Here is a 230686-nt window from a genome sequence, read left to right on the forward strand (position 1 = left end):
TCCGTAAAGAGCTGGCAGAGACTAAAATATCCGAAGATGAAGCCCGCGAATACGCCGAAAGCATCATCAACACCATCCGTGAACCATTAATCGTTCTTAATCAGGATTTAAGGGTTGTTTCCGTCAGCCGCTCCTTCTATGAAGTCTTTAAGGTAAATCCCGAAGAGACCGTGGGGCAGCTTATCTATGACCTGGGGAATAAACAGTGGAATATCCCCGGGCTGCGGGAACTGCTTGAAACCATCCTGCCCAAAAAAGCAACGTTTGATAATTATGAGGTTGAACACGATTTTGCTACAATTGGCCGGCGCATAATGCTTTTAGATGCCCGGCAGATTCAACGAGTGTCGGGAAAGGAACGGATAATCCTTCTGGCCATCGAGGATATCACGGATCGCAGGAAGATAGAAATTGGTCTGGAGAGAGCCCATGAAGAATTAAAGGATCTTGCCGTTGAGCTAAAACGCACGGCCCGGGCAAAATCTGAATTCCTGGCCAACATGTCGCATGAGCTCAGGACACCGCTTAACTCCATTAACGGTTTCTCCGAAGTGCTGTACGACGAGACTTTCGGACCGCTTAATGAGAAACAGAAGAAGTATGTTAATAATGTTTTAACCAGCGGAAAACACCTTCTCTTGCTGATAAATCAGATACTTGATATGGCGAAAGTTGAAGCCGGAAAGATGAAACTGGCTTTATCCAGTGTGCCCATGAAAAACTTACTAAATGATATATCGATGCTGGTAGAGAACATGGTGAGTAAAAAAAAGATAGAGATGCTGCTTGAAATAGATGAAGATCTGCCGGATATCGAGGCCGATGAACTCAAGGTCAAGGAGATAATCTACAACCTTATCTCAAACGCAGTCAAGTTTACTCCCGAAGGCGGTAAAATTGGAATGCGTGCCAGGAAAGCCGATTCCATGATAGAAGTAGAGGTCTGGGATACGGGAGTCGGTATTGCGCATGAAAACATGGAGAAAATCTTTGAAGGGTTTTTTCGTGTCGATACGCCCTATTCACGGGTAACCGAGGGAACCGGGCTCGGGTTACCGCTCTCAAAAAATCTGGTTGAGCTGCACGGCGGGAAGCTTTCTGTAAAATCTGCGGGGCTGGATAAAGGCACATTGGTCCGGTTTACGTTGCCAGTTGTATCAAAGATGGCGGTGTGAGATGAAAAAGAAAGCATTAATTATCGATGACAACAAAAACAATCTTTTGCTGGAAAAAGACCTTCTCGAGGTCGCCGGCTTTGAAGTATATGAAGCTGAAGACGCTGCCGGCGGAATTGCCATTGCCAGAAAAGAAAAACCCGATATTATAATTATGGATGTGAGGCTTCCCGATATGCGCGGTTCCGAAGCCGCCAGGATATTACGTCAGGAGAGAGAGATAGACCATATTCCCATTGTTTTTGTGACTGCTTCGGTCATGGAAGAAGGCAGAGAAGAGATAAATGATATTGCTAATAGCGGATTCATAGGCAAGCCTATAGATACGCGTACTTTTGCGAAAGAAATAAGTCAATTTATCAGGTGAGTTGCCTGTTATGATAAAAAGTTAAATGTGATAGAAACAGGAAATGAAAAAAAAACCGGTAATATTAGTCGCTGACGACCAGCCCCAGAACATTGAACTTTTTGAAGCATATCTTGTTCCGCAGGGTTATAAAATTATAAGGGCGTCAAACGGTAAAGAAGCGCTGGAGAAACTTTCCGGCAACCAGATCGATCTGATTCTGCTCGATGTAATGATGCCCGGCATGAATGGTTTTGAAATTACCCGAAGAGTAAGGAAGGATAAAACACACCGACTACTTCCCATAATCCTGGTTACTACATTGCGGGAGACTGAAGATCGTATTCGGGGATTTGAAGCCGGTTGTGATGATTTTATTTCCAAGCCTGTTGATAAGACTGAGCTTCTGGTCCGGGTCAGGTCTCTGCTAAAAGTCAAGAACTACAATGACTTGATGAGCAAATACCTCAAAGAACTGGAAACAGCCAAAATTTACGCACAAGAGGCGCGTGAATACGCCGAGAGCATCATCAACACCGTGCGTGAACCCTTAATCGTTCTGGATCAGGATCTGAGAGTAGTCAAGGCCAGCCGCTCCTTTTATGATGTCTTTAAAGTAAAACCTGAAGAGACTATGGGCCAGCTTATCTATGATCTGGGGAATAAACAGTGGGATATTCCCCGGCTGAGGGAATTGCTGGAAACCATCCTTCCGCAAGAGACAACCTTTGATGACTTTGAGGTTGACTACGAATTTGCCGTCATTGGCAGGCGTATAATGCTTTTAAATGCCCGTCAGATTCAAAGCGGGCCGGAGAAGGATCGGCTGATTCTCCTGTCCATCGAGGACTTCACCGAACACAGGGAGTCGGAGAAAAGGATCCAGTATATGGCCTTCTATGATTCCCTGACGTGTCTGCCCAACCGGGACCTTTTCTCCGATCGCCTGGGCGTTGCACTGGTAAATGCCGGGAGAAATAAAACTAAAGTAGGCATCATGATGCTGGATCTCGATAATTTCAAGGATGTGAATGACTCCCTTGGTCATAATGTAGGCGACGTCCTTCTCAAAAGAGCGGCAGAGCAGTTAAGTGCAGTGCTGAGGAAGGGTGATACGGTTGCGCGTTTCGGTGGTGATGAGTTTGTTATGATCTTCCCTGACCTGGAGGGAATAGAAGATGCGATTCAGGTTGCACAGAAGATCATTGATAGGTTTAATAAGCCCTTCCTTGCTGATACCCATCAACTCTTTGTGACAACAAGCATCGGTATCGCCGTATATCCCGACGATGGAATAGATGAAGGTACCCTTTTGAAAAATGCCGATATCGCCATGTATCAGGCCAAGCATGCAGGACGGGCCCAATACAAGCGTTATAAAAAAACCTGAAAATGCCATGTTGATAAATTCAGAATAGCGGTGTGAGATGAGAAAGAAAGCATTAATTGTCGATGATAACGAAAACAATCTTTTGCTGGAAAAAGACCTTCTGGAGGTCGCCGGCTTTGAAGTATATGAAGCTGAAGACGCTGCAGGCGGAATTGCCATTGCAAGAAAAGAAAAACCGGATATTATAATTATGGATGTGAGGCTTCCCGATATGCGCGGTTCTGAAGCAGCCAGGATATTACGTCAGGATAAAGAGACAGGCGATATTCCCATTGTTTTTGTGACCGCTTCGGTTATGGAAGAAGGCAGAGAAGAGTTGAAAGACATCTCTAATTCCGGATTTATAGGCAAGCCTATAAATACACGCACTTTTGCAAAAGAAATAAGTCAATTTATTAAGTGAGAGAATTGTTATTTTGAAAAGTAAAGTGCAAAGGGGATAGGGAATGAAAGACAAACCGGTACTATTAATCGTTGATGACCAGATTCAGAACATTGAACTTCTCGAAGCATATCTTCTCCCGCAGGGTTATGAAATTGTAGAAGCATCAAACGGCGCGGAAGCATTGGAAAAACTTTCCGGCAATCGGATTGATCTGGTTCTGCTCGATGTAATGATGCCCGGCATGGATGGTTTTGAAGTTACCCGGAGAGTCAGGGAGGATACTACTCTGGGACTGCTTCCGATAATTCTGGTTACCGCATTGCGGGAGACTGAAGATCGTGTAAAGGGAATTGAAGCCGGTTGTGATGATTTTATTTCCAAGCCTGTTGAAAAGACTGAGCTTCTGGCCAGGGTCCGGTCTCTGTTAAAGGTCAAAGCCTACAACGACTTGATGAATAATTACCGGAAAGAGCTGGAATCTGAAGTGGCCAGAAGGACTGAGGAGCTGAAGCATGCCCTGGAAACAATTAAAATTGCTTCTCTGGACACGATTTACCGGCTCTCCATGGCCTCGGAATATAAGGACGAGAACACCGGCGAGCATATCAGACGCATGAGCCATTATTGCGCTGCCATTGCCCGCCGCATGGGGATGGACGAAAGTAATGTTGAAACTATTCTTTATGCAACACCCATGCATGACCTGGGTAAGCTGGGCATACCGGACCAGATACTGTTGAAACCGGGCAAACTTGAACCGGCTGAGTGGAATATTATGAAACAGCATACGATAATCGGCGCCCAGATCCTCAAGGGCTCTGATGCTGCATTTATTCGTTTAGGAGAGACTATAGCCCAGAACCATCATGAGAAGTGGGATGGAAGCGGATATCCAAATGGTCTGAAGGGCACAGAAATACCCATCGCCGGCCGCATTACGGCAGTTGCAGATGTATTCGATGCCATGATCTCCAGACGGCCCTATAAGAAACCATTCCCCGTGGAAACGTCACTGGAATTTATCCGGGAAGGTCGGGGGAGCCACTTTGATCCGGAGGTAGTGGATGCTTTCTTTGCCGTTAAGGATGAGATTCTCGCAATATAAGAAGCAATATTCCTGCCTGTATTCTGCTGCTCTCATGGTGCTGTTGTTTTCAATGCCCGATGCTTCCCGGTGAATCCGGCCCCTATTATTTTTTTATGAGCTTAATTATAAATAATAGGATAACAGCTCCAATGAGAGCGGTTATAGTAGAACCTATAAAGCCGCTGGTTGATATCCGGAGGAAATTAAATATATAACCGCCGATAATCGCTCCAATGACTCCTATGATAATGTTTCCCACAAGGCCGAATCCGCCGCTTTTCATGATTATTCCGGCAAGCCATCCGGCTATTGCTCCAATCACCAAAAAAATTATCAAAGATGTAATGTCCATTCATTCCTCCTGTTTTAATGTTTAAAAATATATTCGCCAAATTAAAAATGTAAGGTAACTCTAGATATCATTGTTGTCCGGTAGATTCTCCGTTGAGAGAATCCAGCGCATGGCCTTTTCATAGTCAGTGAAGGCATTTACCAAAAAACCCCTGTTGTGCGAACATGTCTCAAAAAAACTGGCTTTGTCAAAGCTGATCCCCGGGAGGACAAGAAGAGCAACTTTTCTGCGGAAGGTGTCGCCATATTGGAAAAGCTCTGCCGCAAGTTGATACACATCAGTTATGGACAACTTGCTTCCTGAGTCACGGAAATCGACGAGCAGATCGTAGTCAGCCGGGGGAGGCTCGGCCATTGCTATATTTATGAGGAGTTGTCTGCTTGTAGTGATATTGATGATCCCATCAGTGGTTACCTCGATAAAATCTTTTGCAGTGATGATTTTGATTTTTGTCGCCATGGGATATCTCCTTAAACTAATTGCTTGTTGCTACTTGCTGACCTTCACGCCTGTTATAGAATAGACCTCTACCGGTTGTTCTTTTCCCTTCACTTTGATGGGATCAAGCTTCTTGCCCAGGAATTTTTTAGAAGTCATTTTTGATACAATAGCTTTTGAAGCAAGTATTGCTCCCGATTCAGCACGTGAGCACAGACGTGCAGCCAGGTTCACCGCATCGCCGATACAGGTGTTGTCCATCCTGTCACTCGATCCCATGCGTCCCTGAATAACATTGCCGAGATTGAGCCCAATACCTACATTCATGTGCTGCATCCCAGTCTCGCCTTTGCTTATATTCAAACTTTCGATTTGCTTGATAATCTCGATGGAGCATGCAATGGCATTGTCGGCCTTTTCATCGCCGCTGAATACGGCCATTACCTCATCACCCACGTACTTGTCGATATCTCCATTATGTTTTTTAATTATATTCGCCTGTAAATTGAGGTATTCATTGAGTATTGTTACCACATCTTCAGGCTCCATTTTTTCTGACATGGCGGTAAATCCCCGTATGTCGGAGAAGAGGAATGCAAGGTTTTGTCTTATGCCGCCAACAACAATTTCTCCCAGAGATGTTTGTTCATGAATCATAGAAACAGTTCTTTCAGAAACAAATTTCTGCATCTGAAGTTTTTCCCGGAGGTGAATTATCATATTGTTGAATTCATGGCTTAAATTTCCCAGTTCGTCATGTCTTCTGATATCCATTCTAATTTCCAGGTCGCCTTCTCTTACCCTGACCATCCCCTCAAAAAGATTCATAATCGGCTGGACCATGCCTTTCGCAACGACCACTGTGATGCCGATCCCCATTATAAGCAGTCCGCAGCTGAACAAAAATATTATTCTCCTGGATTTTTGTACAGGTTCAAGTATTGATGCCTCGCTGAACAACAGCTCTACTATGCCCACCTTTGTACTAAAAAAATTCAGAGGAAGCCTGTATTGGAAACTGCTTACGTGTTTATTGTCTTTATCCAGATAATTCTTCTTTGTTTTCTGAAAATTTTCTATGTCTTTTATTTCATCGAATAAAGCAGCCGGTATTTTTTTCCCTCTTTTACTGCCATCTATATTTGCCGCGTAACAACCTTTTTTCCCAACGAGCATGCCCGTCAAATCATACACGGCGATACTTTGGAGACCGTTGATTTTGCTTTTTTCAAGACCATTCACAATATCCTGCAAAATAAGCGAGCGCATCGTGGGCCTTGTTTCAGCGGTCAATATGGATTCGGTTGCGGATATGTTTCCCGCTATTGCCTTGCAGAGTGTATCGTTCGCTGATACAAGGGCTCGGGATGACATCACGGTAAAGAGTGAAATAAACATGATGACCATGAGCAGCAGAATCATCGAAATTACAAGAGCCCATTTAAATCGTATTCCGCCCCTTCGGAGCAGGTAATTTAACCGTTTGTTCCTGTCAATAAAAGTGTAACTGAATGACATAACCGTTGTTGTGAATTTAGTAAAAAAATTATTCTTTTTTTTTGTTGTGCTTTTCTTTAACCGTCTAATCCAGTCAATAAAAGTGTAACTGAATGACATCACAGCTTTTATGAAATTGGTTAATAAATTATTCAATTTTTCCATTATGTTTTCCTTCCCCCGGGTAGTAATGTAAACAAGAGTATTCAGGATGTCGTCTCTGATTGTTATATTGTGACTCACAACACTGTATGCCGTGCCGTGCAAAATAGTAGATAATTAAAGAGAAATCAATGCCCAGGAATGGGAATGAAGGCAGTATTGTTGCTGCCGATTCTGCCCGTGAAACGATTGTAACCGCTCAGAACAAATACGCCTGTTTCAGTAAAAAACCCTATATAAGGGAACATCTATAAACCATGATTAAAAATTATCGCTTCAAGCAGCGATCTGAATCGGTTAAATGATATTGGAGCCATATTAAAATTATAACAGAAATAATCGGGAATGCAAGGTTTTTTTATTATAAGCTTTACTGATACAACCCTATACATGCCACAACCCCGCCGACAGCTTAACCAAAAAATAATTATAATTTTCCGCAGGAAATGGATTGAATTATTCTCCCTGTTATGTAGTAATAATAACAGCACAGCGTACGGTGAATGAAGTTGGATATGACGATGCCAGGGGACAAAAAAATAAAGATACTCATTGTTGAAGATTCCGTCGTGGAGGCGCGTCTTCTGCAGAAAATACTGGCAAATCTGGGCTATTCAGTAGTTGGCATCGCCCGTTCAGGCGAGGAGAGCATCCTGTTGGCCTTTAAGACCAGGCCCGATCTCATACTCATGGATATTCTCCTCGAAGGGGAGCAGAACGGCATTGAGGCTTCCCGCAAGATCAAGAAGAAGCTCGATGTGCCCATCATTTTCACTTCGTCCCTTTCTGACCGCGAAACCCTGGCCCGGCTTGAGATTACCGAATCCTATGGGTATATCCTGAAGCCCTTTGACAAAAAGGACATCTTTGTGGCCATCGAAATCGGGTTTCGCCGACATGAATTTGAGCAGCAGCTGGAAGAGAGCGAGGTTAAGTACAGCAATCTCTTTGAAAGATCCATGGATGCGATTTTCATCAGTGACAGGGATGGAGTCTTCATTGATGTGAACGAAGCCATGCTGAAACTCTTCGGATACGGGCGGGAGGAGATGATAAGCCTGTCCCTGGAAAAACTGGCATCGAACCCAGAAGAGCTGAAGGAATATGACCGGGTCCTCATAATGGACGGCTTCGCCCGGGATTTTGAGATGTGCCTGCGAAAAAAAAATGGCGCGGAAGTCCATACTCTCATATCAGCCAATGTTATCAAGAGCAGAACGGGGAAGATAAAAAATTACCAGGGATTCGTCAGGGATATAACGGCAAAGAAACAGGCGGAACTGGAAATTGAGCTGAGGATCCAGGAACTGGAAATCGCCATGGAGGAAATCGAATTTCTCAACCGCGACCTGCAGCAGAAAATTAATGATCTCAATAAGGCCAACAGGATGATAAGCCTTTCGGAAGAGAAGTATCGGCGCCTCGTGGAAGGATCGACGGATATCATTTTTTCCCTTGATAACGATTGGCGTTTTATCACTGCCAACAAGGCCACGGCGTATCATCTCAATATAAATCCCGAGTCAATAAAAAGTAAATCGCTCCTTGATCTCATCTATGACAGCGATGAAGAAAAGGCGGTCTCGCGGAAAATTATCCAGGAAAAACTGGAAACATTTTCCAGGAGCAAGGAACCGGTCAGCTTTAAGGCTGAATTCAAGTCGCCCCTGATAATTGAGCCCAGGGAGCTGCAGGTAAAGCTGGAGTATCTGAATATTGACGGCGATAATGAAATACTTGGAAAGGCCTTCCGTGTCATGGACGACACCCTTCTCAAGTATTTCATCGCGGAAAAACAGCAGTTTATTATAGACAATTCACTTTCCACGGCTGATGAAATAACGCAGCGGATAACAAGGAACGTGGCAAAATACATTGGTGGCAACGATTTCAATATGCTGAGAATTGCTCTGCGCGAGATAATTATAAACGCCATTGAACACGGGAATCTCAATATTTCCTTTGAGGATAAAACCGCGGCCATAATGGAGGACCGCTATTTCCAGTTTCTTGCCGAACGACGGGAGGACCCCCGGTATAACGGCAAGCGCGTACATATAGAATACAATGTGGAGCCCGGCATGGTTTCCTACCTGGTGAGGGATGAAGGGGAGGGGTTCAATCCGGAGTTTGTACTGTCCAATGACCCGGTGCAGCTGAACCGGGACATGATGGCCCATGGCAGGGGAATCAGACTCACCATGGAATTTTTTGATGCCATAGAATACAATGAAAAAGGAAATGAGGTTGTCCTGAAGAAATATTTCACGGACAATGATGAGAAAATTGTAAATTAGGAAAAGATTACTTGCAAAAATGAGGCTTATGGCAATTTCTGATTTTTATTGTTTGTGCAGTATAGTGTTAGGAGATATATCATGGGCTTGACATACAGGGATTCCGGTGTTGATGTGGAAGGCGGGAACGCCTTCGTAAAAAAAATAGCACCACTGGTTAAAGAGACGTTTTCATCGCGGGTGATCACGGATATCGGGGGATTTGGCGCTCTTTTCAGAGGTTCCTTCCCGGAAATGAAGGACCCGGTCCTGGTGTCGGGAACCGACGGTGTGGGGACGAAACTCCAGATTGCCCAGAAAATGAATGTGCATGACACTATCGGCATTGATGCCGTGGCCATGTGCGTCAATGATATCGTAGTTTCCGGTGCCATGCCTCTATTTTTTCTCGATTATATCTCCTGCGGCCGATTGAACGAATCGGTCCTTGTCGATGTGATCAGGGGGATCGCCGAGGGATGCAAACTGGCAGGATGCAGTCTTGTGGGGGGAGAAACGGCGGAGCATCCCAACATTATGAACTCCGACGAATATGACATAGCCGGCTTCGCCGTGGGCGTCGTAGATCGTGAAAAGATCATCAACGGTTCACGGATCAAAGCGGGCGATAAAATTATTGGCCTTCCTTCCTCGGGCATCCATTCCAACGGCTATTCCATGGTGCGCAAACTTTTCCTGGAGATGATGGGATATGACCTTAACACGAAATTTCCTGAACTGTCCGATACCCTGGGCAGGGTACTGCTCAGGCCGACGAAGATATATGTGAAAAGCATACTCAATGCCCTGGGAAAAGGCTGTGACATTAAAGGCCTGGTGCATATCACTGGCGGCGGATTTTATGAAAACATACCGAGAATACTGCCCGAATCAGCGGCCGTATCCATAGAAAAATCGGCTTTTGTCATTCCTGATATTTTCTCCCTGCTTCAGAGGGACGGAAAAGTTGAGGACCGGGAAATGTTTACGACTTTCAATATGGGTATCGGCATGATGGCCTTTGTTCCGCGGGAAGAGGAATCATCTGTTGTGGAAGCGCTGAAAGAATCGGGAGAGGAACCCGTTGTTATAGGAGAAGTGATCCCCTTCGCTAAAGAAAAGGTAATCATCAAATAGCAATGGGCGCAGCGAAGATTACACTCCTGGGAACTAACGGCTGGTATGATACGGACACGGGTAACACCATTTCAATACTGGTTCAGGGTGGCGGAAATACCGTGGTCTTCGATGCGGGAAACGGCATCCACAAGCTGGACCGGCATCTCGATGGCGTAAAAGAGGTTTACTGCTTCCTCAGTCATTTCCATCTCGATCATATTATGGGACTCCACGTTCTGCCGAAATTTTTCAGTCTTGAGCGTTTTACCGTTATTGGCCAGGCCGGTACGCGCGATATCCTGAAATCATTCCAAAGCTCTCCATTCACTGTGCCGCCATCTAAACTTCCTTTTGAATTTTCCATTCTGGAGGCTCCCCGCGAACTCCCAAGGCTTCCTTTTTCCATGGAAACATTGTCCCTGCTTCATTCCGATGCGACAATCGGCGCACGGATTGAAATCTGTGGAAAAATAATAGCCTACTGCCCTGATACGGGTTACTGTGAAAATGCCGTTACCCTGGCGCGTGACGCCGATATGCTCCTGGCGGAATGTGCCTACCCGCCCGGTTTTACCCGCAAGGAATGGCCCCACCTGAATCCCGAAACAGCGGCCCGGATAGCTCTCGAGGCCGGCGCAAAAAAACTTGTGCTGGTCCATTTCGATGCCCACAATTATCGGGACCGGCAAAGCCGCCTTGAGGCCCAGGCTGTAGCGCGGACGATATTTCCCGAAACAGTTGCCGGCATGGATGACATGGAGTTTACGGTTTAAAAAGTCCTGCCCGCCTTCAATCAATCCGCATATTTACTGCTCTGTGATTCATCGGAAAAATAAAATCATACATTCTGATAGAAAGCCCTCTCGTTAAACCACCAGCTTCGTAAAATTAACGGTCTCTTATCAGTAAATTATTGGATGTTTCCACATGACAAGTAAAGGGAACCTGCTTGCCAAAGGAAGGGTACACGCAGTCGTTTCTGGCTGAAGCGGGTATCGGAAAAGAACGAATAAAAATGGTAAATGTATCGGCCGTGGGGCCGGTGTTCAGGCAATCGCCGAACGATATGAAAAGCCGGTATATGCCGGTCTCGATACTGAATTTATCGGTATACTTGAAGAAAGGGCAACCTGGACTGAAAAATGCACTTCATGCGGGAAGTGTGTGCTTCATAATTACGGCGGCATATGCCCGGTGACCAGGTGCGCCAAACACATGCTCAACGGACCATGCAGCGGCTCAAACTTATCGGCGAGCTTGACAGGTTGAAAAACATTAAGGAACCCAAGGATTGGAGTTACAGTCTCCATGGTGGATCGAGAATCATAATCCGCGAAGACCATAGGTTAGAAAAACGCCGGAGTCCGGTCTGAACAATGCGTCATGCATTGATGTTCAGGCCGGTACGCGCGATATCCTGCAAATATTCCAGTGCTCTCCATTCACTGCACCGCTGTTTAAACTTCCTTTTGAATTTTATATTCTGGAAGCTCCCCGCTTTTTCCGGTTTTTTTTGATAGAGTAATTTATAAGGAAAAAAAAATATATACATAATGTATAATATGTGTATAGTTAAAATTTGACCATGATTAAAAGCCATAGTGCTATTTGTCATACGGCAATTAATTTACAATAATTGTCTTAGAGATCATCACTGTGACCACCGGTTGCAGATAATGATAAATGGTTAATACTATGGGGAAAAACCTTGAAGAATTTTTATATCAGCACCTTTTTGAGCGGCGGTTTCTGGGACGCCGGCGTCAGGTACGGAAAACCCAGAAGCTTGGAGCCGGTGGCTATATCAAGAAACCATACACTATTTATAAAATAGGGAGAGCTGTGAAAGATGAATTATTAAGATTAAGGAACCTCTATAAATTTTATTTTAAATGTGGCCTAAAACCTTCTCTGGATGCAGACGGACATTGTCAACATTTTGTATTGACATTGTGAAATGGTGACGATCTTATGCGGTAATGTTTTTGAGGCTCTGACCCCTTAATGAGAGATGTACAATCCTTTCAACACCGGAGAACCAGCTCAATGGATACAGCAATTTTTACTTATGGAACGATCGCCGTAACAGCAATAATTTCTATCATGGCTTTCAGGATTCCGTCAATGGCAGAGGATAATATATTTTCAACTTATTATATATTAGAAAAACACGAGTATTTCAGGATGATAAGCTCGATGTTTCTGCATGCGGACTGGGGTCACCTGCTGCTCAACATGTTCAGCTTCTACTCTTTTAGTCTCAGCATTGAAATGGTGTATGGATTCAAAACAGCGGCGCTCATTTATTTGGTGAGCGGACTTGGCGGAGGATTGCTCTCATTGATACTTAACAGAAAAAATATGCAGTATCGTGCCCTTGGAGCGTCAGGTGCCGTAAGCGGAATCATATTTTCATCAGTATTTCTAATCCCCGGCGGATCAGTGCTTGTTTTTCCACTGCCCATCCCTATTCCATCGTGGGCCTTTGCCATGCTCTTCGTTCTTACGTCAATCTATGGATTGGGAAGAATGTCGGATAATATCGGTCATGATGCTCACCTGGGAGGAGCTCTGACCGGCATACTCCTATGTGTACTGCTCTATCCGGATATTATAAGCAGGCAGTATATTTTATTAGCGGGGATAGTCACACCCACAATTCTCTTTTTTCTGCTTAAAGATAAAATTGAAAAAATCATACGCAGGTAAATAAGGATCTGACATTTTTAAAAGAGAAGGATTTCTGAAATTTTCAAATGATTAAATATATTCTATGGGACAACGATGGTGTTCTGGTCGATACGGAAAAGTATTATTACCGGGCGATACGGGAGGTGATGCGTGATTGTGGTGTCACCATCACCGAAGAGCAATACCGGCAAAACCTGCTCGTCCATTCCCGGGGTCTCTGGCACCTCCTGGAAGACCGGGGCTATTCCGGTGAGGAGATCAGCGGCTTCAGGAAAAGAAGGGACTTCCTGTACCTGAAGTATATCGAGACAGAGGATATCGCCGTGCCAGGGGCTGCCGAGGCGCTGGAGGTATTGCAGGGCCGATACAAAATGTCTATCGTGACCAGTTCCCAGAGAGGTCACTTCGAGGCCATTCATCGTCGTACGGGATTCCTGCGGTATATGGAATTCGCCCTGACCAAGGGTGATTATGCAAAAAGCAAGCCGGACCCGGCGCCGTACCTGACGGCCCTAAGAAAGATGAATGCTCCTGCCAATGAGACGGTTGTGATAGAGGATTCCCTGCGCGGTCTCGAATCGGCCGTGGGTGCCGGTCTGCGGTGCATCGTTATTCCCACGGCCCTTACAGCGACCCAGGACTTTTCACGGGCTACGATGGTCCTGGATTCCGTCAATAAGGTCGGGGAAGCCATTAAAGAAATCCAGGCTGTACTTGAGTCAGGAGGATCTGTCTGATAATGGCGTTCATGAGAAAAACCGTGGTATCGGTTGGCACACTATGAATCGAATTAAGGTCCATAAAACACTGTTCGTTATAGTTGGATTATTGTGCCTTGCCCTGGGACTCATCGGTGTTGTGCTTCCTGTTCTTCCCACCACACCTTTTGTGCTCCTGGCAGCGGCTCTTTTCATCCGGAGCTCCGACAGTCTCCATCGCCGCCTTCTGGCCAGCCCGCTCTTCGGGAAATACATCTCGGACTTCAGTGAAAAAAAAGGAATGACCATGAGGGGGAAGATATACGCCATATCTCTCATGTGGACCATGATAGGTCTTTCTATTGTGTACATTGATTCTTTCCCCTGGCGGGTGCTGCTGGTGCTCCTGGGATGCGTGGGCACGGCTGCCATGGGACTTATAGTGCGTACAGTTTCCCGGGAAGGAGGAGCGACCCGGGATGAAAATAAAGACCCGGAGTGATATTCCCCTTGGGGTCACCTGAATATTTTATTGTAATCAATAATATGCTGGATATATTTGTGGGCAATTATTAAAGAAGAAAATCCCAGTATACAGATGATGTCTACCACCTTCTCCCTGGTCATATCAAAGATGGCGTCTTTTAGCAGGAAAAGGGAAGGCGTGATTGATAACAATGAAAACATCAGTGATTCATAATCGGATCTATCGATTAAAAAGTGGAAGATGTTCACGATAGCCAGGTAATTGAGCAAAAAAATGATAAAGACCCAATATTTCAGCTTCAGTAAGCCGTAGGCGATGAACATTATAATTGTGATATCTATCAGCTTCCAAAATTTAAAATCAGTTATTATATCATTGATATAATAATAAGCAACATATCCGAAAACAATAACCGCAATTAACGATCGTATCGATATAGATGCGTTTTTAAAAACCTTCTTCAATAGTCCTCTTGGAGAATCATTATAATATCCCGCCAGTTTTGTTATGATATATAATTATTATCCTGTTCGTAGCGCATTTATGATCCGGTTTCATAAGCCCGCAATAATGGCATCGGCCACGCGGATCCCGTCCACGGCGGAACTTACAATGCCTCCGGCATAACCAGCTCCCTCTCCTGCCGGGTATAGTCCCTTTACACTCACGGATTGAAAATTATCATCTCTCACAATACGCAGCGGCGACGAGGTGCGCGTTTCGGCACCCATAAGGACCGCCTCTTCACTGATAAATCCCTTCATTTTCCTGTTGAATACGGGAAGGGCCGCACGCAGTTCTTCCATGATCCATTTCGGGAGATAGGATGATATGGAAGAGGCTCTGACCCCGGGTTTGTACGATACTCCGGGAAGCCCCGTGTCGGATCTGTCGGCCAGGAAGGATGTGACGCGCTGGGCCGGCGCTATAAAATTTCCGCCGCCGGAGATATATGCCGCCTTTTCAATCTGTCTCTGAAAATCTATTCCGCTCATGATGTCTTCAGCCAGGTCATGGGGATGCACCGTTACCACCAGTGCCGCGTTGGAAAAGGGCGCGTTACGCCGCGAATTGCTCATGCCGTTTAGGCAGAGCATCTCCTGTTCCGATGACGCATTGACCACCTGTCCGCCGGGGCACATGCAGAAAGAATAGGTCCCCCGGCCGGTCTGTTTATTGTTAAAGGTGAGAAGGTATTCTGCCGCGGGAAGAATGTTTTTGAAGCGGGAATTTCCGTATTGAATATCGTTGATAAGCTGTGCGGGATGTTCTATCCGAACACCAATGGCGAATCCCTTTTTTCCCAGGGTTATATTCTGCTCATGAAGAAGCCCGTACATGTCCCGGGCCGAATGGCCCGTGGCCAGTACCACTGCCGCTCCGGAGAATTCTTTCCCGTTTGATGACCGCACACCTGCAACGGAAGAACGGGAAACCATGAGGTCGGAAACCCGTTCTTTAAAAAGAATATCCGATCCACTTGAAATTATAGTATTCCTGATGTCTTTAATGATGGCACGCAGCCGGTCCGTTCCGATATGGGGCCTGGCCTCATACAGAATGGATTCCGGTGCACCATGGTGGATCATTTGTCGGAAAAACCAGTGCGATTCTGGAAGCCGGGTCCTCGCCGTGAGTTTACCGTCGGAGTAGGTCCCGGCGCCGCCTTCACCAAAGAGTACATTGCTTTCCCCGTTGAGGGCGCCGCTTTTTTCCAGCAGGGAAATATCCTTCATCCGCTCATCAATGGGTTTTCCCCGTTCCAGTATTGTGACTTTTATACCCGCTTCCACGAGACGCAGGGCGCAGAAAAGCCCGGCAGGTCCGGAACCAACGATGATTACGGGGCCTCCCGGTTTGTGTATTGCCGGTACGGATGAGGGATGCTCCTCGTACGGAGTTACCTCTTTATATTGTAAAAGGGTCAGAGCCTGGTTATCGCTGATATCTACAACGATACGGTAGCGGTAATGGATATTGCCCTTGTCGCGGGCATCGAGGGATTTCTTGATAATACGAAATTCCTGCAGGTCCGTGATATGATACCGCTCGGAGAGAATGCGGTGTATTTCATCTTCTTTCCAGTCCGGGGAGAGGGTTATATTGTCGATTTGAATTTTCATATAAAAATGGTTATGTCAAACAGGATATGGCTGTGCATGCTTCACTGTCGGGCCTGCTTGTGAAAACATCAATGAAAAATTTTGGAAATTTACATTATTATTTTTAATAAACGCGCAGCATCATCGTATTTATATATGAGATCTGTTTTACATCAGCCATAATGTTACAGCTCCTCCTGTCAATTGCCCTCTCACTTGTCGCGGGATAAGTGAGAGGGCTATACTTTTTCCTTGACTGGGAAATCCTCCATGAGGATAGATTCTTTTATTGCGTGAAAGGGCGCTATCCTCCAATATTGCAGACGTGTAAAAATATACGGTTGCTCCTCATATCGTGCTTGCATTTATGGTAAAAACATTGACAAAATACGGGCAGGAAAAGCAATTTTATCCTTAATCTTAAAAATGACAGGAGTATGGCATGAGCGATGTAGGTATCATTCTGGGAAGCGATTCCGACCTTCCTAAAGTCAGGGAATGCTTCGACATACTGGATGAATTCGGCATACCCTTTGAAATACTTGTTTCTTCGGCACACAGAACACCGGAAAAGACCCGCCAGTGGGTCAGTACTGCCCGGGACCGGGGTTTAAAGGTGATCATCGCCGTGGCAGGCGGGGCCGCCCACCTTCCCGGGGTCGTGGCGAGCCATACGACGCTGCCCGTCATCGGAGTTCCCATCGAGACAAATATTGCCGGGGGGCTCGATTCCATTCTCTCCATTCTCCAGATGCCCGGGGGAATCCCCGTGGCAACCATGCCTGCCGGTAAAGCGGGAGGAATCAATGCAGCACTCTTTGCCGTGAATATACTGTCACTCCTGGATAAAAAATATGCCGCTAAACTTGACGAATACCGGAAGAATGTGGCGGAAAAAATAAACGCGCGCAATGAGAAGCTGAATACGATGGGTTATAAAGAATATATATCTTCGCTTGAGGCAAAAAAATGATCGAACACGCCATAAATTTACCCCTGGAAAGGATTATCATCCTTGATTTCGGATCACAATATACGCAGCTCATAGCCCGCCGCATCCGGGAGATGAACGTCTATGCTGAGATCGTTCCTTTTTATCACGCCTTTGAAGACATCAAAAAGGAAAAACCGGCGGGAATAATCCTTTCGGGAGGGCCTTCTTCAATATATGCCAAGGGCGCTCCCCGGATCAGCGGCGATATCTTCAATCTGGGTGTCCCTGTCCTGGGCATCTGCTATGGCCTGAACGTTGTTGTTGATGCATTCAACGGGAAAATCGAGGGGGCCCATTCACGGGAATACGGTCCTGCCACGATTGTCATGTCGGAAAAGTCTCCCTTTTTTAAGGGACTGAAAAAGAAGGAGAAGGTGTGGATGAGCCATGGCGACAAGGTTACTGCACCGCCGAAAGGGTTTAAAGTTCTGGCCTCGTCGGAGAATGCCGAGATTGCAGCCATCGCAAATGAGGATAGAAGGATCTACGGTGTCCAGTTTCATCCCGAGGTTCATCATACGGAAAACGGCAATAAAGTTCTGCATAACTTTATTTTCGCTGTTTGCAAGGTGAAACCGACCTGGACCATGGACAATTTCATTGAGTCGTCGGTAGAAGCCATCCGGAAGGAAGTGGGGGACGGCACGGTCCTCCTGGGCCTCTCGGGAGGAGTGGATTCCTCCGTGACAGCCGTTTTGCTCCAGAAGGCTATCGGCGATCGTTTGTATTGCGTTTTCGTGGACAACGGTGTTTTGCGTAAAAACGAGGCGAAACAGGTCGTAGACCGCTTTAAAAAACACATGAAGCTGAACCTTATTCATGTCGACGCATCAAAGCGCTTTATTGATAAACTGAAAAAGGTGGAAGATCCTGAGAAAAAGCGGCGTATCATCGGAAGAGAATTCATAAAGGTCTTTATGGAAGAGGCGAAAAAAATAGGCCGATTCGATTTCCTGGCCCAGGGGACCCTCTATCCCGATGTCATAGAATCGGTTTCCACCAAGGGGCCGTCGGATACCATCAAGAGTCATCATAACCGGGTGCCCGAGGTTCTCAAACTCATTAAATCGGGAAAAGTTATTGAGCCGCTGAAAGAGCTCTTCAAGGACGAGGTGCGTGAACTGGGCATACATCTGGGAATGCAGGAGGAGCTCATCCACCGCCACCCCTTCCCCGGACCGGGCCTGGCCATTCGCATTATCGGTGAGGTGACGCCGGAGCGGATCAGGATTCTCCAGGAGGCCGATGATATCGTTATAGCCGAGGTTAAAAACGCCGGGATTTACCGGGAACTGTGGCAGATATTCGCTGTGTTCCTTCCCGTTCGTTCCGTGGGGGTAATGGGAGACCAGCGCACCTATGAGAATGTCATAGCCATAAGGGGAGTTACCTCCGTGGATGCCATGACCGCTGACTGGGCTTATCTGCCCGAAGACATGCTGAGAAAAATATCCAACCGCATTATAAACGAGGTGAAGGGGATAAATCGTGTTGTTTTCGATATTTCATCGAAACCGCCCTCAACGATCGAATGGGAATAGCCTTCAGTCCTTTTTCTCGCGCACGATATCAACAACCTTCCGCACATCCTGGGCCGCATCCTTGTTCATGACAAGGATGTCGCTGCCCGACTGAACAACCACAATGTTCGAAAGCCCCACAATGGCCACACGGCTTTCATCGGTGAAAACGGAACAGTCCTGTGAGTCGACGAAGATGGCGTTTTCAGCAACGGGAGTGCGGTTGCCCCTGGCGTCGCCGTCAAGGATGTCATCAATGGCTTTCCAGCTTCCCAGGTCGGCCCAGCCGAAATCGCCGGGAATGACCACACGGTTTTTCGCCCGCTCCATGATTCCCTTGTCGACCGAAACGGATTGGACGGCATCAAAAACCTTTTTTTTGTGCTCCCAGATCTCCGCCGATGAGGATTTGATTTTATCTGCCGAGAGGCTGTGTAAAGGTTCAAAGGCCTGCATGATATCGGGGAGGAAGTCCCGGAAGGCTTGGATGATCGCCGATGTTTTCCAGGCGAAAATGCCACTATTCCAGTAGTAGTGGCCCGATTCAACATATTTCTTTGCCGTTTTAAAGTCGGGTTTTTCCACGAAACGGTCAACGTCCATGATCTCGCCCGATGCGTCTTTCACAGCCTTGATGTAGCCGTAACCCGTTTCAGGGTACGTGGGCTTGATGCCGATGGTAACCATCTTTCCCTTCGAAGCCTCGGTCACGGCCATGGAAAGGATCTCGCCGAAACGGACCCGGTTTTTTATATAATGATCAGCGGGGAGAACGATCATTATGGAGTCATCGGGATAAAGCCTGTCAAGATAAATGGCGGCATAGAGAACGGCCGCTGCCGTATTGCGGGGCCGCGGTTCGGCCAGGATGGTCCCCGGAAGTCCGGCCTTGTGTATTTCCTCCAGGGATATATCCTCGTATTTTTTTGCCGTTACAACAACACACTGTTCAGGCGAGAGGGGTTTCAGCCGTTTGACCGTTTCTTCGAGAAGGGAGCCCTTGCCGGAAAGATTGTGGTACTGCTTCGGTTTTTCTTCATTGCTGAGGGGCCAGAGCCTGGTTCCGGCGCCGCCGGCCATGATAACGGGTATTACTTTCATCAGAGGTTGAACCTGCCTGTTTCATCAAATTTAAGTTTCAGGGGAGTTTTTTTTACCGACGGCGGAAGCTCCATCTGGGCTTCTCCCTGGAGCCCGTAATCGCCGTTTTTATTCTGGAATGCCTTTAGTATGGACTTGCTCATGGTCTTGGTGCTGAATTCGGTGATAATTTTCAATATGGATTTGTTGCCATCATTTTTAATATCCGTTGTACTTCCGTCAACAAGTTTGCTGCCGTTGACCAAAAAGTTATAATCGAGCCGCTTGAAATTAAGCTTTGCCCTTGTCTCGTTTTTCATTTCAATATCGAAGCTGACTTTCAGCTTCAGGTCCAGCGACGCCGGGTCAATGACCTGCTGCGGTTTTTTTCCTGAAAGAATATCCTCAAACATGCCGTATATTTTGTCGCTGTTCGCCAGGCTCTTGCCACTTTTTTTCAGCGCATCGGCGATGTCCTTTTCTGTGGGCATCTGCACATGAAAATTGGCGATTTTTATCGATGGTTTGATGGCGGGAATCTGTTTTTTCAGTTTATAGGTGAGGGTGATATTTTTCTCCAGGCCCGGGATGTCGGGCAGGGGAATGCTTATCACCGTGTCCACAACGCAATCGAGATAATCCTTGTTAGTGTAATCCTGCACGATTTTTATGATATCGGTATATTTCAAATTCACGGTGAAGCTCGAAATTTTTTTATCCATAGCCGCGATTTTCAGTCCCTTTGCCGTACTGGTTTTCAGGAACTGTTTGTTTTCAATGTAAAAGGTAAAACCGATATCATCGAGTTTCAAACCTACGGGATAGGGGTTGCCGATCTCGATATCGAAGATAAGGGTGATATCGTGGAGCGAGATCGATTCGATGTCAAAATTGGCGATTGTTGCCGTGGGTTTTTTCTTTATCTGGATTCCCTGGCAGGTTGATAATAAAAGTGCCAGCAGCAGTATGGGTAGTAATTTTTTCATATTTGTCTCCCCCGAGCCATGACCGGTGCGGTTCATGTGATGCATATTTTATTAATAAATGGTATAGTAAATATTGTATTGTATAATGGGCAGGTGTCAATTCTATTAAATTTAAAAAAGCATTGCATGCCCAACAAATTCTGTCAAAAGTAATCATTTGGGTTGCCTAAAACAGGTTCGGACAAAATTCATTCACTTTTATAGACCGGTTTCTGACGGCGGAAATATCAGGATATCGAAACCCTATTCCGGGTACGGTAGGTAATAATGGCACGAATAATGAAATTCTTTTCCCGCAGGAAGTTCTCAGAATACCGCTCCGTTTTTGAGATGGAATTTGACAGGGAGATCATGCGGAGCGAACGGAAACGGGCCTTTCTCGTTGCCGTGCTTTCTCTTTTTCTGATCGGGTGGTTCTTCGCTGTACAAATCTTCTTCGGGGGTTATTTCTTCCTGTTTCTGATTGTCTCGAGCAATGAATGGACCCGCGACCGGTTTTTCTCGGATCCAATGTAGTCCCTGAAGAGCAAATCGTGGGTTTTCATCGACCCGTCGAGACTGTTGTGCAGAACGTCAATGCTCATTCTTTTAGTATCGACCAGCGTCGAGCGGTCATAGGCTGCCATTCTAAGGGCGATTTCCGTCACTTCCTTTACTACTGTTCCCTCGGGAAAAATCCGGGTCACGAATCCAGTGCGATATGCCTCCTGCACGTCGATGTCCCTGCCTGAAAGGGCCCACTCCAGCGCCGGGCCGAAACCAATGATGCGCCAGAGGGGATCGAGAACCGGAATTATCGAGAGAACTACCTCGCGTTGGCCGAACTTTGCCCGCTCCGAAGCATAACGAATATCACACATCTGTGTGAGGTCGAAGCCGCCGGCCATGGCAGGACCGCCTATCGCCGCTATGACGGGCTGAGCGCAGAACCGGATCGATCGGTATACCCGCCAGAAAAGATCGACAAAAGGCCCATTGTTTTCCATTTTCAGTTCTTTAACGAAATCGAGGTCGAAGCCGGCTGAGAATATTTTTTCACCACCGGTCAGAATGATTACCGTTATATCCTTTCGTGTGCTCAGGTTTGTGAAGAGATCGCCTATCTCCCCGAGCATGTCGGGAGACAGGGAATTGCCCTTTTCAGGTCTGTTCAATATAACTGTCGCAACACCATTTTCTTCCGTAAGCTTTACATATTGCAGATCCATGTTTCCTCCTCCGTGGTATCCCGGTCGTCACCGGTCAGCCGGATAATAAGTGGTTTAAAATAAAAAAAGCCTTGCCTGTCCCGGGCTCCCTGTCAATAGTAAAATATTATGAGAATAAAGGATACCGTATAAAATGCTTCGACAAGCTCATCACAAGTACTTTTTCTGTTAACAATAGTATGCAGCATTCACGGTATAAAATTATCGGCATTGCAGCTATGATGAGTACGGCCTTTCTGTGGAGTATCGCCGGCCTGTTCATCAAAGTCATTGACGGGAATCCCTTTGCCATAGCCGGGGCCCGCAGTTTCATTGCCTCCCTGGTGATCCTTCTGTACCTGAAAAAACCCGACATCCATCTCTCTTTCCCGCAGGTTGCCGCCGCCGTAACCGGTGCATCTATAATAAGTACGCAAAGAAGATCATCGGGGGGATAATGGTAATAGGGCCAGATAGAAGGGGTCTGTTGCATGTACCGTGTTTTGAGTAAGCAAATTACATAATTTTAATAAAATACAAAAGGATAACGAATAATGAACATGAAAAAAGCATGCATTATCGCAGTACTCTGTTTTGTTTCAGCTTGTCTTATAACCGGATGTACAATAGCGCAGTTAGCATTTCCTAAAGGGAGCGATAAAACTGTATTCGATCAGTATGATGTGAAGGGGCGCAGGGCATTTGCAATCTTCTCGGGAAAATATTCCTTTGGTCCGTACACTGTTGACTGGACTCGCGGTGCCGTTCTTTCAAAGCCATCAGGACATAAAACAATGTTTGGTGATGAAAAGTCAACAATCTCAACTGAGACATATACCGTGGCCGTTTCGGAAAACGGCGCCGCTTCATGGAAGGCTGAGTGCAGGTCCGAAGCCGAATTCATAAAAGAGACAAAATCGTCCAGAAAGGTTACAACTACATCAACAGTGATTATCAGTAATACACTCACCTGTACCATGAAGTCCGCGGATAAACAGACCTGTGAATTTAAAATGAAGCAGGATACGGGGAGCATGATGATCAGCGGCAAAAAGACTGCTGCAATTACCTGGAGGAACAGCAGTTTTGAAATACAAGGTTCACGCAGGCTTGAGGGTGCGGCATGGGATGTACAGAACGATGCGGGATATTACATCACAGAAGCGGGAAAACTTGTCGCTGTGGTTGACGTTGTCAATGATGGCAAAGTATATATCGCAAAAGAACTGGGCAGGGAAAAGACCTCGCTGCTTGTTATGATTTCGGCAGCGCTGCTGAGTTATAAGGATATTATGCAATAACCGGTGTATATTTTTTTATTGATAATGACTCATTTCAGTGTATCTGAATAGGGTGATTTTTATGAAAAACCGTCTAAAAAATTAATAATTAATGTATTGACAGAAAACAGGTGATTTGTAGTGCTATTCACTTAGCCCAATCATTGATCCCAATCATTTTTCGGTTATTTAATATTTTGTGTCATTATGTGAGTTGATAATTCGTAAGAGGAGTCTGAACGATGAGTATTCAGAAAACGTATAGTATAAAAGAGTCCCAGGTTGAAAAAAACTGGGTCCTGATTGATGCGGAAGGCAAGATTCTTGGACGGCTTGCTACCAAAGTTGCCGATATTTTAAGAGGAAAAAACAAACCCACCTTTACTTCCCACATGGATATGGGTGATAATGTAATTATTATAAACGCCGAGAAGGTAGTCCTGACCGGTAAAAAATCCGAAGATAAGGATTATTTTACGCATTCCAAGTTCCCGGGAGGGGACAAGTTCATCAATATCAAGAAAATTATGGCTGAACAACCCGAGTATGTCATCATGCACGCCGTAAAAGGCATGCTTCCCAAGAGTAAACTGGGCAAGCAGCAGATCACCAACCTCAGGGTATATGCAGGCCCGGAACATCCTCACGATGCTCAACAGCCTGTCAAGGTCGAGATATAGGATAAAGGAGTAAGATAAATGGCTGACACTAGAGTATACGCAACAGGCAGAAGAAAAACCTCCGTGGCTCGGGTCTGGATAAAACCCGGTTCCGGTAATATTGTGGTTAACAAACAACCGATCAATGAATATTTCAGAAGGATGACCCTGGGACTTGTGGTCCGGCAGCCTCTTGAATATGTTGGTCAGCTGGAAAAATTTGACGTATTCGCCACGGTTCTGGGCGGCGGCTGGTCCGGCCAGGCTGGAGCTATCAAGATGGCCATTGCCCGATGCCTTGTTAAGGTCGATGAGGCCCATAAAAAAACACTTCGCCAGGGTGGATTCCTTACCCGTGATGCACGGGAAGTTGAAAGGAAAAAGCCGGGACAAAAGAAAGCAAGGAAAAGATTCCAGTTTTCGAAACGTTAAATCGATTATTATATATTGCAAAAAAGGATGCCGGCAGGCATCCTTTTTTATTTTATTGTTCAAAAGTTGATCATATTTTTGGTTCCAGTGTCTTTCAGAAGTTAATGTGTGTGGATAAATAATCCACTGCTTGCAATACCTGCAAACGGTTCGATGAAAATGACCTGTATTATCAAAATACATTACAAGAATGACCGCATTAAAGTAGAATTCGATACGGGAGAAGAGATTGTTCTTCCTCCCGAAGCCCTGGGCAAATACGGGCTAGAAACCGGGAAAGAATTCTCCGGTGAGCTCCTGACTGAAATTGTGCTGGAGTCACAGCGTTACCAATGCTGGCAGAAATCCCTTCATTATCTTTCTTTCCGCAATAGATCTACCCGTGAAATGAGACAGTATCTGACAAGGAAGGGTTTTTCCCCGGAAATAATTGACGGTACTGCAAAAAGACTGCTTGAATACAGGTACCTTGATGATCTACATTTTTCCATAAAGTATATTGAAGGCAGGCTTCAGCAGGGGAAAAGGGGCATCAACCTGGTAAAAAGGGAGCTGATAGTAAAAGGGATACCGGGAGAAATAATACAACAGGCAATTGACGAAGCTGAAATAGATACGAATGCGGAAGAACTCTTCCGGCTTGCCGAGAGGAAACTGAAATCACTCCAGGGGAAAACAAATATACAGTATCGTCTTTCGGCATATCTGTACCAGAGGGGATTTACGAGAGAGGATATTCGGGATGTGCTGAAAAAATTGGAAATGGTGAACGATGAGGTTGAGTGATTGTTCGTTTTATTGAGGCACAATTTTCCTTGAAAAAATAATTACCTTTTCCACAATGCCTTTAAAAGAAAGAAATCAGCAATGCCGGTAATACAGGACCCTGTTTTTCTGAGAGGATCTAGTATAGACAATCTATCGGCAGATATTTTTATATTTTCCTAACGAAAGAGGCCTGACATGCAGAAAGTAATGGACTTGAGACATTCATTTATAGAATTTTTCCGGGAAAAAAACCATCGCATCGTGCCTTCAAGTTCCCTGGTGCCGAAGGATGATCCCACGCTGCTCTTTACGACGGCCGGCATGGTCCAGTTCAAACCCATGTTTGCCGGCACCGTTGACCTGGAATATACCAGGGCTGCCTCGGTCCAGAAGTGTTTCCGAACCAGTGACCTGGAAAATGTGGGTAAAACAAAACGGCACCTGACCTTGTTCGAGATGCTGGGGAATTTCTCCTTCGGTGATTATTTCAAAAAGGAGGCCATAGAATTCGCCTGGGAATATTCAACATCAGTGATAGGGTTTTCCCCGGAGAAAATATGGGTCTCCATTTATCAGGATGATGACGAGGCATTTGATATATGGCACCGGCATATCGGTGTGCCGGCTGAAAAAATAGTACGGCTGGGGAAGGAGGACAATTTCTGGGGGCCCGCCGGAGACAGCGGAGCATGTGGTCCCTGCTCAGAACTCTATCTCGACCGCGGAGCGGAATTTGGCTGTGGGGCAAGTGACTGTAAACCGGGATGTGAGTGTGAACGCTTCCTCGAATACTGGAACCTGGTATTCAACCAGTTTAACCAGGACATTAATGGAAAACTCCACCCCCTCCCCCGTACCGGTATTGATACCGGCATGGGCCTGGAACGGCTTGCCACCCTCGTGCAGAATGTCGATTCCATATATGAGACCGATGAATTCAGGGGGCTCATTGAATTTATCACTGAAAAAACCGGTGTTTCTTATACAGGAGAAAATATCGTTCCCATGCGGGTCATGGCTGAACATGCCAGGGCACTGACCTTTGCCATGTCCGACGGCATTTATCCCTCCAATGACGGAAGGGGATATGTTCTTCGTCGTATACTGCGACGGGCCCTCAGGTACAGCAGGCAGATAGGCATTAAAGATCCCTTCATTTACAGCATGGCTGATCCTGTTGTCCGCATAATGGGAGACTTTTATCCGGAAATTAAGGGCTCGGTGAAAAACGTCAAGGCCGTCATCGAATCGGAGGAAAAGCGCTTCCTGGAAACCATTGAAAACGGCATGGACCGACTTGAGGAGATTATAAAATCGGCCAGGAAAAAGGGCGACGCCGTCATTTCCGGCAAGGATGTTTTTGTTCTTTACGACACATTCGGATTTCCACTGGAGATGACCGAGGAGATCGTCCTTGAACAGGGATTAAAAGCGGACAGGGATGGATTTGAACAAGAGATGGAGGCCCAGCGGAAACGCGGCAAGGAAAGCTGGAAGGGAGCCGAAGCGGGCCTGGAAAAACTCTTTGAGGACGGGGCCCGGAAGGCCGGTGATACCGTATTCAGGGGATACGACGAAAATGAAACGGAAAGTGTTATCCAATTACTCTATGACCACAACGAGGAAAAGGAAATTCTGAGTCAGGGGGAGAAGGGGCTTGTCATACTTAAAGAAACGTCCTTTTACGGTGAGTCCGGCGGCCAGGTAGGTGATGTAGGCGAAATAATCACTGATTCCGGTGCTGTTTTCCGGGTAGACGATACGAAAAAATATAATAAGACCATTATTCATGTGGGCGAAATAACACGGGGCGAGCTCAGGAAGGGCGGGGCTGCCATAGCGCGGATAGACACGGTGAACCGGAATCTTATCAGGGCGAACCATACGGCCACGCATCTCCTTCAGGCGGCGCTCCGATTCGTTCTGGGAGAGCACGTCAAGCAGGCCGGCTCCATTGTTGATCCGGAAAGGCTCAGGTTTGATTTTTCCCACTTCAACGCCATGTCCGATGAAGAGATACAGCGGGTGGAATCCTTAGTCAATGAGAAGATATGGGAAAATGTCGAGGTCGCTACGGAAAAAATGAAGCTTGATGACGCGGTAAAAAGCGGGGCCATGGCCGTTTTTGATGAAAAGTATGAGGATGCGGTCCGTGTCATCACCGTCGATAAATTCAGTAAAGAACTCTGCGGCGGCACGCATGTGGACAACACGGGTAAAATCGGCGTTTTCAAGATCGTACGGGAATCTTCACCGGGGGCCGGCGTGCGGAGAGTCGAGGCCACGACGCTGAAGGGAGTCCTTGACCGGTATGCGGTGCAGGAAAAACTGCTTGCCGGTGTCGTGGAAAAACTTAATGTTACGGAAGGAGATGTTCTGAAAAGACTTGAGGATGTAGTGGAAAAGTCCCGGTCTCTTGAAAAGGAACTGGAGAAAATAAAGAAACAGAATCTCAACTCGGGCATCGATGAGATAATGGCTTCAGGATCAGTTGTAAAAGGCGTCAAAATTATTACGCATCACTTTACCGGCGTGGAAACGGCACAGCTCCGGGAACTGTCCGACGCAATCCGGGAGAGGGAGCAGAATGCCCTGGTTTGCCTGGGCTCCGAAGTGGAAGGCAAGGCTGTTCTGCTCTATGCCGCCACGAAGAAGGCCGTGGATGCAGGCATCGACTGCGGGGCGCTTATAAAGGAAACGGTGAAACTTGTGGGCGGCGGCGGCGGCGGCCGCAAGGACATGGCACAGGCCGGCGGAAAGACGCCTGCGGGACTGAAGAACGCCCTTGATGAGGCCCTGAAGCTGGCGTCATCAATGATTAAATAGGCAGAATTTAATTTACCTGTCGGCGGGGAAGGGCGGTTACATCCGTGCCTTGTCTTCCCGTGATGATGTTGATGCGGCGACCTTGTTGATGTATTCAGAAAAATAGTTGCTTCGAATGATAAGATCGCCGATATCAAAAGCGGTTTTCCTGTGCATAAGCTCCTTCGGACTTACCTTGGCATCGTCGCTTAAATATTCATCGGGATATGTAAGCGCGTAACTATCCCTTGTGGTAATCATGTTTTTTCCCATTATGTGGCCGGCATATTTTCCCGGATCAATACCCATGATGTATGCAATGGCGGGATAGGCATCGACCTGTGCAGTGATCCTTGATATGACGGCAGGTGCAACGCCGGGGATATGCATGATAAAGGGGACTTCCCGTCCCGGCTTCTGTATCCAGGCCAGGGAAGTATCACGCCTGACAATTTCTCCGTATTTCAGGTAGGGTATGTGGTCCCCGTAAAGTATGATGATACTGTCATCATATAATCCACTCTGTTTCAGGTTGGCAATGAATTTTCCCAGCGAAGCATCGAGTTTATGGATTGCCTCAAAATAGCCGTTGATATTAAGGAGATCCGCTCCCAGGTGTGTTTCAATGGTGATGATTATGCTGAAAAAAGGCTTCTCAAGACTCTTCATGATTGATATGCTCTTGTCAAAAACCTTCTCGTCATCATTGATCCATTCTTTTTTACCAAACATTTTTTCCGCATCATAGAACTCATCTATGCCCAGGGACGGATAACTCTCCCCCCTGTTCCAGAAACTTTTCTGGTTGCCGTGAAATGCCGCTGTAGTGTATCCCTCATCTTTCAGCAGACTGGGCAGGGCCGTGTAATAATTACCGGGATATCGGAAAAAAGTGCTGCCCTTCATGAGCGGGAAAATCGATGTTAAAAGAATTAATTCGGCATCGGAGGTTCCGCCATGGAAATTCTGACAATGGTGATGGCTGAAGTACATACTTTCTTTTATTAAGCGGTTAACATTGGGAGTCAGTTCCCGGTTGTTATGTTTTCTGTTGATGACAAAATTACCCAGGGCTTCACACTGGATGACTATGATATTTTTCTTTTTACCGACACCGAAAAGCTCATCACGATATTGAAATGAATTGTATTGTTTATTATCCTCAAGCCAATGCTTGATTTGGTCCTGGTCATGAGTGTTCAGGCTCAGCCTGGTTCTGCTGGTGACGGTGATAAAGAAATCGATGAACTGGTATTCCACAATATTATAATGAATCAGATTTTCCCACTCCCTCCAGGGATAGAGAAGAGGCTTGTTTTGAACGAATTTCATGTGAACCGGCACAATAAGCATTAAAATCATGCCGATTGAGAAGGCCATGGAAGACAGAGCTTTTTTCCTTTCTATGATCTGCTTTTTTATCCCGGGCAGTAAAAACAGCAGAATGAAGGGCACATCAAACAGCATTACCAGGTCCGAAAAGGACATAAGCGACCAGATGGAATTGCCCAGGCCCTGCAGGTTCGCAAGCTGGAGCAGGGCATACAGGCTCACGGGACGGGTAAAATACCGGATGTACACGATCTGTGTCACGATGAGCAGGGACGACAGCGCATATACGGTAAAGGCATAGATGAACCGGTTGCGGTTCTGTCTGAAGAGGAACCAGACTGAATAAAGAACAAGGATAGTGCCGATGATGTTCAGACCGTAGGCAGCTGAGGGTCTGTACTGAATTTCCATGAAAGAGGGGCTGATAATGAGTTTTATCGACAAAAGAAGTCCCAGCACGGGCATGTAATAGTTCTGTCGTATGTTCTGGATTGATTGTCTGATCATAATGATACCGTTGATATGCGGAATGAATTAATAGGTGATACCGTCATAAATTGGGCGGTTTTTCTGTCAATACTTCTTATAAAAAATATATAAATATTAGCCTTTTTTTTCAGCCTTTTCCATCTCTTTTTGCAGCTTTTTATCACTGGTACTGAGCATGATAGTGTTGGAACGCCAGTTTGAATAGTTTTTAAAGTACTCCGTGGACATGCCGATGGCTTCATAATAGGGAATGAAGATAACGGTCCCATCTTTGCGGGTGATCGGTTTATCCCCGCGGGGAATGCAGTAAAAAATTGCGTTATTCATAAGACGGGTGAAAAGATCCTGGGTAAAGATACGTTCTGACAGGGTCAGCGTTTTAAAGGCTACGGTGCTTGGCTTATTATACATCTCGAGATTGGTTTGTGCATCGGGAAAAGAAAATTGCAATCGAAGTTTGTTCCCCGTGATATTGGATTGCGGTATAAGCAGACGATATTTGCCGGCTCGGGGAATGGACAGTTTTTGAATTTGTGCATCATTTGTTGAAACGGTAATACGTCTGAAAGGATATGTTTCCTTGCCATAGTAGGGGTTCAGGGTCATGTCCAGGAGCAGATCACTGTCTGCCTGGGGCAATGATACTTCGATGGAAGCTTCACCGCCGTTATTCCATTGCTGTTCTTTTTCTTTGATGCCAAGGCCCGATATGGTATATTGGCCGGCATTTCCCGCTGTCCCGAAAGAAATTTTTGTAAGTACATGATGCAAGGGTGTGCTGCCGTCATAAATGCGGAATAATTTTTTGGAATAAAATTTGACCATGTATTTCTCATTTTTTGTGAAAAACACCTGTCTGTTCCCGTAATCAATGGTATGCCGGTCAAAATCATTCAGAATGATAAGTGTGCCGTTTTTTATATAGGAGCCGGCTATAAACATGATAATCGAGAGTTCGATGCGGTTCATGTGATATTTTTCAAGAAAGGCCAGTTCTTTAACTGCGGCATCTTTCTGCTTCAGGTCGGAGATTACGGGCATATTTCTGTTTTTCGAACGCAAAATGGCGTTTAAGTTCTCTCCTTTCAGGGGACCTATTTTCCTGTAACCCCATTCCGGAACGGTCATAATCGGTGGCGTGTTCCCTTTTACCATCTGTATTCTGTACCAGTATTTAATTCCGGGTTCGGCTGTTTTATCAATATATGAATTGCTAGTGCTTTCACCTATAAAATCCCATGGTCCGCGGGTAAGGGTTGAGCGGAAAATTCGGGATCTTGTACCGGAATTGATATTCTCCCAGTTGAGTTTGACAGCCTGATTTGTATCGCCCCTGGAAATTTTGATTTCATTCTTGCCGGGACTTTTCCCTGTTTGAGTCACTACCGGAGTGTCATCGGCCGAAAGGGGAATTATGAGGGCGATTATGGAAAAAAAGGATATTATGAATATATTGCTGCTCGTTTTCATAGGTACAATATAGTTAAAAAAGATTTTCCGGCAAGCACTTTTATATTACCTGTTTTCTTGAATCATGCTTCTGTTATAAGGGAACCTCTATAAATTAGATTTTGGAAGTTCCCTTGTGGGCACAAGCATAGGAAAAATCAGGTTTTTTCATTTTTTGGTTAATGAAAAACCTGATTTTTAGAGGTGCCCATAAATAATTTTATATTCATGAGGGAGTGATGTGCTGGATAATATATATTGTCTTACAGTACTTGCGGGTTCAATTTATATTTATCGTGAAACATGCCAGTCAAAGACTTTCTCGGTCCTGTTTTTCCCTTTTTTCCTGGCGTTAAAGAGGAGAGAATCTGCTTTTTTTATAAGCTCATTGGCGGTCTCCCCCTCGAATTGTACGGCGCCTGCGCTGAGGGTAATGGTGTTGTCTTTAATTTTGATTCTGTTTGCTGCTTTGCGGATACTCTCGGCAATACTAAAAGCATTATCAAAAGAAACATCGGGGAGAATAACAAGGAAAGAGGCGCCGCTGTAACGTCCCAGTATAGCATTTTTACTGATTCCGCTTCTAATTATATCGGCGATGGTAATGATAACCTTATCGCCGGTCTGATGACCGAATGCATCGTTGATGAACATGAAATGATCTATCCCGAAGAGAAGAAGCGAAAGGCTGCCTTTTACGGACTTTGTTTTTCTTATCTCTTCCTCGAGTTGCTCGAACAGGTACTGATGATTATAGACGCCCGTGAGTTGATCCGTGCTGACTACGGTCTCAAGCCTGGAGTTCTTTCTTTCAATTTCCTGCAGGAGCACATATGTCCTGGCATTGGCTATTAAACGGGCCATGAATATGCTCTGGTTGAAGGGCTTCAGCATGTAATCATCGGCACCGGATAGAAGGATGCTGGATATGACCTTGTAGTTATCAATTCCCGAGATGGCAATGATGACTGAATCGGGGAATCTCTTCCGGATTTCAATGATGACCTGCTCCCCTGAAATTCCCGGCAGAATGAGGTCGATAAAATAGATGTGATACTGCTTTTCGCTATCCAGCAGTTTTTCCGCCTTTGAAAAAAAATCAACCTTTGTAATGCCATTGAGCCGCAACAGGTTTTCAACGATGCTCAGTTCCATCCTGCTGTCATCGAGGACGGCCACTTCCATATTTTTAAGCTGTTCCCGGATCCCGCTCTTTTCTGTCAATGTGTCCACGAATGAAAGCAATTGGTCTCTGAATGTAGGGTCCTTGGGGATGTAATCAATAACGCCAAGAGAAAACATTTTTTTCCGTACTTCCATGGAATCATTGCCGGTGATCATGACAATGGGGATGTTTTTATAGGGACTATTGTTAATGTCGCGTATCAGCTTTTCACCACCGCCTCCCCTGATTTCAAGAGCCGTGATTATAAGATCGATCTTTCTGTCCCGGATAATTTCCATGGCCGTGGAAACATCGTCGGCGGAATAACAGGTGAACCCGTTTCTGGAAAAAATATCCTTCACTATATGCTTGAAAAACGAGCTGTTGTCGACATGAAGTATGGCGAACATATTGATACCCTGTTTGTCATGAATTAACCTTTATATCTCATCGCGGGAGATGAGATATGGCGATCAGGAATGCCTGTCTGCAATGAGACAGGACAGAGACGGTCTTGTAAAGGACTTTTATTATATGCATGAGATATGGTGTGGGAATATTACGAATGTGACATAAAAATGTTGTTGCATTTTTTAAAACCCGTGTTTATACCTGTTGTAAATATTCTTATGGGCAGCTCTAAAAATAAGGTATTTAATTATTTAAACCTTGAAAAAACTTGATTTTTCCAATGTTCGTGTCTACAAGGGAACATTCATAATAAGAAACAGATTAATATTTTCCGGAGTTTCATATGAGCAGCAGTGACAGATATTCAAAATTAATTGTCCGGTCCGTAAATCATATTTTCAAAAAGTTTCTGGGCGATCAGAATATCTCCGAGGTATACGAGATGCAGTCCGACGGGAATGATCACCAGGTAGCCGTGGAGATAAACGGCACTCTGAAGGGTGAAATAATAATCAACCTTCCCGAAACCACGCTTAACCTTCTGACAAAGAAATTTGTCGGTTCAGGCAACTCACGATCCATCAAAAAGCATTATGGTGATGTGGCCGGTGAAATCGCCAATCTGATCACCGGGACTTTCGCAAATCAGATGCAATTCGACAATCATGATATCATTCTTTCTCCGCCGGAATTCAATGATGACCCCATCTCCATGAAGGCTCTCTACGATAATATCAACATCTCTTTTACGTCTAGTTATGGCGGATTTGATGTGGATCTTTATTACAAGGAAGACCTGTAAGACGCTTCCCGCGTGAGAATCCGATGCAGCTGATCGATATCCTCATAATATCCGCATATTTTGCCGTGAGTATCGGCATTGCTTTTTTATTTTCACGGCGTGCCGGCCAAAGCAGGGAAGAGTACTTCCTGTCGGGCCGGAAACTTCCCTGGTGGATTGCCGGGACCGCCATGGTGGCCACGACTTTTGCCGCTGATACGCCTTTGGCCGTAACCGAACTGGTGGCCACTAAGGGAATCGCCGGCAACTGGCTCTGGTGGAACATGGTGGCGGGCAATGTCCTGACGGTTTTTTTCTTCGCAAAATTATGGAGGCGTGCAGGTATACTGACCGATGTGGAATTCATCGAGCTCAGGTACAGCGGTAAACCTGCCGCTTTTCTTCGCGGCTTCAGGGCATTGTACCTGGGGATTTTCATGAATATCATCATCATGGGATGGGTAAACGTGGCCCTGGCGGAAATACTGAAAAACATCTTCGGTATTTCCCGCGAGGAGGTTTATATCTGGATATTCGCTGCCATGATTTTTGTGGGCATCTATTCGGCCGTGTCAGGACTCTGGGGTATTGCTTTCACAGACATTTTTCAATTTATACTGGCCATGGCGGGATGCATCATACTCGCCGTTGTCATACTTAACCTGCCCCAGATTGGCGGGATTGATGGATTGAAAAAGTCCCTGCCCGGCGAAGTCTTTTCTTTTTTCCCAAAGGTCCAGTGGAATGCGGGCACCGTTGCGACGGGAGTGCTCAGCCTCTCATTTTCTGCATTTATGGCACACATAGCAATCCAATGGTGGTCTTCATGGTATCCTGGTGCAGAACCGGGCGGCGGGGGATATGTTGCCCAGCGGATGATGTCGGCCCGTGATGAGCGCCATTCACAACTTGCAACACTCTGGTTTACCATCGCCCATTACGCGATACGGCCATGGCCTTGGATTATTGTCGCCCTGGCATCAATGGTGCTCTATCCCGATCTTGCAGCCGATGAAAAAAAAGCGGGTTACATTATGGCAATGAGGGACCACCTTCCTCCGGGATTACTGGGGCTTCTCGTGGCGGCCTTTCTTGCCGCCTATATGTCAACCATAGCAACTCACCTGAACTGGGGGAGTTCCTATATTATGAATGATTTTTACCGACGCTTTGTGAAGAAGGAAGCGTCTGAAAAGCACTATGTACTGGTATCGAGAATCGTTACCATGATCCTCGTTGTTTTATCAACTATCATGGTTTTGTTTATAAATTCAATCTCCGGGGCCTGGGCCTTTATTATCGAATGCGGAGCCGGGCTCGGCCTGGTCCTTATCCTGCGGTGGTTCTGGTGGAGGATAAATGCCTGGTCGGAAATTGCGGCTATGATTGTTCCTTTTATCGGATTTTCATTGAGCAAATGGGTGTTACTGATAGAGTTTCCTGAAAGCATGTTTTTTATTGTAGGAATAACAACTGTTGTATGGCTTATCGTTACATGGTTTACCAGGCCGGAAGATCACGAAACGTTGATTCGGTTTTATCGGCGTGTACGGCCGGGAGGGCCCGGGTGGAAAAAAATCAGAGCCGAATTGCCTGACGTGGCCCACGGGGAACCGCTTACCGGGCTTTTTGTTAACTGGATACTGGGAGTAGCCCTGGTTTATTTATCTTTATTTTCTATCGGCTACCTGGTGATGAAAGAATATGTGAAAGGTGGTGTTTTGCTCACCCTGGCGGTTATAGTTTTCCTGGTCATGAGCCGCTTTCTCGGAAAAGAAAATCCCGCCGAATTGCAATAGATCGTCCTGTCATTGATTCCTGGGAAAAAGTGCCGCAGTGATATGCCCGGTGAATGTTTATCACCGCTCTTCCGCATTGGGTAAACCAGGTTTTTTTCAATTTGCGGCAAACCTTGTCGGGCAACAGGCTGAAATTAATTACTTGTATTAAATGATAAAAAGGTATATTGTACTTAATTAGATATACCATATTCATGAATTTTACCGATGTCGGAAAGGACTGGAAATGTCACCCCGTGAGGATCTGAAAAAAATTTACACGGCTGCCATAGATGCCGTCAATCCTGAGAACGCCGTAAGGGCAAACCTGAAACGGAAAAAAGACAGTATATTTGTTCGCGATCAGGCGGGAAAAATTGAGGAGTATGATCTAACAAGATATAAAAACATTTATGTTGTCGGTGCAGGTAAAGCAACCTCTCTCATGACAAAAGCCGTAGAGGAAATCCTGGGTGACAGAATAACCGCGGGTATCATCTGCGTAAAATATGGATATACGACGGAATTAACAAAAATAAGGATGATCGAAGGCGCACACCCCGTGCCTGACGAGATGGGCGCACAGGGCGCAAAAGAAATTCACGATCTTCTAAGCAAGGCCGGAGAGGACGACCTGGTAATTTCTCTCATCTCGGGAGGTGGATCATCATTGCTCCCTCTGCCGCCGGAATCGATAACTCTTGGTGAAAAAAAAACAGTTACGGATCTACTCTTGAAGAGCGGTGCTGCAATACATGAAGTCAATGCGATCCGCAAGCATATCTCGCGGACCAAGGGAGGAAACCTGGCCAGGGCTGCCTGGCCTGCCACGGTTGTAAATATGATGATATCGGACGTGGTAGGTGACAATATGGATGTAATAGCCTCAGGTCCCTTTGTGCCTGACAGTTCCACCTTTCATGAAGCACGGGAAATACTGGAAAAATATCATCTGATCGGGAAGGTTCCGGCCTCCATATCGGGATATATAGCCAAAGGGGAGGCCGGGGAAATACCTGAAAATCCCGGTATTGAAAGTAAAATTTTCAGAAATACAAAGAATAGCATCATTGCATCGAATATTACTGCGCTAAAAGCGGCCATGGAACGGGCCCGTAAACTGGGGTACAATGCCTGTATTCTTTCCTCGCTCATTGAGGGGGATACGGGGGATGCGGCACTATGGCATGCCAGGATAGCACGCGAAATAGTGGCTACATCAAATCCCCTGCCTGCTCCGGCCTGTATTTTGAGTGGAGGAGAAACAACGGTTGTAGTCAGCGGTCAGGGGAAGGGAGGGAGAAACATGGAATTTGCATTGCAGGCAGCCCCCCATATTCACGGCTTAAATACGGTCATCATGGCCAGTATAGGTACTGACGGAACCGATGGTCCTACTGATGCAGCAGGGGCTCTTGCCGATGGGACAACCGTTGAACGTGCAGTACGGAAAAATTTGAATATAGATAATTTTATCGGGAATAATGATTCCTATTCATTTTTCAGCAATCTCGGGGATCTTATTATTACCGGACCGACAAACACAAATGTTATGGATGTGAGAATCATTCTCGTTTCTTGATGAGGGGAAATGTCTTTCATTCTCAACTTATATGTTCAATTTGTTTATATGAAATAAATCATAAATTAATTTTATTAAATTAAAAAAATAAGTTGCTTATATGTAAGAAGTTATTTATAATAACCTATATAATATATTTTTATGGGCATGGAAGCCTTAATGTGCAAGAATCAATAATACTTGATTACTATGAGGAGTTGAATTATGAAGATGAGGAAAATGTTAAAAGTGTTTTCTCTTATTCTGATCACCGTGTTTGCCGTATCAACGCTGGTATCAGGCCAGGAAGAGAAAAAAGAAGATGTATCTATGAATGCAGACGGGACTTACAGCAGCACAAAATATAATGAGGCTGAAAGACCGGAAGACTCATATCTTGCCAAATTTCATGCACAGGATGTGGTAGCTAAACTGATGAAGAAAAATCTGGATCAGATTTATCTTCTGAAGGTGATTGTATCGAATTTTAAGGACAAAGGCTGGGAAGAGGAATATAAGAAATGTTATGCCGGATATAAAAAGGCCATGGACCTTTATTATAAACGGAATATTATTTATTCCAGAGTAGAGTTCGAAAATAATAAGAAAGATATTTCCGATCTGTTGAAAAAAATCACCGATGAATATAAGAAAGATACGCAGACCATGTTGAATGACTGTGCCGATAAAATACTCCTTCTTCATCTGGATGAAAAAACAAGATCTGATCCAAATAAAAATAGAGAGCTCCATCTCAACCAGATGAGGCTAAGAATATCCTACGGTCAGTTCGATGATGCACTTTCTTCAAGCATTGACAAGAACTACGAAACGGCAGTTTATCATTACCGCGTTTCCAAAACGTATGCCATAAAAATTATTGAAGAACTGGCAACTCCCAACGAAACCCAGGGTGTTAAGGATAAATACAAGATTCATAAGGCTGATAATCTGAACAGAATTTTTGAAACATCGTCTTCGGCCGGTGGAACGAAAACACCACAGTAAATATATTCTTATCGCGATAGAATAATTAAAAAAAGGGGAAAGATTATTCCCCTTTTTTAATTAATTGCCGGTATTTTATCATTATGCTAAAAAACATCCTGGAATATCTACTCAGATTTTTTTTCAGATCAATACAGCCCGCATTAATATTTTTTATCCTTTTTCATCCAACACACCTGGCGGAATATGAATTCCCCACTTTCAGGCTTGTTCTTGACCCCGGACATGGGGGAGTCTGCATGTTTCCCCGATCCGTGCATGGAGACAGATATGATCCCATATCAAAAACATATCTTGATGAATTCCGTGACGGGGCCAGCAGAAGGAATATTTACGAACATGAAATTGTCTACAGTATTGCCCGGAAAGTTCAAAAGCTGCTGGGATACTGCGCTCCGGGAGGTGATTTTGAATCCTTTAAACAGATATTGGAGAAATATACTGATGGGGATGTAAAACAGATAAATATTATAGTGAAAATGAGCAGGGAAAAATCCATGTCCGAAGAAAAAGCTGAAAAAATGGAGGATCCAAATGCAGGATACCGGCTCTTTGATTTCCCCGATGAAAATGATAATAAACAATACGGCCGAATTTCAAAAATAAACAGTTTCAGACCTCATCTTGTTGTTTCTCTTCATCTGGCAGGGGCTGCACCGGATGAATACAAGGGAATGAATCCAGTACTGGCGGCACCTTACAGGTTGCTGGAGAATGGGTTAAAATATCTGAGACATGAAATCACCGATCAGGAATATTTTCATGAGGACCCCCTGAGCGACTGGTTCTGTGAATCGAACAGGCGAACACCATTTCAGTGGCACCTCTCGGACGTTTCACAGTATTTTACGGGCTTCCCCCTGGACCGGCATCTAAATATTGAAAAGAAGGAATTCAAGGGATATCGGCAGAACATGGTGACCTGGAGGTATAATGATTCTCCCGGATGGGAACAGATCGCAATTTATCACTTCCCTTATTCGCGGTATTCCATGGATTATAATGATGTGGTCCCGGAAGGTAGATTCTGGGAACGGGAACAATCCGTTTATGAAAGCTATCGCCGTGACGGCGGTTATGAGGGGTTTGGAGGAGATAATTCATTTGCTTCATATGAGTTGATACGGTATATACTTTACTCGCTGAATATCAGCGGAAACAGTCATCCCAAGCAGGTACCCGGTAAATCCTATGTTTCAATATGGATTTTACCCATGCATATTAATGCCATAAATGCCTTTATTGAACTGGGCTACCTGAACCGGCAAAGGGACCGGTATATCCTGCTTAACAAACAGGAAGAGATAGCTGAAGGGATAGCTGTGGGTATTTATTCCCTGTTCGCAGGTCTTACTCCGCGGGAGAAATCCGTTAAAAATTCTCCTCTGGGAAAAAAGATTGACCTCGATAAATACAAAATAAGTAATGATACAAGCTATTTTGACCTGGTATGGGATGAATGATGTTGCAAAAAATAAAAACAGTACTAATCATTATACCGTTTATCATTTTGAATTCAGCGCACCTGTATTCTTCACCCGATGAATTTAATCGTTTTTTTATTGAAGCAGCAGGGAAGGCCAAACCCTCCGTAGTTAATATTATCATCTATAAGAAAAGCGGCAGGGGAGGGTCCTATAATCTTAAAAAGGTGGCTGATGGCACAGGGACAATCATTACCCAGGACGGCATGGTAGTAACCAATTATCATGTTGTGTCCCGGGGCGATCTGTACCAATTTATCACCAGCAATGGCTCACGCCATGATGCAGTCGCCTTTAAAGACGGTTCTTACTATATTGCCGATATAAAAACAGATATCGCTATATTGAGGATGGAAAACCGTCATGGACAGACCTTTGTACCCATAACCATCGCTTCATCGAATGATCTGAGCGAGGGGGAATGGGTTCTTGCCATCGGAAATCCCTATGGCCTTAAACAATCTATCACTAGCGGTATAGTCTCTTCAAAAGGGCGGAACAACATTGGATTTGCCGATATAGAAGATTTTATCCAGTCCGATGTCTCGATCAACCCGGGTAATTCCGGGGGACCCCTGGTCAATCTTCACGGAGAAATGGTTGGGCTGAATACGGCCATCAGGACCGTTTCAGGCGGTTCCCAGGGTATTAGTTTTGCCATTCCTTCCCAGATAGTCAAGCATGTCTGCTATGAATTGAACAGGCATGGCAGAGTAAGAAGGGGATGGCTGGGATTCCTTGCAAGGGAAAAGAGACTCAATAAAACTGGAAACAACAGTTATGTTGAGATATTTTCTATAATAAGGAACTCTCCGGCTGAACACTCGGGACTCCGTGAAGGGGACCTTGTCAGGAAAATGGATGGCAAGGCAATCACCTCTCTTGGCATGGTCATTGCCCTGATAGGCAAAAAACCTGTGGGAGAAACGATATCCATTACTGTTTCCCGTGACGGGAAGCTGTATGATTTTTCCATGCCTCTCAGGGAAAAGAACGAATATCAAAAAATAAGGAAGGTTCTTCAATCACTGTTTATCCGGTATGGCATTGAGATTGATGAGAATGTAAATTCCGGGAATGTCGTTATATCCTCCATCTCTCCAAGAAGTGCCGGCAGTGATATTGCCGCCGGGGATATAATCCTTGCACTTAACGGTATAAGAATCAGCAATGTGGATGATTTTATACGTGTTTTTTCTAAAAATGCCTTGAGCATATCAAGGATGGAAATATATCGTGAAAATATGCTTCATGAAGTATTTTTCCCGGATGATAATTCACGATAGAATTTTAAACACATGAAAAGATTGTTATACATCATCTTCCTTATGCTCATATCCTGGGATTTCAGTTCCAGTGCTGCGCCACGTGATGAAAGGGGAGAAGCGATACTCATACTGGATAAGGCCTTTTATTACGAGCTCTATGCAACACCCCTGGTTCACCGGGAGCAATACCTGGAAAAAAAAATAAACATGATAGTTCAGGGACATGCCGTTGTTACTGTTATTGACCGTCTCAGCAGATACAGAAAACAATATCGGGTGCAGCTCGAAGATAATGCGGCACAGCGATATAAGCTGACAATCATATATAATATTTTTTTTGACAATGAGGACTCATTGAAGATGTTGAACCAGAATGAAATATTTGAATTCAAGGGACAGTTCATGTCCTGCACATCGCTCAATACAAATCAGAATGCCTTTATTATTGACATCGTTCTTGAGGAAGGAGCGATTCTGATTGAATGATATATATTATTGATAATGATTAAAGCTGTGAAACCGGGTACAAATCGATACTGGTGTTTATAATGAATGAATATTCCATCAAAGAGGTAAAATATGAAAGATTTAAAAAATGCCTATAAGACAGTCATGGACGACCATTTCCCCGATGATATGACGATAACTTTCGGCGATCAGAAACTTGTATATAAGAAGCGCGCATGGAAAATCGATGAGGACGGAACCCTCATAGAGAAGGGACTGAGGTATGGCGAGAATCCCGGTCAGGAGTCGGCCATGTATGAACTGGTGAACGGAAATCTTGTTCTTGGCAAGTGTCATTTTATACAACCGGGCAATTCTCTGGTAAGTGGCATTTCGGAAGAAATGATGATACAGTCGGGAAAACATCCCGGGAAAATAAACCTGACCGACATTGATAATTCCCTGAATGTGATGAAGTATCTAATGGCGAAGCCGGCCGCAGTCATTGTGAAGCATAATAATCCCTGTGGTGTTGCCTATGGATCGACTATAGCTGAGGCATTCAACCGGTCCTTCCGTGCCGACAGGATTGCGGCCTTTGGCGGTTGTGTTGCCCTCAACAAAACAGTCGACAAGGAAACGGCCCAACTCATAGCAGACCAGTACCTGGAGGTCGTGGTGGCGCCCGATTATTCCGGCGAGGCGGTGGACATCCTGAAGACCAGGAAAAACCTGAGGATAATAAAAATTGGACGGATAGATGAGCTGGAAAAATACAGTAACTTTCAGTTTGTAGATATCAAATCCATGGTGGATGGAGGAATTATTGTTCAGCAGTCACCGCTCAATATTGTAAAGACAAGGGATGATCTGAAACCAGCCGAATCGGAATACAAGGGACAGATATATAAAATTGACCGTCTGCCATCGGACAGGGAATATGATGACCTCCTCTTCGGCTGGTTCGTGGAACAGGGCGTTACATCCAACTCCGTTATCTATGTGAAAGACGGTGTCACCGTTGGTATAGGAACAGGTGAGCAGGACCGTGTTGGTGTGGCTGAAATCGCCGTTTACAAGGCATACACAAAATATGCAGACCTTATGTGTTTCGATAAACACGGGATTTCGCTGAAGGAACTGGAGCTCGCAGTAGATAAGGGAGAACGGAAACAAGCTGAACTGGCTGATATTAATGAGGCCACCACGGAAGCCAAAGGCGGGCTCATCGGCTCAGCTGCTGTTTCTGACGCATTCTTCCCCTTCCGTGACGGCGTTGATGTATGCATTAAAGAAGGAATTACCTCCATTGTGCAACCGGGTGGATCAATGAGGGATTTTGAAACTATCATGGCGTGTAATGAAGCAAATCCCCGTGTTGCCATGGTATTTACGGGACAGAGGGCCTTCAAGCACTGATCCTCAGTTTGATGGAACGGTAAGCGTTATGGCGACATACACCGATTATATATCAGTCTCCTCCAGAGGTAATCGTGATGTAATCGATCTCACGCCGTTTATAGCGGACATCATTGAAAAGAATCAAATTACCGATGGAATTGTCGCCGTCTTTTGCCCAGGTTCAACGGCGGCTATCACCACAATAGAATATGAACCTGGCCTCAGGAAAGACATTGATGTTTTTCTTGAGCGCCTTTTCCCCTATGGGGAACACTATCATCATCATGAAACATGGAATGATGATAATGGTTCCTCGCATATCCAGGCTGCCATACTGGGCCCCGGGATAACGGTTCCCCTGGTGAACGGGAAGCTGACTCTGGGCACCTGGCAGCAAATAGTACTCGTGGATTGCGACACCCGACCCAGAAAGCGGAAAGTTGTCATTCAGATTGTGTATTGATAGCATGGTCTTTCCCGTAAAAACAGGGATGACATGAAAGCAATTGTTCCGGCTACTTCTGTTTTCGCTGCTCGTATTCCTTGATGTATTCATCAATCAGGCTTCTTTTCTGCGGCTCTGCCGGATGTTCTTGTTCCCGGACCGGTTTCACACGGTCTGCAAAGAAATTAACCAGGGCTTTGGCAGGTTTGAGGAAAAAGTTTTTAAGGGAATAGAAGAAATCAGAAAAGAAATTCACCAGGATTTTGAGAATTGACCGCTTTCCACCTGCTCCGGAGAGCGGTTTCCGGGGAGGACTGACGAAGCTCTTGACGGTTTCAGTAGTTGCTTTAGCCGCTGAGCTAATGGCAGCCGATGGAGACGATTCGGCAACACGGCCATACATGGCCGGTATTGGATTCGGAACATTGGGTATGTGAACTCTTGGTACTGAGGAGGACCGGGTAGGTATCTTTCGGAATAGGCGTGTTGACTGGGTCTCTTCCGCGCCGCGGTCTATGACAAAAAGCAAAAGATAATATACATACATAAACATATTATAGAATATCAGGAAAAAGGCCTGCCATATCTCGAAAAAGGACCAGAATGCCTCGAGTAGTACTTTACCGAAATCAACCCATTTAAAAACAAAATTATATATATTATCCAGCGCTCCGTTGGAAAATTGTTTGACCATGCTGTATCTCATGCAAAACCTCCCGGGATTTAAACGACTATATTCTCTGACCATTCCTGTATCAATTAATGGAAAGAGTCAATTAAAATCTGAAATGAAACTATGGCCTCAATCGGGAATATCTTCCAGTTCATGCATTTCATCAAGGATGGACATGGATTCCCCGTTTTGTGATGAGGATTTAGTATCTTCTGTGAATATTTTCGGTTTTGCCCGTGTATTACTTTCATTTTTTTGTGCCGATGATATGTCTTCTTCCGTAGAAATATGGTCGCGGGAGCGATAGTACTGAGTTTTTGCCGAGAGTGTTTTTATCCCTGCAATGGTTATTTTACCGAAATTGAAATGAAGATTGGAATCATTCATCAAAACTTCCATGGAGCTTTTATTTTTTTCCGATGATAGTTCCACCATCTTCAAAAGTTCATCAATACCGAAATTGAGGGTATAGGCCATTTCTGTCTTGAGTGAAATATTTTCTTCCAAAAGTTTGTTCTCAAGAAAAACGTAAATTCGTGTCAGCGGCTGTTTATATGTTTTAGCGTCAAGGCGGATATGGGTGAACCATGCTCTCTGGCTGATAGATGAAAATATCCTTTTAAGAATTTGCGGGGATCGCTTGATAAGCTTTGTCAGGGAATCGCGATTTATGGGGAGCAGTATGATATTACCGTAAGCCACTGCCGTGGCATTTCGCGGTTTGTCAGAAACGAGGGCCATTTCACCGAAAATATCACCCTCTTTCAATACTGAAAGCAATATCTCTGTGCCATGATTGTATTTGACAATTTTTACCTTGCCCTCTTTTATAACAAAAAGTTCATCACCGGGTTCGTCTTCACAGAAGATGACCTGCCGGTCTGAATATTTGTTGTAAATACCTTCCCTGAGCGGTTCGGTTATCGATCTGAATCCCGAGCTTTCAATATTTGAAATACAGGTACGCGTCTCTTCCGCCCTGCTGTTTTGGGGATAGAGCTGCATCAATTTTACAAGAATGTAGTAGGCCATCTCATAAGAATCGGCTTCGTAGTAATAATGACCCATATTGAATAATCGCGTTTCAACAGGGAGAGAATCTTCTTTATAATCGCCGGGGAATATCATGTCGTCATAGGACCTCAGATACTCGGAGAAATAGTTTATCACTTTGAATGCCAGGGCTGAATTATCCTGCAATTGATTCAGGAACTGGTCCCGACCCATCATTAGTATGCTTGTATCCCGGAGCGTGACAGCGCTTTCAGTGCGGGGATGGTTGCTCAGAGCGGAAATGAAGCCGAAAATATCGCCTTCACTGAGGATATTTTTATAGTTAGGAATGTTTTGGTTGATCTGTGTAAGCTGGATTTCGCCTTTTTCCAGGATAAATACGCTCTCTACATCTTCATCGCCTTCAACATAAATGTATGATCCCTTTTTAAAGGTGTATTTTTTGTCCTTCATGAATCACATCCAGTATACCTGCATCCCTTCTTTCAGATCATCCGATGTTTTTTTATCTTTGATTAGTTCAACAAGTTTTAATGCAAAGGGAAGGGCGCAGCCGGCTCCCCTCCCGGTTACAATATTGCCATCCGCCACGACGGGTTCATTCCTGCATTGCGCGCCCTTCATTGTTGCTTCAAATCCGGGGTAGCAGGTAGCGTTTTTATTTTGCAGCAGTCCCGCATGCCCCAGTACCAGGGGCGCAGCACATATGGCTGCTACAATTCCTCCCGATGCGTTGATTTTCTGAATGAGCGATATAATCTCGGTATTATTTTTAAGATTTTCACTGCCGGGCATTCCACCGGGAAGGACTATGCATTGGAAATCAGCGGCACTAACGGTTTTTATATCAATGTCGGCACTAATGGTTATGTTATGCGATCCAGTTACGGGACTGCCCGAAAGGTGTGCCGTGGTTACGGTGATGGATGCCCGGCGCAGTACATCAATAATGGTAACGGCCTCTATTTCTTCAAACCCGGGTGCCAGGGGTACCAGTACTTTCATGGGTAGATCTCCTTATAATGTTGATGATGAGCTTGCCTTTACCGCCGAGAGCTTTGCCTTCAGATCATCTTCGAGTCGTATTAGTTCCACTTCTGCCTCTTTCCTTTTAGTCTTTCCTTCCTCCTGGATCTTGAGTGTTTCCTCGATGGTGGAAATGAGATCTCCATGGACCTTTTTCAGGGTCTCGATTTCAACGATACCCTTCTCCGATTCGCGCGCCGTTTCCAGGGTCCCTTCCTTCAGCATTTCGGCGTTTTTCTTCAGGAGTTCATTGGTGGTCTCGGAAACCTCTTTCTGGAGCTTCAACGCTTTCTGTTGACGGAAGAGACTGATGGCGATGATAATCTGGTTTTTCCACAGTGGAATGGTATTAAGGATTGAACTTTGTATTTTTTCCACCAGCAGCTGGTCATTGTTCTGGATCAGGCGGATCTGGGGAAGCGTCTGGAGGGAAACCATACGGCTCAGTTTCAGGTCATGGAGCTTTTTCTCGAAACGGTTAATCATCTGGACCATGTCCTGCACCTTCTGTGCATCCAGGGCGTCTTTCGATTCTTCAGCCTTTTTACGCACTTCGGGAAGTATTTTTTCATTGATCTCCTGAAGTTTCATTTCACCGGCAAGGATGAAGAGGTCCAGCTGTTTCAGGTAATCATGATTTTTTTCATATAAGTTATCGAGCAGGGTGATATCTTTAAGCAGCTGCATGCGGGCCTTGGTCAGCTCATCGGTGATCCGTTCAATCTCAACGCTGATCTTATTATACTGAGCAACGAATTTTTTAACTTCGTCAATCAGATTGCCAAGGATAGGAACCTTTGAGAGAAAGCTTCCCGAGGGTCCGAGCTTGTCAACTTTGAGCTCCCTGACGGTCACCATAAGGTCCGTGAGAACTTCACCGGCGTGGCCTGCGTCCTTGGCCCGTATCTGCTGCAGTATGGTATCGGCAAAACCGGATATATTGCTCTGGGCTCCTACACCATACTGGATGATTCCCTGTGAATCATTAATGTCAATCTGGTTTGCAATAGATACAACCTGTTTCTGTTCTTCAGGTGTCAGCCGCGATAGGGTCAATTCCTGGGCATTATTTGCTTGTTCAAGTGCCATAGTTGTCTCCTTGCAATACGATAGTATTAATAATTGTGAATGTTTTTCCTGCAGGGCACCTTTCCGGTGCACTACTGTCTGTAGTGTACTATATTATTTTGAAGAAATGCAAGAATTATTTTCACCGTGAACCGGCGAATGGTTCAGCCCATGCTTTGATTGAGAAGAAATTGCTTAAAACGTACGGCCTGTTTAAAATCAGGTTTGAGTGCTATGGCCTTGTCACAATCTTCCAGAGCGGCCTGTATATTCCCCATATCATAGAATGTGAGGGCCCTGCCATAAAATGTATCGGGCCACAGGGGATTAAGATCCAGGGACTTGTTGAAGTCCACCAGCGCTTTTTCATAGTCTTTCAACATCCGATGGGTGAGTCCCCGGTTGGTGTAAATCCGTGTATCGCCCCGTTCGATTTCGATGGCCTTGTTGAAATCATCCAGGGCCATTTCATACTGTGAGAGCGAAAAGTATACCAGTCCCCGGTGATTGAAAAGATAATGGTTCGGCGAAATAAGCAGAAGGTGCGTATATAATTCCAGCGCCTTATCCAGGTTATTGCTGATATGGGCGTTCAGCGCTTCCACAACGAGGTCATTGAGTTCCGTATCAAAATTGATTATGGGAGGAATAATTTCTCCGGCAGAATTTCGGATATCTTTGCCCGGGTTCCTGTACGCATTTCCCATTTTTTCCGGTACCGTTGATACCTTATCGAGCAGGCGGGTATGCCTTTCTTCCAGTTCCAGTATTCGCTTTCGCTGGTAATCGCGTATTTCCTGAAATGTAATATCGGCCAGGGAGAGGGTTGCATTGAGGGCTACGAGCTTGCGTCGGATGGTAGTTTCCACTTTGTCAATATTGGTCTTATAAACCAGTTCATGTTCAACTTCGGCCCAGGCATCCTGCAGGATTGTTCTCAGTTGTATTTCGCAGACCAGGGTTTCTTTCATGCGCATTTTTGAAAGAATTTCTATGGGAAATTCGATAATCAGGTGTGTTGAGTCGTAGCCGAATTCCTTTATGGAAAGCTCCTGATGTTTGTATTTTGTCTCGAGAACTTCGCAGCAGCGCTTCATGATGCCCTCAATTACCTGGATATCCTCCAGGAAAGGAACGATAATGCGGATGCCGATCAGATCGTTTATGGCCTCAAAGGGGTTTTCGATATGCTGTTTCTGACTTTTTACGAGAAGTTTGCGGTAAAATGCTTCAAAATCTTTAACACGGCCTTTTATCATAGCTGTTTTTGAGGATTCCGCTAGCTGGGAATCTATGTGGTCTATAAGGATATCCAGCGCCTTTATCAGCTTGCCATGGCGCCGTCCATATTCCTTTTGCAGGATACTTTTACTGTCTATCCAGTAGTTTACCGATTTCTGATTCATGAGGGGTTCTTTTATGAGGAATCCTCTTTATGTGCTAAATATGCCGGTTAAAAGTATAAAAAGTCAAGATAAAAAGTTTGAACGAATGAAGGAATACTGGTTACACTACAGGACATAATTAAATCATGGAAACAGGTGAATATGATGTGGACACAGGATGCATACATAAAGGCCATGAATTACGCGGCAGAGGCCCATGGCGAACAGAAGGTACAGGGGAAGCCTTACTCGTATTTGTATCATATTTCTCTTGTCAGTATGGAGATCATGGCCTGTCTTCAGCATGAGAAGCATGAAAAAGGGGATTTTATCCTGCAATGCGCCATCCTTCATGATGTTCTTGAGGATACGGAAACGAGTTCAGAGCACCTGCTTTTTTATTTTTCACGGGAAGTTCTTGATGGAGTGCTGGCTCTTACCAAGAATACCTCAATTAAGGCCGATATACGCATGAAGGAGTGTCTGGAAAGGATAAAAATGCAGCCCCGGGAGATATGGATGGTGAAAATGGCCGACAGGATAAGCAATCTCCAGGAACCGCCTGCTCACTGGGACAGGGAAAAAATACATCATTATTTCGGGGAATCACAGGTCATTTATGATGAGCTCCATGAAGCCAGCCCCTATCTTGCCCAAAGACTGGCTAAAAAAATTGAAGCATATCGGAACTATCTTACTTAATAATCACCGTCAATCTGTCGGAATCCCTTGCGGTACTGGCTGGTGAGGTCAACATATATCTTTTTTGCCAGGCCCCATTCCGTCGTATGTCGTTCCAGCACATCCCCTTTTTCCACGGCCGGTGCTCCGGCAAAAACCTTGTAGCCCGGTACTTTCTGGTTTCTTTTGATAAGAGACTGCTCGGCAATAATGGCCCATTCACCGATTTCAGAAAAATCGCTTATCATGCACTGCATGCCGATGACAGCATAGTCGTTGATCGTTGCGTTATGTATCATGGCCATATGTCCAATAGTAACAGCCCTGCCTATTTCAGCTTTCCCCAGGGGGCGGGCATGAATGATGACTCCCTCTTCCACGGCGGATTCATCGCCGATTATAATGGTGCCATAGTCTCCCCGCAGTATAGCCCCGAACCCGATATAACAGTTTTTGCCAATACGGACATCACCGATGATCTCTGCTGTTGGCGCCACCCATGAACCTTCGCCCAGGGTTGGTCTTCGTTCATTTATTTCATAAATAGGCATATTTGACTCCTGAAAATGACGTTAATAATTTTCCCTAATTATGGGCACCTCTAAAATTTAATTTTTAAAGGCTCCCTTATTAAAAATAAAATAATGGTTACGTCAAGTAGATAACAAAAAAGAAAAAATTTTACTCTCCCTATTGACGTTTTTTGAGTATTTTAGTAAATTAAGAATCACTAAAAGAGTTTTGTTTTTACCTCCTATATCCCAAATGATTAAGCTTTATTAGAAGAGAGGAAGGTTATCTCTCCCCAAACACCTTCCTCTTTTCCATTTCTTTTTAAAATCCGATTAAGAATTAGTATTGAATAATCTTGACCTGCATAGCAAGCCCTGCTAAAGAGGAGTATAAATGACTTTAAATGAGGTAACTATCATGGACATGTACCTGCCAACGTTTTATTCTCTGAGCGATTTTTTCAGACGGTTTCTCGGCCTTTTCAGCGGGCCCTTATTTCTTTCAGCTTTCAGGGGAATCGATCCGGTATTCAGGGAAAAACTCCTTTTGACCGTTTCTATGACCAATAATTGTGCCGGTTGAGTATCGGCACATTCTGCCGTGGGCAGAAAAGCGGGCATAACAAAGGATGAATATCTCTCGCTTATAAAACTGGATAAGAAGGATTTTCCCTTCCGGGAATGGGTGGCCCTTGTCTATGCGCGAGAATGGACCTTTGAAAGAGGAAATGATCCCCATGGAGAATACGGTGAGGAATTCGCGAGGCACTTTTCGAAGAAGGAACGGGCACGCATTAAAAAACTGTTACGCATGATGCTCTTTGCCAATTATTGCGGAAACGGATTTTTTAAAGTGCCCTGGAGGGGACAGAACGAACCGCAGGTCTGTGATATATCGCGGGAACAACCGGGAAAGGAAAGTAGTGATGAAGAATGATTTTGATTCTGTAATATCCCGCCGGGGTACCGCTTCAGTCAAATGGGACATGGCTGACAGCATTTACGGTACCGGGGATATCCTCCCTCTCTGGGTTGCCGATATGGATTTTCCCGTTCCCGCAGCGGTGCAGGAAGCGGTGATGAAAAGAGCCGCTCATGGCATATACGGATATTCGGCCGTTATGCCGTCCTGTTATGAGTCGATCATTACATGGTTGCGCGAGCGGCATGACTGGAATGTGGAAAGGGAATGGCTGGTAATCACGCCCGGTGTTGTTCCCGCCATCAATATGATGATACAGGAGTTTTCCCGGCAGGGGGACGGTGTCATCATACAGGAGCCGGTCTATTATCCCTTCCGGAACGCCGTGCTGAACAATAACCGGACCCTGGTGAACAATCCTCTTCGTCTGGATAAAGGAAGATATGTCATGGATCTCCGGGATCTCGAAGAAAAGATAGGCCGGGAAGGGGCGGCCATGATGATACTCTGCAGCCCCCATAACCCCGTGGGTCGTGTATGGACCCGGCAGGAGCTTGATGATCTTTCCGCTCTCTGCAACGCCAATAATATCCTTGTCGTCTCCGATGAGATACATTCCGATCTGGTATTCAGCGGTAAGAAACACTTCCCCTATACCGCCCTGTCCGGTGAAAGCAACATTCGGTCCATTGTCTGCCATGCCCCCAGTAAGACGTTCAATATGCCGGGGCTCCAGGTTTCCTATGCGGTTATTCCCGACAGCGATCTGCGGAAGCAGTTCAGGCGGCGCCTTGCCATGAACGGAATTTTTCTTTCCAATACATTCGGTCCCCTGGCCATGGAAGCGGCCTACCAGTGCGGAATGGAATGGCTTGATGAGGTTATGACTTACATTGAAGAAAATTTTCGTTATCTCAGCCGTTTTATGAAGGAGAAGCTTCCCTCTGTAACTATTATCGAGCCCGATGCCACATACCTGGTCTGGATGGATTTTAGGGCCCTTGGTCTGGATCGTGATTCTTTAAGAATTTTACTAAGGCAGAAGGCAGGCGTAGCTCTTGACGAGGGTGATATTTTTGGCGAAGGTGGAGAGGGCTTTGTGCGTATTAATATTGCCTGTCCACGTTCAATTCTCGCCGAGGCGCTGCAGCGTATCGAATCGGCCCTGAACAGAGAGCAATAATAAAGGTAACATGAGGATGTGTTATGAAAAAATCAGTTTTTGATGAAAGAGCCCTGCAATGGGATACTCCGCAGCGTGTAAAACTGGCGGAAATTGCCGTGACAGCCATGCGTGGGCATGTCAGCTTCAATAAAATGATGACAGTGCTTGATTTTGCCGCGGGAACGGGTCTTATAACCATGGCCCTGCAAAACGATGTTGAGCGTATTGTCTCCCTGGATAGTTCACAGGGGATGCTGGATATACTGAAAAAAAAACTGGACCTGTATAACGCGTTAAATATCGACATCATACATGGTGATGAAGGGGTTCTGGGAAATATACATACGAAATTCGATTGTATTGTCAGTTCCATGGCCCTGCATCACGTAGAGGATTATAAGGCCCTGTTAAAATTATTTCATTCGGTGCTGAAAGATAATGGAACAGTGCTTATAACAGATCTGGCGAAAGAAGATGGGGATTTTCATGCCGATAATACAGGTGTATACCATTTTGGATTTGAAGAACAGGAAATAGTTTCCGGTTTCAAGGCAGCCGGGTTTGGCAGTGTGACATACGATATAATCCATGTTCTCAACAGGGAAGTAAAGGGCGGCATTCACAAGGATTTTCCCATCTTTATAACCGCAGCGAAAAAATAAAAGGGCAGTACGTTTGTGAAATTTCAACAGGCGGCGATATACCATGGGATTTATTGAAGTTCCCGGTTTAACCGGTAAGTTGTATGTTCCCGATGAGGACCAGAAGCCGAAAAGAAAGCATAATTGCCGAGATTGTTTTTACTGCCAGCATTGCAGCGATGACCGGTGCGCCCTGTGTTTGAAACGGTCCGCTATGATTAATAAAAACGTAATTAAAAAGAAAGATACCTCCTCTTCATGATCGCTGCATCGGAAAATCTCTTTACAAATATATAATGACGGGGATAATAACCTCCTGCAGAAATCAACATAGCGGGGGCTCGATGGATCATTTAACTGAAATACGGCCGAAGGATATCAGTGACAATATCTTTAAAATGGTAGGATCGGACTGGATGCTGGTTTCTGCCGGAGACAGAACCGGCTTCAATACCATGACGGCATCGTGGGGCGGCTTTGGAATCCTCTGGCATAAAAACGTATGCTTTATATTTATCAGGCCGCAGAGATATACCTTTGAATTTATCGAAAAGCACGATATTTTTACTCTCTCCTTTTTTAGCGAGGACTACCGCGATGTACTGAAAATCTGCGGCTCCTGTTCCGGGAGAGATGTGGACAAAATAGAAAAAACAGGCATTACACCCGTCTTTACCGACAACGGGGGAATATATTTTTCTGAAGCCCGTACGGTTATGGAATGCCGCAAAATATATTATCAGGACATCAACCCGCAGAATTTCCTCGACGCTCAAATTGAAGAAAACTATCCGGGAAGGGACTATCACCGTATGTATATCGGGGAAATACTATCCTGTCATGTATCACGGTGAAAAGGACAATATCCCCGCCGGCCATGAACACAGATAAACGGCAATTAGATACCATCTTTGATGACGGATCTGAATATAAAAGGGATCTTGGTCTCACCGAGGCTATTTCAATCGTCATCGGCAGGATAATCGGTTCGGGAATATTCAGAACACCGGGACCCATAATGGCCCTGGTGGGTTCCACGGGGCTTTTCGGCCTGGTCTGGGTTATCGGCGGGATAGTAACCATATTCGGCGCCGTGTGCTATGCCGAGCTTGTGTCTATGATGCCCAAGTCCGGCGGTCCTTATGTGTATCTGCGTGCGGCATATAACCCCGTGTGGGCCTTTCTCCGGGGATGGGCCATGTTTTTTGTATCGGAAACCGGATCGATTGTAGCTGTTGCCCTTGTTTTCGCGGAATATTTTAACGCCCTGTGGTCCATTCTATTTGGTGCCCCCTTTTCGCATCTAACGCTCATCATGATTTCTCTTGCCACCATATGGCTTTTAACGGCTGTCAATCTTTTTGGTGTATTCCTGAGCGGCATGGTTCAGAATTTTTTCAGCTCGGTCAAGATACTGGCCCTGGGAGCCATCATCGGCATCGCCTTAACAGGGAAAGGCAGTCTTTCCCATTTTACCTCGCCCCTCTGGCCGGAGACATTTACCTGGGAAACGGTACTTGCCGTGGGAGCCGCGCTCAGACTGAGTTTTTTCGCATTTAGTGGCTGGGAAGGGGCAACCTATATTGCTGAAGAGGTAAAGGAACCACGGAAGAATCTCCCCCTTTCTCTGCTTCTGGGAATTGTGGGGGTCATGTTTCTCTATGCCGGTGCCAATGCGGCCTATCTCTATATTTTACCCGTCGAGGTTATTAAAGACTCTAAATGGATCGCCGCCGATGCCATGAATGTTGTGCTGGGGAGCACGGGCGGTATCCTCATCTCGGCAGCGGTTATGATGAATACCTTCGGTAATGTGAGCACTCAAATATTGTGCAAAGCCAGGTCGTGGCAGGCCATGGCCCGGGACGGACTCTTTTTTAAAAGGCTTGCCGTTATACATCCGAGGTACAAGACACCAAATAACGCACTTATCATGCAGGGACTATGGGCCACGGTTCTTCTTTTTGTGGCGGCAAATGCACAAAGCTCCTACGAGGCTATCATCGATTTTTTTTCTGCAACGGGAACCATATTTAACATCATGACTTTCGCATCGGTCTTTGTTCTCAGGAAAAAATATCCTGATATCGCGAGACCTTATAAGGCCTGGTTTTACCCGTACAGCGTCATTCTTGTCCTGATGATATATGTGGCCTTTCTGATCTTTACCCTGTTAACGGCCTTTATTCCTTCTATGATGGGCCTCCTGTTGACTGCAACGGGACTCATATACTATTACCGGCTGCAAAGACAGGAAAAAAGAGAAAAGGAATAGTAACGATTTATCTGACCTTCTTGCCCGATATGCTTCATATACTTCTCTTTGCGCAGCTGCACCATGCTGCTGTATTAATGTATATTACAGAATGAATGGTATGAGAGCCTTCCGGTTCTGAGGATAGTCGGGAAACTGATCCCTGTACCAGCGATGATTGCTTATGGCTCGCGGCGCCAGGTTGGCAATGGTCCATATGGCAAAAACGGCGCCGGCAAGCGACCAGGTGGCCAGGGCCCATCCGATCCAGGTTAGTATTTCACCGAAATAATTGGGACATGAAATAAATTGATAGAGTCCGCCCCGGGGTATTTTATATCCTGTTTCACCAGGTTTGCGCAGATTCGTTAAAACATGATCAGCATGTTTATTTATTGCATACCCGCAATAAAAAAGCAGGACTCCCATGATGAATCGGATATCGGTAAACCATGCAGTTTGATAGTTTTCCAGGGGTGAGAAATGAAAAAGCCATTGACCCTGAATATAGGTATTGATGATATTAAACATGATGCCGAAAAGTATTATGGAGAAAGGCATGGAAGCGGCCTTTTTCAGGCTGAAGGGATACACGAAAGCCCTGTGCAGGTAATGACTCTGCCAGATTATCAGGAAAATAATCATAATCGGCTCTGTTATTCGGTCTCCGGCTATGAAATAGAAAAAAAACAATAAAGATGCCGGTGCCTCCATGAGTATCCACCCTATCCGTCCCGGGACAAGAGGACCCCAGCCTTTTTTAGCGTGTCTCCCATATGGTGCTGGAATAAAAAACAGTGTAATGAAGACGATTACGGCAACTATGGTTATAATTATTAGAAAGATAGAAAAGTGTTGGGCGGTCATAGCGTATGTACTCCTGATTCTATGCATAAAATGCAAAATGTTTAAGCAGAGTCCTTCATATCAATAATCAGCGGGCATGTCAAGATTATTGTCTGAGGAAACCGGCTGTTTCTATTTTTAATGGCAGTGATCGGACTCTCTTTAAATATACGCTGTTATACGACGGGATGATTTTTTATCATAAAATGAAGTTATTGCAAAATTATTATTGAAAAGAAAGTATTCCATTTTAAAATTGTACTCTCAGTTTTTAGCTAAATTTAAGCAATAGGTTGGACAAGCATATGGAACCGAAAAAAGTATCATTGAAAACACTGGAGCAGGTCCTGGAAGATCTCGGAAATTCTTCAGACGAGGCCATCGGTAATTATTTATACAAGGGTTACAGGATTCAGGTAAGCAGATATAAATCTTCCGGCACCGAGAGATATATGCGTCTTTATAAAAAGAGAAGAGAGCAGGGGTTGTGTGTTAGGTGCGGAGAAAAGGTCACGAAGAAAAATCCAAATACCGGTAAATTCTATCGCCTCTGTGATTTTCATCGTGAGGTTACTGACAGGAAAAAAGACAAATAAAAAATTCCGGTATTTTTACTTAATATTGAAATTATACTGCAAAAATCAGCAGATCGGGGAAGTTGGAATGGAATGGCGGCATGAAAAGGCCGCCATTTTTATTTTTTATCTATTCTTTTAATACTGATAATGGTTATGTGTTCAACGGGAACATTCTGATGAAATCCTACGGTCTGGACCGGTGTCATACGGATGGCGTCTACAACATCCATTCCGCCGATAACTCTGCCGAAAACGCAATAACCGAAATCACGCTTGCCATGATCAAGGAAAGGGTTATCAGCCACATTAATAAAAAATTGGGATGTGGCACTGTTAATCTCATGGGTTCTTGCCATGGCAAGTGTACCTCTTTTATTTGACAGGCCATTGTCTGCTTCATTTTTGATAGGGGCACCTGTTTCCTTTTCCATCATTTCTGAAGTCAACCCTCCGCCCTGGACCATGAAATTTTCAATGACACGGTGAAAAATGGTTCCGTCATAAAACCCCCGGTCTACATAGGAAAGAAAATTTTTCACGGTACCGGGCGCATCGTTTGTAAAAAGCTCTACGGTAATATCACCCATGGAGGTTTCTATGAGGATTCTGGTATTTTCCTTTTTGCACGAAGAAGCTCCGAGGATCAACATCAGGATGATTAAACAATACTTTTTCATGTAATTACCTCGTCTTGAATAGTGGCAATGATATATTCTCTATCGGATAAAACAATAAAAATACTTATACGGTTCTGAATTTCATGGAAAGATCGAAGGCCCTGACGGAATGGGTCAGGGCGCCGCTGGAGATATAGGTTACCTTAAGATCCTTAAGGGAATCTATAGTATCCAGTTCAACGTTTCCCGAAATTTCAATTTCAGCCTTTTCATTGATAAGTTGTATTGCCTGCCCCATTGTTTCTCTGTCCATGTTGTCGAGCATGATGACATCAGCCTTCGATTCCAGGGCTTCCCGTACTTCGCTGAGATTAGCTGCTTCAACTTCTACGCGGTATTGAGAGCCGTGACAGACCCTGATTTTTCTCACTGCAGCGGTTATGCTGCCGGCGGCCTTTATGTGATTGTCCTTGATCATAACCATGTCATAAAGCCCCATGCGATGGTTTTTGCCGCCGCCGGTCATCACTGCGTATTTGTCCAGGGCCCTGAAGCCCGGAAGGGTTTTTCTTGTATCAAGAATTTGTATTGATGTTCCCAGGAGTGCCCGGGCATACCGGTTTGTTTCTGTTGCAATTCCTGAAAGGCGCTGCAGAAAATTAAGCACGATGCGTTCTCCCCTGAGCAGTGAAATGGTCGGTCCTGTAAATTTCAATATTTCCGTACCGGGGGAGACTACAGTTCCGTCGTTGATGAGAATTTCGGTGTTGATACCGGGATCAATTATCTGATAAATGAGACGTGCGATCTCTCCGCCGCAGAAAATTCCGCTGTCCTTTGAAATTATGAGGCACTCTGATTCGTGCCCGGGGTTGAAGATGGCATCGGAGGTTATATCTCCCGGACCAATATCCTCCAGTATTGCCAGCTCTATCAGGTTTATAATCATGCGACGGTGTTTTTCTAAATATTTATCCATTCTTTTTCACCTTCTCAAGCAGGCTGATTTTATTTTCAATATCCTGCATCTGGTCCCGAAGTGCCGCTGCCTTTTCAAACTCTAGATTGTCGGCGGACTGGAGCATATCATCCTTGAGCCTGTCACGAAAAGCCTTCATGTCGGAAAGATTGTTTGACTTGTATTCCGATGAATATTCGGCCACATAGCTGATAAAGCGGTTGTCCTCGATATAATCTCTTTCAATTATATCGACAATGTCTTTCCTGATGCTTTCCGGAGTGATGCCGTGCCTGTTGTTATACTCCTCTTGAATTTTGCGGCGTCGCGTAGTTTCATTGATGGCAGTCTGCATCGAATCGGTAATTTTATCTCCGTACATGATAACCATGCCGTTGATATTTCTGGCCGCCCTTCCCGCAGTCTGTATGAGGGATCGGGCTGATCGGAGAAAGCCTTCCTTGTCAGCGTCCAGGATAGCCACCAGGGACACCTCGGGGATGTCCAGTCCCTCACGGAGAAGATTGATGCCGATAAGACAATCGAATTCGCCTTTCCTCAGGTCGCGGATGATTTCCACTCGTTCGATGGTGTTGATTTCCGAATGAAGGTAGCGGGACCGTATCCCGATTTCAATGAAGTATTCGGACAGATCCTCGGACATTTTTTTCGTGAGGGTGGTGATCAGGACTCTTTCGTTGGCCTCGGCTCGTTTTTTTATTTCACCGATGAGGTCGTCTACCTGGTTTTCCGCAGGACGGACCGATATGGCCGGATCGAGAAGTCCCGTGGGCCTGATAACCTGTTCCACGATGGCCTGGCTTTTATCCAGCTCATATTCGGCAGGTGTGGCCGAAACGTACACAACGTTTTTTATCATGCCGTCAAATTCCTCGAAGAAGAGGGGACGGTTGTCCAGGGCCGACGGGAGCCTGAACCCGTAATTAACCAGGTTTTCCTTGCGGGAGCGGTCTCCGCCGAACATGCCCCTGACCTGGGGGAGTGTGACATGCGATTCATCGATAAACATGAGAAAGTTGCCCTTGAAGTAGTCGAGGAGACATGAGGGACGTTCACCGGGCTTTCGCCGCGCGATTATGCGGGAATAATTTTCAATGCCGCTGCAGTAGCCCATTTCCATGAGCATCTCCATATCATAACGGGTTTTACTTTCCAGGCGCTGTGCCTCGAGGAGCTTCCCATGGCTTCGGAAATACTCCAGGCGTTCATTCAATTCCGCCTCGATGAGTTCAACGGTTTCCTTCATTTCGTCCATGGATGAGACAAAGTGTTTTGCCGGGTAAATAAAGCAGCTTTCGGGGCGGGCGATGATAGTTCCGGAGATGGGATTAACCGAGGAGATGGAATCAACCTCATCGCCGAAAAATTCTATCCGGAAGGCCTCCTGGTGCAGGTAGGCCGGATAAACCTCAACTATGTCGCCTCGTACACGAAAAGTTCCGCGTATGAAGGAGATATCGTTGCGTTCATAATAAATGGATACCAGCTTTTTAAGGAGCTCGTCCCGGTCTAATGGGTCTCCTTTTTTTATGCGGACATGACGGCGCTCGAACTCATCGGGAGTACCAAGGCCGTAGATGCATGACACGGATGAAACCACGATAACGTCATTTCGCTCCAGGATGGATGAAGTGGCCTTGAGCCGCAGCCGGTCAATCTCATCATTTATAGATGCATCTTTTTCGATATACAGATCCGATGATACGACGTAGGCCTCGGGCTGATAATAATCGTAGTAGGAAACAAAATATTCTACGGCGTTCTCGGGGAAAAATTCCGAAAACTCCCGATAAAGCTGGGCTGCCAGTGTTTTATTGTGGGTGAGTACCAGCGTCGGTCTCTGGATCTTCTCAATGACTTTTGCCATGGTGAAGGTCTTCCCGGAACCGGTCACGCCGAGTAGAGTCTGATGTTTCATTCCTTCCCCGATTCCCCGGGCAAGCTTAAAAACGGCCTCTTCCTGGTCGCCCGAAGGTTTGAATCGCGAGATAATTTTAAATTGCGGCATGGTATGTTTACCGGTTATGCGATACTGTTTTGTCTATGGCCTGGAACTGACTTTATTTTTGAGATTAGATTCCCTTATCTCAAAAATGATATCGCAGTTGTTTGTATCAGGATTGAAATTCTTTTCAACCACTTCACCATTCCTGATGAATCCGGAAAATGCGGTTTCATCCACTCCCTTCTCTCTGTTTTTGATTTTGATGGATGCCGTATCGGATTCTCCCAGTTCAAGCATGGCTTTTGCCATGGCGCTCAATTTGGCCGCAGTACAGGCCAATTCCTGCCGCTGAACCTGGGGTTTATCAAGGTTTTTTTCCCCGGCAAAACCTGTGGCTGAAATCCTCCATGCATCATTATCAACCCAATAGCCTTCACTCTGAACAGGCTGAAAACCGACGGATACGACAGGATCGGCCTCTTCCTTGGAACAGCCGGAAAAAGCGAGAAACAGGATTACGATCGATGCTGTTACTGGTTTCATAGTGTCAACCTTCCTTATAATTATTTATTCATCGATAAATACCAATTCTATGCAATGACTCCGGGGTTGGAAAGTAAAAATTTTGTAGTAAGCCTGATAATATGTGATTTACGTGAGAAATATCCAAACAAAGGTTTATAAAAAAAGGGCCTTTAAGGCCCTTTCCGTATTCACGAACAGGGATATGTTACGTTTCTATCTATTTTCTTCAACTTTTTTCTTAACCCCTTCCATGTATTCGTTGAGGCTGCTTTTTGACAGCTGTCTTTCAATCCAGGCCGGAACGGGTGCTGAAACCTCCACAATGGGAGCGTAATAGTAGATGGTTTTTGATCCGTCATCATAGGGCTCAATATATTCGAACCCACGGATGTTTTTAAGTGATGAACTTGCTTCCGTAAGGATAATGTTTTGCTGTTTCAGGTTTTTAATTTCATCGGCATTCACGAGCTTCCATTCCTGACTCATGGAAGCCTTGTCAAAAGAGACATGCAGTGTATACAGAATAGAAAGAAAGGCGACTTTCAGTTTTCCTTCAATGTACGATTCTCCCACGGTATTGTCTGATATGGGTTTGATAATATGCCTTGTCTTGTAGTACTCCAGGCTGGGAACATATTTTCCCATGGCATCCCAGTTTTCCAGGACCTTCCAGACTTTTTCCGGTGCTGCGTTGATGAGCATGATGCCTACAACCCGTTTCCCTTCACCGCCCTTTTCCAGGGGGTATGTATAGGTGAAAACCTGCAATTCCCCCGATTCCAGTTTCTTCTTGTCATAGGTTATGTTCAGTTTTTTGGCAGCACGGAGATAGTCCTTCTGCATGTATGATCCAGCAGTAGCAATACATAGTACAACAAAAATTAAAATAATTATACGGTGCGTTTTTAATGTCATTTTTTTTCTCCTTGATGACCCTGATTTTTCCATGGCATACCTCAAATATACAATATAGGCATATAGGGTACATAATATATACTTTGAGTATATATTATGTTTAAAAGAAAACCAAAAATCGTCAAGTTGTTTTCAAAAAATACGGAGGAAGATGTAAAGGCAATAAGGTTCTTGGACAGTTCGGGATGTATGCTTATTTCTCAGCAAGAATGCCATAAAGGTAAATATCGAGCATGTTTTTTATTGCCTGCACGGTATCGATATTTTCTCCAAGAACGGCCCAACGGTAGACTATTTCCTTCACGCTGCCGATGATGCAGATAGATGCTGTCACCGGATCTATGCTTTTAATTATACGCCCATCCTTCTGGGCCTGTAAAATATAGTCGGCTGACATGCCCACAATGCGGTCGTAAAAATCATTTATTTTCAACTGGATAGTGTTGTCGAGACCAATAACATCGCTGAGCATAATTTTCGAGAATTGTCTGAATTCCGGTACCTTGGCCAGAAGGAGAGCAACACTGACGTATATATCCTTAATCTCATCTATGGGTCTGGGTGATGAAATATCAAGAACACTGAAGTAATTATACAGGGTTTCTAGGTTTGAATCAACGATTTTATCGAGGATATCAAGCTTTCCCTCAAAGTGAAGATAGAAGGTGCCTTTTGCTATTCCTGCCGTGCTGATGATCTCATCAACAGACGCGGAATGGTATCCCTTTTCTGCAAATAATTTAAGGGCCAGACTCATTATCTGCGCCTGACGTTTCAGGCCGTCTTTCCGTTTTTGTTTATTTTTTGGTTTTGCCTGGGTGTTCATTTCTGTATCCTGATTGATTGTATTCGTCATATGATAAGGGAACCGTGAAAAATTAAATTTAAAATGTTCCCTTGTGGTCGAAGCCTTTTTGTACATCCTGTGCGGTTTCGAACTTCGTGTTCAGCAGGCACAAACAGCAAAAAAATCAGGTTTTTTAGTTTGTTGATAATGAAAAAACTGATTTTTAGAAGTGCCCGTAATACATATAACAAACGTTTTATATTTGCCGGAAAAACAATAGTTTATCTGCCTGCAGGTAAATTACTGTCTATATAAGCATATTTCATAATAGTGCATATAAGTGCAAGTAAAATATTAAACGGTCTGCAGTCGTGATATTCCCAGATTTATTGTATAAAAAGCAGCCTTTTAATAAAAAAAGGAATAATTCTGTATAGCAGGTTTGCTGTTATAATGGAAAGATAAAAACAACAAACGGGTGTTATCTGTATAATGTCATGCAGGAGTATCTCCGCTATAAAAAGTTATCCTGTTTCTGCCATTTTCCTTTGATTGGTATAATGCCCTGTCGGCCATCGTGATGAACTCCTCGGCGTCACCAGGGTCCAGTTCCGGAATGGAGGAATATCCTGCCGAGACAGTAACATGAAGTGATGTGCCGCTATACTCAATATGCATTAGATCAATCTTTTGCCGGATTCGCTCCATAAAAATTATGGCATCATTTTGTGATGTTTCAGGAAGTATGACGGCAAACTCCTCTCCTCCATAGCGGCAGGGGATGTCCATGGATCTGCAGTTGTCCTCGATAACGGCCGCGACCTCCTTGAGTACACGGTCTCCTGCCTGGTGGCCATAGGTGTCATTGAATACTTTGAAATGGTCAATGTCAAACATTGCCAGGGTGAGTGGATGTTTATATCGTCGTGATCGCTTCAGCTCTTCAACCAGGCGTTCCTTGAAATATTTATGGATAAAGAGCCTGGTCATGCCGTCCTTAATTGCCATGGTGTAGAGATCAGCATTTTTAATGGCAATTGCCGATTGCGTGGAAATATATTGGAGAATTATCAAATCAAAATGAGTAAATTTTCCATTGATTTTATTGATAGCTTCAATAACGCCGATGATTTCACCGTCAACGGTAAGAGGAACGGCGAGAATGGAAGATGTCCGCATATGAGATTTTTTATCTGCTATATTGGAAAATCGGGGATCATTGAGAGGATCATTGATAATCATGGGAGTACCGTTGCTCCAGACTGTTCCGGCAATTCCTTCCCCTTTTTTCAGGCGGGTGTCCTTCAGCATTTCACCCTCGTCATCCTTGCTGAGAATAGCAAATTTTAGCTGATTTACCTCAACATCGACCAAAAGCATGCTGCTTCTCTCGCATTGGAGGAGGTCCTTTATTTGCTGGAGGATCCTTTTGAGGATTTCCTCCTTTTCGAGGGAATTAGTGATGTAGGTGTTTATTTCGATGAGTTGGCGGAATTTTCGGATATGCTCCTTCCTGATCAGCTGATCCTTTTTTAGCCTGTTATAGGTTATTTTTAAGGACTGAAGGCCGGCTTCTTTTTTAGTATGCTTATTGTTACTGCTCATAAATCTTTGATAATTGTATATATTGCCGGTTTTGATGAAATCAAACTTTTTCTGGGACATGGTGTATTTACCTCACGGATTACCGGTCAGGCTCATCGGGCATATAAATCAGTTTAATGTAATAAAATTCAAAAAAAAATCCAGCAAATAAAAATATTTTTTTATTTTTATAATTTTATATTGACAGAAAATAACCACCAGTCTATATGGTTACTTACATTGATGAAAATGATTTTCCTGGTTGTTATAGAGAGAGGGCCACACCTGTTCCCATTCCGAACACAGAAGTTAAGTCTCTCATCGCCGATGGTACTGCACGGGTCACTGTGTGGGAGAGTAGGACGCTGCCGGGATTGGCATCATACATAATTATAAAAAAAGGACATCGAAAGATGTCCTTTTTTATTTTGCAAAATGTATGAATAAAAAAAAAGGCGACTAAAAGTCGCCTTTTCCGGTTTTAAGGGAAATTAAATCAGTTATTCCCAATCAGCAGCAGATACTTTCTTTTTAAGGCCCTTTGCTTTTACTTCATAGATTATTTCACAGTTATCTTCCGCATCATAAGTCACTTTATATACAGACCCACCTTTAATAGTGCCCTGTATTTCCTGAGCAATGGCAATTCCGGTCATTTCGAAATTAGACATACCAGCAGCGCCCTCAATTTTAGATCCTTTGAATTTCTCAAGAACCTGATACTGAGCATTAAGAATAGCAGCGCGTTTGGCAGCTTCTCTTCTCTGAACCTGATTTGTCAGCGTGCGGGTGGGGACACCAGCTGCGGCAATGCGATAGGTATTCTCGTCTATCCAGCCCTCAGTTTTAAAAGTTTCGCCTTTTACGGTTCCACCCATTTTGCTACCGCCGCATGCGGTCAATGAGAAAAGAATGCCAAAAGAAAGTACCATGGCAACTGCAACAAATTTTTTCATCTAAAATTCCTCCTATTTGAAATGATGTAACTTTCATCTATTTGTCTGAACCTTTATTACGAAACAGACAAATTATAAAAGGGGATTGTGATCCCCCTTCTATTTCACATCTATGAATAATCGCAAATCAGTATAATAATAAAATTGAGAAACGTCAACATAAAATTGGTTTTTTTTATTTCAATATGGACATAATGCTACATATGGAAATTAATATTAATATATTCATATTATGCGATATGAGAAACATAAAATGGATTTAGTCTGTGCATATAGAAATTCAGAATCATTTAAATATCAATTATATTTTTTGTTTTATTGTTGAAATATTTTTCAAAGCCGGTAGTTTAATAAAAAAGGAAGAAGGAGAATGTAAATGAAATTTGCACCTATCATTTTAATTTTTGTGTTTTGCATATCATGTGCAACGGACAAGACGACTGTAGTACCTAAACCAGGGCAGCCTGGCCAGACTACCGAGGTCAGTGTTACGACCGGATGGGTCGATGAAGACACCTATACCGTGAGAGTCACGGCGGAAGATGTTGAAAAGGCCAGGGAGATGGCAAGACACCAGATATTGAAGGATATTGTCAACGTGCGAGTGAGAAATGGCAGCAGGTACACGGATATAACAAAAATAAACGGTGAATTTGAGAAGCCATTAAAAGAGGGAAGAATTATAAAACAGGAACAGATCGATGGTGGTGTTGAAGTTTTTTTTCAGATAAACGACAAGGGATTGAAGAAAAAATTTGAGCGGCAATAAAGTTATAAAATAGTTACTTTTCTCCCTTCCACATGTAATTTATCCTGGCAGAAAAGCTTTACTGATTCGGGAAGAATGCGGTGCTCCTCTTTCAGTATTCTTGCTGCAAGAGATGTTATGGTATCTTCGGGCGTAACGGGAATGGCCGATTGCAGTATAATGGGACCTGTATCGGTCCCCTCATCGATGAAATGAGTTGTACACCCCGTTATCTTTACTCCGTAATCGAAGGCCTGCTTCTGGGCATCCACTCCCGGGAAGGCCGGTAGGAGGGCGGGATGAATATTTATTATTTTGTTTTTAAAGGCATGGACGAAGAAAGAGGTAAGGACGCGCATATATCCGGCAGCCACCACCAGATCGGTGTTATATTTATTCAAAAGCCTGATAATTTTTTCTTCATGGTCCTGGCGGGAAATTTGACGGGGATCCACAAAAAAAGCCTCCATGCCGTATTCGCGGGCTTTTTCAAGTGCTTTCGCATCGGCTTTGTTTGAAATAAGGATACCCAATTTTGCCCTGATCTCGCCGGATAATATCTTCTCGGCTACTACGGAGAAATTGGATCCTCTTCCGGAAACTAAAAATGATACAACTTTTTTCTGCATAAACAGCTCCCTTATCATTGCTGAAAATCCTGTTTTTCCGTTAATTGAAAGGTCTGCAGGCATGTCGCAGAGGAATTTTACTTAACACCATACATATCCATGTACTCATCTATACGGCCCTTAATGGCGTCGTCCAAAATGATTTTTCCGTCGATTTGCCGGTTCAGAAGATACGATACGATCTCCCGGATTGTGACAATTGACATTGTTTTGATGCCGAATTCGTCTTCCACCTCTCTGAGAGCGGTCTTATTTCCCTGGCCTCTCTCCATTCTGTCCACGGATATTACCAGACCTGCGATGCTAACCTTTCCCTGAGCCATGAGTATAGGAACGCTTTCCCGGACCGAAGTCCCGGCGGTAATGACGTCCTCGACAATTATAATCCTGTCACCGTCCTGGGGTTTGTAACCGATTAAAGACCCGCCTTCACCATGATCTTTTGCCTCTTTTCTGTTGAAACAGAAGTTCTTATTGATGTTATGATTTGTGTGAAGCGCTATGCTCGTGGTAACACACAGGGGAATTCCCTTGTAGGCAGGACCATAGAGAACGTCAAAATTATCCCCGAGATTGGCCTTGATGCATTCGGCGTAAAAGGAGCCCAGTTTCGTTATCTGCTCACCGGTTTTATAATTACCCGTATTTATAAAAAAGGGTGTTTTCCTGCCGCTTTTTGTTGTGAAATCACCGAAAGTCAACACTTTTGAACGGACCATGAATTCGATAAATTGTTCTTTGTAGTTCATTTGATTACTCTCATCATAATTTTAAAGGCCATGCATGAGGTGGAAGAGACAGTCAGACGCGTCAAATGCGCATCCTGTTCAGGATTTCATCAGAAACCCTTTCTCCGGCAAGTATTTTTTTTAGAAATACTCCTTTTTGATAAATGTTGATTTCCCTTGCATCGTCCCGGGGCTTCCCGTATCGTGCAATTACTGAAGTGATGAAGGGGAACTCTTTTTCATTAGGCAGACCCTTCACAAAGATGTCAGGGCCGCTGAAAAGAGGTTGGAAAAAATAATCGGCCTCGTCCCGGTGTGTCTCCAGAATGACGTTTTCCTTTTCGCTACGGGAAACAAGAATTTTGACCCGTTCATCAATTCGCACATGTCTTCCCACGGTCGTAAGAAATAAATCGAGGGGTGCGTAATCTTCATGGTGCTCCACAAGGTCACGTATCCGCGGAGCCACATTGGGATCGGTGAAGAGGCAGCCGCCTGCCGGTGATTCATATTCGGTAATGCCGAATTGCTCTGCCAGTTCCATCTGTCGTCGGCGTCCCCTGCCACTGATATCGAATAGCCTGTTTCGGTCCACCAGTCCCTGTTCTTCCACCAGTGTTGGTTTCAGTATTTTAGCGGAAAGGGGACGCAGAAGTTTGCCCTGCAATCCCGTTTCCTTTATGATATGGTTGAGCATGTGTTTCTGCTGTGACATGGGGCGCTGCCCAACCACTTCACCCGTGGCAAGAAAAGACGCACCGGTTTCGTGCATGTATTCTGCAGCCTTCCTGAAAAAAAATATATGGCAGTCGATGCAGGGGTTAAAATTTTTTCCGTATCCATGGGCTGGATTTTTTATCATGTCAAGGTATTCCCTTCCGCAGCGGTAGAAGACGAGAGGGAGATCAATCTGGCTTGCCCTTCTGGCTGCCGGGAGATCTTGGGGGTCGCTGTCTGGGGGAACAAAGGGAAGTATGCAATGGAACCCGATGATGTCCAGTCCCTGCTCCATGAGAATCCTGGCGGCCAGGAGGCTGTCCAGGCCACCGGAATAGAGAACAATCCCCCGGGTTTTAGCCATCAGATCTCCTCATGGTTGATGAGTTGAATCAGGACTTTTTCACCTTTGTGAAGCTTTTCAATGGTTTCCGGGAGTATTATCAGGCAGTTTGCCTGACTCATGGAGCGGAGTATGCCCGAGCCCTGGGGGCCTGTTGTTGAGACTCGCAGATCTCCGGTGACGTCGGTATAAAAAAAGGCCCTGATGTAATGGCGCCGGCCTGGTTTTTTGGAAATATCCTCGTCGCAGACGGCATTAATAAGCGGTTTATCCACCTGCCTCATCCCCATCATGCGCAGAATAACGGGCCGCACAAATTCAATGAAGGCGATCATGGTGGAAACGGGATTTCCCGGGAGGCCGAAAAAGAGTGTGTTTCCCAGTGTCCCAAAAACAACGGGTTTCCCCGGTTTCATGGCAATGGTTTCAATTTTTACATCGATCTGCATATCATGCATCACATTCTTCACAAAATCATATTTGCCCATGGAAACGCCGCCCGTGGTGATGATGATATCGTGCTCCAGGGAGTCCTGGAACATTCTTTTTGTTTCCTCGAAGGTGTCCCTGGCGATTCCCCGGTAATGGGGGATGGCACCGTATTTTTTAATTTCCGAATAGAGGGTGTAGGCATTGCTGTTTCTGATCTGTCCTTTCCGTATGGGACTGCCCACATCGACAACTTCATTTCCCGTTGAGATGACCGCCACGGAAGGCCGGCGGTATACGCGAACCTGTTCATAGTTCAGGGAGGCCAACAGCCCAACATGGGCGGATCTGAGTATGTCCCCCTGCTTTAGTACTATTTGTCCACTCTGTATATCCTCACCGGCAAAACGAATGTTTTCGTTTTTTTTCAGGGTCTTGAATAAAAGGACCTGATCTCCCTCTTCAGTTGTATCCTCCACGGGAATGACGGAATCGGCTCCCCGGGGTATGGGAGCGCCAGTCATGATGCGAATGGCATGTCCCCGGGTCAATGCGAGGCTATCGCTGAAATCACCGGCCTTTATCTCATCCATGATGCGTAGTTTAACCGGATTATTTTTCTCCGCTCCCCTGGTGTCTTCAAAGCATACGGCATATCCATCCATGGCTGAATTGTCCAGGGGCGGTACATCTATTTCCGATTTAATATTATCGTAGAGAACTCTTCCTGATGCGTCAAGGAAGGGAATGGTTTCGGAAGGCAGAGGCGTTGCACACTGGAGCATTATATTCAGGGCTTCATCAACAGGAATCATCATCTGCATCCTTTTTTTATTGAAAGATTTAGTGATATGGACCAATTATATCGTATTTCACCGGGAATGGAGTGGTAGTGTCAAGAGATTTTAAATAGCAGGGTGAATCAAATAGCTGTATCTCCTTGTAGGGAAATATATTACATATTCAAATTGCCATAAGAGATTCTCTTACGATAATGTAATTTTTTCTCTTAAAATATTAATTTTTCTTGCAAAAAAAGAGTTTTATTGTAAATTTGTTTATATATATAGCACACTATATTCAGAGTGAAGTTATATATAAATTCTAATCAAACAGGACAAAAGGAATATGAATACAACCATGGGTAACGAGAGCAAATACAGGGAAAGATACAGAGATCATGATGTTCTCTCTCAGGATGTTTTGGACGAGCAGCAGGAAGCTGAATTTTTCAAACATATCCGGGGAAGGATAAAGGAAGTGCGGAAAGAGCTTAAAATGACTCAGAGGGAATTCGGTGAGACATCGGGAATTGATCGTCGCTATGTTGCGAAGGTGGAGTGCGGTTCCCAGAATCCGTCATTTAAATTTCTCAGAAGCATCTCGATTAAACACAAAATTTCACTGGACTGGCTGCTGTATGGCGTGGGACAGCGATTTGTGAATTCAGGCGACAATAATTACGGCGAAGAGCTTTCTATCTTTAAAAAGCTTCTTGATAATGCAACTCAGGAAGATATAGATGTCATCATGAAAATGGTGACAAAAATCCTGTAATTAAACGGTAAGCAGGATTTTCATATCAGAACCTGCTGTTATACTGAATTTATTTCTTTGAGATATATAAAAAGGCGACTGTATGTCGCCTTTTTTATTAATGACAGTGTGATAGAAATTTTTCAGAAATACTGTTATTTCCGGGTCAATGCTGGACCACGAATTCTATTTCTATCTTCCGATGAATGTCTTTGAAGTTTTCCAGGGATATGACCTGCCAGGAAATATACCGGGAACCGGTGATTTTAATAAACCTGTCTTTCTCCTTCATTTTAATAATAAACATACCCAGAGCTGCGATGCCCGAACTGTTGAGAGTCTCCAGTTTTGTCAGGTCCAGGATGATGGAGCTCTCTTCTGCCATGGTGTGAAAAAGAATAAATTCAATTATCTCATCATACTTTTCCACAGAGGCAAGTCTGAGGTTCCCCCGTACAGCTATTTTTTTTTCTTCTTCTATATACCGCAGTGTGTAATCCTGCGTCACTATTTCCGAATTCATCAATTCTCCTTATAATTCATCAATTATCATGGAAACCATGGATTTCACATCCTGTATATCCTCGTGAAGTCTATGCTTATTAACACGGGTTTTTTTGTCCATTTTTTTATGATATTGTCCCTTCAACTCCTCCAGGGATTTAAATAAAATATCGATATCGTGATCGATTTCCGTATATTCCTCGCTGATTCCGTATTTGGCCATTTCCGATTCCATAGTATCCAGGTTTACAATTTCACCCCACCGGGGTGCGAGGGTTGACAGGCCCAGCTGTTCGGAAATGGATTGGGACATGCTCAGAGTCGATTCCTCTTCACCATGGACGACAAATATTTTCAGGTCAGGATTTTTTATATTACCTATCCATTCAAGAATGCCTTTTTTATCGGCATGGGCTGAAAAACCGCCCAGGGTGTGGATTTGCGCCCGTATAGCCACATCTTCGCCGTAAAGTCTTACCTGCTTGGCACCGTCAATGATGCGCCGCCCCAGTGTACCCTCGGCCTGATATCCTACGAAGATGATGTTGGAATCGGGCTTATACAGATTGTTCATGAGGTGATATTTGATACGGCCGGCCGTGCACATGCCGCTGGCCGAAATGATCAGGCTGCCACTGGCATTTTCGTTCAGGCTTTTTGATTCTTCGGCTGAACGGGTGAAATGAAGTGTTTCGAAGTCCAGGGGACTTTCCCCTGTTGACAGTATTTTTCGTGTTTCTTCATCAAAGCATTCCATGTTGTTCCTGAATATTTCCGTGGCGGAAACGGCCAGCGGAGAATCGATATACACCGGCAGAGCCGGCACTTCACCGGCATGTATCATCTTTGCCAGGGTATAAATAATCTCCTGTGTGCGTCCGATGGCAAAGGAGGGGATGACGATATTTCCTTTTGTATCAATGGAATTTTTTATTATTTCCCTGAACTCGGCATAGGTGTCCTGCTTGTTTTTATGGAGACGGTCGCCATAGGTTGATTCGATGAGAAGGAAATCGGCATCTTCTACAATTTCCGGGTCCCTGATTATGGCCTGATCTTTCTGGCCCAGATCGCCGGAAAAAACTACTTTAGTCTGTTTGCCCTTTTCATCTATCCACATTTCAATAAAGCTGGAACCCAGGATGTGGCCGGCGTCCCTGAAACGGACCTTGATCCTGGGGTGTATCTGGATAACTTCACCGTAATTGACGGGTACAAAGTTTTCCAGGCATTTTCCAGCATCTTCTACGGTGTAAAGGGGATCAACTACGGGGCGCCCCAGCTTACGGTTTTTTCTATTAATGAAGCGGACATCCATCTCCTGGATATGGGCACTGTCGGGAAGCATGATATTGCACAGGTCTACGGTTGCTTTCGTCGCGTAGATATTTCCGTAGAAACCCTCCTTTACCAGCTTTGGAATCAGCCCGCTGTGATCGATATGGGCATGGGTCAGAAGAAGGGCGTCTATTTTGGATGGTGCATAGATAAGCTGCAGTGCATTCCTGTCGCGCAGTTCCTGCCTGCCCTGGAACATGCCGCAGTCAACCATGATGGTAAAGTCGTCATCTTTAATAATATAGGATGATCCCGTTACTGTCCGGGCGCCGCCGACGAACTCAATTTTCATGTAGTATCTCCATGGGGAAAAGAATTATGTTTTTATACTACCATTATACATGTATCTCTAAGGAGGTATAATAATTTTTGCAATTAAATTAAATTTAAAAAAAATAGTATCATGGTAAAAATCGGATTTTCCGATTATATGAATGGGGGGAAAAAGGCAAAAAATATGGTTGTGGGATGAATTGATGTTATATAATGTAATAAACGGCTATAAACGCCAATAAATGCCTTTAATCGCCGTATACCGGGATCAATATATGGGGTGGCAGGACCGAGTTTATAACTGTAAAGGCAGGATGCCTTAAGCCGGCAAGGAGGCTGGCTTCACATGAGATTCATGGAGGAATCAAAATGATTATCAACCACAATTTATCTGCTATTAATAGCCACAAAGTACTCAAATTCAAGCACTGGGACGTTGACAAAAGCATGGAAGCCCTTTCCTCGGGCATGAGAATCAACAAGGCCGGGGATGATGCTTCTGGACTCGCCGTATCGGAAAAGATGAGAACACAGATTCAGGGCCTCAGGCAGGCCGAGAGGAACACGGAAGACGGCATGTCTTTTGTGCAGACCGCTGAAGGTTTTATTCAGGAACTCAGTTCAATCATTCAGCGTATCAGGGTTCTTGCCGTTCAGTCATCCAATGGAATCTACACACCGGACGATCGACAGCTCATCCAGGTTGAAGTATCGGCACTTGTGGATGAAGTGGATCGGATTGCCTCACAAGCGGAATTCAATAAGATGAACCTGCTTCAGGGAGATTTTGCCAGGGCAAGTCTTTCCGCTTCCATGTGGTTTCATATGGGACCCAACATGCATCAGCGCGAGCGTGTTTTTATCGGCACCATGACAGCAAAGGCTCTGGGCATCAAGGATATCATCGGCAGGCCCATTACCCTCTCAACGCCGGAATCGGCTAACCGTACAATTGGAATCATGGATGATGCACTGCACCGCATAGCGAAACAGCGTGCAGACCTGGGCGCTTATTACAATCGCCTTGAGCATGCAGCCATGGGTCTTATGAATGCCTATGAAAATATCCAGGCGTCTGAGAGCCGAATTCGCGATGCCGATATGGCCGAAGTGACAGTCTCTTTGACCAAGGACCAGATACTTGTTCAGAGTGGAACAGCCATGCTGGCCCAGGCCAACGCGAAAACACAGGGTATATTGCAGTTATTGAGATAACTGAGTATATAAATATATTGCCGGCCCCGGAAGGGCCGGCGATGAAAACGATCTTTGAAAACGTTCTGATATAGTCGCTGCAAGCATTGATTCCTGAATGTAATCCAGGCACATGTGGTTGCAGCGATGTGACCAATGGTATTCCCTGTCTCTAAAAAAAAATTTTTTAAACCTGGTATCAAAGGCCTGATATGGAGATCAGGCTTATTAAGAACAAAGGAGTGTTACTATGATTATTAATCACAACATGAGTGCCATCAATGCAAACAAGGTACTCAAATTCAAACATTGGGACACAAACAAGTCCATGGAAAAGCTCTCTTCAGGTCTGAGGATCAATAAATCTGGAGATGATGCTTCCGGTTTGGCAGTATCGGAAAAAATGAGAACGCAGATTCAGGGCCTCAGGCAGGCTGAAAGGAATACTGAAGACGGTATGTCCTTTGTGCAGACTGCTGAAGGGTATCTTGATCAGACTGCAGGTATTTTGCAGAGGATCAGGGTTCTGTCAGTTCAGTCTTCCAACGGTATTTATACCCAGGAAGATCGTCAGCTCATCCAGGTGGAAGTATCCGCCCTTATCGATGAAGTTGACCGAATTGCTTCTCAGGCTGAGTTCAACAAATTCAAACTTCTCCTCGGTGATTTCTCGAGAACGAATCCCAAGGGAAGTATGTGGTTTCATATGGGAGCCAATATGCACCAGAGGGAGCGTGTGTACATTGGAACTATGACATCGCAGGGACTCAATCTGAGAGAGAAAACAGGACGTTTCCTGGCGAACCTCAGTACTGCTGACGGTGCAAACAGAGCGATCGGAGTCATAGACGATGCTCTTCACAAAATTGCCAAGCAAAGAGCTGACCTCGGTGCCTATTACAACAGGCTCGAGTATGCTGCTAAGGGTCTCATGACTGCCTATGAAAACATCCAGGCGTCTGAGAGCCGGATCAGAGATGCTGATATGGCTGAAACCCTGGTCGATCTGACGAAAGATCAGATTCTTGTACAGAGTGGTACTGCAATGCTGGCTCAGGCAAACATGAAAACAAGAACAGTTCTGCAGCTTCTTGGCGGTTGATACATACAACAACAATATAACAGAGGGAATACTGAAAATAAAAGCCCGCTCGGAAACGAGCGGGCTTTTTTATTTTTTTATCAAACTCAACTGAAGATATCTTCCTGGAAGTTAAAGAGTTCCTCGACAATATCCATGTTAAGCAGGGTTATACCCCTGCCATCCTTTCGCATGCCGATAAGAAACTGGTCACCTTTTTCGATCCCCATCGCTCGCCGAAGCTCAACAGGTATGGCAATCTGCCCTTTATCGCTTACTTTTACAGTACCGTAGAATAGCTGTTTAATTTCATCTTTTTGTTTCTTCTCCGCCATTGGTTTCTCCTCTTCTCATAAAATCTTACAACCAACAGGAATGAACTGGCAAGTACTTAAAAAGTTAGATTTAAGAAAAAATAAATATTGACAAAATGTAAGAAATATCTTACTAGTAAGAAAATTAATAATAAAAGATATCGGGGAACAAATAGGGAGGTATGGTTATGAAGTATATTTTTTTGGTGGTTGGTTTATGGAATACCCTGGGTGGGATTAATTTTCTTTTTTTACCGGAGTTCCAGGCTGCAACGTACGGCCTTCCGATGGGCAACCGGTGGGAACTTCATTTCATTGGTCTTGTTGCCTTTACATTTGCCGCGATATACTTTTCGTTTTTCCGCAAAGAGCCATTGCAGGAATATCTTTACCTGGTTGTCATTTTCGGGACGTGCAAGATACTTCTGTTTTTCAGTGGTCTGGTCTGTTATTTCAGGTATGATATGCCCTTGCGATTTATGATTATTTTCAGCGGCGGTAATCTGGTGATGGGTTCTCTTTTTATAGCCTATGTTTTAAACAGAGTGGGAAAACAACGGGAATAATTTATTACCTGATAACCGGTTTGCTCCATCAAAAGTGAAAAAAGCCTTGCCTGCCGGATACTTTATGTTATTATCAATTTAATGGTCACCGGGAATGGGTTCACTTCCGGAATAAATTTTAATTACTCATCCTTCCATTGAAAAGGGGAATGGATAAAGAACCTATTTGTCTGAACATTTGTTATGTTTTTGAATGGTATCCATTAATGATATAATATACCGGACAACGAGTAGTACATCTGTAACGGGGACTAAAACATTCAGCCCCAATGGCAATAAGCAGGAGATACGGGTGAACCTTTCTTTCCGTATATTATTCCTTTCCCTTGCTGCAGCTCTTCTCGTGTCTGCCTGTACTCCAGCATATTCCGGGAAAAAACAACCCGTGGCCCGGAACGGTGTGCTCGACTTGCGCGGATGGGACTTTGATCTGGACGGGCCGCTGAACCTCTCGGGCGAGTGGTTTTTTTACTGGAACAAGATCCTCAGACCGGATACATGCAAGGATGACTACTGCCTCCCGGCCTCGGAAATCGCTGTGCTGCCGGGCCGCTGGAGCAGGCACCCCAGGACTGGAGAAGTTCTTCCGGCCAGGGGAGCAGCGAGCTACTGCCTCACCGTGCTTCTGAACGAACGATATTCCCGGCGAATTCTTTCACTGAAAATCCCTGAAATACGGTCGGCCAGCATTATCTATGTTAACGATTCATTGGTCAATCGTGATGGCATTGTTGCCTGTAATGAAAAGGATGAACAATTTGGTGTTTCTCCCGCTGCACAGAGTTTCTATCCCGGTGTATCGCGTCTCACTGTGATCCTGGCTATTTCCAATTTCAATTACCCGTCGGGCGGATTAACCACGCCCCTTCTCCTGGGGACCGAAACCCAGATCACCGGCATGATGAAACGGGCCCTTGCCACGGATCTATTCATGTTCGGGAGCTTGATGATCATTTTTCTTTACCACCTTACTCTTTACCTGTTACGCCGAAAGGAAAAATCCTTTCTCTATTTCGGTCTTTACTGCCTCCTCGTGGGGATATTCGCCATCGTGAGCGGTAATGTCAGCATTCTCGTCCTTATACCAGCCATTCCTCCCGGTCTTGTATTTTTTTTGTTTCATGCTTCCCTTTACTTAACTATCCCTGTATTTGGGCGTTTCCTGTACTGGAATTTTCCCGGTGTCATTCCCCTCTCTTTCGTGAGAATCATTGATCCCTTTCCCTTTGTTTTTCTCATCATAGAAGCCCTGCTGCCGCACTGGATATGCTCCTATACGCTCAATATCTACCAGATCTTCATCGTTTTGGTGATAGTGGTGGCTAGCTTCTTCCTCGTGAAGGCCCTCATTCGTGGCTACGAAGGAATGAGGGTTTTCCTGGTGGGCTTCGTGATACTCATTGCGGCTTTTGCGAATGATGCATTATTTTATAACAGGATTATCCTCACGGGTTATTTCATTTCCCAGGGGCTCCTTCTGTTCATCCTGTTCCAGTCATTTCTCCTTGCATACCGGTTCTCGAAGGCCTTCCGTTCGGTGGAAACCCTCACTGATAAACTGGCCCTTATGAATGAGGACCTGGCGGATAAGGTAGAGGAGCGCACCGAGGAACTCAATGTGGCACTTACCGAGATGGAAAGCATTAACGAAAGTCTTATCACTACAAACAAATCATTGGAAGAGGCCAGCCGAATAGCGGAGAGGGATATGCAGATGGCTGTGAATGTCCAGAACACCATTATTTTTAAAGACCCTCCGGTGAGCGATGAGTGGGATGTGGCCTGCAGCTCCCGGCCCATGGCGGGCGTATCAGGGGATTTTTATGATTTCTACGAGATCGGAAAAAAGCTTATCGGAGTAGGTCTTTTTGATGTGTCGGGACATGGCATATCGTCGGGACTTGTCACCATGATCGCCAAGACACAGTTATTCAGACTGTTCCGTGATTTCCACGAGACGGCCTTTCCCTCCATTTTAAACAGATTAAACCGTGATCTCTACCGTGATATCGGCGAGGCGTATTATTTCCTCACGGGATTGCTGGTTAAGTTCGAGGGAAATACCGTATATTGTCTCAATGCGGCCCACAATGATATGCTGGTGCGCGATTCCGGGGGAGTAAAGCCCGCCGGGGAAAAGGATCTGGCTGGACATTCCGGTTTCCTCCTGGGGATAAAACCTGAAGACTTCCCTTATGTACCCATGAGCTTCACCGTTCAACGGGGAGACATTCTGGCCCTCTTCACCGACGGCATGGTTGAGAGTCGCAACAAATCCGAGGAACAGTTCGATGTGGCGCGCATCAGGCAGGCCCTGACTGATGCACCCCGTGATTCGTCGAGGGCGATTCTGGATCATATACTCCAATGCTTTTATGAGTTCATCGGCGATGCCGAGATAAAAGACGACTGCACGCTCATCATCATGCGGCGACAGTGAAGGATGGAAATTTGCAATACTAAATACCATATTGGTCATCAGGAACAGGCTCTGCTACTCCCTGCTTGTTTATGCAGAAAACAGCATAACAGAGGAAATACTGAAAATAACAGCATGTTGTAATCCAAACGTGCTTTTTTTATGGAAAAAGCATTGATAAAAACATACCATGAAATATTTTTGACATTATAAAACATTCTGTTTACTTTATATTTAAATCGCAGGTGTCATCATGTTTGTAAGAAAAAGTAAAATTGCGCAGCTTATCAAAAAGGAAAGACAGAAGGAACGGCGATTGTGCCTGAAAGAATATGATGAAAAGATCCGTCGAATGAAGAGGGATCTCAATGAAGAGCATTCCCGCGAAGTGAAGGAGATACGCAGGGAGTTCAGGGAACAGCTCAAGTCCGTTGAACAGGATAACTCGAAACTCCGGCAGGAAATGGACAGGCACTATTCAACTTACCAGAAGGTCCGTCAAAGGGAGGAGTACCTGGATCAGCTAAGCGCCGAGATCGAGAGTGTCGTGGGGACCATGATCATCAGGGTCCAGGAATCCATCCAGCCCTTTTACCGCACCAGGGCAAAGATTGAGTCGACAAAGAGAAAATCAGACAAGCGGAATGAGAAGGTGGAAAACATATTCAGGGCTATAAAATAGAAATAGTTATTCATTTTAACAGGGAAAGGAAAAATAAAAAAGCCGTCCCGGAATATCCTGGAACGGCTTTTTAATGTTAGTATGATTTTATTTTCTAATAATCACTACCGCCGGAAAGAGGAAAGGCAACGCCGATGTGGGCGATAACCCCTGACATTTCAAGTTCGTAATCATGACCGCTAAATTCCTTTTTAATATCGGTACCTCGATAACCTACTTCCAGGAAAACTTTCATGCCGTTGGCGTTTTCGCCCAGATTGTACGAGGCTCCACCCATGACCTGCCAGGTCAATCCTGAAAATGTCCAATCAATTGACGAAGGAGGATCATATATAGTCCATGAATACCCTACGCCACCTGAAAGGAAGGGAACAACAGGTACTTCCTCTCCCAGGGGAATATTGATAGTTATCACTGCCAGTAATGGAATAGTGTAATAGTTTATAGAATCGCCACTTTGCAAGGCCAGACCGCCAAAAGATGTTTCTGGTCCATCAATGTCCTTTTTAACCCAGCCAAAACCGGTTTCAAGACCAATGGAAAAATATTGATTAACGTTGTAATCGGCGAAAAATGAGCTGTCAAAGGCAACCTGATCAGGTTCATCGGGATAACTTATACCGAGGCCCATACCCACATCCACGCCCTGGGCGCTGGCAAAAGAAACGGTAAACAGAATTGCAAGAGATGAAAAAAAGATTATTATTTTTTTCATTGGAATAACTCCTTAATTTTAAGTGTTAAAAATTATTACTTCAAAGTATGGAAAAATATTGAAAAGTCAAGCGATTATAAGGATTTTAATCATATTCTAATCATATTGATAAACATTGTTTATATAATGTGCAGATTTGATAAACATTTTAGAACAATTTTAATTGGATGGTTTTAATTTATTACACCAAGGCATCAAAAAGGGTGCCCGGTTTTGTGTAAAAATCGCTGGCGGTAAATTTACCATCAGGTTTATAGGCCTGTTGCTGGCTGGTTCTGTATTGATTGATGATGGCTTCCCGTTCCTCATCGGAGGCTTTCGTGTAGTAAATATCCCCTTCGGTTCTGCGTACCACATTTTTTATAGGATCAACACGACCTTCTTGGTATGCGGGCCACAGGTAGACCTTGCCGCGCTGGATCGGGCCGCTCTGTCTGTTGCTAAAGGAAATTTCTGATAAACCGCTGGAGATATTCATGTATTTCTTATCGGCAAAAGGCGGGCAGAACTTTAAAAAAATACTTGCCACGTTTCTGCGCCTGTCATTAACTGCGGGCCTTATGAAGGGAATACAATTGCAGTCGGGGAGGAATATATGGGGACCAGCGTAACATACAAGATTCTCAAGGATCACCTGGTTGAAGGGGAACTGAAACCGGGAAATGAAATAGGCATCCGCATCGATCAGACACTGACACAGGATGCCACGGGTACCATGGCCTACCTGCAGTTCGAAGCCATGGGGATTTCCCGGGTGCGGACGGAAATTTCCGTATCATACGTGGACCATAACACGCTGCAAATGGGCTTTGAAAATGCCGATGACCACAAATATCTGCAGACCATGAACGCCGGCTACGGTATATATTATTCACGGGCCGGGAACGGTATCTGCCACCAGGTTCACCTGGAACGTTTCGGTCGGCCAGGCGCAACGCTCCTGGGTTCCGACAGCCATACGCCCACGGGCGGCGGTATCGGCATGATTGCCATGGGTGCCGGCGGACTGGACGTTGCCGTGGCCATGGGCGGTGGACCTTTTTTCATAACTGCGCCGAAGGTGATTAATGTCCGCCTGACCGGGAAGCTGCGACCCTGGGTGGCTGCCAAGGATGTTATCCTGAAGGTCCTGGAGATTCTGACCACGAAGGGTAACGTGGGATGCGTCGTGGAATATACCGGCCCCGGGATAGAAACCCTGTCAGTACCGGAGCGGGCCACCATCACCAACATGGGAGCTGAGCTGGGTGTAACGACATCAGTCTTTCCCAGTGATGAAATAACCCGTACTTTTCTCAGGGCCCAGGGACGGGAGCAAGTCTGGAAGGAACTTCTGCCTGATAAGGATGCTCCGTATGAAAGAATAATCGATATTGATCTTTCCGGTCTTGAGCCCATGGTTGCCTGTCCTCATTCACCCGACAACATTAAAAAAGTTTCTGACCTGAAAGGGATGTCGGTTGATCAGGTGGCTATCGGCAGTTGCACCAATTCATCTTACAAGGACCTTATGATTGTGGCGGGAATATTGAAGGGTAAAAAAATTCATCCCGGAGTGAGCCTGGTGGTTGCCCCCGGGTCGAAGCAGGTTTTCGAGATGATTTCCCGCAGCGGAGCCCTGACGGACATGATAGCTGCCGGTGCCCGCATCATGGAATCGGCCTGTGGGTTCTGTATCGGTTCAGGACAGGCTCCTGTAACCGGAGGGATATCGCTACGGACAAATAACCGTAATTTTGAGGGACGTTCGGGCACGGCATCGGGGCAGATATACCTGATCAGTCCCGAGACGGCGGCCCTTTCTGCGCTTACGGGAAAACTGGAAAATCCTTTGGATTATACGGCTGCCGATTATCCTGATGTAGCGATTCCCGATGCGTTCATCATCGACGATTCAATGATACTTCCTCCTTCAGAGGGGAAAGTTGAAATATTCAGGGGACCGAATATCGGCGATCCTCCTTACACCGATCCCCTCATGGACGATATCCACGGTGTCGTGGGGCTTAAAGTCGGAGATAAAATCACTACTGACCATATTATGCCGGCGGGCCAGCGATTGAAGTACCGATCGAATATACCAAAATACTCCCAGTTTGTTTTTGAAGGGGTCGATGCTGATTTTTCCCGGAGAGCGCTCGATAATAAAGAGAAGGGAATATATACTGCCATTGCGGGCGGACAGAGCTATGGCCAGGGCTCGAGTCGTGAACATGCAGCGATCTGTCCCATGTATCTCGGTGTGCGTCTCGTTATGGTGAAGTCCTTTGAGCGCATCCATTCCGGCAATCTGATCAATTTCGGCATTGTGCCCCTGGTTTTTGCAGATGAAGCCGACTATGACTCAATCGGAGCCGGTGATCCTTTCAGCGTGAGGGATTTCAGGAGGCAGGTAGCGGAAAATGATGTTATTCAAATTGAGATCGGGGGGAAAGCATTCGGGTTGAAGCTTTTTGCATCTTCGCGGCAGAGAAAGATCCTTCTCGATGGCGGACTGCTCAATTATACGAAGAAACAGGCATGACAGAATATATAATTCTCTGTCAGCCCGATGACCGGAAGGGATGCTCGATCTGCTGCGGTCTTTTTAATATAAGGGATCTGAGCCGGGAAAATCTCGTCGCCTATCTCCAGGGAGGCCGTGACAGGGTCGTTGCGCTTCCCGAGGATGATTTTTTAGAAGCGGAAATACCGATACATACCGTCGCGGATTCTCTGGTCCGGGACAGGACCTCTCATGTATGTCCCTATCAGGGATTCCTCATGAGTGGAAAGCCGGGATGTCTCCTCCATCCGGCACTCACCGGGGAAGACCGGCGGAATGTGTCCCTCTTCGGCATTAAAATATGTGATGAATTTCTCTGTCCGGCCCACAGTCTTTTAACGGAAGATGATAAGCGTTTGCTGATAGATATGGTGGATGACTGGTATCTTTATTCTATAGCGGTGCTGGACCCCGAGTCGTTTTTATGGATACGGGATATGGTTTCGGGTATGGTGGACCCCGTGAGAGAAAAGGTTCTTTTCAGCGAGATGATTGTTTTTTCCTTAAATCTCCATGCCCGATTTATGAATGATTATATTGGATCGGTTTTCTTTTATTCACTGCCTGAATATGATTTATATAAAAAAGAATTCTCTATTTCATATAACAAAGAGCATGCGAAAGAGGTGGCCAGAACCGTCTATGAGAAGTTTAGACGGAAATGAATAAGGGTTTTTCCGGCTGCAATCAGTCATTTTTTATGGCAATCCAGTTGTTTCTTTTACTGTCCGATTTGATCTTAATATAACCTTTTTTTATGATATCATCAAGAACCGTCATGATTTCGATATTCTCCATACGGTGTTTTTCGTTATACTTCTGCAGGAAACCGTCAAGCTGTAAGAGTGTCCAGCTTCCGCTCTGGTCTTTTTTGCCAGAGTTTATCATGTCCTTCATCATTTCGCTGAAGACATGCTGAGCCCTGTCGTTTTCTGTAAGGGCTGTTAGTTGTTCAGTCGTGTCGCGGAGGCGGCTTGAAAGAAACTTGATAAAGCTCAGTGCGAACTGGTGATTATCTTCGATAGTTGTGTTGAAGGATTCCCTGTTCATTTTGATCAGCTCTGATTCTTCTATGGCGATTGCATCGGCGGAACGGGGGAGTGAATTGATGATGGCCATCTCACCGACAAATTCTCCTTCTCCCAGAACCTGTATGCGCTTTTCAGACCGATCGGTACTTTTACAGATTTTTATTTTTCCCTTGTGAATCAAGTAGAGGGAATCGGCCTCATCCCCTTCACGGAATATATATTCTCCTTTTTTGATCACGATGCCGTAATATTTAAAAAGTTTGCTCATCGGTTCCTTCTCCAGTCATGGATTCATGTTAAGTATGCTGATATATATTATTATCGGATAAATGGAGCGGAAAGGTGATGTTTTACCCTGAGGGAGGTTAATCAATGTGATATTACAAAGTTTAAAAAGAGAGGGGATGTATTCCCCCCTCTTTACTCAAAGAGAAATTCCTGTCATATCCATTTCAGAATGCCGGCAAAAATGATGAGCATGGCAGCGTTTATGATAAAGAGGCCGCCGATGAATAGTTTCTGTGTTCGTGGTTTCATATCAAAGGCGAAATTGGCTGCAAGAAAGAAAGGAATATATACTGTGATGAAAACAGGGAAGGCTCCCCACCAGTTGTAGACCCAATGGAATGCCGGTGTGGAGGCCAGAAAAATTTCAAAAATGGAGAAAAAGGCGGCATTGCCCAGGGCAAAAAATATCCGGTTGTTGATACCGAGAATTTTCATTTTTGGGTCTTCGGGCAGTATTTTTGAAAAAATGAGGCCTGCCACGGAGAACATCATGCTGAGTTCCCAGCCCACGCCGATGAGAAGCAGATAGCTGGTGCCTGTAGGGACCGTCCATAGGGCATGCCCGGAAAAATGCTGGATCAGGGCATTGAGTATTTCATAAAACCAGTGAACCATGTACAGGGAAAGACCGGCTGCCACACTATTCCAGTTCTTTTTGGATATTTCATTGAAATAGATGTAAATAACAAAGGCCAGCAGGGGAATAAAATACCACTGGAAGGTATTACCGTTTCTGAGTATGCCCAGGGCCTGCTGTGTTAATTCCGGTTGATTCATGAGAAACCTCCGAGATGATTTTTTATTGGCTGTATTAATATTTCCAGTAAACTTCAGAGAAAGTCAATTATAAATGAACAAAATTAAAAAATATTCATTCATGCTTATAGCAAACAGGCCATTGTAAAGATACGGATTGACTCATGTATTGTTTATTGACAGGCTCAATCGGTTGTGGCAGTTTAATCCAATCAGGAGTATCAACGGGGTGAAGTCCCTGACGACTGATTCTGAAAATCCATTGAGAAAAAAATAACCGCTCTATGTTAAGGAGATATATAGCATATGATTATTTTTAAAGTAGATGCCTTTACGTCGGAACCATACAGGGGCAACCCGGCCGGTGTGTGTATTCTTGAGGCGGATATACCTGACAGTGATAAGCAGAATATTGCCATGGAAATGAATCTATCAGAAACAGCCTTTCTGCAAAAAAGGAATGATGGATATGATCTGCGTTGGTTTACTCCCGCAGCCGAGGTTGAGCTGTGCGGGCATGCCACTCTGGCGAGCGCGCACATACTCTGGGAGGAATCCCTTCTTGGTGCAAATGATGAAGCTCGGTTCCATACGCTGAGCGGACTGCTTACAGCGCGCAAGCAAGGTTCCTGGATGACCATGGATTTTCCCGCTGAACCGGAAGTGGAAACTGTAATGCCTCCCGATATCGAAAGGGTGCTGGGAATAAAGCCGGTCTATGCCGGGAAGAACAGGTTTGATTTTATTTTTGAGTTTGAATCGGAGGAACAGGTGAAAGACCTCAGGCCTGATTTAAACCTGCTCGCTATACTTGATTGTCGCGGCGTTATTGTCACGGCTCCAGCCAGGGACGATTACGATTTTGTATCCCGGTTTTTTGCGCCCCGCGTAGGTGTCAGCGAGGATCCGGTAACAGGATCGGCACACTGCTGTCTCGGCCCTTTTTGGGAGAAGCGCACGGGGGAAAAGGCCTTCAGGGCTTTCCAGTGTTCAGCCCGGGGAGGAGAGGTTTCAGTGACAGTAGAAGGAGAGCGAGTCCTTCTGGGCGGCCGGGCCGTAACGGTAATGGAATGCCGGATGCGATGAAAGATTTTGTAATTTTTTCAGAACGTAAAGGGCGGATATTTATCCACAAGGCCCGTCATGAAGGCCATCACCCGTGCCATATACCGGTAATATCGTGATATAATCGAAAAAAGAAAATGTGGCCATCGCGCGGTTATCAGAACTGCAATCATACCCACGAGGTAAAAAATAGGGATTGTCATGCCGATGACCAGGAGAACTACGAGATGGGGAAGTGTGGCAATTATAATACCGATAATGCTGAGTCGCAGTGCAGCCAGTATTCTTGAATACACCACAGGATAGATGATGTCGAGCTGCATGGCATAATCAATATCTTTCTTTCCTGTGAACAGGGGCATCTCCTCTACAATACCCAAATATGATGTGCTGGTGGACAGAAAATAGCGAAGAGTCTTTTCGATTATTTCGGAAAAGTCTTCAACGGAATTTTTTGTGGAAAGCACGACGATATGATTGATGAAACCCAGGATCATGGAAAGGATGCTGTAGACGAAAAGAACGATGAAATGGGGAATCAATCCGATTGAAAACAGTTGTACCAATCTGAGGAAGGCTCCAAGGCGTGAATATTTCAGTGAGTAATCAATGGAGAAATTGACTGATCCGCCCTGAACCACATCGCGGTAACGTTTTCTTGAGAGTTCCTCGTCATTGTCGCCATAGGTGTCGTCGAGTTCCACGATTTCATCGGAAACCCTTACGGGTTTTCTTACAGCGGCTTTTGTCTGCAGGGTATCATATTCGTCAAAATCTATCTCCGGAAGCTCCTCGTCATCGTCGGTGAGAATGACTTCCGCTTCATGGAGTTCGTTTTCCAGTTCCTGAATACTGAGGTCCGGATCAATTTCATCAATGGTTAGCCGTATATCGTCATCGGCATCCATGTCCTCGACGATGTCCGATGTGGCCGAGGCCAGTTCATCGGCAGTAAGTTCGTCCATGGTGAGCCCCGCGTCTTCCAGCGTCAGTTTTTCATCTTCATCGGGGATTTCACCGCTTTTCAGTTCTTCCGTTTCTTCCAGGGGAATATCCAGCGAATCAAGATCAAGGGTGATGTCCTCATCGTCGGATAATGATGATGTCGTGTCATCCAGTTCAGGGGAGAGTTCGGGAAGGTCGATGTCTATTCCATCGTCGGGTATTTCTCCCCGTGAGATGGTCTCCTCTTCCTGGATATCTATATCGAGTGAGTCCAGGTCCAGGGTAATATCCTCATCATCTCTGCCGGCTGTTCTTTTTGATTTTTTCGGTTCATCATCCATCTGGAGTGAGTCATCAAAATCAATATCGAATTCATCGGAACCCGTATCATCCCGGGGTGTTTCTTCGCTTGCAATGAAATCCTTATCACTCTCTTCAAGCTCTATGTCCAGGGTATCAAGGTCGATGGTAATGCTCTCGTCTTCGTCCTCTGCATCCCTGGAATAGACCTCTTCGGTGATTATTTCATCATCAACCATAATTTCTTCCAATGATTCTTCGGCAAGTATATCTTCCTCAACAGGAGTAAGGTCTTCCAGTGATTCGTCGAGAGCCAGGTCATCGGCGGATATTTCAATTCCCTCTTCGCCCAGGGTTAAGTCCAGGTCAAGGTCAAGATCGGCCATGCCGTCGTTTTTCTGTGCAGCTTTTCCCGTAGTCTCTGACGCCAGTTCCGCATCAAACCCGGAGATATCGGAATCGGACAGTTCCAGTTCCAGGTCGCCAAGATCAAGATCGTCCGTATCGGCTGCGGCTTTTTGGGCCGGGGCCTTTTCCGCCAGGGAGTCGCCGGCACCTGAATCAAAATCCAGGTCTTCCAGGTTGTCGGGAATATCCAGATCCATATCATCTATGGCCGTTTTACTTTCTTCGAGGCTTATATCATCAAGGGGAATGTCCGTTGAAAATTCATCGTCCAGAACCGGTTCCTCGCGATGGACTTCCTTCGTTTTCATAGAAGCGGCTTCCATGCGTGGGGCCGGTTCAGCATCAAAATCAAAATCAGCGGTTGCGGGTTTCCCCTTCATTACAGTAGCCGTGTCGTTTTTTGAAATAGCAGCAAATTCATCGGCCGGAGCACCCTTCCTGTTATCAAATATGTTCTCATTAGAGCATTTAGGGCACGTAAAGGCGAATCGTTTATTTTCGACTTTGGCATCATCAACTGCAAAGGCGGAGTTGCAATTTGAACACCTGACAATCATGGTTCACTCCTGAAGGCTATCGACCTGGAAAATATTTTTCATTTAAATTATGCTGAATGATGATGGGGGACAGGGGCAGAAAAAATACCATGTACCATTTCATATCCCTTCCGTTCATCATTTCAGATTTTTGCATATATTTGAGACAAATATATATGCTCCACAGCCCCAGGGTAAATACGCTGAGGATTATATTCATGACCGGATCATCGCCGAAAGTACGGCTCACCCGTGCCAGCCACCAGAAATAATAGAGCGTGCCGCTCAGAATGAAAAGAAGAAGAAGAACTACCAGATTGTTCTCGGGAATATATTCTTCCATTATTTTATATCCCTCATTTCCTAAAATCAGCTGTTTTCGGGCATTACAGACAATAAAAACAGCAAAAAGGCCTCTTTATTAACTATTAACGGTATATAAGGCCGAATTACTTACAATTTTTTCACTGAATGGTCTCTTCTGCTCCCTTCAGGCATTAATTAATATAGTACAGAACAGGGTATTTTACAAGTATTAAAAATATCATATACATGGCGATATCATGCCGGGTATAGAGTCCACGGTAGTCGGTCAGAACCTGTGGGAGCGGCCGGAAGAGACATGAAAAGAGAAATAAATTGACAAGTAAGTGCTTGTATACTATGGAATTATATATTCGTGTTCAGGTCTAAATTGTACCTGATGGATCAGGTTCCCCCGTAGGAACCGATAAAAGCAAAACAGCATGTTTGAAAAATACCTGCATAATGACCCCATCCCCTGGCTGCTTGAAAAGAATGATCCTGTAGTGCGCTACCTGACACTGCGCGATATCCTTCAGGACGGCAGTCATGAAAAGGAATTTTCCTCTCTGGAAGGGGCCGATGGAATAAAAAAAATTCTGGCCCGGGAAAAGAATGGTGTCCTGGGTGACCGGAAGCGCTATGATCTCTATCATTCAGGGATGATGTGGTACTTTGCCGAAGCAGTGGAGCGCGGCCTTGACGGACGGCATGCCGTGGTAAGAGAAACCGCTTCGGCAATTGTTGAAAGGAGCCAGATGCCCTCGGGGGGCTTTACCCTGAACTGGAAACCCATGGTGGAAACGGCCTGCAGGACCGGCGACATGGTCCGCTTTCTTATCGCATCCCGCGTCGAGGATGAGGCCGTTAGAAAGGGTATTGCCTGGATTGAGTCCCATCAGCGTCATGACGGCGGCTGGCTTCATTGTCCCCTGGCCGGTTTCTGTGATGCCATGAAACTGGCCCTGTTTAAAAGATCCGGTTCAGGGTTGAAGCGGGAAGGGAACAGCGACGTGACGAGTTGTATATATGCCACCATTGCCTGTTCCATGGCCTTGGCCATGTATCCCCGTTCCAACAGGGAAATAACCGGGGGAGCAGCGGAATATTTCCTGAAGAGAAAAATGTATCAGGACAGGAGCGGGAAACCCATCAAGCCGAAGGCTTCCTGGAATCCCGATTTCAGGCTCCTGGGATACCCGCTGCTTTCACAGTATGATGTACTCCACGGCCTTCTTTTTATCGCCAGGGCCGGATATTTCCATGATCCCCGCACAGGCGAGGCCTTTAATATGATAATGACAAGGCAGAACAGCGATGGAACCTGGAATTGTGAAAATGACCGGACCGGCATGCTTGTGAGCGGCCGTACAAAGGAATGTGGTTCCCGGAATAAATGGGTGACACTTAATGTTCTGCGTCTTCTGAAAACGGTAAATCTTTAGCCGGGGTCAGTTGGAGAAGGCATACCCGGCCGAGAGGATGAAGGCTACGGAGTGAAATGGTGCGGATTTCCCCTTGTAGGTAAAAGAGTCCGATGTGATGGCATCTGTGTAGGTAAGATTAAGGTTATCCTTGAACTTAAGAAAGTTCATGTTCCAGTCGAATCCCAGGGAAACATAGAGCCCGCCGCTGAAATAAATGGTAAAGTTCAGTTCTGCGCCCAGCACCAGGTTGCTGACTGTCTGTGTCTTCGTTCCACTATAGGAACTGATAAGTTTTTTGGCAATGGGTGTGGGAGTAAACGTGGCGATACCGTATCCCAGTACGGGTGTCAGGGTAAAGTCCCATTGTTTTCGTGTCGTGGCATGGATGGCCGGCCCCACCAGGAAGGAATACTCTCCATAGATGACCCTGCTCCAGTTTTCATAATCGGACCCGAAATCGGTGCGCTGAATGACCATGAAACGCTTGATCTTGGTCTTTACTCCCAGGTAATCCATTGGCATATACTCAAAAGAGGCACCGAAAGTAAAGCAGAGATGCGAGATCCAGAGCCGTTTATAGGTATTGGAATCGCTGAACTCGTATAGGCTGTCTTTGACAAAATTATTTTCCGCGTCATATACGGAACCAACGGGAGCTCCCATGGAGATGAAACCGCCAAGAAACATCTGCCCCTTGTGAGCTCCTTCCGGAGGCTTATCGAGTTCCTCAAACTTGGAGGCTAAAACCGGCTGGCAGAAATATAAAATAGCCAGGAATATATTCAGGGCAGCAAAATTTTTCATTTTTCCGTTTGCGATGCATCTTTTAATCATATGATGTCAATATATAGAGTTCTGACGTGGAATGTCAATACCAATACGGAACGCCATAATATTAATGTTGACAAAGAAGTATGTGCGGCCTTTATTTGTCCATATCGGTATCAGTCTTCAACTGATTAAAATAAGGAGGAATATTCCGTGGGAAAGCAGTATAACGCTCGTGTTAAAAGAAAAAGGGCAAAAAAGCAGATAAAAAGAAAGAAGAATGAATTGAAGAGTAAGTTGCTCTCAGTAAGAAAATCTTCATAAGGAAACCTCAATATATTTATATATGGATGTTTCCTCGGCAGTTACCCTGATCCCCTGACCTTCAGGGGATTTCCGCTACGGTTTACTATCGTTATCAACAGATAAAACCAAACTTTGTGATTCAAGTTTATTCAGTTCCATGCAGAAATTCAGGAACTCGGGGTATACCTGTGTCGTTATAATATGGGACCTGAGCCTGACCGATTTATGTATGGACATTTTCAAATCACCCCGTTTTTTAATGATGATGATTTCCGCACTGCCGAATGAACTGGCAAGTTCATGTTTTTTCATCACCTCGGCAGAGCTGTATCGTGCCGGTAAAGTAATTTCGCAGGTATCCTCTTCCTGAATGGGAAAGGATATTACCAGGTCATGAGTCCTTTCCGGATATTGAATATACCGGTGAATCGAGCTTCTGCTGATAAAGGGCTGCAGAATCATTTTCCCCCTGCCTGCCGTTGCAAAGGCCAAAGCATCTCCACGGGCCTCTATGGTGAAAGCGCCCCGTGATGTATCGAGATTATTCATGGCGTAGTGATCAATGTTCAGGGATGAAATCATGTTGCCGTAATAGGAATTGACGGTATTCTCCAGATATAGCCGGTCTCTGAAATGCTCTCTCAATACTCCGTAAGAGCCTTCAAAAATGGTTCGAAAGGAGCACCGTGCATTCCCCTGTTCATCTATGGTTATTTTTGCCTCTTCCCTCTTGCGATCCGTTGAAAGGCCATGAACAGTTTTTTGCACCATGGTATCATTATTGATGAGGATGTATGCAGTGGCACCCTCAAGGGTTGGAGAGACCGTGCCCAGGGGGAGAAAGGTATTGGAAAAATCAAGCCAGTACCCCTGGTCGCCCGTAAGAGGTACAAACAGGAGCGGTGAAGAAAAGAGTTCGGGATTGGTGATGGAGTCAGCCCGGGGCAGATAGCTGTGGCGTGACAGACCCATATAAGATTCAATTCCCCTCTGGCGGAGAAGGGTCCTGGCCAGGATAACCTTATCTTCCACCGTGCCGCTTTTCCGGTACCAGGTAGTATCGGAGTCTTCGGGATAATAGAGAACATTTCTTTGCAGGAAGACATCACGCGAGACAGCATGGTAAACAGAGCTGATTGCTTCTTCCTTCGATGCAGGGGGCGTATCAGCAGCAGGCGGTATGTTGACCGGTTCACTCATGTGGTTAACCAGGCCTGCGTACCAGGACATAACTTCCCGGGAATCCTTCATCGTTGAAAAATGAAAGTAGGGCAGGCAGTTGTAATCGCTGCCTGAAAAGAATTCATTGTAAATGGGCTGCAGGTCTGCTGCGCTGAAGGAGTGAAGCCTGGCTTCATTTATCTCCGTGATTGATGTATCCCAGCCCCTGCTGTTGTAAAGATGAATATCCATGCCGGGAGGCGTTATAACTGAAACCGACAGGCGTTCTACCGGTTCGTTGTATTCCTGCAGCAGGGTTTCAGGAAGGGCAAAGTGCCGCGACAGGCGCGGTGTGCGCAGGGGATTGTCTACGATATATTGAAGATGTATAATGGAATTTTTTTTCAGCGTTGAAAGATTGACGAAGTGGGCCTGATTTATTTTCTGGATTCGGTAAGAATCGCTCCACGAATTATCCTCATAGTGAACACGGAAGCGTATGGCGTGCAGTTCTCCCTCGAATGGTATACGGTATTCGCCCCATTTTTCCACGCCCTTCTCATCATTCAGGTGAATGATGTCATTGCAATACACCCTGCTGCTCCCGTCATTCTCCAGTAGAAATATCCTGTTCCTGAACATGACCTTCGAGGGCAGCACATATTTCTCCATGGACTTAAATAAATACTTTATATCGGGAACATTCTTTTCATATTCCTCAAAGGGATTTCTGAATGAAGCGTCGGTCATACAGCGCATGTAATCTTTCAGGGGGAAAAAGGAAGGGTCCATGGCGATGACTTTATGCCAGTAAAGGGAGGCGTCATAATTATTGAGATGATCTATTAAACCCAGCTTCAGGTAGTACGCGGGAATCCTTCTTGTGGAGACATCCCGGAAGAGGACATGTTTTGCCGTCACATAATCCCCCTTTCGTATCAGGGCGTCGATGTATTCATTGTGCAGATGGTCATCAAAACTGAACTGACGGTAAAGGGTGATGATGGCATCGTTGTCATTGCGTTTCTTATAAAATTGAACCAGGTTGGCAAGTATTTCCCGGTCATAGGCGAGTGAAAGTATTTGTCGGGAGACTTTTTCAAAGTCGGGGATATTTCTTTTTTTAAAGAAAGCAGTTCCGGTACGGAGGGGAAGAACGGAATGGGGAAATTCTTTTTTGAAGCGCTCTAGTGTTTCCAGGAATTCCTTTTCATAATTAATTGTATCGTAGGATTTCAGGAGGTCCAGCCATGAGGGGATATGGCCGGGATTATCAGCGATGAGGCGTTGACCGACCGCAAGCGCCTCGGCTGTGTTGCCCGTATCGGCGAGACCGGCAAAAATTTTATAGCGCGACGGGAAAAATGTTGGATTGTTGTTATTGATGACTTTAAACAGTCTTCCCGCTTCACTGTGGCGCCATGAGCCCATGTTTGAGTCCTGGCCTTCCAGGGACGAGGCCAGGAAAAACCGGTACTCGTTTCTGTCCCATAACCGGTATGCATGGCGATGGCATTCAATGGCCTGTGAGCTTTCCAGGAGGTCAAAGTAAGTGCCGGTTCTGTTCCATAACCGCGCCTGATCAGTCGGGTTGACTGCAGTGGTCATTCGTTCTTTCAGGATCGCAAGAGGGTATTCGTTCTCTTCCAGTTGATCAAAGGAATCAAAGGACCCGGTAATCGGCCTTATGCCGGGCCTGATGATGGTATCCGCATCGTCAGTTAGAATCATTCTGAATTTCCAGGAATCGGCCGCCTGTACCTTTATCAGGATGGAGATGTTCCGGGTTTTGTCTATCCTCACGATGCGCATCTTTCTGAAATTGGACGGGTCATTGCTCAACACCATTCTGCCGTTCAGAAAAAAGCGGTAAGAGCATGGAGAATATATACGGAGTTTTACCGGCCTGTCATAAGAGAAGGAGCATGAAGCATAAGCGATACCGTCGCGTGGAAAGAAATGGCGGCTGAAGTCAACAGTGCCGTCACCGGGAGATGTGTCGATAGTGAGCGAGTCCCCGCCACTGACTCCGACCGAGGTAATTTCCGGTGAAAAGGGATAATCCATGTCGGCAGGTCCGTTCAACCGGTAGGGCCCCCTGATTCGCCAGGCCGACAGGGGGGAGAGCAGCCGGGTGATGCGCAGCGCCTCGGGCCTGTTATAGGGATAGAGAAATTGTTCGTAGGCCAGGAGGAAGAGGAGCAGCCTGCTGTTTTTATCCCGTGAGGCGGGTTCAGCCTCTATGGAAGCCTTTAGTTTCTGCATGGCGTCCATAACCTCGCCGTATCCAACAATACGGGCAAAATCGGCCAGATCAGGGTAATATAGGACCGTGGAGGCTTCTGTGTGATTGTTCAGTATCATGTCCCTGAGACTTACCCACAGGGAGTGGTAATCGCCGGCAGCAAAATCCTGAAACAGTCTGTCTTCGGCTGTATTGAAACTGCTTTTAACCTCTGCTATGCCGCCTGTGACTGTGCAGAGCAGCAGTATGATGGTAATGTAAATTATTTTTTTAATCATGGATGTGCTTGTGAAAATCTATAATGGGCACCGCTAAAAATTTTATTTTATCAATGTTTGTGCCCGCAAGGGAATATCAAATAATGATATATAGAGATTCCCTTATGATAAATCATTATATGCACCGCAGGCCTGGTTGAGGTCAATCACTATTCTGTAAATATTAGCGTAAGGCCACAATGAAATTTCGGAGTTCAGAGTCTCTTGGCAGTTTCACGAAAAAGAACCGACCGGGAAGCCGGTTCTGCAGACTCCAGCGTACGATGTGATAAATTGATACTACGTTTAAATAAAAATTATATAACGAGCCATATCAGGACGATGATGCCGAGAATAATCCGGTAATAACCAAAGGGGCGGAAATCGTGACTGGTAATATATTTCATGAAAAACGCGATTACCATCCATGCGACGAAAAAGGAAACAATAAAGCCAATTGAGAGGGTTACTGCTTCGTGCGCATTCATCGATAAACCGGATTTGAGCAGCGAATATCCCGATGCCGCAACCATGGTAGGAATGGACAGAAAGAAAGAATATTCAACGGCGGCAATGCGCGAAACACCCAGGAGCATGGCGCCTATTATGGTGGCAGCTGATCGCGATGTGCCGGGCACCATCGACAGGCATTGGATAAACCCTATGAGTATTGCCGTTGTATATGTAATTTCTTTTATCGAATTGAATCGGCCTGTTCTATCTCCCCTGTCAATTATAATTAGAAATATCCCCCAGATTATCAGTGTTATCGATACCACGACCGGCGTAAATAAATATTGTTCAATATAATCGTGAACAGCCGCACCAATTACAAGAGCGGGTATCACGCCGACTATCGCTTTTTTCCACGTATCAAAAATATCTTTTCTGTCCGATTCGCTCACTTCTTTTCCGAATGGTATAAGCTTTTTTCTGAAATATATTACAACTGAAAGTATGGCGCCGAGCTGAATGACAATGTCGAACATTTTTGTGAACTGCTCGCCGAAGTAGATATATTTATTTACGATAATCAAATGCCCTGTGGAAGAAACGGGAAGAAATTCCGTGAGGCCTTCCACGATCCCCAGTATTACAGCACTAACTGCATCAGTCATACTATCTCCTGAAATGCTATTTTTGTTTTAGATTTGTATCTTTATTATTAATTCGGATATTTTTGTCAGTGAATCATCCTGTAGATAATTGCATGACGGTTATTTTTTTTTGTTTTTATCCCGTTCGGTTTTAAATCCGTAGGCATATATGAGCAGGATAACCGTACAGGTGCACAGGACAATAATTGCCATGGTATGCTTCACCGGATCATTGAGCTTGGTGATACTGTATCCCAGGGCTGCGATGACCAGGACAATATTTATGTATTTATGAGTATTGTTTCTCTTATACTGTGTCTCCATATGCATCTCCAGGCGTTAATGAGTGTTTATAAAAAGAACTGATGCAGTAAGTTCAAATAAGTATTTCCCCGCAGGCGGTTTGCAGTCTGTGAAGAGCTTTTCTATGATCGGTGTAAAAATTACAATCTGAATCAATACAGCATACACCATGAAAAACATCCTGATCTAAATCAAGAAAAAATTTGGCAGAAAATTGTCATCTGTAAGAAAAAAGGATAGTATGAGAGAAACAGGTAAATATATTTTCGCTTGACGAATAGCACAACCGATTGTGGGATATATGCAGAAGGAGAATGAACAATGAACGCCAGGATGAAACATATTTTTTCCCAGTCAAAGAAGAATACTTTTTATCTAATAATCAGCATACTCGTTGCAGTGGGCGCCGGAGCAGTCATGACCATGGCTTTTCATTTGTGGTACAGTGCGGTCATCGGTGTCGCCGGGCTTGCTCTTCCTTATTTTATTCGCGACTTCATGGTTGATCGTGTGGAAATTATGAGCAGAATTCTTATGTATGCCAGGTACCTTGTGCTTATTCTGATAGCGTCAATGCAGATGCTTTTCGAAGGCGACTATCCCTTTATCTTGCCGGTAGTCGTTTCTTCCTATGCGTTTTACTGTCTTTATATCGGTTCATTCTTCTGGTTGTTCTCTGATGAGCGTATAATCATGATTAAAAAATAATACGGAATGCGACGGATAAAATGAGAATCTGTTTATTCCGGAGAGTGCTTCATGGATAATAAAATTGAGATAGTCTCCCTGGAAGAGAAACCTGATTATGCACCCCTCTGTGCCCATTGGTCCTACACGCAGTGGTACCGGGAACGTGATATTCCCTTTGACCTGAACCTGAAGGCTTATCAGCAGCGCACTATCGGCACAACCATTCCTACGGCCTATGTGGCCACCATCGACACCCTGCCCGTGGGCATGGGATCTCTCAAGGAAAATGATCTCTGGTCGAGACGTGACCTGAATCCCTGGCTTGCATCGCTCTATGTCATGCCGGAATTCCGCGGCATGGGCATCGCCGGGAGGCTTATCGATGCTATAATCACAAAAGCCCGGGATCTGGGATTCGAAAAAATATTTCTTTTCCTCGGTCACAACGAGGAAATGGATCTGGCGCGTTTTTACGAAATGAGGGGATGGCGGTTTCATGAAAGTACCATTGATAATGACGGTAAGGAAACCGACATTTATTTTTATGGACTGAACAAGAGCGACCGGTGACGGAATATAGTAATGCCAATGATACGATATCTGGACAGAGCAGTATGGTTCACGGAATTTTTGTTGAACGCCTGAACCGTTTCGTCGGCATCGTACTTGTCAATGGCAAAGAAGAGAAGATATATATTCCTAATACGGGTCGACTGTCGGAACTTGCCATTTCGGGAGAACCGGTCCTCCTTGTTCCCTCGCAGGGGAAGTATTCCCATAAGCTCCTCTATTTTTATTATAACGGAAAACCGGTCCTTATAGATTCCACTGCCAGCAACGGTATATTCAGTGCGCTGGTCGCTCGCGGTATGGTCCCGGAATTCAGAGGTTTGACCTTTATAAGACGCGAACCCGCCTTTGAGAATCACCGGTTTGATTTTCTTTTTCGGGATGTCGGAGGCAACGCTCTCCTTGTAGAATTGAAATCATGTACCCTGGCCTGGAAGGGCGTCGCATCATTCCCCGACGCCGTGAGTTCCCGGGCTACTGACCATGTCAAGGCTCTGGCACGGGCCGGCGGAGGGACGATGGTCTTTTTCATCCTCCATGAGAATGTGGAGGTCTTTGTTCCCAACTATCATACTGATTTTATTTTTTATGAAACGCTGAAGAAACATTATGCCGCGATCCGTATTCTTGCCTATTCGGTACGATATGATGAAGAATTCGCCATAACATCACTGAATCCAGTTAAGGTAATCATGCCCCCGGTCAGACCCGCAGGTCTGTACTGTCTTGTCTACCGGTACGACGGCTGCGAACGGGCCGGATCAGCGTTAGGCAGTACAGTAGAACTGAAAAAAGGATATTATGTACGCACGGGCGCGAGTGATGATGATGTTTTTCGAGACATTGATCTTCTTAAACGCAAGGCTAGAAGAGTGAAAGGAGAAGGCGAGGATATTTTTGCCGCCATGAAAGTCGTTGCCGACATTCCTTTCGTTGATGAGAGCATTGCTCTTGAGGACCTTCATGATCTTCTGGTGAAAACCGGGGGATCACCGGCAGGCACGTTGGAGTTTATGGAAACGGTTTCGCTCTATTACTTCCGGGACAATCCACTGCGTGATCGCAGCTTCTGGGATCGCGTTCTCGAAATGAGATATGGGAAATACAGGTCATTCTGAATTAGCGTGTGTCTTTTTCGGCCAGCACATAATTTTTATCCCTGAAAAGAGATATGCAGCACTCCACGGCATCGCTGTCATAGAGGGTGCCGCTCCAGTTTCTGATTTCATTCAGGGCTTTTTCAATGCCTAGTGAAGCACGATACGGCCGGTGCGAGGCCATGGCTTCAACTACATCGGCCACGGCCATCAACCGCCCCTCCCTGCTGATATTGTCGCCTGTGAGTCCCCGCGGATAACCGGAACCGTCCATACGTTCGTGATGCTCGTAGACGATGGCGGCCACAGGCCAGGGGAAATCGATGGTCTTTAATATGTCATAGCCGATCTGTACATGACTTTTGACCAGGTTGAATTCTATGGGTGTCAGGCGTGCCGGCTTGCTCAGGATTTCCGCCGGTATCGATATTTTACCCAGATCATGTATCATACCGGCCATGCGGATGCCTTCGATCTTGTCGGCGGAGAATCCCATATGTATTGCCATGTTATGTACCAGGTCTGCTACCCGTCGTTGATGTCCGGCGGTATAGGGGTCCCGGCTCTCCACGGTGCGATCCATGGCCTCGATAATGCCTCCCATGGCTCTTCTCAGATAGGCCAGTGTTTCCTTCAATTTATCATCGGAAAAAACTCTTTCGGTGATATCCCTGAAAACCATGACGGTCCCCAGGGAGCCACCCTTGTCATCTCTGCGGGCGCTGATCTTGTAATCAATGGGGAGGGGATTTCCGGATTTCTGAATTATATAGAGATGGGAATTTTCGTCTTCCCGTGCAAAGCTGTTTATATTCTTCAGTCTTTTCCCTGCCGTGGTCTCTATGTGTATGATACCGCTGAAGTGACTACCCAGTGAGGTATGCAGGTTCTGCCCCGTCATTAATTCCGCCACGGGGTTCATGTATGTTATGGTTTCGTCATGATTGACGACCACGACGGCATCGCCGATGCTGTTTAAAATGGTTGTCATCTGGTATTCGTTTTCCCTGATGGTGTTTTCCAGATCATGCCGGAGTAGCGCCATTTCAATCGCGGTTTTAATATCCTTTTTTGTGAATGGTTTTATTATGTAACCGAAGGGATTTGAAGACATGGCGCGGGTAACTGTTTCATCGTCGGTTGATGTGGTGATGAAAATTACCGGTACGTTGGACTGCCGGTAAATTCTGTCAGCCGCCTCAATGCCGTCGATTTCTCCCTCCAGGGTAATATCCATGAGCACGATATGAGGATCGAGAGTATTTACAGAATTGATCGCCTCTTCGCCTTTTGAAATGATGTCCACGGCGGTGTTACCCAGTTCGATACAAAACCTTTTCATGAGGAGGGCGGTCACATGGTCGTCTTCAACGATAAGAATATTTTTTTTCATGTAGTGGTTGTATGTACCTTTAATGTATACTATTTATAATAGTGAGATTGTATCATCATTCGTAGCTTTCAGCATAAATGATACAAAGAAATATTTCAAGAAAAAACAAGAAATATTTCAGATTAAGGTAATTTATTTCACCTTGCTGTAAAGTGGTTATTTTCATTTTACAGTTTAATATAACAGGCGTGATGAATTCATGTTCAGTATGCGTGACAAAATATACTGGACAAAAAAAATGACAGATACTTTTATGTTTTTTTCTTTTTTATCACTCACCGTGTGTTGGAGGTTTATATGCACAGTCTGGGTATAAATATTGGCTCTTCAAGTATAAAAATCGTACTTCTTGAGGATGATTCTGTTCTCTGGCATGAGGTCGTTGCCCATGAAGGCAATTTTCTCGACACTCTGAAGCAAACATTGAATGATAAACATATACCGCATGATTCAATTTCGCTGGCAACGGGTACCGAAGGACGCTACCTGCTCAACATGAACAACGTCATCGAATCGGTCTGTATAGAAGAGGCGCTGCATGCCCTGGATTACAAGGTCGATGCCGTGGTTTCACTGGGGGGTGAGAATTTTGTCGTGTACACCATTGACAGTGAGGGAAAGATAATTACCAATTTTTCCGGCAACAAGTGCGCATCGGGGACCGGAGAGTTTTTCAAACAGCAGCTTGGTCGTATGAATCTAACGCTCCCCGAGGTTCACACTATTCCCGAAAGCTCCCGCGTTCAGCCCATGGCCTCACGCTGTTCCGTTTTCATGAAAAGCGACTGTACACATAAACTGAACAAGGGGGAAGCTACCAAAGGCGATATCGTTCTTTCTTTGAGCGATGTTATGGCCACAAAGGTTGTTGATTTTCTAAAGCGGGCGAAGATTCAGGACGGTTCAGTCCTTCTTTCCGGCGGTGTGACACGGAACAAATATATAATCCGGTTTCTGAAGGAGAAGCTCCCCAATGTGAAATTTGTCATTCCCGACGAGGCGGCATACTTCGAGGCCTTTGGCGCGGCACTTCTCGCAAGAACAGCCGGCAGCACTTTCCCAGATGAGGAGAACAGGTACAAGCCCAATGTAATCGGCTTTTCACGTCTTCCGGGATTGAAGACCGCCGAAGGGCGTGTTACTTATTTGCAGCCGCGGCGGGGAAAGGCGAAGCCCGGTGGCGAATATATTCTCGGTGTAGACGGCGGTTCCACGACGACAAAGATCGCACTTATTGACATCGAGACCGATGAAATTGTCGCCGAGCATTACGGGAGAACCCACGGAGACCCGGTGCGGGCTCTGAAGAATTGTATAGTTGAAGTAAAGAAACAGCTCAAGGAACAGATCGGCGATGCGCCGATCAGCATAACACTTACTTCCACAACGGGTTCGTCGCGGGAGATCCTGGGCGTATTTCTTGAAACACCGGCCGTATATAACGAGATCATAGCACATGCCGTGGGAACGACCTATTTCAAGGAAGATATTGACACCATATTTGAAATCGGCGGCCAGGACGCCAAGTATGTATACCTGAAGAACAAGGTCCCCATCGACTATGCAATGAATGAGGCCTGCTCGGCCGGAACCGGTTCGTTTATCGAGGAATCGGCCTCGGGGGACCTGAATATCACCAGGGTAGAAGAAATCGGCGAGATAGCGGTCCGGGCCGAATCCCCTCTCAAATTCGGTGAGGCCTGTTCGGCATTTATCAATTCCGACATACGCAAGGCTATACAGCACGGCGCCTCTCGCGAGGACATTACGGCGGGGATCATAACCTCCATTGTCTCCAATTATCTCAACCGGGTTGTGGGCAACAGGGCCATCGGGAAGAACATTGTTCTTCAGGGCGGCGTTGCCAAGAACAGGGCCATTCCGCTGGCATTCGCCATGCTTCTTGACAAGGATATCATCGTGCCTCCCGATCCCGAGCTCCTGGGGTGCTTCGGTGTGGGTATTCTTGCCAGGCAAAAGTTTAATGACGGCTTCATAGAAAAGGCCTCCTATGACCTGGACAAGATGCTGGCCTCGGAAATCGTCTATGAACGTGAGTTCAACTGCAAGGCCTGCGAGAATCTCTGTTCCATCAGGGTGCTCAATGTAAACGGCAACAAATATATGTTCGGCGGACGATGTAACAAGTACACCAATATACGAAGAAAGAAAACATTTGATGAATCCGGTGTCTTCAACTATATAGACAGACGAGAAGAGCTTCTGTTTCAGGTTTGCGCACCCGCGCCCGGTTCACTGGAGCGCAAGCGCGACTATGTGGTGGGAGTTCCCAGGGCCTTTTCCGTGTACACCCTCTGGCCCCTCTACTCCTGGTTTTTTCATGAGTTGGGCATCGAAACAAAACTTTCCGAAACCATCGAGCATGAGGGCATAGCCAGAACAGAGGGAGCGTACTGCTTCCCTGCCGAAATCGCCCACGGGGCCGTTCAGTCCATCATCAACAGCGGCACCGATTATATCTTTGTTCCCCATTTCCGCGACATGCCCAGCTACGAGGAGGATGTCCATGCAAACTTCTGTCCCATCACGCAAAGCCTTCCTTACTATATAAAAAAGGCCTTCACCGATGTGCCCGAGGACCGGCTGCTGGCGCCTGTGGTCACCTTCAAGTACGGCATCGAAAAGGCCCTGGAGGGATTTATCGCCATGGGGAAACAGCTCGGTATCGGCGAGTCCGAAGTGCGCAAAGCCTTCAAGATCGCCAATGCCAAGCAGCTGGAGTTCGGCGATAAATACAAGGCCATGGGAGCCGAGGCCCTTGAGGCCGCGAGAAAGGCCGAGCGCCCCGTCATAGCACTGCTGGGAAGACCGTATAATGCCTTCACGCGCGACGCCAACATGGGGATACCCCTGAAGTTTACCAGCCGGGGATATTCCGTGATTCCCTTCGACATGCTTCCTTTTGAAGACACGAAGATTTTCAGCAACATGTACTGGTATTACGGTCAGCAGGATATGAAGGCCAGCGCCTTTCTTAAGAAGGAAGATAATATTTTCGTAACTTATATTACGAATTTTTCCTGCGCTCCCGATTCCTTCATGCTTCACTACATACGGTGGTACATGGGCATGAAGCCCTTCCTGGTTCTGGAACTGGATTCCCATTCCGCCGATGCCGGTGTTGACACGCGGGTTGAGGCTTTCCTTGATATCATTGAAGGCTACCGGAACATTTCATCCAGTGAAGAGGAGCGGTATGATAACGGACTCCGTTTCATCAATAACGGAAAAGACCCCCTGCATCTCATGGATATTCATGGCAATAAAAGGATCGATATCTTCGGCAACAATAAAGTTAAGATGCTTCTCTCCAATATGGGCAGGCTCTCCTCGGAGCTTCTCGCAGCAACCTTGAGGAGCGCCAATGTCAACGCCGAGGCCATGCCGCTTCCCGATGCCTATACGCTGCAGCTGGCGAGAAGCTACATGTCGGGCAAGGAATGCCTGCCTTCGCAGCTGGTTCTGGGGGCGGCCCTCAAGTACCTTACATCGGAAAAGTACCGGAAGGATGAAATATATCTCCTTTTTGTGCCAACGACAACCGGCCCATGCCGGACCGGCCAGTACTTCGTGTTCTATGAAAATCTTTTCAAGGATCTCAGGATTGAGAACGTTGTCGTGGTGACGCTGGACTCGGAAAATTCCTATAATGAACTGGGTTCGAAGTTTTCCAGGCATGCCTGGTGGGGGCTGGTGGCAGCCGATTTTATGAAGGACATCGAGACATCGCTGCGTACCTGCGCCGTGGATCCCCTGGCAGCCATTGCAAAATATGATGAGCTCTGGCAGGAACTCATCGATATCGCCGAGACCGACACGAGTAAAATTATTCCTGCCATGAAGAGGATCGCTGGAGAGATAGCCAAAATTCCGCTGAAACAGAAGATGAAGGACGCACCGAAGGTTCTGGTCGTGGGCGAGATATACGTGCGGCGTGACGACTTCGCCGTTGATGAACTTATCCGCCTCATGAGCAGGAAGGGCATTATTGCCAAGGTGTCGGGCATCACGGAATGGATCTATTACTGCGACTACATGCGGCGCTATGAAATTGTGAAGCGCCTGAAGCTTATTCCCTGGTACAGCCGGTATTTCTCAAAGGATTTCAGGGACCTCATCCTCTTTGGAATAGAGGCGAAGTGGAAACACAGCGTGGAACATAAGGTGAAAAAAGCCCTGGAATCCACAGAGCTTATCCCCGAGACTCCCCATGATATGGACAAAATTATGGGCAACGCCTTTGATCATTTTGTCACATCGGAACTCGAATCGGAAATTTCAATTTCAAGCGGCGTGGCATCAACAGCTCTCATGGGCGATTTTTCCGGTGTGGTTAACATATCCCCCTTCGCCTGTCTCATAGGCAGGGTCATAGAGGGTCTGGTGACTCCCTGGGCCAGGGAGCGCCTCTATCCCATCATATCCGTGGAAATTGACGGTGATATACTTCCTCCCAATATCATTAACAAGCTGGATATTTTCATGCTCAATGTTCTCCGTTTCAGGAATAACCCCGATGCCATGGACCTGGTGGAAAAAGAGGGGGAACAGGATACATCCCTGACCAGAAAGGTAATACGACTGAGTTGAAATACGGTGCAAGAGGACGGTGGTTAGCTGCTCCTTTATAGCATAGGTTTCTCTATCACACCCCTACCATCCTCCCCCATCAAGGGGGAGGGGTTTATCTTTTATTTATTGTCTATTTTCGGTTTTACATCACCCATGTTCAAATCGTTGAGTATTTGATTTCTATCATTCTGGAATTTTCCCATTATCTTTTCATAGGCCTTGCGATGGGCTTCCCTGACAGCCTGAATTGCCTCATAGTTTTTTTTCTGCTGTTCAAGGACTTTATTCGATTCCTCTTTCAGTTTTTTGAACTTCTTGTAGATCGAGTTGTTTCTCGCTTCAAAGTCCTTCATGATATTTTCCAGTGAAGCGCTGGAGGCCTCATTGAGAAGAAGATCGTTCTGGATGGACTCTTCGGCGGTATCGATATTCTCACCGGCCTTTTCAAGGCTTTTCTGGTCTCCGGCTTTTTTAACCATTTTTTTATAGGTGTCCATGGAATCGCTGGTACTTTTATTTCTTACCCTGAAGGTGCTGACATGGGCGTCGTACTGATCACTTTTTTCTTCAGGATTTTCCACGAGCTCTTTATTCTTTTCAGCCTGCCAGTTCTCCACTGTTGAATCATCGGCGGCCTTTTCCGGTTTCTGTGAAACAATGGTGTCGGCCCTTTCATCGGGATTGAGCTCCATGGAACCATAGGGATTGTCCAGGGCGAGTTTTCCCTCGGCGAGATCAATACGTGAATCGCCGCCGTCGCTGACGGAAACCGTGAATTCCGTTCCCCGGACAGCGCAGATGATGGTGGGCGTATAAACCTTGTGACTGCCTTTTTTCAGCTTTTCGAATTTACCCGTGATATTCCCGGAGATAAGCGAGATACTGTCTGAATCCTTTATGTTTTGGCTCCCAACCCGGACCGTGCTTTTTTCAAGGACGGTTATTTTGCTGCCATCCTGGTATACGAGCTCCACGGTGGATTTTGCACCGGTCTTGATACTATCACCGCTATTGATCTCTGTTCCCATGGTGATATCAATTTTTTTGTTGTCTCTTACGGCACTGACATCACCAATATAAAATGATACGGACAGTGCCATGAGTTGAAGCGGAACTATGAGCATGGTGCAAACAACAATCGCAATCATCATTCCTTTTTCTTTTATCATATTTCCTCCCTGTAATTTTATCAATTTTAATAATATTTCATTCAGATTCCTTATAATATAATACAATATCAAAGGAACCGGTATAAAGCAAGGCATTTACAGGCCATTGCAATATAAACGAATCCCCCACCAGTATGCCGGGTGCCTGAACTCCTTTTTATCTTTCAGGGACTGTATCGCCTTTTCAAAAGATATGCGGATGTCGCCACCCCTGGCCAGTTGTGCATACAGTGAATTGATGAACCATGCATTGTTATTGTCATGGACCGTACTGTTGTTGAAAATGATAAAATTAATGCCCAGCTGTGAGTTTGTGAGGGAAAAAATACCAGGACCTGATCCGGTGAGATCGAGGAATGGGAGATACAGGCTCGTACTTCGCTTTGCGATTTCACCAAAATTTGTATCCTCGCAGTATAGTATCCTCTCGTCCTGATTATAGAGAACCGGATCAAAGAGGTGGGCGATACTGCCGGTCGCTATGCCGGAAGAGAGGGGTAGACCGCTTTCCCGCAGGGCTATTTCTTCAACACCGGTAAAAATTTTATCCCTGCTCCTGCCAATGATTTCGACGCTCCGGACATTTGGAGAAATATTTTTCAATGCCGTTGCCAGCGATGGAAGGAAATAGACTCCGTGCGTTTCAACGAGGAAATTTTTTTCCCCCATGATTTCAAAGGGAACCTGTTCCATGAATTCATCGGTAATAAAAATTATTGTTTTTTTATCCTTATAATATTTCTTTAAAGATGTAAATATTCTGTCCAGTGCGAGTGACGTGTTGGCCGTATTTTGCAGAGAAAGGAGGTTTTCTTTATACCGTGCAAGCTCATCTGTCAGCCCGGGGATCACGTCTTTGATTATTTCCGTGTTTTTAGCAGTTTTCGTCAAAATCCAGGCAAAGATATCCTTCTTGTTTTTTGTGATGCAGATCAGGACCGCATCGGAAGGTATTTTTTTCTGTATTTCCACGAATGGAAGGGAACGAATGGTTTTAAGCTGGCCGGTCGTGGCGGCATATTTTAATCGTGCCGAGATATGCTTTTTCATATCTGAATATAGCAGGGCATCGGTCCTGTTGCCGGTTTTCATTTTATAATTTATGTACTCATCGATGACCTCTTCCAGAAGATCAACGGATGTGATGGAGCCGTACAGCCCGGGATCCGAATCCAGCCGGTCCATGGCCGTTTGGAAGAGCTGTTCGAAAAGCCTGCCTTCCTCCGCCGTGGCAGTTTTTAACGTTGCCAGCCTGTTGAGTTCCAGGCGTGTCTGCAATAGAAGGAGAGTAAAGGCATGAACGCCTGACAGGGTTTTATCCAGGAGAAGTTCACTGATGCGATTCTCAGCGCGTTCTTTTTGTACCAGCCTGGTTTCGCATTCCAGCAGGAGAATCTGAATCTCCTGAAAGAAACGCTCATCCCTGCCAGTCATTTGTTCCAGCTCCAGCGTGTTTTTATAGGCGTCGGAATAGAGGCCCTGTCGGGCAAGGATATTCCCCCTGTTTAGCATCAGTTCCTTTGTCAGGTTGATGTTTCCCCTGTCCTGTAAGCGGGCCAGCAAAGAATCAATAATCTCAATGGCATGTGTCGGTTCGCCGGCGCCGGTATAAAGCCGGGAGAGCGTTTTCAGCAGGAGAATCGCATCAAGACGGGATGTATTGCCCCACAGGCTGTCTATGTCCATGTTTTCAAGTGAGGACATTATATCAGATTCGAGGTTTCTATGGCGGGACTGTTCCAGGAGAACTGTCCAGGCAGGTGCTGTGAGACGGTCGAATCCTCCCAGTGACACGGAATACTCGAGAAGACGGCGAGGGGATATTTTCTCATTGGTAAGGAGTTCATCTCCTGTATTTACGATACCGGCTGCACGTTCTGACTGGCCGGCTATGGAATTTTTCGATCCCCCGAGAAAGCCGTAGCTGATGGTTTCACGATCCGACATGGGGAAGTCACCCTGCCGGTTTTTCAATATGGAACGGGCCGTATCGCGGCCTTCGAGCATAAGAAGGTATTCGGCAAAGAGAAGCTGCAGCCTTCCCATGGGCAGGACTTGTTTATGTCCGTCCATTTCAGGGGAGTCGGCATTGTCAGAACTTTCCAGCTCTCTGTATAATTTTAACGATTTATCCAGGGACCCTGCTGCAGCCTCAATAATTGCATCGAAGATACCTGTCTCGGCGTATGTCCGCAAACGGGGATTGTTTTGCAGGACCTGTGAGGCCGATGCAATATCACCCTGGTAAAGATCAAGATATATTTTCAGTATGAGCAGCGGTTCCGTGGGGACAGCGTCACCGGAAAACGATGACAGGACGTTTTTTACCAGGTCTGAAGCCTTTACAATATCTCCCTGGAGCAGGTGCAGTATGGCGCCGTCGCAGGCATACCGAATTTCCGTTTCCGTGTCTTTGCGGGAAAGTTCATGCCATCGGTTCAGCTCGATGCGGGCCAATTCATAGGAGCCTGCCGAAACATAGTGATCATGCTTTTCCATTGCCTCGGCGGCTTTTTTCAACTTTTCTTTCTCGTTGAGGACGATTCCTTTTCCGCCGATGAAATGGCCGAAGGGAAGAACTACTAATCCGGTTTCAGCACGGTCTGCCAGAGAGGGAAACCCTCCTCCGGCAACAAGCCTGATTGTTGCGGCAAGATCTGATTGGCCGGATCGCAACGTTATGATCGTTGAGGGAATATCTGCATAGAGTGATGCCTCGAAGAATGAAATTATCGATTCATAGCCCAGGTCCTGGATATTTTTTATGATCAGAGCCGGCTTCAGTTTTGTGTTGAAGAGGATTGCGGGAGTGAAGAGTTCATTCTCCCCTTCATCAACAAGGAGGGAAAAGGGCGTGTAATCAACGGGTTCCTTTTTGTATTCAGTTACGGGAAGCGATTTCGATGACAGGTGCCCGGCAAGGCCGGTCCCTGTATAAAAAACATTGTAGAGGGGACGGTCCTGCTCCCGGCGGCAGTATGCTATGGAGTTCACTGAAGGAACGAAGGTACACCGGGGGAACCGGGGAGCCGGTGAGGATTCTCTGAGAATGCGCATGATGCTCTGATTGAAAACTACATAGATATTTTTGCCGCCGCCGGTTTTCTCAAGGAAGGCTGTTATACGGCTTGCAAGGTCTGCGCTATCACCGGTATTGGCGCCGATCGTGGTGAATGTTATGGTACCTTCCTTTATGATCCACGCATGGAGTTTGTTTTTTGCGAGGAAAAACGAAACAGCCTGAACGCTTTTGTCGGGAAGGCTTTCGGAATTATGCATGGAAAGATATGATGCCAGAAGCGGCCTGTCTTTCCGAAGATTACGCGTAAATGTATCCAGTTCATTTTTCCGGCTTTCGAGGTTTTTTGTCTGCAGCGCCCTGACTCCCTCGTCAAGGTTTTCATCCTGTGAAGATATCTCGTTCATGGATCGGCGGATTTCCGCCAGAATTTTCTGATACCGGTGATAAGCGCGAACATCATTTTTATCGCTGAAATCCGGTGATAACCTGTTTATGACGATGATTTTTACTGCGGCATATTGTCTTTCCGACAGATGGAATGCATTTTTCCACTTGCCCGCCTGAATGTATATTTCGGCCAGACTGTCATAGAGGTTTTCGATTTTGCTCAGGCTGTCAGAATAAAAAACAGGATATTTCTCCACCAGTGAAAGCGCCTTTTCATAATAATCGGCGGCTACGGTGAGGAAATCATCACCTTCGACGGACCTGCCCTGTTCCTTCAGGAAACGGGCCGTTTCAAGGTACGTCGAGAACTGGAGCAGAATGGATTGACGGCTGTCGGCCAGTGTTACGGCATCACTATACATGGCATAGGCCTTATCGTAAGCGCCCATTCTGGTATAGCAGACAGCGGCATTCAATAAGAGTTTAACCTGAAGTCCGGGGTTCTGGCGGTTTTCCGCCTCCTCCCGTGATGATTGAAAGGCCGAGAGGGCCTCGTTGTATATTGAGAAAAGCCCTTCGTGATTTTTATAAATTTTATAAGCGTCATCGGTTGCGCCGGTCAGAAGGTTCATGCGGGTCAGTTCCGCTTTATAGAACAGCAGTATTCCCCGGGCCACATCGAGGCGGTAGTATGTCTGGCGGGATTCCCGGGAAATCTCTTCGCGCAGGGCATCCTCCTCGCTCTTCAGGATCTTTCGGTTCTGACTTTTTGCCTCTTTTGACAGTTCATCGTATCGTATGGTATAGAGATTATTTTCATATCCCTGACGATAGGACGTGATCCGGTCGATCATGGCGTCGGCATCTTTCAGCGGATTCTGAATGAGGCCGGGTTTGTTCTCTATTGAAAAGGCAAAGAGGGTTGTCAGGTTGAGAATAGATGTAAGGGCGCCCTCGGGGCTGCCTGTCTTCATGGCGAGTTTCCAGGCATTTTCAAAATGCTCGCGCGATTGCATGTAGTTGCCCGATTTGAAACTGTAATATCCCAGGTTATTGTGAGTGGTGATGAGAGATTCGAGGTCGACCTGAGTGTCGCGCTTTTCCAGGTATTTAATTTTCTTTTCCAGAAATTGGGCGGCCTTGCCGTAGTTTCCCGTGTCGGCATGAATGGATTCCAGCAGGGAGAGGTTGAGGAGCCTTTTACTGCGGGTGTCGAGTTTTGTGAAAAATTTACTTTCACCGATTACAGCGTTGTCCAGACCGAGATCATAGAAGGAAAAGGGAATAATATCAAAAAAACGGAACTGAAATTTGTACGTTTGTTCGTCATCGGGATACCTGTTCAGGAGAAGACTGGCCTGTTCAAGGTATCTGATAGCGCTGTCATAATCGCCAGATTCCCGATGGCACTGAGCAATTTCCTGGAGATACCGGGCCCTGTCTATTCTTATCCGGTATTTCGAAGCGAAGGAGAGGATCTTCTGATACCAGTCTATGGCTTCCCCGTAGTTTTCCTCCCAGCGGAAAAAGAGGGCATAATATTTATAAAGGGTAATGAGCTGATTTTTATACCGGGATATGTTGCTGCCCTGGGAGAGTGATTCATATATGAAGAGGGATTTTCGTATCTCCCGGCGCCCCTTTTCGATTTCATCGTTCTGCCAGTAGCAGTAACCCAGGTGAAAATAGAAGAGAGCCTCTTCGATTTTTGAATTGAAGCTTGTCTTATATTTCTGTGTCATGGCGTAATGGTTGAGCGCTTCGGGATAATTGTTGAGAAGAAAGTAATTGTTCGCCATATTGAGATGAATATTCCCTTCTTTTTCTCCGTGAATCGTCTCATTGTTGATGTCAAGGGCAAGTTCCAGTATGGAGATATTTTTTTCCCACAGAAAAGAAGGGAAATACCTGTTGAAAAGCCTTTCATTTTCGCCCTTGTCTTCCGAACGGCGAAGATCGACATACTGGTAGATCCAGCTTTTCAAAATATGCGATTCGATGAAGGTGTCATCGATAAAAACAGCCCAGTCGATGTGGGCGATGGCCTCGGAAAAATTGGCCAGCAGGGCTTGCAGCCCCACAGCCTCCTGAGGGTTTTTAACCTGTTTTTTATACTCCTGTTGAAGGGCTTTCAGGGTATAGATATATCCAAGACCATACAGGTGGGCCTTGTCGAAATCCATCCGTGCCTTGGTGAGCCCATCGCTGTATTTTTTCTCCAGTTCCCTGATTCCTTCGTCTTTCTTAAGCTGTGTGCTGGCATTAATATAATAGATATGGGCCCGCGGGCCATACTCGTCATAGAGATCATCAAAGGCCCTTTTGCGGTGTACTACACTCATGAGCGTGGCATATTTGTCATAGAGTTCCACTGCTCCACTGAAATCTCCCGAGCTCTCGGCTCTTTGACCGTATTCTTCGTAAAAATTGATGAGCCACTTAAGGCGGTCCCGGTAATCGGGTTCATGCCACAGGAAGAGATAACCCCGTGCTGCGGTAGCGAAATAAATTTCCGCCTCACGGAAATGTTTTTGTCTCAGGGCCAATTCTCCCAGGAGTATTTGTGAACGATAAAAGAGGAGTTCGATATTGCGCGTTGATTTCAAAGTTTCCTTGAGATATTTTTCCGCTTCTTCGTTTCGGTTCCGCTGCATGGCCGTTACTGCCAGCGTATAGTTGAAAAAGGATTTCAGCTGTGGAGTTTGATCATGAGTTGAAAGCAACTTCCTGAGAATGCCGTCTTTATGTGCCGTGTTTTTTTCTTTTTCATACAGGCTAACCAGGTACTTGGTGAGCTGTACCCTGTTATACGATGATCCGCTTGTCAGAATGTAAAGCGTTGACGGTGACAGCGTATCTTGCATTCTGTCATTCTCAAGAAACGCTTTTCTGAAATGAACGGACTCTATGCCCTTATAGGATGGATATTCCCGGATAATCCTGTCATATGCCGATACGGCCGATGACTTCTCGCCCCACGCCAGTTCCTCGGTTCCCAGTTCTTCCAGTAGATAGGGCATATATCGTTTTTCATTGTTATTTTTTTCGATTCTCTTTATGGCATCATGCAGGACGGACAGGGTGCTTTTCCCCTGAACCCGGTTTTTTGCCATGGCATGGAGAGCCGATATGTAAGGATCGCCGTCACTGGACATTTTTTTCAGAAGTCCCAGGTATCGTTCTTTTGCCGCTGTCTCCCGGGATTCCCCGACAAGAAGGGCAAGGGCCCTGGCCGAATAAATCCTGGCATTCATGTCTTTCTGGTTCCGGAAAAACTGGTGCACCCTTTCAAGGGCCAGCAGGTATTTTCCCTCATCCTGGAATTCTTCTCGATAGCGCTGGGCCAGGGTATACTGGGAATAGGAGTCTCCTTTTTTCGGGATGATGCCGTTTTCCGGGATGATGTTCAGGTTGATGTTATCACCCTGCTGATTGGAGTAAAGAAGAATGGCATCATATGTTTTAGATTTGAAAACTTTGATGGGCAGCCACCGGGCATTGAAGGACGACTGGGTATAAAGGGTCAGGGGATATTCCTCGCCGGTCCTGGTGTTATGATACTGCAGAACAGCGTTGTCTTTCAGGTCTATGCTGCCATTGCCATTGGTATCCCGGTCGATAAGGGTATATATGATTTCATCCGTATCGGCAAGATAGGACGGGAAGAGCACTATCCCCCGTGAAGTGATGAGTTTTTTCTCTTTTCCTGTTTCAAGGTGCACCGAGTAGATGTCGCCCCCGGGATTGTCGTCGCGGTAGGAGATAAATATCACATCTTTCCCGTCGGCGGAAAAACGGGGATACACGCCGCCCTTTTCGGTAATTTTGCGGGGACGGTCCCCGTCATCCTCCATAAGCCAGATATTCTCAATGCCATCCCTTTTTGAAGAGAAAACGATGAATTTTCCGTTGGGAGACCAGCAGGGGCCGGCATCTCGTGATATAAGAATCGTGCCTGCCGACGGGTCCTGTATCTGTGTGAGGTTGCGGGCCGAACTGTCCTGGGACGGCAGGCGGGAAACGGATTGTTTCGCCTTGTTGATTATATTTTTTGCATCGAGCTTAATGAGGTAAATGTCGCCTTCAGGGTCCTCGCGGTTTGAAACAAAGGCCACCCGCTTGCCGTCGGGAGACACCACGGGCTCCGAATCCTTCGAGGCATGATGGGTGAGACGCACCGTGGTTATGCCGTCGAGCTCACGCAGGTAAATATCAAAGTTGCCGTTTTCGCGGTTGGATGCATAGTACAGGTAATCACCGTCGGGAGAAATATCTCCTTCGGTTTCAATGGATCGTTCAACCGTGACGGGAATCACTTCGCCTACGTCATATCGAAACTCCTTGTCCATGATGGCCTTGTAGCTGAAGCTGACCTCATCGCCCTTTTTATTTTCGCAGGTGATAATGAAGGGGAAAAGGATCGTATAGATAAATATAAGGAAAGAAAGCTTTTTCATTTTCTGCCCCACCTTCCATTGTCATCCTGTATCCATTCGTTTTTTAGTGCCAGGGCCCTCTGTTCTTTGGCGAACTGGTTTCCAAAGGAAGCGATTTCTTCTTCCGTTGCCTCGCGCTTCAGGGCCAGGAAGGTGCTTCGTCTGAATATAGTCATGCGTGCGTCGTTTTCATTTTTTATCACACTGAGAAGGATCTCCCTGCGATCCCTGTTCTTTTCGTATTCATCGACAGGTATATACTGGACAAGTCCCGTGCGTGTCTCGCCCAGGGACCCTTCCTTTTTATACGCCGATATTTTTTCCAGGTGGAATTCCCGGATCTTCAGGGCCATAAAGAGCTCCTGGTCGGCGCTTGCGGCCGGTTTGGCCTGTTCCGTTTCGCGGGGAAGGGTCTTGACCGATGAGACAGCCCAGGCGTCCTTTTCTACCTCGTTGTAGTCTCCCGTGATCTGGCGTTCTATGACGGTCTTTTCTCCCGTGATGTGAATAGCCGGCGGCTTGATGCTGATGCAGCTGGGAAAGTTGGGAGTTGATGAACAACCGCCGAATATAAACAGGCACAGGGAAAATAGTATCGATATAATCATGGTTCTCATAATCATTCTCCTTCTCTCACTCTTCGTAGATACTCCTGGATGGGCATCCTGTCAAAAGTGATTTCATCCTTGTCAATTTTAATAATGGGGCGGAAAAAACCCTGTGAAATTTTTACCGTGGTATACACGTTGCCCTTGTCCAGTGAGAAGTTAAAGCCTTTGACTTTAACGGTATTGTCTACCACGGCCTGGGTCAGGTTCCCCAGCTTCGATTTGCCTTTTTCCTCGCTGAGGCCCTTCATGAGCTTTCCGGCAAACTCTTTGCCGATTTTGTAAATATTAATATAGCCCCGGGCATCGAGTTGCTTTTTGATGTTCACATTACGGCCCGTGAAATTGGCTGTAAGGGAAAGCTCGGCGTCCCTGGCCTTTTTGCCGGTTCTCCATTCATCGAGCTTCCCGATATCCACATTGGTCAGGTCAACGATGAGCTTGTACTCCATGTTTGCCGGTTTCATATCGGCCATGTTGAAGAGGATGCTCCGTGCCTGGAGCGATCCGTCCATGACATAGGCCTTCATATTGGATATCTCGAAAATGTTGTTGCGGAAGGCCATGAAGGCCTGGAAATCCTTCATGTATTCAAAGGTCACATTTCGGGCAGGGTGTTTTCCCTTGATTGAGCTGATGGTGAAATTTGGCTTTTCCCTGAAGTTATCATTGTCTATGAGCTGGTCCTTGCCCACGCTCAGGAGGGACTCACTCTGTTTCCTGGCGGCGAAGGCATACCGGAAGGGAAAGTCCAGGTTGAAACCACGGACCTCGGTTTTTTTCTTTGCGCTGGATGCATTGAAGTTATCTATCTTAAGCAACCCTGCGGCATTACCGCTGTCCAGGTCGCCTGTGATCCTCGTGGAGAGATCCATCATCCCCGACACGAACCAGTCGTCGTAGATGTTCCTCTTTTCCGGGGAATCGAATTTCATGGTAAGGTGGATGTCCGAATCGGAAAAGGGAGCCTTCTGCATCTCAAGAAAGCCCCGGGCCTGGAAAGAGGAGTTCCAGGTTTTACTGCCCAGGGCTACATTTTTAATTATGATTTTTTTTCTCACCTGGTCCTGCACCACCTGCGCTGACAGCCGGAGGTCCATGAGGTCATAGTCGGGTATCTTCGCCAGCATCTGCAGGTCGGCCGCCATTGCTTCCCGGGACTGGCTGAAGTCCAGGTCAATGTTCATGGTCACGGGATTTTTCAGTGGAATGGATGATATTTTCTTATGATACCGGTCCGGTGTCATGGAGAGCAGGGGGTCGCGGGAAAAGGTGATATCTTCCACATGCAGAACCGCCTTCAGTGTGTCGCCCAGGAAAGCCCGTCCCCTGGTCCGGAATGACAGGGCGGAGCGGCCCGAGGCGGGTTCAAAAAACCGGAAGGAAATGCCCTTGATCAGAACCGCACGGAAGCTCTCCGTTACGGACATTTCAGCGGTGAGGTCCAGCCCGTTGTCACCGGACTTGCCTCCCTGGTATGTGTAGAAGAGATGGGGAACCTTCAGCGACGTATTCAGATCGACATCATCCCCTCTTTTCCTCGCCGTATAGGAGAGATTCATATAAGGGATGGAGACGTCTGCTGACGGCGACGGGACCCGGGCGTAGAAGTTTTTCAGCACCACGGACCCGTCCAGAGTCAGGGCTGAAGCAGTGCCGCTGATCTTCAGGGGCATGAAGGAGATGCTGCCGCCGAAGCGGGTCTTGCGGTCGCCGGTAATGATGGCATAATAGGGATATAACTCATCGATGAGGATGGTGCTCTCACTCATCTGCAGGTCAAGCAAGGCGTTTTTCGTCACATTCCGGATCTCGCCGCCCAGGTATATCCACCGCCGGCTTTTGAAAGTGATACTCAGGTTGTTGATGGCCAGGTAATCATTCAAAGGATTATAATATATGTTATATGAGACAAGAAAATTGAGAGGGGCAAGATGGGACTGTTTGAAGCGCACCGGCGTCCGGTAGGTGCCCAGTTTAAGCTGACTGTTAAAGCGCGGAGGCTGTCCTTTCCCATTGGCAAAATTGAGTTTCCACATAACAATAAGGGGCGGGCTTACTTCGGCATCGCGGGAATAGAATGACACGTCCAGTTCTTCCCGGGGGTTCAGGCTCATTTCCATGGTTTCCAGGAGGCGCAGGGCCTCCAGGGAGAGTGGAAGTCTCTTAAAGGGCGGAACACGCATGTCGGCCGTGAAGGTCAGGCCCTTCATGGACGCGTCGAACCCGCTTCCCCGGACATGGACATCCATGTCCTTAAGGATGAAATGCAACAAAAAATCCAGTGAGATAGGGAAGGATATCTCTTTTGCCAGGGGACCGCCTGTATCTTTCTTGGCACTGGTTTTTTTTTCAGGCTTTTTATCCCCCGCCTTCATGAGAACGTCGGTATTCCATCGCCCCTTTTTTTCCACGAGGTAAATCTTCGGCTCATAAATGCCTATTTCGGGGAAACGGACACTGCCCGTGAAGAGGCGGAAGAAGCTGTATTTGAAGACCAGTTTTTTAATACTGACAAAGGTACTCCGGTCGAATTCCGTGCCGTTTTTTATAACCAGGTCTTCCATGACAAAACCGCTATAAGGGCTGAATTCCCGCACCGCAACGGTCAGGGTGCCGTGGGAGCTCTTGTTGAAGGTATCCGTCATAAGGGACTGCACCCTGCCGGGAGTGAGATATATCTTCAGGAAAAGGAGGGTCAGGGCAATGATAATACCCAGGGCCAGGGGAATTCTTATAAACAGGGTCTTCAGCACCTGTTTCAGTATTTTATTCCTTCTATCATCGGGAAGGGGCGGCCTGTTGTTTTTTTCTTCCATTTCATCCATTTCTTTTATACCGGGTGGTCCATTTTTACAATTTGCAATAAGGAGAAAAGTATTCTTCCGATTCCAGGTTGGCAAGTAAAAATTGATCTAATAGTGTGAAGAGATCGCTATTCATAGTATAACATCAGGAACGGTTCCATGCAATTGATCCGCATAAAAATATTAAGGAATACTATCAATATTAACCTCAGGGTACATGGCCATGGGATTACTTCAATGGACAGGTATAAAATTACGGAAAAGGCTTGCAGGATAGTGATAATTTTTGTATATTTTCACGATGCTTTTGTCAGCAAAAACTTCTTGCTAAAATAGTCAACTGTTACGATAATGTACAGAGAAGAGTATTTGTAGACTTTCACCGGGAAAAATTTAAAAGGCAACAATGAAATTTAAAATAAAAGATTTATCCAGCAGACTTAGAATGAAAATTATGGAAAGTTTTTATGTTTTCCGCAAGAAGGCCATCCGGTACTGGGACGGCTATGTGGAGAAAGGCCATGAAAAAATGACCATTATGTTCATTCCCCACAACGAGAAGAATATCTTCAATTTTCAGATATCCAAGTTCACCATATCATTTTTTGTATTCCTTTTTGTTGTCATCATTGTCACGTCATCCTATGCCCTGATAAAAAATGCCGCGGTGAAACGTGAGGAGCAGCGCCTCATGATGACCTATGAGGATATCCGGTCCCATCTCATTCGTTTTGAGAAGCTGACAAACGACGTGGAAACTCTCATGGAGGATGTGAAGCCTGAAGTGGAGGAGCTCTATGAGCTGGCCGCCGGTACTGACGATGTGGATAAACTCTGGACCGTAGAAGACTTCGATAAAGAGGATATGGAAGCGCTGAAGAAAATGAAAAATATCCTGCCCGATGAGATATTCACTATAAAGGAACTGCAGAAGGACCTGGTCTGCACCACCAATACAATCAAGACGGTGAAAAATTTTATCGATGTCCGCAGCAAGGTTATTCAGGATACACCATCGATAATATCAAACTCCGGTCACATAACGTCTCTTTTCGGATGGCGCCGTTCCCCCTTCGGCCACGGCAGGGATTTTCATACGGGCATCGATATCGCCGCTGCCAGCGGTACCGTTATCCAGGCCACGGCTCCGGGCGTCATAATGTCGGCGGGATGGGGTGGTGGATACGGACACATGATTCGCATTCAGCATAAATACGGTTTTGAGACCATATACGGGCACTGCCGGTCGATCATCGTGGCCCAGGGTCAATCCGTTAAAAAGGGACAGATCATCGGCTATGTGGGACAGACGGGAAACGCCACGGGAAATCACTGTCACTATGAGATTCGTCTGGGCGGCATACCCATCAATCCCTATCCTTATATGAGCAGAATCTGGTAATTCGCTGCTGCAGTCTTAATAAACAGGCACCAGTAAGGGAAAAATCCTCCGGGCTGAAATCCCGCCTCGTCATATTTCTGTTGCAAAAAAGACCGATACCATGAAAATAGATCCATGTGGAAAAGGCCCTACACTGTCCTCCTTACACTCTCCATCGGCGCTGTAGTCTTTGCGCTGACTTACGCGTATACGGAAAACAAAGGATTTAAAACACAGCTCGAGGATTACATTGAACGTCATGCCATTGCTGAAACGGCGGAATCTGCTGAAATTAAAAATGACGAGGATAACACTTATTCATCGACAGTGATTATCCTCCCGCCGATTTCCATGGGCACGGATTACCGGGAAGGCGACTGGGACCGGTATATCGTTGCTCCGGGATACCGGTCCATGGAAGATCGGCAGGGCGTCACTACGCTATATCGCGGCGCTGACACGGAGTTTATATCCTACGGTTCCATGAAGCTCAATCTTGCTTATGGGGGTTCCGTTTTTGCCAATGATAAATACCGCCTCTCCGATCAGGACAGGGCGACCTCATCCCTGGTGCAGTCGGGATTCATGCCGGAACAGGAAATGCAGTTGCACATGGAAGGGAAAATCGGCGACCGCATGACCGTGTATATAGATCATGACAGTCAGAAGCAGGATAATCATTACCTCATGCAGTACCGCGCCGTCAAGGATGACGAAGTTATACGGGAAATCAATGCCGGTGAAATCGATATAAAATTCAACGCTTCAAAGTATGCTGTCTATGATAACAATACCAGCAAAGGCCTCGGTGTTGATATAACTTTAAGAAAGAAAAACCTCCAGGTGAAGGCCTTCGGGAGTATTTCCCGTGGTGAGACCACCGTGGAAACTTTCCGGGGCAACTCTTCTTCGGGCAGCACGCACCTGGCGGAATATCAGTATGTTAAAAGGATGTATTATCAGGTTGAGCCCTATATACGCTATGATGGGGCAGGGAACGTACCGTCTTTCCCGGGAGCCTATACGTCTTTCAACACGTTCACGTCGGACCAAGCCTCCTTCACTCCCCATGCGGTAAACCTGGAACCCTCGGGTTTTGAAGTATATCTCGACGATCAGAACCCGAATAACAACTCTGACGCGATACAGCTTTCCATCGACCAGGGATATTATTCAAGACTCAGGGACGGCGTCGATTATACGGTTAACTACACCACGGGTCTGATCAAATTTCTCAGGGATATTCCCGAAAGCGGAAGGATATTTGTGTTGTACAATCTGAAAGGGGGATCGTCAGCCTCCACTGACCCGGCCGCGCTGTACAACACGGTATACCCGGGCCGCTTTTTTGTGTTCATCAAATACGGCGCTATTATCAATGAGGATGCGGACCGTAATGGCGCCATTGACGGCGACCGCAACGGTGACGGGGTCATGAATCTTGATGTCTATGAAGTCAGGTCCTTTTATTACCTGGGAGACCGGCAGCTCCTCTCCAGCGATTTTTCCCTGCAGTTTTATCGTGAAAACAGCATCATGACTAAAACGGATATAAGTGCCCTGGGCGCTTATATCATTGATTACACAACGGGGACCATTTCTTTTTCCCACAGGGAACCCTTCAGATCATTGATCGACAGCGCATCCCTCGATGATATATATACGGAGAAACAGCCGGCGGGAGTTGCCACTGTATCACGATACGCTATGCTGGCCGATTATTACCGCGAGGCCAGGACTTTCCAGCTCAAAAATTTTAATATCATCCCCGGCAGCGTGCAGGTGAAGGTTAATGATCGCGTGCTTGCCGAGTCCCTCTATTCCCTGGACTATACCACGGGATACCTCATGTTCACCGATCAGAACAATCCACAGATCAGCAGCGAAACAGCTATAGAAGTACGGTATGAATATCTTCCCCTGGGCGGGCAGTCCCAGGATTTTATCGGCGGCGTCCGGGCCGATTATGAGTTTAACCGTAATCTTTCCTTTGGAGGAAGCATCCTGTTAAACAGGAGTTCGGGGTCTGAGATTATCCCCCAGCTCGGGGCCGAGTCATCCCAGACCTTTCTTTTTGAAGGGGATACCACCCTGAAGCTGGACGGCAGAAGGATCGCCGAGGCCGTAAATATCTTCACCGAAAAGAAAAGGGATTATGTACCCGTGGAGATAACGGGCTACGCTGAAATCGCCAGAAGCTATCGCGATGTGAATACCTTCGGCAAGGGCCTCCTGGATAACATGGAATCATCGAATGAGATTACTACGATCTCTCTCTCTGAGAAGGACTGGGTCCTTTCCTCCATGCCCGGCGGCACCTTGCAGGCCGACCGGGGACTTTTATATTATTACTATTATCAGGACCCCTTCAATCCCGGCAGCCTGAAGGGCACATCGTATAACGCCACTGCCGTGGCCTATGCTGTAAAACCGGGACCCTATAATGTGGCCACGGGGCATGTGGCAGATTCCATAGAAGATACGTCTGCCCAGAGGTCGCTTGTCTTTGATTATGAATTCACCGGTGGGACAACCTGCGTGTCCGTGGCGAGCAGGCAGTTTTCCGGAGGTGCCGTGGATTTTTCCGGTCTCCAGTATGTGGAGATATCGTACCGTTTTGAAGGAACTAACGATGTTAATCTTTTTCTTGACCTGGGGAAAATAAATGAGGACAGCGACGGCGACGGCATTCTCGACACCGAGGATACCAACCTGAACGGGTATCTCGACGTGGATCCCGATTCGAATCTGACCGAGGATGACGGATATCCCTTTAACGGAAATTACAGCACGGTAGTGGGATCGGGCCCGGGACTCAGTTCCTATATCAGGGGCGACGGGGTTCTCAATACGGAAGACCTGAACCGAAACGGCTCTCTCGATACCGGTGAAAACGTGATAACCCTGCCGGGAGCAGATACCAGCCCGGCGTCGCTTACGATAAGCGCCATTGATACATCATGGAAAAGGGCGCGTATCTACATGAATACATCTCTCACAACGGCCCAGATTGAGCTGCTGAAAGAGATATGGACCGTTCGTCTTTATATGAAGGGAAATGCTGGAGAGAGTGGTAAACTGTTCATTGACGATATCCGCTTCGTCTCCTCCCGATGGAAAGATCCACGGATAAACGGCGTTACTGCCAGTCCGGCGAATCTCCAGATCACCACGGTGAACAGCATCAATGACAGTGATTACCGGGCAAATGCCTTTATTTTTGAACAAAGTGGCGTCTATAAATCTCTCTATGGGGAAAAAACCGCCGATGAGCTGGCACGGGAGACCGAATCGGCTATGCAGGTCTGGTATAATGGAACCTCCGGCGATGAATTCTCCATGGAAAGGCGTCTCTCCAGTCCCGTGGATCTACGATTTTACCGGACGCTTAACCTGTGGCAATACTGTTTTCAGAGCGGTGACGAAATGAGTGTCATTATAGGCTCCTCGGACACGGATTACCGGGAGTACCGCTATACCATGGATTTTCCCAATGTCTGGCGTGAGACGAAATTGAAACTTCAGGAAGACTCTTCCGGGGACGTGGAGATATTCAGCCAGACCGGTGATCCCGACATGAAGAGAATAAATTTTATTAAAATCATTGTACGTTCCGGAAACGCCGCGGGGAAGATATGGATCAACGATATATACGCCTCGCAGCCGGAAACGCAGAAAAGCAACGCTCACTGGGTCGAGAGCGATATTAAAATAAAACGCCCTCTTTTTAAGACCGAAAAGGGAACACCGGTTTTTTCCGATATTGATGTGAAATTCGTGCAGAAGGGCCATGGGTCCCAGTTTAGCTCCGTCGGCAAAGCCGGCACGGATATGAGTGAGCAGTACTATGAAATCTATTCTTCTATGAATGTTCTTCCCCGGTGGAAAACCATGTTCGACTTTATACGGGAGGACTCGGTCACGGACAGTCTTAATGAAGACGTGAGTGAAACAAAGAGGGGAGAAACGGTCAGAAATTCATTTTATGTAATGTCGGACTATGTTTCGGATACAAGCGGCATTCCCAGTATTCAGCTTTCCTGTAAAAGCGATTTTTATGATAATATGCGCGATGAATCAGCCCTGAGCAATGATATAAGCAGGAGAACAGGAAAAATATCCCATACCCCAACTATCCTGATAAATGAAAAGATAGAAAATTTCCTTTCAGGCATTCTCACTACCCGGCTTCTCATGAATATGCTGTTCAAAGAAGAAAAACTTGATCGCATGTCGGGGACCCTCGATTCCGCCAGTCTTTCATTGATCGTCCCTCTTGAGGAATCGGAAAAGAGCCAGAGAGTCGATACCAGTGTTGAAATGAGTTATTCCAATAAGGTATTTTTTATACGACCTGTGTTCACGATGGCCTCGGAAGAAATCGTCGAGTATACAGGGAAGTCTTCATATAACGACTCCTCGCTGCTCGGTGATCTGCGGGGAGATTTTCATTTTCCATTTATATTAAGTGATGACGCAAGGCTCGTGGAGAGGAACAAGGGTTTGAACTGTTCGTTGGGTATAACCGATTACGGGTACATCTCACCCGTTTACTCCATGGAGATGTATTACCGGGAGAACTCCTTCCGCGATTATAATGACTCGGAACTCACGACAAGCGGATCTTTCGTAAGGGCGAAGGATGCGCGGAGTTCCGCAATCAGCAGGATAGATGTTCCCGTAAACCTGAATAAAATCAGTACTGTAAAAAAGGCCGGATTTATAAAGGGACTTAACGCGTCTTTTGCCAGGTCGGTCTATTTTTCTGAAACAGCCATCCCCTACGAGGGAGAGGGATATGATGCCTTTGACGAACAATATGGATTGAAAAGATCATCTTCGGGGATACTAAACGAAGGGCTCAACGTAATACAATTTTTCCCGGGATATTTCTTTCTCGGACGGAAAACCGCTTCGAAGGGAAGGGACTATGTGTACAAAACATTGAACTCTTCAATAGATTATGCGACGGGAACTACTGTGGCCGATTATAACAATGGTTTGAAGATTATTGAAAATTTTTCCCTTAATCTTCTTTTTGATTTTTCACTTTTTACGGCCGACACGGGCGCCGGACTCAATCAGATATGTGAACGTCAGAATATTTATGGTATTCCACAACAGATAATAACCCGCACTTTCAATACACGCTTCAGTTTTGACCTGATGAAAATATTTGATTTCTGGTTTTTCCGTCCCAACAGCCAGGACCAGCCCTATCATGCAGCGTTTTTTGAATTGGGATATTCTCTCAATAACAGTATGATAATAACGGGAAATTTATACGAAAATACCCATACACCGTCAATCGGAATTACTTTCAAGTGGGATCGTTCCCACCTGGGCATCATAACCGGTGTAGACATTCGAAGCAAAAAGTATCATGAATTCATTTCAGCGGAAAGTACTGCCGATGCGATTTATTATGACGCTATTACCATCAACCCGGGTTTCAGTGAGGTTGATACGGGGTATACTTTTTCGGTGGTCTATGAGACCGATGTAAAGTGGATATATGACGCCTTCTCGAAGGTGTATGCCCTTGTGGCCTTTCCTATTTTTACGATAGAGTATTCCATGAAGCTTAATCGCTATGATTATTCGCTGACAGCCATACCTGAACCCTATGACATGCACCTGCTCCAGGGAAAACTGACAATGGATCTGCACCGGAATGTGCAGGGAGGTATGACAGGGAAGATGGCCCTGGAAAATTACCGGAGCCGCGAAACAGGGGAAGTCATAAGAAGTATCATTTCATATGAAGTAGCGGCCCAGATGACACTGCTGTTTTAAAGGAACCTGTCGGAATTATTTGAAAATACCTTTGATTGTCCCGCGGACTTTTGTGAAAAATCCTTTAAGCTCGGTAATAAGAATCTCGTCGCGCTGCTGCTTCAATGATTCCAGGGTGGACAGGTTCAGAACTTCCCAGAGCATGTCGCGGTCCGGGCATACACCAAGAAAATCAAGCGGTACCTGGAAGGCACCCTTGTATTTCCGCGCCCCCCCGTCCGGCGTTATTCCCTTTATAATGTTGTTTAAATTGAGATTATCATTATTTGTCCTGAAAGACGCGTCCAGGGTCAGTGACTTTCCGTTCCTGCCTGTAACAGAGGCATAAACTACAACCACTGAAACATTTTCCCGGTTGAGAAGAAAGTCCGCGATTATGGCAATACTGTCCCTGTCTGTTTCGTCAATAAAGCCTATTCCGTAGATAAGCCAGTTTTTGTAGATGATTTGCCTGTCCGAAGCCATGGAAAGATATTTGGCGGTGTTCTGCGACATGGGAAGTCCGGCGATGTCATTGATGATATCATTGTCGGCATACCGGGAAAGGTAGTTGATGGCCTCGTAGTCATAGCGTGAGGCGTGACGGTATTTGTCCGTATCGGTCTGAATGCCGAACAGAAGGGCCGTTGCCATGGTTGTTTTCTGTGCATCGCTCATCTGAGGATTTAATTCATGGAGCAGGAGCGAGATTATGGTGCAGGTGGAGCCCATATCTTTACGGATCAGTCTGAAATCGGCGGGAATATGTTCGTCTGACTTTTCGTGATGGTCAATGTGGGCGGCACAGGGAATAATCCCTGTTATGTGGTCAATCATGGCGGACTGGTGGTCAACCACGATATAGGCATCGTATTTGTCTATTTTCTCGATCTCACGGGTGATTTTAACCGGGATATCAAGCTTGCGGATGAAGAGCTTGTTCTGGGAGAGGGAAAGCTTTTTTATCGCTACTATGTTCGTCTTGACATTGAGAGTGTCACAGAGATATTTAATTGCCAGGGAAGAGGCTATTGCGTCGGGATCAGGTGATCCCTTGATATAAATCAGAATATGGGAGTATTTTCCCAGGGCATGTACCAGTTGCTGTGCCAGTTCTTTCAAGCGTGCTATCCTGCAGCAATTATTTTTTAGGGCTTTCCGGGTATGTAACCTTGAATATGATCATGGTTACATCATTTAGCTGTTTTTTATTCTCGATATGTCTGCTGAAGTCGGCAAAGAGATTCCGGCTTATGACCATGGGTGTCTCGTATCTGTGTTTGAGGATGATATTCCTGGCCCTGTTTACGGCATAGGATTCGCCGGTTTCATTTATTGCCGAAGAAAAACCATCGGAGAACAGCATGCCGATACAGCCCGGTGTAAGCCTGAGTTTTTTTGATTCATAGACGTTTGATTTATCCACACCGACCGGAATACCCTTCGTTTCATAAGTAGTAAATGAATTATTGTCGGGATAATATATTGTAAGGGGATTGTAGGCTGCGTCGGAGTATTCCAGTTCACCGTTAGAACCGAGCGTCATGCAGATTGATGGAGCGTATTTACCGGAGAACTCCGTTGAAGAAATGACATAGTTCATCGTGTTGAGGATGCGTTCCGGGCTCATGGATTTTTTCTGCTGTGAATGCAGTACCGTATAGAGTTCCAGACCCAGAATGGCTGAATCGATACCGCCATAGGATGTGTCCGACATGAAGATGCACATCCGGTCCCTGCTTAGTCTTATCGTGTCAAAATAATCCCCGCCCGAAACGGAGTTGTTCATGTGAAAGGAGCTTACGCGTATTCCCGGAACCTGGTGGATGATCTCGGGTGTTATTTTTTTCTTGATCGCACTGACGACCATCCGGTCGTGTTCTATGATTTGTGTCTCTTTTACTTCTTCTATGGTGAGACGGCTGGACATCTGTCTCTGAAAATGGATGCGGTACAATTCCAGGGCGGAAAGAAAACTTTTTATAAAAGCGCGGCCGTTTTCATGGCCGCCAAGAAAGAGAACGCCAAACAAGGCTCCCTCCTGGTTCAGAAAGGGGAGAGCCGCTTCATACTTATTGAGATCAAAAAATGAAATCATTATTTCTCTGTAGGGAATAAAGCGTCTGTCGTTATACAACAGCGACCTGCCTACAACATGGGGATGCATGGTCAGGCAGGAGATGATGTCATTATTCATCATGATGCTGTTTCTGTCGGGTTTTTCTCCAAAGTTGTAGGTCAGGGAAAAAAGGTTTTCTCTTTTGTTGAGAATAAAGAATGAAGCACGGTTTATATCGAATTTTTCCTTAAAAGAATAGATGGTGCTTTTATAATAGCTGCTCCACATGATGTCCTGGATATCAGAAGTCACCTCGTCGTCGGCCGGCCTGAAAAAGCCGTTTATAATCCCGATAATTCTGCTGTACTCCCTGATGAGAAAATTATCAAACCGGGGTTTCAGAATCCTGTAGGTGATAAAAAGATAGATAAATATCAGTATGGTTATTGCCGTTACAGCGGTGATGTCGCCGGTCAGTAAATCCTTGATATAATAGAGACCGATGGCGACAGGGAGTGCCATTATATTAAAAAGTAAAATCCATGAAAAAATGCGAAGATATAACTGCCGGAAATCCACTCCCGGAAGATCGTATACGGCATGATGGAAGATTATGAGGAGAAAAATCTGGGGTGCATAGGTAAAATTGCTTCTGTACATGGAATAGTCTGTCAAAACAGGCCACAGGAATATGATCGCCAGCATGACTGAATAGCCAAGGATGGTGCCGAGCAGGAGATAGAGCAGTTCCCTGCGAAAGGCTCGGTTTTCCAGGGTCAGGTATCGGTAAAAGAGGATGATTGTTCCCCCGATGCTGTAGAATGCCAGAACTGCCAAATAGATGCTGACGTATTGTCCTGTTGAAATATTGATAAAACGGTCAACCTGCACATCCTTGACAACATAATCCGTGAGGAAAGCGAAGGCGGCCACGGCGATGCCGGGGATATCGGTCAGTATGATGTATGGTATCCTTTTCCTGATGTCTCCGTCGGGATATATCTGAATTAGATGAAAAACCGTTAATGCCTGTAGTACCAGGAAAAGAGCGTACATTTTCATTATCAGCAAACGTGAGATAAAAGGAGGATTGAGGAGCTGCAGCAGATGCAGAGCGCTCAGTATGGCCAGCAGCAGGGCTACTATGGCGAACAGCCGGTTCAGGTTAAAAGCAAATCGTTTGATTATATTAATAAAAAATATGATCAGGGAGAGGATTATTCCCAGAGATGCCAATATTATTTCAGTGTAGAAAAATTCCTGGAAAAACAAGATATCACCTGCATGTGGTTATTGATGCGTCCTGATATTAATTATCTTCTATTATTTATTATCGATAGCTTGAGACTAATTCTATATATAAAAGCCGGTTATAATAATTAAAATTTTCTATTAAACTCAATAGTGCAACAGCAATTCTTCCACGGAGTTAATAAAGGCATACCTGTCGTGCCGGCCCACATGGAGATACTCTATGGCGGCACTGTGGGCCGCCTGGGAATCGGACACGGAATCACCAATAAAGAGTGAATATTCAGGAGAGATATCAAAATATTCCAGACAGGAAATCAGCATGTCCGGGGCGGGCTTGGGTCTGGCATCAAGGGCTGATATTTTAAAGTGAAAATAATCGAAGAGGTTATAATGCTTCATTACCTTCACAAGCGATTTACTTCTGTTTGAGGCCAGGGCTAGAAAGTACCTGCTCCGGAGATGGGAAAAAACCCGGTGAAAATCAAAAAGCGGCTCAAGCATGGGAAGAAAATCATCATAGGGCAGATTCTGGCTGACTCTGGATGCCTCATCAGCCCTGACCGGGTCACCCAGAATCTCAAGAAAAAGCTGATGCACCGACAGGAAAACTGCCCGCGACTTCATGGTTTCCGATAAATGCGGCAGATTAAGCCTCTCAAGGCACAGGTTGAAATAGGCAATATTCGCCCCGGCTGAATCAAAGAGTACCCCATCGCAGTCAAAAATCAGTAATTGTTTGTTTTCTATCATAATCCGATAAATGCGGTTAAATTCTTAATTGTCATAGAATTTTCAGTTTTGAGCAGGCTGTCAAATACAATAATTGGTCAGAACTGATATAAGCAGAATAAAATAATTATTGACAAAAAAAACCGGTTACAATATTTTTGCCACTCAAATGTGTTGAACATATGTCATTGGGTAGATCAGTAAAAGCCTGTGCGAAAATAAACCTTCATCTGGAAGTATTGAATAAGCGCGATGATGGTTATCATAACATCTTCAGCGTTATGGCGCAGGTCGATCTCCACGATCTTTTAAAACTTGAAAAGGCAGATATTAGACATTCCGAGGGGAATGTCCAGGTTTTTGTAAACAATGCGGGCGGTTTGAATGCATCTGTTATTGATGCCATATCCCCGCAGGATAATCTTATTTCCCGTGCTGCACATCTCATGATGAAAAAACGGGGTTATTCCGGAGAATTGACCTTTTCCATTGAAAAAAATATTCCCGCCGGTGCCGGATTGGGAGGGGGCAGTTCAGATGCCGCCATGACGTTTAAGCTGCTTGATGAATATCTTGAAACAAAGGATAGTCGCCTGATGGAATTCGGAGCATCTATCGGAGCCGATGTTCCTTTTAACATGGTGGGTGGATTTGCCATATGTGAAGGTATTGGCAATGTGGTTGAGCCAATAACAGGCGGACTTGATTATACTGTTCTTGTTGCCAACAGGGGAATTCATATTGAGACTGGACAGGCTTACCGAATGCTGAATAGAAGCGTGACGACAAAATATGATGAAATAGATATTGCTTCTAAAAAGGAAAGAATCAGACAATCATTTCAGATCCGGTCTCTTGAGCCTATAAAAGATATACTTATAAACGATTTTGAAAGGCCGGTTTTCCAGTTGTATCCCGAACTGAAGGAATTGAAGGAAGAAATGCAGGGCCTCGGTGCCGAAATTGCCATGATGACCGGTTCCGGCTCAACCATGATAGGGCTTTTCAACGATGAAAAAATGGCGCAGGCTGCGGAGAAATGCTTGAAAAAGAAAGTACAGCTTGCTATGGTAACGAAGTTTTATTGATAAGATGTAGAATGTTATTTTATAATTATACTTAAATTGGTTTTTGATACTAAATGCTCCGGCATTTACATATATTGAGGCGTAGCCAAGTGGTAAGGCACCGGGTTTTGGTCTCGGCACTCCAAGGTTCGAATCCTTGCGCCTCAGATGTTTTGCTCCTCACGGAGGATCGCCTTTTCATCAATGCTCAAATGTCGTAACAGGGCCGGGTATGATTGTCTGTCATTTTTTATCGTGGCAATACCTTAGAAAGGATAAAGCAAATTAAGCTCCCGGCTGCTGTTGTCACCTGTGGACTTTCCTGCCAGGTAATAACGGTAAATTGAATGAGACTAAGCCGGGTTTTTCCCGGTATGAAACCAAAACACAGGCTGAATTATGCCAAACAGCACACTAAAAATATTTTCCGGTTCATCCAATCCCGAACTATCACAGGAGATAGCCAGCTATCTCAATGTGGAACTTGCCAGACTTGAATTAAAGCGGTTCATGGATGGCGAGATTTCGGTAAAACTCAAGGATAATGTCAGGGGACATGATGTCTTTATCATACAATCCACCTGTAATCCCACGAACGATAATGTGGTTGAACTGCTGCTTATAATTGATGCAGCCATGCGCGCATCGGCTTCTCGGATAACGGTTGTTATTCCCTATTATGGTTATGCACGACAGGACAGAAAAGTAGAACCGCGTGTTCCCATATCCGCAAAGGTTATGGCTAATATTATCCAGGTAACCGGTGCTGACCGTGTTTTAACAATGGATCTGCACGCGGACCAGATACAGGGGTTCTTTGATATACCTGTTGACAATCTGTTCGCTACTCCTATTGCCATTGATTACGTCAAGACACTCAGGATAAAGGATGTAGCGGTTGTATCACCCGATGCGGGTGGAGTGGACCGCGCGAGATTTTTCGCCCGATTTATAAACGCCGGCCTGGCAATTGTGGATAAAAGGCGGCCCGAGGCCAATGTTGCCGAGGTCATGCATGTTATCGGCGATGTCAAAGGCAAGAACTGCATAATGATTGACGATATGGTGGATACGGGCGGTTCAATCTCTAAGGCATGTCTTGCGTTAAAGGAATTTGGCGCAAAGGATGTGTATTGTCTTTTTACGCACCCCGTACTCTCGGGAGAAGCCGGGAGCAAGCTACTGTCAGCCGGATTCAAGGAAATAATCTGTATGAATACCATACCGGTGAGGGAAGAAAAGCAGCTTGAAAACATGACCGTGCTTTCAGTTGCTCCTCTGTTCGGTGAGGCAATACGAAGAATTCATAACGGTGAATCGGTCAGTTCGCTGTTTGTTTGATAAACTTTGAAAAAATAACCTACTCGAGGTTCAGATATGGAAGCAAAAACATTAAATGTTGAAGTCAGATCAGAAAAAGGAAAAAACGCCAACAGAAGACTGCGTTCGACGGGATATATTCCCGGTGTTATTTACTCGCACGGAGAAGTGGAGCAGATACAATTCAAGGAAAGGGATTTTTTCAAGCTATTCCGGGGGCATATAACAGAAAGTGTTATTTTTGACCTGAATTACGTCAACAAGACGGATAAAACAGAGGTAATGGCCTTTGTCAAGGATTACCAGATGGATCCCGCTTCAGAGGATATTCTGCACGTTGATTTGTTCAGGGTAACCAAGGGAGAAAAGATCCACACCATGGTCCCCGTTGAAATTATCGGAACTGCAAAGGGCCTGAAATTCGGTGGAATGCTCGAGGTCTATGAGCGTGAGATCGAGATACAGTGTCTCCCCAGGCACCTGCCGGAAAAATTTGTCGTGGATGTTACGGAACTCATGGTTGGACAATCCATTCATACCAAAGACCTTAATCTTGGTGAAAATCTGGAGCTTTTGGGAAGTCCTGAAGCCGTTATCGCTGCGGTGCATACAATTAAAGTAGCCAAAGAAACTGAAGAAGCTGTTGTTGAAGCCGTTGCAGAGACAGTTGAAAAGAAAGCCGGGGAGTAACATTTTTTATATTATAGCTACTAAATAAGAGGTATTTTAATTTAGTAGCTCAATAATATAATTTTATAAAGGGAGAAATTTATTGAAGCTAATCGTTGGTTTTGGAAACCCAGGAGAACGATATGCCAATAACAGGCAAAATATTGGATTTAAAGTTATAGATATTCTTGGAAATAATGAGAATATAGACGTACGGATAAAAAAGAAAAAATCGCTTATAGGAAGAGGTCAGATAAACAAGCAGGAGGTCGTTCTCCTGAAACCTCAGACCTTTGTAAATCTTATCGGTGAGTCGGTTTTATATATTGCCTCCTTCCTGAGAATCAATGTCAAAGATATAATTTGTGTTGTGGAAGATTCGGCCCTTCAGCTTGGTGAAATGAGGGTTGACTTTGTTTTTTCCAAGCTCAGCCATCCCGGTGTTCAATCCATGGAAAAAGCACTGAAATCCGATCGCTTTGCCAAGGTACGTGTTGGCATATCTGAAAAACCCGATGACATCGCAATGGACGCCTATCTGCTGCAGGATTTTACTGACGAGGAGAATCTGATTCTTATTGATGTTTTAAATAAGACGGAAGAAGTTGTAAAAATGCTTATAACCCGGCCCATTGAAGAGGTTCAGGAGAAATATAATCCTGAAGGCGCGCCGAAAATAAGGAAAAGAACAGTCAAAAAAATACACATCGATCATCGTAAAATAAAACACTGATCTGCTTTAAAGAATTATTACCCCTTCACCGTATCTTTGTACCTCCAATACAGTATTGCACTCACCATGGCGCTGATCAATATGACGAATGATGCCAGTGGAATGATAATTTCCGCCATTCCTGCTATGGCTATGAGGCAGAATATCAGCGAAAATGATTCTTTTTTAATCATAGACGTCATTGACTTTGCAAAACGGGCAAGGAAATCTTCATCGGGCAGTAATTGTAAAAAGTGCTTATCAAAAGCAGTGAGAAAACCGGTTTCATTGTATTTGCGTACATACCGAACCATAAAGGGAAGAAATACTGCCAGTGATGCAAACATGACAATAATCGAGGCCAGGGACACGGTGCCACCAAGATAGGAATAGTTAAGATATGATGAGGATATGAGAAAGAATAACAGAGTCAGGTTATTACCGATTGTTTCTATCCAATCACCTGTTTTCGAAAAATTAAATGTGAATTTTGACACCTCGTCGTTGACACCATCAAATACAGAGGACGTTTGAAAAAAAATACCGGCCATGGCCATCATGAAATAGCGGTATGATGATTCGGACGATCTGTCTGCAGCCAGCATCATGAAGACTGAACTCATAAGACCGATAAACATATTCAGAACTGAAAAGTATCCGGGATGAATTCTGATCCCGGCCACCTTTAGGCTTATGGGAATGGAAATCCTTTTATAGATTTTCTGTGCGATAAAACCGCCCGTGTTGGAAATGATAAACTGAGAAACCAACTGTTCCGCATTTCTAATGTCATTTAAGTTAAAAATGAGAAATTGATCACCTTTTATGAGAGGTGTAAGCTGATTCTTTCTCTGCTGGAAATAGGTTTCAACTGTATTCAGGTAGTGGGCCTGAAAAAAAAGGTTGGAAGGGACGATAAGAACGGTTTTTTTCGTACTGAGGCGGGTGTTTTCCAGCATGGCCACTCTCCCCGCTGACCTGATATGCCTGCTTATTTTGTTATTATAGAAGGCCTTTTCCTCTTCATTCAGATCAAGGTAAATCATGGGAATTCCGGCCTTGAGAAGTACATTTATATTTCTCTCCAGTAAATAGAGACCGCCCAGTTTTTTATCGTGACTGTAAGGTTTATCACTGCTTTTAATGATGGCAATTTCCGGTTGCATACGATCCTCTGCTAGTTTTAACTCACAACAAACTGAGAGAATGTCTATTTGCCGGGTTTAATTATGCAAGTAATTATTTAAATTATGGGCACCTCTAAGAATTAGGTTTTTCAACCCCCTCTTTTATTCTCCCCCTAATAGGGGGAGTTAGTGGGGGTAAAAAACCTAATTTTTCCTATGTTTGTGCCCATAAGGGAACATTTAATAATGTTTTATGAAGGTTTTTTTATAATTACCCGGAAGGTTCCAGTTTGTAAGAAAACGACTATGAGTTTTTGAAAAGGCCAAACCTGTCTAATCTGAACCCACTTTTACTTGTATGATATATAAATTTTTCTATTTCCCGCATTGCAGGGGTAATTTTCCTTGACTTTATCCATTCAGGAGATAAAATCTAATTAATTGACATTAATATATCGATAATGAAATGAAGGGGAGGTCATTCAGACCTCTGTTTAAATGAAATCAGTGATATTCTACATTTTAATGTGCCGGTGATTTCGACACGGGCTGTTAAATTCATAAGGGAGTTATAACATGGCAAAGGGATTTCGATTTATCAGTATACTGTTTTCAATTGTTATGGCAGCTTCAGCTGTTTCAGGTCAAGCAGTAAGTTATGATCCGGTATATGGCCCGCCCCAGAGGAAAGCGGAACCCATTAATATTGTTATGAGGCTCAGTTATGAAAATTTTAAGTATATAAAACTGCTTCAGGCCTCGGTAATGAATTATGGAGGCGGCGAGGCTGAAATTGAAAGACTCGTTGACCAGTACGCTGAAGCCAGCGCTCTCTATTTTCAAAATAAAGTAGAAGAAGCGGCTGATAAATTTATGGAAAATGAAAAAGAAATTCTTAAGATGTCTCAGAAGCTGGCGCGCCAGTACCGGGAAGATTCCGAAAAATTGCTTAACATGGGAATAAAAATGAACATCAGGGATTCCCTTAAAAAGGGTTTGAAGGGAGAAAAGCGTGATGCTGTAGCGGATAAATATCTCAGCAATGCTAAATTTGGTGTTCAGAAGGCCAATGATTATTTTGACCGGTATATCAATGCTCCCAGCGCCTCTCCCAGGGGACTGGTGACGGCAATTTACTATTATCGCCGTTCGAAGGAAAATATTCTCGGCATGGTGGAAGTGCTGGATGTAGATCCCGAGAAGAAGAACCAGATTCTGACGCAGCATAAAAAAGATATTGAGGACAATAAAAACAAGGTATATAAATCCATGGAGAAGGAGAATTAATGTAATTCTCCTTCTGTCTCATTTTCTTCCTATCTATCAGTTTTTTCCTCTAAGACAGGTATGTTTTGTTCCTCTTTCAGTACTCTGAGAGCCAGTATTCTTATGGTCGTATTTGAATGGGTCAAAAGGGTAATAATCTTTTCCCGCGTGGCTGAATCAAGCGAATATCCTTTAATTGCTACAAGTGCAGATCGCATGAGAGAATAGGGTGGCGGTGTTTTTGCCTTGATGATGCTGCTCAGAGCCTCATAAATGCCGGGGCTTTTTATGCTGAGATATTTCAGAGTAGTTATTTTAACGCTTATTGATGGATCGTTCAGGGCTTTGATAATTTGAGGCTCTAGGTCTCTCTGCAGGGTTTCATCCCTAAGGAGGAGAATTCCTTTTATAGAAGCCTCCCGGATGAGCCAGTCCTCACTTTTGATATTCTGGAGAAAAGCAGGAACTGCCCTGGGCGAACGGTGCTGACCCAGGGTTAGCAGGGTGAACCATCGAACATTCCCATCCCGTTCATCAAGGGACATTTCCAGAAGACGATTGAGGACCCTGTCTGAGTGATACCGGGCCAGGCCTTTGAGCGCCTCTATTTTTACAGCCCCGTGAATGTCTCTTGTCGCATCAAGGAGTAAAGATTCGGTCTGTTTGTCGGCCATGGACAGGGTTCCGTAGTTGCTAATGCCGATTATATCCTGAATTGCTTCCAGCCTTATTTTCCAGTCCGGCGACTGGTATTTTTTTTCAGCCTCCATTATGATGTACTGATCCAGGCTCTGATGCTCCCTGGTCTTGCTTTTTCCGCATCCGGTAAAGAGCGGTGCAAGACAGAGCACGAGAAGGATAATTATCCCGCGATGCAGCTTACCGTCCATATACACAATCATACTGTGTCAGGAATTTGCCTGTCCGGAGGATGTAATACCTGGTTTCCATAAAGGGAATGAATTCAGTGAAGAAATCCTCGTCCTGTGAGGAGAATTTCTGGCGCCATTTCTGGACATTGCCGGCCCCGGCATTGTAGCCGGCTACCATGTAGGTGAAATTGTTGTTAAAGAATTTTCGCAGCCATGCCAGATATCGGGTTCCGAACTGTATGGATGTACAGGGATTTTTCAAATCAAAGGAATTGATGCCGAGTTCCCGGGCAAGATCCTTTGCTGTCGGGGGCATGAGCTGCATGAGTCCCATGGCGCCGGCTGATGATACGGCCTTGTGGTTGAAAAGTGATTCCGCTTTTATGACCGAGAGGATCATATTTTTTCCAACGGGATACTTCCCTGTATATATTTCAAGACACTGCGGGAACGATTCGGGAAGCAGCATTTTTACAGCCTTTTCCGGCTGTATGAAGATATTTTCCTGCATGGAGAGAATTTTCAGCAGTTCCTGGCTGTAGTATGCGGCATAAAAATAGTTATGGTATTTCATCCCCAGTGTTGCAAGCAGGGCGTTTTTTTCAGCTTCGGTTTGCTTGTCCTTGGGAAGAAGGCTGCAGGTTCTCTGGATCGCTTCATCATTTCCGATACGGGCATATTTATCAAGGAGAGGAAGTTCAGCGTCCTGACGTGATCCCTTTTCCGCTTTCACCAGCAGGGATTCCAATTCTTCATAGTGATTTCTGATATCGGTCATTTTCTGCAGACGGGCGTTTCTCTTCTGGAAGTCCTTTTCTTTAAGGAATAGAAGGGAATGATAGAAAAGTGATTTCACCGGGTCTTTTTCTTTTCGGGCTTCGGTAAAGTGCTTATCCAGGGATTCCAAGGACTCCTGAGTGGCCAGTTTTTCGGCCACGATCCATGCATAGGGTGAATCGGGATTTTTTGTTATAAGGTCCAGGGCCGCTGAACGGGCCCCGTTGTTGTCGCCGTTTTGCAGGCGGATTTTATAGAGCCAGAAACGGCACTGATCGCTGTATTTTCCGCCGGGGTGATTTTTGTCTGATGTCATAAGGTATTGCAGGGCTTCCAGGGACCGGCCGTCTTTTATCTCATGGCGTCCCAGGAGCCACAGCATGGTATGCGACACCATGTCCCGGGGGTAGGCATTGACGTATTGCAGCAGATATGAGGTGAATCCCTGAGTAGACCGGTCTTCCATGTAGATGGCCAGGCGCTGCAGGGAGATACGTTTAATATCATCCCTGTCCGATTGGAGGAGCTTTTTATAATACGGGATCGATGCGTATTTTCTATTCATGGACCAGAGTTCATCGGCAAAAACGAATTGAATATCCTGCTCATCTACTTTTTTTATTTTCCTGGTCAGTGCGCCAAAATCCTTTGTGCTTCCGGTCCTGGCCAGTGTCCGGATAAAATACCTGAAGGATTCACTGTGCGGCGGTGCTGCAATATCCTTAACAGATTCAAGTACCTGCTTTGATTCATTGTACTTTTGTGCATGGTAGAGGGCTATGCCCAGGTCCTGTTTTTGCCGGTCATCAAGAATGATCGACCCCTTGTTGTGAAAAAGATGCAGATGTTCCGCGGCGATTGTTGCCTGCCAGGAATCGGGATTTATGGAGAGGATGATGAAGTAATCCGCAGCAGCCTTTTCAATGCTGCCTGACTCCTCAAGGATGGAGGCCTTTTTAATGAGAATAACGGATCGGGGTGAAGGCTCAGTAAAATCAGCGAGAAGTGTTTCCAGTATGGCAAGTGCCTGGCCGGTTTTCCCCGAGTGCTTGTAATTCTGTGCTTTTAAAAGCCGGGCCTGCAGGTACAATGGGAGGTTGTCCTTTGAAACGCGCTCAAGGAATTTATCAACGTAATCATACTCACGGTACAGGTAAAAAAGTCCGGCAATTTCGTATAACGCGTCATCATAGTATTCGGATTTGACATGGAATGACGTTACAAAGCGGTATACGGGCTGGGCATAGAGCTTCAGGCCGGGAGCCCGGCAGGTCGTGAAACAGCTGTTAGCCAGGTGATGCAGGGCCTTTTTATAATCTTTTTTTTCCTTCCAGGTTATGCCCAGGAGAAAGTGTTCTGCCGGTGAAAGTTTTTCGCCTTTAATTGATGATATTATTTCATCGGGAGTGTGGTAAAACCCCAGGTTGGAGAGGTTATTGCCGTTTCCGCTGCTTCCGGAACAGGCGAGTGTGATAAGAAATGTGGATAAGATGAGATACCGGTAATTCATGTGCCACCATTTCAATAATTAGTCTGATATTCCTTATATTCCTTGATTTCTTCCAGGCGGGGGTCGTCCCATACCATATCAAAGAACGATGTGCCCTCGCGCGTTCGGTAGTAGTTGTCGTTATGAACCAGGCTGTAATAGTCTTTTTTATCGTCGGAAATAGTGATGATAAGTTCATGGAGCCGGTCAAAGGATAGATATCCCAGGTCTGCCCGGGCAAGTTCCAGTTGTTCCTTGTCCTTCATGAGCTGTTTGCGCAGTTCTTCCATCCTGGCCTCATCGTTGGTTTTATGCATCTCGCCGTAGGCCATGTTTATTCGCTCCCGTACCTGCTCGGGTTTTTCCCGAATTTTGCGCGACTCAACGATGGAGAGAAATGCATAGCGTTTGGCGATTTTAATACGCTTGATCGCCCGGACATATTTATCCAGACGCATTGAGTAGAGAGTTTCACGATAGTTATCGGCCATGAGAAGAAGCTGGCGGGTCACGGCCAGGTCGCGGTATCCCAGGTTGATATAGTGCCGGGCCTTGTTGTCATTGGTATTGATGACCTCGGGGGCGAACCCGTTCAGGAGCTCCCTGGCCGCCGCAATATCCTTCTGCAGGGTGGTCCGGTACAGGTCGATGAGAAGTTTCTGCGCTTTACGGATCTCAACGAAGGAATCGTGAAAGGAAAATTTCATGTAAAGTATACGGGCTATCAAATCACGCTGTATGGCTTCCCGGTACAGGGCCTTCTGTTCCTCGCTTCCAAGGTTGGATACGGAAGAATTGATAAAATAAAAAAAATAACGGTTGTCCTTCAATCCTTTTTCGGCGTAACGCTGCTGTCCCGAATTCAGGCTTGATTTCGTGCGCTGTGCCTTGCCATCAAAAAAGGGGATAGCTGCGATGACCAGAGTCATCATGGTTATTGTTACTATTCTTTTGTGGTTCATGAGAGTTGACGGAAACATTTTATAGTGTAAAGGTCATGCCTTCTGTTGCCTGAAGTATTTTCAGCGTGTTATTCCCGTTGTCAAGGGCATGCTGGAGGGCGCTTTTATGGTTTTCAAATAGGGCTTCGTCGCTGTAGTCAGGTTCATGGTGAGTCAGGACCAGCGTTTTGACGTTCCATCTCAGCCCGCAATTGACTGCCATGGTGTAGCTTGTGTGGCCCCAGTCTATTTTCATGAAGGATTCTTCCAGCGTATATTGCGAGTCAAGAACCAGGATGTCGGCATCGAGAAAAAAATCGGTATGATTGCCGATTTTTTCCAGGGTTTCGCCGGTAAATTCTGCATCGGTAGCGAATATAAAAATCTTTCCATTCTGTCTGAACCTGTAGGCGAAACTTCCATTGGGGTGCGTAAGGGGATAAAAATCAAGCAGAAGATCATCTTCAAGCTGAATGGGATTTGTCGTTTGTGAATCCAGGGTATGGAAAAATTTTGTTGATCCTGTACTGCCAAAGGCCGCGGGGAAATTGGGAGCGGACATCTGGTTTTTAAGTATTTCCTCCTGTCCCTTGTACGGCGAATAAAAATGTATAACATTGCCGGGAACATAGATGGGCTTGAAAAAAGGGAGTCCCTGGATATGGTCCCAGTGATTGTGGGTCAGCAGGATGTTAACTTCTCCCTTTCCCTTGCCAAAGGCCCCTTTCATGAGTTCGTTCCCCAGGGGGCGGATTCCTGTTCCGCAGTCCAGTATATATGTTGCACCGCTGTCGGAAACGACTGAAACACAGGTAGTATTGCCGCCATACACGGATTTCAGGTCGTCGGGGAGTTCATTGATAAACCCGTCAATGGATTCCTTCGAAGAAATGCCCGCGGAGAGAGCCTTGTCAAGAATTGCCCTTATTTTTGAGGTATATTCAGTGTTTGAAAGGGGTGATGGCAGGGAACCCCTCACACCCCACAGTTTGATATGCATAGTCTTTAAATACTCCTCAAGGGAATTATGACAGATTCCATATAATTATTCACTGTAAAGAGCCGCTGTTTTTTCTGCAAGATATTTTTTAATAGAACCGGTATCCGCAAGCTATTGCATTTTTTTCACAAAGTCCCGGCTGATCTCTCCGATGCTGTTACAGCCCGTTAGAATCATGGCTTTTTTCAGATCCGTTATCAGGTTCTTGAAATAGAAGGACGTTCCTTCCGCTCCCATGCCCACGGCTGCGATGGCAACGGGACGGCCGATTAGGACATAATCGGCACCGAAGGCGATGGCCTTGATGATGTCAACCCCCTTGCGGAAGCCGCCATCAATTATTATCGTGATTTTTCCTTTTACCGCGTCGGCGATCTCTTCCAGGACATCCATGGTCCCCACCATTTCGTCAAGAACCCGTCCTCCGTGATTTGAAATGATGATGGCACTGGCCCCTGCTTCAGCGGCTTTTATGGCGTCATCGGGATTCATTATTCCCTTCAGAATGAAGGGTAGTTTTGTCGATGCTATCAGCTCCTTCAGGCTTTCCATGCCCTTGGGGCCCACGGACTGGTTTCTCATCTCCATGGTTTTAAAGACGACGGCGTCTATATCGACACCCACGGCAATGGCCCCGGCCTTTTCCGCGGCCTTGATGCGGGTTATTATTTCACTGTTTTCACTGCGTGGTTTGAAAATAGCAATACCCATTCCCTTGTTTTCTTCGATGGCCTGAAGACCTATTTTATATTTTGTGGGTGTTGCGCCGTCACCGACAAAGCTGAGTGTTCCCGCCTCCAGCGTGCCCTGTATAACGGCCCTGTTATATTCCAGTTCATCGATGGCGCCTCCCATGTTGGTGACCGCTCCCGTTATAGGGGCGGCCATGACAGGGAGGGACAGCTTGTGTCCGAGAAATTCCACCGATGTATCGGGGTCCGTAACGTCATGAATGAGCCGCGTGGTAAGTTTATATCGCTGGAGGGACTCGGCATTTCTTCGGAACGAGGCGCCTGTTCCGGCTCCTCCCATACCGGGAACTCCCGTGGGACAGTCCTTGCCGTCACAGTTTTTACAGACATAGCAGATTTTTTTGAATTTTTCCCTGGCGGCAAGATAGATTGCCTCCATGCTTATTTCGGGTTCATCCAGGAGATCAATATTGAGTTTCTTCATGCATTCAGCCACATGAGACTCGGCCTCTTCAAGCGTATCGCCTGTGGCAATGATGTGGCCGGCCTTGTCAATATTGCATCGCGGCTGGACAACCTTGTCGCCGATTTTAACGTTGATGAAGATTTCCTCGATGCCGGGAACCTTTAAAGCCTCTTCAAGGCCGTTGATTTTTTTGACGAAACCCGGCTTCAGGATGATGGCCCGTTCAATGGCGACCTTGTTGATAACCGGTATGAGGTTCCCCGGTTCCTGGCCCAGGGCGATTTCAATGGCAGCTTTCATCAGATCCACTCCGGTCGAGAGAGGATAGGTGTAGGCTGACATGAATCCACCCGAGAGACGGGCCGCCAATTCCCCGATCATGGCGCCGTTTTTGGTGACTTTAATATCACCCTTGGCCGCCCCGATATTGATTCCCAGAGCATGTATCCCCTGCCGCATGACATTGCAGGCGTCATCGAGCATTTTTTTCGAAAGGGCCGAGGGCATGTTATGGCCGATTTCCACAAAATAGGGAGGATACTTGATGATACGGTCGGCGATACCGGTCCAGGTAATCTCGTCGTTGAATATCATGGCGTCAATGGACAGTTCCGGCCCTTCCATGTATTCCTCTATGAGCAATTCTCCGCTGGGCGAGGCGCTCTTGGCGTACTGGAAGGCATCAGCCAGTTCATTCAGGTTATTCAGCCTCATCACGCCGCGGCCTCCCATGTTGTCCGACGGCTTGATCACCACGGGGAACTGCATGATTTTGCAGGCCGCCTTCGCGTCTTTGAGTGACCACACAGGGAGAAAGCTGGGAGAGGGCACTCCATGCTCCTTGAAGCGCATGCGCATTTTTATTTTATTGGTGGCGGCTTCAGCGTTTTCGAATTTTATGCCGGGAAGCTTAAGAGCGTTGGCCACGGCAGCCACGGTCATGGAGGCGTCGGTTCCCACGGTCAGCACGCCATGTATGGGGGTTATTTCATTCTGGGATTTTGCTATACGCACTGAGCCTTCAATGTCGCGGGTGCTCATTATGATGGGTATATCTGCATCTTTCATGCCCATGGCATTGGTGTCGTAATCGGTGACAATAACCTGATAGCCCATTTTCTTTGCCGTCACAATGACAGGGGCCTGAAGCAGCCCGCCGCCTATGATCATGATTGTCTTTTTCACAGTCTTTTCTCCGGGAATTTTGGTGTCGGGTCGATACCTGGTTATTATGTCTCATAATGTTAGTATACTTGCATCAAGAGTCAATAAATAAATTGTGCAAACTGTACATTTTTTTGTATACTATTCAACTTTCCACGATATATTCAGCGGTGAAAAGAGCTTGAAAATAAAATTCATGGGAATATACATGGTTTGAACCTTGATATGGAGGATCTATGGACAGATATTTGACTCTCGAGGCGGTGCGTCTTACCGAAATGGCCGCTCTTCATGCCAGCAGGTTCATGGGAAGGGGAGATGAGGATATTACCTATTTTTCCGCCTCGGAGGCCATGGTAAATCTTTTGAATACTATGAACGTGGATGTGGATATTGTTATAGGTTCCGACAGCCAGGAGAGCAAGCTCATGGATGGCACTGTTTTCGGACCGGGGAATGGAGCCAAAATCGATGTGGCGGTCAAGCCGCTGGACGGAAAGATGACCTGCGCCAGGGGAGGCCACAATGCCATATCCATTATTGCCGTGGGAAACCCCGGTTCATTCATGAGAACGCCTTCCGGCCATATGATGAAAATTGCCGTGGGTCCCGATGCCAAGGGGAAGATAGATATAGACCAGACACCGGAAATAAACATCAAGCGCGTGGCCAGGGCCAAGGGAAAATATATCGAGGATATGACCGTATGTGTTCTTGACCGTGAAGTGAACAGTAACATGGTTGAAGAGATCCGCCAGACCGGGGCGCGTATAAAATTCATACGTGACGGTGATATTTCCGGTGCTATTTCAGCGGCCATTACGGATAATCCCATTGACCTCCTCATAGGAGTTGGGGGAGCCAAGGAAGGTGTTCTGGCGGCTGCAGCCCTCAAATGCCTCGGGGGCGACATGCAGGCGCGCTACATACATGATGACAGACGACAATCCCGTGGAAATGCCGATGATTCCCATATCGATTATGAAAAAATCTATTCCATAAGTGATCTTGTCCGGGGGAGTGAAATTATGGTGGCGGCTACGGGTGTTACCGATGGGGTGCTTCTCGCCGGTGTCAGGTATTTTTCAGGCGGTGCCGAGACCTCGTCCATTGTCATGCGTCAGAAGACACACACGGTACGCCACATCAATGCCGTACATCATTTTGATTTTAAACCAATTTTCTAATTCAAATAGTAACAGGGAAAGAAGGCTGTACAATGGAGACATCTTCAACGGAAACAATGGAGTATAAATTCGATATTTCTCTTGTCCGTTCCATCAATAAATCCATAACTTCGCATATGCCTCTTCCCACTCTTCTGGAAAGCATTCTGGAGGTGGCGAAAACTCTCATTGGTGCTGAATCCTCGTCCCTTCTTCTTACCGACAGGCAAAGCGGGGATCTTATCTTTAACATTGTCATTGGAGATAAGGGGGAGATAATCAAAGGACGGCGGGTTCCCCGGGGAAAGGGCATTGCGGGAATGGTTGCTGAAACGGGCAAGCCGCTCCTGGTCAATAATGCCCAGGATGATCCCCGCCTGTTCAAGGAAATAGACGACAAGTCCGGTTTCTTGACAAGAAACATTATAACTGTTCCCATGATCGTCATGGATGAGCTGGTAGGTGTCCTTAATGTGGTCAATTCCAAGGGCAAGGACCGTTATGATTCCGTTGACCTGGAAAAGGCTCAGTATATCGCCGAACAGGCGGCTATCGCCATCACCAACAGGATGCTCTATGACGACCTGGAAAAAAGGATTGCTGAACTTTCTGCGCTCTATGATGTGGCCAATGCCATTTCCCTCACCGGCCATAATGAAGATGTTCTTCAGAATATTTTGTCTTCGCTTTCGGCGTCCATGAATGTCGAACGGGCATCCATCGCCATATACAACCGGGAGAAAAAAAAGCTTATTCTGGAGGCGATGTGCGGATTTGAAAAAAGGGGAGATGCGAGGATCGAGGTGGATATCGACTCAACCATATGCGGGAAGGTTTTCAAAAGCGGCGATCCGCTTATAGTCTCCAGCGCCGATGGCGAGCTTCCCCTGCATTTGCGAAGGTACCGGAAAAATTATCATACTGATTCTTTCATATCAGCTCCCATCATCTACAAGAATGAAACGATTGGCGTTTTAAACCTGGCGGACAAGAAAAACGGCGGCATTTTTGATTCCTTTGATCTCCGTGTTCTTACCACCGTGGGAACGCAGATCGCCGAGGCATACCAGAACGCTCTCAACTTTAAAAACAGGGAGGAGCAGCGACGCCTGGCCCAGGAGATAGAGATTGCATCCAGGATACAGCGGGGAATACTACCCAGAATCCCCGCAGTATTTCATGACCACAGGCTGGCCGCCTACATACAGCCTGCCCGGGAGATCGGCGGCGACTTCTATGACTTTTTCCAGATTGACGAAAGGAAATACGGCATTCTCATCGCTGATATTTCAGGAAAGGGTATTCCGGCAGCGTTGTTTATGGGATCGGTGCGCAATATTATCAATGCTGAAAAAGAGACCGATCCCCGGCCGTCGCACCTGCTTAGAAACTGCAACAGGCATGTGTATAATGATTCTGAATCAGGCATGTTCGTCACGCTGTTTTATGCCACCGTGGACATGGATACGCGGATCATTACCTACAGCTCCGCAGGACATAACAATCAGCTCCTGGTACGGAAAAACAGGTGTGAAGAGGTCATTCTCAACACCCGGGGAAAGCCCCTGGGTGTGCTTGATGACCAGGAATTTCAGGAATGCACGGTGCAATATGAACCGGGCGACATTCTGCTTTTGTACACCGACGGTGTTCTGGAAAACCTGGGCGGCAGTGATCTGGATGCGGATCTAGGCGAAAGGGAACTTTCCAGGGTTGTGTCGGGATTTGCCGACACCGACCCCGGTGAACTGATTAATCATCTGAAACTGGTAATGAGCCGAAACCGCATTGCAACGGATATGAAAGATGATATTACTATTGTAGCTGTAAGTCTTTAAAATCGGAGCGGACATATCATCCTGTTGTGATCAACTGGTGAACATGTGAAAAAAGCAAATTATGTTTTTCTTGCGGCGGGTCTTTTTATCCTTCTTCTGCTCTTTAAGTCCTTTGGTATTGCGGCGACGATAAATCACATCAAGGCTATGGGGTGGCGCTTCGCCCTTGTTGCAGGTATCCACATTGTCAATAATAGCTTTCTTGCCCTGGCATGGGGGCTGTTTATTCCTGTGCCTAAAAATGCCGCTTTCATTATAAAGCTTTTCCTGGCCCGGGTGGCAGGAGATGCGTCGTCGTCGATCAATAGTCTGGGAGCCGTCGCCGGGGAACCTTTAAAAGCGATGTATCTTCAGGACAGCGTGCCCCTGCAGACCGGTCTTGCCGCGGTGGTGCTTGACCGAACGATCCATTCCTTTGCTGCGATTCTGATCTTTCTTACCGGCATTATGGCGGGATTTTTCTTGCTGAATCTTCCGCTGTCCGTTTCTGTGATCAGCCTGGCAGCCATGCTTTTCGTTATGGCTCTCATGTTTTATGTTCTCCACAAAGAGAAAGATGGTTTTATCGAATTTATTCTCTCAATGATCCCGGCAGGAATGATCCGGCGATTTATGAATGAGGGACGTTGGGAAAAAGTGAAGACCCTTGACAAGGAAATCAGCGGCCTCCTGAGTCGGGAAAACAGGAATAAATTTTATATTGCGCTATCGATTCACTATACATCGGTGCTGTCTATCCTGACTCTGGAGATTTACATTATTGTTCATTTCATAGAATCGGTGGCTGCCTTTTCCATCCTGCATGCCATGTTTGTATATATCTTAGGATTTATCGTTACCAGCACAATGTTTTTCATGCCTGCTAATCTGGGAACCAGCGAGGGTTCCTATTCACTGGCCCTTTTGTTGCTCGGCTTTGACCCGGCACTGGGCCTTACTGTGGGTATGATAAGAAGACTCAGGACCTTTGTCTGGGCTGGTATAGGGATCGTGATCCTCTTTTATGCCGGTCTGACCGGAAAGAACAGCAAGAGAGTCTGACATTTTATTGCGGAAAATACAACCGCGTGATGGTGATGCTCCATGTTGTATGCTCGGTAAATTCATGAAGATGGATAGCCTTTATACCGACAAATAGAGGGGACCCCCATTTCTATTGTTAAATGGGAAGTGGATTGTTCCTAATAAATATACAGGGTATGGCCATGGAAAAAAAGTCGAGGATGAGGACATTTCTGTTCTTTTTTATGATGACGGCAATTCTTTTCACCGGCGGTCCCATGTGCAAAAAGGATATGGAAACCACCGAACCAACAGAGATGAAAGAAGAAAAGAACGGGTCGGTGATAAAGGGCAGGGAAGAAGACAGGCATATTGAAGGTAAAACAACAAAAGAGACCATAAAAGAGAATAAAGAAACTGGTGTCATTGAATATAAATTTTATGTGGGAAGTTACCGGTTGAAGATGTCGGGTTTTACCGGTGTCTTGAACATTACATTTACAGAAGGCGCCTACCAGGGGACCATTTACTTTGAAAACTGGGGCAATAAAACCCCGCAGCCTTTAAAGAACCTGAAGATACGTGAAAAAAAGATATATTTCATCCGCAGCATTACAACGGAAGAGGAGAAAATAAAATTCGGCAGCAGCCGTTATTTTCAGCAGACCTATTATGGACTGTTTTCCGATGATGGTATGATGATTCGCGGTTATTATAACGATTCCGGCGCTGAGAATAAATGGGAAGCACGTCGTTAAGGTAAAACAGGATTAAATAAATACAGACGGTTTTTGGATGAAAAGAATTGCTATCATAGGTGCAGGTGCATCAGGTCTTACTGCAGCCTGTTATGCGTCAGGGGACGGCAGGCATGTGCTTCTTTTTGAAAAGCAGAAAAAAATCGGCAGAAAACTTTTGGTAACGGGAAACGGCAGGTGCAATATATCAAACAGAAATATTATCGCCGGACATTATCATGGCCATAACTCCCGTTTTGTTGATGCCGTCTTTTCCCGTTTTTCACTCCAGGATACGATCACCTTTTTTGAGGAACTGGGCGTTCCTTTTATCGAGGAGGATGAGGGGAGACTGTATCCCGCATCGCTCCAGGCATCAACTATCACAAAAGTTTTTCAGTACGAATTGAAAAAACGAAATGTCGATCTGCAGCTTCACCGCAGGATAGAAAGGATAGAATACGAGGAGACAGGCTTCACCCTGTATACTGCAGGAGCCGAGGAACACCGCGTTGATTCGGTTATATTGGCGGCGGGGAGCTGCGCCTTCCCACCTGCGGGCGCTTCCAATATTGGTTATGACCTGGCCCGCTCTCTGGGGCACCGGGTTTATGAGCCATGGCCGGTCATACTCCCCGTCACGATTCCCCTTAAATCACTGCATCAGCTCCAGGGAATTAAATGGGATGCAGCCATTCGTGTCGAGGTTAACGGGAAGGAGCAGGAGAGAAGTGTGGGTGAACTGCTTTTTACCGCTTATGGAATATCCGGACCGGTTTCGCTCAACGTGTCTAGATCGGTAAATGCCGCAGTCATTGCCGGTAAAAGCCCGGTTGTAATCATCGATCTGTACCCTTCCATGTCGGGCGATGACCTGGCCCGGCGGCTGGACAGGCTCTGGTCCGATGGCGGGAAAAAGACTGGGTTCAGTCTTCTGGGTATCATGAAAGAGCGGATGCCAGAAGTGCTTTGCGGAATTGCCGGCGTTGATCCGGAAAAACGCGTTGCATCCCTTACACCCGCGGATAAAGAAAAGATTGCCGGTACCATGAAAAACCTGATCCTTGAGCCGGGAAAGCCCCGCGGATTCCAGGAAGCCGTTGCTGCCGCAGGCGGTGTTGATGTCGATGAAATAGACCCGGCCACCATGGAATCGAAACTTGTCAGGAACCTGTACATTACCGGCGAACTTCTCGACGTAGACGGAGACAGCGGCGGATACAATCTGCAGTTTGCCTGGAGCACCGGTGCTATAGCCGGCATGGCTCAATAATTCACGCAGAGGTGCATTCCCGTGCCGGTGGATGCAGATCAGGAGGAAAGCCATGGCCCTGCCAATTCATCAGTTTATTGATATTCATGAATATACAGGATCAGACATTGTACCGGTCTCCGTGCCCGTAAGTGCCGAGTATGCCTTCACCTTTATGCTCAATGGCAGTCCATACATGACCTTTGCGTCATCGGGAAGTGGGCTTGAATCCTATGCCCTGGGGCATCTTATAAGCGAGGGGATTGTCACGGGGAAGCAGGATATTAAAAGCATAACCGTGAATGAGGAGGAGAGGATTATCAATATCGTCCCTCATAATGACAGGAATGTTTCACGAAAATTGTCGGAACTGGTGAACGTAACGGCAGCGGGCGGGAAAAGCAGGCGGGAGCTTCCTCCGCGCGAGCGTGAACGCAGGGAACTGCCCGTGATTGACGCCCGAATCATATGCCGGTGTGCCGGGGATTTCCTCGCGTATTCCAATGAGCACGACCTGACCCATGGTGTGCACAGCGCAGCCCTTTTCGGCCTGACAGGGGATAGAAAGGCATTTTTTGACGATATAGGGAGACACAACGCCGTGGATAAAATTATCGGCTTTGCCGCCGCCGGTGAAATGTCCTGGAATGAGAATATGCTTTTCACCACGGGCCGAATATCCTCGGAGATCACCTTCAAGATCATCAATTCCGATGCGTCGGTGCTGGTTTCACGGGCATCACCCACCAGCTTTGCCGTGGAGCTTGCCAGGATGTACAACCTGCTTGTCATCGCAAGGGCACGCGGCGCCGGTTTCTGGATCATAAACGGCCGTGACCGGGTGACGTTTTAAAACAGGGTCATGAAGCCTTCCAGTGAAGAAATCTTCCCGCATAATGATTGGAGCTCCTCTTCCGAGGAGAAGCAGGCCGTTATAGTGAATGATATGAATTTGCCGTTCCTGCTTTCCCTGCTTTCGATATTTCCCCCGATATCACTTTCCGAAAGGATGCTTTTGATGCTTTCCAGTGTGTGAAAACGGTTCCTGAATATTGATTTGAATGACATTTCAGCGGGATATTCAATGCCGCTGATTTCGTTTTCCCGTGTCATGTCCGGTTCACTTGCCTATTTTTTTATAGTCCTCAAGAAATTGGGCAAGGCCCCGGTCCGTGAGAGGATGCTGGATGAGCTTCTGGAAAACGGAAAATGGTATGGTGGCGATATGGGCTCCGGCAAGGGCTGCGTATTTTATATGCAGTGAGTTGCGCACGGAGGCGACTATCACCTCGGTCTCGTAACCGTAGTTGTCATAGATGGCCGTTATTTCCTCAACCACTTCCATGCCGTCGGCGTTAATATCGTCAAGACGGCCGACAAATGGAGAAATGTAGGTGGCACCGGCCTTGGCTGCCATAAGGGCCTGGACGGCGTTGAAACAGAGAGTCACATTGGTTTTGATACCCTCCGATGAAAGGGTTTTTACCGCCCGGAGCCCCTCCTCTATAAGGGGAATTTTGATGTTGATATTTCCCCCCAGTTTTATCAGCTCATGGGCCTCTTTCAGCATGCCTTTATAATCAGTGGATATGACCTCGGCTGAAACGGGACCATCCACCTCCCTGGCAACTTCCGTCAGCACTTCGATATAGGGTCTCCCGATTTTACTCACCAGAGACGGGTTAGTGGTGACGCCATCCAGTATGCCCAGTTCACGGGCCTTGCGGATCTCATTCACATCGGCCGTATCGATAAAAAATTTCATAGGATTCCCCTGTTTTTATTTTTTGACTCAGCGGAAGAAATAATCCGCATTATACCCCATACATCAGTGAAAAAATGGGGAAATAATGCAATTATTTTTTCCCGTGGAAAGCAGTACCTGATAAAAATATGATGGATTGTCAATTATTTACAGTATTGTTTTATAAAAAGACCGGCGTCATCGGCCTTCAGTGGTTTGCCGAAATAGTAGCCCTGTCCATAGTCGCAGCCAAATTCCTTGATCAGCCTGTAGTGATCGTCGCTTTCAATGCCTTCCGCCACGACCTGCTTGTTCATGTTTTTGGCAAGATCAATTACAGATTTTACAAGCTGAAAGCTCTGCTCATCAATATGCATCCACTCGACAAAAGACTTATCGATTTTTAAAATGTCCACGGGAAAATGAAGAAGATAGGTCAGTGAAGAGTAGCCTGTTCCAAAATCATCGAGATACAGAGGAAAGTTCAGTGATTTGAGTGTGAGCAGGGTGAGATTGGCCATCTTCATATTTTCCATAAAGGCGCTTTCAGTAATTTCCAACCCGATATTTGGAGTCTGTACTTTATATTTTAGCGCCGTATCAAGGATATTGTCGCTTAACCCGGCGTGAAGAAACTGTCGTGCCGAGAGGTTTATATTGACGCGTAATTGCTGATCGATACTGAAACCCTCATGCCATTGATGCAGCTGTTTCATGGCCTCTTCTATTATCCAGGACCCCAGGGGAATGATGATTTCCGATTTTTCGGCAATGGGAATAAAGGAGTCGGGGGGGATGGTACCTCTTTCCGGGTGTGCCCAGCGGATGAGCGATTCAAACCCGGCAAGACAATCGCTTTCCAGGGAAATGACCGGTTGATAGTAGAGCCTGAATTCATTTTGTTCCAGGGCACGGTACATCTCTTTTTCCAGGCTTAACTCTTCCTGGTTGGCGATTTCCTGGTCTTCCATGATGGGCTCTTCGCAGATATTCTGAACGGCAATCGATTTGTTTTTCAAAATGTTTATCAGCATCCGGTTCTGGTCCAGGGAATTTTCCATGGTGGATATGAGTGATGCCAGTACATGGTTTCCCGGGAGTGAAATTTCGTAATTGTTGCCACGGTAGGCGAAACTTACGGTGAACTTTTCTTGAAGGGATGTCCCCCTGTCGGAGGTTCCTAATTCCGTAATGCGGTTCAGAAGAAAGTTTTTGCCGCAGGGGGTATGAATGTAGTAGATAATTCCGGCTTCAAGACCTTTTAAATAGTGTTCGGGATCAGAGAGAGAACCGAATATGAGAGACCTGGCCTTTTGTCCCGGGGAAAAGGCTTTGATATCTTGCCAGAATTTGTCTTTTTCCAGGAATCCTTTTCTGACGCTGAGTATAATAAGATCACTTTCAAGAGAATCGCGTATTCTCTCCAGGTCCCGTGATTCTACCATGGAAATAGTATGGCCTGCATCGGAAAGAATTTTTGCCACGAGGCCCGCGTTTCCCGATTCGAATTCAATAATGGTAATGGTCAGTTTTGGTATATCCATTCTACGCCTCTCCGGTACTGCCTGATTTGCTTCGGGAAAGGGCTTTAACTTTTATTCTTTACACAGGCATTTCCGACTTTCATGAGTTTATCAGAGAAATGGATATAGTCAAGATAAAAGATATACAGGGAATATGAAAAATGATATAGTTTTTTCACGCCATTTTTTCCAGCCAGTGGATTTATCAGAACGATTGATATTGTGCCGAGTTGTGGCAAATACCGGTTTTTAAGGAGCCTATAAAGGAATTGACATGGAGAAAAGAGTCCTGATACATTATTATTAAAAGAGGTGCCCGTTGAGAAGGGCTTATGGAAATGAAAGGGATAGTTTATTTTGTCATAACATTGATTCTGCTGCTCAGTGCTTCATCCTGTAATCGTAATAATGATGCTCAGAGAACCATGCCCGGACCTGTGGCAGGCGTCCTTGATTTAACCGCTTCCGGTTCTGAATGGAACTTTGAAAAGGACGGTCTGCTGAGAATCGTGGGAGAATGGGAATTTTATTGGAACCAACTCTATAATTTTTCACAGGTGAGGGAAAGCGGTTCATTAAAAAAAACTTACGTTCGGGTTCCCTCCAACTGGCAGGATTATCGCATCGACGGTGAAGCTCTTCCGGCAAATGGATGCGCCACGTACCATCTTACTATAACCGTACCGGAAGCGGACAGGATGTATGCCTTCAAGATAAACCGGCTGTTTACGGCATATCGCCTGTACATCGATGATGAGCTTGTTGCTCAGGAAGGAAACGTCAGTAAGGACAGACTGTTTTTTCTGCCCAAGCTTTCCTCAAAGGTCATAATCTTCAGGCCGAAATCAGCGACCTTTCATGTTATTGTGCAGGCGAGCAATTATTTTTCTGAAAGACCCGGTATAAGCCGGGCTGTTATCATGGGCACCGCGGCCCAGGTTATGCATCTCAAATTTGTTTTCATCTCCATAGTTCTCTTCGTAAGCGGCATTATTTTTATCATGTCCCTCTACCATTTTGTCATTTTTCTCTTTCGCAGAAAAGACCTGGCAAGCCTGTATTTCGGTATTTTTTGTTTCGTTGTTTTCATGCAGGCTATATTTGAAGGGGAACTGATGTTCAGTTTTTTCTTTCCCGATATCAATTATTATGTTGAAGAAAAATTACAGAGAATAATGGCCTTCATTCTTATTCCTTCGTATCTGTATTATTTAAATTATTTTTTTTCCAGAAAAATTCCCCGGTATATTCTGCGCCTCTCATGGATCATCTCTCTGCTTTTTGTAATATTGATCGTTTTATCCCCCCTTGATTTCCTTTTTCCCGTCTGGAAATCTTATACACCTTTTATGATTTTTTTTACCGGTTATGGCATATGGTATCTTGTGCAGAGAGTGCGGGAAGGTGATTCCTATGCCCTTACCGCCTTTATAGGTACTCTCTTTATCACGGCTCCAGCTGTTCATGATTTTTTTTATGATATTACCAATCAACCGGGCCCGAATCTTTATCCCTATGGATCGATATTTTTTATTCTGGTCCTCACATCGGTAAACGCCGCGAAGATGTCCGGGGCATTTTCAAAAGTTGAAGTCCTCTCCGATGAATTGAATATCAGCCACCAGGCCCTGATAAAATCCTATTCGCTCATGGAAAAACGCGTCGATGACAGGACGGCCGAATTGACAAAATCGAACGAGGAACTGGAACACGAAATCGTGATACGGAAGCAGGTGGAACACGCACTCATACGGGCAAAGGCCGAGGCTGAAGGGGCAAACAGCGCGAAGAGTTTTTTCCTTGCAAACATGAGCCATGAGATTAGGACCCCGCTTAACGGAATTATCGGGCTATTGCAGCTCATTGAAGACCGCGCCGAATCACAGGAGCAGAAGGAATACCTGCGCCTAATGGATCTTTCCGCCAGGAATCTCATGAATCTCATAAATGACATCCTTGATTTTTCGAAGATTGAATCGGGAAAACTTGAGATGGAACAATCACGGTTTAATATTCATGATATCTTTACCTCTCTCATGGAAACCTTCACATACCAGGCTGAACAGAAAAAGGTCGGTCTTATCTATAAAATAAAAGGAGAGGTCCCCCGCGAAGTAATCGGCGATTCGGGCCGTCTGAGTCAGATACTTATAAACCTCATCAGCAATGCCGTAAAATTTACACAGAAGGGAAGCATTGAAGTTGAAGTGAGTGTGGAGACGATGCAGGATAATACGACCGTACTGCTTTTTGAGGTGCGGGATACGGGTATTGGAATACCTCCGGAGAAGCTGCAAATAATATTTGACAGTTTTTCCCAGGCCGATGCATCTACAACACGTCATTATGGGGGGTCCGGACTCGGTCTTGCAATCGCCAGAAAGCTTGTGGAGCTCATGGGCGGCTCAATACATGTCGAAAGCACGGTGGGCAAGGGGAGTCGGTTTTTCTTTACGGCCCGCTTTGACCTGCCCGTTGATCTTTCGCACGAGCAGCCGAAGACAGCGCGATACTCCGAGGAAAAAAATCTCTCGCCCATGAAGATTCTGGTGGCCGAGGATGACATGGTGAGCCAGAAACTGATCAAGAGGCTCCTGGAGATACGGGGACATCAGGTTGTAATCGCGATAAACGGGCTTGAGGTCCTGGACCTGCTTGAAAAGGAAGACTATGATTGCGTTCTCATGGATGCCTTTATGCCCGAAATGGACGGTGTGGCCGCGACGATGCGGATACGTGAACGGGAGCGGAACAGCGGCATGCATGTACCCATAATAGCACTTACCGCCGATGCGCTGTCGGACAGCAGGCAAAAATATATATCGGCCGGCATGGATGGATACATAACAAAACCGGTTAAAATAAAGGAGCTTCTTGCCATGCTGAGAGATATTATGGCCGGAATTAAAATGGAAAAGAATGTGAACATATGACAAAAAGAATAATCAATACGGATAAAATTCTGGAAGAGGTCATCAGGCTTATTTATCAGGCCAGTTTCATCCTTCCCCCCGAAGTGGAAGCCTCAATTGACTCAATGATAAAAGGCGAACAATCGCCGGGCGCCATTGAGACTCTCAAGGTTCTGAAGGAGAACTCCCTCATTGCAAGGACTGAGGAATTGCCGCTGTGCCAGGACTGCGGGGCCGTCATAATATTTATTGAAATGGGGCAGGATATTTCCCTGGAGGGGAATTTTATCGGGGATGCCGTCAACGATGCCGTAGCCGAAGCCTATAGAAAATATTATCTGAGGAAAAGCATTGTGAGTGATCCCCTGAACAGGATTAATACGGGAACCAATACGCCGGCCTTCGTTCATTATGACCTCGTTCCCGGCACTGTTTTCCGGCTCACCGTGTATCTGAAGGGCGGCGGTTCGGAAAACATGACATCGCTGAGAATGTTTCGTCCAACGGACCCTGTCGAGGAGATTTTGGATCATATCGAAAAGGTCGTCGTGCAGGCGGGCCCAAATCCATGCCCGCCCGTTTATCTCGGTGTTGGACTGGGCGGCATGGCCGATGTGGCCATGGTAAACGCCAAAAAGGCCGTCTTGCGAGGCATAGGAACGCAGCATCCCGATCCCTATTATGCCGATCTTGAGTTAAAGATTATGGAACGCCTGAATAAAACAAATGTCGGCCCCCTGGGGTTCGGCGGAAACAGCACTGTCGGCGGTGTTTTCATCAAAGAAGCGCCGGCTCACATAGCGTCCCTGCCCGTGGCTCTGAATCTTAACTGTCATTCCCTGCGATTCAGGACGGTGGAATTATGACGACATGGAAGCGTATCAGTACACCGCTCTCATATGATGATGTGAGCCTCATGCATTCGGGAGACCGGTTCCTTCTTTCAGGGATTGTCTATACCGCCCGTGACCGGGCCCATGAACGGCTGCGATATATGGTGGCTGAGGGGAAAGAGCTCCCTTTTATGCCGGCGGGCCAGGTGCTTTACTATGTGGGCCCAAGCCCGCAACCCCGGGGCAGGATCATCGGGGCGGCGGGCCCCACGACATCATACCGCATGGATCCCTTCACCGAAGTGATGCTGAAGACGGGAATACGGGGCATGATAGGCAAGGGGAAGCGGGATGAAAAAACCCGTTCTCTTCTGCAGCAATACGGCGGAGTGTACTTCAGCAGCTATGGCGGAGCCGGTGCTTATCTGGCAAAGCGAATAACGGAGGCCCGCGTGATCGCATTTGAGGACCTGGGACCTGAGGCGATCTATGAACTGCGCGTTCTTGACTTCCCGGTAATTGTTATCAATGACATATATGGCGGTGATCTGTATGAAGATGCGATTCGAAAATGAAGACGATTTCCGGCTTTTCAAGGAAGAATTGAAACATCGTCTCGCACGACATTCGATCAGGACCATGGAGTCGGACGGATACCGCCGCTCAGCCGTAAAAATACTGATAATGAACAAGGAAAATGAGCCCCATGTTCTTCTGACAAAGAGGACACATAAAGTATCAACGCATAAAGGGCAGATTTCCTTTCCCGGCGGGGGCTATGATGAAGGTGACGGTGAAATTCTTAATACGGCGCTGCGCGAGACCTATGAGGAAGTGGGGATTCCCGCCGAGGCCATTGAATACATCGGTCAGTTTGATGATTACGTGTCAATATTTGGGCATCATGTGAGCTGTTTCGTGGGAGCCATTACCCATCCCTTTCCCTACGAATTCAATGATGACGAAATTTCCGATTATGTAGAGGCGCCGCTGCGTCTTTTTGTCAATCGTGAATATGAAAGGCTCCAGACCTATCAGCACGAAGGGAAGGATTATACCGTTTACCATTATCTCTTTAATGGATATGAAATATGGGGGCTTACGGCGAGAATTCTCACCGATTTCGCCGGGAAAATCATGAGTGAAGTGCATGAGTAGAAAAAAAAGACAATAATTTGGCTATTGCCCTTGACAAAAGCATCTGCAGATAGTAGCATATTTAGGAATTGACTCCAAAAGATTTTGTGTAATCTAGGACGCAGAGAAAACACTATGAATGATTCACTTATCAATGTCGGAGTAGCCCAGCTTAAAGTGGGTGTGAATCCGGCTGTTTTGCGAACAATACTGGGAAGCTGTGTCGGTATCTGTATTTATGACCGTATGAAAAAGATCGGAGGTCTTGCCCATATACTGCTTCCTCAGGATACTTCGGGCGGGGCCACTCCTGAAAAATATGCTGATACGGCTATTCCAATGCTGGTTGAGCGGCTTCTGAAGGATGGGGCCAAAAAAGAATTCATGTCGGCGAAAATAGCCGGTGGTTCAGCCATGTTCAAATTTCAGTCAAATGTCTCACTGGGACAGATAGGTGAAAGGAATATTGAAGAAGCAAAAAAAATGCTGGATAAACTGGGAATCAAGGTAGTTGAAGAAGATGTAGGGGGGAATACAGGGAGAGTTATTGATTTCTTTATGGATGACGGCCATCTGAAAGTTAAAGCCGCGGGCAAGGAAAAGATGTATTACAAAGTATAAGGATTTTCCCTGGAGACGCAAATGCACGAGCACATAAAACAAAGAATAGAAACAATCATAAGTAATATAGATCAGCTGCCTTCAATCCCGGAAGTTGCCAGCAAGATTATCAATATGGTCAATGATCCCAATGTGTCCTTTAAGGCTATTGCAGAAGAAATATCCAAGGACCAGTCTATGACCACCAATATCCTGAAGCTCTGCAATTCAGCTTTTTTTAGCAAAGGGAAAGAGATAACATCCATTGACCGTGCCATTGTAACTCTGGGTCTCAAGGAAGTTAAGGATATCGTCATGGTTGTTGCGACAAAACCGGTTCTGGATAAATTTGTCATTGGATATGATCTTGCCAAGGGCGATTTATGGAAACATGGACTCGTCGTTGCAACGGTATCGAAAAATATAGCCATGGATGTGGGCAGGAAAGATATCGCCGATGTCGTTTTTACCGGCGGGATTATCCACAATGTGGGTAAGGTCGTTCTGGCCCTTTTCGTGCAAAGTACTTTTAAAGAGATTATGGCTGACGTTGAAACTAAAAGCATCACCTTCAGCCAGGCTGAACGGGATATCATGGGTTACAGTCATCAGGAAGTGGGCGAAAAAATCCTGACGAAATGGCAGTTTCCCACCGTCCTTAAATCAATTGTACGTTTTTACCAGGATCCGGAACAGGCACCCAAGGAGCACAGGGCGGAAGTTTCAATAGTCCATATCGCCAATACCCTCAGCCTCATGGCAGGAATCGGGATTGGCAGTGACGGCCTGTACCATCAGTTGAATGGAGCGGCCCTGGAGGTTCTTGGCATTAAAGAAGATATACTGGAGAAACAGTTTTCCCGTATACCCGAGACCATCAAACAGGTCCGGGACCTGCTGTAACGAAAAAATACCATGTATTACATACGGCCCTGCCCTTCATGCGGACAAAAGGTCCGTTTCCCCATAGATAAAGGGAAAATAAAAGTGAGCTGTTCCTGCGGACACAGCTTTATTGCCGATCCCGATGATCCATCGCTTTTCAGGGATGGTGCTTTTGACCTGGGGGGCGGCAATAAGAAGAAAAGCGTATCTATGCAATCCATCTTTGCCAGGGTCCGTATTCCTGACCTGCACGCGATTAAGTCACGGATAATAAGTTCACTGTATGATCTCAGCTATAGCGTGCAGAATTTCAAGCTTCTGCCTGATGTGGAAAAAAAACGCCTCATTATGAAAATCCTTCTTTTTTTTATTGTTATTATTTTTCTTGTTTATATGCTTCTGTATTGTTCCGCACCCGCTTCTGTTGATGGAAACGTCATTTAATCGCCGGTCTTTTTTCATCTCTCTCAGAAAGACAGCACATAGGAAATAGTACTCGTTATGCCTCCTTCCGATATGGTTGTTCCCGTTGTATAGCCGTCCTCCATGGGAATGGTGAAGCTGTAGGCCTCGCCCCCAACCATATGAGGTAATGTCATGTCCTGACCATCGGGACAATAAATGGTCTTAGTCGTATTGAAGTCGGGCTCTATAGTGAGATGCAGCTCAGGCGTGTCTGATGGGGGAATTTCCAGCGTTCCTTCAATGGTAAATGTCACTGTACCCTGTGTTGTCGTGGTGCAGTCATCGGTGCCCCCGCTGCCCGAGACATCGAAGGTGTTGGTTCCTTCAAGATTTGCCGTACCATCGGCATTTGTTCCGGTTATATTAATAATTACCGTTCCGCCGTAGTGCATTGAATCGGCAAAATCATCAATGAGAGTGGCCTGATCGAATGTGATGGCTAAATTGAGAGAGTCGGGGGAAACCCACAACAGAGCAGTTTTTTCCACGGGTTTTTCCGCATCACAGGCGCCATGATAGGCCTTTACCGTAGCGTCATAATCAGCTGCGGTGAAGGTGGTCGTGGCGACACCCGATGAATTCGTCGTGGTCAGTCCAGGACTTATTTCCCCCGGCCCTGAGGGTATTGTGAAATTAACTTCCTTGCCGGTCATGGCTGTTCCGTCACACATAAGTGTTGCTTGTATGTCAGCTTCTTCTCCTGGGGCAAGGACCGATGGTTCAGCGGTCAGTGTCATGTCCGGTGCAGTACAGTCATTGTATATGACAACATTGAGATTTATGGTGGCGTTATAGGATTGACCGTTGCTGACTTCATAGCTATAATCGATCATGGGAAGAGGTGAATCGGGATAATCCGATGTTCTCTCGGTGAGATGATAGGCGCCTCCTTTCTGTCCGTTAATATCAAAGGTGAGATCATAGGCGATACCCACCACCTCAAAACAGGTGTTGTTCTTGGCGCTTTTATCACCGATTTTCCTGATATTGCTTTCAAACCATTTAATAAAATCAGACATAAACTGGTCGGCACTGCCGCCATTCAGTAAATCTTCAAATGAGCTGCCGCCGTATCCGCAGAAATGGGTTACTTCTGCGCTGAAGGAATTGCCGTCGGCATTGACTACGGCAGTGAAAGCGGACTGTACCCATATGCCGTCGGCGGTATCCAGATACATTAAAGGAAATGTTTCGCCCGGGGTCATGGGTGGATCAACCGGTATGGTAATTTTTACGGGCTGCAGAAAGGTGGTAGTATCGGGACCAAAGGATGCCGCACCTGCCAGGCAGGGAAGGGGCGACCAGGTGTCCGGCATTAATTTGTTGGTTGTATACAGGGTAATGCTTATGTCAGTGACTACTGTAAGGGCCCCGGCGGGTATTTCGATTGCTGAGCCCAGGGGACCTTCCAGCGTGCCTCCTGATGGACCGATAAGTGCCGATGTGGTGAGAGGTGCACCCTTGCTGTCTTTTACTGCACTGCAGTCAGTGAAAAAAGAGAGAGTGATCAGCAGAATTATGGACAGAATATCCCATCCAGGTTTTTTATATTTTTCCATGGCTGGACTCCAGGTATGTATGTCGATGTTTATAAGTAATTAAATATAGGGGCGAAAAGCAAATAATTGAGAGGATTGATTTATGGGGATAATACCTTTGAGGGACTGCTGACGAGCAGGGGTCAGTTTGGGTCAATAAAAAGACATCCGGTTCTTAGAATTGAACCGGATGTCTTATTTCTGTCAGGGCATGCCATGCTCAGCAACATCCCACACTCTCCGGTATTCCGGACCAATAGGATTGTTCGTGTCATCATCGTCATAACGATCAGGAACAACACTTCCGATGAAGCTTTCAATAAAAGCTGCGACGGCATACCACGCCTTGACCTCTGTTCCGCTATCGGTTACGATGAACTGGTCAAGGTCGGTAACCTGGTCCCAGTTTACCTGCGCGCCGACGTTATCTCTGGGCCAGAGGTCGATGCTACCGCCGGGACCGTCGCTGTCAGACAGATATTTAAGTCCGATGAGGGTCAGGAGACTCGTACTTACCGACAACATCTGGTAAGGATCTCCCGGAAGGCCCGTAGTTCCGGGCGCGGACATCCAGCTTCCCGTGGCATCCCAATCCGAGTTGGTGCGGTCAAAGATCAGGGTTTCGCTTTCTTCATCGGGGGATACGAGATACATCTGAAGAATATAACCGGGACCTGTTCCGGCAGCCAGGTCGGCTGTGTTGAAGAGAATCCTTACGCCCGATGGAACCACGAAGAGATCCCGGTCGCCCTGACCCATATTGCAGGTTCCCATTTCCAGGATGCCCTGCAGTTCGGCAGCCAGGAGGTTGAAGCGATAGAGTGATCCTCCATTAAGCCCATCTCCACCGATGTTATGCGGCATGGCTTTGAAAGCCTCGTATACGGTAATTTCTCCCGATTCATTGGGCTTTGCCCAGGCCGTATCAGCACCCGGTGTGACAAGTGCAACATCGCTCCCTGAAGAGGAGCGCATGGCGTCAGAGACCATGTTCATGCCGTTAAGCTCACCGTAGTAGAAGGATGATGAGGCTAGGACAGCGAAGAGACTGCCGTCGCCGAGCGCTGCGAATTGGGAAAGATAATTCGTTTCAATGTCGGCAATATAATCAATTATTTTAGTCAGAATTTCCGGCTTACCGGTGATCGAATCATCTATGGCAATAAAATCAGTGACGCTTTTTGATGGATCAACGACGCCCCTGCTCAGGAAAAGGTCGGTCCTCCCGGCAAAATCGGTCATGTCATTGGCTTCAATAATAGTGGTGGTCCAGTCCGATCCCGCAACCTCGCAGGGAACCTGGGCGGAATCCATGCTGTGAGAATGTCCGGCGCAGATAAGATCAATACCGCTGACGTTTTTTGCCAGGTCCGCCAGTTCACCCTCGGGAGTATCACCGCTGACTGAAAAAGACGCGTGGGAAAGACAGATAACCGTGTTGACTTTTTCCGTTTCACGAAGGGTTTCAACCATGTCCTGGATTTCGTCATAATCGACGGTGAATGTGCAGGGCATGGCATCGGGCATGAATACATTACCGCCCATGAGTCCCAGTATGCCGACCTTTATTCCCGAGGCGGTTGTCCTGACTATATAAGGATAAATGAACTTGCCGGTTTCCTCTTCACTGCCGTACAGGGCCTCCAGGTCATCATCGGCATTATCGGTGCCACTGAATTGAATGTTGGCGCAGAGAAGCGGGACAATTTTGCCATCGGCATCCTTTTCAGCGTTAAGAATCATGTCGGCCAGACCCTTCGGACCCATGGACATCTCATGGTTTCCAAGGCAGGCCGCGTCATATCCCATGGTTGCAAGCATGTTGAGATCGGCAGAGCCGCCGTCGCCTGTTATGAAAATTGTTCCATCGACAAAATCCCCGGCATCGAAAATCAGAGTATCGGATTCAGCCGACCGGACATCATCAAATACCGTGGCTAGGCGCGCAAGGCCGCCCGTGGATGACGCGCCGAGTGTAGTTGGATTGCCCGGTGTGTAGGGATTGTCAAGAAAGCTTGAATGACGATCGTTTGTTGTTAGAACTGTAAGCTTTCCCGATATCCCCGGATCTGAACTGCTATCGGAGCCGGAACAGCCCGTGAGAATAGTGCCGGCCGTGAATACAAAGAAAAGAAAAAGTAATGAAGAAATGGGTGTGATAAATCGCTTTGATTTCATATATACCTCCCGTTATTGAATTATGCAGATGAATTGCCGTGGTTTAGGGCAGAACCCTGCCTGAATATGCCGCACAGGGTATGTCAGTTGATTGTCCTTGTAAATAGAGAGAGTTACTCAGGGATGGGCAATTATTTCGTATTTTAATGAGTAAATATACTCAGTTTTATGATAATTTTCAGGTTATGGAGATTGGCATAACCGGTGATACCGATTAAGCCTTGACTTTTTGATTTATGGAATATATGCAATAGCCATGAACAGTGCATGTCAGTATATATCATGCCGGAAATTCCCATCGTGTTTTATTCAGACATGCAAATGGGTTTTTTTTCTTGTCATTGTATGGATTCCCCTGGGCTGCGGGTCTGAAAAACAGTTAATGGAAATCAGCGGGCCATGGAAATTTCATCGGGGATTCGATCAAGCCTGGCTCTTGGGACATAACACGGAGTCAATGGAAAATACCGTGCTCCCGCGGATGTTTTATACCACGGGGAATAATAAAGATGTACAGGGTCTTTTTACTCTTCAGGCGGAGATTCCCCGGGAGCTGGCAATAAAGGCGGAAAGGGAGGGGACTCTGGCCTTTGAGAGCGGCGAGATGACATCGCACCGCATTGACTGTTACATAAATGAAAAAATGATAGGATCTGTAGGAACACTTGATCCCTATAATCCGGCAATGGGACGCAACATTGTCCTGGTCATTCCCTGCAGTGCATTCCGTAATTCGGGAGATAATTATCTCACCATGGTTTTTTATATGGAAAGATCTGACAGGGTAGGACACGGCATTTATGGATATCCGTTGATAGGGAATACGGGCAAGGTTTATTTTCACTGGTACCGGGAAAATATAATAGGCTTGATCCTGGTCACCATATATCTGATGGTGGGGATTATATTTTTTTTGCTGGGTTTGCGGCGACCAAGCGATTTGTATAACCTGTATTTTGGCCTCTTTGCCCTGTGCTTTTCCCTTTTTGAAATGGCAAATCTGCAGTGCAGCGAGATCATCTTCGGAGATAATGTGCTGCTGCGTATGCGGGTAGACCAGGTCTCCCTGAAACTTATGATAGCAGCCTTTGTATTGTTTATTTCTCATCTCTTTCACCGGGAGCACCGGCCGTTCGTCCTTGTTCTTACCGCCTATTGTTTTTTCCTGGCTTTTTTGGATATGTTTAAAACGTTTGAATATAATCTGGATGACCGATATAATTTCTGGCATCTGGCAGTCATCACCGGTTTTCCCTATACACTGCATCTCATGATAAAGAAAGTACGCGGGGGAAACACCGATGCAGCTATTCTCCTAGCGGGGATTCTTGTCTTTACAGCGGGTTCAGTTCACGACATATTGCTCGACAGCGGTTTTATTGAAGGAACGTCAATTATCCGTTATGCGTCTCTTGGTTTTTTTGTCTGCATGGTGCTCATGCTGGTTAACCGTTTTGTAAGGCTGCTGGAAGAATCGAGGGAACTTAACCAGAACCTGGAAAGGAAGGTGTCTGAGCGATCGGAGGAACTGCGTGCTGCCAATGAACAGATACGCCTTCTTTCGAAGAAGGAAAAGTTCATGAATACCTTTCAGCTCACGGCCCGGGAGCGGGAAATTCTGAGTCTCATGATGGACGGTCTTTCCGGCAATGAACTGGCTGTTAAACTGGACATATCATACCGAACATTGAATAACCATGTCTACAACATGTACAGGAAAATGGGAGTTCACTCGCATCTGGAGATATTCGCCCTTTTTAACCGGTTATAATTAATTATTCTATACCGGCTATATGTCGAATTATTCTCCCCTTCAGCCTGGTCAGGGGATTACCCTTTCGCATTATAAGCTGGTCCATTTCAACGGGATAACCTGTCAGCAATGTATGTCCTGACGATGTAATGAGCACCGTGTCGGAGTGCCGAACACCGCCGACCCCCGGAAGATATATGCCGGGCTCAATGCTGATTACCATGTTTTCTTCAAGTAAATGTCTGCTTCCCATGGCAACCCAGGGGCCTTCATGATTGCCAAGACCGATGCCGTGTCCCGTACGGTGAAGCAGGTTGCCGCCATATCCCTTTGAAGCGATAAAATCCGTGACATGCTGGTCAATAGCATGACAGGGGGTGCCGGGACCTGCCATGGACAGGGCAATATCCCTGGCTTCCATCATGACAGCAAAGGCTTTTCTAACCTCCGGGACTGGATCTGTCAGGAACCAGGTGCGCTCACACTCGGCCGCATAGCCGTTAACCCTGAGAAAGGACATGGCGATGTGCGGTCCTTCCCTCAGACGGTCTTCAACCCGGGGAACGCTGTGCGGCATGGCGCTGTCAGGTGCAACCCATGACATACAGAGAATACTGGTTGTCAGTGCCTCATATTCCTGTTCTTTCAGTATCCTCATCTGGACTGCCCGGCCCCGTGAAAAAATCTCCAGTTCGGAAATATTATAATAGGCTCCGCCCAGAATTTCTTTCATGCCGATATCACAATACCCTGCCGTTGTCCGTATCATCTCGATCTCGGCCGGGGATTTTATTATCCTCATATCCTCAACAAGAGAATTGATTTTTGCAGAAAACCCCTTCAGTTCATGAAAAATATCAACAGACATAGAGGGCTCAACACCAATATTTTTTGTTTTTCCCAGAACCTTCTTTAGAATTTCAGGCCATCCACGTCCCCGGGGAGAAGGATATTCCCAGTAGACGGCAATTTCACCGATTCCTTCGGCTTTCCTTAAATGGACCTCTTCCATGGCCGGGACAATGAGGCCAGGTTTTTTTTTCGGCCAGATTATTATAAAGAAGGGTCTTTCCAGGGGGGTATAGGGAACGCCGGTGAGATAATAGATGCTTTCCTGGGATGTCACCAGGAAAGCGCCAAGCTTTTTCTGTTGTACTTTTTGTTGTAATCGATTCAGCCGGTCCAGGTATTCTTCAGTATGTATCATATTATTCCCCGATTTAAAGTGGTTTAATAATGATTATACTATTGGCTTTATAAAATCAATGATTTAATGAATAATTATAATGTCTTCCCATGATAAGAAAAGGCATGCACTCAATTCCCTTGACATATTTTCTTAACATTAGAACAGTGAGTTGAGAAGGTATTATAATATGATAAATTTTGGATAAAGAGAATGCCATATAGATTAAACGATACATCGGATTATCATCGACACGATATGGATTCCCTGGGCTGGGAGCTCACGGTATGCAACATGCTGGAACCCGTGGTGAGTCCTGTTCGGGATATACTTATGAAAAACGGCACATTCGGGAATCTCCTCATGGATTATATGGAGAAACATGCTCCGCTGCAGAGAGTAAAAAATGTCCTGGAGGTGGGAGGCGGATATGGATTTCTCATGCGTGATATTATCGACAGGCTGAGGCCTGAAGGGGTCACCATGATGGACATATCACCCTTTCTTCTGGACAAACAGCGTGAATATCTCTCCCCGAAGACAGAACTGGTTCCCTCGGGAGTCAATTTTATCGAGTCGGATTTTTTTGCCGTCGGGAATGATTTTCTGGAAAAATTCGATCTGGCTGTTTTTAATGAGAACATCGGTGATTTTCCCACGGTCTGTGACATCGATCCTCAGATTTTTCAGAGAGATGTTAGCGGGTTCTCGGATGATCCAATCATGGCGGAGATCGGTGAAATGTTTGAGACCTATGGATTCATAAAACCACGGGAGCGTTTTAATTTCAATCTCGGCGCGGTAAGGGCCCTGGAAAGACTTTGTAAAAGCGGGGTGCCCGTAATTTATATGAGCGAGCACAGCTGTGAGGCAGCGGCACCGGCCTGGCTGTCTGAAAGAATTTCAATTGCACCTGTTGAGAATCCCGAACGTATAAGTCTGAAGGGGCATGATGAATATACGATACGGTTTTCTCACCTGGAAAAAATCGGCCGGCATTTCGGATACGGTGTTGTGCGAAACCAGTACATCGATTTCATCGGAATAAATTATTCTGAGAAAATAAATTTCATTTTGACTTCGCATTCCACAAAGGACGATCATGAGATAATTCGTCACTTTATCGAGGATCTTGTCAAATATGAATCCCTGGTGCTGGTAAGGGAAGGGGAAGGATAAAGAAACAGGGAAGACCGACAGGGACGACCGGGACTGGCCGCTGTATCGGGCTTCCGTGTTTCCTCCGATGTGTTACTGCTGTTTTGCTTCCATTTCTTTTTTGCGCTGCAGCAGATGTTTGTAGTATTTTGACAGAGTGAGCTTTTGCTCTTCCATCGCGGCGATCTTTTTGTTTACTTCATCCAGCGAATACCGGTTCATTTTTTTCTTCTTGCCGGCCTGTTCTGCGCCTTCTGCCGTCTGCTGGCCGTCTTTTACTTCTTCAGTCATATGTCCACCTCTTTTGTTATGTATATTTTTTCATCTCGCGCTGCATGTCGCGATCCAGGTCCCGTTTCTGAATGGTCTTTCGTTTGTCGTAGCTGGCTTTTCCCTTGGCAAGACCGAGTTCAATTTTTGCCCTGCCGTTTTTAAAATAAATTCGCAACGGTACCAGTGTAAGGCCCTTTTCCTTCAGTTTTCCCGTCAGCCTTTTTATCTCCTGTTTGTGAAGAAGAAGCTTGCGGTCCCTGTCGGGTTCATGATTATAGCGATTCCCCATTTCATAGGCTGAGATGGTGAGTCCCGTAATAAATGCCTCGCCGTCCTTTATTTTTACGTATGATTCCTGTATGCTGCACCGTCTCTGGCGCAGGGATTTGACTTCCGTGCCGTGAAGAACGATCCCGGCCTCAAAGAATTCCAGTATCTCGTAGTCAAAGCGGGCTTTCTTGTTTCTTATAATGTCGATAAAGTGGTCTGTCATGGTTCTGCTGTTTTTATAGAATTTGTTTTGTTTTCAGTGAGATATGCGACGTATACAGGCGATGTATCCGAGATAACAGCATCGCCCAAAAGGAGTCAAGATATATTTAAACGGCCGGCCCTTACGGGTCCGGCCGTTTTTTATACGGAAGCCGATTACAGGGCCTTGTTCATGACACGGTTGAGCCGTTTTACAAATTCCGTGGGGCTTTTGAGTTCGATCCCTTCAATGATCATGGCCTGTTCAAGGAGCAGGTGGCTGATATCGCCGATAACGGATTCATCATCGGTGTGGGACAGCTTCTCCACTATTTCATGGCTGGGATTTATTTCCAGGATTGGTTTGAATTCCTCCATTTTATCCTGGCCCATGGCCTTCAGAATATGATGCATCTGAACCGTGGGATCGTTTTCGTCGGCCACAATGCATGACGGTGAATCACTGAGGCGGGTACTGGCCTTGACATCTTTGACAGCCTCACCCAGGGCCTTTTTAATTTTTTCAATGAGAGGCATAACCTCTTTTTCCCGCTCTTTATCTTCGGCGGTTTTAAGGTCTTCGGCCGCATCGGTGCGGTTGACTGATTTCAGGTCAAAGTCTTTATATTTCTGCATCATGGTCACGACGATCTCGTCGATTTCATCATCCATGATGAGGACCTCGATATCCTTGTTTCTGTACATCTCCAGGAGGGGGCTGTTCCTGAGGTTCTCCTCTTTCCCGCCTGTTATGTAATAAATTGATTTCTGATCAACCTTCATGCGCCCCATATATTCTGCCAGAGTCGTAAAGCCTTCAGTACCGGTCGATTTATACATGACCAGATCCATGAGCTTGTCTTTGTTTTCATAATCCTGGTAGAGCCCTTCTTTAATGGGGATTCCGAATTCCTTATAGAATGATGTGTATTTTTCGCGATCATTGTTCTTGATGGTCTCAAGCTCGCCGAGAATTTTTTTCACCGACGAAGACTTGATCTTCGCCAGGACCTTGTTCTGCTGAAGTATCTCGCGGCTCACATTGAGGGGAATATCCTCGGAGTCGATGACGCCCCGGACAAAACGAAGGTATACCGGCATGAGCTCCTTGTCATCATCGGTGATGAATACCCGTTTAACATAGAGTTTGATGCCGGGTTTGTAATCGGCCCTGAAAAGATCAAAAGGTGCCTTTGATGGTATGTAGAAAAGTGTGGAGTAATCCATGGTTCCTTCGGCGTGGGTGTGTACATAATGCAGAGGGTCCTCATAACCATGGGAAATTGTCTTGTAGAACTCCTGGTAGTCCTCATCCTTGAGCTCATTCTTGGGACGCTTCCAGAGTGCCGATGCAGCGTTGATCTGGCTTACGGTCGGTTCCTTGATCTCTTTGCGGTTGTCTCCCTCGCCCTCGTAGCGTGTGTCTTCATAGTGAAGAAAAATGGGGAAGGGAATATGGTTGGAGTATTTTTTTATGATATTCTCAATGGTCCAGCGGTTTGCGAATTCCTTTCCGTCTTCATTGAGGAAAACCGTCACCGTGGTGCCGATTTTATCGCGCACTGCCTCTTCCAGATCATATTCACCCTTGCCGTCGCTGGTCCATTTCCAGGCCTTATCCTCGCCGGCACGTCTGCTCACAACCTCCACCTTGTCGGCCACCATGAAGGATGAATAAAAACCGACACCGAACTGCCCGATGAGATTGGAGTCCCTTTTATCATCACCCGTGAGCTGCTGCACGAAATTTTTGGTGCCGGAGCGGGCTATGGTTCCCAGATTTTCTTCGAGCTCCTGGGCGTTCATCCCGATACCCGTGTCCTCAATGGTGAGAATTTCACTGTTGTGGGCATCGAAGCTTATATCGATGCGGGGACTAAAGTCGATTTTTTTGAACTCCTCGTCAGTGAGGGTGAGATACTTGAGTTTATCCAGCGCGTCCGAGGCATTGGATATGAGTTCCCGGATGAATATTTCCCGGTGTGAATAGAGTGAGTGGATGATGAGGTGCAGGAGCTGGTTCACCTCGGTCTGAAATTTGTGTTTGGCCATAATTCTGTCTCCTTTCGAATAGTATATAAAGAATTGCTAAAAAATATGGGAACCTCGAAAATTATTCTATGAATGTTTCCTTTTTCATTAAGCCGGGAACCGGTGCAATGTATCAGATATTACGGTTTTTGGGAATCAAATCAATAGCGGTCATTGCCCTCTCTACTGTGATTATCTGTTACTTGATCCCCTTAGAAGGTTACATTTTCAGTAAAAGTGTACTAAAAAAAATATACATGGAAAGATCAAGTATTATCGATTGTTTTTTGTAAAATATTTCAAGTAATAAGTACAACCCTTTTATCTTGTTTACATTTTTAATGCTGAATGGTATATTTTATCCTGATGTCATTGAAAGTAAAGCACATGAACAAAATAAGCAAAAAACAGATCAGGATAGCAGGACTTTTTTTCATTATATATAGCCTTGCTTTGACCTGCATAACGGCCTTTTCCTCGGAATTACTGGAAAGCCCTGTCAAACATGCCCGTAACTATAAAGCGTTTCCCATTGATATGAGGAAACCCCTCATATCACGGGTTCAGCCCGTACCCGATTTTGTTCTGAAGGCATGGCGGGAATGGGATGAAAAACCCGGGTATATCCCTTATATGCCCGACGAAGCGGAGATGAGGATCATCGGAGAATATATCGAGCTGCTACCTTCTTTCGTGAAAAGCGTTATGAAAGAGCGCATGCTGGGCATTTATTTTGTAGATAATCTCCTGGGAAGCGGGCTTACAGACTGGGTCGTTGATGACGGGAACAATATATACACCTATATGATTTTCAATCCTTCGACCCTGAAGAAGAATATTTCAGAACTGGTGACCTGGAAGGAAGAGACCTGCTTCATTAAGAATGACGGGGATATACGGGTCCGTATAGACCTGGACAGTAATATGAATGGCTTCTATTATATCCTCCTCCACGAAGCTACGCATATCGTTGATTACGTGCAGCAGATTACTCCCTATACGGAGCCTGATATTAAACGGTTCATAAAGAACCCCCGCGAGGCAACGGATTTTACTCTGCGGGTCTGGAAGGGCTATCGTGACACGGCCATGCCGCAGTCTTTCCGGTCCGGAATAACCTTTTACGGTTTTGGCAAGGGGCCGAAGATCAATATTACCGATGCTCCCGATATCTATGAAAATCTGTCCCGGTCACCCTTTATTTCGCTCTATGGTGCCCAGAACTGGGCCGAGGACCTGGCCGAGTTACTTACCTTCTATCACCTGACAAATAAAATGGGCATGAGCTATCGTATCGTCGTGTACAGGGGGGATACGGTGCTGTACCGGTTGAACCCGGCAGAGAATCCTTATGTGAAGACGCGGTTCCCCCAAATGGAGCGCTTTTACCGTGTTACTCCCGGCCGTAAAAAAGGAAACTGAGAGCGGAAAAAACCGTGAATATAACCGGTACCGCGATGTTGAGATAATATCCCGCCGTAAGTTCATAGGGAGCCCTGGACAGTTCCCGGGAAAGATGTATATAAATGACCCAGCCCATGTAATACAGGTTGGCCAGCGATTTTACCGCCAGTTGTATCAACGGAGAAAGATAGTCCGAAAGATAATGCAGGACATAGATAATGATGACGATGGCAATCATGTACACTGCCAGGGGATTATTGATGTAAAACCATGTCTCAAAGATGAAGTATCGCGCCACGGGGAGAATGATGGCAAAAAAGGCCAGGAGCGTATTGATGATGAGAACCTTTTCAAAAATATTCAGCTCCATGAACCGGTTGAGAAGCCTATCCAGTATTCTTTTAACAAAGGACAGAATAGTTTTTAGTAGATCGATTATTATATCCATAATGTTTTCACTGCCTCGGTAAATCCTGCCGGCCCGATGTTTTTTGTGATAAACACCTCGGGCAGTCCGGTCTGTATGATGCTGCCGTCATGTTTCCGCACCAGGCAGGGCCTGTCAACTTCCTTTAGCATGGGAATATCATTTTCACTGTCGCCCACACCCATGGTGACAACGTCCTCTTTTTCATGGAGGAGCGTATAAGAGGAGATGATTTTTCTCACGGCACTGCCTTTTGTCGAGCCCCGGGAAATGAGGTGCAAAAAGCGGCCTCCCTTGGTGATGGCCAGGCCCTGCTCGTACAGTTTTATGTTGATTTTTTCGAGTTCAAAAAAATCGATATCGTGCTTTTCCTGGAGGATAAAGGGAATTGATGAGCGCCTCTCCCTGGCAAGGGCGGCTCGTTTGTGCGGCAGGCCGGTTCTCTCCATGACCTCTTCTATTGACATGTCCAGTATACTTTTTACCGGAACCGGTATGACCGTGTTCAGCATATTGAATTTATCCCGCAGTTCCCGCTCCGGGAGGCCCTGGAACTCCACCCGGAGTGGTTTCCCGGTACTGCTATCGTGGGGCCAGGCGATACCGCCGCCGTTTTCGAACACAAAGGGTGAGCCGAGGCCCAGCATGCTATGCAGCTCCGTCATTTCAGGAAGTGTCTTGCTCGAGACAAGGACCAGGGGCACCGACCGTTCCCTGAGGAGATCGATGCCCTCCTGCGCTCCGGCATGACTGTAGGTGTTGTGGTCCAGCAGCGTGCCGTCAAGATCGGAGAAGACTATATACACGGGTCCTCTCGTTCCTTCAGTTTTTCTTGATAAGCAGAAATTCGACGCGACGGTTCCTTCGCCGGTTTTCATCGTTCTTGTTGGGGTAGAGCGGGACCGTCTCGCCCATGCCCACAAATTGAAGCCTTCCCTTGCTCGTGCCGTTTGAGACCAGGTAATCCATGACCGATTTTGCCCTGCGCTCGCTAAGACCCAGGTTATATTCTTCTTTCCCGATATCATCGGTATGTCCTTCTATGATGATGTCATAGCGTTCGTATTTCTGGAGAATGACATAGACGCGATCCAGTATTTTTTTGCCCTGTTTCTTGAGATCGGCGCTGTCGAAGGCGAACTGGATATTGCTGATGCGCATCTTCAGGCCCCGCTCGGTAACCACGACGAGAATATCAATGGATATTTTTTCGGGCTTCGATTTACCGATGTTGCCGGCCAGGTCCACGGCCTCGAGAACCATTTCATAATCCACGGCAGACTCCACGATATCCCTGTCGTCACTGAGTCCGTCCCAGAGTATTTTATCCGGAACGTTGCCCGTACCGCTGAAAGATTTGAAGAGGATGCCCGATGGATTTGAAATGGAAATCTTCCATTCCCTGATGCCGAAATCCTCGCCGGCTTCGGGGCTGATGGTCAGCACATCATTTTCCTCGTCGCCGTCGGGAGAAAAGAGATCCGGCGAATGGCCGATGGAAAGGCGCGGCGGCGTGCTGTCCACGATCAGTTTTTTCTCAAAAGAAGATGGTGTGTTGCCGCTGTTGAAGCGTGTTTCCAGTTTGACAAAGTAGATGCCGTCATCGAGATTTTTTCCTTCGGCCCCTTTGCCGTTCCAGGTCAGGATACCCGGCATTACACCGGTTCCCTTCAGTTCATGAACGGGTTTCCTTTTTTCATCCATGATGAGAACCGTATATTCCTCCATCCCCTTTGCATTGGAAAGGGACAGGTACATGCGAAGTTCCTTGTCGATGACATAAGAGAGATAGCTCTTTTCGAGGCGTATATCGGCAGTTTCATACTGGCGCGTCAGGGTGATTTCCTTTATATTGGCCTGGGCGCCGTTTCCCGCCTTGTCTTTGGTTACAATGTAATAGTAGTAGAGTCCCTCCGCGGCGTCATTGCCGTTATTGTCTTTACCGTCCCAGACAACGCTGCCGGGGACTTTACTCCCTTCAAAGGAGTAGTCTTTTACCACTATACCTTCGACATTTTTAAACCCGGCCTCCCACTGATCTTCGGGAGAGGTAACAATAGTCTGCTCGATGACGAATACATCCTTCTGCTTGTCGCCATTGGGAGAGAAGAGAGATTCCTTTGCTGCAAGCTTCACCTCGGGCATGGTAGTATCGATGAAAACAACGCCGCTTTTCTGTTCTGCTATGTTATCGCGCTCATCCCATGCCGTGAATGCGTAGGTGTATTTCCCGTCAGGCGCGGCGCCGCCTTTCGCATCGGTACCGTCCCACATTATGTTTTTGGGAACGTCCAGGGATGTCTTCTTTGAAAAGAGGCGGCTGAAAAAGTCTTTGAAGGTGAGCCCCTTTACCATGTCGCGATCAGAGATGCGGTATTCACGTATGACGCTGCTCTGCGGATTGATTATCTGCAGCCGCCACCCCTTAATGCGGCTCCGGTCCTCCACGTTGATATCAAAGACTACGTAGTCCTGGACGCCGTCATGGTTGGGAGAAAAATATTTCTGGTCAGGCGTAACTGCCGTAACCGGGGCCTGACGGTCCAGTTCGCCGTATTCCATGTTCAGTCCCACATAGTGGACTACTTTCGATTTCTTGTCATAGGCCAGGGAGTAGTTTACCGAGCCGGCAAAGTTTTGTACCGTGAACTGGTATCCGACTCCGGCAGTGAAAGTTCCGAAGTCGTATCCGTTCAGGGCAATACCGCCGGTCCGGACGATGTAGTGGTCCAGGATGAGCGATTCCAGGCCGAACTTGATGGGAAATTCCTTGTAGTAATTGACCAGGGAAACATCATTGTAAAAGCCCAGGTCAAAGGCGTTGTGGCGGAAGAACCTGAAAGCATATCCCGTAGTGACGCTGTTGAAGTTGATGGAACCCGTGGGATTGCCCAGGGGAATTCCCGCATTTACCGAGATACCGGCCGTGGGATCGAATATCCCGAAGCCCCGCGACTTGTTCATGCCGCTGAATTTATAAATGGCTCCCAGGGAACCGCCCAAATAGAAAAGATTATTTTCGTTTAGATCGGCGCCGAAGACCATGTCAATACCGAGACCTATCATCAATTTTTCCGTCAGGTCCTTGGCTGCTCCTACCCTGAAGCTGTAGGCGTTTTTCAGATCAACGGCGTCGGGAATGGCTATAAGGCGGAAAGAGCCGCCGATATTACCATACGATGTAGGCACGGCAATGGTAATATCGGGATTGTATATATTTCCTCCCAGGTTGCCATACTGAAGACTCAGCCCCAGGCGTTCCAGTGTGGCAATGGAGGCCGGGTTGAGATAGAAGAGGTCCGTGCCGAAGGAAGAAACTCCAGCGGTTCCCCGGCCCATGTTGGCCGCTGAATCGCCGTAAAGATAGAGACCCTTGCCGCTGTAAACCTGGGCGTGGGCCATGGTTATGCTGAAAATGGATATGATAATAGCGCATGAAAGGACTATTTTTTTCATATCGAGACTCCTTTGATATTGATTTTTGTATGTTTATGGTTTAAAGATAAATCCTGACATCTTATGGACAGGAAAAATTTTCGCAAGTATTTTTTGGTAAAAGAACATCTGTGTTCATAGCCCTGATGTTCTGGCTGGCGAGGATTATATTAATAATTTAAATATTTATCCATCAGGTAGGCGCGGATTCCTTTAAGGTCATCTTCTGATGGATCATCACAGATGATAAAATCTCCAAGATACATGGAGCAAAACTGAGAATGTGAAAGATCGGAACCAATGTTGATGCCCGTACCGAAACTTGACGAATATGCGGTGTTAAATGTACCCATATTAATGTTATTAATCAGCATCGTTACAAAACTATTATAAACCTGAAATTCGATTACATTATATCCGGAGATAGCATAAGCAAAAGTACAATCCATGAAGGTTATATCCGCGCCGTTATTTACCATGTATGGAGATCCTGATAGTGAATGGAAAATATAACTGTTCGTAAGATCACCCGCAGCTATAAATACAGTATAATTCATTGGATCAATGCTGATTTTTGAAGGAGTGTACATGGCAGAATTTGAACCGGCGAAATATATCATGTCGTTATTATTATAATAATTGTCATTTTTTACAACTGAGTTATAAACAGGGCCATTATAATAAAAATAATTAATCAATTTTATCTTGTTTTTAGAACCGTCTTCCCATGTATATACCGTATAAGTAACTGGATCATATTCAATTCCCCTGCCCGCATCGAGCCAGAACTCTACGGACTCATAATCACCGGGCACGGTATAGAGCAAATCGCCATCGCCGAAGGCGCAGCCCAGGGATGAGAAGAGAATCAGTGAAATGATATATATTATGCCGTGTTTGAATTTTATTTTCATAATGTCACTCTATCCTGAATTTTTTCCATTACCTGGCCCAGGTGATATACGTTGCTCCCAGGTAGCATTGCATACCCTCTACATTGGCTTTACTGTCACCCACGGGAGTATATCCGTAATCTACCTCCAGAAAGAGCCCCCATTTTTTTGCCAGGGCCATTTCAAAACCGGTCCCTGCCACGGCCCCCAGTGAAAAGAGATTTTTATTTTTCCCATATGAGCCGTCATCCTGGCGGTACCGTGTGGCGCTGAAAAGAAAGCGCGGTGCCATGGAAATATAATAGGACCAGTCAGTCCCCAGGAAACTGAAGTTTACCTTGGCCCGCGCACCGGCATCGAGGCCCGGCATGAACAGGTGGTGCTGCTGGATGCCCACATCCATGGGATCTATATTATCCTCTTTAACTTCGAAGTGCCTGAAGGAAAATCTGCCATAAAGGTCAAGGCCGAACCTGGACCGGTGCAATCGCTTATAATTATAGTCGACGAGCAGACCCTGTCCAGGACCGTAATGGTCATCCATATCTTTATCGTCGAGGAAAGCAACGCCCAGGCCGGTCCGTATCAGGGGTGCATAATACTTTTCCTTCATAGGCGGTCTGAAATTGTCCCAGTATGACTGGGCAAAGACAATGCCGGGCGAGAGGAACAGAATAGTCAGCAGGAGCAGCGCGGCATATGCGGTTTTCCGTGTCATATTCATGAAAAAAGCCCCCTTTTATGTAAAGATCGGCACGACGCGCCGACCTGCATAACATTATACTATCGTAATTCTCAAGATGCAATAGTTTTTTCGGATTCAGGGAGCGGAGAAAGCTACTTTTTCCAGGCGTAGATAACCAGACTTTTGGGGAAAAAGAAGTTAAAAAAACCTTCGGTTTTACGCCAGAACTTTGAATAGAGGCCATAATGAAGAAATTTATGATAGGCCTTTGTGATGGGATGGTCGCTCCAGTGGAGTCCCACGACGGAACGGATCATCCACCAGATGGTATGATAGGCATGCTTGAAACCGATGGCATAGACTTCCAGGCCGCATTCCCGCATGATGGCCGCAAGCTCCCCGGGCATGTACCGCCGCACATGGCCTCCCGGTGAGGTGTAATATTCATGGGTCAGCAGGTCGTAAATCTGTTCACTAAAAAAGGTGGGGACCGTTATGGCAATTCTGCCGTTCTTTTTCAGGACCCTGGCCAGCTCTTCACAGGCCTTATGATCGTCGTTGACGTGTTCCATAACCTCGGAGCAGATGATGCGGTCAAAGGTATTGTCCTTGAAAGGAAGATTCAGCGCGTCGCCCACGTGGGTCAGGTAACTGGCATTTTTTGCCTTTGCAACGGTTTTTTTCATTTCCACCAGTGAAAAGCGCGTGCGGCGCAGGGATTCGGTGTCGATATCCATGCTCACCACATGGGCACCCCGGGAGATGAACTCCAGGCTGTGACGTCCGAACCCGCAGCCCGCATCCAGGACGATCTGTCCCTCCATGACGGCGAGGCGGTTAAAATCGACGGTAAGCATGTATGACCTCTTCGTATTCCTGTACCATTTCTTTTGCGGCATTTTCCCAGGTGAACATCTCCAGGACGCGTTTGCGGGCCCTTTTCCCCATCTCCTCGCGGATGCGGGGATTTTCGATGAGATAGTCTATGGCCGTTGCCAGGGCCTGGGCGTCACGGGGAGGCACCAGGTAGCCGGTCTTCATATGCTCACCCACCACCTCGGGAAGAGCTCCTCCCGTGGCTGCTATGACGGGAAGCTCGCAGGCCATGGCTTCGGCGGCCGGAAAGCCGAAGCCTTCGTACAGCGAGGGGGATACGGCTATTTCAGTTTCGGAATAGAGCCGGATGAGTTTTTCGATGGGGATTTTCCCCGTAAAGGTGACGCGGTCGTTTATGCCGAAACGGTCGATCCATTTTGGCACATACTTCCTGTTAGGCGCTCCTCCGTCGACGATGGTGAGATGAACGCGGTTCCTGGTCATGCTCAGGGCTTTGAGGAGATACGTAATGCCCTTCTTGCGGTCCTCTACGTTGCCGACGAAGATAATGCTGTTCTTTCTTTTCTTGGCGTTGCGGATGGGATAGAATATGCCGCTGTCCATGCCGTTGTAAACGACCTTGATTTTTTTCAGGGGAACCTTGAAGGCCTTGTTTATTTCGATGGCCGAGTCGTGTGAGACGGTGATGATTTTATCCATTCGGTTTGCCACGTGTTTTTGCATTGCCAGGGGATAATAGAGGACCCGTTTCATCTTGATATTGAAGTCCGAGGGATACTCGAACCAGGTTGTACGGTCGATGGAGAGGGGATGATGAATGGTCGAGACGAAGGGTATCCCCAGGGTTTTTATGAGCAGGAAGCCGAATCCCAGGCACTGGTTGTCATGAATGATGTCGAATTTGTATTTACCATGGAGCTCTTTCAGCTTGGGGAAGGCCCTGAAGGAAAAGGCCTCAATCTCAGGGAACTTGCCGAACTTGGAGGCGATGAATTCATAAAGATTCAGCGGCTGTAGCGTGGCAAAGGGCTTGTGAGGTTTCACAAAGTCATTTTTTTTATTAAAATAATTGTGATTGCTTACATGATGTATATGAACCCCTTCCATGGGAGGAAAGTAGGGAGGGCCCTGGACTACATGGACTTCGTGTCCCTGTTTTACCAGCTCTTTCGCCAGGTACATGACATAGATACCCTGTCCTCCGCAGTAAGGGTTACCCCTGTAAGAGAGAAGACATATTTTCATTTTTTTCTCCTCTGTCCATTAATGACATCGTTATATATTTCCAGTGTATTCCTGGCGGCAACGGGCCAGGCGTAATTCGCTACGGTCCATTTTCTGCCGAATTCGCCCATTTTTTGCCGCCGTTTTTTATCGGCCAAAAGTATCAGGATGGCTTCCTTCAGCGCTGCGGGATCTTTGGGCGGGACCAGGATGCCCGCTTCGGGCGGAACGATCTCCTTTAGCGCCCCCACGGCCGTGGCCACGACGGGAGTCTTGCACGACATGGCCTCGGCTGCCGGAAGACCGAATCCTTCATAAAGGGATGACATGACCACCAGTGTTTTCGTGCTGTAAAGGCTCACCAGGCGTTCGTAGCTCACCTTTCCGGTAAAGGTTACTCTCTTCTCCAGCCCCAGACTCACCACCATGTCCCAGGCTTTTTTCTTGCCTGGAGGGCCTTCGTCCACGATGGTTAAATGGATATGTTCAGGGAGCATTTTCAATGCCTCTAGAAGAAAGATCATGCCTTTTTTATAATCCTCGCCGTTCCCCACGAAGAGCAGTTGATTTTCCTCGCGCGGCTCCCCTGTATTCGTGAAGAGTTCCACATCCATGCCGTTGTATACCACGGATATTTTATCCTTTCTTAAACCGAAGGCGCTGTGCAGTTCATCAACGCCCTTCCGGAAGGATGTTATAACACGGTCAAGACGTTTTATAACGAAGCGCTGCATGATGAGGGGATAAAAAAGAACCGTGGTCAGCTTGTCCCAGAAATTATTATTCATCATAAGATCGGCATCCCTGTCCCTGGTGAGAGGGTGATGGACCGTGGTAATCATGGGAATGCCGTAGCCCTTCATGGGGATCATTCCCCATCCCAGGGTCTGTATATCATGTATCAGATCATACTGTTTGTGTTTTAAAAGGGCTTGCATGGACGAGAAGGCTCTCATGCTGAAGGTCTGCATCTCGGGAAAAACATGGAAACGGCTGAGAAGGTAATCAACAAAATTCCAGGGTGATAACAGCCTTAAGAGTTTGTCATGGGGAAGGCTTTTTGTTTTTACCATCCAGAGATGGAGATTCTCCAGCCGGTATACCGTGGCCCAATCCTCCATGGGGTCGGGATAGGGCGGTCCCACGAGAATGTCTATTTCAACGCCCAGCTTGGACAGTTCTTTGGTGAGATTGTAGAGATATATTCCCTGACCGCCGCAAAAGGGGTTTCCCCGATACAATAAAAATAATACTTTCATCCGGAGATAACATTCTATTATTTGTTATCCGGCAGTGTTGTTCTGGTGGTTATGATGGCGACGCCGACCCAGAATACCGATCCAAGGATTACCAGTGAGATAACCGCGGCGGGAATTGCCAGGGCCCAGTAGCTTTTGATATAAATTCCATAGCCTAACAACACGGCCAGTGCAAGACTTATGACACAGAGTAAAAATGCCTGAATTTTGGAAAAGTCCTTTTTTTCTACTATTTCCGGCATGGGAGGCACCACCTTTATCGTAAGAATCGTTAATCCAATCCATAAACCGGTTCCCAGCAGCGCGTAGGAAACGAGCCCTATTGGAACGGCAATGGTGAAATATGAAAAAGGATACAGTGTCTCAAAACTATAGTCATTGGAAAGTATGAAGGCTGAATAGGAAAACAGCCCTCCCAGAAGTAAAACCACTATGAGAGACAAATATCCCCAAATTTTTCCCCGCGGCATTTGAGTTGACCTTACCTGTTTACAGAACACAACCGGAAATGAGAGACAGCTTCAGAAGTATTCAATCAGCCTGCTTTTTGCTATCTTTGAAGTAGGATGTGTTCATTTAAATTTTATTAATCAAGAATCCGATGTGCTGAAAATTTGTCAACAGTTTTAATCGGGAGATTTGTTTTATTGGACGCTCATTCAATATAGTATCCGGGGCCCTGATTTTTTAGTAAGGAAAAATAATTTGCTTTATTTTTCAAGGAAAACGACCGACAAAGATGATAAGGTAATTGGTGCGCATTAATTATTCTTTCTTGACAATTCCCTGATTTTTGTTGATAATGCTTTCAGAATAATAATCCAGGCAATAAACGGCAGGTATGAAATTACATTCACAATACACGGAAGATTATTTTCTCCTGAAGGTGGAAGGTTCCCTGTCAGTAGAGACCCTGAACACCTTTGAACATGAACTGCTAAATGCCCATAACAAGGGCCTGCATATTATTATTGATTTTTCAAGCCTGGTCTTTATTGACAGCTCATCACTTGGCGTTATTGTTGTCTTTTTCACAAAACAGATTTCAGTGAAAAAACACCTGGTTTTGCTGAATGTCGGCAAGGATATTATGGAAATGTTCGAAATAACAGGGCTTTCCAAGCGTGTTCATATCTTCAGCTCGCTCGATAGGGCCCTGGATTATATACATAAGAATTGACTGCTCATGTTTTTTTCTCTCTGGAGTACATGCAATCATGAAAATTATCGCTTTTCTCGGAAATCCCGGTAAAAAGTATGCCAGGAACCGGCATAATATAGGGTTTATCGTTGGAGAATATTTTGCCCGGCAACATGGCATTTCCTGCGGACAGAAAAAATTCAATGCCCTTTCAGGCAATGGGAAAATTGACGGGGAAGATATCTGTCTCCTCTTTCCCCAGACATATATGAATAAGAGCGGCGAGTCGGTCATACCTGCTCTTAACTATTACGGTCTCGATGTCCATGACCTGGTGGCCGTTCATGATGAAATAGAGTTCAATTTTGGGAGAGTGGAAGTCAAATTTGGCGGGGGGCACAAGGGCCACAACGGGATACGTTCCATAGTACAGTGCGCCGCTTCAGCTGATTTTCATCGTATCCGTTTCGGCGTGGGACGGCCCGAAAATCCCGAGATTCCCGTTGCAGACTATGTCCTCGGTAACTTTCTTCCCGAGGAAATGGTCAGAATAGAAGAATTGCTTCCCCGTATTGACGAAATGCTCATTGATGTGATAAAAAAGCGGGACTGAACAAAAGACTGTCATTAAACAAGGGAGATAGGGTATGAAGACAAGGACTCTTGTGGCGCTTGCTGCCGGTGTGGGGGCATATGTTCTCTGTTCGCGCCTGCTGGTATTTTCCACTGTTCTCTCACTTTTCATAAGCCTGATTATTTTTATCCTGTTCCGGCGCATTCTCTCGTTTGTCATCGACAGGCTGGCTGCCGCGAAGAATACCGTTGATGCCTATCCCAGGGATATCACGAAGGTGGTGGAAGAGGGTGTAGCTAAACTGAAAAACATACGCAACAACACACGGAAGATAGACAACAACACCGTGGCTGAAAAAATCATCGAAATCTGCCGAGTGGGTCTCGACATCTTCGAGAATATAAAGATCCATCCCGAGGATCTGCAGCGGGCAAAACCCTTCATTAATTATTATCTCGATGCCACGGACAAGATCGTATCGCGTTATGTGGAGCTTTCACGCAACAGCAACAACCCGGAAATCAGGGATTCCCTGGACCGGGTCGAGGCAATGCTGGACCAGATACAGGAAACCTATAAAAAACAGCTCCGGTATCTTCTGGAGGATGATGTGCTTGACCTCAATACGGAGATAACGGTTCTTGAGAGAACCATGAAGCTCGAGGGGTGATACGTCCCTATCGTATCTGAAAGATGAATCCCGGTGCACCCGCCTTTGTTTCTTTTCCTTTTCCCGACATATCTATGGCCCTGAGTACGTCTTTTTCAGAGTAAATATCCCTGAGACAGATGGGGCGGCTGAAATCCGCGCCGGGCGGTATTACGACGAGGAAAGGTATGGATCGGCTCCCCATTTTTTCCATGAGTGCCTCGGCTGCCGCATTTTTTACGGTGATATCGGCTATCATAAAGTCGATTCCGCTGTTCCTCACGGCTTCTGCTACGGCCGGCGTATAGAGAGAAACCTTTTCCACGAATTTACAGTTGGGGCACCAGTCTGCAGTGAACTTAACCATGCTGACTCTGCCTGAATCGCGGTTCGTGAGTATTCTTTCTTCGCTGAAGGCTGATGATGATATCTGCGCCGTACCCTCGTCTTTTGTGAGAAATGAAAAGGCGAAGAGATATCCGCCTGCAATTATCGCGATGAGTGCCGCTGTTGAAGCGATTCTTTTCCAGCGGGGCTTGAACAGTGCGCCGAATTTTCCGTACTGCCAGAAGGCCGCAGCCAGGAAGGCCAGGAAGGCCGCCATGGGCAGGTGAAGCGACGAATCAAGGATCGATATGAGATATACGGCAGTGAAGATGAGGAGAAATCCCATGATGTTCTCAAAGGTTCTCATCCATTCCCCCGGTTTCGGGATGAGTTTCAGGAGAGGCGGTCTCACGGTGAGGATGAAATAGGGAAGAGCCATTCCCACACCCACGCTCATGAAGATTATGAATATAATATAAGGCGGCCGGGTCAGAGCCCAGGCCAGTGTGCCGCCCAGGAAGGGACCGCTGCACGGAGTCGCCAACAGGGTGGCCAGCAACCCCTTTATGAACGCGTCGCTGTACCGGTTATCCCTCACCTGTGCAGCTTTGCCGGAGAAAGAGGGTGCCGATATAGTAAAGACCTCAAACATGGACAGGGCCAGTACAAAGACAAAGCCCGTCATGACGATAAGAAACAGCCGGTGCTGAAAAAGCCCGCCCCATCCATAACCGAAAAAAGATGCCAGCAGGGCCAGGGCCAGAAAGCTCGTGAGTATGCCCAGGGAAAAGAGCGAACCCAGCTTTACCAGTTCCTTCCTGCTCTCCCCGGCGTGTTTGACAAAACTCATGATTTTCAGGCTCACCACGGGAAGCACGCAGGGCATAAAGTTGAGGATAAAACCGGCGATGAGGCCGAAGATGATGGCCTGAATCAGTCCTGTTATATTCGAAGACTCAATATAGCGCGGCTCAAAAGTACTGCCTTTTAGGATAGGCCCCGTTTTTTCTGCCGAAGATGCAGTGTCTTTTTTCTGAAGGGTTGCACCGGGAGGAGACGAAGCTGCGAAGAGAGCCGCAAGGGACGTGCTCTGTATGGTGCTCCCATGGCCGGGATCAGTTATGGTGACAGGATATGGCAGTCTCACCTGTTTCGGTATGCATGTCGTGGCTGAGCACAGCAGAGCGTCGAAGGTAATGGCCAGTTCATGGAGACCATTCCGGGCGTTTGTCCCTGCCGTGACAGGGACAAAGATTGTAGTTTCATCTTTGTATATCCAGACAAACTCTTTTTCGTCCGGGGCATTATATTTTTTTGCCTGGAGGAACTGGGGTACACCGAAGGTGAAATTGTCGTTTTTAGCAACAATGATATCTGTGGCCTTTCCTGTTCCGGGTCCTTTAGGGTTGCCGTAAATATGACTCTTGTCAGGCATCTCCACACGAAAAGCAACGAAGGATTTTGATCCCCGCTCAAGGGTCAGGGAATCAGGGAGGGGGTAGACGCGGAATTCCGTATATTTTTCTTTTCCGCATCCCGAAAGGGCAAGCAGGGCAGGGAAAAGAGACGCAATGATGAAGGTTTTTCGGAGCATGAATGTCCTCTTGTTCACAGGTAATTTGCGGCAGACTATTATCCATGACCAACCGCTGAAACAAATCCTTTTTACCGCTTGTTAAGTATGACAGGGTTTCCCCCTGAATGCAAGCTGGAATTGTTGATATTGACACTTCTATTTATTAATTGAACTTTAGAGGTGTTAAAGGATAAGAATATAGTAAAATACTAAACAATAATTGTTTCATTTTTTTGAATTGGGGTGGGATATTTTTAATTATCCCCGTATCATCCTGTTTTTCGGGGAAGATAGCGCAACGGATCGGCCGTTTTTCCGTCATAATCGATTTGAAAGTGTATTTTTCCTGTATCACGGTCCACATATCCCAGGGTTTTTCCCGAGGAGATACGATCCCCTTCCCGGACGGTGATATTCTCCAGGTTGGCATATACGGTAATAAAATTATTGTTGTGCTTGAGGACGATATAGCGGCCATAGCCCCGCATATATCCGATTTTTTCCACGGTTCCTGCAGCCGAAGACATGACCGGCGCGCCGTTTTTCCCCCGTATTACCAGGCCAATGGACTTGACTCCCTCCATGCCGTCGCGGTCATATCGTACGACATGGGCAAGGGGCCACTTAAAAGAAGGGGAAGAGCCCCGGGTTGCTGCCGGAATTGTTTTTGCCGGAGCTTTCCGGCCGGTCCCGGCGGATACTTCTTTTTTAACAGGGATTCGCAGTGTAGACCCAGCCGCTATATGATTACCTGATTTCATATTGTTGGCTTTTTTCAGTGCATCGGTTGAAAGACCATATTTTCCTGCAATACTGTAGAGGGTGTCTCCTTTTTTTACTTTGTATCTGACATACACCGTTGTAGTCGATGAAGGGGATACGGTTTTTTTGACTTTTATGTTTTTTTTCGTGTTTGTGTTACCACTATATTCTCCGCGGATATACTTGTATCTTTTTTGTGAGTAATCCTCGTAGCTTTCCCGGCTTGCATAATATTTTTTCCCGTCATGGTTCTGGGCATAGGCAGATACCGGGGCCGCAAGAAGCCCGGTTAAAATAAAAATCTGCAACCTTAGCGTTACTATCCTGTCTATAAACACGGTTTATGCCATCCACACATCGAAGGCGCTATTTTGCCTTAATCTACCTATCGGGTTCAGGAGCTTTATAGTTTAGCATTAATAAAATTATTTTTTTATATTTTCTGCCCCTGCTCCGGCAGGGGAGAGATTTTATTGAAAAGGAATACACAAAAGGGTATTTTTGTAGAGAAATGAGCTGTGAGCCGATGATCGGGGTGAAAAAGGCTTGTTATTTTTAACTTTTATTTTTTAATGACGGTTTGTTCGCAAAATATTTCAAATAATACAGAGGTAGTGATGAGCTGTTCGGTCGCCATAGGAACGCAATGGGGAGATGAGGGCAAGGCCAAGATGATCGATTATTTCACCAAGGATGCGGATATTGTTGTCCGTTATCAGGGGGGTGCCAATGCCGGTCATACGGTCGTAGTAAACGGAAAAAAATATGTGTTTCATCTCGTTCCATCGGGTATCCTGCATAAGGATAAGCATTGCGTTGTAGGGAACGGCCTGGTGCTGGATCCCGTACAGCTCATGGAGGAAGTGGAGTCGCTCGAACTGGAGGGGCTCGATGCTAAAAAGCGCCTGTTTATTTCCGACGCGGTTCACCTGATCCTTCCCTATCACAAGGCCCTGGATGCGGCCATGGAAGAATTTCGTTCACAGAAAATAGGCACGACCAACCGGGGAATCGGCCCCTGTTATGCCGATAAGTGCCTGCGTACAGGTATCCGCGCCGGCGAAATTTTTGATGAGAATACTTTGAAAGAACGGGTCACCATCGCCCTGAAAATGAAAAATCTCGAACTGGAAAAGGTATACAATAAACCTCCTTTTACGCTGGAAGAGATCATGGATATCCTTACGGTTTTCAGAAAAAAGGCCGGAAAGATGATTATCAACACTCAGAATTATCTGCACCAGTCGCTCAAAGAGAATAAAAAGATACTTCTGGAAGGCGCCCAGGGATATGCCCTTGATATAGATCATGGCACCTATCCCTATGTGACATCATCGAACCCCACAATCGGCGGGGCGCTTCTGGGCACGGGACTCAATTCCTTTCATGTCAACGAGGTGATTGGCATTGCCAAGGCCTATGTGACGCGTGTCGGCGAAGGCCCCTTTCCCACGGAAGACACCGGTAGCGATGGAGACCGGCTCAGAGTAAACGGCAAGGAATTCGGATCCACCACGGGAAGGCCGCGGCGATGCGGCTGGTTTGACGTGGAACTCCTGAAGCAGTCAGCCAGGATAAATGGACTTACCAGCATATCACTCACCAAGCTCGATGTGCTCACCGGTTTCGGGAAAATAAAGGTTGCCGTAGGATATGAAAAAAAAGGCAAAAAAATTGATTATTTTCCCTCGGCAGAACTGGGAACGATAAAACCTGTATATGAAGAGCTTGACGGATGGGAGGAGGATATCGATCGCGTTATGAATTATGAGGATCTTCCTTCAGGAGCCCGCGACTACATTGATTTTCTGGAAAAAGCCGTGGGAGTAAAAATTACTGTTGTATCCGTAGGGCCAGGCAGGGAAAGCACATTTCTGCGGGGCTGACCGGGCACTTTTTTAACAAAAACTTTTATTTTTTATTGACAGTGAAGGCAAGGTTAATATATCGGTATTCCTACGCTTTTGCGAGTCGCTAGCTCAGTTGGTAGAGCAACGGCCTTTTAAGCCGTGGGTCCTGGGTTCGAATCCCAGGCGACTCACAGAGTCTACAGGGTTTTCAGTAATGCATTTGGTTGCTGGCAATTCAATATGATTCAATATATAATTTGTCCCCGTCGTCTAGGGGTCTAGGACACCGGGTTTTCATCCCGGCAACAGGGGTTCGAATCCCCTCGGGGATGCTTAAAAGAAAGGGCGGTTCAGATGAATCGCCCTTTCTTGTTTTAAAAGTTTATCGAACCCTGGAAAAAAATTGTAATTGTCATTGCCAGCATCCTGATTTCCCGCAAAAAAAAATTATCCATCCCGCCCTTGACTTGACCTCAAATCCATGTATACTTGTAAACACGAAAAATGAATTATCTTTTTTAAAATGGACAAAACCGTGTGATCAAATGTATCGCATGCGTTATTGTCTGAATAACCGTCACGGTTAGCCGTGGAAAATCCCTATACGTACATATAAATTAAGGAGGTTTTTCGATGCGTAAAATAACAGCAGTTTTGTTTATGCTCATAGTTGCCGGGTTCACGAGCCTGGTCCTGGCACAGGACGTGCCGGAGAAGAAGGAGACAAGCTCTTTTTCAGGTGTAATTTTTATGGAATACATGCAGGACCTGGCCGATGACCATGCCGGCGTCTTTGCGGTGAACCGGGTGTATTTGGACTGGAAAAGGGGCTTTGGTGACATATTCAGCGTGCGTGTAACTACGGATGCTCTGTTTGAACGACAGGGGGGCTCCAGTAGCGGTACTATCGATAATAATGGTTATGAGCTTCTCATTAAGTATGCTTACCTGCAGGCTGCTCCGGAAATTGATCCGGTAAAATTTACAATACAGGCAGGAGTTATCCCCACACCTGCTATAGCACTCATGAACAGTCTGAGCGGACTTCGATGGATCGGCAACACCTATCTGGGAAACAGTAAGGTTATCCTGCAGAATAAGACAATTGATTCTTCCGCTGATCTGGGAGTTACTGTTTCCGCTGAAGTGATGAAGATAGTTACCATATCAGGCGCTGTCGTAAAAGGTGAAGGTTATAAGAAAGTTCAAGCGGAGAACATGGTTTACGGCCCATCCTATTATGGCCTTGTTTCGGTGAACCCCCTGGAGCATGTCTACATCAATGGATTTTATCGTTACAATGAAACAAGCACTACAACCATGATGTATTATGGAGGCGGCCTGGCCTGGAAGGACAGCATAATAAAAACCGGCCTGAACTTTGTCGGTGTCAGTTATTCCAATGGAACCGATACAAGTGGTTATTTTATAGAAGCGTGGCTCAATATTAATTTTGACTCGCTTATAGGCATGCCGGTGCTGGGTATTGGAAAGGCTGGCTATGGGAACTATGAAGACGCAAAGCAGGGAATATTCGGTTTCGGTCCCGGCTGGCAGTTTAATAAGTATGTGCAGACAGTACTGTATTATGAACTGACTTATGACGATAGCGCCGCAGAGGATCATAATCTCTATGTAAAAGTTGAAGCAAAGTTTTGATGGCAAAAAATAAATTTTAAATTGCGCTGATGCTCGGTATATGATGTTCTTGACAAATATGAAATTGTCGGAGAAATGAATGTCCGGGCATTTTTATTTTTGAGATATTTTCAGAATTATAAAAACATTTAGACATATAGACCTGCCTGTTACCGGAAGTCAGTGTTTTTACCATTAAAAACTTTCTCAATGGAGGAAATTATGAGAATCAGTTTTAAAAAAGATCTGGTAATGGTGCTAATTCCGCTCCTGCTCATGACAACGGGTCTTGTTGCCGCAAAAAAAGTCGGTATTTTGATGATGGCCACAACGACAAGCACGGACAATACGGGACTCCTGGACTATCTGCAGCCCGTTTTTGAAAAGGAAACGGGTATTGAACTGAAGTGGGTTGCCGTGGGAACAGGAAAGGCCTTGGAACTAGGGAAAAATTGTGATGTGGATGTGCTTCTTGTGCATGCCCCGGCAGCGGAAAAAAAATATGTAGAAGATGGATACGGCATTGACCGCCGCCCGGTCATGTTCAATGATTTTATAGTCATCGGCCCCGCCGGTGATCCGGCAAAGTTGAAGGGAAAAAAGGTTATTGATGCCTTTAAAATTATGGCGAAGAACAAGATACCCTTTGCCAGCCGCGGTGATGATTCGGGCACGCACAAAGCCGAATTAAAAATCTGGAAGGATGCCGGCATCACGGCCCCGGACAAAGAGCAGTGGTATATCAGCACCGGTCAGGGCATGATAAACACAATCAGTATTGCAGCCGAGCGGAACGCGTACACTTATACCGACCGGGGAACTTATTACAAATACGATGCTGGGCAGAAAGGACACTCCCCCCTGGTGATCATCCTTGAAGGGGACAAGGCCCTTCTCAATCAGTATAGCGTCATTGCAGTTAATCCGGCGAAATGCGGCAAGGTAAAATATAACCTGGCGAAAAAATTCAGTGACTGGATGGCCTCACCATCGACGCAAAAACTCATTGGTAATTTTAAGGTGGAAGGGAAACAGCTCTTCACGCCTAATGCAGAAAAATAATCTTCAATATCAGTCATGGATTATATTACAAACGGCATCATCCAGGCGGTGAAACTGCTTCTTTCGGGAAACGAGGAAACCTTTTCCGCTATTTTTATCACCCTGAAGATATCCACGCTTTCTATTAGTGCAGCCCTCATGATGGGGCTGCCCGCCGGATTTGTTCTGGGCTATTACAACTTCCCGGGGAAGGGGCAGATCAGGTCCGTGGTGGATACCCTCCTTGCACTGCCCACTGTTGTGGTGGGCATCATCGCCTATGCCTTTCTGTCAAAGCGGGGCCCCCTGGGAGAATTGAATCTGCTCTATACGATACCCGGCGTTGCTATAGCCCAGACGGTCCTGGTGCTGCCCATTGTCATTTCCCTCACTGCTACGGCCATTGAGTCCCTCGATGCCCGTCTCAGGTTGACGCTCATCACCCTGGGAGCAAGGGGAAACCAGATCATTCTGACCAGTCTCAAGGAAGCGCGCTTTGCCATCACGACGGCAGCGGTAACGGCTTACGGGCGGGCCATCTCCGAGGTGGGGATTTCCATGATAATCGGCGGCAATATAAAATGGCATACGCGGACCATCACGACGGCCGTTGCGCTTGAGACGGGCAAGGGAGAATTCGCTCTTGGCATAGCTCTGGGCATTGTTCTGCTGCTCATCGCCTTTTTGGTGAACGGCGCTCTTATTTTCCTGAAGAAGAGGGCATGAAGGACATGGCAGAAGAATTACTTTACAAAGTTACAGACCTGGTGCAGCGCTATGATTCCGGTTTCACCCTCAGTGTACCGAATCTGGAAATACGGAAAGGGACTATCACAGGCTTTGCCGGTCCTAACGGCAGCGGGAAAAGCACCCTGTTCAGGATTCTTTCATTCCTGGAAAATCCCGCGGAGGGAACAATTTCGTACAACGGCTTTCCCGTGTTGGATATATCTTCAATGCGGAAACGCGTCACTTTTCTTATGCAGGATCCGTATCTGCTGAAGAGATCGGTCTTTGAAAATATCGCCTACGGGTTGAGAAAAAGGGGCGAGAAAACCGATCTGCGCAATGACGTCTTTGAAGCAATGCAGTGCGTCGTACTGGATCCTGAAAAATACGCTCATCGTAAATGGTATCAGCTTTCAGGTGGTGAGGCCCAGCGTGTAGCCCTGGCTGCCCGCCTGGCCATAAAGCCCGATGTGCTTATTCTCGATGAACCGGTTTCCAGCAACGACATGGCAAGCGCGGAGCACATACGGGAGGTCATAAAAAGCATCCGGGAACGGTTTGGCACCACGATTCTACTCACAAGCCACGACATGATATGGCTCAGCAAAATATCCGATGAAATCATGCGTTTAAACGAGGGCATGATAATTGCGGCAGGAACGGAAAATGTGATCCCCGGTCCCTGGCAGGCCGGTGATAATAATCTCTGGTACAGGCAGTTCAGGGACGGGATAAAAATTTACTCAACAAAACCGCCACGGCATACAGCATCGGCGATTCTTGAGCCCTCGGATATCATGATATCGGCAAAGAAACCGGTCTCGCTTTCGGCCCATAATATCATTCGGGGTACCATAAGTACTATGTCGCGGGATACGATTTCAGGAAAAGTCAGGATTTCCGTTGACATGGGTCATATGGAGCTCGATGCCCATGTCACGGATGATTCCGTTATTAAAATGTCTCTTATTCCCGGGAAAATGATATGGCTTGTTTTCAAAGCTTCCTCCCTCCGCTGGAATTGATTTAGTGGAATATTGCGGGAGGAGTCTGATGTGCTGTTACGGTTTGGATGGTGATCCTGGATCAGGAAATGCTACTGGGGTTCTATTTTCAATGTCTCATATATTTTCATCGACGTGGTCTGTTCAAAATCAATCATGACCTGTATATCGGCATAGTCTGATATTTCTGAAAGATATTGCTGAAACTGCTCCGTTATCTCGGCTATCCTGTTTTTTTCAACCCAGGCAATGACGTCTGACGTGCCGTGAATCTCGATGAAGCGTCTGAGCCCGTTTGTGATCTTGCTTGAGATGCCGGGGTCAAATTCAGCCACTTCCAATTCCTTCGCCAGGCCGGAATAGAAAGCATCCCATTGTTCCAGGGGTTTATGCTGGTAAATTGATGCGAGGTGGGAAGCAATGCCATATGTAGCGATAATAGTATTAAAGTATTTATTTATAATAACAATAAATAACCCGTAGAGTGCATCCTCTTGTTCCTTAAACCTTCCCTTGACAACAATAATGTCTTTGTATTCGCCGGTGAGAAGTTTTTTTGCCAGTTCAGTATCGCCATCACAGAATTTTTCAGCAAGTCTGAGTTTTTTAAAATATTCTTTGGCGCCGTCAATCTCTTTCATAAATTATTTCATTTGGGATTTTATATATCTGTTTTCCCGTATAGGGAGAACAGATAATTGTTTCATCAATATGGGCATAAAGTCAAGGCATTTTTCAGTGTCCGGTTCATGGGCCGTGTGGTGGATTATGTCGCAATACACGGTGTTGTGCGGTGTGGCTCTATTTTAACAAATACGGACTGGCAATGGCACTGGAAATTTGTCAGGTCCTGCCCCTACGTCTTGATTAGTACATTGCATTACGAAAAAATAAGGAAGGCGCCCGATTGATTAATATTTCAGCTGTGCTACTATGCCATCACTGACCACTTAATTAAAGTTATATGACACACGAATAAGATTTAAAAAACAAGGAGCGGCATATGACAGCACAACAATTATTATGTGATCTCGCCATTGCGGAAAGAAACATGGAAGTACAACTGAAGTATAACAGGCTTCGGTATTCAAATGAAGTATCAAATATGTTCACTGTCAATGATGTCAGTACTTATTATGATCTTATTCAAAAAAATATAAGACAGGCCCTCGCACTGCGCAGACTGGCTAAAAGAGAACATTTGCTGTAAATGTTCATAATTCTATGTAATGCTATATTTTCAAAATTTTTTCAGGTTGAGTCGTAGTCGGAGGTCGGGAATTCATTTTTTAAAAATAATTCCCCTGTGTAGATTAGAGTGCTACGGATTTTTGGCAAACTTAGCCACATCTATCTGGCAAAACGAATGATTACTGTTGAGGGATTTGAGTTTATATTAAATACAGTTACAAGTGCCGGGAATTCTGATAAACTACATAGAGGGGAGAAATACCATGAGTGAGCAGAAATTATTTACCGATCTTGCTATAGCAGAAAGAAATTCTAAAAGGAATGTCAATAAAAAGAAAATACATTTTGCCCTTGAGGTTCGAGAGGCCTTCATCAAAAATAACGTCGATTCATTTCTGGACCTTGTAAGAAAGGATATTAAAACTGCTTTGCAGTTGCACGAACTTGCCAGCAGGGAACAGCTTTTATAATTTTGATTTTACTCCCAAAATGATCTGTCCATACACTCTTTGGCAGTCTCCCGACTGCCTTTTTTTTGTACACGCACTATCAACGAGAACTAAAATTCTTACTGTGCCTTCTGGCGTTCCCATATAATGTGTTCGTAATTTTTAATATTCTGTGTTTTTAATGTTTCTCTCATCGAATCATTCATGATAGCCCGCCGCAGGTCCGCTCCGGTGAAATCACTGTCAGTGATCGTCGCACCCCTGAAATCTGCCCGGCTCAGATTGGCACCGCTGAAATCCACCAGGTTTATTTTTGCCTGTTGAAAGTTGGCGCGGTACAGGTTGGCATTTTTTAAATCGGTTTTATACATATTAGCCTTGCTTAAATCGGCCTTGTAGAGTGTTGCTCCACGCATATTGGTATTGTTCAGATTTGAACCGATAAATTTTATATTTTGCAGCTCTCCGGCGCCAAAATCAGCGTTATACAGGTCGGAACCGCTGAAATCGGCGCTTATAAGTTTGGCCTGGATCAGCACGGCGCCCAGGAGATCGGCATTATGTATTTTCGTGTTGGTCAGGTTGGCCCTGTAGAAGCGTGTATTGAACAGCTTGGTGTTGGACAGATCAGCACCGCTAAGATTTGATCTGCTCATGTCGGCATCACTCAGGTCAGCTCTTAAAAATTTTACTCTTACTAAAATGGTGCCGCTGAAATCCACACGGTACAGGTCTGAATCGGACAGATCTGAATCGGTCAGGTCGGCCCCGTTGAGATTGGCACCGATGAAGTCTGCGCCTATCAGGTTTGCTCCGATAAGAAGAGCGTGATAGAGATCAGCGCCGCTGAGATCAGCGTTGGATAGATTTACGCCGGTGAAGTTTACGTTGTACAGCCTTGCATTGCTGAGGTTGATATCAGTGAGTTTGGCTCCCGTAAGATCAGCCTTGTAGAGATCGGCGCTGTAAAGAATGGCCTTATCGAGATTTGCTCCCTTCAAAGAGGCTCCGCGGAAATTGGCATTGTTCATTACCGCACCGCTGAGATCAGCGCCGGTTAGATCGGCGTAATAAAAATCCCCCTTTATCAGGTCCGCATTCTGCAGGTTCGCACCCTTGAGATTCCTGTCTTTGCTGACTGCCCGCTTTAAATCCTGCAGGTCATAGCTGAAGAGACCGGTTGAAAAAATAATTAGTATTAATCCAGCCAGCGATGATATACGATATGTATGTTTCATGACACGCCTCTATAATGTAGTTATAAAGATATAAATCTTACAAGCTTAGAGTAGGTCAATTTTGGTGTAAAGAAAAAATTTTCCAGGGCTGAATTTTTTAGATATGATTGTCATATCTAAAAAACCCGATTTGAAACGTCAAGCCTGAAGACCGTATATACTTGACAGACAATTTATCCGGAATAAGACTGTCATTTATTGCTTGGGCGAAAATATAATAATTTACCGCATATATTAATAATTATATATTAATGCTTGAAAATAACAAATTTACTGTTAATTATTTTATTAAAGATAAAGGAAAAATATAAGCGGGCCTGCTGTACGAGTGATATTGGCAGGATTCAGGGATTGTATTATGAGAAAATTAGCAAGAAATGATCTGTGTTGGTGTGGTAGTGGGAAAAAATATAAAAAATGCCATATGCTTTCCGACCTGGAATCGGGGACTGGTCCGGGAAAGTTCATAAAGCCTCCTCCCGGGGTAATATTGAAAAATTCAGAGCAGATTGAAGGAATACGCAAAAGCTGTGAGCTGACCAAACAAACTCTCGATATGGTGGAAGAAAGAATCGCCGAAGGAATCACCACCAATGAAATAAACGGATGGGTCCATGAATTCATCACCAGCCGCGGAGGGATTCCTGCTCCGTTGAATTATAACGGGTTTCCTAAAAGCGTGTGTACCTCTATAAATGAGGTGATCTGTCACGGAATACCCGAGGACAGGTCTCTGAAAAACGGCGATATTATTAATATTGATGTGACGTGCATTCTTGATGGATATTATGGCGACGCAAGCCGGATGCATTTGATCGGCGATCCTCCCGAGGAGGCACGGAAAATTGTCCGTGTGGCCCGTGAATGTCTTGATGTGGGGATAGAACAGGTGCGTCCCTTTGTCGATATCGGCGAGATCGGTTTCGCCATTGAAAAGCATGCCAAGGCTAATGGATGCAGTGTCGTCAGGGATTATGGCGGTCATGGCATCGGGCTGCGGTTCCATGAAAACCCCCATGTGCATCACTATGGAAGCCGGAAGCGAGGCATTACCATGGTTCCCAATATGGTTTTCACCATAGAACCCATGATCAACGCGGGACGCTATGAAACGCGGCTTCTTGGAGATAACTGGACCGCCGTCACTATAGACGGGTCGCTCTCAGCCCAGTGGGAACATACCGTGCTGGTAACGGATACGGGTGTTGAAGTGCTGACGGCCTGATATCGGCCACTCCGCCCTTAACTGCTGGTAAAATTTTTTCCATCGAGGATGAAAAAGCCGTATTGTGCCAGCAGGTTCGGTGCAAAGGAAACCCTCCTGGCAGTTTCCCTGCCATTGATGGAAAAATGACGGCGCATGTCCACGGGATAGCCGTTCTTTTTGCAGAAATGGTCAAAGTCGTTTATGGTAAGCATGTGTATATTGGGCGATTCATACCATTCATAGGGGATCATAGGACTCTTCGGCATAATGCCGCGGAAACCCAGCTGGTATCGGACGGAGATAAAGGCGAAATTGGGAAAGCTGATAATCGCCCTTTTGCCTATTCTCAGTATTTCCTTTACTACATAATCGGGGCGCTTCGTGCTCTGAATGGTCTGGTTGAGTATCACGTAATCAAAGGAATTATCCCGATAATCCGCAAGTCCGTCGTCTATGTCTGCCTGGTAGCAGTATAAACCCTTTTCAACGCAATGGCCAACGCCGTCGTCGGATATTTCCACGCCGAAACCGCTCACATTTTTTTCGCGCTGGAGCCGGTCCAGGAGAACGCCGTCGCCGCAGCCCAGGTCAAGGACCCGGGAATGGGGAGGGATGATGTCGATGATGAGATCGTATCCTATTTCACTGTACTGTTCCATTGTCCAACCATATCTTACCATATTCACTTTTAAGAAAATTGGCAATATATTTTTCCAGTGCGCTGTTTTCCAGGAGAAAGGAATCATGTCCCATGTCCGTATCTATATCAGTGTAGATGACATTTTTCCCATTGGCACGCAGGGCTCTGACGATTTCCTTGGACATGGGGCTGGGATACAACCAGTCCGATGTGAAGCTTACCACGAGGAAATTTGACTTCGCGTTCTCAAAGGCCTTTATGAGGCTTCCGTCGTGGCTGGCATTGAGATCAAAGAGATCAATGGCCCTCGTTATATAGAGGTAGGAATTGGCGTCAAAGCGATCCACAAACTTGATTCCCTGGTGGTGAAGATAGGATTCCACCATGTATTCTGTCTTGAATGAATACGTGTCGGGGTTGATTTCCTGAAACCTGCGGCCGAAACGTTCGTGCATGTGTTTTTCGCTAAGGTACGTGATGTGCCCTATCATTCTGGCCAGGCCGAGGCCGGCGTCGGGAGGCCATGCGCTGTAATAATTTCCCCCGCTCCAATTTCTGTCATTTATGATGGCCTGGCGGCCCACCTCGTTAAAGGCAATTCCCTGTGCCGAGAGCAGGGCCGAGGTTGCGATGGCGATGACGGAATTGGTCTTATCAGGATATTGAATTGACCATGACAGGGCCTGCATGCCTCCCATGGAACCGCCTGCAACGGAAAGGAGTTTTTCGATGCCAAGATGCCTGATGAGATGATACTGGGCCTGCACCATATCTTCGATGGTGACCATGGGGAAATCCAGTCCAAAGGGATTTCCTGTTTCCGGGTTTATAGAAGAAGGCCCAGTGGAGCCATTGCACCCGCCGATAACATTGGAGCAGATTACGAAATATTTATTCGTGTCAAAGGCTTTCCCGGGGCCGATGTAGATATCCCACCAGCCTGGATACTGATCATCGGGGGTGTGATAACCGGCGGCATGGGCCGTTCCGGAAAGTGCATGGAAGACGAGGATTGCATTACTCCTGTCCCTGTTTAGTTCACCATAGGTTTCATAGGCCAGGGTGATAGGGCCCAGTTTTTTTCCCGACTGCAGAACCAGTTCATGGGGCGGCTCGGCAAAGGTGAAATATTTGGTCTCCACGAGCCCTGCGCCGGAGTGATATGTTTTTATCGGTTTCTTGGTCATGGAATTTCCTGAATTCAATCCGGATACACATTGTTTTTCAAGAGAGACCGGAGAGCGGCTGAAACAGGTTTTTAATGCGGGATAACATGGGGCAAGGATTACGAGAATCCTTCATCAGTGTGTACCGGAATCTTTGCCGACGGAACCGGTACATCAGCATTAAAAAACCGCAGTCACTGAGACAGCGGTTGAAGAAAATAACTTCCCTTCTGCTGCCTCATCTATCGGAGATTGTAATCCGCTGGAATTGGCACCTGTTCTCAGCAGGGAACGGTTGCCGTGGCTTCAAAGGGCCAGTCCCTCCGCCACTCTCGATAAGACAATGTTGCTCCATAAATGACGGGTCGTGGAAAGTGTCAATAAAAAAAAGAAAATACGGATATTAAGTTTTTTAGAATTTTATTAAACATAAAATAATTATTAACCATTTAGATTTTATTATTAATCCCTGAAATTATGTTGACATTATCAATATTTGACGGGATATGGATTGACAAAAGGCTTTTTACTGTACAAGTCCCACCAAACAGTAATTATTCGGTCTTTTTTGGGATGTATAAAAAGTAAATATCTGATCACAGGACTTTTTTATGTGCATAAAGGGAGAGAGGTCGGATATAATCCGACCGTGCAGATAAGTGTCCTGTGTTAGAATTCAGCACAAGGCTGATCATTTATAAGCTTTTAAGGGAGGAGCGTTTATGAAATTTGCCGGAGATTATGGCATTCCCATAGATCAGATTAAACGGGAAGCATTTTTCAACATTGGCGGCCCCAATGGTTTCATGCGATGGGGCATCTATATCTTCATGTTTATAGCCTTTTTCTACCTTGCTTACACTATCGTAAAGAGGGTATTAATATGGAGACAGGGCAAGGGAGAACTGAGGACAGATTATCCTGAGAAGAGAATCTGGATGGTTATCAAATATGTGATACTGCAGGCCAAGATTCTCAGGGAAAAATATGCCGGTATCATGCATGCCAGCCTGTTTTTCGGTTTTGCCGTGCTTTTTGTCATTACCCTGACCATAATGGTAGAAGAGGACCTTACGGCTCTGTTCTTTCATTTCCACTTCATTCATGGTAATTTTTACCTGATACTGTCCCTTCTTGCGGACTTTTTCGGACTTGTTGTGCTGCTTGGTCTTGGCATGGCCATTTATCGCCGTTACATCACCAAGCCCACCAGGCTCGATACCAAGGGAACAGACACCTTCGCGCTCATGTTTATCCTGCTTATCGTTCTTACGGGATTTCTCAGCGAGGCTCTCAGGATTGCTATCACGGGATTCCCCGAATTTGAAGTCTGGTCACCCGTTGGATATGCCCTGGCACTGCCACTTTCGCTCATGAGCGAAGGAACCATGAGGGTCATTCATTTCGGTAGCTGGTGGATACACATGCTGGCAGCCTTTGTTTTCATAGGTCTTGTTGCCTCAGATAAACTGGGCCATATTGCCGTTTCCACGCTGAACGTATATTTTGGTAACCTGAACAATGAAAATGGTAAGGCAAAATTCGGGGTTCCCATTATCAACCCGGCTGTATTTGAAGTGGCCGAATCCTTCGGTGTTTCAAAGGTTGAGGAATATACATGGAAGCAGCTTATGGACAGTGACGCCTGTACGCGTTGCGGTCGCTGCCAGGACAACTGCCCGGCATGGCTTACGGAGAAACCCCTTTCACCGAAAAAACTTGTTAATGATATAAAAGCAAACATGGATGAGCGTATACCGCAGCTCATGCTGGCCGAAGACCCCTCGTCGGTGGAAACGACGCCACTTATCGACGGATCGGTGCAGAGTGATGAGTTCTGGTCATGCACAAACTGCGGTGCCTGTATGGAAGCCTGTCCCGTCCTTATTGAGCATGTTCCCAAAATGATCGACATGCGCCGTTACAAAGTCCTGATGGAAGGAGACATGGCTCCTGAACTGCAGACAACCTTCACCAATCTTGAAAGTAATTTCAATCCCTACGGCTTTGCCTTTGCCGCCAGGGGCGACTGGTTGACTGCGGTGGAAGATTTGAAAATAAAAACACTGGCAGAAGATCCTGAAGTTGATTATCTCTATTTTGTAGGTTCTGCCGCGTCTTACGATAAAAGGAACCAGAAAGTGGCTATCGCCTTCTGTCGGATCATGCAGAAAGCCGGGATCAAGGTAGGTATTCTTGGACCTGAAGAAGCTGATTCGGGCGATGCTGCACTGCGCGGTGGAAATGAATATCTTTTCCATGCCCTGGTGACCCAGAATCTGGAGACCTTCAAGGCTTATGGTGTCAAGAAGATCATTTGTACCTGCCCGCATGATTACAATGCTATCAAGAAGGAATACAAGGAGTTCGCCAAGGTGGGTCCTGCCTCGGATGGCGGGAAACTGGAGTACAACTTTGAGGTATTCCATCACAGCGAAATTATCGCCGGGCTCATTAAGGACGGCAGAATAAAAATTAAAGATTCATACAATGATACAGTCACTTATCATGACTCCTGCTTTCTGGGAAGATACAACAACATCTATGATCAGCCCAGGTACATCCTCAACTCGATTCCCGGTGTGAAGTTCGTTGAGATGAGCAGAAACCATGATAAAAGCTTCTGCTGCGGCGCCGGTGGAGCCAGGATGTTCATTGAGGAGCATATCGGAACCAGGATCAACCAGTTCCGCACAAAGGATGCCGTGGCTTCAGGTGCTACGACCATTTGTACGGCCTGCCCCTTCTGTATGACCATGCTTTCCGATGGTCCCACGGAACTGGGCATTGAAAATATCAAGACGTTTGATATCGCTGAAATGGTTTATAACGCCATGGAAAAGTAGGCGTATGACCGGTTTCCGCCGGGCTTTGCCCGGCGGAAATTGTAGATACATATGTTACAGATTAAATATCAAGGGTAAAGGAGTTTCATTATGGAGAATAGTTTATTCTACATTGCTCCGATCGGGTCAGTGTTTGCCCTCATCTTCGCATGGTTCTTCTATAAGAGCATGATGAAGGCCGATGAGGGAAATGCAACCATGATCGAGATAGCCACTCATGTTAGGGAAGGGGCTATGGCTTATCTGCACAGGCAGTATAAAGTGGTCGGAATAGTATTTGTTATTCTGGTTGTTATTTTTACGGCTCTCGCCTTCTTCGGCGTTCAGAACCCCTTTGTGCCGGTGGCTTTCCTTACCGGTGGTTTTTTCTCAGGACTCTGCGGATTCCTGGGCATGAAAACAGCCACCAACGCCTCCTCGCGTACGGCCCAGGGAGCATCACAGTCCCTCAACGCCGGTCTGAAAGTTGCTTTCAGGTCAGGAGCTGTTATGGGTCTTGTTGTAGTCGGTTTCGGTCTTATTGACATATCCATATGGTACATTGTCATGAACTGGATTTACGACAACAACATATTCAACCTGGGAGTCGAACTCATGCATAAAAACGGCATTGAGGGCGAATTCGTTGCTCTTGCTGACGCTGCCCATAAAGCGACTGCCAATATTCCCGCTTATGCCAAGTCAAAAATGGTTGAAGTAACCACTACAATGCTGACCTTCGGTATGGGTGCTTCTACGCAGGCTCTCTTTGCCCGCGTCGGTGGTGGTATCTATACAAAAGCTGCAGACGTTGGAGCTGACCTGGTTGGTAAAGTTGAAGCCGGTATCCCCGAAGACGATCCACGGAATCCCGCAACTATCGCTGACAACGTCGGTGACAATGTTGGCGACGTGGCCGGTATGGGAGCTGACCTGTATGAATCCTACTGCGGATCAATCCTTGCCACAGCCGCTCTTGGAGCTGCTCTGCCTTTGGCAGGCATGGCTACCATGGCCCCGGACCAGGCAATTCTTGAGATGCTGAAACCCGTTATATCTCCCATGATCGTTGCCGGTATAGGTATCCTTCTTTCCATCGTGGGTATCTTCGCCGTTCGTACGAAAGAAGAAGCAACCATGAAAAACCTGCTCCGATCTCTTTTTGTCGGTGTTGGTCTCAGCTCCGCGCTGATCCTTGTTGCTCTTGCTGTCATGGCCTATTTTAACATGATCACCTGGGGTGTTTTCGGCGCTGTTGTTGCCGGTCTTGTTTCCGGTATCATCATCGGCCAGTCAACGGAGTATTATACATCTGATGAATACAAACCCACGAAGGGTATTGCCGAACAGGCAAATATGGGACACGCCACTACTATCATCGCCGGTATGGGCGTTGGTATGTTCTCGGCCGGTATCCCCGTTGTAACCATTGTTATCGGTATACTCGTTGCCTTCGGCGTTTCAGGCGGATTTACCGATCTGAGCCTGGGCCTCTACGGAATCGGCTTTGCCGCTGTTGGTATGCTCTCCACTCTGGGCATTACATTGGCAACTGACGCTTACGGTCCCATTGCTGACAACGCCGGTGGAAACGCCGAGATGTCAGGTCTGGGCAAGCACGTTCGTGAAAGAACTGACGCTCTTGACATGCTGGGCAATACTACTGCTGCAACCGGTAAAGGATTTGCCATCGGTTCTGCAGCTCTTACTGCCATGGCCCTTCTTGCTGCTTATCTTGAGGAAATCAAGATATGGCTGGGCAAACTGGGCGGAACCGCCGGTTTCAAAGTCGGAACGGTTACCTTCTATTCAAAACTGCCTGAAGGCGTCGAGGCCGGTGCCAATGCCATCGTGGCTTCTACAGCATCGATCAGTGATTTCGTTATGGCCTATAATCTTACACTCATGAATCCCTTTGTTCTTTCCGGGGTATTCATCGGCGCTATGATGGCCTTCGTATTCTGCGCCATGACAACACAGGCTGTTGGTCGGGCCGCAGGTGACATGGTTAACGAAGTTCGCCGTCAGTTCAAAGAAATACCCGGCATCCTGGAAGGCACAGCCAAGCCCGATTACGCACGCTGTGTTGCCATCTCCACTGCGGGAGCCCAGAAAGAGATGCTTGTTCCCTCTCTTCTGGCCATCGCTGTACCGCTTCTCACAGGCCTTCTGCTCGGCGTAGCCGGTGTTATGGGTCTTCTTGTTGGCGGTCTTACAGCCGGTTTCTCCCTGGCCTGTATGCTGAACAATGCAGGTGGTGCATGGGATAATGCCAAGAAGTATATTGAAAAAGGAAACCATGGCGGCAAAGGTTCCGCTGCTCACAAAGCAGCTGTAACCGGTGACACCGTTGGTGACCCCTTCAAAGATACATCTGGTCCTTCGCTGAACATTCTTATCAAACTTATGTCCATGGTATCCGTAGTATTTGCCGGCGTTGTTGTCAAATACTCACAGGAATTTGCCAAGCTTATCGGCTTAGGTTAATAATATACATAAAATGATATAATTAAGGGACGTCGAAAGACGTCCCTTTTTTTATTTAATAATTTGATAGTTTTTCATATAATGGTATATAATGATAAGACCATTCTGCGTTTTGCGGATTGTAAAAAATATTATTTCAGGTAATACACCATGACTAAAATACGCATGTTTACCGACGGAGCCTGCAGCGGGAATCCCGGTCCCGGGGGATGGGCCTGTATAGTCCAGTTCGAAGACAGTACGGAGCTGGTATTGTCAGGTGGCAATATACTGACAACAAACAATAAAATGGAGCTTCAGGCTGTTATTGAAGGAATGAAAAAACTGAAAACAGGCGATGCCGTGGTTATCACAACCGATTCTGAGTATGTGAAGAACGGTATAACCAGCTGGATTTACGGATGGATCAAAAACGGGTGGAAGACTGCCGCAAAAAAACCGGTCAAAAACCAGGAATTATGGATGGAGCTTTGGTCCTTCACCAGGGGACTGGATATAACCTGGGAGTGGGTTCGGGGTCACAGCGGACATCCCGAGAATGAACGCTGCGATCGTATCGCCCGCAATGAAATAAGCAAGCTAACGGGTAAATAACTGTAAATAATTCATGAATGGTAAGGACTCACATGTAGAAATTAATACATAAATGGAGGTAAAATACCGATTATAATAAAAGAATATGTCTTTTAAAAGTACATAAAAGATCAAAAAACAATAATTAATGAAAAAAATAACACTTATTCTATGTATATTATCAGCAGCGGTCTTTTTATCCGAACAAAAAGGCATGGCTGTCAATGACCTCCAGGTGTTTATTCATATGGAGAAGCGTAATTTTTATGCCAACGAGGCGGTGCCGCTCAGAATAGTAATAAAAAACCTAAGTTCACAGAATCAGTCATTTACTATTTATGAGCGAAGGGATGACACGGTTCCGCCCTATACTACCTTCCAGCCCGTTGTTTATGATATGAAAGGGCGGGAATGTGAAACCATAGTCCCTTACAGAATGGAGAACCGCTATACCGCTGATGCTGTCAAAGACATGGACCGGAGAACGATAGAACTAAGGGCCGATGAGGAATTCGTCTACAGCATGAATCTACTTGATGTTTACCAACTGGTCCCGGGGAATACCTTCAGAGTGAGGAGTTATTTTTTTCCAAATTTCGGTGAGAAAAATATTCTGTACAGTGACAATGAATTACGGTTTACCATACAAGCCGATACATTGCGTCCCCTGAAAATGGATAAGTCAGAAAAAACTAACGAAATAACACCATCGGAGATAACACTGCTTGTACTCAATGCTGAAAAAAGTAAAAACTGGCAGAGGATGCTGAAATATATCAATCTTGAAGAGTTTATTAATTCATATTCAAATTTCATCCAGTCATACAGCCGGGCAGGACGGTATGAGCGGGAGGAAATACGGGATAAATTCAAACGTTATCTATGCCGCGACCGTGCCGATTACCTTCTCAATTATGAAATTATAAGTGAAGATATTGAGGATAATAACCGGATAGCCCATGTGGTTGTAGAGGTTGAACGGTTCGCTCCAAGAATAACCGAAAGGTATAAATATCATTATATATTGGAAAAGAACAGCAATTTATGGCTGATTATAAGTATGGAAGCATCAGTAATGAAGGGTGTTAAACAATGACAGAGATATTATCACAGGACGAGATAGATGCGTTGTTGACCGCAATATCCACGGGTGAAGTGGATGCAACGGACTATTCGGCTGCTAAAGAACAAAAAAAGGTCAAAATTTATGACTTCCGCCGTCCTGATAAGTTTTCCAAGGACCATATACGTACATTACAGATGATGCATGAAACCTTTGCCCGTCTGACCACGACAGCCCTTTCTGCTCAGTTACGGGCTCTGGTGAGCGTGCATGTGGCCTCTGTTGACCAGCTTACTTATGAGGAGTTCATCAGGTCCATTCCCAATCCCACAACCCTTGCCGTGGTGAACATGGATCCTCTGAAGGGTTCGGCCGTTCTCGAGATAGACCCATCCATTACCTTTACCATCATTGATAAGCTTTTTGGAGGCCTGGGAGAGGCATCAAAGATCAGCCGTGAATTGACTGACATTGAGCTTTCTGTTATGGAGGGTATCATCGTCAGGATACTGGGAAACCTGCGGGAGGCCTGGTCAAATGTTATCGATCTTCGTCCACGGCTGGGAAACATAGAGACAAATCCGCAGTTCGCCCAGATTGTTCCTCCTAATGACATGGTTGTTCTTATTACACTGGAAACAAAAGTAGGTGATGTGGAGGGAATGACTAACCTCTGTATCCCCTATATTTCAATTGAGCCTATTATTTCAAAGCTTTCAGCCCAGTACATGTATTCCAGTATACGGAAAGGGGCAACGGATGAGAACCTGGCAATCATTCAGAAACGGCTCGAAAATGTTAAATTGCCCATCATCGCCGAGATAGGTGAAGCACAGATAACGGTCCAGGAGGTGTTGAATCTCCGCGTGGGAGATGCCATAAAACTTCCCGACACCAAGATTGGCGATGATATGACCGTTAAAATAGGCGGCAGGAGAAAATATAAATGCCGTCCCGGACTGGTGGCTAACAGGCTTTCAGTGAAAATAGGTGAAAGAATAATTGAGGTACCCGATGAACTTCTTTCCACAAGCCGCCGTGAGGATGAATTCTGATCTGATAAACAGTATCAATGCCATAAATATGAATTATTGCATTATGCGGTTAAGGTATGGAATGGGGTCAACAAATTCTGTTCCAATGCGGATCTGGTAGTAGCATATATATCTGGTAGTGTTCCCTGTTCTTCCCACATAGCCTATAATTTCACCTTTGGACACATTCTGTCCCGACTCAACGGAAACACGCTGGCAATGGGAATAGGAGGTTACAAAACCGTATTTATGTTTGATGGATATCGTGAGACCCAGGATGGGATCCCAGCGTATATCATCAACTTTGCCCGGGGCAGTTGCGCGGATTTCCGTTCCGGGAAACGCCTCTATATCGATTCCACGGTGGAATTCCGGTTTAAAGGTGTAGGGTGAACTGCGCTGACCGTACCGGCTTATTATGTAGCCGCTGGTTGGCCAGACCGAAGGCGTGTTTTCGATAATTTTTTTTCGGTATTTAAGAAATTTTTTGATCTGAACCAGTAAATCCTTGGTTGTTTTAAGCTCCCGCTCCACTTCCTGGATGTTGAGAATTTCAATCGGGGGGGATATTTCCTCGGCACTTTCATCGGCAGGTCCCGGATTTGGAATGCCGCCCTTTGCCCAGAGTGAATCTATATCACTTCCCGGAGTGAGTGAATACAGATGAGTAATCTCGGGCTTGAATTTCTGAAATATGGTGTACAGCTTGTTTATTTCATCTTTGTATTTTTGTATCTGGATTTTTGAATTAGTCCCGTATTTTTTCAGCTTTGATACTTCTTTAATGGTGGATGAATGATTGATAATGAAAAAAGAAGTCACCACTATTGTTGTGGCTACGATGCCGACAAAGAAGGATATGGTGAATATGGAAACATGAAAATTTATAATCTTTTTTTCTGTATGCGGGATAAACATAACAGTTATTTTTTCCCGCCCTTTTAAGACAAATCTTCGCCATTTCTCTTTTAGCGACGCAACGATATCACCAAAATGATCAGATAAAAACTGAGTAATATTTTGTTGTAAATCGTTTAGATTAGAATCTTTAAATGGATTTACTGCCATTTTCTGCCTTATATAAGTGTATACTTATTTTCTTGATTTAAATTTATTGAAAGAACTGAATTAGTTTTTTTTGAAAAAGACCGCTTTAACAGGGTATAATAACTTTGAGCTAAAAAGTTATTCTGATTAAAATATTAATAATCCGGTACCAAAAGATAGAAAAAAAAAACTAAAAATTACTATAACCTTGTTTATGTAAATTATCGGCATGTAAATGTCAAGTCTATTCTATTTTCTTAACAAATATTAGATAACGCCATACATTTTTACCTTGACTTTTACTCTAATTTTATCATCAAATTAGACATTAATCTTATGGGCAAAATGCAGAATCATTAGAAATTACAGAATATTCAGGAATAGGTCAATGGAAAACAGGAAAAAGTATGTCATAGATAAGAATTTCCAGTACAGGGTCACCTTTAAAATACTGGCACTCATATTATTCCTCGTGGGGATAATAACGATCGGCATTGGCATCCACGCCACAAACAATAACAACACCCTTAAAAAGACCGTATCCAAGCTACAGGACACGATTACGGACCAGAATCATATTATTCAGGCCATGAAGGAATATCCTGAATTTGCAAAACTGAAGGAACGACGGATCGCCTCACAGATAATATCCAGCAATCTTGATGAAAATGTAGATCTCATGCATGCTAACGTTGCGTATATTCAGGGAATCATCAGAATGAACAATCTTATAATAATTTTTATTTTGATATTCGTCATCATACAGAGCGTTATTCTCTATGTTTACCTTATTAGAAAAACAAACACCATATCAGGGCCTGTTTTTGCCATGAACAGGCATATACAGAAAATATTGAATGGTGAAAACTCCGAGATAAGCTCCCTGAGGAAAAATGATGAATTTAAGGAACTTTTTGACAGCCTGAGTGAACTTACGGCCCGGTATGGGGAATTAAAGACAAAAAAATAGGATATTCTAGTATCCATCAAACAAATAATAAAAAGGCCCGCGGTAAGCGGGCTTTTTTATTATTTGAAGTGTGTAATATTTTCTTCTTACATGAGGGGGATAAAACCGGCCTCTTTTACCAGTTTTTGCCCATCGGCTCCGATCAGATAATTGACAAAATCCATGGCTTCTTTAGATATCTTTGCTTCGTTAATATACATGTAGAGTTTTCTTGAAATTGGAAATTTTCCTGATTTACCATTTTCAATGGTGCCTTCAACGTTATTAACCATAACAGAGTTCATGCCGTCTGAAAGATAGCCATACCCGATATAACCAATGGCTTTAGGATTACCCGCTATTGAACTGGCAACGGCACCATTTGATGCCTGGAGCAGGGCGTCTTTGCGCACGTCGGTTTTATTCATGATCTTCGATTCCCAGACCTCGTAGGTGCCGGAACTGGTATCCCTGGAGATTACCACAATAGTTGCATCTTTTCCGCCCACTTCCTTCCAGTTTTTAATTGAGCCGTCGTAAATAGCCTTCAGCTGATCAGTGGTCAGAGTTTTGACCGGGTTTGACGGGTGTACTACGGGAATGATCATGTCATAGGCCACTGTGATCTCTTTAACCTTAACACCGTTTTCTCGTGCCGATTTTAATTCCTTCTCTTTCATTTCCCGCGAAGAATTGCCGATGTCGCAGGTTCCATCGATGATTGCCTTGATCCCGTTCCCGGAACCGCTGCCTTCAATAGAGATGGATATTTTATTGGTTTTCCTGTATTCTTCAGCGGCCTTCTGTGTAATGGGAAGTACGGTTGTTGATCCCTTGATAACGATCTTGCCGCCGCTGTTTTTTGAACAGCCGAAAAAGAATACCGGAGCAATTGTGATTACAGCAATCACTGTAATGATTTTAGAGAATTTACTTTTCATGGAATGTGAGCCTCCTTTTTAAATAGTAATTAATTGTAATTTCTTATCAGCTAAGTAAATTTAATGAAAAGCTACGGGGAAAATATTAAGATTATATAAAGAAAGCCTTTAGATTCTATAAATAAAACAATTTTTATTTATTTATTGGGGTAATACCTGATATAATGAAATTATATAAGAGACGGTGAGCTGATTCAAGGGAACTTAACAAAATCTTTATAAAATATTTATAATTCTCTCATGTATATGTTAGATTTTTAATTTGTTGAAAATGTGTAAATACTATGTTAAAACATGATTAAAACAAAAGTGAGCAATCCCATGGATACTGAAAAAGAAAAAATTCGCGCTGAAAAACTGACATTTTATTATGGCAGCAATGCGGCGATTAAAAATATTTCCCTCATGGTGGAAAAGAACAGCGTTATGGCCCTCATAGGACCTTCGGGCTGCGGGAAGTCGACATTTTTACGATGCATTAACAGAATGAACGACATCATTCCCAATACGCATGTCGATGGAGATATCTTTATAGATGGGGAGCCCATATTTAACGCGCGGTATGATGTTACCACTTTACGGAGGCGCGTGGGTATGGTTTTCCAGAAGTCAAACCCCTTTCCAAAATCAATCTATGAAAATATAGCTTATGGGCTGCGAATAAACGGCGTCCGGGATAAATATGAGATCGATAGTACAGTGGAGAGCTCTTTAAAAAGCACGGCTCTGTGGGATGAAGTTAAGGATCGTCTTCATGATTCAGCCCTGGGCCTCAGTGGTGGCCAGCAGCAGCGTCTCTGTATAGCCAGAACAATCGCTGTTAAGCCCGAGGTTATTCTCATGGATGAGCCGGCATCGGCCCTGGATCCGATCTCAACACAGAAAATCGAGGAACTGATTCAGGACCTGAAGGCGAAGTTTACCATTATCATCGTGACGCATAATATGCAGCAGGCTGCCAGGGTAAGTGATTATACGGCATTCTTTTATCTTGGTGATTTAATTGAAGTCAATACAACGGAAAAGATTTTTACCAACCCCGATCTGGAAATGACGGAAAACTATATCACGGGGAAATTCGGTTGATATATATCATCAATAATACCAATATTTCGATGCAGGTAAAATAACTCAACGAGGAGGCATCCATGGCGACGTATCTGGAACAGGAACTTGGCAATATTAAATTGAAAATATATGAGATGGCAGACCAGGCCATTGAAGCCATCTCAGACTCTGTTGACGCATTGAAAAATTCCAACCTGGAACTCGCTCAGAAGGTGATACAGGATGATACGATCCTGGACCGGCTTGAGATTGAGCTCGATGATGAATGCATCAAGGTGCTGGTAACGCGCCAGCCGGCTGCCGTTGATCTGCGGTTTATCCTCGCCATGCTGAAAATAAATACAGACCTGGAGAGAATGGGTGACCTGGCGACGAATATCGCCAAGGAGACGATCCGGCTTGACGGGAAGCCGCAGGTAAAACCCCTGATGGACATACCGCGTATGGCGGCGATCGGCATTGAGATGATCAAGGGCGCCTTTCAGTCGATTACCGATAAGAATGTGGATATGGCCAGGGAAGTCATAAAACGTGACAGCGAAATCGATGAGCTCAATATTCAGGTGTACCGGGAACTTTTTTCATATATGGCGGAAAACCCCCGAATCATGTCTCAGTCCCTCGGCCTTATAATGGTTTCAAAAGCGCTGGAGAGGATAGGTGATCATGCTACTAATATCGCCGAGAGGGCCATATATTACATTAAGGGCGTCGATATACGACACGCCGATTGATATATCATATTGACTATCAGGAAGTGCCGCAAAGATGACCAGAAAAAAAATATTTGTAGTCGATGACGAAAAGGATATCCGCGATATCCTGTCCATCAATCTTGGCAGGGAAGGATACCAGGTAGAATCATACCCCTCCGGAGAAGAAGCGCTGAAGGCTTTGAAGAAACAGGATGCTCCTGATCTCATTATTCTCGATATCATGATGGAAGGGATCGACGGGTACGAGTTCTGCAAGCAGATAAAGGCGTCAAAAGAATTCCGTCATATTCCCGTTATATTTCTTTCGGCAAAAGGGGAGGAGTTTGACAAGGTCCTGGGACTGGAGCTGGGAGCCGACGACTACATTGAAAAACCCTTCGGCATCAAGGAGCTAAAATCAAGGGTCAAAGTGGTGCTGCGTCGCACCACTATTGCCGGCGATAATGGAACTGAAAACCGGGTGTACAGCTATAAGGGGGTCCTTCTTAATCCAGACCACTATGAATTGAAGGTCGACGACAATGATGTCAAATTAACAAAGACCGAGTTTGAAATCCTTGGACTGTTCATGAGAAACCCGGGAAAAATTTTCAGCAGGGACAATATCATCGACAGTATTAAAGGACATGACGTGTACGTGGTGGACAGAACTATTGATGTCCATATCATGAACCTGAGAAGAAAACTGGGTGCTTATAAGAATATTATAACGACTTTTTCCGGTGTCGGATATGGCTTCAAGGAATAACGCCTGTTATGAAAAAGAAAATCGGAAATAGAATAATAGTATCATTTTCATTGCTCATCGGCATTCTTATATTTTTTCTGCTCCTGTTTTTCAATGATCTTGTGCGCGAGACCCATATGTCAATTATCAAACAGGAAGCGGAGGAGAAAATAAGATTTATTGAACTGGTTTTAAAGGATAAAAACCGTGATCGTGGTTATGCTGCTGTTCCCGACATTGATTTCCTTAGAAAGGTTTCCGGTATAATAGGTCTGAGAATAACCATCGTTGATTTCAACGGAAGTGTTCTCGCCGATTCTGATATAAATAATGTTTCGTCCATGGATAATCACCAGTATCGGATAGAAGTAAAGGAGGCTATGGCGAGCGGTACGGGCAGTTCTATACGATACAGCAACACCTTAAAAATAGACATGTTTTATTATGCCCATAAAAGTGATAAGTATATCATCAGGCTGGCAAAGCCACTGTATATTGTTGAGGAAAAAATCCAAAAAATACGTAAATTCATTGTGTTTTCAGGGATTTTTATCATTTTCACTTCTATTATCATCATCATTTACATTTCGAAAAGAATTACAAATCCAATAAATGAAACAATGAATTTTGCCAGGGATTTTTCTCATGGCGACTATACACGAAGGATCATGAATTACAGCGATGATGAGATCGGCAATCTCCAGAAATCTCTGAACAGGCTGGCCGACACCATTGTGGGAAAAATTGACAGCCTTATTTTTGAACAGAACAAGCTTAAGATAACACTGGAAAATATCAGCGATGGCATTGCCGTCATCGGTGATGACAAACGGATTCTCATTTCAAACAAGGCGTTTAACGCTCTTTTCGATATTAATAATGATGTTTCGGAAAAACTTTATTTTGAAGTTATACGAAGTCGTACTTTAAATATAAAGATAGAGTATGTTCTGGCACGGGGACAATCAGCTTCCTTCGAGGAAAAACTCATCAGCGGCAAAGTATGCGAGGTGAGTATAAATCCCATAATGGAACATGATACACTGCAGGGAATACTGGTAGTACTCCGTGATGTAACTGAAAAGAAAAAGATCGAACAGATGAAAACCGATCTGGTGGGCAACATGTCCCATGAATTGAAAACGCCGATAGCCATCATGCGGGGATACCTGGAAACCATCGACGAACATTATAATGACGAGAAAATGTGCAGAGACCTGATAGGGAAAGCCATTGACAGTGCCGAAAGGCAAAATTCCATCATCAATGATATCCTGAAATTAAATCTTCTCGAAACTTCACATGAATTCATCGATGAAGAGATCAACCTCGGGGGAATAATCAACAACTGTATACATCTGCTGCAGCCAAAGGCATCAAAGAAAAACATCACCATTGAGAAATCAACGGATATTCTGGATACGGTAATAAGAAGCAACCGGTTTCTTGCCGAAGAGATATTTTTTAATCTCATTGATAATGCCATTAATTATAACAGGGAATCGGGAAAAATTTCCATACATGCCCGTGAAGAGAAGGGGAAAATATTAATTTATATAGAGGATACTGGTATAGGTATTCCCGAGGAATCTATCCCGCGTGTTTTTGAGCGATTCTACCGTGTCGATAAGAGCAGATCGCGCGCCACGGGAGGAACGGGTCTCGGACTGTCTATAGTAAAACATGCCGCTGAAATTCTGGGATGGGACATGAGTGTAGCTTCATCAAAAAAAGGATCAATTTTTACTATTGAAATTTAAAAATCATTTCAAAGATACAAGAGAGTTGACACTGAAATGGCAAAACTACAAGACAAGATAAAACTAAAAGAGAGAGTTAACGTTCATAGCAGTATTATATATAACTATATAATTGAGAAGTTTTTTCTGCTGATTGCTCTGAGCTGTCTTCTTATTTTACTCCTGATTATGCTTTTCCTGTTCAGGGAGGGGCTGCCTATTTTTAAAGTGATAACCATATCGGATTTTCTTACGGGAAATGAATGGTATCCAACCAGTGAAATTCCACGATACGGGATACTGCCTCTTATCGTAGCCTCGGTATCTGTAACGATACTGGCGTCAATCATAGCCGTTCCTCTCAGTCTCGCCATCGCTATATATCTCTCTGAGATGGCCCGGTCGCAGGTGAGGGAAGTCATGAAGCCAACCATAGAGCTGATAGCCTCCATACCCTCGGTCATTATCGGCTTTTTCGGCATGGTGGTGGTGGCGCCTTTTCTTCAGAAACATTTCGATATTGACACGGGGTTGAATCTTTTCAATGCCGCGGTCATGCTGGCCTTTATGGCTATTCCCACTATCGCCAGCATCTCAGAAGACGCTATATCCTCGGTGCCTGTTTCACTGAAAGAAGCATCCTATGCCCTGGGTGCCAACAGGTGGCAGACCATTTATCATATCACGCTTCCCGCGGCTCTTTCAGGTATATGGACAGCCATAATCCTTGGTGTATCCCGGGTGATCGGAGAGACCATGGTGGTGCTCATGGTGGCAGGAGGAGCAGCTGTAATCCCCGGGTCCATATTTGATCCCATAAGGCCTCTCACGTCCAATATCGCGGCTGAGATGGCCGAAGCTGAAGTAGGGGGGAATCATTATCATGCTCTTTTTGCCGTGGGGATCGTTCTGTTTTTCATTACCTTTGGTTTCAATATAATCGCCGACTATCTTTCAAATAAATACAAGTTCAAGACAAACTGATAACCGGACAATACGATGAAGAATTTAAAAAAGAATGATATTATTCAAAATGGCATTTTTATTCTGATCAGGATGCTATCCTTTTCTGTGATACTATTTTTACTGTTCATACTGGGATATATTATAAAAAGCGGGTTCTCTGCACTTTCATGGGAATTCATTACGGAAATGCCCCGCGATGAAATGACCAAGGGTGGAATTTTCCCGGCAATTGTCGGAACGTTCTATCTTATGGTAGGGGCATCAGTCGTATCGATTCCCGTGGGCATCATTACGGCCATATACCTGACGGAGTATGCGGCAAGTCCCCGTGTGGTGAAAATAATCCGCCTGGGCATCAATAATCTGGCAGGGGTTCCTTCTGTGGTATTCGGCCTCTTCGGTCTGAGCCTGTTTGTTGTATTTTTTAATTTTGGCACCTCTATACTGGCCGGTTCGCTTACCCTGGGGGTTCTTAATCTGCCCGTAATCATCAGATCCACCGAGGAGGCCCTCATGGTCGTTCCCATGACCTACAGGGAGGCCTCCCTGTCGCTGGGAGCGACGAAGTGGCAGACTATCCATAAGATCGTTATTCCCAATGCACTTCCCGGCATCCTGACGGGTGTCATGCTCTCGCTGGGGCGTGCCGCTGGTGAAACGGCTCCCATCATGTTCACCGCCGCTGCATTTTTCAGTCCCGATCTTGCCACTTCAGTTTATGACGAGATAATGGCCCTGCCATACCATATCTATGTTCTGGCAACAGCAGGAACGCACATACAGGAAACCAGACCCCTTCAGTACGGGACGGCAATTGTACTGATAGCGCTTGTTCTGCTCCTGAATATGACGGCGCTGATCATGAGATCACGTTTCAGAAACCGTATGCAATGACGAAAGTAAAAATTTATAATGTCACGTATTCCCAATATTTTTGCTGTTAATCAGGGAAAGCAGGCCGTAGAGGCTTTCAATGTGGGGGACGTTGATATTTTTTTCTTTTGCAATTCTCATTGCATTTCCCAGAATTGCCTCAACTTCCATGGGCCGTTTGTTCTCATAATCCAGGAGCATGCTGGTTTTATAGGGAGTCATGACAGCGGTGTCGTCGAGGTTTTTAGTGATAAAAGCCTGGGGAATGTGGTGTCCCGTTGCTTCGGCAAGCTGCACAACCTCCTCCATTATCTTACGCGCTAGTATCAGGCTGGCTTCTGATCCCATCATTTCCTGTGTATTGGCCCCGCCGGCCAGCACTGACATGGGATTGAACGGTGCGTTCCAGATCAGTTTTTTCCAGCGGGCCGTGATGATATCCGTATCAAGCTGACACTGTATGCCCGATTTTACGAAAAGCTCGTTCAATGAAGATGTCTTTTTCGAAGTTCCCGAGGGATAATGTCCGATAACAAGCCGACCGTAGTCCTGATGATGGACTATGCCGGGCTGTTCCCTGCTGACACAGATAAATGCCAGAGCGCTTATTATTTCATTGTCGGGAAAAACAGCTGCTACAGGTTTTTCTATATCGATACCATTCTGAAGAAGTATAATCGAGGTATCTTTGCCTACCCTGGGAGCTATCATATCGGTGATATTTATTTCCGGTAAAACCTTTGTGGCGACCATGATATAATCAGGCACAAGGCTGTAATCGTTGATATCTTTAATGACCTCATCGGGCATAAAATTGAAATCACCGAGTATGCTTTTTACTGTTATGCCATTTTTTTTAATCGCTGAGTAATCAGACCGGCAGACGGCCGATATACGGGCACCGGCCTGCCATAATTTTCCCGAATAGTAGCTGCCGACTGCACCGGTGCCGATGAGCAGTATTGATGGATTTTCGATCATATAATTACCCTCATTTTTTTGTATGTACAATCATTTGTGGACACTTCTAATGAACGCTATTTACTATAATTCTGAAATTATACATATCATGGTTTCATTAGATATTGTGTCTATAAAGGGATATCATTTTAATATTTACTGGAGAAACCTTTGTAAGGTTTATAACCGTTTATTTCAAAGTAAAATTTTATATACTCATTTATTTTGTCAATTAGCTTTACAGGGAACATATCCCCATATTATTAAATACTCAAGGAATCTAAAGAGAGCCAAAGTAAAGGTAATTAACTTGACTTCGGTAATGGCATGATTAATTTTGATAAATCCCGGTTTTTATGGGGGTTGAGTGTTTTAGCTCAAGACATCAATTAGTCGTTAATTTGCGATTCGAGGAGGATTGTAACGTGGAATGGTGGCATTTATATATCATATTGGGTGTTGTCGCAGCAGGTGCCGGCGTCGGATTTTATTTTCTCAGGAAAAATTTAAAGCAGAAGGTAAACGATCAACAGTCTCTGGTAAATCAGCATAAGGTTGCAACTTCAATTCTCGTTCTTGAAAAGAGAAAAGACCGGGTTACCAATGCAAATATGCCAAAATCAGTTATTGATCAAATACCAAAAATCTATAAAATAAGAAAAGTACCTCTGGTAAAAGCAAAAATTGGACCACAGGTTATGGATTTGCTTTGTGACGAGGCTGTTTTTGAAAAACTTCCATTACGTAAAACAGTGCGTGTTGATCTGGCGGGAATTTATATTGCCGCTATAAAGCCAGGAAAAAAGTAGGTATTCCTTAACACATAAGAAATTATGTGATCAGAATTTAATAATTTTTTTGATTTTTATGCAATTTATAATTATTTTTAATTTGTGAAAATAATTAATGTTGACAGAATTGATCTTAAAAAATAATGTCCCATTCATTCGTTCAGCAGCCGAACGGAAACGGAAAAAAAAGATTTAAAAAATTAAAAATTAAATCTTAAAATGATTGACAAAAAAACGGCTGTTGAATATATGTTCTAACCACCTGCTGCTAATAGCAGCGGACAACTTCAAGGCATTTTGATAACTACTGATTTTGTTTCCGGTAAAGTGTCAGAATCTCCATTAAGTAATTGATAGAATTTCTCAAGGGAAAACCTGTTAATTATAGGGAGATTTTTTTTGTCTTGTTGAGTGAAAATAGCTCTTTGAAAACTGAGTAGTATAAAGTAAGACAATAGTGTTGGTTTTTGATCAATTAAGTTTGAATTCAATTATCTGTAATAGATAGTAGTTATTACGGAGAGTTTGATTCTGGCTCAGAACGAACGCTGGCGGCGCGTTTTAAACATGCAAGTCGAACGAGAACCTTGGTGCTTGCATTGAGGGGACAGTGGCGAACGGGTGAGTAACACGTGGATAATCTACCTCTAGGATGGGGACAACCACTGGAAACGGTGGCTAATACCAAATGATATGGTTATTACATAAGTAGTGATCATCAAAGGTGGGGACCTTCGGGCCTATCGCCTGGAGATGAGTCCGCGGCCCATTAGCTTGTTGGTGAGGTAAAAGCTCACCAAGGCGACGATGGGTAGCCGGCCTGAGAGGGTGAACGGCCACATTGGGACTGAGACACGGCCCAGACTCCTACGGGAGGCAGCAGTTAAGAATCTTGCGCAATGGGCGAAAGCCTGACGCAGCGACGCCGCGTGGACGATGAAGGCCTTCGGGTTGTAAAGTCCAATAAGCAGGGAAGAATAAGCAAAGGGTAATATTCTTTGCGATGACGGTACCTGTCTAAAGCCCCGGCTAACTACGTGCCAGCAGCCGCGGTAATACGTATGGGGCTAGCGTTGTTCGGAATTATTGGGCGTAAAGGGCGTCTAGGCGGGGAATTAAGTTAGGTGTGAAATCCAAGGGCTCAACCCATGAATTGCATCTAAAACTGATTCTCTTGAGTTCGGGAGAGGAGAGCGGAATTCCTGGTGTAGCGGTGAAATGCGTAGATATCAGGAGGAACACCGGTGGCGAAGGCGGCTCTCTGGCCTAGAACTGACGCTGAAGCGCGAAAGCGTGGGGAGCAAACGGGATTAGATACCCCGGTAGTCCACGCTGTAAACGTTGTATACTAGGTGTTAGTGACTTGTTCACTAGTGCCGACGCTAACGCATTAAGTATACCGCCTGGGGAGTACGACCGCAAGGTTGAAACTCAAAGAAATTGACGGGGGCCCGCACAAGCGGTGGAGCATGTGGTTTAATTCGATGATACGCGAAAAACCTTACCTGGGCTTGAACTGTACATGACAGGTGTAGAGATACACCCTTCTTCGGACATGTATAGAGGTGCTGCATGGTTGTCGTCAGCTCGTGTCGTGAGATGTTGGGTTAAGTCCCGCAACGAGCGCAACCCTTACTCCTTGTTGCCATCAGGTAATGCTGAGCACTCTAGGGGAACTGCCGGTGACAAACCGGAGGAAGGTGGGGATGACGTCAAATCATCACGGCCCTTATGTCCAGGGCTACACACGTGCTACAATGGCCGGTACAATGAGAAGCAAGACTGCGAAGTGGAGCAAATCTCAAAAAACCGGTCTCAGTTCGGATCGGAGTCTGCAACTCGACTCCGTGAAGTTGGAATCGCTAGTAATCGTGGATCAGCACGCCACGGTGAATACGTTCCCGGGCCTTGTACACACCGCCCGTCACACCACCCGAGTTGGCAGCACCCGAAGTAGCTGATCTAACCCGCAAGGGAGGAAGGTTCCTAAGGTGAAGCTGGTGAGGGGGGTGAAGTCGTAACAAGGTAGCCGTATCGGAAGGTGCGGCTGGATCACCTCCTTTAAAAGGAATGAAGAATTTTTTACACTATGTCCCATTATACTACTCAGTTTTGAAGGAGCTATTTAGCAATGTCAAAAAGGAAGTTGGTCTATAGGCCTTCAAAAAAAACATCTGAAAGGGCCTGTAGCTCAGATGGCTAGAGCGTACGACTGATAATCGTAAGGTCGGTGGTTCGATTCCACTCAGGCCCAATAAATAAAAATTAGAAAATGGTATAAGCAATAGTTGACCGGGGGTGTAGCTCAGTTGGGAGAGCAACTGCCTTGCACGCAGTAGGTCGTCAGTTCGAACCTGATCACCTCCAAATGGAAAAAGTTAATAACTTTTTCCTGACTCAGATCTTTTAAAACGGTTAAGCCTCGAAGATTATTCTAAAAGGTTTAACAATTTCATCGAGTAATACCAAAAATGGTGTTTAATCGAGCGTATTAAAGTCTATTGTTTACAGTAGATAAAATAATATGGTCAAGCGAATAAGGGCATACGGTGGATGCCTTGGCACTGGAAGGCGATGAAGGTCGTGGCAAGCTGCGATAAGCCTCGGTTAGGAGCAAGCATCCTTTGACCCGGGGATAACCGAATCGGAAAACCGATTCCGATAAAATCGGAATATCTGTCACTGAATACATAGGTGGCAGAGGCTAGACCAGGGGAATTGAAACATCTTAGTACCCTGAGGAAGAGAAAGTAAAAACGATTTCCTGAGTAGTGGCGAGCGAAAGGGAAACAGCCTAAACCGAATTCTATGTTACAGCCCAGGAGCGCTGTAGATTCGGGGTAATAGGATACAGACGGAGAACCTCCTGGAGTTCTCGGGAAGTCACAAAATTTTAACTTAGTTGAATTGACTGGAAAGAAAGCCATAGAGGGTGACAGCCCCGTAAGCGAAAAGTTAAAATCTTCCTGGTTTGTATTCCTGAGTAGCGCGGGACACGAGAAATCCTGTGTGAATTAACGAAGACCACTTCGTAAGGCTAAATACTCCCCAGTGACCGATAGTGGACAAGTACCGTGAGGGAAAGGTGAAAAGAACCCCGAGAGGGAAGTGAAATAGATCCTGAAACCGTATGCTTACAAGGTGTGGGAGGGCTATGCTTGCATGCCTGACCGCGTGCCTTTTGTAGAATGAGCCGGCGAGTTATTTTATGCAGCAAGGTTAAGTGATTGTAATCATGAAGCCGTAGCGAAAGCGAGTCTGAATAGGGCGATTAGTTGCATGGAATAGACCCGAAACCGAGTGATCTAGCCATGGCCAGGTTGAAGTCCCGGTAAAACGGGATGGAGGACCGAACCGGTGAATGTTGAAAAATTCTCGGATGAGCTGTGGCTAGGGGTGAAAGACCAAACAAACTCGGCAATAGCTGGTTCTCCTCGAAATAGCTTTAGGGCTAGCCTCGAGTGTTTAGTTACGGAGGTAGAGCACTGATTGGGCTAGGGGGTCCACAAACTTACCAAACCCAGATAAACTCCGAATGCCGTAACTTTAGAACTCGGGAGTCAGACTACGGGAGATAAGTTCCGTGGTCGAAAGGGAAACAGCCCAGACCAACAGCTAAGGTCCCCAAATGTATACTAAGTGAAAAAGGAGGTGGAGTTGCTTAGACAGCCAGGAGGTTGGCTTAGAAGCAGCAATCCTTTAAAGAGTGCGTAATAGCTCACTGGTCGAGTGACTCTGCGCCGAAAATGATTGGGGCTAAGTATACTACCGAAGCTTTGGATCCCGACTTGTCGGGATGGTAGAGGAGCGTTCCATACGGGCTGAAGGTCGATCGTGAGGACGACTGGACTGTATGGAAGTGAGAATGCCGGCATGAGTAACGAAAAAAGAAGTAAAAAACTTCTTCGCCGTAAGCCTAAGGTTTTCTGGGCAATGTTAATCATCTCAGAGTTAGTCGGCCCCTAAGGCGAGGCCGAAAGGCGTAGCCGATGGGAAGCAGGTTCATATTCCTGCACCACTTGATGGAGGTTATCGTGATGGAGTGACGCAGACAGATATGGACGCAGGGCGTTGGTTGCCCCTGTCCTTATGCGTAGGCCGGGATCCTGGAAAATCCGGATTCCACAAGGCTGAGGCTGTAGGGGAGTAATCCTTCGGGAGAGCGAAGGTTCTGATTCTATGCTGCCAAGAAAAACTTCTAAACGCGAAATCAAGTGACCGTACCGTAAACCGACACAGGTAGGCGGGGAGAGTATCCTAAGGCGCTCGAGAGAACTCTCGTTAAGGAACTCGGCAAAATGGTCCCGTAACTTAGGGAAAAGGGACGCCCCGGTAGTGTGAAATCCTTACGGATGGAGCACGAGGGGGCCGCAGTGAAACGGACCAAGCGACTGTTTACCAAAAACACAGGACTCTGCAAAATCGTAAGATGAAGTATAGGGTCTGACACCTGCCCGGTGCCGGAAGGTTAAGAGGAGGGGTTAGTCTTCGGACGAAGCTCTGAATTGAAGCCCCGGTAAACGGCGGCCGTAACTATGACGGTCCTAAGGTAGCGAAATTCCTTGTCGGGTAAGTTCCGACCTGCACGAATGGTGTAACGACTTGGTCACTGTCTCAACGGGAGACTCGGTGAAATTGTAATACTCGTGAAGATGCGGGTTACCTGCAGAAGGACGGAAAGACCCCGTGCACCTTTACTGCAACCTGACACTGTAGTTTGGTACAATATGTGTAGGATAGGTGGGAGACTATGAAACCGGGACGCCAGTCTTGGTGGAGTCAACCTTGAAATACCACCCTTATTGTATTGGACTACTAACCGGTACCCTTTGATCAGGGACTGGGACACTGTCTGGCGGGCAGTTTGACTGGGGCGGTCGCCTCCAAAAAAGTAACGGAGGCGCCCAAAGGTTCCCTCAGCACGGACGGAAATCGTGCGTAGAGTGTAAACGCATAAGGGAGCTTGACTGCGAGACCTACAAGTCGAGCAGGTACGAAAGTAGGGGTTAGTGATCCGGTGGTCCCGCGTGGAAGGGCCATCGCTCAACGGATAAAAGGTACGCCGGGGATAACAGGCTTATAGCGCCCAAGAGTTCAGATCGACGGCGCTGTTTGGCACCTCGATGTCGGCTCTTCGCATCCTGGGGCTGGAGAAGGTCCCAAGGGTTCGGCTGTTCGCCGATTAAAGCGGAACGCGAGCTGGGTTCAGAACGTCGTGAGACAGTTCGGTCCCTATCCTCTGCAGGCGTTGGAAATTTGAGGAGAGCTGTTCCTAGTACGAGAGGACCGGAATGGACGAACCTCTGGTGTACCAGTTGTCGTGCCAACGGCACAGCTGGGTAGCTAAGTTCGGAATGGATAACCGCTGAAAGCATCTAAGCGGGAAGCCAACTCCAAGATAAGATTTCCCTTGATCTTTAAGGTCACTGAAGACTCCTCGGAGACTACGAGGTTGATAGGCTGGAGGTACAAGCACAGTAATGTGTTAAGCCGACCAGTACTAATCAGTCGTGAGGCTTGACCATATTATAATTGACCCGAGCAATTGCTCGGGTCAATTCATTAATACGATACCAGTAAACACATTCATATAAAAAACCCAGGTTTATACCTGGGTTTTTTTTTCAGTATGCAATATCTTTTAATGAATTTTATACATCATCAATTAAGCCTTCATCATCATTTTTATTGTTCCGGTAAACCAGAGGGCAAGCTGCGCATCTCCTTCAAGTTTCAATATTCCGTTTTGCAGGGCTTTCATGGTTTCTTCGTTATTGCCGGATGCCATTATTTTGAATGCACTATCAGCATCTTTCCATATGAGAGAAACATTGGCATTAGTATCGTCACCCTTTTTGGATATTACGTCACCGTTTAAAAATGTGAAAAATCTTCCTCTTTTGCCATCAGCCGTTTTAATGACGAGGGTAAAGTTTTTTTCCTTAAGATGCTCTTTAAATTCCGCACTTTTTTTTGCCGCTTTTTGAATTTTAATTTTCAGAGCGTATAGAAGAAAAGAAAATTTCATAGAACAATCCTCCTGTTGCTATAATATAATTTATCATGAGTTTACCTGATAATGACCCATGACTGTGTAGCTTTAGATAAACATCACTGAGTTTCTTCAGGAATGGGAAAATCAATGGTGAAAGTAGTTCCTCCACTGCTGGTATCCAGTGTAACTTCAGCATTATGCTCCTTTATTATTTTACTGCAAATTGATAAACCAATGCCGGTGCCATGATTTCGCTTTTTACTGGTGAAAAAAGGAGACCATATCTTGGGAATGATATCCTTTGGAATTCCTATTCCATTATCTTTTATTATGAGACGGACCTTGTGATTATTGACAGATGTGGTAATTTTAATTAATCCCTCATGATCCGTATCGAGGTGCTTTTTTTCTATTATGGCATCCTTGGCATTAAGAACGAGATTTACAATAAGCTGTTCAATGGATATGGTATCGCCATATACACCCTGTATGTTTTCATGAAGATCGCAAAGAAGGTCTATATTGTTTTTTTTCAGTTGATGATGTATAAGGTCAATAGCTTCGAGTATGGAATTGTTCAGGTCGATAATTCTCATGGAAAAACCGCTTTTTTTGGAAAAATTCCTGATATGGTCAATGATTGTCGATGACTTATCAACAAGCGAGGAAATTCTTTGCAGCTCTGCTACGGCCTGGAGTTTGTCCAGTTCATCATAATTTATATCATCTATCATATTCTGTGCAATACCCTTGATGCCCGTTAGGGGTTGAGCCAGTTCATGGGCGATTCCCGTTGTCACTTCGGCAAGGCTGGCATGACGGCTTATCTGAAAAAGCTCGGTATCTTTTTCGGCAATTATCCGTCGGCACTGTTCGTTGCTTTGTTTCAAACGTGTAATCTGGTGTGTGAGTTTTTTGTTGAGTTCGTTGGAATTGTTGAGCTGCCTGATGAAACGGAGAAGTCTCTGTTGATATTCGATGGTCAGGATGTAGAAGGTAAGTATAACCAGCAGAGCCGGAGAGGTAATGAAGTGAATTGCATCGGAATTAAAGAAAGACAGGATGATATTAATGCAGGTAAGCATCTGCACGGCAATAAGGAATCGGGAAGATATATTCAGGTTAACGACGGAAAGTAGATATATAATATAGCCACAGAGCATCAAATGTAGAATAGAAAGAATTTTTATAGTATGGGCAGGAAATATGACCAGGATAAAAAGTGCTGATATAATGGCTATATAAGCAGGGAAAAGGCTGTAATCATCCAGGAGATTATATATATACAATATCATCCAGGTATATGTTATCGGAAGGATGAGAAGGCCCACCACCGCAACTGTGGGTATAGTTGTGAATTCATAAAAATTATTAAATAGCAGAAAATAGGGTATAATGAATAAAAACAAGGTTACACAGTTAAGCAGGATTAATTTTGCGATACGGATATTAAAGTACAGTATAGCGAGTATCATTATGACAATAGTAGCATAAAAAAGGATATTGACGGAAAATGTAAGAATACTCTGGATTAGCATTTCATTCGGGGGTATTTAATTTATTTTATACAACAATCAATGTTTATCCATGAATGTCAATTTATTAATTATAATGAATCTTTTTACTGCTTTACAATTAATTTTATCACCGATTTCATTGTACTATCAAGTGGAGGGAAAAAATGGGATTTAATTGTGGTGTAATCGGGCTTCCCAATGTGGGTAAATCTACAATTTTCAATGCCCTCTCCAGTGCCGGTGCACAGATGGCAAATTATCCTTTCTGCACTATTGAACCGAATCGGGGAATAGTCCCGGTACCGGATAAAAGATTGCAGGAAATCGGGAAAATTCTGGGTAAAAATGATCCCATTCCCACTAAAATTGAATTTATCGACGTGGCTGGACTGGTCAGGGGTGCCTCAAAAGGGGAAGGTCTGGGTAATACCTTTCTCGGTCATATCAGGCAGGTCGACGCGATTATCCATGTCGTACGCTGTTTCTCCGACGAGAATATAATTCATGTGACGGGAAATGTTGATCCTTTGCGGGATATCGAAATTATCAATACGGAGCTTATCCTTTCGGACATGGAAGTTCTGGAGCGCGCCGATGAGAAGATGCAGAAACAGACGCGCTCCGGGATAAAGGAGGCTTCACACAGGATATCGGTCATTGAACGTATGTTATCCCACCTGAATGAAGGAAAACTTCTGAAAAACCTGTCGCTGGAAGAAGAAGAAAAAAAAATTGCTGCCGAATTCGGATTGATTACCAATAAGCCGGTCCTTTATTGCGCCAATATCGCCGAAAATGAAATGCCCGACGATCATCTCAATAAGATTAGAGAGTTCGCCGATTCCGATCATTCCCGGTTTATCTATATCTGTGGAAAACTGGAAGAAGAAATTTCCGAACTTCCCGGTGATGAGAAAAGGGAATATCTCGAAGCCATGGGCCTGAAGGAATCGGGACTGGACAGGCTTATTGCCATCGGGTATGAGCTACTCGATCTCATATCCTTTTATTCAGCGGCCACAGATCTCCAGGCCTGGACGGTTCGGAGAGGCACGTCAGCTCCCAGGGCCGCGGGGAAAATTCACACGGATTTTGAGCGTGGTTTTATCCGGGCCGAGATCATGTCCTGGGAGGATCTTTTGAAATATGGATCAGAGCATGGCGTCAGAGATCATGGACTGCTGAGGTCCGAGGGAAAGGATTATATTATTGAAGATGGGGATATCGTACGGTTTCTTTTCAACGTGTGAGAGTGCATAATACAGGGCGTTCCTATTTTTCCACTTCCTTGTATATGGGGATGGAGCGCAGGCGTATGTTTTTCTCGGGGGATATGTTAAAAACGGCCATGACAGTGAAGGGGGGAGTAATCCGGGAAATTTCAGCCTGGAATTCAGTTTTCCCCGATTCCGTGATCTTGACGGGCAGCATGGTCCAGACTATGGCAACCCAGCTGTCTGCCTGGTCTTTCAGCAATTTTTCATTGGTGAAGGTAATATAATTTTTTGATCCTGCAATGGAAAAGCCCGGCTTACTGGAAATATCCTCGTGGTTTTTCAGAATGGCTATCTGGACGGCTGGATTGGGGAATTGCTCTATCGCTACCGCATTATCTTTCAGATTCAATCCCACAGTCATTTTTTTATCACCGGTACTGACTGCATACACAATAAATTCTTTTCCTTTCTGAGTAATCCTGTTTGTGCGGGGACTGGCGTTGTTGAAATACTGAAAACCGGTATAGCTCTCATACCGGTAGGGATAACTGACAATCTGCAGGCGCTGTTTTTCCAGCATATACTTGCCCGCTTTAAAGATAAGGGGGTAGATATCAAGGGTGTCACCATCACCGTTAAGATCGATGTTTAGCTGTGAGAAAAGAAAGTCCTGTTCATGAATCGAAGAGTCTTCAACTGTCCCATGAATTAAAATTTCTTCCGCTGGCATGAGAAATGAGGATTCTTCAAGAAACGACGATAATGAAGCGTCGTAGGAGATACGAAAGGAAAGCGTATAACTATTTGCGGATATTTTTTTCACGGTTATCTGGGACGTTTTGACATCGAGCGGTTCCAATGATATCAGGACCGGTGCGGAAAGTAATACTATCAGAAGAGCCATGAAAAAAACCGAGAATTTGCGTTGTTTCATAACGTGATCTTATCCTTTGTGCAATTGATAAAAAAGGAATACAGACCAATCATATCGTGGAAGACCACTGCAGACCGGTGTCTTCATGATAGACCAGGTATTTATTTTTAAAAAAATCTCTAATTTCCTTTTTCACTGTCGATTCGCTCAGTGATGTCAGGGGCGCGAGCCGGCTGACAAGTTCATCAACTAAGGCATTTTCATCACGATTTCTGTACCGGGGATCGCCGGTAATATTATTCTTTATGATCTCCCAAGCAACGGCTCGGGAAATAGTTACTTCGGCCACTACATCCAATTCATCGGACAGGTGGGTTCCCTTCTGGTATTCAGAAATAGCGCATTGTATATACGCGTCGAGGCTGTTGTTGAATTTTTTATATATGGCATCAATCTCCCCGCCGCTGATACCTGCGGGCTCACACACTGCCTGATTTGCGTCATATTTATCCCAGTCATCGTGGAAGATGCGTATGCCATATTCAGCACATTTATCCCGTACCTCCGTGCCGGGGAATGGGGATAGTATATGATATCCATATTGCGCGCCCAGTCCGCCGGCAAACTCCATGGTCTTTGTAACTGTTTCAGCGGTTTCACCGGGCAGACCGAGAATGTATGAGGCCAGTGGCAATATTCCCGCTTCCCGACACATGGCTACGGCCTTGCGGCACATTTCCAGCGTGGTTCTTTTCTTAACGGTATCGAGTATTTCCTGGTTTCCGCTTTCTATGCCGAAACAGAGCACTGTACAGCCGGCCTGATGGAGCGATGAAAGAAGTTCCCGGTCAATCGTATCAACACGTGCAAAGGCGCTCCAGCGCACTTTGATATTTCTGTTTATTATCTCGTTACATATTTCAGTACACCGTTTTTTGTGAGATGTGAAGAGATCATCGACTATATTGATCTGACGAAATCCCATACCGGCAAGCATCTGCAGCTCGTCCACAACGCGCTCTACGGAAAAATAGCGCACCTTGCCTCCCACCATGCGCCGTCCCACGCAGAAAATACATCGGTGAGGACAGCCCCGCGATGTCATCATTCCTATGGGCAGTCCAAGAGCCTTGTACTTGTTCAGATTGCATAAATGCCTGGCCGGGAAGGGCAGCGAATCGAGGTACTGGATGAATTCTCTCTCGCCGTTGTGTACTATCTCATTGCCTCGGCGGTATGATATCCCCGCAACCTTTTCAAGGTCTGAAGGACGGGACAGGGATTTGACCAGTTCCGTTGCCGTAACTTCCCCCTCTCCCCGGACAATAAAATCGATAAAAATATTTTCTGCGAGGATATTTTGCGCATCAAAGGTGGCATGGGGCCCGCCAAGGACAGTGGGTGTTTTTGGTGCTATATCGCGGCAGTCTTCCAGTATGGCAAGGGCTTTTTTGATATTCATGGTGACGCCCGTGGCGCCTATAAGATCGGGCTTATAATGATCGATGACGTTTTCTATGTATTCCCTGGTGTAGGGAGTGACAACGAAGTCTTCGATAATAACGTCAATATTGTTCTTGTTGAGATATGCGGCAAGAGACATGAGTCCGAAAGGAGGCGACGGTGATTCTTCCAGGGGATAGGGTGGATTTATCAATAAAAATTTTTTAGTCATTCGGTCCTTCAGCTTGTATAGGTCTTTGGCATCGGATGAACTTTATATGGATTTTGTATAAAAAATAGCAAGCTATTTTTGACGGGGTAGCTGATCTACGTAGGAGTTCAGCATGAGATCATCGAGATTTTTTCTGGCTGTTTTCGGTTCCTCTTCGGAATATCCCAGGGAGATGATCGCCATAAGTTCGTGCTGGATATCGATATTAAGAACCTGGCTCACCTCTTCCTTGCGGTTTAATATCTCGCCAAGCCAGACAGCTCCAACATGGAGCGATTCGGCTGCCAGGAGCATGTTCTGAATGCAGGCCCCGATGCTCATGATATCCTTGTCGCGGTTGTAGCCCGAGGGGATGTGGTAAAAAACGGCGATGCAGGTGTGGCAGGACCTGATTATTCTGCTGTATTTGGTCAGGCCGGCCAGTTTTTCCTTTATTTCACTGTTATTGATAATGCTGAATTTCCAGGGCTGATTATTGAGTCCTGAAGGTGCCCACCGTCCTGCCTCAAGAATGGCGTTTATTGTGTCAGAACTAAGGTCTGTGTCAGTATATCTCCGGCGGGACCGGCGGTTCTGGATGGTCAGGAGTACGGGATTGGTTTCCATGGATTGGCTATGTTCCTTTCGATATAGTTACTGACCCGATGCCAGATATTTATCGAGCTTTTTCTTCTTCGTGTCCACCTTTTTAAGGTGCGATGTGATAATTTTTTCGTAGTTAAGATCGTTCTTTATGATGGAGGAACGTTCCGATTCCATGCTGCTCAGGTCCGTGGTAATTTTTATCCTGCTGGCCTCGTGTGCGTATCGCCGCGCTTCGTTCCAATAGGGGAGGGCCTCCCGGTAATACCGGTCCGCCATGTCCAGGCTGTCGCGGATATCTTTGGAAAATTCCAGGTTATAGAAGTATATTTTCTGTTTATCATAGCGCGAGGCTATGGTCATATGGTTTCTCATGATGAGCAGGTTGATATGCATGAACATGAGCTTGCGGTACTTTTTATATTCTTTTTCGGACTCCACTTTTACCAGGGCTTCCGAGGGATGGCGGAATTTGCACTGCAGGGCCGTTTTCAGTCGCTCTATATTTTTACGCAGTGAGTTTTCATTGTAGTACTGCTTCATTCCATAGAGTTGATAATAATCTTCAACATAATGGGGAACGGTTTTATAATGCAGGCGGACCTTGGGGATATAATCGGAAAAGGGGACGTATTTTTCCTTTTCCCCGTGAAAATACTGGTACTCGTAATCTTCAGCGAAGATATATATGGGCATGAGCATCAGCAAAAATATGATAATGTATGGAATTTTCATAGGATCAATTTCAATATGTTCGGGTCTTAGTAGATTATCGGTGAATTATTCATTAAAAAACACCTGAATATAATTTTTTAACGATTGAACATATTCGAGTTTTATGGCTGTTTCCACAAGCCAGCCCGATTTCGGAAAATTCAGTATTGTTCTCTGAAATATGAGCTCAGCCTCGGCAAGTCGTGGAAGGACTTTATCCTGGTCAAATTTGCCGCGGTTATGGCGGTCAAAAAAAAGTTCCTTGTGGGCTAGGTGGAGGGCGTCATCGCCGCGCTTATAAGAGCGATAGGCATTGACTTCATACTGGCTGGTATAGCTGTCGATGATATTCAGGCATTCCGCGGCGCGGTAAAAGTTAAATATCATGTTTTTAAACGTATTAAAATGTTCAAGAAGTTCGTCATCATCGGTTTGTTTTATGAGTTTGCCTATGCCATGATAACTTTTTCTTAGAGAATGGACAATATTGTTGTAAGTTCCGCGGTTGGACACCATCTCACGTCGTGCCAGGTTATACAGGCTGAACTGAAAGAACTTATACAGGGATTCCTTTGTATTTTCCCGCAACCTGATAAAGGACTGAATCAGATATTCCTCTTCTATGCGGGTTTTACCTGGTTTTGTATGCCTCTTTTCCCGTGGTTTCTGCGGTGTTTCTTCTTTTTGTACAGAGTCACTTTTTTTACCGTTTTCCATACCCTGCTGAAAACGGTGGCTCATAATGGCGGAATAGGCGAGGTTGAGTTTTGTCATGACCTCGTTGGCCCATTCAGTTCTTTCTCTGTTCTTGTCGGGGTGATATTTGTGCGCCAGTTTTTTGAACGACGCTGCAACCGCCTCGTTAGAGGCATTTTCAGGAACATCAAGGAGTTTGTAGCAGGACTGAATATTCATAAACTCTATTCTTTAATAATTTAGTTACTATTTATTCAGGCCGGACAAATTAATACTTTACGGTTGAATAAATTTTAAGCAATATGCGGCTCCATCTAACAGGTTTCATAAAAAACTATTAATCCCGGGCCTGCGTTTTCGATCAGTTATTCCCATGATTATTAAGGAAAATATCAAGCAATAAATTTTTTCTTGACACATAAACTAATGTTTGCTAAGTTTCTGTTTAGATTTGTCGATAACTCTATAAAGGGTGGTAATCATGGTCCAGAAAAATAAAATTAGCGAGAAAAAACTCACTGATAAACAGCAGAATATTTATGAATTCATAAAAGATTCCATCCGCGAATCGGGATTTCCTCCTACGGTCAGGGAGGTGGGGGACAAATTCGGCATCACAGTAAAAGGTGCCTATGATCATGTCAAGGCCATTGAAAAAAAGGGATTCATTAAAACAGAACAGAATAAATCCAGGGCCATTGTTGTAATTGACCAGGACGATGTCATTCCCACTGACGCGGTCAATATACCCCTTATCGGCCGGATAGCTGCCGGTTCTCCCATCCTTGCTGAAGAAAATATAGAAGATTATCTCAGTTTTCCCCGGTCGTTTATCGGGTCCGGTGATCATTTTGCCCTGAAAGTAAGGGGAGATTCCATGGAGGATGGCGGTATTTTTGACGGTGATATTGCCATTATAAAAAAACAGAATATAGCACAGAATGGAGATATAGTAGCTGCTCTTCTGGAAGAAGAAGCCACACTGAAAAGATATAAACTGCAGGGTGATGCTATTCACCTCATTCCTGAAAATCCGGCCTATGCTCCCATAGTAGTGAAAGATGTTCTGATCCTGGGGAAACTCTCGGCTGTATTCAGGAAATACTGATTGCAATAATCCTATGTCAGTTGAAGATAATGGCAGTGCAGGTCAAACAGCAGATCTTATAGAGAAGAGGTTGACCTGCATAATTGACGCTTCCTCAGCCATTATTCTTTACAAAACAGATTTATTCCCCCTCCTCCTGGATGTATATACCGTTGTCATGCCCGTCTCGGTTTTTGAAGAGATCACCCGAAATAGCTCCTATCCCGGCGCCAATGATTTTTCTGACTTGTCTAAACAAGGCAGGTTTCATATCATTCACACGGCTAAAATTGATACAGAGACCGGTGAAAAAATACCTTTGTCCCTGGACCGCGGGGAAGGCGATGTTATAAGTCTTTTTTTTAATAAGATAGGTAATTTTATAATGATCGATGATGGCGCCGGCGCGGCCTACTGCCGGAAAAATAAACTTCCTTTTATCAACGCTCTCCTCTTCCCAAGAATTCTTTTTCTGCGATCATTTATTAATGCCGATGAATATAATGATTATATGCAAAAAATAATTATGACCGGAAGGTACTCTCCACACATTATCTCTTTTGCCCGGGGTGCCACGGAAGAGGATCTCTGCTTTTTTTGACTAAAAATGTGATGTAGCAAGAATCCATTCACATTTGTAATGATTAAAAACTTGACTGAAAGTGTCGTTATACGTTAAAATACGTTATCAAATACAGGAATCAATTCTATGGACCAGGGAATCAGAACAGAAATAACCAGAAAAATCGAGAAAGGCGAAACTGTTGAACTAAAATTTGCCTATGCCGATAGTGAACTTCTCATGTTCATCAACAGTATCATGGCCAAAGAACTGGCAAAAATGGATCATATATATCTCCTGAACAGTATGATAACCATACTTCGGGAAGTGATAGTCAATGCCATGAAAGCCAATGCAAAAAGGGTGTTTTTCATCAAGAATAACCTCGATATCAAGGACAAGGCCGGTTATAAAGAGGGCATGTCACGCTTCAAAGAAGAGGTGATCGGTGAATTTGATGCTATAGAAAAGGATCTGAAAAACAGTGATTATTATGTAAAAATCGATTTTTCAAGAAATGATCAGAACCTGCATGTTGTGATTAATAATAATACGCCTATTCTGACGGAAGAACTGGAACGGATAAACCTCCGCATAGGCAAGGCACTTAAGTATAATGATTTTTCCGATGCCTATGACGAGATTGAAGATGATACCGAGGGTGCGGGCCTGGGTATTGTGCTCACCATTCTTTTCCTGAAAAATATGGGAATCGACCCAAAAACCTTTTCGATCACTACCAATGGAAATGAAACAAAGACTACTCTTTTTGTTCCCAGGGATCTTCGCCCGCCTCAGATTACATCAAAAATACGCGATGAGATAGTCGCTGATGTGGAGGGAATCCCCACATTCCCGGAAAATATTGTTCGGCTCCTCAATCTCTGCAACAGTCCCGATTCGACCATGGAGATTATTGCGGATAAAATTCTCATGGACCCGGCACTGGCTGCTGATGTGATCAAATTATCCAATTCGGCCGGCTTTGTTCCCGGAAAGAGAATTGAAACTGTCCTTGAGGCTGTAAAAACGATCGGACTGAAAAACGTCAATGCCATTCTTGTGGCCAGCAATGCCAGAAGCATTTTGGAAAAACGCTACGCCAGTTTTGAAGAGATCTGGAGGCACCTGACAAAAACGGCATTCTATGCACGCAATATAGGACTCATGCTGAAAAAACCGGGACTGGCAGATAATGCCTTCATGGCAGGACTCCTGCATGACCTGGGGAAGATTGTACTCCTGGCTACTAATCTCCAACTGGTGGAAAAGGTGGCAGAAACAATTAAGAACAGGCGGATCATCACTTCCACGGTCATGGAGGAAATATCCATCGGCATCAGTCATTCGCAGATCGGGGAGCTTATTGCTAAAAAATGGAATTTTCCTGATTATCTTGTGGAGGCAATCCGGTATCATCACGCCCCGCATAGTTCTTCAGAGCAGCACCGTGATCTGGCCTTCAGCGTTTATCTTGCAAACATGCTCTGTGGCATCGACGACAAAAAATATTACTATTTCTACTGCGATGAAATAGTTTTGGAGCGTTTCGGTATTCTGGAAGAGGAGAAATTCAGGGATTTGCATGGGAAACTGAAAGGAAAATGGGAGCTGAATCTTGAGGAATAATCAAAGAAATGTAATGGATTTTTTAGAAATATTTAAAAAAGGGGAGCCTGAAAGCTCCCCTTCCTGTTTTTTACAGCCTGTTTTTATTGAAATCACGTTCCGTGATGCCCGGATCATTATATACAACCTCTTTGATTTCCAGGACGGTCTTTCCAAGATTTGAACCGTCTTTTTCCAGGCGGTACATGATAGATTTCCTGGGCGTGAGCACGCCGTTTATTTTTTCAATGTTGTAATTGATGAGGCGTTTATACAGGAATCCCTTGTAGTAAATGTCGGTCTGGATGATAAAATTATCGCTTTTACGTACATAGAAAACTGCCCGGTCATAGACGCTTTTCCCCGGTTTGGGTGAGGCCTCGACTTTATGGCAGTCGAAGGATTCCACCATGGCGTTTCCCGCAAGAGTGTAGGTACTGTCATTGATGTTACGCGGTTTCAGATCTTCGTAGAAAAAGTGAGAATTGACCACGGCCTTGTTGCGGTCACCGGAAACGATTTTCTTTACCTTCATATCTTTTTGCTTAAGCCATTGCTGATCGTCGCCGCTTTCGGAAAAGGTGAGAATTTTCATATTCACCGGTGACAGAAATTCAATCAGCGCTTTTTCACTATCGCCTTGTTTCAGTCCCATGACCTTCATTTCCCGTTTCAGAATCTCATCCCCCTTGTAAATGGTCATGTGGATGGTGCTTCGGGCTGTTTTGGCCGATATGAGTTTTTCGCTCTTCTCCATGATTTCCTTTCCCGTAAGGGCAAAGACAAGCTGAATGGAAGCTGCAATGGCAATTAAAGAATAAAAAATTTTTCGAAACATGGAAGTCCTCCTTTTATCAGTCATTTTCTTCATAATTAAAAAATCTGCTTAGATTGAGATATTTCCATACCGGGGAATCGGATCGGGATTCCTCCAGTGTTATTCCCGTGGCCTTTATGGCCGATGGAAGAATCAGTAGAGCGCCAATGGTTGTGGACACCATGGTCACTGCCGTGAGAAAACTGAAAAGTACAATAGGTTTGAAATTGGAAACGGTCAGAACAAGAAATCCGAATATGAGAGCCAGGGAGGTATAAATAATAGCCCTTCCGGCAATGGCAAGTGTTTTTGTTATCGTTTCATCTACGGTTAAACCCTGGCTTCGGTAATGACGAAAATTGTTGAGAAAGTGAATCGTATCATCGATACCGATACCGATTGTTATTGATGCTATGATAGCCGTGGCCGTATCGAGGCGGATGCCGAACCAGCCCATAATGCCGAAGTTGAAGATAACGGCAAGAGTGATGGGGATGAGGGCCGTGAGCCCTGCCGCGATATTCTTGAATAGCAAAATAACAATGATGCAGACAACGGCGAGACTGAATATCAGGCTCAGCATCTGGCCCATAACGATATAATACATGAGGCGCACCATGATTTTAGGCTCGCCGGTTATCTTATAGGAGTATCCCGGGGGCAGGTTTCGGTCCAGATAGTCTTCAATGCGGCTTATGGAATGGACCAGGTGGGCCGTGCTGAGCATTGCTCCGTTCCGCTCCCACTGCCGGGCGAAGATGTTGGCGGTTCTGAATTTGTGATCTACATAGGGTTCAAAGACATCAATACGGCCGTCATCATTGTCATCATCGCCGGAAAACATGAGCATATACCCTTCTATAGCGGAACGTTTTTCAGGTATTGAGTAAAATTTTTTTTCATTGTTGTTCATGGCCAGGTTCATGGTTTTAATAAAATCAGGGAAGGCGTCGGTGCGGCCGATGTTGACATCCTTGTTTTCTTCGGCTTCGAGCCACTTCCTCGTATTGTCTATGAAGGTGAGATAGTCCGGTTCCAGTACCCCGTTTTCCTTGCCT

At 45.7% G+C, this 230686-nt stretch carries 196 protein-coding genes, 5 tRNA genes, 3 rRNA genes, 1 pseudogene and 1 riboswitch (1 of these 206 cut by a window edge); of the genes and pseudogenes, 112 read left to right on the plus strand and 93 right to left on the minus strand.

Going from position 1 to position 230686, the window contains the following annotated elements:
• Nucleotides 1–11: 11 nt before the first annotated feature.
• The 5 genes from CVV44_00005 to CVV44_00025 are packed head-to-tail and all read left to right on the plus strand — an operon-like array spanning nt 12 to nt 4401.
• On the plus strand, nt 12–1175 hold the full coding sequence (locus CVV44_00005; protein ID PKL41436.1) for a two-component sensor histidine kinase: 1164 nt from the start codon (nt 12–14) through the stop codon (nt 1173–1175).
• A 1-nt stretch (nt 1176) separates the two neighbouring features.
• The gene (locus CVV44_00010) at nt 1177–1542 is read left to right on the plus strand and encodes a response regulator (GenBank protein PKL41056.1); all 366 of its coding nucleotides are present in this window, start codon (nt 1177–1179) and stop codon (nt 1540–1542) included.
• Nucleotides 1543–1585: 43 nt separating this feature from the next.
• Complete coding sequence (locus tag CVV44_00015) at nt 1586–2911, plus strand: hypothetical protein (protein PKL41057.1); 1326 nt, start codon at nt 1586–1588, stop codon at nt 2909–2911.
• 37 nt (nt 2912–2948) lie between these two features.
• The gene (locus CVV44_00020; protein PKL41058.1) at nt 2949–3314 is read left to right on the plus strand and encodes a response regulator; all 366 of its coding nucleotides are present in this window, start codon (nt 2949–2951) and stop codon (nt 3312–3314) included.
• A gap of 43 nt (nt 3315–3357) precedes the next feature.
• Nucleotides 3358–4401, plus strand: coding sequence for a two-component system response regulator (locus CVV44_00025; GenBank protein PKL41059.1), 1044 nt, complete (start codon nt 3358–3360; stop codon nt 4399–4401).
• Between the two features lie 85 nt (nt 4402–4486).
• On the opposite strand, the gene CVV44_00030 is transcribed toward CVV44_00025, so the two are convergent.
• The 3 genes from CVV44_00030 to CVV44_00040 are packed head-to-tail and all read right to left on the minus strand — an operon-like array spanning nt 4487 to nt 6835.
• Nucleotides 4487–4735 carry a GlsB/YeaQ/YmgE family stress response membrane protein gene (locus CVV44_00030; protein ID PKL41060.1) on the minus strand — a complete coding sequence of 83 codons (249 nt, stop codon included), beginning with the start codon at nt 4733–4735 and terminating at the stop codon, nt 4487–4489.
• 60 nt (nt 4736–4795) lie between these two features.
• Complete coding sequence (locus CVV44_00035) at nt 4796–5194, minus strand: hypothetical protein (GenBank protein PKL41061.1); 399 nt, start codon at nt 5192–5194, stop codon at nt 4796–4798.
• Between the two features lie 30 nt (nt 5195–5224).
• Nucleotides 5225–6835: a hypothetical protein gene (locus tag CVV44_00040; GenBank protein ID PKL41062.1), complete on the minus strand. Its 1611-nt coding sequence runs from the start codon at nt 6833–6835 to the stop codon at nt 5225–5227.
• A gap of 500 nt (nt 6836–7335) precedes the next feature.
• Here CVV44_00040 and CVV44_00045 point away from each other — a divergent pair, with 500 nt between their 5' ends.
• From CVV44_00045 to CVV44_00080, 8 genes are all read left to right on the plus strand, one after another.
• Nucleotides 7336–9129 (plus strand): hypothetical protein, encoded by a 1794-nt coding sequence (locus tag CVV44_00045; GenBank protein ID PKL41063.1) that lies wholly within the window; start codon nt 7336–7338, stop codon nt 9127–9129.
• Nucleotides 9130–9210: 81 nt separating this feature from the next.
• Nucleotides 9211–10245: a phosphoribosylformylglycinamidine cyclo-ligase gene (locus CVV44_00050; GenBank protein ID PKL41064.1), complete on the plus strand. Its 1035-nt coding sequence runs from the start codon at nt 9211–9213 to the stop codon at nt 10243–10245.
• 2 nt (nt 10246–10247) lie between these two features.
• The gene (locus tag CVV44_00055; protein PKL41065.1) at nt 10248–11000 is read left to right on the plus strand and encodes an MBL fold metallo-hydrolase; all 753 of its coding nucleotides are present in this window, start codon (nt 10248–10250) and stop codon (nt 10998–11000) included.
• Between the two features lie 253 nt (nt 11001–11253).
• Nucleotides 11254–11496: a hypothetical protein gene (locus tag CVV44_00060; GenBank protein PKL41066.1), complete on the plus strand. Its 243-nt coding sequence runs from the start codon at nt 11254–11256 to the stop codon at nt 11494–11496.
• A gap of 414 nt (nt 11497–11910) precedes the next feature.
• Nucleotides 11911–12183 (plus strand): hypothetical protein, encoded by a 273-nt coding sequence (locus tag CVV44_00065; protein ID PKL41067.1) that lies wholly within the window; start codon nt 11911–11913, stop codon nt 12181–12183.
• Nucleotides 12184–12231: 48 nt separating this feature from the next.
• The gene (locus CVV44_00070; GenBank protein ID PKL41068.1) at nt 12232–12936 is read left to right on the plus strand and encodes a rhomboid family intramembrane serine protease; all 705 of its coding nucleotides are present in this window, start codon (nt 12232–12234) and stop codon (nt 12934–12936) included.
• A 47-nt stretch (nt 12937–12983) separates the two neighbouring features.
• The gene (locus CVV44_00075; GenBank protein ID PKL41069.1) at nt 12984–13655 is read left to right on the plus strand and encodes an HAD family phosphatase; all 672 of its coding nucleotides are present in this window, start codon (nt 12984–12986) and stop codon (nt 13653–13655) included.
• Nucleotides 13656–13698: 43 nt separating this feature from the next.
• Nucleotides 13699–14118: a DUF454 domain-containing protein gene (locus tag CVV44_00080; protein PKL41070.1), complete on the plus strand. Its 420-nt coding sequence runs from the start codon at nt 13699–13701 to the stop codon at nt 14116–14118.
• A 14-nt stretch (nt 14119–14132) separates the two neighbouring features.
• Here the strand turns inward: CVV44_00080 and CVV44_00085 are convergent, their stop codons facing one another.
• Both CVV44_00085 and CVV44_00090 read right to left on the minus strand, forming a co-directional pair.
• Complete coding sequence (locus CVV44_00085; protein ID PKL41071.1) at nt 14133–14567, minus strand: hypothetical protein; 435 nt, start codon at nt 14565–14567, stop codon at nt 14133–14135.
• Between the two features lie 90 nt (nt 14568–14657).
• Complete coding sequence (locus CVV44_00090) at nt 14658–16226, minus strand: hypothetical protein (GenBank protein PKL41072.1); 1569 nt, start codon at nt 16224–16226, stop codon at nt 14658–14660.
• 421 nt (nt 16227–16647) lie between these two features.
• Between CVV44_00090 and purE the strand changes: the two genes are divergently transcribed.
• Both purE and guaA read left to right on the plus strand, forming a co-directional pair.
• Complete coding sequence (gene purE / locus CVV44_00095) at nt 16648–17178, plus strand: 5-(carboxyamino)imidazole ribonucleotide mutase (GenBank protein ID PKL41073.1); 531 nt, start codon at nt 16648–16650, stop codon at nt 17176–17178.
• Entirely contained in the window at nt 17175–18740 is a 1566-nt protein-coding gene (gene guaA, locus CVV44_00100; protein ID PKL41074.1) for a GMP synthase (glutamine-hydrolyzing), read from the plus strand. Before purE ends, guaA begins: the two co-directional genes overlap by 4 nt.
• 3 nt (nt 18741–18743) lie before the next feature.
• Here the strand turns inward: guaA and CVV44_00105 are convergent, their stop codons facing one another.
• The 3 genes from CVV44_00105 to CVV44_00115 all read right to left on the minus strand — a co-directional run bounded on the left by CVV44_00105 (nt 18744) and on the right by CVV44_00115 (nt 21993).
• Nucleotides 18744–19820 (minus strand): mannose-1-phosphate guanylyltransferase, encoded by a 1077-nt coding sequence (locus CVV44_00105; protein PKL41075.1) that lies wholly within the window; start codon nt 19818–19820, stop codon nt 18744–18746.
• A complete protein-coding gene (locus CVV44_00110) occupies nt 19820–20785 on the minus strand; it encodes a hypothetical protein (protein PKL41076.1) in 966 nt (321 codons plus the stop codon). Before CVV44_00110 ends, CVV44_00105 begins: the two co-directional genes overlap by 1 nt.
• A 443-nt stretch (nt 20786–21228) precedes the next feature.
• Complete coding sequence (locus CVV44_00115) at nt 21229–21993, minus strand: enoyl-CoA hydratase/isomerase family protein (GenBank protein ID PKL41077.1); 765 nt, start codon at nt 21991–21993, stop codon at nt 21229–21231.
• A 71-nt stretch (nt 21994–22064) separates the two neighbouring features.
• On the opposite strand from CVV44_00115, the gene CVV44_00120 reads away from it, so the two are divergent.
• The 6 genes from CVV44_00120 (at nt 22065) to CVV44_00145 (ending at nt 27937) form a co-directional block, all read left to right on the plus strand.
• Nucleotides 22065–22430 (plus strand): hypothetical protein, encoded by a 366-nt coding sequence (locus CVV44_00120; protein ID PKL41078.1) that lies wholly within the window; start codon nt 22065–22067, stop codon nt 22428–22430.
• Between the two features lie 96 nt (nt 22431–22526).
• Nucleotides 22527–23273 (plus strand): hypothetical protein, encoded by a 747-nt coding sequence (locus tag CVV44_00125; protein ID PKL41079.1) that lies wholly within the window; start codon nt 22527–22529, stop codon nt 23271–23273.
• 221 nt (nt 23274–23494) lie between these two features.
• A complete protein-coding gene (locus CVV44_00130) occupies nt 23495–23932 on the plus strand; it encodes a 50S ribosomal protein L13 (protein ID PKL41080.1) in 438 nt (145 codons plus the stop codon).
• Nucleotides 23933–23950: 18 nt separating this feature from the next.
• On the plus strand, nt 23951–24343 hold the full coding sequence (locus CVV44_00135; protein PKL41081.1) for a 30S ribosomal protein S9: 393 nt from the start codon (nt 23951–23953) through the stop codon (nt 24341–24343).
• Between the two features lie 153 nt (nt 24344–24496).
• Nucleotides 24497–25129, plus strand: a complete 633-nt coding sequence (locus CVV44_00140) for a hypothetical protein (GenBank protein ID PKL41082.1) — start codon at nt 24497–24499, stop codon at nt 25127–25129.
• Nucleotides 25130–25306: 177 nt separating this feature from the next.
• Nucleotides 25307–27937 (plus strand): alanine--tRNA ligase, encoded by a 2631-nt coding sequence (locus tag CVV44_00145; protein PKL41083.1) that lies wholly within the window; start codon nt 25307–25309, stop codon nt 27935–27937.
• 36 nt (nt 27938–27973) lie between these two features.
• On the opposite strand, the gene CVV44_00150 is transcribed toward CVV44_00145, so the two are convergent.
• From CVV44_00150 to CVV44_00160, 3 genes are all read right to left on the minus strand, one after another.
• The gene (locus tag CVV44_00150; GenBank protein ID PKL41084.1) at nt 27974–29755 is read right to left on the minus strand and encodes a hypothetical protein; all 1782 of its coding nucleotides are present in this window, start codon (nt 29753–29755) and stop codon (nt 27974–27976) included.
• A gap of 96 nt (nt 29756–29851) precedes the next feature.
• Nucleotides 29852–31207 (minus strand): hypothetical protein, encoded by a 1356-nt coding sequence (locus CVV44_00155; protein ID PKL41085.1) that lies wholly within the window; start codon nt 31205–31207, stop codon nt 29852–29854.
• 270 nt (nt 31208–31477) lie between these two features.
• Complete coding sequence (locus CVV44_00160; GenBank protein ID PKL41086.1) at nt 31478–32761, minus strand: diguanylate cyclase response regulator; 1284 nt, start codon at nt 32759–32761, stop codon at nt 31478–31480.
• A 344-nt stretch (nt 32762–33105) separates the two neighbouring features.
• Here CVV44_00160 and CVV44_00165 point away from each other — a divergent pair, with 344 nt between their 5' ends.
• The 9 genes from CVV44_00165 to CVV44_00205 all read left to right on the plus strand — a co-directional run bounded on the left by CVV44_00165 (nt 33106) and on the right by CVV44_00205 (nt 42953).
• Nucleotides 33106–33564, plus strand: a complete 459-nt coding sequence (locus CVV44_00165) for a hypothetical protein (GenBank protein ID PKL41087.1) — start codon at nt 33106–33108, stop codon at nt 33562–33564.
• A 23-nt stretch (nt 33565–33587) separates the two neighbouring features.
• Complete coding sequence (locus CVV44_00170) at nt 33588–35342, plus strand: sodium:proline symporter (GenBank protein ID PKL41088.1); 1755 nt, start codon at nt 33588–33590, stop codon at nt 35340–35342.
• Nucleotides 35343–35568: 226 nt separating this feature from the next.
• Complete coding sequence (locus CVV44_00175) at nt 35569–36903, plus strand: glycerate kinase (GenBank protein ID PKL41089.1); 1335 nt, start codon at nt 35569–35571, stop codon at nt 36901–36903.
• A 204-nt stretch (nt 36904–37107) separates the two neighbouring features.
• Nucleotides 37108–37890 carry a hypothetical protein gene (locus tag CVV44_00180; GenBank protein PKL41090.1) on the plus strand — a complete coding sequence of 261 codons (783 nt, stop codon included), beginning with the start codon at nt 37108–37110 and terminating at the stop codon, nt 37888–37890.
• A gap of 83 nt (nt 37891–37973) precedes the next feature.
• Nucleotides 37974–39353: a hypothetical protein gene (locus CVV44_00185; GenBank protein PKL41091.1), complete on the plus strand. Its 1380-nt coding sequence runs from the start codon at nt 37974–37976 to the stop codon at nt 39351–39353.
• The gene (locus CVV44_00190; protein PKL41092.1) at nt 39350–40660 is read left to right on the plus strand and encodes a hypothetical protein; all 1311 of its coding nucleotides are present in this window, start codon (nt 39350–39352) and stop codon (nt 40658–40660) included. Before CVV44_00185 ends, CVV44_00190 begins: the two co-directional genes overlap by 4 nt.
• Before the next feature lie 12 nt (nt 40661–40672).
• Nucleotides 40673–41128 carry a hypothetical protein gene (locus tag CVV44_00195; protein PKL41093.1) on the plus strand — a complete coding sequence of 152 codons (456 nt, stop codon included), beginning with the start codon at nt 40673–40675 and terminating at the stop codon, nt 41126–41128.
• A gap of 93 nt (nt 41129–41221) precedes the next feature.
• Complete coding sequence (locus CVV44_00200) at nt 41222–42508, plus strand: IMP cyclohydrolase (GenBank protein ID PKL41094.1); 1287 nt, start codon at nt 41222–41224, stop codon at nt 42506–42508.
• A gap of 28 nt (nt 42509–42536) precedes the next feature.
• Entirely contained in the window at nt 42537–42953 is a 417-nt protein-coding gene (locus tag CVV44_00205) for a secondary thiamine-phosphate synthase enzyme (GenBank protein ID PKL41095.1), read from the plus strand.
• 52 nt (nt 42954–43005) lie between these two features.
• Here CVV44_00205 and CVV44_00210 read toward each other — a convergent pair whose 3' ends face one another.
• The 5 genes from CVV44_00210 to CVV44_00230 all read right to left on the minus strand — a co-directional run bounded on the left by CVV44_00210 (nt 43006) and on the right by CVV44_00230 (nt 48122).
• On the minus strand, nt 43006–43641 hold the full coding sequence (locus CVV44_00210; GenBank protein ID PKL41096.1) for a hypothetical protein: 636 nt from the start codon (nt 43639–43641) through the stop codon (nt 43006–43008).
• Between the two features lie 96 nt (nt 43642–43737).
• Nucleotides 43738–45075 carry a hypothetical protein gene (locus CVV44_00215; protein ID PKL41097.1) on the minus strand — a complete coding sequence of 446 codons (1338 nt, stop codon included), beginning with the start codon at nt 45073–45075 and terminating at the stop codon, nt 43738–43740.
• A 3-nt stretch (nt 45076–45078) separates the two neighbouring features.
• On the minus strand, nt 45079–45627 hold the full coding sequence (locus CVV44_00220) for a DJ-1 family protein (protein ID PKL41098.1): 549 nt from the start codon (nt 45625–45627) through the stop codon (nt 45079–45081).
• Nucleotides 45628–45639: 12 nt separating this feature from the next.
• On the minus strand, nt 45640–46737 hold the full coding sequence (locus CVV44_00225; GenBank protein PKL41099.1) for a toxic anion resistance protein: 1098 nt from the start codon (nt 46735–46737) through the stop codon (nt 45640–45642).
• 143 nt (nt 46738–46880) lie between these two features.
• The gene (locus CVV44_00230) at nt 46881–48122 is read right to left on the minus strand and encodes a hypothetical protein (GenBank protein ID PKL41100.1); all 1242 of its coding nucleotides are present in this window, start codon (nt 48120–48122) and stop codon (nt 46881–46883) included.
• Between the two features lie 141 nt (nt 48123–48263).
• Between CVV44_00230 and CVV44_00235 the strand changes: the two genes are divergently transcribed.
• Nucleotides 48264–48803, plus strand: coding sequence for a bifunctional (p)ppGpp synthetase/guanosine-3',5'-bis(diphosphate) 3'-pyrophosphohydrolase (locus tag CVV44_00235; GenBank protein ID PKL41101.1), 540 nt, complete (start codon nt 48264–48266; stop codon nt 48801–48803).
• Here the strand turns inward: CVV44_00235 and CVV44_00240 are convergent.
• Nucleotides 48800–49333 carry a gamma carbonic anhydrase family protein gene (locus CVV44_00240; protein PKL41102.1) on the minus strand — a complete coding sequence of 178 codons (534 nt, stop codon included), beginning with the start codon at nt 49331–49333 and terminating at the stop codon, nt 48800–48802. The two genes, CVV44_00235 and CVV44_00240, sit on opposite strands and share 4 nt — an antisense overlap.
• Nucleotides 49334–49688: 355 nt before the next feature.
• Between CVV44_00240 and CVV44_00245 the strand changes: the two genes are divergently transcribed.
• From CVV44_00245 to CVV44_00270, 6 genes are all read left to right on the plus strand, one after another.
• Entirely contained in the window at nt 49689–49877 is a 189-nt protein-coding gene (locus CVV44_00245; protein ID PKL41103.1) for a hypothetical protein, read from the plus strand.
• A gap of 18 nt (nt 49878–49895) precedes the next feature.
• Nucleotides 49896–50231 carry a hypothetical protein gene (locus CVV44_00250; protein PKL41104.1) on the plus strand — a complete coding sequence of 112 codons (336 nt, stop codon included), beginning with the start codon at nt 49896–49898 and terminating at the stop codon, nt 50229–50231.
• Nucleotides 50221–51399, plus strand: coding sequence for a cystathionine beta-lyase (locus CVV44_00255; GenBank protein PKL41105.1), 1179 nt, complete (start codon nt 50221–50223; stop codon nt 51397–51399). The genes CVV44_00250 and CVV44_00255 overlap by 11 nt, the downstream gene beginning before the upstream one ends.
• A gap of 23 nt (nt 51400–51422) precedes the next feature.
• Nucleotides 51423–52043 (plus strand): methyltransferase, encoded by a 621-nt coding sequence (locus CVV44_00260; protein ID PKL41106.1) that lies wholly within the window; start codon nt 51423–51425, stop codon nt 52041–52043.
• Nucleotides 52044–52366: 323 nt separating this feature from the next.
• Nucleotides 52367–52876: a flavin reductase gene (locus tag CVV44_00265; GenBank protein ID PKL41107.1), complete on the plus strand. Its 510-nt coding sequence runs from the start codon at nt 52367–52369 to the stop codon at nt 52874–52876.
• A complete protein-coding gene (locus tag CVV44_00270) occupies nt 52873–54297 on the plus strand; it encodes a hypothetical protein (protein PKL41108.1) in 1425 nt (474 codons plus the stop codon). Before CVV44_00265 ends, CVV44_00270 begins: the two co-directional genes overlap by 4 nt.
• Nucleotides 54298–54381: 84 nt before the next feature.
• Here CVV44_00270 and CVV44_00275 read toward each other — a convergent pair whose 3' ends face one another.
• Nucleotides 54382–55143 carry a 3-oxo-5-alpha-steroid 4-dehydrogenase gene (locus CVV44_00275; GenBank protein ID PKL41109.1) on the minus strand — a complete coding sequence of 254 codons (762 nt, stop codon included), beginning with the start codon at nt 55141–55143 and terminating at the stop codon, nt 54382–54384.
• Between the two features lie 284 nt (nt 55144–55427).
• Here CVV44_00275 and CVV44_00280 point away from each other — a divergent pair, with 284 nt between their 5' ends.
• On the plus strand, nt 55428–55718 hold the full coding sequence (locus CVV44_00280; protein ID PKL41110.1) for a hypothetical protein: 291 nt from the start codon (nt 55428–55430) through the stop codon (nt 55716–55718).
• Between the two features lie 98 nt (nt 55719–55816).
• On the opposite strand, the gene CVV44_00285 is transcribed toward CVV44_00280, so the two are convergent.
• From CVV44_00285 to CVV44_00315, 7 genes are all read right to left on the minus strand, one after another.
• Nucleotides 55817–56377, minus strand: a complete 561-nt coding sequence (locus CVV44_00285; GenBank protein ID PKL41111.1) for a peptidylprolyl isomerase A — start codon at nt 56375–56377, stop codon at nt 55817–55819.
• Between the two features lie 64 nt (nt 56378–56441).
• The gene (nadC, locus tag CVV44_00290) at nt 56442–57266 is read right to left on the minus strand and encodes a nicotinate-nucleotide diphosphorylase (carboxylating) (GenBank protein ID PKL41437.1); all 825 of its coding nucleotides are present in this window, start codon (nt 57264–57266) and stop codon (nt 56442–56444) included.
• 22 nt (nt 57267–57288) lie between these two features.
• On the minus strand, nt 57289–59304 hold the full coding sequence (locus CVV44_00295) for an excinuclease ABC subunit B (protein ID PKL41112.1): 2016 nt from the start codon (nt 59302–59304) through the stop codon (nt 57289–57291).
• Between the two features lie 33 nt (nt 59305–59337).
• The gene (locus CVV44_00300; protein ID PKL41113.1) at nt 59338–59784 is read right to left on the minus strand and encodes a hypothetical protein; all 447 of its coding nucleotides are present in this window, start codon (nt 59782–59784) and stop codon (nt 59338–59340) included.
• Nucleotides 59785–59979: 195 nt separating this feature from the next.
• Nucleotides 59980–60609 carry a hypothetical protein gene (locus CVV44_00305; protein ID PKL41114.1) on the minus strand — a complete coding sequence of 210 codons (630 nt, stop codon included), beginning with the start codon at nt 60607–60609 and terminating at the stop codon, nt 59980–59982.
• 265 nt (nt 60610–60874) lie between these two features.
• Nucleotides 60875–61603 carry a hypothetical protein gene (locus tag CVV44_00310; GenBank protein ID PKL41115.1) on the minus strand — a complete coding sequence of 243 codons (729 nt, stop codon included), beginning with the start codon at nt 61601–61603 and terminating at the stop codon, nt 60875–60877.
• Nucleotides 61604–61963: 360 nt separating this feature from the next.
• Nucleotides 61964–63133, minus strand: a complete 1170-nt coding sequence (locus CVV44_00315) for a hypothetical protein (protein ID PKL41116.1) — start codon at nt 63131–63133, stop codon at nt 61964–61966.
• A gap of 176 nt (nt 63134–63309) precedes the next feature.
• Here CVV44_00315 and rrf point away from each other — a divergent pair.
• A 5S ribosomal RNA gene (gene rrf, locus CVV44_00320) occupies nt 63310–63426 on the plus strand.
• 126 nt (nt 63427–63552) lie between these two features.
• Here rrf and CVV44_00325 read toward each other — a convergent pair.
• On the minus strand, nt 63553–64008 hold the full coding sequence (locus CVV44_00325) for a hypothetical protein (GenBank protein PKL41117.1): 456 nt from the start codon (nt 64006–64008) through the stop codon (nt 63553–63555).
• Nucleotides 64009–64384: 376 nt separating this feature from the next.
• Here CVV44_00325 and CVV44_00330 point away from each other — a divergent pair, with 376 nt between their 5' ends.
• The gene (locus CVV44_00330) at nt 64385–64777 is read left to right on the plus strand and encodes a hypothetical protein (GenBank protein ID PKL41118.1); all 393 of its coding nucleotides are present in this window, start codon (nt 64385–64387) and stop codon (nt 64775–64777) included.
• A gap of 2 nt (nt 64778–64779) precedes the next feature.
• Here the strand turns inward: CVV44_00330 and CVV44_00335 are convergent, their stop codons facing one another.
• The 4 genes from CVV44_00335 to CVV44_00350 all read right to left on the minus strand — a co-directional run bounded on the left by CVV44_00335 (nt 64780) and on the right by CVV44_00350 (nt 68462).
• Nucleotides 64780–65385, minus strand: coding sequence for a phosphoribosylglycinamide formyltransferase (locus CVV44_00335; GenBank protein ID PKL41438.1), 606 nt, complete (start codon nt 65383–65385; stop codon nt 64780–64782).
• 77 nt (nt 65386–65462) lie between these two features.
• Nucleotides 65463–66134, minus strand: a complete 672-nt coding sequence (locus CVV44_00340; protein PKL41119.1) for an orotate phosphoribosyltransferase — start codon at nt 66132–66134, stop codon at nt 65463–65465.
• Between the two features lie 61 nt (nt 66135–66195).
• Nucleotides 66196–67194: a tRNA 4-thiouridine(8) synthase ThiI gene (locus tag CVV44_00345; protein PKL41120.1), complete on the minus strand. Its 999-nt coding sequence runs from the start codon at nt 67192–67194 to the stop codon at nt 66196–66198.
• Nucleotides 67194–68462: a hypothetical protein gene (locus CVV44_00350; GenBank protein ID PKL41121.1), complete on the minus strand. Its 1269-nt coding sequence runs from the start codon at nt 68460–68462 to the stop codon at nt 67194–67196. The genes CVV44_00345 and CVV44_00350 overlap by 1 nt, the downstream gene beginning before the upstream one ends.
• 268 nt (nt 68463–68730) lie before the next feature.
• On the opposite strand from CVV44_00350, the gene CVV44_00355 reads away from it, so the two are divergent.
• On the plus strand, nt 68731–69159 hold the full coding sequence (locus tag CVV44_00355; GenBank protein PKL41122.1) for a hypothetical protein: 429 nt from the start codon (nt 68731–68733) through the stop codon (nt 69157–69159).
• 145 nt (nt 69160–69304) lie between these two features.
• Here the strand turns inward: CVV44_00355 and CVV44_00360 are convergent, their stop codons facing one another.
• Complete coding sequence (locus CVV44_00360) at nt 69305–69661, minus strand: hypothetical protein (protein PKL41123.1); 357 nt, start codon at nt 69659–69661, stop codon at nt 69305–69307.
• 9 nt (nt 69662–69670) lie between these two features.
• Nucleotides 69671–71272 (minus strand): MBL fold hydrolase, encoded by a 1602-nt coding sequence (locus tag CVV44_00365; GenBank protein ID PKL41124.1) that lies wholly within the window; start codon nt 71270–71272, stop codon nt 69671–69673.
• A 350-nt stretch (nt 71273–71622) separates the two neighbouring features.
• On the opposite strand from CVV44_00365, the gene CVV44_00370 reads away from it, so the two are divergent.
• Together CVV44_00370 and CVV44_00375 are read left to right on the plus strand one after the other, a co-directional pair.
• A complete protein-coding gene (locus CVV44_00370) occupies nt 71623–72468 on the plus strand; it encodes a flagellin (protein ID PKL41125.1) in 846 nt (281 codons plus the stop codon).
• Nucleotides 72469–72697: 229 nt separating this feature from the next.
• Nucleotides 72698–73549, plus strand: a complete 852-nt coding sequence (locus tag CVV44_00375) for a flagellin (protein PKL41126.1) — start codon at nt 72698–72700, stop codon at nt 73547–73549.
• An 86-nt stretch (nt 73550–73635) separates the two neighbouring features.
• Here the strand turns inward: CVV44_00375 and CVV44_00380 are convergent, their stop codons facing one another.
• Nucleotides 73636–73863: a hypothetical protein gene (locus tag CVV44_00380; GenBank protein ID PKL41127.1), complete on the minus strand. Its 228-nt coding sequence runs from the start codon at nt 73861–73863 to the stop codon at nt 73636–73638.
• A gap of 167 nt (nt 73864–74030) precedes the next feature.
• Here CVV44_00380 and CVV44_00385 point away from each other — a divergent pair, with 167 nt between their 5' ends.
• The 3 genes from CVV44_00385 to CVV44_00395 all read left to right on the plus strand — a co-directional run bounded on the left by CVV44_00385 (nt 74031) and on the right by CVV44_00395 (nt 77509).
• Nucleotides 74031–74408 (plus strand): hypothetical protein, encoded by a 378-nt coding sequence (locus tag CVV44_00385; GenBank protein PKL41128.1) that lies wholly within the window; start codon nt 74031–74033, stop codon nt 74406–74408.
• A gap of 193 nt (nt 74409–74601) precedes the next feature.
• Nucleotides 74602–76848 carry a hypothetical protein gene (locus CVV44_00390; protein PKL41129.1) on the plus strand — a complete coding sequence of 749 codons (2247 nt, stop codon included), beginning with the start codon at nt 74602–74604 and terminating at the stop codon, nt 76846–76848.
• A gap of 232 nt (nt 76849–77080) precedes the next feature.
• Complete coding sequence (locus CVV44_00395) at nt 77081–77509, plus strand: hypothetical protein (GenBank protein ID PKL41130.1); 429 nt, start codon at nt 77081–77083, stop codon at nt 77507–77509.
• 94 nt (nt 77510–77603) lie between these two features.
• Here CVV44_00395 and CVV44_00400 read toward each other — a convergent pair whose 3' ends face one another.
• Together CVV44_00400 and CVV44_00405 are read right to left on the minus strand one after the other, a co-directional pair.
• Nucleotides 77604–78224 carry a hypothetical protein gene (locus tag CVV44_00400; GenBank protein ID PKL41131.1) on the minus strand — a complete coding sequence of 207 codons (621 nt, stop codon included), beginning with the start codon at nt 78222–78224 and terminating at the stop codon, nt 77604–77606.
• 181 nt (nt 78225–78405) lie between these two features.
• The gene (locus CVV44_00405; GenBank protein PKL41132.1) at nt 78406–78753 is read right to left on the minus strand and encodes a hypothetical protein; all 348 of its coding nucleotides are present in this window, start codon (nt 78751–78753) and stop codon (nt 78406–78408) included.
• Between the two features lie 66 nt (nt 78754–78819).
• Here CVV44_00405 and CVV44_00410 point away from each other — a divergent pair, with 66 nt between their 5' ends.
• Together CVV44_00410 and CVV44_00415 are read left to right on the plus strand one after the other, a co-directional pair.
• The gene (locus CVV44_00410) at nt 78820–80748 is read left to right on the plus strand and encodes an aconitate hydratase (GenBank protein PKL41133.1); all 1929 of its coding nucleotides are present in this window, start codon (nt 78820–78822) and stop codon (nt 80746–80748) included.
• Nucleotides 80745–81434 (plus strand): hypothetical protein, encoded by a 690-nt coding sequence (locus CVV44_00415; GenBank protein ID PKL41134.1) that lies wholly within the window; start codon nt 80745–80747, stop codon nt 81432–81434. The genes CVV44_00410 and CVV44_00415 overlap by 4 nt, the downstream gene beginning before the upstream one ends.
• Before the next feature lie 22 nt (nt 81435–81456).
• On the opposite strand, the gene CVV44_00420 is transcribed toward CVV44_00415, so the two are convergent.
• Nucleotides 81457–82068 (minus strand): hypothetical protein, encoded by a 612-nt coding sequence (locus CVV44_00420; protein PKL41135.1) that lies wholly within the window; start codon nt 82066–82068, stop codon nt 81457–81459.
• Nucleotides 82069–82241: 173 nt separating this feature from the next.
• Nucleotides 82242–82865: a hypothetical protein gene (locus CVV44_00425; GenBank protein PKL41136.1), complete on the minus strand. Its 624-nt coding sequence runs from the start codon at nt 82863–82865 to the stop codon at nt 82242–82244.
• Between the two features lie 285 nt (nt 82866–83150).
• Here CVV44_00425 and CVV44_00430 point away from each other — a divergent pair, with 285 nt between their 5' ends.
• Nucleotides 83151–83930, plus strand: coding sequence for an oxidoreductase (locus CVV44_00430; protein ID PKL41137.1), 780 nt, complete (start codon nt 83151–83153; stop codon nt 83928–83930).
• Between the two features lie 17 nt (nt 83931–83947).
• Here CVV44_00430 and CVV44_00435 read toward each other — a convergent pair whose 3' ends face one another.
• Nucleotides 83948–86119, minus strand: coding sequence for a hypothetical protein (locus tag CVV44_00435; protein PKL41138.1), 2172 nt, complete (start codon nt 86117–86119; stop codon nt 83948–83950).
• A 16-nt stretch (nt 86120–86135) separates the two neighbouring features.
• Nucleotides 86136–86441: a hypothetical protein gene (locus tag CVV44_00440; GenBank protein ID PKL41139.1), complete on the minus strand. Its 306-nt coding sequence runs from the start codon at nt 86439–86441 to the stop codon at nt 86136–86138.
• Between the two features lie 403 nt (nt 86442–86844).
• Here CVV44_00440 and CVV44_00445 point away from each other — a divergent pair, with 403 nt between their 5' ends.
• Complete coding sequence (locus CVV44_00445; protein ID PKL41140.1) at nt 86845–87846, plus strand: hypothetical protein; 1002 nt, start codon at nt 86845–86847, stop codon at nt 87844–87846.
• Between the two features lie 6 nt (nt 87847–87852).
• Here CVV44_00445 and CVV44_00450 read toward each other — a convergent pair whose 3' ends face one another.
• The 4 genes from CVV44_00450 to CVV44_00465 form a co-directional block, all read right to left on the minus strand.
• Nucleotides 87853–88632 carry a hypothetical protein gene (locus CVV44_00450; GenBank protein ID PKL41141.1) on the minus strand — a complete coding sequence of 260 codons (780 nt, stop codon included), beginning with the start codon at nt 88630–88632 and terminating at the stop codon, nt 87853–87855.
• A gap of 363 nt (nt 88633–88995) precedes the next feature.
• Nucleotides 88996–92586 (minus strand): hypothetical protein, encoded by a 3591-nt coding sequence (locus tag CVV44_00455; GenBank protein ID PKL41142.1) that lies wholly within the window; start codon nt 92584–92586, stop codon nt 88996–88998.
• Nucleotides 92587–92882: 296 nt separating this feature from the next.
• On the minus strand, nt 92883–93683 hold the full coding sequence (locus CVV44_00460; protein PKL41143.1) for an undecaprenyl-diphosphatase: 801 nt from the start codon (nt 93681–93683) through the stop codon (nt 92883–92885).
• Between the two features lie 99 nt (nt 93684–93782).
• Nucleotides 93783–93986 (minus strand): hypothetical protein, encoded by a 204-nt coding sequence (locus CVV44_00465; GenBank protein PKL41144.1) that lies wholly within the window; start codon nt 93984–93986, stop codon nt 93783–93785.
• Between the two features lie 300 nt (nt 93987–94286).
• Between CVV44_00465 and CVV44_00470 the strand changes: the two genes are divergently transcribed.
• The 3 genes from CVV44_00470 to sfsA are packed head-to-tail and all read left to right on the plus strand — an operon-like array spanning nt 94287 to nt 96343.
• Entirely contained in the window at nt 94287–94673 is a 387-nt protein-coding gene (locus tag CVV44_00470; protein PKL41145.1) for a hypothetical protein, read from the plus strand.
• A gap of 51 nt (nt 94674–94724) precedes the next feature.
• Complete coding sequence (locus tag CVV44_00475; GenBank protein PKL41146.1) at nt 94725–95225, plus strand: hypothetical protein; 501 nt, start codon at nt 94725–94727, stop codon at nt 95223–95225.
• 44 nt (nt 95226–95269) lie between these two features.
• Nucleotides 95270–96343 (plus strand): DNA/RNA nuclease SfsA, encoded by a 1074-nt coding sequence (gene sfsA / locus CVV44_00480; protein PKL41147.1) that lies wholly within the window; start codon nt 95270–95272, stop codon nt 96341–96343.
• Between the two features lies 1 nt (nt 96344).
• Here the strand turns inward: sfsA and CVV44_00485 are convergent, their stop codons facing one another.
• The gene (locus CVV44_00485) at nt 96345–97715 is read right to left on the minus strand and encodes a histidine kinase (protein ID PKL41148.1); all 1371 of its coding nucleotides are present in this window, start codon (nt 97713–97715) and stop codon (nt 96345–96347) included.
• Between the two features lie 297 nt (nt 97716–98012).
• Between CVV44_00485 and CVV44_00490 the strand changes: the two genes are divergently transcribed.
• On the plus strand, nt 98013–102326 hold the full coding sequence (locus CVV44_00490; GenBank protein ID PKL41149.1) for an activase: 4314 nt from the start codon (nt 98013–98015) through the stop codon (nt 102324–102326).
• A 101-nt stretch (nt 102327–102427) separates the two neighbouring features.
• On the opposite strand, the gene CVV44_00495 is transcribed toward CVV44_00490, so the two are convergent.
• From CVV44_00495 to CVV44_00510, 4 genes are read right to left on the minus strand one after another with little or no spacing between them, the layout of a single operon-like run.
• Complete coding sequence (locus tag CVV44_00495; protein PKL41150.1) at nt 102428–103573, minus strand: hypothetical protein; 1146 nt, start codon at nt 103571–103573, stop codon at nt 102428–102430.
• Complete coding sequence (locus CVV44_00500) at nt 103574–111343, minus strand: hypothetical protein (protein ID PKL41151.1); 7770 nt, start codon at nt 111341–111343, stop codon at nt 103574–103576.
• Complete coding sequence (locus tag CVV44_00505) at nt 111340–111945, minus strand: hypothetical protein (GenBank protein ID PKL41152.1); 606 nt, start codon at nt 111943–111945, stop codon at nt 111340–111342. Before CVV44_00505 ends, CVV44_00500 begins: the two co-directional genes overlap by 4 nt.
• Entirely contained in the window at nt 111942–114758 is a 2817-nt protein-coding gene (locus tag CVV44_00510) for a hypothetical protein (protein ID PKL41153.1), read from the minus strand. Before CVV44_00510 ends, CVV44_00505 begins: the two co-directional genes overlap by 4 nt.
• A 385-nt stretch (nt 114759–115143) precedes the next feature.
• On the opposite strand from CVV44_00510, the gene CVV44_00515 reads away from it, so the two are divergent.
• Both CVV44_00515 and CVV44_00520 read left to right on the plus strand, forming a co-directional pair.
• Nucleotides 115144–116139: a hypothetical protein gene (locus CVV44_00515; GenBank protein PKL41154.1), complete on the plus strand. Its 996-nt coding sequence runs from the start codon at nt 115144–115146 to the stop codon at nt 116137–116139.
• Nucleotides 116140–116253: 114 nt separating this feature from the next.
• Entirely contained in the window at nt 116254–121914 is a 5661-nt protein-coding gene (locus CVV44_00520; protein ID PKL41155.1) for a hypothetical protein, read from the plus strand.
• Nucleotides 121915–121929: 15 nt separating this feature from the next.
• Here CVV44_00520 and CVV44_00525 read toward each other — a convergent pair whose 3' ends face one another.
• The 3 genes from CVV44_00525 to CVV44_00535 form a co-directional block, all read right to left on the minus strand.
• Nucleotides 121930–123024: a hypothetical protein gene (locus CVV44_00525; protein PKL41156.1), complete on the minus strand. Its 1095-nt coding sequence runs from the start codon at nt 123022–123024 to the stop codon at nt 121930–121932.
• A gap of 10 nt (nt 123025–123034) precedes the next feature.
• Complete coding sequence (locus CVV44_00530; protein ID PKL41157.1) at nt 123035–125224, minus strand: hypothetical protein; 2190 nt, start codon at nt 125222–125224, stop codon at nt 123035–123037.
• A 126-nt stretch (nt 125225–125350) separates the two neighbouring features.
• Nucleotides 125351–125956, minus strand: coding sequence for a hypothetical protein (locus tag CVV44_00535; protein ID PKL41158.1), 606 nt, complete (start codon nt 125954–125956; stop codon nt 125351–125353).
• Nucleotides 125957–126117: 161 nt separating this feature from the next.
• Between CVV44_00535 and ispE the strand changes: the two genes are divergently transcribed.
• The 5 genes from ispE (at nt 126118) to CVV44_00560 (ending at nt 129724) form a co-directional block, all read left to right on the plus strand.
• Nucleotides 126118–127023 (plus strand): 4-(cytidine 5'-diphospho)-2-C-methyl-D-erythritol kinase, encoded by a 906-nt coding sequence (gene ispE, locus CVV44_00540; protein PKL41159.1) that lies wholly within the window; start codon nt 126118–126120, stop codon nt 127021–127023.
• A gap of 75 nt (nt 127024–127098) precedes the next feature.
• Nucleotides 127099–127170 (plus strand) — tRNA-Gln (locus tag CVV44_00545).
• Nucleotides 127171–127401: 231 nt separating this feature from the next.
• Nucleotides 127402–128343, plus strand: coding sequence for a ribose-phosphate pyrophosphokinase (locus tag CVV44_00550; protein PKL41160.1), 942 nt, complete (start codon nt 127402–127404; stop codon nt 128341–128343).
• Nucleotides 128344–128379: 36 nt separating this feature from the next.
• Nucleotides 128380–129012 (plus strand): 50S ribosomal protein L25, encoded by a 633-nt coding sequence (locus CVV44_00555; protein ID PKL41161.1) that lies wholly within the window; start codon nt 128380–128382, stop codon nt 129010–129012.
• Between the two features lie 82 nt (nt 129013–129094).
• On the plus strand, nt 129095–129724 hold the full coding sequence (locus tag CVV44_00560) for an aminoacyl-tRNA hydrolase (GenBank protein PKL41162.1): 630 nt from the start codon (nt 129095–129097) through the stop codon (nt 129722–129724).
• A 17-nt stretch (nt 129725–129741) separates the two neighbouring features.
• On the opposite strand, the gene CVV44_00565 is transcribed toward CVV44_00560, so the two are convergent.
• Nucleotides 129742–130869, minus strand: a complete 1128-nt coding sequence (locus tag CVV44_00565) for a hypothetical protein (GenBank protein PKL41163.1) — start codon at nt 130867–130869, stop codon at nt 129742–129744.
• A gap of 537 nt (nt 130870–131406) precedes the next feature.
• Between CVV44_00565 and CVV44_00570 the strand changes: the two genes are divergently transcribed.
• On the plus strand, nt 131407–132117 hold the full coding sequence (locus tag CVV44_00570) for a hypothetical protein (GenBank protein ID PKL41164.1): 711 nt from the start codon (nt 131407–131409) through the stop codon (nt 132115–132117).
• Between the two features lie 29 nt (nt 132118–132146).
• Here the strand turns inward: CVV44_00570 and CVV44_00575 are convergent, their stop codons facing one another.
• The 5 genes from CVV44_00575 to CVV44_00595 form a co-directional block, all read right to left on the minus strand.
• On the minus strand, nt 132147–132998 hold the full coding sequence (locus CVV44_00575) for a hypothetical protein (GenBank protein ID PKL41165.1): 852 nt from the start codon (nt 132996–132998) through the stop codon (nt 132147–132149).
• Nucleotides 132976–135255, minus strand: a complete 2280-nt coding sequence (locus CVV44_00580) for a hypothetical protein (GenBank protein ID PKL41166.1) — start codon at nt 135253–135255, stop codon at nt 132976–132978. The genes CVV44_00575 and CVV44_00580 overlap by 23 nt, the downstream gene beginning before the upstream one ends.
• A gap of 11 nt (nt 135256–135266) precedes the next feature.
• Nucleotides 135267–136214, minus strand: a complete 948-nt coding sequence (locus tag CVV44_00585) for a hypothetical protein (GenBank protein PKL41167.1) — start codon at nt 136212–136214, stop codon at nt 135267–135269.
• Nucleotide 136215: 1 nt separating this feature from the next.
• Nucleotides 136216–137175, minus strand: coding sequence for an MBL fold metallo-hydrolase (locus tag CVV44_00590; GenBank protein ID PKL41168.1), 960 nt, complete (start codon nt 137173–137175; stop codon nt 136216–136218).
• A gap of 111 nt (nt 137176–137286) precedes the next feature.
• Entirely contained in the window at nt 137287–139503 is a 2217-nt protein-coding gene (locus tag CVV44_00595; protein ID PKL41439.1) for a dehydrogenase, read from the minus strand.
• A gap of 230 nt (nt 139504–139733) precedes the next feature.
• Between CVV44_00595 and glpX the strand changes: the two genes are divergently transcribed.
• From glpX to CVV44_00625, 6 genes are all read left to right on the plus strand, one after another.
• The gene (gene glpX, locus CVV44_00600) at nt 139734–140684 is read left to right on the plus strand and encodes a fructose-bisphosphatase class II (protein PKL41169.1); all 951 of its coding nucleotides are present in this window, start codon (nt 139734–139736) and stop codon (nt 140682–140684) included.
• Nucleotides 140685–140716: 32 nt separating this feature from the next.
• Nucleotides 140717–142501: a hypothetical protein gene (locus CVV44_00605; GenBank protein PKL41170.1), complete on the plus strand. Its 1785-nt coding sequence runs from the start codon at nt 140717–140719 to the stop codon at nt 142499–142501.
• A 45-nt stretch (nt 142502–142546) separates the two neighbouring features.
• Nucleotides 142547–143542, plus strand: coding sequence for a hypothetical protein (locus tag CVV44_00610; GenBank protein PKL41171.1), 996 nt, complete (start codon nt 142547–142549; stop codon nt 143540–143542).
• Between the two features lie 164 nt (nt 143543–143706).
• Entirely contained in the window at nt 143707–144261 is a 555-nt protein-coding gene (locus CVV44_00615) for a hypothetical protein (protein ID PKL41172.1), read from the plus strand.
• A 37-nt stretch (nt 144262–144298) separates the two neighbouring features.
• Complete coding sequence (locus CVV44_00620; GenBank protein ID PKL41173.1) at nt 144299–145513, plus strand: aminoacetone oxidase family FAD-binding enzyme; 1215 nt, start codon at nt 144299–144301, stop codon at nt 145511–145513.
• A 31-nt stretch (nt 145514–145544) separates the two neighbouring features.
• On the plus strand, nt 145545–146345 hold the full coding sequence (locus CVV44_00625) for a hypothetical protein (protein PKL41174.1): 801 nt from the start codon (nt 145545–145547) through the stop codon (nt 146343–146345).
• Here CVV44_00625 and CVV44_00630 read toward each other — a convergent pair.
• The 3 genes from CVV44_00630 to CVV44_00640 form a co-directional block, all read right to left on the minus strand.
• Nucleotides 146342–146605: a hypothetical protein gene (locus tag CVV44_00630; protein PKL41175.1), complete on the minus strand. Its 264-nt coding sequence runs from the start codon at nt 146603–146605 to the stop codon at nt 146342–146344. The genes CVV44_00625 and CVV44_00630 overlap by 4 nt on opposite strands.
• Nucleotides 146606–146612: 7 nt before the next feature.
• Nucleotides 146613–147257 (minus strand): fructose-6-phosphate aldolase, encoded by a 645-nt coding sequence (gene fsa / locus CVV44_00635; protein PKL41176.1) that lies wholly within the window; start codon nt 147255–147257, stop codon nt 146613–146615.
• Nucleotides 147258–147400: 143 nt separating this feature from the next.
• The gene (locus tag CVV44_00640; GenBank protein PKL41177.1) at nt 147401–148780 is read right to left on the minus strand and encodes a hypothetical protein; all 1380 of its coding nucleotides are present in this window, start codon (nt 148778–148780) and stop codon (nt 147401–147403) included.
• 311 nt (nt 148781–149091) lie between these two features.
• Here CVV44_00640 and CVV44_00645 point away from each other — a divergent pair, with 311 nt between their 5' ends.
• The 7 genes from CVV44_00645 to CVV44_00675 all read left to right on the plus strand — a co-directional run bounded on the left by CVV44_00645 (nt 149092) and on the right by CVV44_00675 (nt 155570).
• Nucleotides 149092–151692, plus strand: coding sequence for a hypothetical protein (locus CVV44_00645; protein PKL41178.1), 2601 nt, complete (start codon nt 149092–149094; stop codon nt 151690–151692).
• On the plus strand, nt 151689–152537 hold the full coding sequence (locus tag CVV44_00650; protein PKL41179.1) for a fumarate hydratase: 849 nt from the start codon (nt 151689–151691) through the stop codon (nt 152535–152537). The genes CVV44_00645 and CVV44_00650 overlap by 4 nt, the downstream gene beginning before the upstream one ends.
• Entirely contained in the window at nt 152534–153079 is a 546-nt protein-coding gene (locus tag CVV44_00655) for a fumarate hydratase (protein PKL41180.1), read from the plus strand. The genes CVV44_00650 and CVV44_00655 overlap by 4 nt, the downstream gene beginning before the upstream one ends.
• A complete protein-coding gene (locus CVV44_00660; protein ID PKL41181.1) occupies nt 153033–153662 on the plus strand; it encodes a CoA pyrophosphatase in 630 nt (209 codons plus the stop codon). Before CVV44_00655 ends, CVV44_00660 begins: the two co-directional genes overlap by 47 nt.
• A 114-nt stretch (nt 153663–153776) precedes the next feature.
• Entirely contained in the window at nt 153777–154262 is a 486-nt protein-coding gene (locus tag CVV44_00665; GenBank protein PKL41182.1) for a chemotaxis protein CheD, read from the plus strand.
• Nucleotides 154263–154283: 21 nt separating this feature from the next.
• Nucleotides 154284–155144 (plus strand): hypothetical protein, encoded by an 861-nt coding sequence (locus tag CVV44_00670; protein ID PKL41183.1) that lies wholly within the window; start codon nt 154284–154286, stop codon nt 155142–155144.
• Between the two features lie 12 nt (nt 155145–155156).
• Nucleotides 155157–155570, plus strand: a complete 414-nt coding sequence (locus CVV44_00675; GenBank protein ID PKL41184.1) for a hypothetical protein — start codon at nt 155157–155159, stop codon at nt 155568–155570.
• Nucleotides 155571–155593: 23 nt separating this feature from the next.
• On the opposite strand, the gene CVV44_00680 is transcribed toward CVV44_00675, so the two are convergent.
• On the minus strand, nt 155594–157150 hold the full coding sequence (locus tag CVV44_00680) for a hypothetical protein (GenBank protein PKL41185.1): 1557 nt from the start codon (nt 157148–157150) through the stop codon (nt 155594–155596).
• 183 nt (nt 157151–157333) lie between these two features.
• Nucleotides 157334–159307 (minus strand): hypothetical protein, encoded by a 1974-nt coding sequence (locus tag CVV44_00685; GenBank protein ID PKL41186.1) that lies wholly within the window; start codon nt 159305–159307, stop codon nt 157334–157336.
• Between the two features lie 229 nt (nt 159308–159536).
• Between CVV44_00685 and CVV44_00690 the strand changes: the two genes are divergently transcribed.
• Nucleotides 159537–161078, plus strand: a complete 1542-nt coding sequence (locus CVV44_00690) for a hypothetical protein (GenBank protein ID PKL41187.1) — start codon at nt 159537–159539, stop codon at nt 161076–161078.
• Between the two features lie 4 nt (nt 161079–161082).
• On the opposite strand, the gene CVV44_00695 is transcribed toward CVV44_00690, so the two are convergent.
• Nucleotides 161083–162267 carry an aminopeptidase P family protein gene (locus CVV44_00695; GenBank protein PKL41188.1) on the minus strand — a complete coding sequence of 395 codons (1185 nt, stop codon included), beginning with the start codon at nt 162265–162267 and terminating at the stop codon, nt 161083–161085.
• 237 nt (nt 162268–162504) lie between these two features.
• Between CVV44_00695 and CVV44_00700 the strand changes: the two genes are divergently transcribed.
• A complete protein-coding gene (locus tag CVV44_00700; GenBank protein ID PKL41189.1) occupies nt 162505–163425 on the plus strand; it encodes a hypothetical protein in 921 nt (306 codons plus the stop codon).
• A 72-nt stretch (nt 163426–163497) separates the two neighbouring features.
• On the opposite strand, the gene CVV44_00705 is transcribed toward CVV44_00700, so the two are convergent.
• The 3 genes from CVV44_00705 to CVV44_00715 form a co-directional block, all read right to left on the minus strand.
• A complete protein-coding gene (locus CVV44_00705; GenBank protein PKL41190.1) occupies nt 163498–163695 on the minus strand; it encodes a hypothetical protein in 198 nt (65 codons plus the stop codon).
• Nucleotides 163696–163711: 16 nt separating this feature from the next.
• Nucleotides 163712–164170 (minus strand): SsrA-binding protein, encoded by a 459-nt coding sequence (locus CVV44_00710; GenBank protein ID PKL41191.1) that lies wholly within the window; start codon nt 164168–164170, stop codon nt 163712–163714.
• A 155-nt stretch (nt 164171–164325) separates the two neighbouring features.
• Entirely contained in the window at nt 164326–166200 is a 1875-nt protein-coding gene (locus CVV44_00715) for a molecular chaperone HtpG (GenBank protein PKL41192.1), read from the minus strand.
• 327 nt (nt 166201–166527) lie between these two features.
• Between CVV44_00715 and CVV44_00720 the strand changes: the two genes are divergently transcribed.
• Entirely contained in the window at nt 166528–167601 is a 1074-nt protein-coding gene (locus CVV44_00720; GenBank protein ID PKL41193.1) for a hypothetical protein, read from the plus strand.
• On the opposite strand, the gene CVV44_00725 is transcribed toward CVV44_00720, so the two are convergent.
• The 9 genes from CVV44_00725 to CVV44_00765 form a co-directional block, all read right to left on the minus strand.
• The gene (locus CVV44_00725; protein ID PKL41194.1) at nt 167573–168031 is read right to left on the minus strand and encodes a hypothetical protein; all 459 of its coding nucleotides are present in this window, start codon (nt 168029–168031) and stop codon (nt 167573–167575) included. The genes CVV44_00720 and CVV44_00725 overlap by 29 nt on opposite strands.
• The gene (locus tag CVV44_00730) at nt 168022–168888 is read right to left on the minus strand and encodes a hypothetical protein (protein PKL41195.1); all 867 of its coding nucleotides are present in this window, start codon (nt 168886–168888) and stop codon (nt 168022–168024) included. The genes CVV44_00725 and CVV44_00730 overlap by 10 nt, the downstream gene beginning before the upstream one ends.
• Nucleotides 168833–171466: a hypothetical protein gene (locus tag CVV44_00735; GenBank protein PKL41196.1), complete on the minus strand. Its 2634-nt coding sequence runs from the start codon at nt 171464–171466 to the stop codon at nt 168833–168835. The genes CVV44_00730 and CVV44_00735 overlap by 56 nt, the downstream gene beginning before the upstream one ends.
• Before the next feature lie 149 nt (nt 171467–171615).
• Nucleotides 171616–172359: a hypothetical protein gene (locus CVV44_00740; GenBank protein ID PKL41197.1), complete on the minus strand. Its 744-nt coding sequence runs from the start codon at nt 172357–172359 to the stop codon at nt 171616–171618.
• Nucleotides 172360–172387: 28 nt separating this feature from the next.
• Entirely contained in the window at nt 172388–173062 is a 675-nt protein-coding gene (locus tag CVV44_00745; protein PKL41198.1) for a hypothetical protein, read from the minus strand.
• Nucleotides 173063–173175: 113 nt separating this feature from the next.
• On the minus strand, nt 173176–173922 hold the full coding sequence (locus CVV44_00750; protein PKL41199.1) for an SAM-dependent methyltransferase: 747 nt from the start codon (nt 173920–173922) through the stop codon (nt 173176–173178).
• A complete protein-coding gene (locus tag CVV44_00755; protein PKL41200.1) occupies nt 173861–175105 on the minus strand; it encodes a glycosyltransferase family 1 protein in 1245 nt (414 codons plus the stop codon). Before CVV44_00755 ends, CVV44_00750 begins: the two co-directional genes overlap by 62 nt.
• Complete coding sequence (locus CVV44_00760) at nt 175102–176343, minus strand: hypothetical protein (protein PKL41201.1); 1242 nt, start codon at nt 176341–176343, stop codon at nt 175102–175104. The genes CVV44_00755 and CVV44_00760 overlap by 4 nt, the downstream gene beginning before the upstream one ends.
• Before the next feature lie 17 nt (nt 176344–176360).
• Nucleotides 176361–176813: a hypothetical protein gene (locus tag CVV44_00765; GenBank protein ID PKL41202.1), complete on the minus strand. Its 453-nt coding sequence runs from the start codon at nt 176811–176813 to the stop codon at nt 176361–176363.
• Between the two features lie 371 nt (nt 176814–177184).
• Between CVV44_00765 and CVV44_00770 the strand changes: the two genes are divergently transcribed.
• From CVV44_00770 to CVV44_00780, 3 genes are read left to right on the plus strand one after another with little or no spacing between them, the layout of a single operon-like run.
• Nucleotides 177185–177523: a hypothetical protein gene (locus tag CVV44_00770; protein PKL41203.1), complete on the plus strand. Its 339-nt coding sequence runs from the start codon at nt 177185–177187 to the stop codon at nt 177521–177523.
• A 37-nt stretch (nt 177524–177560) separates the two neighbouring features.
• Nucleotides 177561–178097 (plus strand): aminoacyl-tRNA hydrolase, encoded by a 537-nt coding sequence (locus CVV44_00775; protein PKL41204.1) that lies wholly within the window; start codon nt 177561–177563, stop codon nt 178095–178097.
• 34 nt (nt 178098–178131) lie between these two features.
• Complete coding sequence (locus tag CVV44_00780; GenBank protein PKL41205.1) at nt 178132–178728, plus strand: hypothetical protein; 597 nt, start codon at nt 178132–178134, stop codon at nt 178726–178728.
• A 7-nt stretch (nt 178729–178735) separates the two neighbouring features.
• On the opposite strand, the gene CVV44_00785 is transcribed toward CVV44_00780, so the two are convergent.
• The gene (locus tag CVV44_00785; protein PKL41206.1) at nt 178736–180628 is read right to left on the minus strand and encodes a hypothetical protein; all 1893 of its coding nucleotides are present in this window, start codon (nt 180626–180628) and stop codon (nt 178736–178738) included.
• Between the two features lie 251 nt (nt 180629–180879).
• Nucleotides 180880–181710 carry a hypothetical protein gene (locus CVV44_00790; protein PKL41207.1) on the minus strand — a complete coding sequence of 277 codons (831 nt, stop codon included), beginning with the start codon at nt 181708–181710 and terminating at the stop codon, nt 180880–180882.
• 279 nt (nt 181711–181989) lie between these two features.
• Between CVV44_00790 and CVV44_00795 the strand changes: the two genes are divergently transcribed.
• The 7 genes and pseudogenes from CVV44_00795 to CVV44_00825 all read left to right on the plus strand — a co-directional run bounded on the left by CVV44_00795 (nt 181990) and on the right by CVV44_00825 (nt 187280).
• A complete protein-coding gene (locus CVV44_00795) occupies nt 181990–183258 on the plus strand; it encodes an adenylosuccinate synthase (protein PKL41208.1) in 1269 nt (422 codons plus the stop codon).
• 82 nt (nt 183259–183340) lie between these two features.
• A tRNA-Lys gene (locus CVV44_00800) sits at nt 183341–183413 on the plus strand.
• A 68-nt stretch (nt 183414–183481) separates the two neighbouring features.
• Nucleotides 183482–183554, plus strand: a tRNA-Glu gene (locus CVV44_00805).
• Between the two features lie 301 nt (nt 183555–183855).
• Nucleotides 183856–184881: a hypothetical protein gene (locus tag CVV44_00810; protein PKL41209.1), complete on the plus strand. Its 1026-nt coding sequence runs from the start codon at nt 183856–183858 to the stop codon at nt 184879–184881.
• A gap of 189 nt (nt 184882–185070) precedes the next feature.
• Nucleotides 185071–185922, plus strand: a complete 852-nt coding sequence (locus CVV44_00815) for a tungsten ABC transporter substrate-binding protein (protein ID PKL41210.1) — start codon at nt 185071–185073, stop codon at nt 185920–185922.
• A gap of 15 nt (nt 185923–185937) precedes the next feature.
• The gene (locus CVV44_00820) at nt 185938–186627 is read left to right on the plus strand and encodes an ABC transporter permease (protein ID PKL41211.1); all 690 of its coding nucleotides are present in this window, start codon (nt 185938–185940) and stop codon (nt 186625–186627) included.
• 5 nt (nt 186628–186632) lie between these two features.
• Nucleotides 186633–187280: pseudogene (locus CVV44_00825) on the plus strand (ABC transporter ATP-binding protein).
• A 446-nt stretch (nt 187281–187726) separates the two neighbouring features.
• Here CVV44_00825 and CVV44_00830 read toward each other — a convergent pair.
• On the minus strand, nt 187727–188275 hold the full coding sequence (locus CVV44_00830; protein ID PKL41212.1) for a hypothetical protein: 549 nt from the start codon (nt 188273–188275) through the stop codon (nt 187727–187729).
• Nucleotides 188276–188637: 362 nt separating this feature from the next.
• Between CVV44_00830 and CVV44_00835 the strand changes: the two genes are divergently transcribed.
• On the plus strand, nt 188638–188844 hold the full coding sequence (locus CVV44_00835; protein ID PKL41213.1) for a hypothetical protein: 207 nt from the start codon (nt 188638–188640) through the stop codon (nt 188842–188844).
• 244 nt (nt 188845–189088) lie between these two features.
• On the plus strand, nt 189089–189295 hold the full coding sequence (locus CVV44_00840) for a hypothetical protein (protein PKL41214.1): 207 nt from the start codon (nt 189089–189091) through the stop codon (nt 189293–189295).
• A gap of 98 nt (nt 189296–189393) precedes the next feature.
• On the opposite strand, the gene CVV44_00845 is transcribed toward CVV44_00840, so the two are convergent.
• Nucleotides 189394–190512 (minus strand): hypothetical protein, encoded by a 1119-nt coding sequence (locus tag CVV44_00845; protein PKL41215.1) that lies wholly within the window; start codon nt 190510–190512, stop codon nt 189394–189396.
• Between the two features lie 358 nt (nt 190513–190870).
• Between CVV44_00845 and map the strand changes: the two genes are divergently transcribed.
• Entirely contained in the window at nt 190871–191737 is an 867-nt protein-coding gene (gene map / locus CVV44_00850) for a type I methionyl aminopeptidase (protein ID PKL41216.1), read from the plus strand.
• A 17-nt stretch (nt 191738–191754) separates the two neighbouring features.
• Here map and metW read toward each other — a convergent pair whose 3' ends face one another.
• Both metW and CVV44_00860 read right to left on the minus strand, forming a co-directional pair.
• The gene (gene metW / locus CVV44_00855) at nt 191755–192465 is read right to left on the minus strand and encodes a methionine biosynthesis protein MetW (protein PKL41217.1); all 711 of its coding nucleotides are present in this window, start codon (nt 192463–192465) and stop codon (nt 191755–191757) included.
• Nucleotides 192362–193546: a homoserine O-acetyltransferase gene (locus CVV44_00860; protein ID PKL41218.1), complete on the minus strand. Its 1185-nt coding sequence runs from the start codon at nt 193544–193546 to the stop codon at nt 192362–192364. The genes metW and CVV44_00860 overlap by 104 nt, the downstream gene beginning before the upstream one ends.
• A gap of 214 nt (nt 193547–193760) precedes the next feature.
• Nucleotides 193761–193867, minus strand: a riboswitch (SAM riboswitch).
• A gap of 380 nt (nt 193868–194247) precedes the next feature.
• Between CVV44_00860 and CVV44_00865 the strand changes: the two genes are divergently transcribed.
• From CVV44_00865 to CVV44_00885, 5 genes are all read left to right on the plus strand, one after another.
• Complete coding sequence (locus CVV44_00865) at nt 194248–196371, plus strand: iron-sulfur-binding reductase (protein PKL41219.1); 2124 nt, start codon at nt 194248–194250, stop codon at nt 196369–196371.
• A 90-nt stretch (nt 196372–196461) separates the two neighbouring features.
• A complete protein-coding gene (locus CVV44_00870; GenBank protein PKL41220.1) occupies nt 196462–198837 on the plus strand; it encodes a sodium-translocating pyrophosphatase in 2376 nt (791 codons plus the stop codon).
• 150 nt (nt 198838–198987) lie between these two features.
• The gene (locus CVV44_00875) at nt 198988–199431 is read left to right on the plus strand and encodes a ribonuclease HI (protein ID PKL41221.1); all 444 of its coding nucleotides are present in this window, start codon (nt 198988–198990) and stop codon (nt 199429–199431) included.
• A gap of 226 nt (nt 199432–199657) precedes the next feature.
• Nucleotides 199658–200506, plus strand: coding sequence for a hypothetical protein (locus CVV44_00880; protein ID PKL41222.1), 849 nt, complete (start codon nt 199658–199660; stop codon nt 200504–200506).
• Nucleotides 200503–201528: a flagellar motor switch protein FliM gene (locus tag CVV44_00885; protein ID PKL41223.1), complete on the plus strand. Its 1026-nt coding sequence runs from the start codon at nt 200503–200505 to the stop codon at nt 201526–201528. Before CVV44_00880 ends, CVV44_00885 begins: the two co-directional genes overlap by 4 nt.
• Before the next feature lie 33 nt (nt 201529–201561).
• On the opposite strand, the gene CVV44_00890 is transcribed toward CVV44_00885, so the two are convergent.
• On the minus strand, nt 201562–202575 hold the full coding sequence (locus CVV44_00890; protein ID PKL41224.1) for a hypothetical protein: 1014 nt from the start codon (nt 202573–202575) through the stop codon (nt 201562–201564).
• Nucleotides 202576–202942: 367 nt separating this feature from the next.
• Between CVV44_00890 and CVV44_00895 the strand changes: the two genes are divergently transcribed.
• Nucleotides 202943–203524, plus strand: a complete 582-nt coding sequence (locus tag CVV44_00895) for a hypothetical protein (protein PKL41225.1) — start codon at nt 202943–202945, stop codon at nt 203522–203524.
• A gap of 86 nt (nt 203525–203610) precedes the next feature.
• Here the strand turns inward: CVV44_00895 and CVV44_00900 are convergent, their stop codons facing one another.
• Nucleotides 203611–204444 carry a phosphate ABC transporter substrate-binding protein gene (locus CVV44_00900; protein ID PKL41226.1) on the minus strand — a complete coding sequence of 278 codons (834 nt, stop codon included), beginning with the start codon at nt 204442–204444 and terminating at the stop codon, nt 203611–203613.
• Between the two features lie 321 nt (nt 204445–204765).
• Here CVV44_00900 and CVV44_00905 point away from each other — a divergent pair, with 321 nt between their 5' ends.
• The 6 genes from CVV44_00905 to pstA all read left to right on the plus strand — a co-directional run bounded on the left by CVV44_00905 (nt 204766) and on the right by pstA (nt 210554).
• On the plus strand, nt 204766–205530 hold the full coding sequence (locus CVV44_00905; GenBank protein ID PKL41440.1) for a phosphate ABC transporter ATP-binding protein: 765 nt from the start codon (nt 204766–204768) through the stop codon (nt 205528–205530).
• 62 nt (nt 205531–205592) lie between these two features.
• Nucleotides 205593–206246, plus strand: coding sequence for a phosphate transport system regulatory protein PhoU (phoU, locus tag CVV44_00910; GenBank protein PKL41227.1), 654 nt, complete (start codon nt 205593–205595; stop codon nt 206244–206246).
• Between the two features lie 34 nt (nt 206247–206280).
• A complete protein-coding gene (locus CVV44_00915; protein ID PKL41228.1) occupies nt 206281–206976 on the plus strand; it encodes a DNA-binding response regulator in 696 nt (231 codons plus the stop codon).
• A gap of 8 nt (nt 206977–206984) precedes the next feature.
• Nucleotides 206985–208715, plus strand: coding sequence for a hypothetical protein (locus CVV44_00920; protein ID PKL41229.1), 1731 nt, complete (start codon nt 206985–206987; stop codon nt 208713–208715).
• Nucleotides 208716–208751: 36 nt separating this feature from the next.
• A complete protein-coding gene (gene pstC, locus CVV44_00925; GenBank protein ID PKL41230.1) occupies nt 208752–209678 on the plus strand; it encodes a phosphate ABC transporter permease subunit PstC in 927 nt (308 codons plus the stop codon).
• A 15-nt stretch (nt 209679–209693) separates the two neighbouring features.
• Nucleotides 209694–210554: a phosphate ABC transporter, permease protein PstA gene (pstA, locus tag CVV44_00930; protein ID PKL41231.1), complete on the plus strand. Its 861-nt coding sequence runs from the start codon at nt 209694–209696 to the stop codon at nt 210552–210554.
• Nucleotides 210555–210575: 21 nt separating this feature from the next.
• Here pstA and CVV44_00935 read toward each other — a convergent pair whose 3' ends face one another.
• Nucleotides 210576–211514 (minus strand): 2-dehydropantoate 2-reductase, encoded by a 939-nt coding sequence (locus CVV44_00935; protein ID PKL41232.1) that lies wholly within the window; start codon nt 211512–211514, stop codon nt 210576–210578.
• A 404-nt stretch (nt 211515–211918) separates the two neighbouring features.
• Between CVV44_00935 and CVV44_00940 the strand changes: the two genes are divergently transcribed.
• The 5 genes from CVV44_00940 (at nt 211919) to CVV44_00960 (ending at nt 217811) form a co-directional block, all read left to right on the plus strand.
• Nucleotides 211919–212302 carry a hypothetical protein gene (locus CVV44_00940; protein PKL41233.1) on the plus strand — a complete coding sequence of 128 codons (384 nt, stop codon included), beginning with the start codon at nt 211919–211921 and terminating at the stop codon, nt 212300–212302.
• Nucleotides 212303–212795: 493 nt separating this feature from the next.
• Nucleotides 212796–214355 (plus strand): 16S ribosomal RNA (locus CVV44_00945).
• Nucleotides 214356–214464: 109 nt separating this feature from the next.
• Nucleotides 214465–214538 (plus strand) — tRNA-Ile (locus tag CVV44_00950).
• A 40-nt stretch (nt 214539–214578) separates the two neighbouring features.
• Nucleotides 214579–214651: transfer RNA gene (locus CVV44_00955), tRNA-Ala, on the plus strand.
• Nucleotides 214652–214801: 150 nt separating this feature from the next.
• Nucleotides 214802–217811, plus strand: a 23S ribosomal RNA gene (locus tag CVV44_00960).
• The 16S and 23S rRNA genes sit together here with 2 tRNA genes alongside, the layout of an rRNA operon.
• 138 nt (nt 217812–217949) lie before the next feature.
• Here the strand turns inward: CVV44_00960 and CVV44_00965 are convergent.
• Nucleotides 217950–218312: a hypothetical protein gene (locus tag CVV44_00965; protein PKL41234.1), complete on the minus strand. Its 363-nt coding sequence runs from the start codon at nt 218310–218312 to the stop codon at nt 217950–217952.
• Between the two features lie 83 nt (nt 218313–218395).
• Complete coding sequence (locus tag CVV44_00970; GenBank protein ID PKL41235.1) at nt 218396–219817, minus strand: hypothetical protein; 1422 nt, start codon at nt 219815–219817, stop codon at nt 218396–218398.
• Between the two features lie 143 nt (nt 219818–219960).
• Between CVV44_00970 and CVV44_00975 the strand changes: the two genes are divergently transcribed.
• Nucleotides 219961–221046: a redox-regulated ATPase YchF gene (locus CVV44_00975; GenBank protein ID PKL41236.1), complete on the plus strand. Its 1086-nt coding sequence runs from the start codon at nt 219961–219963 to the stop codon at nt 221044–221046.
• Nucleotides 221047–221068: 22 nt separating this feature from the next.
• On the opposite strand, the gene CVV44_00980 is transcribed toward CVV44_00975, so the two are convergent.
• The 5 genes from CVV44_00980 to CVV44_01000 form a co-directional block, all read right to left on the minus strand.
• A complete protein-coding gene (locus CVV44_00980) occupies nt 221069–221947 on the minus strand; it encodes a hypothetical protein (protein ID PKL41237.1) in 879 nt (292 codons plus the stop codon).
• A 49-nt stretch (nt 221948–221996) separates the two neighbouring features.
• Complete coding sequence (locus CVV44_00985; protein PKL41238.1) at nt 221997–223562, minus strand: B12-binding domain-containing radical SAM protein; 1566 nt, start codon at nt 223560–223562, stop codon at nt 221997–221999.
• A 72-nt stretch (nt 223563–223634) separates the two neighbouring features.
• Nucleotides 223635–224168, minus strand: coding sequence for a nitroreductase family protein (locus CVV44_00990; protein PKL41239.1), 534 nt, complete (start codon nt 224166–224168; stop codon nt 223635–223637).
• Between the two features lie 27 nt (nt 224169–224195).
• Entirely contained in the window at nt 224196–224879 is a 684-nt protein-coding gene (locus tag CVV44_00995; GenBank protein PKL41240.1) for a hypothetical protein, read from the minus strand.
• Nucleotides 224880–224924: 45 nt separating this feature from the next.
• Nucleotides 224925–225773: a hypothetical protein gene (locus CVV44_01000; GenBank protein PKL41241.1), complete on the minus strand. Its 849-nt coding sequence runs from the start codon at nt 225771–225773 to the stop codon at nt 224925–224927.
• Nucleotides 225774–226035: 262 nt separating this feature from the next.
• Here CVV44_01000 and CVV44_01005 point away from each other — a divergent pair, with 262 nt between their 5' ends.
• The 3 genes from CVV44_01005 (at nt 226036) to CVV44_01015 (ending at nt 228832) form a co-directional block, all read left to right on the plus strand.
• Nucleotides 226036–226662 (plus strand): repressor LexA, encoded by a 627-nt coding sequence (locus CVV44_01005; protein PKL41242.1) that lies wholly within the window; start codon nt 226036–226038, stop codon nt 226660–226662.
• Between the two features lie 13 nt (nt 226663–226675).
• On the plus strand, nt 226676–227242 hold the full coding sequence (locus tag CVV44_01010) for a hypothetical protein (GenBank protein PKL41243.1): 567 nt from the start codon (nt 226676–226678) through the stop codon (nt 227240–227242).
• Nucleotides 227243–227350: 108 nt separating this feature from the next.
• Nucleotides 227351–228832 (plus strand): HD family phosphohydrolase, encoded by a 1482-nt coding sequence (locus CVV44_01015; GenBank protein ID PKL41244.1) that lies wholly within the window; start codon nt 227351–227353, stop codon nt 228830–228832.
• Between the two features lie 70 nt (nt 228833–228902).
• Here the strand turns inward: CVV44_01015 and CVV44_01020 are convergent, their stop codons facing one another.
• Together CVV44_01020 and CVV44_01025 are read right to left on the minus strand one after the other, a co-directional pair.
• Nucleotides 228903–229682 (minus strand): hypothetical protein, encoded by a 780-nt coding sequence (locus CVV44_01020; GenBank protein PKL41245.1) that lies wholly within the window; start codon nt 229680–229682, stop codon nt 228903–228905.
• Nucleotides 229666–230686: the 3' portion of a hypothetical protein gene (locus CVV44_01025; protein ID PKL41246.1), read on the minus strand. Its footprint extends 1658 nt past the window's final position; the window shows 1021 of its 2679 coding nt (coding positions 1659–2679); the start codon falls outside the window, past its right edge; the stop codon is at nt 229666–229668. The genes CVV44_01020 and CVV44_01025 overlap by 17 nt, the downstream gene beginning before the upstream one ends.

The sequence above is a fragment of the Spirochaetae bacterium HGW-Spirochaetae-1 genome, assembly GCA_002839375.1.
In the GTDB taxonomy this organism is placed as follows: Bacteria; Spirochaetota; UBA4802; order UBA4802; family UBA5550; genus PGXY01.

What these genes read in the sequence shown, in the direction of transcription:
- CVV44_00555 (PKL41161.1), top strand. Translation starts at nt 128,380, where the DNA reads ATGGAAGCAAAAACATTAAATGTTGAAGTCAGATCAGAAAAAGGAAAA.
- CVV44_00795 (PKL41208.1), top strand. Translation starts at nt 181,990, where the DNA reads ATGAGCTGTTCGGTCGCCATAGGAACGCAATGGGGAGATGAGGGCAAG.
- CVV44_00165 (PKL41087.1), top strand. Translation starts at nt 33,106, where the DNA reads ATGAGCAGCAGTGACAGATATTCAAAATTAATTGTCCGGTCCGTAAAT.
- CVV44_00700 (PKL41189.1), top strand. Translation starts at nt 162,505, where the DNA reads ATGGATTCCCTGGGCTGGGAGCTCACGGTATGCAACATGCTGGAACCC.
- CVV44_00015 (PKL41057.1), top strand. Translation starts at nt 1,586, where the DNA reads ATGAAAAAAAAACCGGTAATATTAGTCGCTGACGACCAGCCCCAGAAC.
- CVV44_00105 (PKL41075.1), bottom strand. Translation starts at nt 19,820, where the DNA reads ATGAAAGTAATACCCGTTATCATGGCCGGCGGCGCCGGAACCAGGCTC.
- CVV44_00440 (PKL41139.1), bottom strand. Translation starts at nt 86,441, where the DNA reads ATGGAAGAATATATTCCCGAGAACAATCTGGTAGTTCTTCTTCTTCTT.
- CVV44_00310 (PKL41115.1), bottom strand. Translation starts at nt 61,603, where the DNA reads ATGTACAAAAAGGCTTCGACCACAAGGGAACATTTTAAATTTAATTTT.
- CVV44_00990 (PKL41239.1), bottom strand. Translation starts at nt 224,168, where the DNA reads ATGGAAACCAATCCCGTACTCCTGACCATCCAGAACCGCCGGTCCCGC.
- CVV44_00625 (PKL41174.1), top strand. Translation starts at nt 145,545, where the DNA reads ATGCAGATCAGGAGGAAAGCCATGGCCCTGCCAATTCATCAGTTTATT.
- CVV44_00135 (PKL41081.1), top strand. Translation starts at nt 23,951, where the DNA reads ATGGCTGACACTAGAGTATACGCAACAGGCAGAAGAAAAACCTCCGTG.
- CVV44_00470 (PKL41145.1), top strand. Translation starts at nt 94,287, where the DNA reads ATGAACGCCAGGATGAAACATATTTTTTCCCAGTCAAAGAAGAATACT.
- CVV44_00645 (PKL41178.1), top strand. Translation starts at nt 149,092, where the DNA reads ATGGAAATGAAAGGGATAGTTTATTTTGTCATAACATTGATTCTGCTG.
- CVV44_00505 (PKL41152.1), bottom strand. Translation starts at nt 111,945, where the DNA reads ATGATTATGAGAACCATGATTATATCGATACTATTTTCCCTGTGCCTG.
- CVV44_00280 (PKL41110.1), top strand. Translation starts at nt 55,428, where the DNA reads ATGGAACCGAAAAAAGTATCATTGAAAACACTGGAGCAGGTCCTGGAA.
- CVV44_00890 (PKL41224.1), bottom strand. Translation starts at nt 202,575, where the DNA reads ATGGCAGTAAATCCATTTAAAGATTCTAATCTAAACGATTTACAACAA.
- CVV44_00920 (PKL41229.1), top strand. Translation starts at nt 206,985, where the DNA reads ATGAAAAAGAAAATCGGAAATAGAATAATAGTATCATTTTCATTGCTC.
- CVV44_00580 (PKL41166.1), bottom strand. Translation starts at nt 135,255, where the DNA reads ATGAATTACCGGTATCTCATCTTATCCACATTTCTTATCACACTCGCC.
- nadC (PKL41437.1), bottom strand. Translation starts at nt 57,266, where the DNA reads ATGATTATAAACCTGATAGAGCTGGCAATACTGGAGGATATTGGTCCG.
- CVV44_00225 (PKL41099.1), bottom strand. Translation starts at nt 46,737, where the DNA reads ATGGCACTTGAACAAGCAAATAATGCCCAGGAATTGACCCTATCGCGG.
- CVV44_00765 (PKL41202.1), bottom strand. Translation starts at nt 176,813, where the DNA reads ATGCCGCGGGGAAAAATTTGGGGATATTTGTCTCTCATAGTGGTTTTA.
- CVV44_00620 (PKL41173.1), top strand. Translation starts at nt 144,299, where the DNA reads ATGAAAAGAATTGCTATCATAGGTGCAGGTGCATCAGGTCTTACTGCA.
- CVV44_00025 (PKL41059.1), top strand. Translation starts at nt 3,358, where the DNA reads ATGAAAGACAAACCGGTACTATTAATCGTTGATGACCAGATTCAGAAC.
- CVV44_00985 (PKL41238.1), bottom strand. Translation starts at nt 223,562, where the DNA reads ATGACTAAAAAATTTTTATTGATAAATCCACCCTATCCCCTGGAAGAA.
- sfsA (PKL41147.1), top strand. Translation starts at nt 95,270, where the DNA reads ATGGTTCACGGAATTTTTGTTGAACGCCTGAACCGTTTCGTCGGCATC.
- CVV44_00030 (PKL41060.1), bottom strand. Translation starts at nt 4,735, where the DNA reads ATGGACATTACATCTTTGATAATTTTTTTGGTGATTGGAGCAATAGCC.
- CVV44_00705 (PKL41190.1), bottom strand. Translation starts at nt 163,695, where the DNA reads ATGACTGAAGAAGTAAAAGACGGCCAGCAGACGGCAGAAGGCGCAGAA.
- pstA (PKL41231.1), top strand. Translation starts at nt 209,694, where the DNA reads ATGAAGAATTTAAAAAAGAATGATATTATTCAAAATGGCATTTTTATT.
- CVV44_00710 (PKL41191.1), bottom strand. Translation starts at nt 164,170, where the DNA reads ATGACAGACCACTTTATCGACATTATAAGAAACAAGAAAGCCCGCTTT.
- CVV44_00745 (PKL41198.1), bottom strand. Translation starts at nt 173,062, where the DNA reads ATGAATATGACACGGAAAACCGCATATGCCGCGCTGCTCCTGCTGACT.
- CVV44_00650 (PKL41179.1), top strand. Translation starts at nt 151,689, where the DNA reads ATGACAAAAAGAATAATCAATACGGATAAAATTCTGGAAGAGGTCATC.
- CVV44_01010 (PKL41243.1), top strand. Translation starts at nt 226,676, where the DNA reads ATGTCAGTTGAAGATAATGGCAGTGCAGGTCAAACAGCAGATCTTATA.
- CVV44_00760 (PKL41201.1), bottom strand. Translation starts at nt 176,343, where the DNA reads ATGAAAGTATTATTTTTATTGTATCGGGGAAACCCCTTTTGCGGCGGT.
- CVV44_00755 (PKL41200.1), bottom strand. Translation starts at nt 175,105, where the DNA reads ATGAAAATATGTCTTCTCTCTTACAGGGGTAACCCTTACTGCGGAGGA.
- phoU (PKL41227.1), top strand. Translation starts at nt 205,593, where the DNA reads ATGGCGACGTATCTGGAACAGGAACTTGGCAATATTAAATTGAAAATA.
- CVV44_00435 (PKL41138.1), bottom strand. Translation starts at nt 86,119, where the DNA reads ATGATTGTCAGGTGTTCAAATTGCAACTCCGCCTTTGCAGTTGATGAT.
- CVV44_00500 (PKL41151.1), bottom strand. Translation starts at nt 111,343, where the DNA reads ATGAAAAAGCTTTCTTTCCTTATATTTATCTATACGATCCTTTTCCCC.
- CVV44_00670 (PKL41183.1), top strand. Translation starts at nt 154,284, where the DNA reads ATGCACGAGCACATAAAACAAAGAATAGAAACAATCATAAGTAATATA.
- CVV44_00295 (PKL41112.1), bottom strand. Translation starts at nt 59,304, where the DNA reads ATGCCGCAATTTAAAATTATCTCGCGATTCAAACCTTCGGGCGACCAG.
- CVV44_00255 (PKL41105.1), top strand. Translation starts at nt 50,221, where the DNA reads ATGAAGAATGATTTTGATTCTGTAATATCCCGCCGGGGTACCGCTTCA.
- CVV44_00570 (PKL41164.1), top strand. Translation starts at nt 131,407, where the DNA reads ATGGCAAAGGGATTTCGATTTATCAGTATACTGTTTTCAATTGTTATG.
- CVV44_00665 (PKL41182.1), top strand. Translation starts at nt 153,777, where the DNA reads ATGAATGATTCACTTATCAATGTCGGAGTAGCCCAGCTTAAAGTGGGT.
- CVV44_00070 (PKL41068.1), top strand. Translation starts at nt 12,232, where the DNA reads ATGAGAGATGTACAATCCTTTCAACACCGGAGAACCAGCTCAATGGAT.
- CVV44_00160 (PKL41086.1), bottom strand. Translation starts at nt 32,761, where the DNA reads ATGTTCGCCATACTTCATGTCGACAACAGCTCGTTTTTCAAGCATATA.
- CVV44_00510 (PKL41153.1), bottom strand. Translation starts at nt 114,758, where the DNA reads ATGGATGAAATGGAAGAAAAAAACAACAGGCCGCCCCTTCCCGATGAT.
- CVV44_00010 (PKL41056.1), top strand. Translation starts at nt 1,177, where the DNA reads ATGAAAAAGAAAGCATTAATTATCGATGACAACAAAAACAATCTTTTG.
- CVV44_00655 (PKL41180.1), top strand. Translation starts at nt 152,534, where the DNA reads ATGACGACATGGAAGCGTATCAGTACACCGCTCTCATATGATGATGTG.
- CVV44_00585 (PKL41167.1), bottom strand. Translation starts at nt 136,214, where the DNA reads ATGTTTCCGTCAACTCTCATGAACCACAAAAGAATAGTAACAATAACC.
- CVV44_00615 (PKL41172.1), top strand. Translation starts at nt 143,707, where the DNA reads ATGGAAAAAAAGTCGAGGATGAGGACATTTCTGTTCTTTTTTATGATG.
- CVV44_00840 (PKL41214.1), top strand. Translation starts at nt 189,089, where the DNA reads ATGAGTGAGCAGAAATTATTTACCGATCTTGCTATAGCAGAAAGAAAT.
- CVV44_01000 (PKL41241.1), bottom strand. Translation starts at nt 225,773, where the DNA reads ATGAATATTCAGTCCTGCTACAAACTCCTTGATGTTCCTGAAAATGCC.
- CVV44_00110 (PKL41076.1), bottom strand. Translation starts at nt 20,785, where the DNA reads ATGAAAAAATTACTACCCATACTGCTGCTGGCACTTTTATTATCAACC.
- CVV44_00865 (PKL41219.1), top strand. Translation starts at nt 194,248, where the DNA reads ATGAAATTTGCCGGAGATTATGGCATTCCCATAGATCAGATTAAACGG.
- CVV44_00980 (PKL41237.1), bottom strand. Translation starts at nt 221,947, where the DNA reads ATGAAACAACGCAAATTCTCGGTTTTTTTCATGGCTCTTCTGATAGTA.
- CVV44_00475 (PKL41146.1), top strand. Translation starts at nt 94,725, where the DNA reads ATGGATAATAAAATTGAGATAGTCTCCCTGGAAGAGAAACCTGATTAT.
- CVV44_00835 (PKL41213.1), top strand. Translation starts at nt 188,638, where the DNA reads ATGACAGCACAACAATTATTATGTGATCTCGCCATTGCGGAAAGAAAC.
- CVV44_00150 (PKL41084.1), bottom strand. Translation starts at nt 29,755, where the DNA reads ATGATCAGACAATCAATCCAGAACATACGACAGAACTATTACATGCCC.
- CVV44_00360 (PKL41123.1), bottom strand. Translation starts at nt 69,661, where the DNA reads ATGAATTCGGAAATAGTGACGCAGGATTACACACTGCGGTATATAGAA.
- CVV44_00565 (PKL41163.1), bottom strand. Translation starts at nt 130,869, where the DNA reads ATGCAACCGGAAATTGCCATCATTAAAAGCAGTGATAAACCTTACAGT.
- CVV44_00375 (PKL41126.1), top strand. Translation starts at nt 72,698, where the DNA reads ATGATTATTAATCACAACATGAGTGCCATCAATGCAAACAAGGTACTC.
- CVV44_00215 (PKL41097.1), bottom strand. Translation starts at nt 45,075, where the DNA reads ATGAAGGACAAAAAATACACCTTTAAAAAGGGATCATACATTTATGTT.
- CVV44_00995 (PKL41240.1), bottom strand. Translation starts at nt 224,879, where the DNA reads ATGAAAATTCCATACATTATCATATTTTTGCTGATGCTCATGCCCATA.
- CVV44_00040 (PKL41062.1), bottom strand. Translation starts at nt 6,835, where the DNA reads ATGGAAAAATTGAATAATTTATTAACCAATTTCATAAAAGCTGTGATG.
- CVV44_00125 (PKL41079.1), top strand. Translation starts at nt 22,527, where the DNA reads ATGAACATGAAAAAAGCATGCATTATCGCAGTACTCTGTTTTGTTTCA.
- CVV44_00370 (PKL41125.1), top strand. Translation starts at nt 71,623, where the DNA reads ATGATTATCAACCACAATTTATCTGCTATTAATAGCCACAAAGTACTC.
- CVV44_00155 (PKL41085.1), bottom strand. Translation starts at nt 31,207, where the DNA reads ATGAAAACGAGCAGCAATATATTCATAATATCCTTTTTTTCCATAATC.
- CVV44_00495 (PKL41150.1), bottom strand. Translation starts at nt 103,573, where the DNA reads ATGCCTTGCTTTATACCGGTTCCTTTGATATTGTATTATATTATAAGG.
- CVV44_01005 (PKL41242.1), top strand. Translation starts at nt 226,036, where the DNA reads ATGGTCCAGAAAAATAAAATTAGCGAGAAAAAACTCACTGATAAACAG.
- CVV44_00725 (PKL41194.1), bottom strand. Translation starts at nt 168,031, where the DNA reads ATGGATATAATAATCGATCTACTAAAAACTATTCTGTCCTTTGTTAAA.
- CVV44_00520 (PKL41155.1), top strand. Translation starts at nt 116,254, where the DNA reads ATGTGGAAAAGGCCCTACACTGTCCTCCTTACACTCTCCATCGGCGCT.
- CVV44_00460 (PKL41143.1), bottom strand. Translation starts at nt 93,683, where the DNA reads ATGACTGATGCAGTTAGTGCTGTAATACTGGGGATCGTGGAAGGCCTC.
- CVV44_00445 (PKL41140.1), top strand. Translation starts at nt 86,845, where the DNA reads ATGTTTGAAAAATACCTGCATAATGACCCCATCCCCTGGCTGCTTGAA.
- CVV44_00770 (PKL41203.1), top strand. Translation starts at nt 177,185, where the DNA reads ATGAAATTACATTCACAATACACGGAAGATTATTTTCTCCTGAAGGTG.
- CVV44_00075 (PKL41069.1), top strand. Translation starts at nt 12,984, where the DNA reads ATGATTAAATATATTCTATGGGACAACGATGGTGTTCTGGTCGATACG.
- CVV44_00815 (PKL41210.1), top strand. Translation starts at nt 185,071, where the DNA reads ATGGAGGAAATTATGAGAATCAGTTTTAAAAAAGATCTGGTAATGGTG.
- CVV44_00175 (PKL41089.1), top strand. Translation starts at nt 35,569, where the DNA reads ATGTCACCCCGTGAGGATCTGAAAAAAATTTACACGGCTGCCATAGAT.
- CVV44_00145 (PKL41083.1), top strand. Translation starts at nt 25,307, where the DNA reads ATGCAGAAAGTAATGGACTTGAGACATTCATTTATAGAATTTTTCCGG.
- purE (PKL41073.1), top strand. Translation starts at nt 16,648, where the DNA reads ATGAGCGATGTAGGTATCATTCTGGGAAGCGATTCCGACCTTCCTAAA.
- CVV44_00170 (PKL41088.1), top strand. Translation starts at nt 33,588, where the DNA reads ATGCAGCTGATCGATATCCTCATAATATCCGCATATTTTGCCGTGAGT.
- CVV44_00860 (PKL41218.1), bottom strand. Translation starts at nt 193,546, where the DNA reads ATGACCAAGAAACCGATAAAAACATATCACTCCGGCGCAGGGCTCGTG.
- CVV44_00385 (PKL41128.1), top strand. Translation starts at nt 74,031, where the DNA reads ATGAAGTATATTTTTTTGGTGGTTGGTTTATGGAATACCCTGGGTGGG.
- CVV44_00380 (PKL41127.1), bottom strand. Translation starts at nt 73,863, where the DNA reads ATGGCGGAGAAGAAACAAAAAGATGAAATTAAACAGCTATTCTACGGT.
- CVV44_00450 (PKL41141.1), bottom strand. Translation starts at nt 88,632, where the DNA reads ATGAAAAATTTTGCTGCCCTGAATATATTCCTGGCTATTTTATATTTC.
- CVV44_00675 (PKL41184.1), top strand. Translation starts at nt 155,157, where the DNA reads ATGTATTACATACGGCCCTGCCCTTCATGCGGACAAAAGGTCCGTTTC.
- CVV44_00735 (PKL41196.1), bottom strand. Translation starts at nt 171,466, where the DNA reads ATGAAAAAAATAGTCCTTTCATGCGCTATTATCATATCCATTTTCAGC.
- CVV44_00180 (PKL41090.1), top strand. Translation starts at nt 37,108, where the DNA reads ATGAAGATGAGGAAAATGTTAAAAGTGTTTTCTCTTATTCTGATCACC.
- CVV44_00785 (PKL41206.1), bottom strand. Translation starts at nt 180,628, where the DNA reads ATGCTCCGAAAAACCTTCATCATTGCGTCTCTTTTCCCTGCCCTGCTT.
- CVV44_00415 (PKL41134.1), top strand. Translation starts at nt 80,745, where the DNA reads ATGACAGAATATATAATTCTCTGTCAGCCCGATGACCGGAAGGGATGC.
- CVV44_00880 (PKL41222.1), top strand. Translation starts at nt 199,658, where the DNA reads ATGGAGAAGCGTAATTTTTATGCCAACGAGGCGGTGCCGCTCAGAATA.
- CVV44_00575 (PKL41165.1), bottom strand. Translation starts at nt 132,998, where the DNA reads ATGATTGTGTATATGGACGGTAAGCTGCATCGCGGGATAATTATCCTT.
- CVV44_00315 (PKL41116.1), bottom strand. Translation starts at nt 63,133, where the DNA reads ATGTCCCAGAAAAAGTTTGATTTCATCAAAACCGGCAATATATACAAT.
- metW (PKL41217.1), bottom strand. Translation starts at nt 192,465, where the DNA reads ATGATTCCTTTCTCCTGGAAAACAGCGCACTGGAAAAATATATTGCCA.
- CVV44_00935 (PKL41232.1), bottom strand. Translation starts at nt 211,514, where the DNA reads ATGATCGAAAATCCATCAATACTGCTCATCGGCACCGGTGCAGTCGGC.
- CVV44_00400 (PKL41131.1), bottom strand. Translation starts at nt 78,224, where the DNA reads ATGAAAAAAATAATAATCTTTTTTTCATCTCTTGCAATTCTGTTTACC.
- CVV44_00035 (PKL41061.1), bottom strand. Translation starts at nt 5,194, where the DNA reads ATGGCGACAAAAATCAAAATCATCACTGCAAAAGATTTTATCGAGGTA.
- CVV44_00695 (PKL41188.1), bottom strand. Translation starts at nt 162,267, where the DNA reads ATGATACATACTGAAGAATACCTGGACCGGCTGAATCGATTACAACAA.
- CVV44_00660 (PKL41181.1), top strand. Translation starts at nt 153,033, where the DNA reads ATGACATATATGGCGGTGATCTGTATGAAGATGCGATTCGAAAATGAA.
- CVV44_00115 (PKL41077.1), bottom strand. Translation starts at nt 21,993, where the DNA reads ATGGATCTGCAATATGTAAAGCTTACGGAAGAAAATGGTGTTGCGACA.
- fsa (PKL41176.1), bottom strand. Translation starts at nt 147,257, where the DNA reads ATGAAATTTTTTATCGATACGGCCGATGTGAATGAGATCCGCAAGGCC.
- CVV44_00325 (PKL41117.1), bottom strand. Translation starts at nt 64,008, where the DNA reads ATGAAAAAATTTGTTGCAGTTGCCATGGTACTTTCTTTTGGCATTCTT.
- CVV44_00185 (PKL41091.1), top strand. Translation starts at nt 37,974, where the DNA reads ATGCTAAAAAACATCCTGGAATATCTACTCAGATTTTTTTTCAGATCA.
- glpX (PKL41169.1), top strand. Translation starts at nt 139,734, where the DNA reads ATGGACAGATATTTGACTCTCGAGGCGGTGCGTCTTACCGAAATGGCC.
- CVV44_00845 (PKL41215.1), bottom strand. Translation starts at nt 190,512, where the DNA reads ATGAAACATACATATCGTATATCATCGCTGGCTGGATTAATACTAATT.
- CVV44_00305 (PKL41114.1), bottom strand. Translation starts at nt 60,609, where the DNA reads ATGCAGAAGGACTATCTCCGTGCTGCCAAAAAACTGAACATAACCTAT.
- CVV44_00465 (PKL41144.1), bottom strand. Translation starts at nt 93,986, where the DNA reads ATGGAGACACAGTATAAGAGAAACAATACTCATAAATACATAAATATT.
- CVV44_00750 (PKL41199.1), bottom strand. Translation starts at nt 173,922, where the DNA reads ATGCCGCAAAAGAAATGGTACAGGAATACGAAGAGGTCATACATGCTT.
- ispE (PKL41159.1), top strand. Translation starts at nt 126,118, where the DNA reads ATGTCATTGGGTAGATCAGTAAAAGCCTGTGCGAAAATAAACCTTCAT.
- CVV44_00420 (PKL41135.1), bottom strand. Translation starts at nt 82,068, where the DNA reads ATGAGCAAACTTTTTAAATATTACGGCATCGTGATCAAAAAAGGAGAA.
- CVV44_00065 (PKL41067.1), top strand. Translation starts at nt 11,911, where the DNA reads ATGGTTAATACTATGGGGAAAAACCTTGAAGAATTTTTATATCAGCAC.
- CVV44_00275 (PKL41109.1), bottom strand. Translation starts at nt 55,143, where the DNA reads ATGACCGCCCAACACTTTTCTATCTTTCTAATAATTATAACCATAGTT.
- CVV44_00885 (PKL41223.1), top strand. Translation starts at nt 200,503, where the DNA reads ATGACAGAGATATTATCACAGGACGAGATAGATGCGTTGTTGACCGCA.
- CVV44_00220 (PKL41098.1), bottom strand. Translation starts at nt 45,627, where the DNA reads ATGAAAGTACTGGTACCCCTGGCACCCGGGTTTGAAGAAATAGAGGCC.
- guaA (PKL41074.1), top strand. Translation starts at nt 17,175, where the DNA reads ATGATCGAACACGCCATAAATTTACCCCTGGAAAGGATTATCATCCTT.
- CVV44_00720 (PKL41193.1), top strand. Translation starts at nt 166,528, where the DNA reads ATGGTATATTTTATCCTGATGTCATTGAAAGTAAAGCACATGAACAAA.
- CVV44_00245 (PKL41103.1), top strand. Translation starts at nt 49,689, where the DNA reads ATGACTTTAAATGAGGTAACTATCATGGACATGTACCTGCCAACGTTT.
- CVV44_00595 (PKL41439.1), bottom strand. Translation starts at nt 139,503, where the DNA reads ATGATCATAGGCGGCGGGCTGCTTCAGGCCCCTGTCATTGTGACGGCA.
- CVV44_00300 (PKL41113.1), bottom strand. Translation starts at nt 59,784, where the DNA reads ATGAAACCAGTAACAGCATCGATCGTAATCCTGTTTCTCGCTTTTTCC.
- CVV44_00640 (PKL41177.1), bottom strand. Translation starts at nt 148,780, where the DNA reads ATGGATATACCAAAACTGACCATTACCATTATTGAATTCGAATCGGGA.
- CVV44_00410 (PKL41133.1), top strand. Translation starts at nt 78,820, where the DNA reads ATGGGGACCAGCGTAACATACAAGATTCTCAAGGATCACCTGGTTGAA.
- CVV44_00355 (PKL41122.1), top strand. Translation starts at nt 68,731, where the DNA reads ATGAATACAACCATGGGTAACGAGAGCAAATACAGGGAAAGATACAGA.
- CVV44_00780 (PKL41205.1), top strand. Translation starts at nt 178,132, where the DNA reads ATGAAGACAAGGACTCTTGTGGCGCTTGCTGCCGGTGTGGGGGCATAT.
- CVV44_00485 (PKL41148.1), bottom strand. Translation starts at nt 97,715, where the DNA reads ATGAAAAAAAATATTCTTATCGTTGAAGACGACCATGTGACCGCCCTC.
- CVV44_00020 (PKL41058.1), top strand. Translation starts at nt 2,949, where the DNA reads ATGAGAAAGAAAGCATTAATTGTCGATGATAACGAAAACAATCTTTTG.
- CVV44_00775 (PKL41204.1), top strand. Translation starts at nt 177,561, where the DNA reads ATGAAAATTATCGCTTTTCTCGGAAATCCCGGTAAAAAGTATGCCAGG.
- CVV44_00130 (PKL41080.1), top strand. Translation starts at nt 23,495, where the DNA reads ATGAGTATTCAGAAAACGTATAGTATAAAAGAGTCCCAGGTTGAAAAA.
- CVV44_00230 (PKL41100.1), bottom strand. Translation starts at nt 48,122, where the DNA reads ATGAATCAGAAATCGGTAAACTACTGGATAGACAGTAAAAGTATCCTG.
- CVV44_00490 (PKL41149.1), top strand. Translation starts at nt 98,013, where the DNA reads ATGCACAGTCTGGGTATAAATATTGGCTCTTCAAGTATAAAAATCGTA.
- CVV44_00140 (PKL41082.1), top strand. Translation starts at nt 24,497, where the DNA reads ATGAAAATGACCTGTATTATCAAAATACATTACAAGAATGACCGCATT.
- CVV44_00425 (PKL41136.1), bottom strand. Translation starts at nt 82,865, where the DNA reads ATGAATCAACCGGAATTAACACAGCAGGCCCTGGGCATACTCAGAAAC.
- CVV44_00210 (PKL41096.1), bottom strand. Translation starts at nt 43,641, where the DNA reads ATGAGATACAGCATGGTCAAACAATTTTCCAACGGAGCGCTGGATAAT.
- CVV44_00430 (PKL41137.1), top strand. Translation starts at nt 83,151, where the DNA reads ATGATTATTTTTAAAGTAGATGCCTTTACGTCGGAACCATACAGGGGC.
- CVV44_00715 (PKL41192.1), bottom strand. Translation starts at nt 166,200, where the DNA reads ATGGCCAAACACAAATTTCAGACCGAGGTGAACCAGCTCCTGCACCTC.
- CVV44_00235 (PKL41101.1), top strand. Translation starts at nt 48,264, where the DNA reads ATGATGTGGACACAGGATGCATACATAAAGGCCATGAATTACGCGGCA.
- CVV44_00285 (PKL41111.1), bottom strand. Translation starts at nt 56,377, where the DNA reads ATGAAAAAGTATTGTTTAATCATCCTGATGTTGATCCTCGGAGCTTCT.
- CVV44_00265 (PKL41107.1), top strand. Translation starts at nt 52,367, where the DNA reads ATGGATCATTTAACTGAAATACGGCCGAAGGATATCAGTGACAATATC.
- CVV44_00915 (PKL41228.1), top strand. Translation starts at nt 206,281, where the DNA reads ATGACCAGAAAAAAAATATTTGTAGTCGATGACGAAAAGGATATCCGC.
- CVV44_00900 (PKL41226.1), bottom strand. Translation starts at nt 204,444, where the DNA reads ATGAAAAGTAAATTCTCTAAAATCATTACAGTGATTGCTGTAATCACA.
- CVV44_00535 (PKL41158.1), bottom strand. Translation starts at nt 125,956, where the DNA reads ATGATAGAAAACAAACAATTACTGATTTTTGACTGCGATGGGGTACTC.
- CVV44_00055 (PKL41065.1), top strand. Translation starts at nt 10,248, where the DNA reads ATGGGCGCAGCGAAGATTACACTCCTGGGAACTAACGGCTGGTATGAT.
- CVV44_00335 (PKL41438.1), bottom strand. Translation starts at nt 65,385, where the DNA reads ATGCAGAAAAAAGTTGTATCATTTTTAGTTTCCGGAAGAGGATCCAAT.
- CVV44_00630 (PKL41175.1), bottom strand. Translation starts at nt 146,605, where the DNA reads ATGACACGGGAAAACGAAATCAGCGGCATTGAATATCCCGCTGAAATG.
- CVV44_00810 (PKL41209.1), top strand. Translation starts at nt 183,856, where the DNA reads ATGCGTAAAATAACAGCAGTTTTGTTTATGCTCATAGTTGCCGGGTTC.
- CVV44_00050 (PKL41064.1), top strand. Translation starts at nt 9,211, where the DNA reads ATGGGCTTGACATACAGGGATTCCGGTGTTGATGTGGAAGGCGGGAAC.
- CVV44_00905 (PKL41440.1), top strand. Translation starts at nt 204,766, where the DNA reads ATGGATACTGAAAAAGAAAAAATTCGCGCTGAAAAACTGACATTTTAT.
- CVV44_00680 (PKL41185.1), bottom strand. Translation starts at nt 157,150, where the DNA reads ATGGAAAAATATAAAAAACCTGGATGGGATATTCTGTCCATAATTCTG.
- CVV44_00080 (PKL41070.1), top strand. Translation starts at nt 13,699, where the DNA reads ATGAATCGAATTAAGGTCCATAAAACACTGTTCGTTATAGTTGGATTA.
- CVV44_00970 (PKL41235.1), bottom strand. Translation starts at nt 219,817, where the DNA reads ATGCTAATCCAGAGTATTCTTACATTTTCCGTCAATATCCTTTTTTAT.
- CVV44_00875 (PKL41221.1), top strand. Translation starts at nt 198,988, where the DNA reads ATGACTAAAATACGCATGTTTACCGACGGAGCCTGCAGCGGGAATCCC.
- CVV44_00820 (PKL41211.1), top strand. Translation starts at nt 185,938, where the DNA reads ATGGATTATATTACAAACGGCATCATCCAGGCGGTGAAACTGCTTCTT.
- CVV44_00685 (PKL41186.1), bottom strand. Translation starts at nt 159,307, where the DNA reads ATGAAATCAAAGCGATTTATCACACCCATTTCTTCATTACTTTTTCTT.
- CVV44_00340 (PKL41119.1), bottom strand. Translation starts at nt 66,134, where the DNA reads ATGAACTACAAAGAACAATTTATCGAATTCATGGTCCGTTCAAAAGTG.
- CVV44_00730 (PKL41195.1), bottom strand. Translation starts at nt 168,888, where the DNA reads ATGAAAACCGGCGAAGGAACCGTCGCGTCGAATTTCTGCTTATCAAGA.
- CVV44_00240 (PKL41102.1), bottom strand. Translation starts at nt 49,333, where the DNA reads ATGCCTATTTATGAAATAAATGAACGAAGACCAACCCTGGGCGAAGGT.
- CVV44_00090 (PKL41072.1), bottom strand. Translation starts at nt 16,226, where the DNA reads ATGAAAATTCAAATCGACAATATAACCCTCTCCCCGGACTGGAAAGAA.
- CVV44_00195 (PKL41093.1), top strand. Translation starts at nt 40,673, where the DNA reads ATGAAAAGATTGTTATACATCATCTTCCTTATGCTCATATCCTGGGAT.
- CVV44_00330 (PKL41118.1), top strand. Translation starts at nt 64,385, where the DNA reads ATGAAATTTGCACCTATCATTTTAATTTTTGTGTTTTGCATATCATGT.
- CVV44_00455 (PKL41142.1), bottom strand. Translation starts at nt 92,586, where the DNA reads ATGATTAAAAAAATAATTTACATTACCATCATACTGCTGCTCTGCACA.
- CVV44_00870 (PKL41220.1), top strand. Translation starts at nt 196,462, where the DNA reads ATGGAGAATAGTTTATTCTACATTGCTCCGATCGGGTCAGTGTTTGCC.
- CVV44_00200 (PKL41094.1), top strand. Translation starts at nt 41,222, where the DNA reads ATGAAAGATTTAAAAAATGCCTATAAGACAGTCATGGACGACCATTTC.
- CVV44_00515 (PKL41154.1), top strand. Translation starts at nt 115,144, where the DNA reads ATGAAATTTAAAATAAAAGATTTATCCAGCAGACTTAGAATGAAAATT.
- CVV44_00190 (PKL41092.1), top strand. Translation starts at nt 39,350, where the DNA reads ATGATGTTGCAAAAAATAAAAACAGTACTAATCATTATACCGTTTATC.
- CVV44_01015 (PKL41244.1), top strand. Translation starts at nt 227,351, where the DNA reads ATGGACCAGGGAATCAGAACAGAAATAACCAGAAAAATCGAGAAAGGC.
- CVV44_00260 (PKL41106.1), top strand. Translation starts at nt 51,423, where the DNA reads ATGAAAAAATCAGTTTTTGATGAAAGAGCCCTGCAATGGGATACTCCG.
- CVV44_00345 (PKL41120.1), bottom strand. Translation starts at nt 67,194, where the DNA reads ATGGCTAAAACCCGGGGGATTGTTCTCTATTCCGGTGGCCTGGACAGC.
- CVV44_00895 (PKL41225.1), top strand. Translation starts at nt 202,943, where the DNA reads ATGGAAAACAGGAAAAAGTATGTCATAGATAAGAATTTCCAGTACAGG.
- CVV44_00740 (PKL41197.1), bottom strand. Translation starts at nt 172,359, where the DNA reads ATGAAAATAAAATTCAAACACGGCATAATATATATCATTTCACTGATT.
- CVV44_00045 (PKL41063.1), top strand. Translation starts at nt 7,336, where the DNA reads ATGAAGTTGGATATGACGATGCCAGGGGACAAAAAAATAAAGATACTC.
- CVV44_00965 (PKL41234.1), bottom strand. Translation starts at nt 218,312, where the DNA reads ATGAAATTTTCTTTTCTTCTATACGCTCTGAAAATTAAAATTCAAAAA.
- CVV44_00550 (PKL41160.1), top strand. Translation starts at nt 127,402, where the DNA reads ATGCCAAACAGCACACTAAAAATATTTTCCGGTTCATCCAATCCCGAA.
- CVV44_00975 (PKL41236.1), top strand. Translation starts at nt 219,961, where the DNA reads ATGGGATTTAATTGTGGTGTAATCGGGCTTCCCAATGTGGGTAAATCT.
- map (PKL41216.1), top strand. Translation starts at nt 190,871, where the DNA reads ATGAGAAAATTAGCAAGAAATGATCTGTGTTGGTGTGGTAGTGGGAAA.
- pstC (PKL41230.1), top strand. Translation starts at nt 208,752, where the DNA reads ATGGCAAAACTACAAGACAAGATAAAACTAAAAGAGAGAGTTAACGTT.
- CVV44_00605 (PKL41170.1), top strand. Translation starts at nt 140,717, where the DNA reads ATGGAGACATCTTCAACGGAAACAATGGAGTATAAATTCGATATTTCT.
- CVV44_00205 (PKL41095.1), top strand. Translation starts at nt 42,537, where the DNA reads ATGGCGACATACACCGATTATATATCAGTCTCCTCCAGAGGTAATCGT.
- CVV44_00590 (PKL41168.1), bottom strand. Translation starts at nt 137,175, where the DNA reads ATGCATATCAAACTGTGGGGTGTGAGGGGTTCCCTGCCATCACCCCTT.
- CVV44_00395 (PKL41130.1), top strand. Translation starts at nt 77,081, where the DNA reads ATGTTTGTAAGAAAAAGTAAAATTGCGCAGCTTATCAAAAAGGAAAGA.
- CVV44_00830 (PKL41212.1), bottom strand. Translation starts at nt 188,275, where the DNA reads ATGAAAGAGATTGACGGCGCCAAAGAATATTTTAAAAAACTCAGACTT.
- CVV44_00365 (PKL41124.1), bottom strand. Translation starts at nt 71,272, where the DNA reads ATGAAAATTGAGTTCGTCGGCGGCGCCCGGACAGTAACGGGATCATCC.
- CVV44_01020 (PKL41245.1), bottom strand. Translation starts at nt 229,682, where the DNA reads ATGAAGAAAATGACTGATAAAAGGAGGACTTCCATGTTTCGAAAAATT.
- CVV44_00390 (PKL41129.1), top strand. Translation starts at nt 74,602, where the DNA reads ATGGTATCCATTAATGATATAATATACCGGACAACGAGTAGTACATCT.